Source organism: Bartonella clarridgeiae ATCC 51734, assembly GCF_000518185.1.
In the GTDB taxonomy this organism is placed as follows: Bacteria; Pseudomonadota; Alphaproteobacteria; order Rhizobiales; family Rhizobiaceae; genus Bartonella; species Bartonella clarridgeiae.
In genome coordinates, this window is sequence record NZ_JADC01000011.1 from 1 (window position 1) to 230,686 (window position 230,686).

The 230,686-nt window shown below is 36.7% G+C and carries 184 protein-coding genes, 1 tRNA gene and 13 pseudogenes (1 of these 198 cut by a window edge); 74 read left to right on the top strand and 124 right to left on the bottom strand.

All coding sequences use genetic code 11. The features are described from left to right. Nucleotides 1-79 precede the first annotated feature (79 nt). The gene (gene dut / locus T420_RS0103575) at nt 80-631 is read left to right on the top strand and encodes a dUTP diphosphatase (protein WP_013545504.1); all 552 of its coding nucleotides are present in this window, start codon (nt 80-82) and stop codon (nt 629-631) included. 129 nt (nt 632-760) lie between these two features. Here the strand turns inward: dut and T420_RS06920 are convergent, their stop codons facing one another. After that, on the bottom strand, nt 761-1,234 hold the full coding sequence (locus tag T420_RS06920) for a biopolymer transporter ExbD (protein WP_081475853.1): 474 nt from the start codon (nt 1,232-1,234) through the stop codon (nt 761-763). After that, nucleotides 1,215-2,036 carry a MotA/TolQ/ExbB proton channel family protein gene (locus T420_RS0103585; RefSeq protein ID WP_013545507.1) on the bottom strand — a complete coding sequence of 274 codons (822 nt, stop codon included), beginning with the start codon at nt 2,034-2,036 and terminating at the stop codon, nt 1,215-1,217. Before T420_RS0103585 ends, T420_RS06920 begins: the two co-directional genes overlap by 20 nt. A 470-nt stretch (nt 2,037-2,506) precedes the next feature. Here T420_RS0103585 and T420_RS0103595 point away from each other — a divergent pair, with 470 nt between their 5' ends. After that, complete coding sequence (locus T420_RS0103595; RefSeq protein ID WP_013545508.1) at nt 2,507-2,833, top strand: ElaB/YgaM/YqjD family protein; 327 nt, start codon at nt 2,507-2,509, stop codon at nt 2,831-2,833. Nucleotides 2,834-2,836: 3 nt separating this feature from the next. Beyond that, entirely contained in the window at nt 2,837-3,274 is a 438-nt protein-coding gene (locus T420_RS0103600; RefSeq protein WP_013545509.1) for a phage holin family protein, read from the top strand. 178 nt (nt 3,275-3,452) lie between these two features. On the opposite strand, the gene glmM is transcribed toward T420_RS0103600, so the two are convergent. The 5 genes from glmM to T420_RS0103625 all read right to left on the bottom strand — a co-directional run bounded on the left by glmM (nt 3,453) and on the right by T420_RS0103625 (nt 10,879). Continuing rightward, complete coding sequence (gene glmM / locus T420_RS0103605) at nt 3,453-4,820, bottom strand: phosphoglucosamine mutase (RefSeq protein WP_013545510.1); 1,368 nt, start codon at nt 4,818-4,820, stop codon at nt 3,453-3,455. Between the two features lie 415 nt (nt 4,821-5,235). Beyond that, a complete protein-coding gene (ftsH, locus tag T420_RS0103610; RefSeq protein ID WP_013545511.1) occupies nt 5,236-7,317 on the bottom strand; it encodes an ATP-dependent zinc metalloprotease FtsH in 2,082 nt (693 codons plus the stop codon). A gap of 161 nt (nt 7,318-7,478) precedes the next feature. Further along, nucleotides 7,479-8,924 carry a tRNA lysidine(34) synthetase TilS gene (gene tilS, locus T420_RS0103615; protein WP_013545512.1) on the bottom strand — a complete coding sequence of 482 codons (1,446 nt, stop codon included), beginning with the start codon at nt 8,922-8,924 and terminating at the stop codon, nt 7,479-7,481. Between the two features lie 532 nt (nt 8,925-9,456). Further along, complete coding sequence (pal, locus tag T420_RS0103620; protein WP_013545513.1) at nt 9,457-9,975, bottom strand: peptidoglycan-associated lipoprotein Pal; 519 nt, start codon at nt 9,973-9,975, stop codon at nt 9,457-9,459. A 214-nt stretch (nt 9,976-10,189) separates the two neighbouring features. Further along, the gene (locus T420_RS0103625) at nt 10,190-10,879 is read right to left on the bottom strand and encodes a DUF1013 domain-containing protein (RefSeq protein WP_026501146.1); all 690 of its coding nucleotides are present in this window, start codon (nt 10,877-10,879) and stop codon (nt 10,190-10,192) included. A 320-nt stretch (nt 10,880-11,199) separates the two neighbouring features. On the opposite strand from T420_RS0103625, the gene T420_RS0103630 reads away from it, so the two are divergent. Continuing rightward, the gene (locus T420_RS0103630; RefSeq protein ID WP_013545515.1) at nt 11,200-11,946 is read left to right on the top strand and encodes a YebC/PmpR family DNA-binding transcriptional regulator; all 747 of its coding nucleotides are present in this window, start codon (nt 11,200-11,202) and stop codon (nt 11,944-11,946) included. Between the two features lie 400 nt (nt 11,947-12,346). Here the strand turns inward: T420_RS0103630 and rpmE are convergent, their stop codons facing one another. Further along, complete coding sequence (rpmE, locus tag T420_RS0103635; RefSeq protein ID WP_013545516.1) at nt 12,347-12,568, bottom strand: 50S ribosomal protein L31; 222 nt, start codon at nt 12,566-12,568, stop codon at nt 12,347-12,349. A 203-nt stretch (nt 12,569-12,771) separates the two neighbouring features. Here rpmE and T420_RS06925 point away from each other — a divergent pair, with 203 nt between their 5' ends. Then, nucleotides 12,772-14,628: an ABC transporter transmembrane domain-containing protein gene (locus T420_RS06925; RefSeq protein WP_081475854.1), complete on the top strand. Its 1,857-nt coding sequence runs from the start codon at nt 12,772-12,774 to the stop codon at nt 14,626-14,628. Nucleotides 14,629-14,820: 192 nt separating this feature from the next. Here the strand turns inward: T420_RS06925 and T420_RS0103645 are convergent, their stop codons facing one another. From T420_RS0103645 to T420_RS0103660, 4 genes are all read right to left on the bottom strand, one after another. Continuing rightward, nucleotides 14,821-15,612 (bottom strand): inositol monophosphatase family protein, encoded by a 792-nt coding sequence (locus T420_RS0103645; protein ID WP_013545518.1) that lies wholly within the window; start codon nt 15,610-15,612, stop codon nt 14,821-14,823. 22 nt (nt 15,613-15,634) lie between these two features. Continuing rightward, complete coding sequence (gene efp, locus T420_RS0103650; RefSeq protein WP_013545519.1) at nt 15,635-16,207, bottom strand: elongation factor P; 573 nt, start codon at nt 16,205-16,207, stop codon at nt 15,635-15,637. A gap of 161 nt (nt 16,208-16,368) precedes the next feature. Beyond that, nucleotides 16,369-17,406 (bottom strand): tetratricopeptide repeat protein, encoded by a 1,038-nt coding sequence (locus T420_RS0103655; protein ID WP_035450940.1) that lies wholly within the window; start codon nt 17,404-17,406, stop codon nt 16,369-16,371. A 5-nt stretch (nt 17,407-17,411) separates the two neighbouring features. After that, nucleotides 17,412-18,086, bottom strand: coding sequence for a thiamine phosphate synthase (locus T420_RS0103660; RefSeq protein WP_013545521.1), 675 nt, complete (start codon nt 18,084-18,086; stop codon nt 17,412-17,414). Between the two features lie 122 nt (nt 18,087-18,208). Here T420_RS0103660 and T420_RS0103665 point away from each other — a divergent pair, with 122 nt between their 5' ends. The 11 genes from T420_RS0103665 to tolB all read left to right on the top strand — a co-directional run bounded on the left by T420_RS0103665 (nt 18,209) and on the right by tolB (nt 27,137). Then, nucleotides 18,209-19,330: an OpgC family protein gene (locus T420_RS0103665; protein WP_013545522.1), complete on the top strand. Its 1,122-nt coding sequence runs from the start codon at nt 18,209-18,211 to the stop codon at nt 19,328-19,330. A 168-nt stretch (nt 19,331-19,498) separates the two neighbouring features. Beyond that, on the top strand, nt 19,499-20,014 hold the full coding sequence (locus T420_RS0103670; protein WP_013545523.1) for a DUF1465 family protein: 516 nt from the start codon (nt 19,499-19,501) through the stop codon (nt 20,012-20,014). A 222-nt stretch (nt 20,015-20,236) separates the two neighbouring features. Continuing rightward, nucleotides 20,237-20,746: a crossover junction endodeoxyribonuclease RuvC gene (ruvC, locus tag T420_RS0103680; RefSeq protein ID WP_013545524.1), complete on the top strand. Its 510-nt coding sequence runs from the start codon at nt 20,237-20,239 to the stop codon at nt 20,744-20,746. Next, complete coding sequence (locus T420_RS07310) at nt 20,743-20,901, top strand: hypothetical protein (protein ID WP_013545525.1); 159 nt, start codon at nt 20,743-20,745, stop codon at nt 20,899-20,901. The genes ruvC and T420_RS07310 overlap by 4 nt, the downstream gene beginning before the upstream one ends. Continuing rightward, complete coding sequence (gene ruvA, locus T420_RS0103690) at nt 20,898-21,539, top strand: Holliday junction branch migration protein RuvA (protein WP_013545526.1); 642 nt, start codon at nt 20,898-20,900, stop codon at nt 21,537-21,539. The genes T420_RS07310 and ruvA overlap by 4 nt, the downstream gene beginning before the upstream one ends. Next, nucleotides 21,539-22,633: a Holliday junction branch migration DNA helicase RuvB gene (gene ruvB / locus T420_RS0103695; RefSeq protein WP_013545527.1), complete on the top strand. Its 1,095-nt coding sequence runs from the start codon at nt 21,539-21,541 to the stop codon at nt 22,631-22,633. Before ruvA ends, ruvB begins: the two co-directional genes overlap by 1 nt. After that, nucleotides 22,626-23,087 (top strand): tol-pal system-associated acyl-CoA thioesterase, encoded by a 462-nt coding sequence (gene ybgC / locus T420_RS0103700; protein ID WP_013545528.1) that lies wholly within the window; start codon nt 22,626-22,628, stop codon nt 23,085-23,087. The genes ruvB and ybgC overlap by 8 nt, the downstream gene beginning before the upstream one ends. A 279-nt stretch (nt 23,088-23,366) precedes the next feature. Continuing rightward, nucleotides 23,367-24,083 (top strand): protein TolQ, encoded by a 717-nt coding sequence (gene tolQ, locus T420_RS0103705; RefSeq protein ID WP_013545529.1) that lies wholly within the window; start codon nt 23,367-23,369, stop codon nt 24,081-24,083. 11 nt (nt 24,084-24,094) lie between these two features. Continuing rightward, nucleotides 24,095-24,550 carry a protein TolR gene (gene tolR, locus T420_RS0103710; protein ID WP_013545530.1) on the top strand — a complete coding sequence of 152 codons (456 nt, stop codon included), beginning with the start codon at nt 24,095-24,097 and terminating at the stop codon, nt 24,548-24,550. Between the two features lie 73 nt (nt 24,551-24,623). Further along, nucleotides 24,624-25,775: a hypothetical protein gene (locus T420_RS0103715; protein ID WP_026501148.1), complete on the top strand. Its 1,152-nt coding sequence runs from the start codon at nt 24,624-24,626 to the stop codon at nt 25,773-25,775. A gap of 39 nt (nt 25,776-25,814) precedes the next feature. Then, complete coding sequence (gene tolB / locus T420_RS0103720; RefSeq protein WP_013545532.1) at nt 25,815-27,137, top strand: Tol-Pal system beta propeller repeat protein TolB; 1,323 nt, start codon at nt 25,815-25,817, stop codon at nt 27,135-27,137. On the opposite strand, the gene T420_RS0103725 is transcribed toward tolB, so the two are convergent. From T420_RS0103725 to tkt, 5 genes are all read right to left on the bottom strand, one after another. After that, complete coding sequence (locus tag T420_RS0103725; protein WP_155914834.1) at nt 27,124-27,381, bottom strand: hypothetical protein; 258 nt, start codon at nt 27,379-27,381, stop codon at nt 27,124-27,126. The genes tolB and T420_RS0103725 overlap by 14 nt on opposite strands. Nucleotides 27,382-27,455: 74 nt before the next feature. Continuing rightward, nucleotides 27,456-28,487, bottom strand: a complete 1,032-nt coding sequence (locus T420_RS0103730; protein ID WP_013545534.1) for a class I fructose-bisphosphate aldolase — start codon at nt 28,485-28,487, stop codon at nt 27,456-27,458. A gap of 83 nt (nt 28,488-28,570) precedes the next feature. Further along, entirely contained in the window at nt 28,571-29,764 is a 1,194-nt protein-coding gene (locus T420_RS0103735) for a phosphoglycerate kinase (RefSeq protein WP_026501149.1), read from the bottom strand. A gap of 238 nt (nt 29,765-30,002) precedes the next feature. After that, nucleotides 30,003-31,010, bottom strand: coding sequence for a type I glyceraldehyde-3-phosphate dehydrogenase (gene gap / locus T420_RS0103740; protein WP_013545537.1), 1,008 nt, complete (start codon nt 31,008-31,010; stop codon nt 30,003-30,005). A 1-nt stretch (nt 31,011) separates the two neighbouring features. Beyond that, nucleotides 31,012-33,012, bottom strand: a complete 2,001-nt coding sequence (gene tkt, locus T420_RS0103745) for a transketolase (protein ID WP_013545538.1) — start codon at nt 33,010-33,012, stop codon at nt 31,012-31,014. Nucleotides 33,013-33,321: 309 nt separating this feature from the next. Between tkt and T420_RS0103750 the strand changes: the two genes are divergently transcribed. Both T420_RS0103750 and T420_RS0103755 read left to right on the top strand, forming a co-directional pair. Continuing rightward, on the top strand, nt 33,322-33,597 hold the full coding sequence (locus T420_RS0103750) for a DUF4164 domain-containing protein (RefSeq protein WP_013545540.1): 276 nt from the start codon (nt 33,322-33,324) through the stop codon (nt 33,595-33,597). A 12-nt stretch (nt 33,598-33,609) separates the two neighbouring features. Then, entirely contained in the window at nt 33,610-33,999 is a 390-nt protein-coding gene (locus tag T420_RS0103755; protein WP_013545541.1) for a cell division protein ZapA, read from the top strand. A gap of 207 nt (nt 34,000-34,206) precedes the next feature. Here the strand turns inward: T420_RS0103755 and T420_RS06930 are convergent. Next, a pseudogene (locus T420_RS06930) lies at nt 34,207-34,638 on the bottom strand (DUF1036 domain-containing protein); the annotation flags it as partial. Between the two features lie 307 nt (nt 34,639-34,945). On the opposite strand from T420_RS06930, the gene T420_RS0103765 reads away from it, so the two are divergent. Continuing rightward, nucleotides 34,946-35,203, top strand: a complete 258-nt coding sequence (locus T420_RS0103765) for a DUF2312 domain-containing protein (RefSeq protein WP_013545543.1) — start codon at nt 34,946-34,948, stop codon at nt 35,201-35,203. Here T420_RS0103765 and T420_RS0103770 read toward each other — a convergent pair. From T420_RS0103770 to T420_RS0103780, 3 genes are all read right to left on the bottom strand, one after another. Further along, nucleotides 35,200-37,023 (bottom strand): ABC-F family ATP-binding cassette domain-containing protein, encoded by a 1,824-nt coding sequence (locus T420_RS0103770; RefSeq protein WP_013545544.1) that lies wholly within the window; start codon nt 37,021-37,023, stop codon nt 35,200-35,202. The genes T420_RS0103765 and T420_RS0103770 overlap by 4 nt on opposite strands. Nucleotides 37,024-37,043: 20 nt before the next feature. After that, entirely contained in the window at nt 37,044-37,421 is a 378-nt protein-coding gene (locus T420_RS0103775; RefSeq protein WP_013545545.1) for a glycine zipper domain-containing protein, read from the bottom strand. A 99-nt stretch (nt 37,422-37,520) separates the two neighbouring features. Beyond that, entirely contained in the window at nt 37,521-38,195 is a 675-nt protein-coding gene (locus T420_RS0103780) for a thiamine diphosphokinase (RefSeq protein ID WP_026501150.1), read from the bottom strand. Between the two features lie 159 nt (nt 38,196-38,354). Here T420_RS0103780 and T420_RS0103785 point away from each other — a divergent pair, with 159 nt between their 5' ends. Continuing rightward, nucleotides 38,355-39,866, top strand: coding sequence for a M48 family metalloprotease (locus tag T420_RS0103785; RefSeq protein ID WP_081475855.1), 1,512 nt, complete (start codon nt 38,355-38,357; stop codon nt 39,864-39,866). 67 nt (nt 39,867-39,933) lie between these two features. On the opposite strand, the gene T420_RS0103790 is transcribed toward T420_RS0103785, so the two are convergent. After that, nucleotides 39,934-40,845, bottom strand: a complete 912-nt coding sequence (locus T420_RS0103790; protein WP_013545548.1) for an RNA polymerase factor sigma-32 — start codon at nt 40,843-40,845, stop codon at nt 39,934-39,936. Nucleotides 40,846-41,394: 549 nt separating this feature from the next. Here T420_RS0103790 and T420_RS0103795 point away from each other — a divergent pair. From T420_RS0103795 to T420_RS0103805, 3 genes are all read left to right on the top strand, one after another. After that, nucleotides 41,395-42,921 carry a hypothetical protein gene (locus T420_RS0103795; protein WP_013545549.1) on the top strand — a complete coding sequence of 509 codons (1,527 nt, stop codon included), beginning with the start codon at nt 41,395-41,397 and terminating at the stop codon, nt 42,919-42,921. 46 nt (nt 42,922-42,967) lie between these two features. Further along, entirely contained in the window at nt 42,968-43,306 is a 339-nt protein-coding gene (gene fdxA / locus T420_RS0103800) for a ferredoxin FdxA (RefSeq protein ID WP_013545550.1), read from the top strand. A gap of 283 nt (nt 43,307-43,589) precedes the next feature. Beyond that, nucleotides 43,590-44,165 carry a CarD family transcriptional regulator gene (locus T420_RS0103805; protein ID WP_013545551.1) on the top strand — a complete coding sequence of 192 codons (576 nt, stop codon included), beginning with the start codon at nt 43,590-43,592 and terminating at the stop codon, nt 44,163-44,165. A 333-nt stretch (nt 44,166-44,498) separates the two neighbouring features. Here T420_RS0103805 and rpmF read toward each other — a convergent pair whose 3' ends face one another. Both rpmF and T420_RS0103815 read right to left on the bottom strand, forming a co-directional pair. Beyond that, nucleotides 44,499-44,678 (bottom strand): 50S ribosomal protein L32, encoded by a 180-nt coding sequence (gene rpmF / locus T420_RS0103810; RefSeq protein ID WP_026501152.1) that lies wholly within the window; start codon nt 44,676-44,678, stop codon nt 44,499-44,501. A 163-nt stretch (nt 44,679-44,841) separates the two neighbouring features. Next, complete coding sequence (locus T420_RS0103815; RefSeq protein WP_035450921.1) at nt 44,842-45,495, bottom strand: biosynthetic peptidoglycan transglycosylase; 654 nt, start codon at nt 45,493-45,495, stop codon at nt 44,842-44,844. Nucleotides 45,496-45,628: 133 nt separating this feature from the next. Here T420_RS0103815 and T420_RS0103820 point away from each other — a divergent pair, with 133 nt between their 5' ends. Then, on the top strand, nt 45,629-46,534 hold the full coding sequence (locus tag T420_RS0103820; protein WP_026501153.1) for a polyprenyl synthetase family protein: 906 nt from the start codon (nt 45,629-45,631) through the stop codon (nt 46,532-46,534). A gap of 64 nt (nt 46,535-46,598) precedes the next feature. Here T420_RS0103820 and ispG read toward each other — a convergent pair whose 3' ends face one another. Further along, entirely contained in the window at nt 46,599-47,837 is a 1,239-nt protein-coding gene (gene ispG, locus T420_RS0103825; RefSeq protein ID WP_013545555.1) for a flavodoxin-dependent (E)-4-hydroxy-3-methylbut-2-enyl-diphosphate synthase, read from the bottom strand. A gap of 256 nt (nt 47,838-48,093) precedes the next feature. Between ispG and T420_RS0103830 the strand changes: the two genes are divergently transcribed. Further along, the gene (locus tag T420_RS0103830; RefSeq protein WP_013545556.1) at nt 48,094-48,381 is read left to right on the top strand and encodes a hypothetical protein; all 288 of its coding nucleotides are present in this window, start codon (nt 48,094-48,096) and stop codon (nt 48,379-48,381) included. Nucleotides 48,382-48,564: 183 nt separating this feature from the next. On the opposite strand, the pseudogene T420_RS06935 reads toward T420_RS0103830, so the two are convergent. The 9 genes and pseudogenes from T420_RS06935 to T420_RS0103885 all read right to left on the bottom strand — a co-directional run bounded on the left by T420_RS06935 (nt 48,565) and on the right by T420_RS0103885 (nt 59,488). Further along, nucleotides 48,565-49,580: pseudogene (locus tag T420_RS06935) on the bottom strand (HlyD family secretion protein). Between the two features lie 56 nt (nt 49,581-49,636). After that, nucleotides 49,637-51,243 (bottom strand): annotated as a pseudogene (locus tag T420_RS06940) (MFS transporter). A gap of 23 nt (nt 51,244-51,266) precedes the next feature. Next, the gene (gene atpC / locus T420_RS0103855) at nt 51,267-51,683 is read right to left on the bottom strand and encodes an ATP synthase F1 subunit epsilon (RefSeq protein WP_013545560.1); all 417 of its coding nucleotides are present in this window, start codon (nt 51,681-51,683) and stop codon (nt 51,267-51,269) included. A gap of 47 nt (nt 51,684-51,730) precedes the next feature. Further along, nucleotides 51,731-53,326 (bottom strand): F0F1 ATP synthase subunit beta, encoded by a 1,596-nt coding sequence (atpD, locus tag T420_RS0103860; protein ID WP_026501157.1) that lies wholly within the window; start codon nt 53,324-53,326, stop codon nt 51,731-51,733. Nucleotides 53,327-53,345: 19 nt separating this feature from the next. Further along, on the bottom strand, nt 53,346-54,257 hold the full coding sequence (locus T420_RS0103865; RefSeq protein ID WP_013545562.1) for a F0F1 ATP synthase subunit gamma: 912 nt from the start codon (nt 54,255-54,257) through the stop codon (nt 53,346-53,348). A gap of 20 nt (nt 54,258-54,277) precedes the next feature. Beyond that, nucleotides 54,278-55,810: a F0F1 ATP synthase subunit alpha gene (atpA, locus tag T420_RS0103870; protein WP_013545563.1), complete on the bottom strand. Its 1,533-nt coding sequence runs from the start codon at nt 55,808-55,810 to the stop codon at nt 54,278-54,280. Beyond that, entirely contained in the window at nt 55,810-56,394 is a 585-nt protein-coding gene (gene atpH, locus T420_RS0103875; protein WP_013545564.1) for an ATP synthase F1 subunit delta, read from the bottom strand. Before atpH ends, atpA begins: the two co-directional genes overlap by 1 nt. Before the next feature lie 183 nt (nt 56,395-56,577). Further along, nucleotides 56,578-57,201 carry a hypothetical protein gene (locus T420_RS0103880; protein WP_013545565.1) on the bottom strand — a complete coding sequence of 208 codons (624 nt, stop codon included), beginning with the start codon at nt 57,199-57,201 and terminating at the stop codon, nt 56,578-56,580. A 55-nt stretch (nt 57,202-57,256) separates the two neighbouring features. Next, nucleotides 57,257-59,488, bottom strand: a complete 2,232-nt coding sequence (locus T420_RS0103885; RefSeq protein ID WP_155914835.1) for a primosomal protein N' — start codon at nt 59,486-59,488, stop codon at nt 57,257-57,259. Between the two features lie 287 nt (nt 59,489-59,775). Here T420_RS0103885 and fsa point away from each other — a divergent pair, with 287 nt between their 5' ends. Beyond that, nucleotides 59,776-60,429: a fructose-6-phosphate aldolase gene (fsa, locus tag T420_RS0103890; RefSeq protein WP_013545567.1), complete on the top strand. Its 654-nt coding sequence runs from the start codon at nt 59,776-59,778 to the stop codon at nt 60,427-60,429. 196 nt (nt 60,430-60,625) lie between these two features. Here the strand turns inward: fsa and T420_RS0103895 are convergent, their stop codons facing one another. Both T420_RS0103895 and leuS read right to left on the bottom strand, forming a co-directional pair. Further along, nucleotides 60,626-61,216 carry a hypothetical protein gene (locus tag T420_RS0103895; protein WP_013545568.1) on the bottom strand — a complete coding sequence of 197 codons (591 nt, stop codon included), beginning with the start codon at nt 61,214-61,216 and terminating at the stop codon, nt 60,626-60,628. Next, nucleotides 61,203-63,827 (bottom strand): leucine--tRNA ligase, encoded by a 2,625-nt coding sequence (gene leuS / locus T420_RS0103900; protein WP_013545569.1) that lies wholly within the window; start codon nt 63,825-63,827, stop codon nt 61,203-61,205. The genes T420_RS0103895 and leuS overlap by 14 nt, the downstream gene beginning before the upstream one ends. A gap of 157 nt (nt 63,828-63,984) precedes the next feature. Between leuS and T420_RS0103905 the strand changes: the two genes are divergently transcribed. From T420_RS0103905 to T420_RS0103925, 5 genes and pseudogenes are all read left to right on the top strand, one after another. Continuing rightward, the gene (locus T420_RS0103905; RefSeq protein ID WP_013545570.1) at nt 63,985-64,665 is read left to right on the top strand and encodes a YggS family pyridoxal phosphate-dependent enzyme; all 681 of its coding nucleotides are present in this window, start codon (nt 63,985-63,987) and stop codon (nt 64,663-64,665) included. 220 nt (nt 64,666-64,885) lie between these two features. After that, nucleotides 64,886-66,843, top strand: a pseudogene (gene acs / locus T420_RS06945) (acetate--CoA ligase). A gap of 113 nt (nt 66,844-66,956) precedes the next feature. Then, a complete protein-coding gene (gene ftsE / locus T420_RS0103915) occupies nt 66,957-67,616 on the top strand; it encodes a cell division ATP-binding protein FtsE (RefSeq protein ID WP_013545572.1) in 660 nt (219 codons plus the stop codon). After that, entirely contained in the window at nt 67,609-68,583 is a 975-nt protein-coding gene (locus tag T420_RS0103920) for a cell division protein FtsX (protein ID WP_013545573.1), read from the top strand. The genes ftsE and T420_RS0103920 overlap by 8 nt, the downstream gene beginning before the upstream one ends. 4 nt (nt 68,584-68,587) lie before the next feature. Beyond that, on the top strand, nt 68,588-69,265 hold the full coding sequence (locus T420_RS0103925; protein WP_013545574.1) for a YdcF family protein: 678 nt from the start codon (nt 68,588-68,590) through the stop codon (nt 69,263-69,265). 183 nt (nt 69,266-69,448) lie between these two features. On the opposite strand, the gene T420_RS0103930 is transcribed toward T420_RS0103925, so the two are convergent. From T420_RS0103930 to T420_RS0103955, 6 genes are all read right to left on the bottom strand, one after another. Next, nucleotides 69,449-71,431 (bottom strand): MacB family efflux pump subunit, encoded by a 1,983-nt coding sequence (locus T420_RS0103930; protein ID WP_013545575.1) that lies wholly within the window; start codon nt 71,429-71,431, stop codon nt 69,449-69,451. Nucleotides 71,432-71,434: 3 nt separating this feature from the next. Beyond that, nucleotides 71,435-72,640, bottom strand: a complete 1,206-nt coding sequence (locus T420_RS0103935) for an efflux RND transporter periplasmic adaptor subunit (protein WP_483416250.1) — start codon at nt 72,638-72,640, stop codon at nt 71,435-71,437. An 11-nt stretch (nt 72,641-72,651) separates the two neighbouring features. Then, complete coding sequence (locus T420_RS0103940) at nt 72,652-74,136, bottom strand: efflux transporter outer membrane subunit (protein ID WP_013545577.1); 1,485 nt, start codon at nt 74,134-74,136, stop codon at nt 72,652-72,654. A gap of 54 nt (nt 74,137-74,190) precedes the next feature. Further along, complete coding sequence (locus T420_RS0103945; protein WP_013545578.1) at nt 74,191-75,009, bottom strand: exodeoxyribonuclease III; 819 nt, start codon at nt 75,007-75,009, stop codon at nt 74,191-74,193. Beyond that, nucleotides 75,009-75,641, bottom strand: a complete 633-nt coding sequence (locus T420_RS0103950) for a LolA family protein (RefSeq protein WP_013545579.1) — start codon at nt 75,639-75,641, stop codon at nt 75,009-75,011. Before T420_RS0103950 ends, T420_RS0103945 begins: the two co-directional genes overlap by 1 nt. 81 nt (nt 75,642-75,722) lie before the next feature. Then, nucleotides 75,723-78,143 carry an FtsK/SpoIIIE family DNA translocase gene (locus tag T420_RS0103955; protein WP_013545580.1) on the bottom strand — a complete coding sequence of 807 codons (2,421 nt, stop codon included), beginning with the start codon at nt 78,141-78,143 and terminating at the stop codon, nt 75,723-75,725. A 191-nt stretch (nt 78,144-78,334) separates the two neighbouring features. On the opposite strand from T420_RS0103955, the gene T420_RS0103960 reads away from it, so the two are divergent. Next, nucleotides 78,335-79,579, top strand: a complete 1,245-nt coding sequence (locus T420_RS0103960; RefSeq protein ID WP_013545582.1) for a ubiquinone biosynthesis hydroxylase — start codon at nt 78,335-78,337, stop codon at nt 79,577-79,579. A 368-nt stretch (nt 79,580-79,947) separates the two neighbouring features. Here T420_RS0103960 and T420_RS0103970 read toward each other — a convergent pair whose 3' ends face one another. The 7 genes from T420_RS0103970 to rimM all read right to left on the bottom strand — a co-directional run bounded on the left by T420_RS0103970 (nt 79,948) and on the right by rimM (nt 86,019). Then, the gene (locus T420_RS0103970) at nt 79,948-80,727 is read right to left on the bottom strand and encodes a succinate dehydrogenase iron-sulfur subunit (RefSeq protein ID WP_013545583.1); all 780 of its coding nucleotides are present in this window, start codon (nt 80,725-80,727) and stop codon (nt 79,948-79,950) included. Between the two features lie 14 nt (nt 80,728-80,741). Continuing rightward, nucleotides 80,742-82,586: a succinate dehydrogenase flavoprotein subunit gene (gene sdhA, locus T420_RS0103975; protein WP_013545584.1), complete on the bottom strand. Its 1,845-nt coding sequence runs from the start codon at nt 82,584-82,586 to the stop codon at nt 80,742-80,744. A 5-nt stretch (nt 82,587-82,591) separates the two neighbouring features. Further along, nucleotides 82,592-82,978, bottom strand: a complete 387-nt coding sequence (gene sdhD, locus T420_RS0103980; protein WP_013545585.1) for a succinate dehydrogenase, hydrophobic membrane anchor protein — start codon at nt 82,976-82,978, stop codon at nt 82,592-82,594. Between the two features lie 15 nt (nt 82,979-82,993). Continuing rightward, on the bottom strand, nt 82,994-83,395 hold the full coding sequence (sdhC, locus tag T420_RS0103985) for a succinate dehydrogenase, cytochrome b556 subunit (RefSeq protein WP_026501160.1): 402 nt from the start codon (nt 83,393-83,395) through the stop codon (nt 82,994-82,996). A 726-nt stretch (nt 83,396-84,121) separates the two neighbouring features. Further along, a complete protein-coding gene (rplS, locus tag T420_RS0103990) occupies nt 84,122-84,559 on the bottom strand; it encodes a 50S ribosomal protein L19 (protein ID WP_013545588.1) in 438 nt (145 codons plus the stop codon). A gap of 213 nt (nt 84,560-84,772) precedes the next feature. After that, a complete protein-coding gene (gene trmD, locus T420_RS0103995) occupies nt 84,773-85,471 on the bottom strand; it encodes a tRNA (guanosine(37)-N1)-methyltransferase TrmD (RefSeq protein ID WP_013545589.1) in 699 nt (232 codons plus the stop codon). A gap of 32 nt (nt 85,472-85,503) precedes the next feature. Next, a complete protein-coding gene (rimM, locus tag T420_RS0104000; RefSeq protein ID WP_013545590.1) occupies nt 85,504-86,019 on the bottom strand; it encodes a ribosome maturation factor RimM in 516 nt (171 codons plus the stop codon). A gap of 177 nt (nt 86,020-86,196) precedes the next feature. Here rimM and T420_RS0104005 point away from each other — a divergent pair, with 177 nt between their 5' ends. Next, nucleotides 86,197-87,015 (top strand): SapC family protein, encoded by an 819-nt coding sequence (locus T420_RS0104005; RefSeq protein ID WP_013545591.1) that lies wholly within the window; start codon nt 86,197-86,199, stop codon nt 87,013-87,015. A gap of 2 nt (nt 87,016-87,017) precedes the next feature. Continuing rightward, the gene (locus T420_RS0104010) at nt 87,018-87,986 is read left to right on the top strand and encodes a tyrosine recombinase XerC (RefSeq protein ID WP_013545592.1); all 969 of its coding nucleotides are present in this window, start codon (nt 87,018-87,020) and stop codon (nt 87,984-87,986) included. Between the two features lie 27 nt (nt 87,987-88,013). Here T420_RS0104010 and T420_RS0104015 read toward each other — a convergent pair whose 3' ends face one another. After that, nucleotides 88,014-88,292 (bottom strand): BolA family protein, encoded by a 279-nt coding sequence (locus T420_RS0104015; RefSeq protein ID WP_013545593.1) that lies wholly within the window; start codon nt 88,290-88,292, stop codon nt 88,014-88,016. Between the two features lie 129 nt (nt 88,293-88,421). Between T420_RS0104015 and T420_RS0104020 the strand changes: the two genes are divergently transcribed. From T420_RS0104020 to cobT, 3 genes are all read left to right on the top strand, one after another. Next, nucleotides 88,422-89,042: a J domain-containing protein gene (locus tag T420_RS0104020; RefSeq protein WP_013545594.1), complete on the top strand. Its 621-nt coding sequence runs from the start codon at nt 88,422-88,424 to the stop codon at nt 89,040-89,042. Nucleotides 89,043-89,219: 177 nt separating this feature from the next. Next, entirely contained in the window at nt 89,220-90,206 is a 987-nt protein-coding gene (gene cobS, locus T420_RS0104025; RefSeq protein ID WP_026501161.1) for a cobaltochelatase subunit CobS, read from the top strand. Nucleotides 90,207-90,220: 14 nt separating this feature from the next. After that, entirely contained in the window at nt 90,221-92,095 is a 1,875-nt protein-coding gene (cobT, locus tag T420_RS0104030) for a cobaltochelatase subunit CobT (protein ID WP_013545596.1), read from the top strand. A gap of 182 nt (nt 92,096-92,277) precedes the next feature. Here the strand turns inward: cobT and T420_RS0104035 are convergent, their stop codons facing one another. Together T420_RS0104035 and rpmB are read right to left on the bottom strand one after the other, a co-directional pair. Continuing rightward, nucleotides 92,278-92,931 (bottom strand): VUT family protein, encoded by a 654-nt coding sequence (locus T420_RS0104035; RefSeq protein WP_013545597.1) that lies wholly within the window; start codon nt 92,929-92,931, stop codon nt 92,278-92,280. A gap of 121 nt (nt 92,932-93,052) precedes the next feature. Continuing rightward, nucleotides 93,053-93,346 carry a 50S ribosomal protein L28 gene (gene rpmB, locus T420_RS0104040; RefSeq protein WP_013545598.1) on the bottom strand — a complete coding sequence of 98 codons (294 nt, stop codon included), beginning with the start codon at nt 93,344-93,346 and terminating at the stop codon, nt 93,053-93,055. 247 nt (nt 93,347-93,593) lie between these two features. Between rpmB and T420_RS0104045 the strand changes: the two genes are divergently transcribed. Beyond that, entirely contained in the window at nt 93,594-94,370 is a 777-nt protein-coding gene (locus tag T420_RS0104045) for an SURF1 family protein (RefSeq protein ID WP_026501162.1), read from the top strand. Between the two features lie 271 nt (nt 94,371-94,641). Here T420_RS0104045 and T420_RS07200 read toward each other — a convergent pair whose 3' ends face one another. From T420_RS07200 to htpX, 5 genes are all read right to left on the bottom strand, one after another. After that, a complete protein-coding gene (locus T420_RS07200; protein ID WP_013545600.1) occupies nt 94,642-94,794 on the bottom strand; it encodes a DUF1127 domain-containing protein in 153 nt (50 codons plus the stop codon). Between the two features lie 153 nt (nt 94,795-94,947). After that, the gene (gene purH / locus T420_RS0104055; protein ID WP_013545601.1) at nt 94,948-96,564 is read right to left on the bottom strand and encodes a bifunctional phosphoribosylaminoimidazolecarboxamide formyltransferase/IMP cyclohydrolase; all 1,617 of its coding nucleotides are present in this window, start codon (nt 96,562-96,564) and stop codon (nt 94,948-94,950) included. 144 nt (nt 96,565-96,708) lie between these two features. Next, a complete protein-coding gene (locus tag T420_RS0104060) occupies nt 96,709-98,421 on the bottom strand; it encodes a heparinase II/III family protein (protein ID WP_035450923.1) in 1,713 nt (570 codons plus the stop codon). 57 nt (nt 98,422-98,478) lie between these two features. Continuing rightward, nucleotides 98,479-99,846, bottom strand: a complete 1,368-nt coding sequence (locus tag T420_RS0104065) for an RsmB/NOP family class I SAM-dependent RNA methyltransferase (RefSeq protein WP_013545603.1) — start codon at nt 99,844-99,846, stop codon at nt 98,479-98,481. A 41-nt stretch (nt 99,847-99,887) separates the two neighbouring features. Continuing rightward, nucleotides 99,888-100,946 carry a zinc metalloprotease HtpX gene (gene htpX / locus T420_RS0104070; RefSeq protein ID WP_013545604.1) on the bottom strand — a complete coding sequence of 353 codons (1,059 nt, stop codon included), beginning with the start codon at nt 100,944-100,946 and terminating at the stop codon, nt 99,888-99,890. 83 nt (nt 100,947-101,029) lie between these two features. On the opposite strand from htpX, the gene T420_RS0104075 reads away from it, so the two are divergent. Beyond that, nucleotides 101,030-101,236, top strand: a complete 207-nt coding sequence (locus T420_RS0104075) for a DUF1674 domain-containing protein (RefSeq protein WP_013545605.1) — start codon at nt 101,030-101,032, stop codon at nt 101,234-101,236. Between the two features lie 129 nt (nt 101,237-101,365). Here the strand turns inward: T420_RS0104075 and rpsP are convergent, their stop codons facing one another. From rpsP to T420_RS0104095, 4 genes are all read right to left on the bottom strand, one after another. Beyond that, nucleotides 101,366-101,737, bottom strand: coding sequence for a 30S ribosomal protein S16 (rpsP, locus tag T420_RS0104080; RefSeq protein WP_013545606.1), 372 nt, complete (start codon nt 101,735-101,737; stop codon nt 101,366-101,368). A gap of 85 nt (nt 101,738-101,822) precedes the next feature. Continuing rightward, on the bottom strand, nt 101,823-102,080 hold the full coding sequence (locus T420_RS07520; RefSeq protein WP_013545607.1) for a chorismate mutase: 258 nt from the start codon (nt 102,078-102,080) through the stop codon (nt 101,823-101,825). Nucleotides 102,081-102,105: 25 nt separating this feature from the next. Next, nucleotides 102,106-103,665, bottom strand: coding sequence for a signal recognition particle protein (gene ffh / locus T420_RS0104090; RefSeq protein WP_013545608.1), 1,560 nt, complete (start codon nt 103,663-103,665; stop codon nt 102,106-102,108). 228 nt (nt 103,666-103,893) lie between these two features. Continuing rightward, a complete protein-coding gene (locus T420_RS0104095; RefSeq protein WP_013545609.1) occupies nt 103,894-104,553 on the bottom strand; it encodes a carbonic anhydrase in 660 nt (219 codons plus the stop codon). A gap of 269 nt (nt 104,554-104,822) precedes the next feature. On the opposite strand from T420_RS0104095, the gene T420_RS0104100 reads away from it, so the two are divergent. Further along, nucleotides 104,823-109,538, top strand: a complete 4,716-nt coding sequence (locus T420_RS0104100) for an NAD-glutamate dehydrogenase (protein ID WP_035450926.1) — start codon at nt 104,823-104,825, stop codon at nt 109,536-109,538. A 313-nt stretch (nt 109,539-109,851) separates the two neighbouring features. Here the strand turns inward: T420_RS0104100 and T420_RS0104105 are convergent, their stop codons facing one another. The 3 genes from T420_RS0104105 to T420_RS0104115 form a co-directional block, all read right to left on the bottom strand. Then, entirely contained in the window at nt 109,852-110,637 is a 786-nt protein-coding gene (locus T420_RS0104105) for a glutamine amidotransferase (protein WP_013545611.1), read from the bottom strand. Between the two features lie 89 nt (nt 110,638-110,726). Beyond that, complete coding sequence (locus tag T420_RS0104110) at nt 110,727-112,271, bottom strand: heme biosynthesis protein HemY (protein ID WP_013545612.1); 1,545 nt, start codon at nt 112,269-112,271, stop codon at nt 110,727-110,729. A gap of 12 nt (nt 112,272-112,283) precedes the next feature. Then, nucleotides 112,284-113,453: a COG4223 family protein gene (locus T420_RS0104115; protein ID WP_013545613.1), complete on the bottom strand. Its 1,170-nt coding sequence runs from the start codon at nt 113,451-113,453 to the stop codon at nt 112,284-112,286. 769 nt (nt 113,454-114,222) lie between these two features. Here T420_RS0104115 and T420_RS0104120 point away from each other — a divergent pair. Further along, nucleotides 114,223-115,077 (top strand): YihY/virulence factor BrkB family protein, encoded by an 855-nt coding sequence (locus tag T420_RS0104120; RefSeq protein WP_013545614.1) that lies wholly within the window; start codon nt 114,223-114,225, stop codon nt 115,075-115,077. 489 nt (nt 115,078-115,566) lie between these two features. On the opposite strand, the gene T420_RS0104125 is transcribed toward T420_RS0104120, so the two are convergent. Continuing rightward, nucleotides 115,567-116,268, bottom strand: coding sequence for a TlpA disulfide reductase family protein (locus T420_RS0104125; RefSeq protein ID WP_013545615.1), 702 nt, complete (start codon nt 116,266-116,268; stop codon nt 115,567-115,569). Nucleotides 116,269-116,301: 33 nt separating this feature from the next. On the opposite strand from T420_RS0104125, the gene argH reads away from it, so the two are divergent. From argH to T420_RS0104150, 4 genes are all read left to right on the top strand, one after another. Then, on the top strand, nt 116,302-117,702 hold the full coding sequence (gene argH / locus T420_RS0104130) for an argininosuccinate lyase (RefSeq protein WP_026501163.1): 1,401 nt from the start codon (nt 116,302-116,304) through the stop codon (nt 117,700-117,702). A gap of 251 nt (nt 117,703-117,953) precedes the next feature. Beyond that, nucleotides 117,954-119,228 (top strand): diaminopimelate decarboxylase, encoded by a 1,275-nt coding sequence (gene lysA, locus T420_RS0104140; protein WP_013545618.1) that lies wholly within the window; start codon nt 117,954-117,956, stop codon nt 119,226-119,228. A gap of 114 nt (nt 119,229-119,342) precedes the next feature. Continuing rightward, nucleotides 119,343-121,760: a TIGR02302 family protein gene (locus tag T420_RS0104145; protein WP_026501165.1), complete on the top strand. Its 2,418-nt coding sequence runs from the start codon at nt 119,343-119,345 to the stop codon at nt 121,758-121,760. Between the two features lie 233 nt (nt 121,761-121,993). Further along, on the top strand, nt 121,994-122,758 hold the full coding sequence (locus tag T420_RS0104150; protein ID WP_026501166.1) for a class I SAM-dependent methyltransferase: 765 nt from the start codon (nt 121,994-121,996) through the stop codon (nt 122,756-122,758). Between the two features lie 68 nt (nt 122,759-122,826). Here the strand turns inward: T420_RS0104150 and T420_RS0104155 are convergent, their stop codons facing one another. Further along, nucleotides 122,827-123,510, bottom strand: coding sequence for a response regulator transcription factor (locus T420_RS0104155; RefSeq protein WP_013545621.1), 684 nt, complete (start codon nt 123,508-123,510; stop codon nt 122,827-122,829). 66 nt (nt 123,511-123,576) lie between these two features. On the opposite strand from T420_RS0104155, the gene T420_RS0104160 reads away from it, so the two are divergent. Next, nucleotides 123,577-124,140: a L,D-transpeptidase family protein gene (locus T420_RS0104160; protein WP_026501167.1), complete on the top strand. Its 564-nt coding sequence runs from the start codon at nt 123,577-123,579 to the stop codon at nt 124,138-124,140. Here the strand turns inward: T420_RS0104160 and T420_RS0104165 are convergent. Together T420_RS0104165 and tsaD are read right to left on the bottom strand one after the other, a co-directional pair. Beyond that, on the bottom strand, nt 124,137-124,565 hold the full coding sequence (locus T420_RS0104165) for an EVE domain-containing protein (protein WP_013545623.1): 429 nt from the start codon (nt 124,563-124,565) through the stop codon (nt 124,137-124,139). The two genes, T420_RS0104160 and T420_RS0104165, sit on opposite strands and share 4 nt — an antisense overlap. A gap of 35 nt (nt 124,566-124,600) precedes the next feature. Continuing rightward, entirely contained in the window at nt 124,601-125,695 is a 1,095-nt protein-coding gene (gene tsaD, locus T420_RS0104170; RefSeq protein ID WP_013545624.1) for a tRNA (adenosine(37)-N6)-threonylcarbamoyltransferase complex transferase subunit TsaD, read from the bottom strand. Between the two features lie 2,214 nt (nt 125,696-127,909). Here tsaD and T420_RS07125 point away from each other — a divergent pair. Continuing rightward, the gene (locus tag T420_RS07125) at nt 127,910-129,601 is read left to right on the top strand and encodes an LbetaH domain-containing protein (RefSeq protein WP_013545628.1); all 1,692 of its coding nucleotides are present in this window, start codon (nt 127,910-127,912) and stop codon (nt 129,599-129,601) included. Between the two features lie 1,101 nt (nt 129,602-130,702). Here the strand turns inward: T420_RS07125 and holA are convergent. Next, complete coding sequence (holA, locus tag T420_RS0104190; protein WP_013545630.1) at nt 130,703-131,746, bottom strand: DNA polymerase III subunit delta; 1,044 nt, start codon at nt 131,744-131,746, stop codon at nt 130,703-130,705. Nucleotides 131,747-132,459: 713 nt separating this feature from the next. On the opposite strand from holA, the gene T420_RS0104195 reads away from it, so the two are divergent. Continuing rightward, nucleotides 132,460-132,534 (top strand) — tRNA-Gly (locus T420_RS0104195). 76 nt (nt 132,535-132,610) lie between these two features. Here the strand turns inward: T420_RS0104195 and thiD are convergent. Beyond that, nucleotides 132,611-133,460, bottom strand: a pseudogene (gene thiD / locus T420_RS06960) (bifunctional hydroxymethylpyrimidine kinase/phosphomethylpyrimidine kinase). A gap of 139 nt (nt 133,461-133,599) precedes the next feature. On the opposite strand from thiD, the gene T420_RS0104205 reads away from it, so the two are divergent. The 3 genes from T420_RS0104205 (at nt 133,600) to T420_RS0104215 (ending at nt 136,676) form a co-directional block, all read left to right on the top strand. After that, complete coding sequence (locus tag T420_RS0104205) at nt 133,600-134,406, top strand: lysophospholipid acyltransferase family protein (RefSeq protein ID WP_049785197.1); 807 nt, start codon at nt 133,600-133,602, stop codon at nt 134,404-134,406. A gap of 93 nt (nt 134,407-134,499) precedes the next feature. Next, entirely contained in the window at nt 134,500-135,603 is a 1,104-nt protein-coding gene (locus T420_RS0104210; protein WP_013545633.1) for a D-alanyl-D-alanine carboxypeptidase family protein, read from the top strand. Between the two features lie 8 nt (nt 135,604-135,611). After that, nucleotides 135,612-136,676, top strand: coding sequence for a CobW family GTP-binding protein (locus tag T420_RS0104215; protein ID WP_013545634.1), 1,065 nt, complete (start codon nt 135,612-135,614; stop codon nt 136,674-136,676). A 142-nt stretch (nt 136,677-136,818) separates the two neighbouring features. Here T420_RS0104215 and T420_RS0104220 read toward each other — a convergent pair whose 3' ends face one another. The 4 genes from T420_RS0104220 to T420_RS07410 form a co-directional block, all read right to left on the bottom strand. Next, a complete protein-coding gene (locus T420_RS0104220) occupies nt 136,819-137,568 on the bottom strand; it encodes a L,D-transpeptidase family protein (RefSeq protein WP_026501170.1) in 750 nt (249 codons plus the stop codon). Nucleotides 137,569-137,597: 29 nt separating this feature from the next. Next, nucleotides 137,598-138,554, bottom strand: coding sequence for an acetyl-CoA carboxylase carboxyltransferase subunit alpha (locus T420_RS0104225; protein WP_013545636.1), 957 nt, complete (start codon nt 138,552-138,554; stop codon nt 137,598-137,600). 78 nt (nt 138,555-138,632) lie between these two features. After that, on the bottom strand, nt 138,633-139,571 hold the full coding sequence (locus T420_RS0104230; RefSeq protein ID WP_013545637.1) for a site-specific tyrosine recombinase XerD: 939 nt from the start codon (nt 139,569-139,571) through the stop codon (nt 138,633-138,635). Then, on the bottom strand, nt 139,568-139,729 hold the full coding sequence (locus T420_RS07410) for a hypothetical protein (RefSeq protein WP_169728259.1): 162 nt from the start codon (nt 139,727-139,729) through the stop codon (nt 139,568-139,570). Before T420_RS07410 ends, T420_RS0104230 begins: the two co-directional genes overlap by 4 nt. 93 nt (nt 139,730-139,822) lie before the next feature. Here T420_RS07410 and T420_RS06965 point away from each other — a divergent pair. The 3 genes and pseudogenes from T420_RS06965 to T420_RS0104250 all read left to right on the top strand — a co-directional run bounded on the left by T420_RS06965 (nt 139,823) and on the right by T420_RS0104250 (nt 142,334). Further along, nucleotides 139,823-140,448, top strand: a pseudogene (locus T420_RS06965) (shikimate kinase). After that, nucleotides 140,423-141,556, top strand: a pseudogene (aroB, locus tag T420_RS06970) (3-dehydroquinate synthase). Before T420_RS06965 ends, aroB begins: the two co-directional pseudogenes overlap by 26 nt. Nucleotides 141,557-141,968: 412 nt before the next feature. Next, nucleotides 141,969-142,334 (top strand): MliC family protein, encoded by a 366-nt coding sequence (locus T420_RS0104250; protein ID WP_013545642.1) that lies wholly within the window; start codon nt 141,969-141,971, stop codon nt 142,332-142,334. Between the two features lie 405 nt (nt 142,335-142,739). On the opposite strand, the pseudogene T420_RS07525 reads toward T420_RS0104250, so the two are convergent. The 8 genes and pseudogenes from T420_RS07525 to T420_RS0104295 form a co-directional block, all read right to left on the bottom strand. Beyond that, a pseudogene (locus T420_RS07525) lies at nt 142,740-143,016 on the bottom strand (K+/H+ antiporter subunit F). Nucleotides 143,017-143,114: 98 nt separating this feature from the next. Next, nucleotides 143,115-143,291: a hypothetical protein gene (locus T420_RS07590; RefSeq protein WP_338070765.1), complete on the bottom strand. Its 177-nt coding sequence runs from the start codon at nt 143,289-143,291 to the stop codon at nt 143,115-143,117. Nucleotides 143,292-143,355: 64 nt separating this feature from the next. Then, nucleotides 143,356-144,029, bottom strand: a pseudogene (locus T420_RS07610) (proton-conducting transporter membrane subunit); the annotation flags it as partial. A gap of 15 nt (nt 144,030-144,044) precedes the next feature. Further along, nucleotides 144,045-144,385, bottom strand: a pseudogene (locus T420_RS06975) (Na+/H+ antiporter subunit C). Between the two features lie 182 nt (nt 144,386-144,567). Then, nucleotides 144,568-144,741, bottom strand: coding sequence for an MnhB domain-containing protein (locus T420_RS07615; RefSeq protein WP_157861858.1), 174 nt, complete (start codon nt 144,739-144,741; stop codon nt 144,568-144,570). 744 nt (nt 144,742-145,485) lie between these two features. Beyond that, nucleotides 145,486-145,635 (bottom strand): hypothetical protein, encoded by a 150-nt coding sequence (locus tag T420_RS07445; protein WP_157861859.1) that lies wholly within the window; start codon nt 145,633-145,635, stop codon nt 145,486-145,488. A gap of 13 nt (nt 145,636-145,648) precedes the next feature. Then, on the bottom strand, nt 145,649-145,894 hold the full coding sequence (locus T420_RS07130; protein ID WP_155914836.1) for a hypothetical protein: 246 nt from the start codon (nt 145,892-145,894) through the stop codon (nt 145,649-145,651). Nucleotides 145,895-146,152: 258 nt separating this feature from the next. After that, nucleotides 146,153-146,644, bottom strand: coding sequence for a BA14K family protein (locus tag T420_RS0104295; RefSeq protein WP_013545647.1), 492 nt, complete (start codon nt 146,642-146,644; stop codon nt 146,153-146,155). Nucleotides 146,645-146,812: 168 nt separating this feature from the next. Between T420_RS0104295 and T420_RS0104300 the strand changes: the two genes are divergently transcribed. Together T420_RS0104300 and T420_RS0104305 are read left to right on the top strand one after the other, a co-directional pair. Beyond that, a complete protein-coding gene (locus T420_RS0104300; RefSeq protein WP_013545648.1) occupies nt 146,813-147,910 on the top strand; it encodes a carboxynorspermidine decarboxylase in 1,098 nt (365 codons plus the stop codon). A gap of 56 nt (nt 147,911-147,966) precedes the next feature. Next, nucleotides 147,967-149,205: a saccharopine dehydrogenase family protein gene (locus T420_RS0104305; protein ID WP_013545649.1), complete on the top strand. Its 1,239-nt coding sequence runs from the start codon at nt 147,967-147,969 to the stop codon at nt 149,203-149,205. 132 nt (nt 149,206-149,337) lie between these two features. Here T420_RS0104305 and lpdA read toward each other — a convergent pair whose 3' ends face one another. The 8 genes from lpdA to T420_RS0104345 all read right to left on the bottom strand — a co-directional run bounded on the left by lpdA (nt 149,338) and on the right by T420_RS0104345 (nt 160,458). After that, a complete protein-coding gene (gene lpdA, locus T420_RS0104310) occupies nt 149,338-150,744 on the bottom strand; it encodes a dihydrolipoyl dehydrogenase (protein WP_013545650.1) in 1,407 nt (468 codons plus the stop codon). A 33-nt stretch (nt 150,745-150,777) separates the two neighbouring features. Continuing rightward, nucleotides 150,778-151,989, bottom strand: a complete 1,212-nt coding sequence (gene odhB, locus T420_RS0104315; protein WP_013545651.1) for a 2-oxoglutarate dehydrogenase complex dihydrolipoyllysine-residue succinyltransferase — start codon at nt 151,987-151,989, stop codon at nt 150,778-150,780. Between the two features lie 31 nt (nt 151,990-152,020). Further along, on the bottom strand, nt 152,021-155,020 hold the full coding sequence (locus T420_RS0104320; protein ID WP_013545652.1) for a 2-oxoglutarate dehydrogenase E1 component: 3,000 nt from the start codon (nt 155,018-155,020) through the stop codon (nt 152,021-152,023). Nucleotides 155,021-155,165: 145 nt separating this feature from the next. Next, entirely contained in the window at nt 155,166-156,068 is a 903-nt protein-coding gene (sucD, locus tag T420_RS0104325) for a succinate--CoA ligase subunit alpha (protein ID WP_013545653.1), read from the bottom strand. Between the two features lie 3 nt (nt 156,069-156,071). Further along, entirely contained in the window at nt 156,072-157,268 is a 1,197-nt protein-coding gene (gene sucC, locus T420_RS0104330) for an ADP-forming succinate--CoA ligase subunit beta (RefSeq protein WP_013545654.1), read from the bottom strand. A 93-nt stretch (nt 157,269-157,361) separates the two neighbouring features. Further along, on the bottom strand, nt 157,362-158,324 hold the full coding sequence (mdh, locus tag T420_RS0104335) for a malate dehydrogenase (RefSeq protein ID WP_013545655.1): 963 nt from the start codon (nt 158,322-158,324) through the stop codon (nt 157,362-157,364). Between the two features lie 294 nt (nt 158,325-158,618). Then, nucleotides 158,619-159,788, bottom strand: coding sequence for a cell division protein ZapE (gene zapE, locus T420_RS0104340; protein WP_013545656.1), 1,170 nt, complete (start codon nt 159,786-159,788; stop codon nt 158,619-158,621). Between the two features lie 139 nt (nt 159,789-159,927). Then, nucleotides 159,928-160,458, bottom strand: a complete 531-nt coding sequence (locus tag T420_RS0104345; protein WP_013545657.1) for an AprI/Inh family metalloprotease inhibitor — start codon at nt 160,456-160,458, stop codon at nt 159,928-159,930. 270 nt (nt 160,459-160,728) lie between these two features. On the opposite strand from T420_RS0104345, the gene dapF reads away from it, so the two are divergent. The 5 genes from dapF to gloB all read left to right on the top strand — a co-directional run bounded on the left by dapF (nt 160,729) and on the right by gloB (nt 165,626). Next, complete coding sequence (gene dapF, locus T420_RS0104355) at nt 160,729-161,583, top strand: diaminopimelate epimerase (protein ID WP_013545659.1); 855 nt, start codon at nt 160,729-160,731, stop codon at nt 161,581-161,583. After that, nucleotides 161,580-162,863 (top strand): tRNA (N(6)-L-threonylcarbamoyladenosine(37)-C(2))-methylthiotransferase MtaB, encoded by a 1,284-nt coding sequence (mtaB, locus tag T420_RS0104360; protein ID WP_013545660.1) that lies wholly within the window; start codon nt 161,580-161,582, stop codon nt 162,861-162,863. Before dapF ends, mtaB begins: the two co-directional genes overlap by 4 nt. A gap of 14 nt (nt 162,864-162,877) precedes the next feature. After that, the gene (gene ftsY / locus T420_RS06985) at nt 162,878-164,119 is read left to right on the top strand and encodes a signal recognition particle-docking protein FtsY (RefSeq protein WP_026501174.1); all 1,242 of its coding nucleotides are present in this window, start codon (nt 162,878-162,880) and stop codon (nt 164,117-164,119) included. Then, the gene (locus T420_RS0104370) at nt 164,116-164,790 is read left to right on the top strand and encodes a septation protein A (protein WP_013545662.1); all 675 of its coding nucleotides are present in this window, start codon (nt 164,116-164,118) and stop codon (nt 164,788-164,790) included. Before ftsY ends, T420_RS0104370 begins: the two co-directional genes overlap by 4 nt. A 74-nt stretch (nt 164,791-164,864) precedes the next feature. Further along, complete coding sequence (gene gloB / locus T420_RS0104375) at nt 164,865-165,626, top strand: hydroxyacylglutathione hydrolase (protein WP_013545663.1); 762 nt, start codon at nt 164,865-164,867, stop codon at nt 165,624-165,626. 80 nt (nt 165,627-165,706) lie between these two features. Here the strand turns inward: gloB and T420_RS0104380 are convergent, their stop codons facing one another. The 6 genes from T420_RS0104380 to rho all read right to left on the bottom strand — a co-directional run bounded on the left by T420_RS0104380 (nt 165,707) and on the right by rho (nt 172,705). Further along, complete coding sequence (locus T420_RS0104380; protein ID WP_013545664.1) at nt 165,707-166,615, bottom strand: ParB/RepB/Spo0J family partition protein; 909 nt, start codon at nt 166,613-166,615, stop codon at nt 165,707-165,709. 44 nt (nt 166,616-166,659) lie between these two features. Next, the gene (locus T420_RS0104385) at nt 166,660-167,457 is read right to left on the bottom strand and encodes a ParA family protein (RefSeq protein WP_013545665.1); all 798 of its coding nucleotides are present in this window, start codon (nt 167,455-167,457) and stop codon (nt 166,660-166,662) included. Beyond that, nucleotides 167,454-168,113, bottom strand: coding sequence for a 16S rRNA (guanine(527)-N(7))-methyltransferase RsmG (gene rsmG / locus T420_RS0104390; RefSeq protein ID WP_013545666.1), 660 nt, complete (start codon nt 168,111-168,113; stop codon nt 167,454-167,456). Before rsmG ends, T420_RS0104385 begins: the two co-directional genes overlap by 4 nt. Continuing rightward, nucleotides 168,113-169,981 (bottom strand): tRNA uridine-5-carboxymethylaminomethyl(34) synthesis enzyme MnmG, encoded by a 1,869-nt coding sequence (mnmG, locus tag T420_RS0104395; protein WP_013545667.1) that lies wholly within the window; start codon nt 169,979-169,981, stop codon nt 168,113-168,115. The genes rsmG and mnmG overlap by 1 nt, the downstream gene beginning before the upstream one ends. 121 nt (nt 169,982-170,102) lie before the next feature. Further along, complete coding sequence (gene mnmE, locus T420_RS0104400) at nt 170,103-171,410, bottom strand: tRNA uridine-5-carboxymethylaminomethyl(34) synthesis GTPase MnmE (RefSeq protein WP_013545668.1); 1,308 nt, start codon at nt 171,408-171,410, stop codon at nt 170,103-170,105. A gap of 29 nt (nt 171,411-171,439) precedes the next feature. Continuing rightward, nucleotides 171,440-172,705, bottom strand: coding sequence for a transcription termination factor Rho (gene rho, locus T420_RS0104405; RefSeq protein WP_013545669.1), 1,266 nt, complete (start codon nt 172,703-172,705; stop codon nt 171,440-171,442). Between the two features lie 653 nt (nt 172,706-173,358). Here rho and T420_RS0104415 point away from each other — a divergent pair. The 6 genes and pseudogenes from T420_RS0104415 (at nt 173,359) to polA (ending at nt 179,958) form a co-directional block, all read left to right on the top strand. Further along, nucleotides 173,359-174,192: a pyruvate, water dikinase regulatory protein gene (locus T420_RS0104415; RefSeq protein ID WP_013544367.1), complete on the top strand. Its 834-nt coding sequence runs from the start codon at nt 173,359-173,361 to the stop codon at nt 174,190-174,192. Next, nucleotides 174,189-174,785, top strand: coding sequence for a Maf family nucleotide pyrophosphatase (locus T420_RS0104420; RefSeq protein WP_013544368.1), 597 nt, complete (start codon nt 174,189-174,191; stop codon nt 174,783-174,785). The genes T420_RS0104415 and T420_RS0104420 overlap by 4 nt, the downstream gene beginning before the upstream one ends. Nucleotides 174,786-174,809: 24 nt before the next feature. After that, nucleotides 174,810-175,434: pseudogene (locus T420_RS06990) on the top strand (hypothetical protein). After that, nucleotides 175,431-176,024: a dephospho-CoA kinase gene (coaE, locus tag T420_RS0104430; RefSeq protein WP_013544369.1), complete on the top strand. Its 594-nt coding sequence runs from the start codon at nt 175,431-175,433 to the stop codon at nt 176,022-176,024. The pseudogene T420_RS06990 and the gene coaE overlap by 4 nt, the downstream one beginning before the upstream one ends. 13 nt (nt 176,025-176,037) lie before the next feature. Continuing rightward, a complete protein-coding gene (gene dnaQ, locus T420_RS0104435) occupies nt 176,038-176,745 on the top strand; it encodes a DNA polymerase III subunit epsilon (protein ID WP_013544370.1) in 708 nt (235 codons plus the stop codon). A 306-nt stretch (nt 176,746-177,051) separates the two neighbouring features. Then, complete coding sequence (polA, locus tag T420_RS0104440; protein ID WP_013544371.1) at nt 177,052-179,958, top strand: DNA polymerase I; 2,907 nt, start codon at nt 177,052-177,054, stop codon at nt 179,956-179,958. Here the strand turns inward: polA and T420_RS0104445 are convergent. From T420_RS0104445 to T420_RS0104475, 7 genes are all read right to left on the bottom strand, one after another. Next, complete coding sequence (locus T420_RS0104445; RefSeq protein ID WP_013544372.1) at nt 179,955-180,836, bottom strand: endonuclease/exonuclease/phosphatase family protein; 882 nt, start codon at nt 180,834-180,836, stop codon at nt 179,955-179,957. The two genes, polA and T420_RS0104445, sit on opposite strands and share 4 nt — an antisense overlap. A 93-nt stretch (nt 180,837-180,929) precedes the next feature. Continuing rightward, nucleotides 180,930-181,703, bottom strand: a complete 774-nt coding sequence (locus T420_RS0104450; protein ID WP_013544373.1) for a Bax inhibitor-1/YccA family protein — start codon at nt 181,701-181,703, stop codon at nt 180,930-180,932. Nucleotides 181,704-182,486: 783 nt separating this feature from the next. Continuing rightward, nucleotides 182,487-182,990, bottom strand: a complete 504-nt coding sequence (gene lspA / locus T420_RS0104455) for a signal peptidase II (protein ID WP_026501175.1) — start codon at nt 182,988-182,990, stop codon at nt 182,487-182,489. Next, the gene (locus T420_RS0104460; protein ID WP_013544375.1) at nt 182,987-183,835 is read right to left on the bottom strand and encodes a TrmH family RNA methyltransferase; all 849 of its coding nucleotides are present in this window, start codon (nt 183,833-183,835) and stop codon (nt 182,987-182,989) included. The genes lspA and T420_RS0104460 overlap by 4 nt, the downstream gene beginning before the upstream one ends. 2 nt (nt 183,836-183,837) lie before the next feature. Then, on the bottom strand, nt 183,838-184,770 hold the full coding sequence (locus T420_RS0104465; protein ID WP_026501176.1) for a class I SAM-dependent rRNA methyltransferase: 933 nt from the start codon (nt 184,768-184,770) through the stop codon (nt 183,838-183,840). 154 nt (nt 184,771-184,924) lie between these two features. Beyond that, entirely contained in the window at nt 184,925-185,236 is a 312-nt protein-coding gene (locus tag T420_RS0104470) for a LapA family protein (protein ID WP_013544377.1), read from the bottom strand. Nucleotides 185,237-185,251: 15 nt separating this feature from the next. After that, a complete protein-coding gene (locus T420_RS0104475) occupies nt 185,252-185,530 on the bottom strand; it encodes an integration host factor subunit beta (RefSeq protein WP_013544378.1) in 279 nt (92 codons plus the stop codon). 210 nt (nt 185,531-185,740) lie between these two features. On the opposite strand from T420_RS0104475, the gene lptC reads away from it, so the two are divergent. The 3 genes from lptC to lptB all read left to right on the top strand — a co-directional run bounded on the left by lptC (nt 185,741) and on the right by lptB (nt 187,858). Beyond that, nucleotides 185,741-186,391 carry an LPS export ABC transporter periplasmic protein LptC gene (gene lptC / locus T420_RS0104480; protein WP_013544379.1) on the top strand — a complete coding sequence of 217 codons (651 nt, stop codon included), beginning with the start codon at nt 185,741-185,743 and terminating at the stop codon, nt 186,389-186,391. 66 nt (nt 186,392-186,457) lie between these two features. Then, nucleotides 186,458-187,057 carry an LptA/OstA family protein gene (locus tag T420_RS0104485; protein WP_026501177.1) on the top strand — a complete coding sequence of 200 codons (600 nt, stop codon included), beginning with the start codon at nt 186,458-186,460 and terminating at the stop codon, nt 187,055-187,057. A gap of 6 nt (nt 187,058-187,063) precedes the next feature. Continuing rightward, nucleotides 187,064-187,858 carry an LPS export ABC transporter ATP-binding protein gene (gene lptB / locus T420_RS0104490; RefSeq protein ID WP_013544381.1) on the top strand — a complete coding sequence of 265 codons (795 nt, stop codon included), beginning with the start codon at nt 187,064-187,066 and terminating at the stop codon, nt 187,856-187,858. A gap of 318 nt (nt 187,859-188,176) precedes the next feature. Here lptB and T420_RS06995 read toward each other — a convergent pair. From T420_RS06995 to T420_RS0104520, 3 genes and pseudogenes are all read right to left on the bottom strand, one after another. Further along, nucleotides 188,177-189,700, bottom strand: a pseudogene (locus T420_RS06995) (GTP-binding protein). Next, on the bottom strand, nt 189,690-191,357 hold the full coding sequence (locus T420_RS0104515) for a lysine--tRNA ligase (protein ID WP_026501178.1): 1,668 nt from the start codon (nt 191,355-191,357) through the stop codon (nt 189,690-189,692). The pseudogene T420_RS06995 and the gene T420_RS0104515 overlap by 11 nt, the downstream one beginning before the upstream one ends. A 380-nt stretch (nt 191,358-191,737) precedes the next feature. Continuing rightward, complete coding sequence (locus T420_RS0104520) at nt 191,738-192,961, bottom strand: argininosuccinate synthase (RefSeq protein WP_013544384.1); 1,224 nt, start codon at nt 192,959-192,961, stop codon at nt 191,738-191,740. Between the two features lie 183 nt (nt 192,962-193,144). Here T420_RS0104520 and T420_RS0104525 point away from each other — a divergent pair, with 183 nt between their 5' ends. Next, nucleotides 193,145-193,783: a LysE family translocator gene (locus tag T420_RS0104525; protein ID WP_013544386.1), complete on the top strand. Its 639-nt coding sequence runs from the start codon at nt 193,145-193,147 to the stop codon at nt 193,781-193,783. Here T420_RS0104525 and rlmN read toward each other — a convergent pair. The 17 genes and pseudogenes from rlmN to gyrB form a co-directional block, all read right to left on the bottom strand. Next, nucleotides 193,780-195,015: a dual-specificity RNA methyltransferase RlmN gene (gene rlmN, locus T420_RS0104530; RefSeq protein WP_013544387.1), complete on the bottom strand. Its 1,236-nt coding sequence runs from the start codon at nt 195,013-195,015 to the stop codon at nt 193,780-193,782. The genes T420_RS0104525 and rlmN overlap by 4 nt on opposite strands. Before the next feature lie 40 nt (nt 195,016-195,055). Continuing rightward, entirely contained in the window at nt 195,056-195,559 is a 504-nt protein-coding gene (locus T420_RS0104535) for an invasion associated locus B family protein (RefSeq protein ID WP_013544388.1), read from the bottom strand. Between the two features lie 809 nt (nt 195,560-196,368). Then, a pseudogene (locus T420_RS07000) lies at nt 196,369-196,830 on the bottom strand (PTS sugar transporter subunit IIA). Between the two features lie 670 nt (nt 196,831-197,500). Next, complete coding sequence (gene trxA, locus T420_RS0104545; RefSeq protein WP_013544392.1) at nt 197,501-197,824, bottom strand: thioredoxin TrxA; 324 nt, start codon at nt 197,822-197,824, stop codon at nt 197,501-197,503. 98 nt (nt 197,825-197,922) lie between these two features. After that, a complete protein-coding gene (gene addA, locus T420_RS0104550; RefSeq protein WP_013544393.1) occupies nt 197,923-201,381 on the bottom strand; it encodes a double-strand break repair helicase AddA in 3,459 nt (1,152 codons plus the stop codon). Beyond that, the gene (addB, locus tag T420_RS0104555; protein WP_013544394.1) at nt 201,378-204,500 is read right to left on the bottom strand and encodes a double-strand break repair protein AddB; all 3,123 of its coding nucleotides are present in this window, start codon (nt 204,498-204,500) and stop codon (nt 201,378-201,380) included. The genes addA and addB overlap by 4 nt, the downstream gene beginning before the upstream one ends. 197 nt (nt 204,501-204,697) lie before the next feature. Continuing rightward, complete coding sequence (locus tag T420_RS0104560; RefSeq protein ID WP_013544395.1) at nt 204,698-206,218, bottom strand: bifunctional tRNA (adenosine(37)-N6)-threonylcarbamoyltransferase complex ATPase subunit type 1 TsaE/phosphotransferase; 1,521 nt, start codon at nt 206,216-206,218, stop codon at nt 204,698-204,700. A gap of 54 nt (nt 206,219-206,272) precedes the next feature. Beyond that, the gene (locus T420_RS0104565; protein ID WP_013544396.1) at nt 206,273-208,750 is read right to left on the bottom strand and encodes a sensor histidine kinase; all 2,478 of its coding nucleotides are present in this window, start codon (nt 208,748-208,750) and stop codon (nt 206,273-206,275) included. A gap of 12 nt (nt 208,751-208,762) precedes the next feature. Continuing rightward, nucleotides 208,763-210,142: an adenosylhomocysteinase gene (locus T420_RS0104570; RefSeq protein WP_013544397.1), complete on the bottom strand. Its 1,380-nt coding sequence runs from the start codon at nt 210,140-210,142 to the stop codon at nt 208,763-208,765. Nucleotides 210,143-210,476: 334 nt separating this feature from the next. Then, a complete protein-coding gene (locus T420_RS0104575) occupies nt 210,477-211,475 on the bottom strand; it encodes a complex I NDUFA9 subunit family protein (protein ID WP_013544398.1) in 999 nt (332 codons plus the stop codon). A 42-nt stretch (nt 211,476-211,517) separates the two neighbouring features. After that, on the bottom strand, nt 211,518-212,837 hold the full coding sequence (locus T420_RS0104580) for a bifunctional folylpolyglutamate synthase/dihydrofolate synthase (protein ID WP_026501180.1): 1,320 nt from the start codon (nt 212,835-212,837) through the stop codon (nt 211,518-211,520). Between the two features lie 18 nt (nt 212,838-212,855). Next, complete coding sequence (gene accD, locus T420_RS0104585; RefSeq protein WP_013544400.1) at nt 212,856-213,761, bottom strand: acetyl-CoA carboxylase, carboxyltransferase subunit beta; 906 nt, start codon at nt 213,759-213,761, stop codon at nt 212,856-212,858. A 524-nt stretch (nt 213,762-214,285) separates the two neighbouring features. Beyond that, nucleotides 214,286-214,999: a sulfate transporter family protein gene (locus T420_RS0104590; RefSeq protein ID WP_013544401.1), complete on the bottom strand. Its 714-nt coding sequence runs from the start codon at nt 214,997-214,999 to the stop codon at nt 214,286-214,288. A 130-nt stretch (nt 215,000-215,129) separates the two neighbouring features. Next, complete coding sequence (gene coaBC / locus T420_RS0104595) at nt 215,130-216,530, bottom strand: bifunctional phosphopantothenoylcysteine decarboxylase/phosphopantothenate--cysteine ligase CoaBC (RefSeq protein ID WP_026501181.1); 1,401 nt, start codon at nt 216,528-216,530, stop codon at nt 215,130-215,132. Between the two features lie 82 nt (nt 216,531-216,612). Then, nucleotides 216,613-218,199 carry a 2-polyprenylphenol 6-hydroxylase gene (gene ubiB / locus T420_RS0104600; RefSeq protein WP_013544403.1) on the bottom strand — a complete coding sequence of 529 codons (1,587 nt, stop codon included), beginning with the start codon at nt 218,197-218,199 and terminating at the stop codon, nt 216,613-216,615. A gap of 3 nt (nt 218,200-218,202) precedes the next feature. After that, the gene (ubiE, locus tag T420_RS0104605; protein ID WP_013544404.1) at nt 218,203-218,985 is read right to left on the bottom strand and encodes a bifunctional demethylmenaquinone methyltransferase/2-methoxy-6-polyprenyl-1,4-benzoquinol methylase UbiE; all 783 of its coding nucleotides are present in this window, start codon (nt 218,983-218,985) and stop codon (nt 218,203-218,205) included. A gap of 121 nt (nt 218,986-219,106) precedes the next feature. After that, nucleotides 219,107-221,536 (bottom strand): DNA topoisomerase (ATP-hydrolyzing) subunit B, encoded by a 2,430-nt coding sequence (gene gyrB, locus T420_RS0104610; protein ID WP_013544405.1) that lies wholly within the window; start codon nt 221,534-221,536, stop codon nt 219,107-219,109. Between the two features lie 707 nt (nt 221,537-222,243). On the opposite strand from gyrB, the gene T420_RS0104615 reads away from it, so the two are divergent. After that, on the top strand, nt 222,244-223,107 hold the full coding sequence (locus T420_RS0104615) for a transporter substrate-binding domain-containing protein (protein ID WP_013544406.1): 864 nt from the start codon (nt 222,244-222,246) through the stop codon (nt 223,105-223,107). An 11-nt stretch (nt 223,108-223,118) separates the two neighbouring features. Here T420_RS0104615 and T420_RS0104620 read toward each other — a convergent pair whose 3' ends face one another. Beyond that, nucleotides 223,119-224,651, bottom strand: a complete 1,533-nt coding sequence (locus tag T420_RS0104620; protein ID WP_013544407.1) for a YifB family Mg chelatase-like AAA ATPase — start codon at nt 224,649-224,651, stop codon at nt 223,119-223,121. Nucleotides 224,652-225,115: 464 nt separating this feature from the next. Between T420_RS0104620 and T420_RS0104625 the strand changes: the two genes are divergently transcribed. Then, nucleotides 225,116-227,056 (top strand): autotransporter assembly complex protein TamA, encoded by a 1,941-nt coding sequence (locus T420_RS0104625; protein WP_013544408.1) that lies wholly within the window; start codon nt 225,116-225,118, stop codon nt 227,054-227,056. Continuing rightward, on the top strand, nt 227,056-230,686 hold the 5' portion of the coding sequence (locus T420_RS0104630; protein WP_026501183.1) for a translocation/assembly module TamB domain-containing protein. It continues 1,013 nt past the right edge of the window; the window shows 3,631 of its 4,644 coding nt (coding positions 1-3,631); the start codon lies at nt 227,056-227,058; its stop codon lies off the right edge, out of view. The genes T420_RS0104625 and T420_RS0104630 overlap by 1 nt, the downstream gene beginning before the upstream one ends.

Genomic DNA, 230,686 nt, shown 5'->3' on the forward strand with positions numbered 1-230,686 from the left:
ATAAAACTATATCCGCTTGTTTTGTAAAAAGGCTTTTGTTACGATACAGATTTGATTTATCTTTTGGAAATCTGCTGCTATGTCTTATTCTTCAAGCACTCCCCCTCTGACCTCTCAGAAAGATGCCTTTTCTCACCTTATACAAAAGCTCCCTTTACGAATTCAACGCCTTGTCCATGGACAAGGACTTGACCTTCCCCATTATGCAACAGTGGGTTCTGCAGGCCTTGACCTACGTGCTGCTCTTTCCCCAGAAGAAACTGTGAATCTCGCTCCAGGACAGCGAATTCTAATACCAACTGGTTTTATCTTTCATCTTCTTCCAGGCTATGAAGCACAAATCCGTCCACGGTCTGGCCTTGCTTTAAAGCATGGTATTACCTGCCTGAATACTCCTGGAACAATTGATAGTGATTACCGTGGTGAAGTTAAAGTTCTTCTGATCAATTTGGGGCAAGAAAATTTCCCCATTCACCGTGGGATGCGCATCGCACAAACGGTAATCGCCCCAGTTATCCAGGTTGATGTGTGTGAATTTGACCCCGATCAAGAAGATTCCCTTTCTGTTTCTTCTCAAAACGCTCCAAGTTCTCGCGGCACGGGAGGTTTTGGCTCAACAGGACAAGAATGATTCAATCACTCACCCTTCTTTTAGGGCAACAATATTTCTTCCACACGCCCAGAAACAAGCCGACGTACCTCATCACACTCCAGCCACAAGTTCCACACATCTTTGGCCATATCATACCCTAGAATATGTTTAGTCATCATCGTCGATAAAATCGCTTACCCTATTATCGTGAGAAATTGCTGCTTTGTGGAGTCCTACAAGACCAATTTTAGTATATCCAGCCATTCGAACTTGATTGAGTAGATCCACGACAGCTCCATAATCGATTTCGCTATCTGCCCGAATTAAAATCTTTGTCTCGAAATTACGTTGTGTTTGCTGCAATAACAGATCAACAAACTCTGTTTTGTTCGTTTGATTTTTTCCAATATAAAGAGTGTAATCTTTTTGTAAGGTAATATAGAGAGGTTTATCTGTTTGAGCAGCGATAGGAGTTTGAGTGAGAGTAGGTAGCTGAACGGGCAAAACCGACGTCGCCAAAGGTGCAGCAACCATAAAAACAATCAACAATACCAATATTACATCAATAAAAGGTGTTACATTGATCTCGCTATAGAGGCTCTCTTCATTGGTTTCCCAATTATCATAATGATCTGTTTTCATGGCTAATCTGATAGTTTTTATCCTGTTGTTGTCTATCGAATTCACGACTTACAAGCCTTTCAATCGCCGCTGCGATATCTGCTAAATCATTTCGATATCCATTAAGAACCCGTATAAAGCTATTATAGATAATAACAGCGGGGATTGCCACAAAAAGCCCAATAGCTGTTGCCAGCAAAGCTTCAGCGATTCCGGGTGCAACAACATCCAATCGTGTTGTTTGGGATTTTGCGATTCCAATAAAGGAATTCATAATCCCCCAAACGGTTGCAAAAAGGCCAACGAAGGGCGCCACAGAACCAATTGTCGCGAGAATAGCAGTTCCGCAAGCGATACGGCGCATTGCAGCCAACAAGCAGCGTGATAAAAGCGAATGCACGCGTTCTTTCACTCCATTTATACTGATACTTCCACAAGAAAAGATATCATAGGAAAAGGCTTCACATTGATTGTTGTTAGAATCATCGGATTTCACAAGTTGTGATGACAGACGTATTTCTTTCAGTGTTTCTTCCAGCAAAAAAACAGCAGTTCCTTTAATTTCTTTAAAGCTGGCAGCCAATCCTGCAAGTGTCTGAGCACTTTTTGTTAATTGAAGGGCGTGCCGTGCTTTGTATTTTGCGACAGTGAGTTCAACAATTTTAACAAAAGCAATGGTCCAAGAGAGGAGAGAAGTCAACAATAAGAATATAATGACAGCTTTCACAACCCAATCAGCAGCCATAAACATTGAAAAAGGAGAGAAGTCATGCATTGATACTGTAACAGTATCATTTTCTAAAGGAACTGTATGAGATGTCATTTTATATTTACAACCTTTATATTTAAATTTTCTATTTTCCCCCTTTATATTTCTTGACTATTCTTCATATCGCCTTTTTAAAAGGTATAAATTTGAAAAGAACAATTCATTAATTGCTTATACTTATGATTAATTTTTTTCATCATCAAGAAGATTTTTCCGGATATTGTTTATATTTCTTTTTTCTGCCTCATAAAGAAAATCTCGCATTATCAAAACCGATTGCATCAGTCCATTCATCGCAGAATATCTTTTTCTTGAAGAGTATTTCTCTGTAAGATTTCTCTTAAAAAAACCATCTCCCCCATTTTCCCCTTAGAATTATCCCTAGAAATATTATCATTCAATAGATCAGGGAACCAAGAAGGATTTTATAACGTTACAAAATCATGACTATTTAAAAAACCTTTATTTCAGTCAAATGATATCAATAATATGTATAATATAGGTCAATAGAAAGAATAATGACTATGGCAAATAATAAAACGAACAACAAAACAGAAACAGAAACAGAAAAAAACTTAAAAAAACAGTTGGAGCAATTACGCAATGAAGTTACAAGCATCACCTCAACTCTGAGTGACTTTAGTTCCAACAAAATGAACGAAGCGAAAAACAAAGCCGAACAATTTTACAGTTCAGCAAAAGAAAATGGTGAAGAACTCTTATTGCAAGCAAAAAGCAAATATAATAATTTAGAAAAAACTCTCAACCAACAGGTTCGTGATAATCCTGGTAAAGCTATTCTGATTGCGACAGGCATTGGTTTTATTCTTTCTCACTTGTTGCGTCGTTAACCAATGTATAAAGTGATCGCACCCCTTTTAAGCCATCTTGTTGGTGGAGGAATTCAAAATACTGTCAAGAAAATCCAGATCCAAACATTTTGCTATGGGATTATTGGAATTGCATTATTTATAGCCCTCATTCTTTTATGCGTCATAGGCTTTTTTGCATTATGTTTGGTGATGTCCCCTCTTGCAGCAGCGAGTATACTATTTTTTATTTGGCTTTTTGTCGCAGGTCTCAGCGCTGTTCTTTGTAAATTTTTAAAATCATACCACCATCAAGATCATCAGAAACAATGGGAAAAGAATCGTCATGAGCTTATAACAACTTCAGCCCTTTCCAGCCTTGCACTGTTGAACAAACATTTTCCTCTTGTTAAATTAGGCGGACCTATTCTCGGGTTTGTAACTTATTTTCTTTGGAAAAAAAATAAAAAAGACCATCCTTAAAATAGGGGTGTATCCTCCTACCCCCTAAACTGTTTGCTCTTCACCCAAGACTCTCTTCGAGGAAAACCCTCTTTTTCCGCCTCTTATCTTATAGAGATCTCCCCCACCTCTCATATAAATTTATAGAATCACGCACAAGACTTTACCGCGAATAAACACTACAAAGTGCACCGTTTTCTCAAAAGTTTTCAACTCTTTTAGTGCTGTCATGCTGCACAAGGACATCACTAATCTCTGCAACAATCTCTTCAATTACTTTTTGATCATCACCTTCAACCATTATTCGAATTAATGGCTCAGTTCCAGAAGGACGAATAACTAACCGTCCTTCTTTTCCTAAACGTTTCTGTGCATGATCGATCGCAGTTTTGACCTTAGATTTCTGCAATATATTTTTATCTTTAATCGCTATATTTTTCAAAACTTGTGGCACAACTTCAAAACGCTGACATAAGTAACTCATAGAGTACTGATTTTCCTGCATACAAGCGAGAATTTGCAAGGCAGCCACCAATCCATCACCGGTTGTTCCAAAATCACTTAAGACAATATGCCCAGAGGACTCCCCACCCACATTGTATCCTTTTTGCCGCATAGCATCCACAACGTAACGATCCCCCACATTTGTGCGAATGAGATCCAACCCTTTGCTGTTTAAAAAACGCTCAAGCCCAAGGTTTGACATAATAGTTGTGACAACCCCCTTGCTTCGTAAGCGTTCTGTCTTATACCAATGCTCAGCAATAACAGCAATGATTTGATCCCCATCGATGGTTTGGGCTTTTTCATCAACCATGAGCACCCGATCACCATCACCATCAAGAGCAATACCGACATCGGCACGCACTTCATGCACCTTTCTTTTTAAAGATGTGAGATCAGTTGATCCGCATTTCTGGTTAATATTAAGACCCATCGGCTCATTATTGATCGCAAAAACTTCTGCTCCTAATTCCCATAATGCGCGTGGCGCTGCTTTATAAGTAGCGCCATTGGCACAGTCCACCACGATACGCAAAGAATCCAAACGCACATCACGTGGCAAAGTTCGTTTGGCATATTCGATATAGCGATAAATATCCCCTTCCACACGTTTAGCACGACCGATTTCAGCAGGTTCTGCTAAAGAATGTGAAAGATCCGTCTCGATTAATTGTTCAATTTTGTTTTCTATTTCATCAGAAAGTTTAAAGCCATCGGGACCAAAAAGTTTAATACCATTGTCATAAAAGGGATTATGAGAAGCGGAAATCATCACACCCAAATCAGCACGTAATGAACGACATAACATAGCCACAGCAGGGGTTGGAACAGGTCCTAATAAGAAAGCATCCATTCCAGCAGCAGTTAGTCCTGAAACCAAAGCATTTTCCAGCATATAACCAGATAAACGTGTATCTTTCCCAATGACCACACGATGTGACTGTTCTTTTGTGCGAAATAAAACCCCTACTGCCATTCCTATTTTCATGGCAAAATCTGGTGTCATAGGAAAAAAATTGGCTCTCCCTCGAATTCCATCTGTACCGAAATATTTCCGTGCCATTTTTTTTCCTTTTCATATTACATATATTTTTCTTGCAGCTCGTGCATACTGCCGCATACTGCAATTTTTTATGTTTTTATTGCTTTTTTTAAAAATAAGAGGAAAATCTCTTATCAAGCAAACTCTTTCCCATCTTATGAGGATAGAGGATCATCAACAGTCTAGCCCCTCAAGAGTTCCATGCTCTCCGTGAACATTTTTATCTCTAGAAAATCAATTTTCTTTCCAGCCTTTTTTGTACCACCTTTGCTAGGTCCTTTTTTGCATCAGCTTTTTTCTAACCGATTTCTTAAACCCAACCTCGCGCCTTTTGTTCTCCTTAATCAATATCCTTGCTGCCTTTATAATACCCTAAAGGGTTTTAGCAGACCTTTGTGATTATGATGCACGTGGCTTTCATTATGATGTATTTTGGTTAAACATCATCAGCAGAAGTTTGTTTTTTCTTTTGTTTAGAAGCACTAAACCTTTCTGCAGTTTTTTCTTTATTTGCAGAGACATTCCCTGTTTGAGCTTTATCAGATTTATTTGTCTCAGCTTTATTTTTTTTGCTCCGCGATTTCTTTTCAGTATCATTAGATTCCAGTTTGTAATTCTCTTTAAAATCGACGGTATCTTGTCTTCCTTTTTTCCCTATTTTAGGAACAACGGAAGTTCGTGGATTGTCATTTTCACTTCTTAATGTCCGTGCAGGAGCCTTTCCTTTGATGATATCCTTAATCTCTGCTCCTGTTAATGTTTCATATTCTAACAAGCCTTGAGCAAGGGCCCACCACTGTTTCTTTTTTTCTTTCAAAATTTTTGTAGCAGTTTTATAGGCATTATCAATCAGCTTACGCACTTCAGCATCGATCATACGAGCTGTTTCTTCAGAGATATTTTGTGTTCTTGCTACCGAGTGACCTAAAAAGACCTCATCTTGATTATCGCCATAAGCGACATTTCCGAGAATATCGGAAAATCCCCATCGTGTAATCATTGCGCGAGCTAATTTTGTTGCTTGTTCAATATCAGACGCTGCTCCAGAGGTGATATTTTCTTTTCCAAATTTCAATTCTTCGGCGACTCTTCCTCCCATCATGATAGCCAAACGTGAAATCATCCACCGATAACTCATAGAATAGCGATCTCCTTCTGGCAACTGCATAACCATACCAAGAGCTCTTCCCCTCGGCACGATTGTTGCTTTATGGACAGGGTCAGCAACTGGAACGCTCAAAGCCACAATAGCATGTCCTGCTTCGTGATAGGCTGTAAGTTCTTTTTCCTCTTGTGTCATAGCGGTTGAACGACGTTCAGCTCCCATCATCACCTTATCTTTGGCGTCTTCGAACTCTTTCATTGTAACCACTCTTTTATTGCGGCTTGCAGCCATTAAAGCGGCTTCATTGACGAGGTTCATCAGATCAGCTCCAGAAAATCCTGGTGTTCCCCTTGCCAATATTTTCAGATCGACATTAGGAGCCAATGGCACATTCCGCACATGAACTTTTAAAATTTGCTCTCGTCCAGATACATCCGGATTTGGGACAACCACTTGTCGATCGAAACGTCCAGGCCTTAACAAAGCGGGATCAAGCACATCGGGACGATTTGTTGCAGCAATTAAAATAATGCTTTCATTGGGTTCAAATCCATCCATTTCAACCAGCAGCTGATTTAATGTTTGTTCGCGTTCATCATTTCCGCCACCCAATCCTGCACCACGATGACGCCCTACAGCATCAATTTCATCGATAAAGATAATACAAGGTGCGTTTTTTTTCGCTTGTTCGAACATATCACGAACACGACTTGCTCCAACCCCGACAAACATTTCCACAAAATCGGACCCTGAAATGGTAAAAAAGGGCACATTGGCTTCCCCTGCCACAGAACGTGCGAGCAAAGTTTTCCCTGTTCCTGGAGGTCCTACAAGCAGAACACCGCGTGGGATACGCCCACCCAAGCGCTGAAATTTTTGTGGTTCTCGCAAGAAATCAACAATTTCTTGTAAATCCTGCTTTGCCTCTTCAACACCGGCAACATCTTGAAAGGTGACCCTTCCATGTGCTTCTGTCAGCAATTTTGCTTTTGATTTCCCAAAGCCCATGGCACCGCGTGATCCATTTTGCATTTGTCGCATAAAGAAAATCCACGCCCCAACGATAATAATAACGGGAAGCAATGAAAATAATAAATTAAGAAAGATATTATTTCCGGAGCTTTCAGGAATAGCTTTAACATTGACTTTTTTGTTTTCCAATTTTTGCACCAATCCTGGATCTCTTGGTGCATAAGTTGAAATCACCCTCTGATCTGTAGTTTTCCCTACTAATTTTTGTCCTTGAATGGTTACGGCTTTAAGCTCACCATTCTCAACTTTCTGTAAAAACTCAGAATAGGATATTTCGCTATTTCCAGCACGCTGACTGTCTCCATTAAAAAGAGAAAATAACGCAATCAAAACGAAGGCAATGATCCCCCAAATCAAGAGGGAGCGATAATTGGAATTCATATTCAGCTCATTTATTTAAATAGAGATTCTTAAAAGTCGCATTCAACATATAATCTTGTTTCTCCCTTGCCAAGATATAAGAACTATTTATTATCTTTTAAAATGATTTTTCTTCATTTTTTTCCTTAAATCTTAAAATTTTCTACTCAATTTAAAATTTTCTACTCAATATTGAAGAAAGATCCTACAACATTGGCAATAGCGGCATCTTCTCGTGGCAACAACCAATTAAATGGTGCCATAATGCGTTTCATTATAATATTGCGTTGATAACAAAAATGATGTGTCAACTCTGGAATATCAACCCCTTTTTCATTAGAAATCATCACTAAGGATTGCAAAGACGGAAAATGTGGGGTTTCGACCTCACCTTTTCCTTGATCAAGATAATTTTTTAGATGGGTCAAATCCGCAGGCCTCACTCGTATAGCTTTTGTATCATAATTGCTAATTTGGTAGCGTCGATCCCATACAAAGGTTTCTCCTGGAGCGATGATTGCCTCTTGAATATGGCGTGTTTCACGCCACATAGCAATTCCTTTTTTGCTGGTCTCAATTACTGCTCCTGCTAAAGTAAAACGCTTTTTTTCTGGCTCTTGCAAACATAATTTCTGGTTTAGAGCAACCAATTTTTGAGAAGAGAGTAAATAAGAACTTCCCCCCATTAAAACAACGAAAAGCCCAACGACAAAAGGGAAAGCATGATGTTGGTGTAAAAAGACAGGAGGTTTTCCAATAAAACAGCGCCCATGCTCCACAGCGATGTCCAAAGCTAAGATTAAATCTGCAACCTTTTGCGCTTGCATCCGACGTTTTAATGCCGCTTTATTAACCTTTTTAGCGATTTCAGAAAGATTTTTTTGACGAAGAAAATGGCGCACGCGCACACGTTCAAACCTTAAATCCTCATTTGTTGGATCATCAATCCATGTTGATCCCTGAAAAGATAAATAAGCACGAAGCGTTTGACGCCTAACCCCAAGTAACGGCCGAATCAAGCGCACTTGACCATGCAACAATGCCTCCCTTGGAATACAAGATAAACCACGCTCATATCCTTCCTCTGCCTTTTTTATCGATATTTCTTGGTCATTTTCTTTCAATATCTCGGTTATTCCATTCTCAGAGCTTCTCTCTTTCAATGACTTCTCCAAAGTTTCTGATTGAGCACCCTCTGTTTTTTTTTGACTGCGTTGAACACGCATTTGATAGGTTTCAGCCTGATCATTCAGTGTATGTCCTGTCATAATCAGTGTTGCACCGTGTTTTTGGGCTTCTTTGAAAAGTAAATCATATCGCGCAATCCGGGCTTTTTCGCTTATTTTTGTTTCTGGTTTTTTTCCTTCCCACCGCACAATAATATGTTTGATCTGATAAGCGTGGCAAATTTTTGCAACACTTTCCGCTTCATGCGCTGATTCCTCGCGCAATTGATGATCAATTGTCACAACAATCACTTCTGGAGCAATAGGCAGTATTTTTAAATGCTCTTGCACTAAAAACAATAAAGCTAACGAATCGCTCCCTCCAGAAACTGCTAAGATCAATTTCTGACAATCAGAAAAGTCAGTTTTTTTAAAAAGATTTTTTGCTAATTTAACGGACACTGAAAATAACTTCACTCCTCTTCAAAGAAGCTTTAAAGCACTGACAAAATATTTCCAATATTTGAACCCGTTGTAACTAATCTCCAAATTACTCAAAACTTTGCTCTTTTACCAATAGTCACAACAAATTTGACGCACAAGGCATGATAAATAAAATAATGCTCTTTTTCTTGCTGAAAAAAGGTTATCTCTTTTCTCTTTTGTAATGCTCAAATGTATTCTGATACTTTGTACTTTAAATTAACATTTTTATTTTGAATAAGAGTACTCAATCTTTTTCCATTTGACGGAAACATGAGAAAAAGAAGCGCTGACAAAAATAGGAAAAAGAGGAGCACTTTTTTGAGAATTTTGTATAGAAGAAAGTAATATAAAGCACCTACAAGGGGAGAAAAACTATCTTGTCTTTCGTTACCCTTTGTTCTTCCTCTACATTTTATTTCTTCTTCACCTCTTATTCCTTATCGATACTTTATCTTTCTTTTATTAAAGTGTTCACAGGTCCTTTTCAGACCTTTACGCTTCATGCCTTTTAATTATTCCCCATTGTATTAACAACCAAAACGGCACGCCGATTTTGGTTCCAACAAGAGATATCATCACAGAGAGCTACGGGTCTTTCTTTTCCGTAAGAAATCGTTTTCATCCGCTGGGAAGAAACGCCCAAAGAAATGAGATGATCACGAACTGCAACAGCACGGCGTTGTCCAAGAGCTAAATTGTATTCGCGCGTTCCACGTTCATCGGCATGACCTTCAATTGTAACGAAATAATGCGGATAACGGAGTAACCATTCTGCTTGACGAGCTAAAATATATTCGGCATCCAATTCAATAGAAGAAGAATTCAAACTAAAGAAAACACGATCTCCGACATTGACTGTAAAGTCTTGTGATGAACCTGCCTGTACATTATTCAACCCAGAACCATTTAGAGAGGAATTCATACGATTTGTCGCATCAATATTTTTTTTGCCACAACCAACCAAAGCTAACAATACACAAAAGACCACCACAAGTGGATAACGAATAATGTTTCTAAGAGAGTTCATAAACTTGTTCTCCTTATTTTCGGCATCATCATGAATCATGCCTTATTTTTAATATTCTTTCCGAAAATAAAATCTTAATTTCTTTTATTTTCTCTTTGTTTATCCCCCGGTATCTCTTTTTCAATGGATCTTCGCCTCATTTCACTTTTAAGTATCGCTCTCTCTCTCAACTTATCTAAGATTTTTGTTCTCGCCTCTACCGCTCTGCGAATTTTTATTCCTCCTCCTGAGATTTTTTTTGAAGAGCATTGAGGTTAGCAAACACAGTATCAGCATCGAGATTTTTTTCGAAAGTTTTTTCAAACTCCATCTTATCGAAATTGACATTTTCTGTTACCGATGTAGGGAGGAGAGTCTGATCCCCTTCTACAGAAAGAGGAAGATTTTTTGCTGCTCGTTGCAATTCAAAATCTAAATCAATTTGCGAACAGAGCCCCAACCCTACAGGATCGAGAGGAACCAAATTATTACTGTTCCAATGTGTTCTATGACGAATTTGTTCAATAGTACTCTTTGTTGTCCCAATCAATCGTGCGATTTGCACATCTTTTAATTCAGGATGGTTCAGCACTAACCATAAGATACCATTTGGACGATCTTGCCGTCGAGACAAAGGAATATAGCGTGCACCTTTGCGTTTAGTTTGAGGAATCCTCACTTTTGATTCAGATATTTTTAAGCGTGCATTTGCATCTGCTTCGACACGTGCAATCTCGCTACGTGTTAACTGCCCCGAACTAATAGGATTCAGTCCTCTAATTCCTTGTGCTGCTTCACCATCAGCAATTGCTTTGACTTCCAACACATGCAATTGACAAAACTCCGCAATCTGATCAAAAGAAAGCGCTGTATTATCCACTAACCACACAGCTGTTGCTTTGGGCATCAAAAGTTGTGTTGACATATTTATTATATCCTTTTATCGGCCTCTTTTTGAGGCAAGTTACTGCCCATTTTGGAACTTTGGAGTGCTATGATTTTCCATCATAGAGGATTTTATTCACTCCTTCCAACAATAAGTTACGTATTACCATGAAATAATGATCTTTATAACCTGATTTTTGACCCACGACAAGAGATCTCTCTTATAGTGTGTGACGAGAATGTCTTTACCTTTGAGGAGAATTTTCTTATAAAGATTTTCTTCATTTGCTTTATCCTTTTTTACGGTACCTTTGTCCCACGAAAAAGGAGCGTTTGATCACCCAAACAAAAAGGTAAGCCATGGCAGGGCATTCACAATTTAAAAATATTATGCATCGCAAAGGACGTCAAGATGCAATGCGTTCGAAAATATTCTCCAAACTTGCACGTGAAATTACGGTTGCAGCCAAACAGGGCTCTCCTGATCCGACAATGAATCCGCGTTTAAGACTCGCGGTTCAAAATGCAAAAGCACAATCAATGCCGAAAGATAATATTGAACGAGCGATTAAAAAAGCCTCAGGTGGTGATGTCGAAAACTACGATGAAGTACGCTATGAAGGATATGGCCCTGGTGGGGTAGCCGTTATTGTTGAAGCCTTAACCGATAATCGAAATCGTACTGCTTCAAATGTCCGTGCTGCTTTTACAAAATCAGGAGGCGCTTTAGGGGAAACAGGTTCCGTTAGTTTTATGTTTAATCGCATTGGTGAGATTATCTATAAATCTGAAGCTGGCACTCCTGACACCATTATGGACGCAGCAATTGAAGCAGGCGCTGAAGATGTACAATCTGAAGAAATGGGCCATCATATTTTTTGTGCCTTTGAAGATATTGGTGAGGTTTCAAAAATCCTTGAAACTACACTTGGCGAAGCAGAATCGATCAAAACCATTTGGAAAGCGATAACCTTAGCACCAATTGATGAAGAAAAAGCGCTTTCTGTTTTACGTCTGATTGCAACCTTAGAAGAAGATGATGATGTGCAGAACGTTTATGCCAATTTTGATGTAAGTGATGAAATTTTAGCAAAATTGTCAGCTTAATTCTTTATTTACAGAAAGAGGAAAAACACAAAAAGAAATTTTGCTATTAAGACGGAAGCTTGTTTGATCTCTTCATTAATATTAATTAAAGAGCCTTTAATTTAATATCCTGAAAACGGCATTATTTTTTAACATCCGTTTTTTACAGGTTTTTATAGGCATCACTTTTATTCGATTGAGCCTCTTTTTTATTTTTGAATTTCTTCAAAGATTTTCTTTAAAGATCCTCTATGCTTTTTTATCATAGAGCTTACGAACTTTCCATCATAGCCGCGCAACCTTGTTGACCAAGAATTAAATACCTACTCTTCTTTTCAAACAAGACCTGGACTTTCAAACAGAATCCGAATTCTCAAATAGGAGCTTTTGAAGGGTGAATATATTTTTATGATTTGAAATTTTAAAACCCAAGACCACCAAAGCGATTCTTAAACTTAGAAACGCGTCCACCACGATCGACCAATGTCTGCGACCCTCCAGTCCATGCTGGATGGCTTTTTGGATCAATATCCAAATTAAGGGTATCCCCTTCTTTCCCCCATGTTGAACGCGTCACATATCGGGTTCCATCAGTCATTACAACGTTAATCATGTGGTAATCAGGGTGAATATTGGGTTTCATACGACAAACTTTCTGTTTTCACGCAACGAAATAGCACCTTATAATTTTTATATATTTTTTAAGTGCGCTCTCTTTGTCTTTTTGTTACAATCGCTAAATTAAAATTTCAATAGCTGAGTGTGCATCAAAAAACAAGTATTCAAAATCAAAATGCTTGAATCTATGAAAATTTTATCATCAACTCAATAAAGACGCAAAACCCCATGAAATTCCTGAACCTCTCAGAAAAATCCAAAAAGCCTTTCGAAGCGAAACATTCTTTTTCTTCATTTTCCAGTTTTATTCCTTATATAAAGCGTTACAATTGCCTTATAATTTGCGCTTTTCTGTCTTTATTGGTTGCAGCTTGCGTCACTCTTGCTTTGCCTGTTGCTATTCGTCAAATGCTTGATCATGGTTTTTCCGATTCAAGCCACGGCAAGATTAATTTTTATTTTGGTATTTTATTTGTATTAGCCTTTATGCTTGCTCTAGCTTCAGCCATCCGTTACTATTGTGTCATAACATTGGGTGAACGATTCATTGCTGATTTACGGCGTGATGTTTTTCACCATATTCTGCAGCTTTCTCCTGATTTTTTTGATCATTCCCATTCAGGTGAAATTGTTTCACGTCTTTTAACGGATACAACCCAAATAAAATTAGCTGTAGGATCAACAGCCTCTACAGCATTGCGTCATCTTATTGTTGTGATTGGAGCCATTGTGATGATGGTTATCACAAACACAAAACTGTCATTATTGGTTTTGTTTTCCATTCCTCTTATTGCTATTCCCTTGATTATTTTTGGACGCAAAGTGCGCACACGCACACGTACAACACAAGACCGCCTAGCAGAAGCCAATGCTTTAGCCTCTGAACAAGTAAGCGCCATTCGCACGGTCCAAGCTTTTACTGCTGAACAAGATATTTCTACACGTTTTTCAACACTCATTGAACGTGTTTTTCAAACAGCCCGCACTTCTGTGATTCTTCGTTCGTGTTTCACTGGCTTTGCGATTTTTCTCGTTTTTAGTAGCGTTGTCGCAATTTTGTGGATTGGATCACAGGATGTTTTGCGTGACACCATGACAGGGGGAACTCTCGGCCAATTTGTTCTTTATGCGGTTTTTGCAGCAACAACTTTTGCGCAATTATCGGAAATTGGTGCAGAATTAGTGCAAGCAGCGGGAGCAGCAGAACGTCTTGCTGAATTATTGCAAAAGAAACCCACCATTACAACGCCTGCATCTCCTTTATCACGTTCTCTTCCCATTCAAGGATCTCTTATTTTTGATCGAGTTCATTTCACCTACCCTTCCAGACCAGAAAAAAAAATTTTGCGCGATTTATCCTTTTCTATCAAAGCAGGAGAAACCGTTGCCTTCGTTGGCCCTTCGGGTGCAGGAAAAAGTACTCTTTTTTCCCTTATTCTTCGTTTTTATGATCCTACAAGTGGTCACATTCAGTTTGATGGCATTGACATTAACCGTCTTTCCCTTCATGATTTACGTTCTTCGATTTCCTACGTTCCTCAAGAAATCGATATTTTTGAAGGAACAGTTCGCGAAAATATAGCCTTTGGTGCTCACAATCCTCATCAAGAACAAATCATCGCTGCAGCCCAAGCCGCTAATGCATCTGAATTTATTGACTCCTTACCAGAGGGTTTTGAAACTCAAGTAGGAGAAGGGGGCATCATGCTTTCAGGGGGACAAAAACAGCGCATTGGTCTTGCGCGAGCGATCTTGAGAAATGCTCCTCTCCTGTTGTTAGATGAAGCAACATCAGCTTTAGATGCAACGAATGAAAAGCTGGTGCAAAAAGCTTTAGAAGGCCTCATGAAAAATCGCACAACCCTGGTCATTGCTCATCGTTTAGCAACGGTGTTAAAAGCAGATCGTATTCTTGTAATAGATCAAGGCTCTATTGTTGAAGAAGGAACCCATACACAACTCATTGAGCAAAATGGAATTTATGCGCGTTTAGCTAAACTCCAATTTTCACCTGAACAAACCTCACAAAAAATTGAACCAAATGGACCTCATAAAAATAAAAAAAGAAGATCCTCGAAAAAATAAGCCTAAAGCCTCAAAAACGTGAAGAATATGGAACTATTGATTTTCGCTTCCCAGTCAAACACCTTGATCGAAAATTAAATGAAGAAAGCAAACCACTTGTATCCCTTTCACCAAGAACTTACTTTTACAAGAGCCTTACTTCTGTTTTCTCTGTACACAACTGTCTTCCTCCAGAAAAATCCACGTTTTAAATCAAACTTCTTTTTTGAGAATTTTTTTTAATTCAGCATGAATAACCTCATTACCAGCAACGATATTTTTTTTCCCAAAAATATCCTGTTCTCCATCTTTATCGCTTATAAATCCGCCTGCTTCACGAACCATCAAGAGTCCAGCAGCCATATCCCAAATTTGGAGATTATCTTCCCAAAAACCATCAACCCTTCCAGCAGCCACATAAGCTAAATCAAGAGAAGCAGCTCCAAAACGGCGAATGCCAGAAACCTCAGCCATTACATTACGTAATTCCACCAAATAGTTTTCATGATTTGGGCGCCCCAAATGAGGTAATCCTGTAGCAATGATGCAATGTTCCAATTTGCGCCGTACTGCCACACGACAACGCCGATCATTGAGGAAAGCCCCACACCCCCGTTCAGCAGTAAAGAGCTCATCAAGAATAGGATTATAAATAACACCTGCAACGATCTGTCCTTGACGTTCTAAGGCGATCGAAACAGCAAAAAAAGGAAGACCATGCAAAAAATTTATTGTTCCATCCAGAGGGTCAACAATAAAACGATGTTGCGAATCTTCTCCGATGATTTCCTGAGACTCTTCCATCAGAAACCCAAATTTGGGTCGTGCTTTGCTCAACTCATTAAAAATAATTTTCTCAGCTTTGCAATCTGCTTGACTTACATAATCGGCAGGCCCTTTTAAAGACACTTGTAGATTTTGAACTTCACCATAATCACGCACCAAAGAACGGCCTGCTTTTATAGCGGCCTGCACCATAATATGCATGATTGCAGAATGAGCCATCTTTTTAACCTTTTATTTTTTCTTACCCCTTTTCACTTGCACGACGCAAATAAATCAACTCATTGGTATCCACGACAATCCGCTCGCCTGAATTAATGAAAGGAGGAACAAGAATGCGAATTCCATTTTCAAGAATGGCAGGTTTATAAGAAGAGGTGACTGTTTGCCCTTTGATTGCCGGATCAGCTTCAGAAATGGTTACAGTAACTTGATCAGGCAAAGATACCCCAATTGGTTTTTCTTGATAGAGCTCAACAGTCACAGTCATGCCATCTTTTAAGAAAGCAGCACGATCACCCACGAAATCTTTTTGCAATTCGAGCTGTTCATAGGAAAGTGAATCCATAAAAACCAAAACATCCCCTTGCTGATAAAGGAAAGTAAAATCTTTTTGTTCAAGTCGTACTCTCTCAACAGTTTCAGCGGCACGAAATCGTTCATTCAGCTTTGTTCCATCGATCACATTTTTCATTTCAACCTGATTAAATGCGCCCCCTTTTCCTGGTTTAACGGCATTACATTTCACAACTGCCCATAAACCTCCTTGATGTTCAATCACATTTCCAGGTCGAATTTCATTTCCATTAATTTTCATTATTCATCTCCAATTTTACTTTTGCAGAGGAGACCTCTTATTTTATTTTTTGCAAAAAACTGTTGCATTATTAATTCATTCAGTATTTTACAAAATCATAAAACTTTAGGTTATTTGGTTTAAAGACTGTCGGACTGTGTTTCCCGTCAAAACAGCCTTTTTTAAAGTCTATGAACCAGTTTTCTTGCTTGCAGCATTGCTTTCTGAACCTGAGACTGATCCATTTCCTTGATCATAGTTTCAAGATCGGGAATATTTGCTTTTTGGCTTTTTGCAATCAAATACCATGCAGCAGCCATAATAGGATCCCCAGTTGTTCCAATTCCATCGCGATAAAGTCTTGCTAAATTAACCTGTGCGATCACAATATTTTTATTTGCATTGTCCAAAAGAAAATCAAAAGCACGTTGAAAATCTGTTTCTCCCCCACGTCCTTGCAGTAACCATTGTGCCAAAATAACTTGAGCCATTAAATGTTTATTTTGCGCTGCCACTTCTAACAATTTGCGTGCATTATCATCATTTTTTGGTATTGTTAGAGTTCCTACAGAAAGAATTTTTGCGGCAGCGAAAGCTGCTTCAGAATCCCCCAGAGAAGCTCCTTTTAAGAACCATACTAGAGCCCGCTCTATGCTTTCATTTTCTTGATTTTTTACATCAACTTTCTCGGATTCTTTCTTTTCACGCAATGCTTTATAAAGGAGGATTTGCCCAGAATAAAAATAAGCTTCTCTGATCCCAGCATCCATTGCTTTTCGAATAAATTTTTCCGCAAGATCTACATTTTTTTCAGTGAAGGTTCCATCAAATAACATCAACCCATAGCGGAGCTGTGCTTGTGGTTCACCTTGTTTTGCAGCGCGTTCAAACCACGAAATAGCTTGTTTACCATCGATAGACGTCACATATCCTTCCATATACATTCGCCCTACCAAGGTTTGAGCAATTGGATCATTTTGCTTGGCCCGCGCAAGTGCTGCACGAAAAGCTTTTCCATAAAGGCCTTGGACATAATAATCATAGGCCTCATCATATTGCCCTGCTTCTAAGGGCGATACAATTTGTTGAGTTTTTTGAGTATTTTCCGCATTCTGAGAGATATCTACAATCTGCTCTCCCTGTTGAGCCTGCGTAGAACTTACAAGAGCCATTACAAACCCAATTGTTCCTAGAATGAATATCCCGTAAAATTTACTCATGACTTTCACCTCTCCGTACGTAGAGGGACGTTTTGACATTTTTCTTTCATCATATCAAGCACCCCAAAAGGATCATCATGCATAAAAATCATTTCTTCCACGGCAATAAACTCACAATTGGTTTCCAAAGCTTCATCAAAAAACGCGTATTCACTCCCCGTTTGAATAATGGCAGGAGTTTGCATAATCTCCGCCCACCATTGTGCCAACTGAATATTTCGAGGGTGTGGACGGGGGTTTTTATCAGCACCTAATTTTCCGAACAGGAGGTAATCAATTCCTGCTTCAGCAACGACCATCGCAGAGTGACGATTCTGCAAATTTCCACAACCGATTATTTTCTGTTCTTTTTTCAAATTTTCGACACTCTTTTGGATATTCAAGTCGCCTTCTACATGCAACCCATCGGCTTTGACCCGACCAACGACGCGGCTTTGCTCAGCAATAATCAGAGCTGCACCATTGTGCTGAATATCATGAACATATCTCTGCGCACTCTTTTGCAAATGCTCTTCTCCCATTTTTTCCCCTTGCAAATCATACAAAATAACACAAGCAAAAGATTGCGTTTGCAAAATCTGACGAAATAAAACAGGATTGAATGTACGACGCACATCCACTGTTAGAATCAACTGAGGAAAAAGACATTGTACAATCGGCTTATTTTTTTGTTTTGTCATCCTTCATCTTTCAACATGGCACTACACGCAACATGGCACTACACGACTCAAAATTTAAAAATCATTCTATGGTCATGCTCTTTTAACAACAGACCATTTTTTGATATCTTAAGGGCTCTTTCATGACATGCTCCAACACTTCTTCTCATCATAGTCCTCATACTCCCCGTGACACACGGATTGATGTTTGTCGTTCTTTAGCGCTGTTGACAATTTTCATCAACCATATTCCTGGTACATTCTATGAGCATCTCACTCATAAGAATTTTGGTTTTTCTGATTCAGCAGAAATATTTGTACTTCTTTCAGGGATTTCACTTGGAATTAGTTTTCACACGCGTTGGTATAGACTGTCTTTTTCTTCTCTGAGTGGCAAACTTTGGCAGAAAGCTTTCCGTCTTTATAAGGCCTATCTCTTCACCAATTTTATTACCTTAGGTCTTTTTTGGGGAGCTTTTTCCCTCTGGAATTTAGAGCAATTCACCTCTATGAATAATGTAGGATTGTTTTTTACAAAGCCCTTTCTTACATTTTTGAGTATTTTGAGCTTTGGTCACCAACTTGGTTATAATAACATTCTTTCTCTTTACATTGTTTTAATGATTTTTGCCCCTTTTGCGCTTTATTTGAGCTGTCGACACAAAGGGCTTCTTCTTTTCATCTCCTTCATTCTTTATTTTCTGTGTGGTCTTTACAGAATTGCTCCTCCTTCTTATCCTCTTCAAGGACAGTGGTTTTTGAATCCTCTTTCATGGCAATTTCTCTTTGTGATTGGCTTCACAACTACTCTCTTTCTCAAAGAAGGAAAACCGATTCCCTTTTGCCGTCCTTTATTGGCATTTTCCGTCATCTATCTTGTTTTTTCCCTATTATGGGTACGTTTAAACTGGTGGGAAAGTTTTAGTTCGCTTCATTGGTCTTCCCCCTTGATTGATTTCAATAAAACTTTTTTAAGCCTCCCCCGTTTGTTGCATATTCTTTCCTTATCTTTTTTGATATTTTGTCTTCCTTGTCTTCATCAGAAGTTTTGTGTTTCAACACACCATCCTTTAGCGATTTTAGGGAAACAAAGCTTACCGGTTTTTGTAACCGGTACTCTTTTTGCGATGTGTGGACAGATTTTAAAAACGGCGATGAGCAGTAGCTTTATGTCGGATACTCTTTTGATCATAAGTGGTATCAGCCTTCAATTTGTTATTGCTTATTATTATGAAAACAAAAGTGCGCGTCACACTTCATTGTAAAAAACTTAGAAAGCCTTCTACTCCAATCCCATTAACCTTAGCGTAAAAACGACATTGCACAATAATTCTAAAAAAGGTATTTATTATCCTTCGGAGGCATTTTAAAAAAGAAATTTCCTATATTTTTTGAATGTTCCCAAGATTGTTTTAGTTCTGGAGTATACTGGTTTGAGCGTACATGAACGTCCACAAAATCAACCCATTGTCATGATTGAACATGATGCTTTTGAAACGGTGTTTGATCGTCTTTATGAAGAAACAATGGTTTTGATTGAAGAGACAGCGGCTTATATTGATACAGAAGGCCGTTTAGCTGCCCGTGACCTTTCAATAGAGCTTTCTGAAATTTATGGTAAAGAAGCCATGTACTTAAGTACGCGTTTGATGCAAATTGCTTCTCAGCTTTTGTTAATTCGTGCAGAGCGCGAAGGAGAAATGTCGCCAGAACAAATTCAAAAAGAGATTGCAAAAGTTTCTCTTTATACCCCATCACTTGAATCAAAATCTGCAGAGTGGAAAGAATTACCAGAAGTTTTTCGCCACTTTGTAAAGCGTTCGCTCCGATTAGAAAAAAGAATGCGGCATATGAACTACGATAAAAAACACGCTTTACATACTTTATCCAAGAACAATCCAGTAAACAAACAGATTCAATTACTTAAAACGGCTTTTCAGCGCCTTTAAGTATTTTCACTGCTTAATTTATCTATTCGACCTTCTCCCTCCATTTTTTCTTCATAAAAGCCTTTAAGCATTTTTTTCAAAAAAAAAGGAAACAGTTTTTTCCTTTTTTAATTTGTATTTTAATCTTTTTTTCAAATAATTTTAGACTTTATATGTTCTTCTTTTGTTCTATTAGCTGAATTGATCTATTAAAACACTAAAAAATCAAATAAACTAAATTTTATGGTAGAAACGATTCGCATTATAGGTATTGATCCTGGACTCCGTCATACCGGATGGGGAGTTATTGACCTATGTGGCAATCATCTCCATTTTGTGGCAGCAGGAACGCTCCACTCTAAGCCGCAGAATAATCTTGCTTCTAGATTATGCCAGCTTTATGAAGGACTTTCAAAAGTTGTACATGAATTTATGCCCCATGAAGCAGCTGTTGAACATGTTTTTGTCAATAAAGATGCTGCCGCCACTTTAAAACTTGGTCAAGCCCGTGCTATTGCACTGCTGGTTCCTGCTCAAAAAGGTCTTCCCATTTCCGAATATGCTCCTAATAAAGTCAAAAAGTCAGTCATTGGCGTTGGACATGGAGAAAAGGAACAAATTCACATGATGGTGAAAATTCTTCTTCCTCGAGCTGAATTTGATAGCAGTGATGCAGCAGATGCCCTTGCCCTTGCAATTTGCCATAGCACTCACCGCACGAGTACCTCCTACCGTTTAAAGGCGAGTGCATGATTGGAAAACTCAAAGACATTTTTAAACATATTTTTAATGATCACAATTGGCGCACTAAATTTGAAAACAATAATGCAGTAAATGCCCTTATCCTTGCAATTTCTCATAGCACTCACCGCACAAGTATCTCCTATTTTTTAAAGGCGAGCGCATGATTGGAAAACTCAAAGGCATTCTTGAACATATTTTTGATGATCACATTATTCTCGATGTACAGGGTGTTGGATATATTATTTTTATCCCTAACCGTCTTCATTCTTCTTTACCAGCCATAGGTGAAAGTCTTAGCTTGTTTATCGAAACCCATGTGCGTGAAGAGGCGATTCGCCTTTTTGGCTTTACAACTAAGTCTGAGAAAGAGTGGTTTTGTCTTTTACAAAATGTTCCAGGTGTTGGTGCAAAAGTTGCCTTAGCGCTTTTAGGAACCTTATCGATCAATGACCTCAGCCAAGCGATTACCCTCAACGATATTGCAATGATCAGTCGTGCCCCAGGTGTTGGCAAGAAAGTCAGTGAAAGAATTGTAAGCGAGCTCAAAAACAAAGCTCTTCTCTCTAAAGAAAACAACAAGAGTTTTGCTTTTTCTTCTTCGAGTCTCCCTTCAGAAGAGAAGCATCAACCGACCAACGATGCCCTTTTAGCTTTAATCAAACTTGGTTTTGATCATGATCAAGCAGCGACAGCTGTAACTTCAGCCCTTTCTTCTCTTAAAGGAGAAACGGTTTCGTCAGCACTCCTTGTTCGCCATAGCCTAAAACTTCTTTCCTCACAAAATCAAGGTAACAATGCATAATGCATAAAGATGATCCTCAGCGCCTTCTTGGTGCCATTCCCCTTCCTAACGATCCGGATCGTTCCTTAAGACCGCAAACTCTGGATGATTTTATTGGTCAAGAAGCCGCCCGTGCAAATTTAAAAATCTTTATTGAAGCAGCGCGAACAAGGCATGAAGCTTTGGATCATGTTTTATTTGTTGGACCTCCTGGTTTAGGAAAAACAACACTCTCGCAAATTATGGCGAAGGAATTAGGAGTTAATTTTCGTTCGACATCAGGGCCAGTGATTGCCAAAGCGGGTGATTTAGCTGCTCTTTTAACCAATTTGGAAGAACGGGATGTTCTTTTTATTGATGAAATTCATCGTTTAAATCCGGCTATTGAAGAGATTTTGTATCCGGCCATGGAAGATTATCAGCTTGATCTCATTATTGGGGAAGGCCCTGCAGCCCGTTCAGTCAAAATTGACTTAGCCAAATTCACCTTAGTTGCGGCAACAACGCGTCTAGGCTTATTGACCACCCCCTTACGGGATCGTTTTGGCATTCCTATTCGGTTAAACTTTTATACCATCGATGAATTAGAACATATTGTCCAGCGCAACGCTCGTCTTTTTTCTGTCCAGATCAATGATGATGGTGCCCATGAGATTGCACGCCGTTCTCGTGGAACTCCGCGAATTGTAGGACGTCTTTTACGACGTGTGTGTGATTTTGCTTTAGTCAAAAAAGCTGAAAAAATTGATCGTGCACTTGCTGATGAAGCCCTTTCACGTCTTGAAGTCGATCATCTTGGTCTTGATTCTTTGGATCGCCGTTATCTTATTCTCATTGCTCAAACTTTTTTAGGGGGCCCGGTTGGTATTGAAACGATTGCTGCAGCTCTTTCAGAGCCACGTGATGCAATTGAAGATATTATTGAGCCTTATTTGCTCCAACAAGGTTTCATTCAACGAACAGCGCGTGGGCGGATTTTGACAGAAAAAGCCTGGACACATTTAGGGCTTTGCTCCCCCACGAAGACAGAGTCAATAAAAAAGGCTTCTCTACCGATTGATACCGACTCTCAAAAATCTTTTCAGCCCTCTTTTTGGGAGAAAGAAAATGACTAAAGCTTCGCTCTTTGATCACCCTCACTCTCCTTATTTTCATAATCTTCAAGCACGAATTTATGTAGCTGATACGGATTTTTCTGGTGTTGTTTATCATGCACGTTACCTTGAGTTTTTAGAACGGGGACGCTCAGAATTTTTGCGTGATATGGGTTTTAAAAACAATGAATTAATCTCGGATAACCAAGGTGAGAAATTATTTTTCGTTGTACGTCATATGGATATTACCTTTTCCAAATCGGCCATTCTTGATGATCTTTTAACCATAAAAACATACCTACGATGTGTTCAAGGGGCACGCTTTTTCATGGATCAGGTTATTTTGCGCAATGGAACTCTCTTGATTAAAGCGCAAGTTGAAATTGCCGTCATCAATCAAGAAGGAAAACCGCGCCGTTTGCCCAAGAATCTCTTCTCTCCTTCCTTCTTAAAAACTGTTATTGGAAAAGAATAAAATACTTTTGAGTGAGATTAAAGCGCAAGTTGAAATTGCTGTCATCAAATTAAGAAGGAAAACCGCACCATTTATTTACCCAAGAATCTCTTCTCTCCTTCCTTTTAAAAAGTGCTATTGGATCAGCATTGTTTAAAGAATAAAATGCTCTTGAAAGAGATTTTTGAACATTTTTTGTCAAAAAATTTAACTTTGTTTCGCCAAATTTAGAAACTATAAAACAATATGCTGTAATGGGCTGTAAATTAATGAATCTTTCATTGAAGAGGTTAAAAGGCCATGGCACAAGTCGTAGAATTTGCAAGTCCAGAAACAATAGGAATATTGAACTTATTTATGCAAGCCAATTGGATTGTAAAGGTTGTTATGATTGGATTGGTATTCGCTTCCATATGGAGCTGGGCTATTATTCTTGATAAACTCATTTCTTATCGGCACATACGGCGTAATATCCATCATTTTGAGCGTGATTTTTGGTCAGGGCAGCCTTTGGAAGATCTTTACGCCACCTACAATAGTCAACGCAGCGACAGTATATCGGTCGTTTTCCTTGCTGCAATGACGGAATGGAAGAAATCACTCTCAAAAGGATCGCACACACCCTTAAGCCTTCAGACGAGAATTGATAAGGCAATGGATCTGGCCTTAGGACGTGAAAGTGTAAAAATAGAATCACGATTAGGCTTTTTAGCAACTCTTGGATCAGCCGGTCCCTTTATTGGACTATTTGGAACAGTTGTTGGAATTATGAATTCGTTTCTTTCTATTTCAGCTTCTCAAAACACATCGCTAGCGATTGTCGCTCCAGGCATTGCGGAAGCACTTTTAGCCACTGCAATTGGTTTGTTTGCAGCCATTCCTGCTGTTATTGCTTATAACAAATTGATAAGTGAAAGTGCACAAATTATAGCGAAAATAGAAAATTTTTCTGATGAATTTTCGACGATTTTGTCACGACGAATTGATGAAACAACCTCTACCAACTCATCCTTATAAAGAGGTGCACTATGGGATTATCTGTTCCTTCTTCTACTCAGAAAGGTATACGTAGACAGCGCCGTTCGCGCACCCCTTTAATGAGTGAGATTAACGTCACGCCTTTTGTGGATGTTATCTTAGTTTTGCTGATTATTTTCATGGTGTCAGCTCCCCTTTTGGTAAACGGTGTTCCTCTTGATCTCCCTCATAGCCAAGCGGGCCCTGTGCAGACGGAAAGCACCACCCCCTTAACGGTTTCCCTTGATGCCCAAGGGCGTTTAGCCATCAATCAAAACTATTATGACACAGAAGAAGCTCTGATTGCGCACCTCAAAGCCCTATTAGCCGAAGATCCTACACAGAAGAATAAACGTATTTTTGTCCGTGCTGCCAAAACTGTTGAATATCAACAAGTTCTGCAACTTTTGGCTCATATTCAAAAGGCAGGTTTTTCGCAAGTTGCTTTAGCGAGTTTAGGACAATAAATTCTCCATAAACTGTTGCTTCATGCATCTCAGGACTCTTTGCAATCATGAAAAAAAACAGCAAGGCATACAAATGGAAAAAGGCTCTCATCACAGCATGCAGAAAAGTTTGGTTTTATCATTTGCGCTGCATTTCATTCTTTTTAGCTCGGGGATGATGCACTTCACGCCCTCTTCTTCTTTCATGCAACAGCCCCTAGAAATGGCTCCGATTACTTTGTCTTCTTTTGACCAAGATCTTGCTTTCCAAGAAGGCTCATCAAACGCTCCCCCTCTTGAAAACTCTGCCCCTAAACCGACGACAAAACCTCAAGAAAAAGAAGATGCGCGTTATTTTGGTGAAGGAACAATAGATAATCAATCCCCATTTCAACCAAAAGAACAATTGCAACATATGGATACAATACCTTCTTTTTTTGGACAACAAGACGCATCAGAAATATTTGAATCATCTTTGAAAACGCAGGAATTGATAAAAACAGAAACAGAAGCCTTACTCCACACAGTTCCAGAATTCATGAAGAATGAAACAAAAACACCACCACAAGAATCAGAATTAAAAGAACAAACAGTTCCTCCAACAGCTTTAGAACAAATAAAGTCAGAAGATCCTATTAAGAAAATGTTAGAAGAACTTGCTCAGAAGAATCCTAACGAGTCGATATCAACAATTACACCTCTAGACAATATTCCTCTGCCCTCTTTCAAACCGAAAACAAAAACGGTCGACCCCTCTCATTTTCAAAAAGAAAAAAAATCTCCCTCCAAAAGAGAGCAAACGATTGAAGATATTTTGGCAATGGAAGAAACACACCTTATCAATCGCGCACGCACCCAAGGGGGTGGTGCAAAACGTTCTAGCGAACGGGAAGCTTTAGGCACGCAAAAAAATATCGGTGATTCAGCAAAAAAAGCGCAAACACTCGTTAATCTTGTAGGGTCCTGTATTCAAAAAAAGCTTAAACTTGTTGCTATTGGAGGTAATTTGAATAACCGCCCTGTTGTACGTTTACAATTTTATTTAAATAACCACGGATACGTGATAGGCGAACCAAAAATTGATCCCCTTAGAGGTGAAGAAAGTCAGCTCACCATCATGACACAACAAGTTTATGCAGCTGTTTTTTCATGCCAGCCCTATGAAAATCTCCCTCGTGATCAATATAATTTATGGGGACAAGGTTTTGATTTTAATGTTGATCCTTTTCAAGAAACAGCACCATGAAACAACATTTTTTCTCTCAAATAAAGGATAAATAACCACATGACTGTGATAAAAGGTATAATTTCTTCCTGTTTTTTTTTCATCGTGTATTTATGGTTTTGCGGTTTTTCATCTGCATATGCACAGCTGAAAGGCACAATTGCAAATGCTGATTTTAACCCTATTCCCATTGCCATTGCAGATTTTGTTTCTCACGATTCATTAGGCGTAAAAATTGCTGCTGTCGTTGCAGCAGATTTGGAAAGATCAGGACTTTTTTTACCCCTACAGAAATCTTCTTTCCCTGAAATATCTCCTAATCCCGACAAACAACCAAACTTTTCTGATTGGAAAAAAATAAACACTCAAGGATTAGTGACAGGAAAAGTTTATAGAGAAGCAGATGGAAGGCTTAAAGTTGATTTTCGTTTATGGGATGTCTTAGGAAATCGACAAATCAAAGGGCAACGCTTTTATACAGCAACGGAACGCTGGCGTCGTGTTGCGCATATGATTTCAGATGAGATCTATAGCAAAATGACAGGTGAAAAGGGCTATTTTGACACCCGCATTGTATTCATCGATGAAACAGGCCCCCATGATGCGCGTATCAAACGTTTAACGATTATGGATCAAGATGGAGCAAATTTGACCTATCTCTCTGATGGAAGTGAACTTGTCCTTACTCCGCGCTTTTCTCCGAAGCGACAAGAAATTACTTATATGGCTTATGGTAAGAACAAAACGCCTCATGTTTATCTTCAACAAATGGAAGTAGGACAAAGGGAATTGATCGGAACTTTTGACAATATGACCATTGCCCCTCGTTTCTCTCCTGATGGACAAAAGGTCATTATGAGTTTGTTGCAAAATAATGGAAGTGCCAATTTATATACGATGGATTTACGCACACGGAAGATGACTCGTTTAACCACAACCAAAGCTATTGATACATCAGCCTCTTATTCACCAGATGGCAATAAAATTGTTTTTTCCTCTGATCGTGATGGAAAACCACAAATTTATACGATGAACGTAGATGGCAGTGATCTCCAGCGCATTTCTTCCAATGAAGGGAGCTATTCCACCCCTATTTGGTCTCCACGTGGGGATTATATTGCATTCACAAAACAATTTCAGGGTCAATTCTCCATTGGCGTGATGTATCCTGATGGAAAAGGAGAGCGGATTTTAACAACAGGTTTCCATAATGAAGGTCCTACATGGGCACCTAATGGCAGAGTCCTGATGTTCTTTCGTAAAAATCCAGGAGCAGGTGCAAAAATCTATACAATTGATATCACCGGACGCAATGAACGCCTCTTGCCTACCCCCAATGATGCCTCTGATCCGGCATGGTCTCCTCTGCTCAATACACAATAAAAATAAAGAGAGGAAGAAAAAAAAGACACACCCCCCCACCTGCCCTGCGCTCACCTTTTAAAGACTCAAAGCCACTTTTTGGTCTGCAACTTACTCTAATTTCACGAACTGAATTAGTGTTCTTTCGGTCATATGAATCCCACTGATCGATACTGTCCAGATCATGAAGAACGTTATTTGCTAAATAATCAATTTTTTGAGGAGAAGAAGAAAAAGCTTTTAAGACCTCTTCTATGTCCATCATTTTCGTCATAATAGACAGGAATAATAGGAGAGGACGTAAAATCTGTTCTTTTTTATCTTTTATTTATTTTTAACTTATGCACAAAACTGTTCTTGTTCTTTTGTCCACTGTCCTAAAGCAGCAAGATGATTCATTCGTGCACGATGATAAAAAGCCTTTTGTGCCGCAGCAATTTGTTCGGATTTTCCACCCCATACCTTCAAAGCTGCAGCTTGTAACGCACGTCCATAAGAAAAAGTCAATTTCCAAGGCAGGATACCCAAAGCATTCATAGCAGACAAATGTGCTGTTGCTTCTTCATCGGATTGCCCTCCAGAAAGGAAAGTAATTCCTGGAACAGCAGCAGGAACGGTTTGCTTAAGAACGCGAACTGTCTTTTCAGCCACTTCATCAACGGAAGCTTTGCGCGCATCTTTGCCATCAATAACCATATTGGGTTTTAAAATCATACCTTCCAAAATAACACGTGCTTGAAATAATTCTTCAAAGACTGTTTTTAAAACTGTTTGTGTCACTTCAAAACACCGCGCAATTGAGTGCTGACGCGATTGACCATCCATTAAAACTTCAGGTTCCACAATTGGTACAAGACCAGCTTCCTGACATAAAGCAGCATAACGTGCCAAAGCTTGAGCATTCTGATTGATTGCACCTTTTGTTGGCAAAGAATGTGAATCAATTGCAAGCACCGCACGCCACTTGGCAAAACGCGCACCCAAAGCATAATAATCCTTCAATCGCTCACGCAGACCATCCAATCCTTCTGTAATCATCTCCTGGGGGAAAGCAGGCAAAGGCTTGGCACCTGTATCCACTTTAATGCCTGGTACAGCACCAGTATTATGAATAAGATCTGTTAACATTTGCCCTGTTGATGCTTTTTGACGAATAGTTTCATCAAATAAAATCACACCAGAGATAGCTGTTTCCATCGCTTCTTTTGCTGAAAACAGCATTTCACGATAAGCTCGACGATTGTCTTCGGTAGATTCTACACCAATGGTTTCGAACCGTTTTCCAATTGTTGCTGTACTTTCATCTGCTGCTAAAATGCCTTTTCCCGGACGAACCAGAGATAATGCAATATCTTCAAGACGCTCATTCATATAAAGCTCCTCTTTTTTTCTCTCACGTTCTAAAAATCAATGACTGTCAGCACACTTGCCTAAGTCATCAGATGCCTTTTCCTTCACACTTGCTGAAGAGCGAAAATCCCAGGAAGGCTTTTTCCTTCCATCCATTCTAAAAACGCCCCACCTGCAGTTGAAAGATAGGTAAAATCATTGGCAACACCTGCATGATTTAACGCAAAAACTGTATCTCCTCCTCCAGCAATGGATACCAATTGCCTCCGTTGACTGCGCTCTGCGACATACCGTGCGACCGTCACCGTTCCCTGGTCAAAGGGCGACATTTCAAAAACACCAAGCGGACCATTCCAAACAAGGGTTTTTGCCTTATCAATTGCCGCTTGAATATGTGCAATAGAACGGGGACCAATATCCAAAATCATCCCTTTTTCAGGGATTTCTTCAAGAGCATAACATTGATGCGGTGTTTCTTTTTCAAAATGAAATCCAACTACAACATCCAAAGGTAAAAGAAGCTTACAATGGCTCTGATATGCTTTTTCAATGATTTCTTTTATTGTTCCCATTAGCGTTTCTTCACATAATGATTTACCAACAGAAACACCTTGTGCTGCTAGAAAACTATTAGCCATACCACCACCAATAACCAAATAGTCGACCTTTTCAACCAAATGATTGAGAACAAAAAGCTTACTAGAAACCTTTGCTCCCCCGACGACTGCCACTACCGGATGCGTTGGATGATCGAGTCCCTTTTTTAAGGCCTGCAATTCGCGTTGTAATGCTCTCCCTGCATAAGAAGGTAACAGATGCGTAATCCCTTCTATTGAAGCATGAGCACGATGAGAAACAGAAAAAGCATCATTTACATAAAGATCCCCATTTTGCGCTAAAGCTTTAGCAAAAGAATGCTCATTTTTTTCTTCTCCCGAGTAAAACCGTACATTCTCCAGCAGAAGAATTTCCCCATCCTGCACTTTGTTCACTGCTTTCTGTGCTGCATCCCCTATACAATCATTTGCAAAAAAAATGGGCTTCTTTATGATTTTTTCGAGTGTCTCAACGACAGGACGCACTGTAAATTCCGGAACCACTTGCCCCTTGGGACGACCACAATGAGATAGAATAATAACCTTAGCCCCACGCTTTTGAAGCTCGACAAGTGTGTCTTTATGGCACTCAATCCGCGTTTCATCACACACTTTACCCTTTAACATTGGAACATTAAAATCCACTCGCACCAGCACGCGTTTTCCTGTTACATCAACATCATCGAGTGTCCGAAATTCCATAACTGTTTTCTCTTTTTCTTTATCCTTCAAGCCCTCTTCTTCCCTTCAACGTGCACTTCTTTTGTCTCACTATCCTTTAGCTCTTGGTATTCAACCTTCACAATATTCTTTTATTTTTTATCATTCTGTTTTCTCTAAAACAATTTTTTCTGATGCCCTTTTAAAAAACACTCGCTTCCTTTTCTTTCTCCACAAAATCCTCTTTTTGCTTTGTAATAAGAAAGGCTAAAGCTCTTTTTTACAATGTTTTAGCAAAAGCTACAGCAGTATCACTCATCCGGTTTGAAAAACCCCACTCATTGTCGTACCAAACCAAAACACGACACAGTTTCCCATCAATCACTTTGGTTTGATCATTTTGGAAAATTGCTGAATGTGGATCGTGATTAAAGTCACTGCTTACAAGCTTTTCCTCTGTATAATTCAAAATTCCTTTCAGAGACCCTTGAGCAGCTATACGAATGGCTGCATTAATTTCTTCAACAGTCGTTGAACGCTTAGCAGTAAATGTTAAATCAACAACAGAAACATTCGGTGTTGGAACCCGAAGCGACACCCCATCTAACAAACCATTTAATTCTGGCAAAACCAACCCCACTGCTTTAGCTGCTCCTGTTGACGTGGGAATCATAGAAAGAGCCGCAGCACGGGCACGATAAAGATCCTTATGCATTGTATCTAAAACAGGTTGATCTCCGGTATAGGAATGAATCGTTGTCATAAACCCTTTTTCTATCCCAATTGCCTGGTGGAGCACTTGTGCAACGGGAGCCAAGCAATTCGTTGTACAGGAAGCATTAGAGACAACACGATGTTCTTTGCTCAATAACTGATGATTAACTCCGTATACCACGGTTAAATCAGCTCCTTCAGAAGGTGCAGAAACCAAAACGCGCTTTGCCCCTGCTTCCAAATGAAGACATGCTTTATCACGCGCTGTAAAAAGCCCGGTACATTCAAGAACAATATCGATATCTAAAGACTTCCACGGCAATTGTGTCGGATCACGTTCAGCAATAACTTTAATCGCACCACAGCCAACATCCAAAGTATCTCTCACGACCTTAACAGGAGTGGGAAAACGCCCATGGACTGAATCGTAGCGCAACAAGTGAGCATTTGTCTCTACTGATCCCAAATCATTAAGAGCCACAACTTGAATATCTTGGCGCTTCTTTTCAACGATAGCCCGTAAAATATTACGTCCAATCCGCCCAAATCCATTAATTGCAACGCGAACACCCATGTTATTTTTCCTTATTAGTCTTTTCAAGCTTTTCTTTAACAATCGCCACCACAGCCTCACATGTAATGCCGAAATGCCTATAGAGAGCATCACTTGGTCCACTTACCCCAAATCCCTCCATTCCAACAAATACTCCATCGCAGCCAATAAAACGCTCCCACCCTTGCTGAATAGCTGCTTCAACGGCAATTTTAATTGGTGCCTCACCAATTAATGCCTTTTGATATGCAGCAGATTGTTGTGCAAATAATTCAAAACAAGGAACAGAAACTACCCGTGTTGGAATTCCACTTTTCTCTAAAATAGAGTGCGCCTTCACAACCACTTCCACCTCTGAACCGGAAGCAAAAAGTGTCACTTTAGCATCATCACTGGCTGTTAATAATTCATATGCACCAAACATACAGAGATTTTCTTTTGTATATTCTTGACGCATAAGAGGTAAATTTTGTCGGCTTAAAGCCAAAGTAGAAGGTGTTTTTTTTGTTTTTAAGGCTAATTGCCAACATTCGAGTGTTTCGACAGCATCGGCTGGTCGGAAAACAAAATGATTAGGGAGCGCGCGTAATGTCGCTAAATGCTCTATCGGCTGATGGGTGGGCCCATCTTCCCCTAGACCAATTGAATCATGAGTCATCACATAAATAACCCGCAATCCCATAAGGGATGATAGACGCATCGCAGGACGCATATAATCTGAAAAACATAAAAAGGTTCCACCATAAGGTATGAAACCTCCATAAAGTGCAAGACCATTCATCACTGCACTCATAGCATGTTCGCGAATTCCATAATGTAGGTAGCGGCCTGAAAAATCATTTGCAGAAATGATTTTCATCTGACTCGTTTTTGTATTATTGGATCCCGTGAGATCGGCAGAACCACCAATAGTTTCCTGAACGGCTTCATTGATAACTTCTAGAGTCATTTCAGAAGCTTTACGGGTTGCAACAGCAGGACGATCAACAGCTAATTTTTGTTTATAGGTATCAACAACATCTTCAAAATTTCCGATTAGATCACCCCGCATCAACCGATCAAACTCAGCCCGCTCTACAACAGATAAAGCAAGTAACTTCTCTTCCCATTTCTTCCGTTTTTTTGCAGCATTCAGTCCAGCCAAACGCCAGCTATCGAGAATATCAGCTGGAATAACGAACGGTTCTTCTCCCCACCCCAAAGCTTTACGGGTTGCGTCAATTTCTTCTGCCCCCAAAGGAGATCCATGAACTTTATTGGTTCCCCCTTTATTAGGGGATCCAAAACCAATTGTTGTTTTACAGGCAATCAACGTTGGTTTATCAGAAGCTTGTGCAGCTTCGATAGCCCGCACTAAAGCAGCTTGGTTGTGTCCATTCACTTTAATGGTATTCCAGCCAGATGCTTTAAAACGGGCTATTTGATCTGTACTATCGGTTAATGAAATAGCCCCATCGATTGAAATATCGTTATCATCCCAAAACACAATCAGCTTATTGAGTTTTAAATGTCCTGCTAGGGTTATTGCTTCTTGAGAGATCCCTTCCATTAAACACCCATCCCCCACAAGAGCATAAGTATAATGGTCAATTAACTTTCCAAAACGCGCGTTGAGTAAGCGCTCTCCCAGAGCCATTCCTACAGCATTGGCGAGCCCTTGTCCAAGAGGTCCAGTTGTTGTTTCAACCCCAGCAACATGTCCATACTCTGGATGACCAGCGATTTTAGACCCTATTTGGCGAAAATTGCGCAAATCGTCAAGAGAGACATCTTCATAGCCAGAAAGATACAATAAAGCATAGAGCAACATCGACCCATGGCCCGCGGATAAGACAAAGCGATCGCGGTTAGGCCAACGCGGATTCTTGGGATCATAGGCTAAAAATTTTGTATAAAGAACAGTAACAATATCTGCTGCTCCCATTGGTAAACCAGGGTGACCAGAATTAGCTCTTTCAATTGCATCAATAGCAAGAAAACGAATGGCATGAGCCATCTGATTTTGTTTTTCGTTATTTGTCATGAATGATAGACCATTTTTTGTAAAATTTACTCTTAATTTTAATCATTCCTGCTGTCCTTATATCGTTGATCACTAAAATACGCATATATTCTGCACATATAGTTCATATAAACAAAAATATTATCCTTATCTACGCCTTATGCACAACCACACTTCTGCCTATAATGTCAAATAATCCAGCTTTTAATTCACATCAATCTTCTGCCTTGCTTGCTAAAATAGCTTATATCTTTAAAATACAAAACAAATGCAAAAAAGAATATAAGTGATTCGTTTTTGCATAAAGGATTATGAAGGAATACACTCATTATGAACCAAGAGACTGCTATTTTACCACAAGCTCTAAAACAATTGGAAAAAGCACTCAGAAATTTAGAAATCGCTGTTATCAATCATAATGCTCTTATTGACAAAAAAAACGAATGGGAAGAAGAAATTCAACGAATGAATGCTGATCGTAGTCGTCTGGCTCAAGAACTTGATAAAGCCGAAGCGCACACAGAACGATTGGCCTTAGTCAACAAAGATGTTTCCAAACGACTCATTAAAGCTATGGAAACAATTCGTATTGTAGTTGACCGATAAAGGTTTAAGCAGATGGAAACCGTTTCAGTCACTATTGATGGTAAAGTTTATCGTATGGCTTGCGATGCAGGGCAAGAAGAGTATCTCATTCACCTTGCTGCTAAATTGGATCAATATATTGTACATCTGAAAAAAAAATTTGGTGAAATTGGTGACCAGCGTCTTTCCCTTATGGCTGGTATTATGATTATGGATGAAATGGAAGAAATAAAGCGAGAAAACAAAAAATTACAAGAAAGTTATACAGCTCTTCTCCAACAAAATGATAAAAGAGATCGCATGATGGGTCAAGTTGTAACAGAAACAACAAAACGAATTGAAAAGATTACCCAGCAATTACTCAAAGAAAATGAAGATAATACTGTTCTGCAGGAATCAGAAATAAAGACAAATTTGTCTTAATCCCTAAAAGATTTTCATTTTCTCTGACAACGTACTTTACGATGATGATTTTGGAAGTCGAAACGTTGGAACAGGAACGAATTTAGATACAGAATTAGGCTCAGCAGGAGGTACGGGCGTAGGTGCAGATATAGCCTTAGGTACAGAGGTGCGTGAAAACGCAGGTGCGAGCGTGGATACAGATTTAGATACAGAAGTACGCGGAAGTGCTGTTGAATCGGGCAATACAGGTTTATCTGTCAACTGTACCATCCAATTGGTTTGATCACCGGTATCAATTTCTTCAAACTTAGCTTTTTGAAACCCTCTCACAAAACAATTATGAATCCCTTCAATTGTAAATTGACTATCTCGCACACACATCATAACTGTCCCTACTCCACTCCCCTTTTTCCGAGTATTTTCGACATATAAATAATAAAATCGTGATGCAAGGGGACCATCGATTAAGGTTTTACACTCTGTTGTTGGAACAATCCACCACCCTTCACTAACCCAGTTTGAGACCGTACGATAGCCAATAGCAATACCAACAGACTCTTGCGTTGTATTACAAACCCGAAAATCAGCTTTTGCATATTCAAATGCAGAGAACAAAATAAGAACATTTAGGAACAAAATTCTAAGCTCTTTTAGCATAATTCTTGCTCCTTATATTGTTTTGTAAACCCATAAGTTCGATTTCCCAAGGCAAGCATTTAAAAGAAAATATTGATTTTTTCTTTTATCTTTTTTTAAAACCATAGAACCCTACATACCGCTTCCCATATCTTTTCCAATTCTTGATATCTTTTTGTCAATAAGACAGATTATTTATACAAAAAATTTAAAGTCAATGTGTAAAAAAAAACGTAAAGCTTGACTCTTTACCCATTCTTAAGGCATCCCCAATAATGCCTTACTATAAAAAGCTAAAAAACAATATTATATATTCGGAGAGAATACGATGAGCGATGTGATTGATACCACACAAGCTATATCCGTCAATCAATTGCGTAGTTTTATCGAACGGATTGAACGGTTAGAAGAAGAAAAAAAAACCATTTCTGATGATATTAAAGATGTATATACAGAACTTAAAAGCTCTGGTTTTGATAGTAAAGCAGTCCGCAGCATTATAAGACTCCGTAAGAAAGAAGATCATGAACGGATTGAAGAAGAAGCAACTATCCAACTTTATAAAAACGCCTTGGGAATGACTTAATTTATGGTGCGCTCTTTCTCTATTTCTTCACGTAAAAGTTCAAGTTCTAACCATTCTTCTTCTTTTTGTGCACAGAGTTTTTTATTTTCTTCCAGAGTTATAGATAAATTTTCAAAATGATTTTTATCACAACAATAAAGCGCTGGATTAGAGAGAGAGTCTTCAATTTCCTTGATTTTATTCTGCAAAGTAGCAATCTGCTCTGGTAATTTTTCCAAAGCATATGTTTGCTTATAGGATAATTTACGTGATGCTGTCCCTGTACGCGACGATGTTTGTTTTGTCTGCACGCGTGTTATTGGTTTTTGCGACTCTTTACGTAAAGAAAGTGCAGCTTTTTTTACCTGCACTTCCATATCACTATACCCCCCAGCATATACAATCCAATGTCCATCTCCTTGAGGTGCTAATATATGAGTCACCGTCCGATCTAAAAAATCTCTATCGTGACTTACTAGCAAAACTGTTCCAGGAAAATCAGCAATAAATTCTTGCAAAAGGTCAAGCGTTTCCATATCAAGATCATTGGTAGGTTCATCTAAAATTAAAAAATTCGCAGGCTGAGATAAAAGACGTGCCAATATTAAACGGGCTCTTTCTCCACCTGACAATTCTTTCAATGGTGTATGCGCTTGTTCTGGTAAAAACAAAAAATCTTTCATATAAGAAACAACATGTTTCTCCTTCCCATTAATCAAAAGAGTATCGCCTCTGCCTCCCGTTAAATAATGGGCTAATGTTTCCTCTTCATTGACAGTGCGCTGTTGATCAAGCAGAGCCATTGATAGATTATATCCCCGCTTTATGATTCCATGATCTGCAGCCTCCTGCCCTATCAAAACAGAAAGCAGTGTTGTTTTTCCAATACCATTTCGACCAACCAAGCCTACTCTATCCCCCCGTTGAAGACGCCACGAAAAATCCTTGATAATGATACGATCGCCATAAGACTTTGAAATCTTTTTAGCTTCCAACACAAGTTGCCCAGATTGCTGATTTTTAGATGCCTCAAACGACGCATTTCCTAGCGGTCCTTTATAAGTCTGAGAACGCTGACGCAATTCCTTTAACGCTCCCAAACGCCTTACATTGCGCTTGCGCCGTGCAGTGACTCCATAACGTAACCATTGTTCTTCTCGTTCAATCTGGCGCTTCAATTTATATTGATCACGCGCTTCCTCCTCGAGCACTTTATCTCGCCACCTCTCAAACTCAGAAAAAGGCTTTTCAACCCTTTTAGCTGTGCCTCTATCGATCCAAACCGTTGAACGCGTTACTGTTTCCAAAAATCTCCGATCATGCGAAACAACTACAATCGCCGATCGTAAAGAACACAACATCCCCTCCAGCCATTCAATCATTGGTAAATCAAGATGATTGGTTGGTTCATCCAATAACAAAATATCTGGTTGCATTGCAATTGCTTGTAATAATGAAAGGCGTCGCTTTTCTCCTCCAGAAAGCGTTTCTGCTTTTTCTGTGCCCGAAAAACCGAAATTTCCCAAAAGATTTTTCACCCATTGTCTATCATGAGTACCACTTAAACCAGCTCGTAGATAAGCATTAACATCATCAAATGCTGAAAAATCAGGGTTTTGCGAGACATAATGCAACGTCGCCCGAGGGTGGCGAAAAATTTCACCTCCACTCGGTTCTAATAATCCAGCAGCAATTTTTAAGAATGTTGATTTTCCACACCCATTACGGCCCACAAGGGCTATACGCTCACCCTTACCAACAGATAAACTTACCTGGTTGAGTAAGGGATGTCCTCCAAAAGTTAAGAAAATACGATCAAACTGCAGAAGTGGGATAGCCATTCAAATCATATTAATTATATTTAATGACAAGGAGCCTGATAAAGTTTCCCTTTTTTATCAGTATAAGTGCATAATTGTGGTTTCTGAGAAGCACAAGGTGCTTTATACACACGGCCTTTTCCATCACTGTAAGTGCATAAGGTAGACTGTTGAATCACCCTTTTTTGATTTTTTCTTTGCACTGCTGTAACACCTGTCACAGTTCCTGCAATAGCGCCAACAGCTGCACCTGTTACTGCTGATCCAGGCGTTCCACCACCAAGTGCTGAACCTGCTAAAGCACCCAATGCAGCACCACCAACACCATATTCTGTAATTTTTCTTTCAGAAACCGTACAGGCTGTTGAACTCAAACCAACAACTGCAATAACTGCCATTGTCAAAACCGGTTTTAACATATTAGACCCTTTCTCTACTTAAAGACTAAAATCACGTCATACCATTTATTAGTCTCCCTGCTCTTTCTAATCTTGTTTCTTCGTTTCTATACTATAAATCTATACATACAAAGAACTTGATGGAACAGGTACAGACGCTAATAATATAGCTTTACCAGAACACAAATAACAACAAAAAGTTCCAGAAATACGGTTAGAGAGTGTTAAAGAAGACCCAAAAGGGATATTTTTGTTTAACAATGGCCATTTAACCCCTGACATTGTTAAGCCCTTTAAATCAGAAAATCCAATAATACTAAACAAGCATCCATCCGGTAAATCACAAGAAAAAGATGACAAATCAGAAGAAAAGGATTGTGGCAAAATCGGCCATCCCTCTTCACGACCACTGGTCAATAAAACTGAAACGCCTTTCTCTGCCAGAGAAATTGCTTGGGTCATATGAGACAAAGCATGATCACTTCTTTCTCCTCCAAAAGCACCACATAAAATAAGCCGTTGAGCACCTTTTTGCAAAGCAAACTCACAAGCCAATGCGCTATCGGTTGCATCTTTATCAGAAGGAAAAAACTCCTGTGAAATATGACCATATTTCTGCAATAAGTCCTGATTAGAAGAATCAAAATCTCCTAACCATAATTCAGGCATAATACACAACGCCTCAGCATGACGTATCCCACCATCAGCAGCAATCACGCGACTATTATGAATTTGGTTGCGCAAACGTTGAGTAACGCAAATATCTCCATTTAACAATATTGTAAATGTTTTCATGCCATACATATTATGCCTTTTATTTTATAAAGCGCCTTTTGATATATTATCACTATAGATTATAATTATGGAGACACCTAAAGGATCTCTATAAAATTCTTACGTATAAAATGCACACAAAAGTTTAAAGCTAAAATAATAAGAAAATGAGAAACGCAAATGATTCGAGGGTTCAGATTTTTTCAAAAAAACTTCTTTTCTTACCGCAAAATCTACAGAATATCTCTCGTAGGCCTCTTGCTTTTCCTTGTAGCATGCCAAACAGAATTTAAATGGAATGATCGCTTCCATGCTTCAGACTTTCCTGTAATGCCTACTGATACCAGCAACAATAATGTTTATGCCACATTGGGTGCTGCACAACATCCTCGCATCTTACAAACCTATGGCAATGAATATAATAATCCAAAACTTGAGCGTATGTTAGCAAAAATTGTTGGCAAACTTATTGCCGTCTCACACAATCCCAATCAAACTTATCACGTCACAATTTTAAACTCAGCCCATGTGAATGCATTTGCTTTACCAGGTGGTTATATTTATGTGACCCGCGGAATGCTGGCACTGGCTAATGACTCTTCAGAAGTTGCAGCTGTCTTAGCCCATGAAATAGCCCATATCACAGCCAATCATGGTATTTTACGCTTACAAAAAAAAGTAGAATTAAATCATACGCCCCGCACTTCTTCTCATGTTGGATTATCCTCTAAAGAAAAATTGGATAACACTTTACAAAATCAACAAACCCTAGCTCAATTTTCAAGGAATCAGGAACTTGAAGCTGATGCTATCGGAATTGAAATGCTCAATCGTGCTGGATATGATCCATTTGCTTCTCCACGTTTTCTGCAATCAATGGAAGCCTATAGAGCTTTTCGCAATATTTCAGAAGCTACCAACGATTCATTAGATTTTTTAGCAAACCATCCGACAACTCCACAGCGGATCCGTTTTGCTATCAATAAAGCCCGTACAATCAGCAAAACTAGTCCTGATAATAATACTAAAAATACCGATCGCGATACTTTTCTTAATGGCATCGATAACATGATTTTCGGAGGCAGCCCTGAAACAGGATATATACGAGAAAACAAATTTGTTCATCCTAAATGGGGCGTCACTTTTTCCATCCCAACCAATTTTACAACAATAGACAATTCTTCTCAGGCGTTCATTGCAAGCAGTCCAGAAAAAATTGCAATTCGTTTTGACGCTGTCCCCTTTCCTCTCAACATGTCTGCAAGCGATTACTTGAAAAGCGGCTGGGTTGCTGGACTTGACATGTCCTCTGTCCATCCCATAACAATTCAAGGTTTACCTGCAGCTCATGCCTATGCGATTAATAAACAATGGCAATTTGATGTGGTTGTTATTCCCATAAAGAATCGCATCTTCCGCTTTTTAACGGCTGCTCCTCATCATTCCAAAAATTTTGAGGCTATCGCCCAAAATATGACGCAAAGTTTTCACCTCCTTTCCCCTCAAGAATTGAGAAAGCTACCTCCTTTAAAGATCCGTATCATCCGTGTTCAAGAGAAAGACACGATTTTAAACCTTTCATATAAAATGCAAGATACGCCATACAAAGAAAAACTCTTTCGGCTGATTAATGGGCTTTCACCCACGCAAACTCTTCTTGAAGGATCACGTGTTAAAATCATTTCTGAATAAATGCAGAGTGATATTTTTCTACCTCCTGACTAAACGATATAATTTTGATTTTTTTCAAAGAATATATTTATACTTGATAAACCTCTGCTGGATTTACTGTTAATAGAGCACAACGAAGTTTTTGCAAAGCCCGCGCTTCAATTTGGCGTACACGTTCTTTTGAAATTCCCAATTTTTGGCCTAGCACTTCTAAGGTTGCCCCCTCTTCATTTAAGCGACGAAAACGGATAATTTCCAGTTCTCGTTCATTAAGAATTTTTAAAGCTTCATAAAGCCACTTTGTCCGCCGTTGCCCATCAATTGCTTGCTCAATCACAGCATCGGGAAGAGGATGATCATCCACTAAAGAATCCATTTTAGCAATTGGATTTTCACCATTCTCAGAAACAGAAAGACTTAATGAATTATCCGCTGCAGAAAAACGGAAATCCATTTTTTCAACATCACTTACCGAAACCCCAAGTTTTTCAGAAATGGTGCGAAAAATTTCTTGTTTGGTTAAAGTACTATCATCTTGTGCTAATTTAGCGCGCAAACGCCGAAGATTAAAAAAGAGTGCTTTTTGCGAAGAACTCGTTCCTCCCCGCACAATTGACCAATTGCGTAAAATATAATCTTGAATAGAAGCCCTTATCCACCAAGTTGCATAGGTCGAAAAACGCACTTCACGATCAGGATCAAAACGCGCAGCAGCTTCTAAGAGCCCGACATATCCTTCTTGAACTAAGTCCCCTAAAGGCATTTTAAAACGTTTAAAACGACTAGCAATTGAAATTACCAAACGCATATGAGCTGCTGCAATTTGGTGCATAGCATTATCATCACGTTTATCTTTCCATCGCAGTGCTAAATCATGCTCCTTTTTTCGTTCAAGATACGGTGCTTGCATTGCAGAACGCATCATATCAGGTCCCAGACTTTTATCAGCATCGTTATAGTTTTTACTGCTTTTATACACAGCGTGTGAATGACTACTCATAATAATCCCTTGCGATTAAAATTATTTTTAAGTTGTTTTGACAACGGCATCATTGTTTTTTCCAAAAAACGTTAAAGTTGTTTTATTTTTATTTAAACTACTTTAACGTGTATTTTTACAATCGCAATTGTTTTTTTTATTTTGACTCCAAAACTTATTATCAAAAGACAAAAATTTATTTCTTTATGCATAAGGTTTTTACATAGAAAATGCTTGCAAATGCTTGTTTCTAAAAGCGCAATCAAATAAAAAGAAAAAAATCAAAAAGAACAAATAAAATAGAAATTATTGTCTTTTATTATTCACTTTACTATGAAATAAAGGAGAAACTTTAGCGTAAAACCCCCCTAAATACAATCAAAAGTTGTATATTGCATCCATGAGAAAAACTCAAAGATAAAGATAAAGAAAATATCCAAGATTAAAACCTTCAAAAAGACGACAAGAACGCATTGAAGCAAACGCAATAAACGTGCTAAAGAAAGATTGCAAAATAGTATTATCAAAAATAACCTTTTACCCCATAAAACTCTAAGAAAGAAAATGATCATGGAGAGCGAAATTATTCAAAAGGATGATGTTCTTATTGAAAAAAGTGGCAGTGGTAAATTTGAGGGATTTCGTTTTTATATCAGTAAAAACAACACAGATGCAGATAAAACAACTGATGAACAAAATATCGATAACGAAAGTTTAATTATCGCTTTTACCAAACGTGCAACACGTTTTTGTGCTGCTGCTAATGGAGATTTCACCCTTAGTTCTGACGGAATTATTCGCTGGATTGGTCAACCCGTCGGACAACTGATCGCAACAACAGACATTTTAAAACCCAAAGCTCTTCTCTTAGCAGACGCGCAATTAACAGGCGAAGCACGTGACCAAGTGATAGCGCGATTAGAGCGTTTTGTAACTTTTCATTTTGAAACAACCTTAAAACCTCTCCTAGATATACGCAATACTGATAGTCTGACAGTTTCAACAGCTGACCTTGCTTCGCAACTTTTCAATTCTTTAGGCATTTTACCCCGCCGTAGTGTAGCCAAAATAGTTAAAAACCTTGATCAAGAGGAACGGGGAAATCTCCGAAAGCTTGGTATTCGCTTTGGTGCTTTTAATATCTATGTTATGGGAATGCTCAAACCAGCACCAGTTCAAGCGCTCACGCTGCTTTGGCGCCTTCAAAATAAAGACAGTGATCAAACAGGTTTAAATGAAATATTAGCTGCTTTGAACAGCGGACGAACTTCATTTGTTGTTGATCCGACTTATAATCCAACATTTTATCGTTTAGCAGGTTACCAAGTCCTAGGGAAACGTGCTGTACGTATTGATATTTTAGAACGTCTTGCTAACCTTATTCGCCCAACATTACATTGGAAACCAGGATTAGAACCAAAACCAGATGGTGCCTATGATGGTAAAAGTTTTTTTGTGACTCCAGCGATGATGTCTACCCTTGGTGCCAATGAAACTGATATGGAAGAAATTCTTAAAGGACTTGGTTATCAGTCCCATTGTTATGATAGTTCTGTGCTTACAAAAAATCTTGTAGACAAACACTCTTCCAATAGTACCCCGATAACAACGGACCTTTTTCCTGAAGCAGAATGCGTTGGTGATCTCTGGAAAACGATACAAGAATCCAGCACACTTCAAACAGAAATAAAAACCATTTCTCCTCTTAAACAACACCCCTGTGTCATAGATTATTTACCAAAAGCTGAGCCTGTTGGTGATTTTGCCAAACACATGCAAAACACAACAGAAAATAAAACCGTTTTATTGTGGCGTTATCATTATCAACAGACACACCATCACCGAAACCGTAACAGCTCTAAACAAAAGTGGCAAGAAAAGTACAAAAAAACTTCCACACAAATAGGCAATACACGGCATGACGCCTCTCACGAAAGATTTTTAAAAGCTCAACATTCATATAAATACAATAAAAAGAAAACTGTTTCCGTACAGAACAAATCACCGCGAACACAAAATCATGATCCTAATTCACCTTTTGCAAAATTAGCTGTGCTTCGTGATCAACTTAAAAATGATAAGGATGCACATTTATAAATAACCGTTTTTTAAAGATCATTAAAATGGAAAATGGAGTTTGGTCTTGGCCTATATTGTAACTGACAATTGCATTCAGTGCAAATACACTGATTGCGTTGAAGTTTGTCCTGTTGACTGTTTTTATGAAGGCGAGAATATGCTTGTCATTCATCCTGACGAATGCATCGATTGTGGTGTCTGCGAGCCAGAATGCCCAGCTGAAGCCATTAAACCAGATACTGAACCAGGATTAGAAAAATGGTTGGAACTCAATTTAAACTATGCAAATAAATGGCCTAATTTAATGACAAAAAAAGATCCACTTCCCCAAGCAAAAGAAATGGATGGCGTTCCTGATAAATTAGAAAAGTATTTTTCAGAAAATCCAGGAAGTGGTAAATAATACCTAATCCAATAAACACCAGATCTCTCTAAAAGTTTAAATCATTTGACGTCCACATAAAATTCTTAAGAGAAATTATTGATTCTTTTGATTTTTTATGTTAACAAAGTTTTAACATAGCCATTTTGCTAAGTATTTTTTTTGCTTTTTTTTTACTAAAGTATCTTTTGCTTGGTTTTAAAGCACTTAGCTTCAGCGCTTGGTTCAAAAACATTTAGCTTTAAAGCGTTTAATCTGTTTGCCAATATCATTATTGTTGGCCACAAAGGGAGTAAATTAAAATATGGCATCCCCGCGAAACACCTCTTCCAGTGCTAAAGATTTTTTAACCTCTGAATATATTGTCTACCCTACCCATGGAGTAGGCCAAATTATGGCGATTGAAGAACAAGAAGTTGCAGGACATAAATTAAAACTTTTTGTAATCCATTTTGCTAAAGATAAAATGGATGTAAAGGTGCCTATTGCAAAGGCTCTTTCTATCGGAATGCGCAAATTATCTACGGTTGATTCTGTAAATCGTGCTTTTAAAATTCTTCAAGGAAGAGCACGAATTAAACGCACTATGTGGTCACGACGGGCTCAAGAATATGATACTAAAATCAATTCAGGAGATATAATTTCTATTGCTGAAGTGATTCGCGATCTCTTCCGCTCAGATCTACAACCAGAACAATCTTATTCAGAACGTCAACTCTATGCTATTGCTCTCGACCGAATGGCCCGTGAAATTGCTGTTGTCAATAGTCTTACCGAAACAGAAGCAATAAATTTGATAGAGAAACACCTCACTAAGAAATCAAAAAGTGAATTTAAAAGTGAAATTGATGAAGGGAATAACGCTGTTTATGCTGTGTAATCCATCACAAGATTTTGCATTATAATAGAATAAACCGAAAGAAAGTTAGTTTTTAATTATCAATGAGTCTGCTCCTTAATCTCTAATCTTATAGACTTTAGGAAAAGTATTTTCTTGATTGGAAGCCGAAGCACTTTTTACGACAATCAGTTTCACTCCATATGCACTGCTCTTTCCAAAGAACAGAGCTATAGTTTGAATATGTAAGTACAACAAAAACCTCTTCTCATCAAAAATGATCAACTGTATAAGATTGTGGAAAAGCGCTTTTGCTTATTTAATCGAAGTTACAGCATTGGCAATGAGCTTGATCATTGGTATCTAGTAGACAGTTTACTCTTTAGCAGGCAAAACTGAACGGCCACGATACATACCGGTTTTCAAGTCAATATGATGAGGGCGACGCAACTCACCAGAACTTTTATCTTCAATATAAGTGGGTGCTTTAAGGGCATTAGCCGAACGGCGCATACCTCGTTTTGACGGAGAGGTTTTTCGTTTAGGTACAGCCATAAAAGGATACTCCACATTAATCACTCCAGAAGCACTCATGCTAAGAATGACAACTTCTGTGAACAATAGAATAAAATTTTGTTTCTCTATACACTGATTAAAGCCTTTTGACTAGGCTTTCATATAATTTTTTGTTTTTCTTTTCAATAATTCTAAATATCTTTCAATGAATACAGCGCGTATAAGCACGTGAAAAACGAATTCGTTTTTCAATAAGACGGGTTAAAGTTATAAAATTATCAGTTGGTTGACATGGATTGCGCCAATAAGGATTGGGTAAACTTGCCACAAGAGCTGCAGCCTGCTGCAAAGTTAAATGTCGTGCAGATTTCTGAAAATAATAAAAAGCCGCAGCTTCTATTCCATAAATTCCCGGCCCCCATTCTGCAATATTCAAATAGATTTCTATAATCCGTTTTTTTGATAAGATTAAATCAGCTATAATAGAATAAGGAATTTCAATAATCTTGCGAATATAAGATCGATTAGACCATAAAAAAAGATTTTTGATCATTTGCATATTGATTGTTGATCCTCCTCGAAAAGGTTTTGAATCAGTTTTTAAGATATCGATCAACATAGCCCAATCAACACCAGAATGACGACAAAATTGGCCATCTTCAGACATAATAACTCCCGACGACACTGAAAAAGCAATATCAGATAGCGTAACCCATTTACGCTCATATCTCTTATTACTTACCCAATCACGTATCATTAAAATAGAAACAGGGTGCACAAAATCCAAACGATAAATCAACAACAAAACAATTGGACACAAAAATAAAAACACAAAAAGACTGATCACATAATGCATGACTCTCATCGCCACTTTTCCCCCTTTTCCCCTTTTTTCAAAAAATTTAAGAGCATGAAAATAACCGTTTTATTCTTTATTTTTCTATCATAAAAAGAACCTCATCATTTTGCAAAGAAGAAAGGAAGAAATGATGCATGAATTCACGACCCTTCTTGCAAAACATGCGTACAATGTTGAAAAACGACTCGATACACTTCTAAGTCATAAAGCCCAAAATGGTGAAATTACCCGACCTGAAATTCTTATCAATGCCATGCGTCACGGTGTTTTAAATGGTGGCAAGCGCCTACGCCCTTTCTTGGTTATCCAAAGTGCTGCTATTTTTGATATCCCTTCTGAACACTCTCTTGATATTGGCGTGGCATTGGAATGTCTTCACTGTTATTCACTCATCCACGACGATCTTCCTGCTCTAGATAATGATACACTCCGACGCGGCAAACCCACTGTTCACGTAGCTTTTGATGAAGCCACCGCAATTTTAGCAGGCAATGCTCTTCTCACTTTTGCCTTTGAAATCATTGCCCATAAAGAAGCCTATTCTTTTTCTCCAAAAACGAAAATTGATCTGATCACAGCTCTCACACAAGCTGCAGGTCTTGGTGGCATGATTGGTGGACAAATGCTCGATCTAGAAGCTGAAAAAAAACCACAAGATGAGAGTGCAACAATCACTCTACAACAGATGAAAACAGCTGCTCTTATGCGTTTTGCCTGTCAAGCAGGTGCAATTATGGGGCAAGCCTCCAAAACATTGACCGATAAACTTGCCTCCTTTGGTACACAGATTGGCTTGGCTTTTCAATTGACCGATGACCTTCTTGACCTGGTTTCTCAAACAAAAATTCTTGGAAAAACTGCAGGAAAAGATCAAACAGCCAACAAAGCAACACTGGTTAACCTTTATGGTCTTGACGAATCTCAAAAAAAACGAAATGAACTCATTACAAAAGCGGAAGAGCTTCTACTCCCTTTTGGAGCTAAAGCCATCCCACTTAAACAAGCAGCACACTTTATTGCAACACGTAAAAATTAAAACTCACCACCTCTTTTACATCATAAATAAAAGCAGGTAGAACGACATAATCTTTTTGTGTCAATTATGTCCCAAAACGTGTGTGAATATATTCACCCAAAATTGCTTCAAATTCTTCAGCAATATAAGGACCGCGCAAAGTCTTCACTTTTTTGCCGTCAATAAAAACAGGAGCTGCTGGATTTTCTCCCACCCCAGGTAATGAAATTCCGATATCGGCATGTTTTGATTCTCCTGGTCCATTGACAATACACCCCATGACAGCAACTTTTAAGCCTTCAACACCCGGATATTTATCGCGCCAAACCGGCATATTTTTGCATAAATCAGCTTCGATTTTTTGTGCCAATTGTTGAAAAACCGTCGAAGTTGTCCGACCACATCCTGGACACGCAGCAACCACAGGAACAAATTGCCGAAACCCCATAACTTGTAAAAGTTCTTGACAAACTTTTACTTCTCGTGTTCGATCACCACCTGGCTCAGGTGTTAATGAAATACGAATTGTATCACCAATTCCTTGCTGCAATAAAATCCCCAAAGCCACAGAGGAAGCAATAATTCCCTTTGTCCCCATACCCGCCTCTGTCAACCCCAAATGAAGAGCATAATTACACCGTTTTGCCAACATGGTATAAACAGCAATGAGATCTTGTACATCGCTCATTTTAACAGAGAGAATAATGTACTCCCGTCCTAAACCAGTTTCTTCAGCCAAAAGAGCCGAATGAAGTGCCGATTGAACCACAGCTTCCCGAATAACCTCAGTAACAGACAAAGGTTTTTCCTGCCGAGCATTTTCATCCATAAGCCGTGTCAACAACACCTGATCCAGTGATCCCCAATTCACCCCAATCCGTATAGGTTTACGATAATGGCACGCCATCTGAATAATTTGAATAAACTGCTGATCTTTTTTTGCACCAAAACCGACATTGCCAGGATTAATGCGATATTTTGCAAGCGCTTCTGCACACGCAGGATGCTCAGCCAAAAGTGTGTGACCAATATAATGAAAATCCCCTACCAATGGCACAAAAATACCTAATCGTTCCAACCGTTCTCGTATCCTTGGAACAGCTGCCGCTGCTTCATGCCGATCAACAGTTACTCGAACCAATTGCGATCCTGCACGCCAAAGAGCGGCAACTTGAGAAACTGTTGCATCAACATCAGCTGTATCGGTATTCGTCATAGACTGAATAACAATCGGATTCTCACCTCCAACTATAACATCACCCACCGCAACGGCAACAGACCGATGACGTTCTAAAGGTTTAGATAAATAACGCGCTGCGTTCATCAGCTCCTCAAATTTGCAAAACCGGAGTTTATTTATTTTTATGGTAATATCCAATATAGCACAATTCGAAAAAATGAATTGATCAGAAAATTTTCTTAAGGTCTCTCTTTTTAAACACCAAGAACGGATGTTCAACAGAGGTTAAGAAGGAATGAAAAATGCAACTTTTCAATTTTCAAACCGTTATACCAAATTCCACAAACAATTCTATCTTGCATACTTGCATGAATATTAAAAATTAAGAAGGATTAAATCAATGTATATATTTCAGAGCCCTTGCAGAAAAAATGATAAAATCAAAAAACGCATTGCGCAATTAAAAGAGGAGCTCACAACAATCAACCGTCAACACTTTCAAAGTCATCCTTTTGAGAATATCTCCAACATACTGAACAAATGGAAACTAAAAGGACACCAAGCTCTTTACCACATTAACGCCCATGCCAAAGAACTGAAAAAGAAGGCAAAAGAAAATCCTAAAACAGCCCTCTTATTAGCTACTGGACTCGTTTTAACCAGCTATTGCTTGATGCGCAAAAACTAATGGCATACGGATGCCATTTTTTCAATGGATCATCTTTTTCACCACCCACTAAGAAACGAGCACTCTTGTTATATATCTTGAATAAGAATTCTCCATCATTCTTTAAAATCATAAGAATGAAAGAACAAACCAAACAAAATCCTCTAAGCTAAAAATCCACTTAAAAAGAAAAAAGCAAATATTTCAATCTCTAGAATGATATGGTGCTGTATCAACATAGGTCACCACTGACATTCCGGGAATAAGTTGCTCAATTCCCTCTTGCCCTGGATCTATGGCAATACGAACAGAAATGCGTTGCGCAATTTTGATAAAATTACCAATTGCAGTCTCTGTCCCTAATAATGAAAATTCTGACCCTGTTGCAGGAGCAAAACCTACCAAACGTCCTGTTAATTTTTGATTATTTAAAGCATCAACAGAAAAAACAACAGGCTGTCCAATACGCATATCAGAAATTTGTGTTTCCTTATTGTTTCCTTATAATGAGCAATAATCCAAATATCATCAGGAATAATAGTAACCAACCGCATACCAGGCACTACATATTGCCCTACTTGTACTCCAACCGATCCAATATATCCCACAGTAGGAGAGATAATTTTAGTATGGGCTAGATTCAGCTCAGCTACTTCAACACCCGCCTTTGCTCTTGCAATATCTGATTGCAAACCTTGTTGTTCAAAATCTAATTGCTTGTGCAACTGACTCTTTGTTTCAAATGTCATTGATAAATGTGGAAAAGTAGAAGATAATGGTAAAGTTTCCTGAGCATTTAAAGCCTAGAATGAGACAATCCATTTTTAGATAATTTTTGCAAATGAACCATTTCAGTCCTTATCTTATTAATTTCCTTTTGCAAAAGTTGAATTTGTAACAAAACGCTTGCGAGTTTTGCTTTTTTTTGCTTCAAGAATTGCTCGCGCCTACGCCAACTGGTACTGGAAAAGGGTATCATCCAGTTCAAATAAAACCATTCCCTTTTCAACCCTTTGATAATCTTGAACATAAATTCGTGTCACCACACCAGAAATTTGCGGACTTATCAGGGTGATATTTCCCTTAATCGAGGCATTATCCGTTTTTTGAAGGGTGCTTACAAATGGTGGTAATTGCCAAGACCATAAAATCAATACAATGCCCATTATACCTGACAAGAATGCAACAATTGTTGATTTTGATCGCAAGACTTTGATCATCCCTTTTTACCCACCCTTACTGATCATACTTTACTTTTGAAAGCATCACGAAATTATCATAAAGAATATGATTTATAAAATATTTTGATAAGAAAAATAATAAAAACAACCATTGCTATATAAAAATAAAGCCGAAAAACATCATCATAAGCCAAAACATTTGCTGTCAATTTCAACTGATCCGTTAAGCTTAATACCGTTTTCCCATCCTCCAAACTATGAGATATTAAAGCACTATAAGGAAAGGATAAGTTGCTTATCTCATTGAAAACAAATGAACCCGTAGATGTAATTTCTTGCATTAAATACTCAAAATGATGACGCGCGAAAAAAAATTGCAAACTGCCAAAAGAGCTGCACTCATGAACCCTCCCGTGACTTGTGCCAATAAAAAAATCACAATAAAACTTAAAACATAATTGGGGCCTTGTGCACTTGCTTTAACAAAGCCACTACATAAAGCAGGAGGCAAAAAAAGAGCATAACCAAAACTGATCAACCCTTGACTCATAATCATATCTACTGGACGGGTTAATAGACTCACATAACTGTCTAAATAAGATCCCAATGCTAAATAGCTCAAAGATAAAAGATAAAAATAATCTTCACGATCCGTTCGTAAAAAAAAGACACAAACGCCACCCCCTAAAAGTGTGCCAAAAGCAACTGCTAGATACATAAGGGTCATATCACGATCCAACAAACCAAAAAGATTAAAGAAGTCTGCAGCTAAAGTTGATTGCTCCAATAAAAGAATTCGAAACACCAACAAAACCAAAACAACCTCGATCATTTCTTTGCTGAAAAGCCAACGTAAATCAACCAATGGAGTTGCTCTATTCAGCTCAATTATAATGGCAATTATCAAAGAAAAAATCCCAAATGCAAGCCCCCAACCAATCCATAGCGTTTCAGTCCACCAATACCACTTGCCAACAGACATTATGATGGCATTTAAACCAAGCCCAAGCGCGATCAAACTATAACTCAACCAATCTAGCTTTTGAATCACCTTGCTGCGAACAACCGGTGTGAGTGGCAGAGAAAAAATACATCATAAACCGATCAACACAAGACTCATCTCCATCGCTGAAAGACTAGAAAATCCGCCTTTCTCGAGGAGACTTGGTGAAATCAAACGGGATAAAGGAACAGCTAAAGCCGCATTCATATAATTTAAACTGAGACCAATAGTAAATTTCTTTGCCGGAGCAAAAGCCTCTATCATATAGAGAAATGCTAAATAAAGTCATTGGTGCAGCAGCAATACTAGCGAAAAAACGAATAATCAAGGCTGAGTGCAAATCCGTAACAAATAAATGCAAAATACACACCAAAAAAAATCCAAGGATCGATAATTCAGCAAAATTTCGTAGGCCAAATTGATAACGAATCTTGATCAACATGATTGCAATACTTACATTGGGTGCCATATAAGGCACCGACCAACCATATAGTTTCAATAAGCGTTGTATTGAAATCCCCCGTGAGCTCGATAACATTGGCTTGAATCATATTGGCGCCTAAGCCATAAGCCCATTGTAAAATACAAGAAGCAAAAATATAAATGAGGCACTTTGGTACAGACCCTGCAAAAATAGTCCGGACGAGGAAAAGGTCCAACTTCTAAGACAGATACCGCTTCATTCCCCTCGTTTCTCATCTCCCCTGTCCCCGCATTTTTCATTATGCCACTGTTGAGACACCATCCACAGATGTTAGTTTATGAAAAACCTCTTTCACTTTATTATGAGTCTTACCGCTTGAGTTTTCTTCCATCATGACTCGAACTTCTGCCATACGCTGCTCAAGGTCATGAAAAGATAAATGATCAACGACAACAACGGTTTCAGCTAAGAGAGAACACCCCGCAGATGTAATATCTGCAATCCCTCCCAAAAGAGCAAATACCTTTTCTCCTGAAGAAGATATCACCCTAATAACACCCGGAATAAGACTCACCACCACAGGAGCATGATTAGCCATAACCGTTAAATATCCGGATGCTGAAGGCAGAACAACAGACACGACTTTTTCTGAAAAGACAAGTTTTTCAGGCGATACAAGCTCAAACAAGAAAGATTCTGTTCTTTTATTTTCCACGGGAACCTCTTGTCTTTCTAAGAAAAACATTCATTACAGAGCACCTCTTATGAGGAAACTTCTGCAATCAAACGTTTTCCTTTTTCAATTGCCTCATCGATCGAACCAACCATATAAAAAGCTGCTTCTGGTAAATCGTCATAATCACCAGCACAAAGCCCTTTAAATCCTTTAATAGTCTCTTTTAAAGAAACTAACTTTCCAGAAGCACCAGTGAAAGCTTCTGCTACATGGAAAGGTTGCGAAAGGAAACGCTCAATTTTACGTGCCCGTGCAACCAACAATTTATCTTCTTCAGATAATTCATCCATACCAAGAATAGCAATAATATCCTGCAAAGATTTATAACGTTGCAAAATATTTTGGACCTGACAAGCAACAGCATAATGCTCTTCACCCACGATCAATGGATCCATCATTCGTGAAAAAGAATCGAGCGGATCAACCGCCGGATAGATCCCCTTTTCTGCAATTGAACGAGAAAGAACTGTTGTGGCATCCAAATGCGCAAAAGACGTAGCAGGCGCTGGATCGGTTAAATCATCAGCGGGAACATAAATAGCTTGAACCGACGTGATAGATCCTATCCTGGTACTGGTAATACGCTCTTGCAAAGCCCCCATATCAGTTGCCAAAGTTGGTTGATACCCCACAGCAGAAGGAATACGCCCCAAAAGAGCTGAAACTTCTGCACCAGCTTGTGTAAAACGAAAAATATTATCCACAAAAAACAACACGTCTTGCCCTTCATCACGAAAACTTTCTGCAATCGTCAAACCTGAAAGCGCTACACGTGCACGCGCCCCTGGTGGCTCATTCATCTGTCCATAAACAAGCGCACATTTTGAACCCGCAGTTGAACCCCGTTTTTCTTTTGGATTCACATTCACACGGCTTTCAATCATTTCATAATATAGATCATTCCCTTCACGCGTACGCTCTCCCACACCGGCAAATACTGAATAACCTCCATGCGCTTTTGCGATATTGTTGATGAGCTCCATAATCAAAACGGTTTTACCGACACCAGCCCCTCCAAACAAACCAACCTTTCCTCCTTTAGAATAAGGTGCAAGCAAATCAATTACTTTAATTCCGGTAATAAGAATTTCTGATTCTGTTGATTGTTCCATATATTTAGGAGCTTCTTGGTGAATTGAACGTTTTTTAGTCGCCATAATTGGCCCAACTTCGTCAACTGGCTCGCCAATCACATTCATAATACGACCAAGAGTTTCTTCTCCAACAGGCACACAGATTTGCGTTCCCGTATCATAAACCTTTTGACCACGGACAAGGCCCTCTGTTGTATCCATCGCAATAGTACGAACTGTATTTTCACCCAAATGCTGAGCCACTTCTAAAACAAGCCGATTTCCCAAATTCTCCGTTTCCAACGCATTAAGAATATTGGGTAACTCTCCTTCAAAATACACATCAACGACAGCTCCTATAACTTGCCTAATTTCACCAACAGATCCTTTTGGAGGAACAGTTTTAGAATCAACGTGCGCAAGATTAGAAGATTTTTTTGTACCCTTTGCCGACTTTGCTAAGGGAGTCTTTTTTACGCCTGAATGAGCAACTGATTTTTTTTCTTCATTCTTTAGTGCTCCTTTTTTTGACGTCGCTGCTTTTATCATCAATCTTTACCTTCTCACTTTAAAGCGCTTCAGCGCCCGCAATAATTTCGATCAATTCTGTTGTAATTTGCGCCTGACGCTGACGATTATACGTTACAGTCAACTTATTAATCATTTCACCGGCATTGCGTGATGCATTGTCCATAGCACTCATTTTTGCACCCATTTCACCCGCAACATTTTCAAGCAAAGCACGAAAGATTTGCACAGAGAGATTACGGGGAACAAGTTCATCCACAAGAAAAGCTGCATCCGGCTCATAATCATAAACAGCCGATTGTACAACTCTACTTTTCTTTTCTTTTTTAATACCACCAACCTCATCAGGAAATTCCTTTTGAGCAACTACTGGAATTAAATTAACAGTTTTTGGACACTGGTTAATGACTGATACAAATTCAGAGTAAAAAAGCGTACAAACATCAAATACCCCTTCATTGAAAAGATCAATAATACACTTACTGATTTTTTCTGCCTCGGCAAAAGTTATCTGTTTCACAGAACGCAAATCAACATGATCAACCATCAGAGCTTTAAAATCACGAAGCAAAATATCTGCTCCTTTTTTTCCAACAGTTAAAATTTTAACCGTTTTACCTCTAGAAAGAAGGCCATTAATACGTTCACGCGCATGACGAACAATTTGCGTATTAAAAGCACCACACAAACCACGCTCAGCTGTACAAACGACTAAAAGGTGCTTATCATCTCGCCCTGTACCGCACATTAAAGGTGGTGCATCCACTGGATCAATATCAGCAAATACACGCGCTAAAAGAGCAGCCATACGCTGAGCGTAGGGACGCGCAGATTCAGCAGCTTCTTGCGCACGGTGCAACTTTGCCGCTGCAACCATCTGCATGGCTTTGGTAATCTTTTGAGTTGCCTTAACCGAGGCAATACGGTCTCTAAGATCCTTTAGCGACGCCATTTAAGCATTCCACCAATCAATTAAGAAAAACTCTTTGCATAACTATCAAGGACAGCAATCATCTTAGTTTTAATTTCATCCGTTATTTGTTTTTGCTCAGCGATGGCATCTAAGAGCTCCTCATGATTACTGCGTAGGAGTGTCAAAAGTCCCTGTTCAAATCGCCCAACATCAGAAACAGCTAATGAATCAAGATAACCATTCACACCAGCGAAAATAACAACAACTTGTTCTTGTATTTTAAGTGGTGAAAATTGTAGCTGCTTTAAAAGCTCTGTCAAACGTTCACCACGATTTAAAAGATGCTGCGTTGACGCATCTAAATCTGAACCAAATTGCGCAAAAGCCGCCATTTCCCGATATTGAGCTAATTCACCCTTGATAGAACCAGCAACCTGCTTCATTGCCTTAATTTGAGCAGCAGAACCAACACGTGAAACAGAAAGCCCAACATTCACTGCAGGACGAATCCCTTGATAGAATAAATTTGTCTCCAGAAAAATCTGACCATCGGTGATTGAAATCACATTGGTTGGAATATAAGCAGAAACATCATTAGCTTGTGTTTCAATCACCGGCAGAGCCGTTAAAGATCCGGAACCATTATCTGCATTAAGCTTTGCAGCCCGTTCCAAAAGACGAGAGTGCAGATAAAAAACATCTCCTGGATAAGCTTCACGACCAGGAGGGCGACGCAATAAAAGAGACATTTGACGATAAGCCACAGCCTGTTTGGAAAGATCATCATAACCAATCAAAGCATGTTGACCATTATCGCGAAAATACTCTCCCATTGCACAACCAGCAAGAGGAGCAATAAATTGCATCGGAGCAGAATCAGAGGCTGTAGCTGCGACAATAATTGAATAATCAAGAGCTCCGTGTTCTTCCAAGACTTTAACAAATTGTGCAACCGCTGAACGTTTCTGACCGATTGCCACATAGATACAATATACTTTGTCTTTCTCTCGCCCTCTCTCTTCATGAAAAGACTTCTGATTGAGAAATGTATCGAGCAAAATAGCTGTTTTTCCTGTTTGACGATCACCGATCACCAATTCACGCTGTCCACGTCCAATCGGGATCAAAGCATCAATAACCTTTAATCCGGTTGACATAGGCTCATGCACAGACTGACGTGGAATGATACCAGGAGCCTTGACATCCACACGACGACGCTCCTTTGTTTTGATAGGGCCCTTTCCATCAATAGGATTACCCAGTGCATCCACAACACGACCGAGCAAAGCTGGCCCTACAGGAACATCCACAATAGCACCAAGTCGTTTAACGGTATCACCCTCACGGATATCACGGTCTGATCCAAAAATCACAACCCCAACATTATCAATTTCCAAATTCAGTGCCATCCCCTGCACACCATTGGAGAAAGCAACCATCTCACCCGCCTGGACATTATCCAGACCATAAACGCGAGCAATCCCATCACCCACAGATAAAACCCAACCAACCTCTGAAACTTCAGCTTTTTGGTCAAAGCTCTTGATTTGCTTTTTTAGAATTTTTGAAATTTCAGACGGTCTAATATCCATCAGCTGACCTCTTTTTTCAATGCAAGCTTAAGTGAAGATAATTTTGTTATAACGGACATATCAATTTGATATGACCCTAAACGAATGATAACCCCCCCAAGAATTGTTGGATCAACAGAAACCTGTAATACAACACTCCCCTGAACAACACTTTCCAACGCTCCACACAACATCCCTTTCTGCTGAGCATTTAAAGGATATGCAGAAGTAACTTGCGCCAAAAACTCTCTACGGAGAAAAGCAAGATGACGCTGAAAAGCTCGTAAAATACTCGATAACGCAAAGAGCCTACGATTAGCTGCAATAACGCCCAAAAAATTGCGAAAAATGTGACCCGCTTCTTGATGAGCCGATCCCATGCTTTCACAAAGAACATTTAATGCTTCTTTCTGTTCTCTTACTGAAAAGAATGGGCTGTGTATAAAATGTTTCAAATCCTCATTTTGCTCCAAAACTTTCAAGAAAGACGCTACTTCCTTTTCAACATGCTCAACACAACCTGTTTCTTGAGCCAAATCAAAAAATGCTTTTGCATAACGCTGGCTCATTAACGGCAATGGCACAAGAGAAACTGAATCTGACATGAAATACCGCCTCTTTCCTTAAGGGATTCTCTGATATTGATCAGATAAAATGGACCACATATTTCAAATTCCAAAAATCTTTTTCTTGAAACTCAGAACAAAAATTTCTCAACCTCTAGCATAGACATAACCGACTCGCAACACCACAAAGTGACGCTTTTTGAAAATTTTTAGATAAAATAACTAAAATAGTTTTTCAATTGACGGATGAGTAACACATTTTTTTTTGAGTCCATTTTTGATATCGGTCGATACCTGATTCAATTTTTTCATATCCACTTCGTAAAAAGTGTCAAATACTGAAGAGGAAATTTCTGTTCCAACTTTAGCTAGTAAAACATCCATCTTAAAACTTTCATCCATCAAAAGAGCTTCCACAACGTCTACTGAAAGATCCAAAATACGAGCCTTTTCCATCAATTTACGATGATTTTGTAAATGCTGCAAAATTTGCGCTGTCAGCGGTCCAACGATACTCTTATGGTGAACACTTAGTGATTTATTAAAAGCCATAATATCTTGCAAAATTATATCGTCATAAAAAGCTGCATAACCATAAACCAATTGGCGAGAATTCATAACTGGAAAACCACAAAGAGATCGCATCACTTGTTGTGGAGAAGCAATGATTGGCTGAAAAGCCTTTTCTATTTCTCTCATCAACCGATAAGTAAAAACAAAAACAGTCGCATCAACGCTTTGCATTTCCTTTTTTTCATTGTTTTTAATCACATCAGAAACCGATGCTTGTACTCCTGTTCCGATAAGCCAAGTAAAAATAAAAATTATAAATCCAATCTTTTTCAAAACAGCTCCCCCATTGAAAACATGTTTTTAATAAACAAATAGATATCCTTATTTTTTAGAGAAAACTTTGCGGATCAATATCAATTTGAACCCGAACCGAACTAGGCTTTTTTGGTGCGCGAGATAGAACAACACGAATAAACCCTTGCATATCAAAAGAGCGCCGCCCATGGAATAAAAGTCGAAAACGATAACGCCTCCGCACAAGCGCTAGCTGTGCTTCCGCTGGTCCCATCACCGACACACCTTTCATCGATGGTGCAACTTGGCGCAATGCACGAGCATAATTTTCTGCAGCTTGGCGTTTTTCTGAAGAAACAATCAAAGCTGCAAACCGTCCATAAGGAGGTAAAGAATCATGCTGGCGCATAGCAATCTCACGCTCATAAAAATCCTCACGCTGTTGTGAAAGCAAAGCTTTTATAACCGGATGATCCGGTTGATAAGTTTGCAACAATCCTAAACTTTCCAATCCCATACGCCCAGCTCGCCCTGTAACTTGCGACAAAAGCTGAAAAGTGCGCTCACCTGCACGTAAATCACCATTGGCAAGACCAAGATCAGCGTCAATCACCCCAACCAAAGACAATCCAGGGAAATGATGCCCCTTAGCAACTAACTGTGTTCCAATAATAATATCCACATCCCCCTTTGCAATTGCTTCTAATTCTCGTCGTAATTGACTGATTCCTCCTTTTAAATCAGTAGACAGAATAAGCAACTGTGCCTGTGGAAAAAGCGTCCGTGTTTCCTCGGCAATTCTTTCCACTCCTGGCCCACAAGCTACTAAATGATCCAATGTCCCACACTCTGGACAAGCTTCTGGAATAGGTTGATAATAACCACAATGATGACATTTAAGCTGTCCTCGTAAACGGTGCTCTACCAACCAACTCGAACAATCCATACAATGAAAGCGATGTCCACACATCCGACAAAGTGTTAAAGGCGCATATCCACGCCGATTGAGAAACAAGAGAGCCTGTTCACCTTTTTTCAAAGTTTTTCCCAAAGCCTGTTCAAGAACAGAAGAAATAAAGCGTCCTTTTTCTACTCCCCCTTTGCGCATATCAATTACTTGCAAATGGGGCAACGCTGCTGCTTGAAACCGTGAAGGCAAATGCACCTGCTGATAACGCCCCCATAAAACATTGACCTGACTCTCAATTGAAGGGGTCGCTGAAGATAAAATAACTGGACAACGCTCAAAAGACCCCCGCGCAACAGCCATATCCCGCGCATGATAAAAAATACGTTCTTCTTGTTTATAAGCACCATCATGTTCTTCATCAACAACAATTAATCCAAGATCTAGAAAGGGCAAAAAAAGTGCTGAACGTGCTCCTGCAACAACCCGTACTTTTCCTTCTGCGACTTGCCGCCATACACGTTCACGACGACGCGGTGTTAAATCGGAATGCCATTCAGCCGCTGAAGCTCCAAAACGTGCATGGAAACGGTCTAAAAATTGCTGTGTTAAGGCAATTTCCGGCAATAAAATTAAAACCTGTTTGTTACCCTTTAGTGCTTGAGCAACCGCTTCAAAATATACTTCTGTTTTGCCTGATCCCGTGACCCCATCAAGCAAAAAAACCTGAAATTGAGACGACAACACCCCTTCTCGGAGCAAATTCGCTGCCGATTTCTGTGCTCCTTCTAAAACAGGTGGACAAAAATCAGGATCAGGCATAGCAACCACTGCCTGTGCTGGTAGTATAACTTCTTCAAAAATCCCAAGCGATTTTAAAAGATCCACCACTGAAGGAGAAGTTCCTGCCGCATGAGCAAGACCAGAACGAGTCCAAATCATCCCATCACGAGCCAATTTTAAAACTCGCGATCGCGCTGGTGTTAACCGCCCCACATCCCCTCCCAAGTAACGCAAACCCACCATCTTCTCTTCTGGATCTAAGGCTGTCGGCACACGCAAAACTAGTCCTGCAACAAGACCGAAAGGTGTCATGGTATACTGACTGAAAAAACGCAAAAATGCGATCATTTCAGCTTTTAATGGCGGACAATCAAAAACATGAGTCACAAAGCGCAATTTGTCACGCACTACAGGAACAGCTGTCACTCTCTTTAAACCATTCCTTTGTTCTTCTTCAGATATCGACTCACCAACAGCTACCACAAAACCACAAATCTCGCGCCCTGCAACAGGAACACGCACAAAAGAGCCAACTTTTACCTCCATATGCAGCTCTACCCCATAACTATAGACCTGAGAAACTGGGATCGGCACCACAACCGAAACAATTTTCATTTCTGTCACAATTGACTTCACCTTTTTACATCGATATTGCTCTGATCTTATTTTTGATTTTATCTGTTCTCATATCCCCTTTTCCCTGGCATGTTCTTATATTCCGACACAATAAGCATTCCAGAATGAAACAACGCAATAATACACTTTTTCATTTTCTCTATTTCTTCTCAAGAAATTCTGTATCCACTCCTAATATACATCAATCAGCCCCTTGCTTTTGTTATAAAGAATAACGCATAACACACATAAGAAGAACCAATAGAAGTGTTTAAAAACAAGCTTTTAAAAACCCAAGGAGATTTTGAATGAAATTTTTTGTGGATAGTGCTCATATAGAAGATATCCAAGAATTACAAAATTTAGGACTGGTTGATGGTGTCACAACCAATCCTTCTCTCATTCTCAAATCTGGACGTAATATTTTTGAGACTATCAAAGAAATTTGTACTCTCGTCACCGGACCAGTTTCTGCTGAAGTTGTTGCAACTAATTTCAATAATATGATGAAAGAAGCTGCTGTTTTAGCAAAAATTGCTGACAATATTTGCATCAAGCTCCCCCTAACACTTGATGGATTAAAAGCTTGTAAAGCCCTCACTGAACAGGGACTAAAAACAAACCTTACCCTTTGTTTTTCTGCTAATCAAGCCTTGTTGGCTGCAAAAGCAGGAGCAACATTTATTTCACCCTTTATTGGAAGAATCGACGATTGTGGACAAAATGGCATAGAACTGCTCCACGAAATTCGCACTCTTTATGACCAATATAATTTTACAACTCAAATTTTAGCTGCCTCTATCCGTTCTGTCCATCATGTTAAAGAAGCAGCATTGAGCGGTGCAGATGTTGCAACTATTCCACCAGCAATCTTAAAAAATCTGGTTAAACATCCTTTAACCGACCAAGGCTTACAGACATTTGCAACGGACTGGGCGAAAACTGGACAAAACATCGTTTAAAAAGCATTTAAAATCTTACAGAATATTGTCGTTCCTATTTAAGCACATCAAAGAAGATATTTTTAAAGAGACAAGATATTATAAGAAGAGGAAATAAGATTTTCCCTAACCCTACTATTTACGTATCATATCCAAGATTTCTTCATGAAAAACATGGAACACGTTCTAAGTTTTAACATTTAAAGAATTTGAGCTTTTAAAAAGTAGAAATTTTTGCAAGATCTTTTGCAAGCAACATAAAAATACGTTCAGCCAATTCTTCAGCAACGCGTTTTTGCGCATTCTTCTCAGCTTGCACTGTTGCATATTCCTGACGAAGTCGATCAAAAGAAGCACTCATTGTTCCTGTCCCTTTTGCGACAGGTTCGTTTTTCATGTTCTTTAAAATATAAGCAGCTCTACTCACAATTGTCCCAACAGAAGAGTGTCCTATTCTATCCCCTTCTCGATCACTGTTTATCTCGACAGATGTCCGTGTAAAAACCGATGTCTGCAATAACAATTGATAAACCGGCACAGAAGGCTTTCCTCCATGCCCATAGAGAAGAAACAACAAATGATTACGTACCATTTGACTAAAATGATCAGAGGGCTCTTCAATCACAATGGCTGCAAGCTTCTCAGAAAGTCCTGTAGAAATCCTTTCTGATACCCCACCATGCAGAAGAGAAATCGTGGGCGTCGACACCTGTGAGACGTGACGATAAAGTGGTTCAATGGTACACCCACTAAGAAAAGTAAACAAACAAGAAAAAACAGCAACAATAAATCCATTAAATAATGACATTAACAATCCTTTTTGGAACAATAATCATTTTCTTAATGGATTTTCCTGCTAATTGTGCTTGCACAAAATCAAGAGCACAAACCGCTTCTTCAATTGCCGCATTATCAGCTATCACAGCAATAGTTACATTGCCCCGCTTTTTGCCATTAATCTGGACCGGTAAAGTAATATACTCTTCAATCGTTAATGCAGAATCATAAGCAGGCCAAGCGCACTGCGATATCAGTGTCTTTCCACCCAAAACAGCATGACATTCTTCCGCTAAATGAGGCATCATAGGCGCAATCATTGCAATGAAAAAATCCATTGCTTGACGCATAGCGAACTTCATTTCATCTTCAGCATTTTCTATATTATTTAAAAAGGAGTTCATCACATTCAATAATTCATAAAGGCGTGCAATAGCTCGATTAAAGGCAAGTTTTTCTAAATCATCTCCTACAGCACAAAGTGTGCGATGAGCTGCTTTGGAAAGTTCTAAAGCAGCTCCTTTCTGTCCTGCACATGGCGTTATTTCCTTTAAAACCGGAGCACTTAAAGCCACTAAACGCCAGACGCGCTGCACAAAACGGTGTGCGCCTTCAATTCCAGATTCCGTCCAGATCACATCACGTTCAGGAGGAGAATCCGATAACATAAACCAGCGTATAGTATCTGCTCCATAAGAAGCAATAATATCATCAGGATCAATGACATTCTTTTTTGATTTTGACATTTTTTCAATTGAACCAATCATCACTTCACTTCGATCGGTTAGCTTATATGCACAACGTCTCCCATCTTTTTCAACGACTACGATATCTGCCGGTGAAACCCACCCTTGATCATCCCGATAGGTTTCATGAACAACCATACCTTGCGTAAACAGACCTTTGAAAGGCTCATCTACCGAAACATAGCCTATCATCTTCATCGCACGTGTAAAAAAACGTGCATATAAAAGATGCAAAATTGCATGCTCAATACCACCAATATATTGTTGAACAGGCAACCATTGCGCTGCTATTTTCTGGTCTATTGGTTCTTGAGCATGAGGTGTAGTAAAGCGTGCATAATACCAAGAAGAATCAACAAAAGTATCCATTGTATCGGTTTCACGTTTTGCCGATTGACCACAGGAAGGACAAACTACCTTTTGCCATTCATTATGACGCGCAAGTGGATTACCAGGCTGATCAAAAGTGACATCATCGGGCAACACAACCGGCAAATCAGCACGTGGTACAGGAACGACACCACAAGCCGTACAATGGATCATAGGGATCGGACAACCCCAATAACGCTGACGTGAAATTCCCCAATCATGTAATCGAAATTGCACTGTTTTTTGTGCCTGAGGCTGACCCTTGAGCAACTGTTTCTCGAGCCGCTCAGCAACCACTTGAAAAGCTTCCTGCAATGTAAAACCATCTAAAAAGCCTGAATTGATCATCACGCCATCGCCCGTATAAGCTGTTTCAGCAATGACAAAATTCTTAGCATCACTTCCTTTTGGTATAATTACTGGGCGCACAGCAAGATTATATTTTCGTGCAAAATCCAAATCTCTCTGATCATGAGCAGGACACCCAAAAATAGCCCCTGTTCCATAATCCATGAGAACAAAATTAGCAATATAAATAGGAAGATGCACCGTCGGATCAAAGGGGTGAACAGCAAAAAGTGGCGTACGAAATCCTTGTTTTTTAGCTGTTTCAAACGCCACTTCTGTAGTACCATTACACCGACAGCTTTCAATAAAAGTATCAAGCTCCTTATCCTTCTGTGCTAAAGCCTTCGCAATTGGATGATCAACAGAAAGAGCTAAAAAAGAAGCACCAAAGAGAGTCTCAGGACGTGTTGAATAACAAATAATTTCATCAAACGCATCACAGACATCATGCACTGCATCTGTTTTATGCAAAGCCCAACGAATAAGAAGACCTTGTGACTTGCCAATCCAATTTTTTTGCATAATGCGTACTTTTTCTGGCCACCGATCAAGCTTTTCAAGTCCTGCCAACAAGTCATCACTAAAATCACTGATTTTGAAAAACCACTGTGTTAATTCACGTTGTTCAACCAATGCACCAGAACGCCAACCACAACCATCAACAACCTGTTCATTAGCTAAAACCGTTTGATCAACAGGGTCCCAATTAACCTTAGCCACCTTACGCGAAATAAGCCCCTTCTGATAGAAATCCAGAAACAACATTTGTTGACGATGATAATATTCCACATCACATGTAGCAAATTCACGGGACCAATCCAAAGAAAAACCTAATTGCTTTAACTGCTTCCTCATCACCGTGATATTTTCATAAGTCCATACTTTAGGGTGTACGTTATTTTGCACAGCAGCATTTTCAGCTGGCATTCCAAAAGCGTCCCATCCCATTGGATGAAGCACATGAAACCCCTTTGCCCGCTTATATCGCGCAACAACATCGCCCATAGTATAATTGCGTACATGTCCCATATGAATGCGTCCAGAAGGATAAGGGAACATTTCTAAAACATAATATTTTTCACGCTCACCATCATCAGTGGCTTGAAAAATCTTCTTTTCATCCCAAATCGCTTGCCATTTTTGTTCTTGTGCACGTGGATTATAGCGTTCACTCATCATTCCTATTATACTCTAATTATAAAATTAATCTCAAAATTCTGATAAAGATTCACCATGGATTAATGTTATCGTCAACCTTTTCATTAATTATTTTTAATAACTTTATAAAAAATTATCTAACTACTGCATAATACATAAAAACAGAAAGCATAACCCTATGAATACACGGAATATTTCTTCTATTGATGCATGGAAAAACCTTCAACAAGACATTGCCAAAACATGTGAGAACTATCATCGTCCCGTAGAGAATATTCAACTCATTGCTGTTTCAAAAACTGTTTCCGCAGACAATATTGTTCCTCTTCTGCAGGTAGGACAGTCCCTTTTTGCTGAAAATCGTGTGCAAGAAGCAAATGAAAAATGGCCTCCTTTACGACAAAAATTCAAGACAATCGAGCTTCATCTCATTGGTCCTTTACAATCCAATAAAACAACAGAAGCTGTTAAAATCTTTGATGTCATTCAAACTGTTGATCGAGAAAAAATAGCCAAAAACCTAGCAAAAGAAATGCAAAAGCAGAAAAAGCATCTCCCCTGCTATGTTCAAGTTAATATGGGATTAGAACCACAAAAAAGTGGTATTGCTCCGCAAGAAGTAAAAGCATTTGTTGCTCAATGCAAAAATAATTATGGACTTGATATCGTCGGGCTGATGGCGATTCCCCCAGTTCAAGAAAATCCTGGTCCTTATTTTGCTCTTTTAGCAAAACTTGCAAAAGAAACGAACCTTTCAAAACTTTCTATGGGCATGTCCAATGACTTTAAAATCGCTATTCAATTTGGTGCAAATGTTCTTCGTATTGGATCTGCTTTGTTTGGAAATCGTTCCCTTTAATCATTTTTTTTACTTAATTTAAGCCTTTTCATTCTTTATAAAAGCACATAAAAAGGTTCTTTGTAATATTCATTGTACAAAATTAACTGTTCGAACCTAGGTAGCTTCAGCTGAACACAAAATTTTCATTCTTATTATAAGGAACGCATGAAAAATAGGATAAAGAAACAGAATAACAAAATAGTAACTTTTTCGACATCAATAAAATAGGGAGGGAACAATGTCTGAAAAAACTTATCCAGTACCAACACATCTCAAAAAAAATGCTTTCATTAATCATGAAACTCACCGAAAATGGTACCAACAAAGCCTCAACGATCCAGAAGCTTTCTGGGCAAAACATGGCTAACGCATTGAATGGTTTAAACCCTACACAAAGGTAAAAAACGCTTCATTTAATCACTCTGTATCGATTAAATGGTACGAGGACGGAATCACAAATGTGGCCTATAATTGCATTGATCGGCATTTAAAAAATCACCGTGATCAAATCGCACTCATTTGGGAAAGTGACGACCCCAATATTGACCCAAAAATAACTTATAATGGCCTTTATGAACAAGTGTGTCGCTTTTCTAACATCTTAAAAAAATATGGTATTAAAAAAGGGGATAGGATCACCATTTACCTACCGATGATTCCTGAAGCAGCTTATGCTATGCTCGCATGTGCCCGTATTGGTGCTATTCATTCAGTCATCTTTGCTGGCTTTTCTGCCGAAGCTATTGCAAGACGTCTCATCGATTGTGACTCAACCTTTATCATTACTGCTGATCAAGCTTTACATGGAAGAAAAGCAATTAATTTAAAAGAAAATGTTGATCAAGCCATTTATATAGCAGCCGGCCACAATGTACATGTCAACCATGTCATGGTCATAAAACGCACAAGTGAAAAAATTGACTGGGTTGCAGAACGTGATTTCTGGTATCATGAAGAGGTACTTCATGCTTCAACTGATTGTCCCCCAGAAAAAATGAATGCTGAAGATCCTCTTTTTATTCTATATACTTCAGGATCGACAGGAAAACCAAAAGGTGTTCTGCATACAACAGGTGGATATCTCGTCTATGTGTCAATGACACACCAATATGTTTTCGATTACCATCCCCATGAAATTTATTGGTGTACCGCTGATATTGGCTGGATCACTGGCCACTCTTATCTGGTGTATGGGCCTTTATGTAATGGTGCCACAACCCTAATGTTCGAAGGCATACCAACTTTTCCTGATAAAGGCAGATTCTGGGATATTGTCGATAAACACCAAGTCAATACACTCTAAACCGCACCAACCGCCATTCGTGCTTTAATGGGTGCAGGAGATTCATATGTCAAACGTTCTCAAAGGACATCTTTACGCCTCTTAGGAACAGTGGGCGAACCGATCAATCCAGAAGCATGGGAATGGTTCTATCACACTGTTGGAGACAGCCGTTGTCCTATTCTTGATACATGGTGGCAAACGGAAACAGGAGGACATATGATCACTCCTCTCCCCGGAGCCACAACGCTCAAACCGGGGTCAGCTACACATCCATTTTTTGGCATCCATTTACAAAATCATTGACGCTCAAGGAAATATTGTGGAAGGAGAAGCAGAAGGAAGCCTTTGTATCGCTGATTCATGGCCTGGCCAAATGCGTATACCTTTATAATAACCATGAGCGCTTTGTCCAAACGTATTTTTCCACATATAAAGGAAAATATTTTACAGGCGATGGTTGTAAACGTGATAGCGATGGTTATTACTGGATTACAGGACGAATTGATGATATACTTAATGTTTCGGGTCACAGACTAGGGACTGCTGAACTTGAATCAGCGCTTGTTTCGCATCCTTATGTTTCAGAAGCGGCCGTCGTAGGATACCCTCACTCTATTAAAGGACAGGGAATTTATAGTTTTGTAACCTTAATAGAAGGGATGACATCAAGCGAGGAGTTACGCCAAAATCTTATTTAACATGTAAGAAAAGAAATTGGGGCTATTGCTACAATAGATAAGCTTCAATTTACCGCTCAACTGCCTAAAACACAATCAGGAAAAATTATAAGACGTATTTTGCGAAAAATTGCCGACAATAATCTTGATACCTTAGGAGACGTTTCAACCCTTGCCGGAACACAAATCATCGATGATCTTATTGCCAACCGGCAAAATACAGAAAATGATTGAGGCAGCTCAATAGAACAATAACACTGAAAAAAGATTGCAAATGAAAGTAAAATATTAATAGAGAATTCTCATAACATTATATTCACTACAAAAACATAAAGTGGTAATTAAAAGTGATTCGTTTTGAAAATGTTGGTTTGCGCTATGGAATGGGGCCTGAGATCCTTCGCGATATCAGTTTTCACATTCCCAAAGGATCGTTTCAATTTATAACTGGAGCTTCCGGATCAGGAAAAACATCATTGATGCGTCTTATGTTTCTTGCAATCAAACCAACCCGCGGTCACATTGATTTATTTGGAAATGACACAGCATTACTCAAACGACAAGAACTTCCTGTTTTGCGACAACGTATTGGAGTCGTTTTTCAAGATTTTCGACTGCTTGATCATATGACAACTTATGAAAATGTCTCCTTGCCTTTACGCATCAGGGGACAAGAAGAAGCAACCTATCGTAGTGAAGTAGAAGATCTTTTGCGATGGGTTGGTCTTGGCAATTATATTCACGTTTTACCACCCGTTCTTTCAGGTGGAGAAAAGCAAAGAGTAGCGATTGCACGTGCTCTTATTGATCAACCTGAAATTCTTCTCGCAGATGAACCCACAGGAAATGTTGATCCATCTTTGGCGTCGCGTCTACTTCGTTTATTTATTGAATTAAATCGTTTTGGCACAGCTGTCATCATTGCCACTCACGATATCTCATTGATGGAGCAAGTTGCTGCACGGCGTTTGATTCTTCACCAGGGACGGATGACAATTTATGAATAAACCTTCCCCTATTTTCTATATTCCAAAACGCATCTTTACAATTAATAAAGGAAAAAGAACGCCTATTATTCCTAGTAGCAATATGTCTGGACAAGCATTGGTTGCAGTCATTGCTATCATGACGTTTCTTTCAAGTCTAACATTAAGCAGCGTTGATTTAGTACAGCGTGCTGCTAGTAATTGGAGCAATCAAATTAGCTATGAAGCAACAATTCAAATCCGTCCAATTGAAAATGTTAATATTGAAAAAGCTCTTCATGATGCTGTTAAATTGGTGAAAACATTTCGAGGGATACAAGATGCCAAAATTGTTGATCAAACAGCCACTGAAAAATTACTTGAACCATGGCTTGGAACAGGTTTATCCCTCAAAGAACTTCCTATTCCCCGATTAATTATCGTCACTTTGAAAGAAAATGAAAAAATCAACTTTCAAGCAATCAGTCACGCCATTAAAATGCAAATCCCAGGTGGTCAATTTGATGATCATCACTTTTGGGTGAATCGATTTACCACTATGGCGCAAACAACTGTTTTTATTGGTTTTGCAATTTTAGCTCTCATTCTTGGCTCACTAATTCTTACAATTATTTTCGCGACACGCAATGCACTAGCAGAAAATGCGCATATTATTAACGTCTTATATTTTCTTGGTACTGAAACCATTTTCATTGCCCAACAATTTGATTGGCATTTTTTTAAAACTGCATTCCGCGGTGCATTATATGGCGGTGTGATAAGTACACTGCTCTTTAATATTTTTTCCTTCTGGACAAATTATAATTTAGGGATAGAAAAAACGCGCCAAGTCATCGCCTTGTTTGGCAACTTTTCCATGAGTTTCAACACTTATGGAAAAATTTGCATTCTCATTCTTTGTGTTGCTATCGTCACGACACTCACCAATCGAATTACTATTCTAGCACAACTTAAACAAATCGATCAATGCGAAAACGGCTTATTTTAATTCTATGATCCACGATACTTCTGATTCCAATATCCATGATAGGCCGCAACGCTCTCCTCCTGAACACAAAGTAAGTGTTACAAAACAACGTAAATCCTTTTTTTACTATTTGCCACCAACAGCACTCTTTATTTTGATCATCATTTTGATCTTTTGTGTTATTTTTTTTGCTTTTACTGAAAAAGTTGGACGATTTACTCCCCCACACCCCTTACAGAAAGTCGATGCAATCATCGTCCTTACAGGAGGGAAAAACCGAATAGAAACCGGGCTAAAACTCTTAGAAAAAGGGTTTGGTTCGCGACTATTAATCAGCGGAGTGAGCACAACAACACATCCCAATAAACTGATCCGTATGATGAACATCAATCCTCAACTCTTCTCCTGTTGTATTGATATTGGTTATCAAGCAATCAATACGCAAGGAAACGCTAAAGAAAGTGCTGATTGGATCAAAAAGCATCGCTATAAAACGCTTTATATCGTCACTCATGATTATCATATGATGCGTTCTTTACTTGAGTTTCAATATTTAATGCCTAACATCAATTTTATTGCCTATCCTATTAAACAAGATGTTGCAGATAGCTGGATAAAAGAAGCCAATCAAATACGTCTTCTTGTACTTGAATATATCAAAAACATCTGTGTAAAAATAAGAATGACATTGTCTTCTTTATAAAAAACTTTTCAAATGTCTTTTTAATTTAGACAATTGATCCTTTTGCCCTATTTCCTTGAATCATAGATATTTTTAATTCTTAATATTCCAAGAACTCCTCAATATCTTATTTTTTATTTTGGATAATATCACCTTTGCTCTTAAGATCACAAAAAGAGCCTCCATCCTCTTGAATAAGGTTTCTTAATCACGCGCAAGAGCAACAACAGGATCAAGCCGTGAAGCTTTTCGTGCCGGAAGAAAACCAAAACACACCCCAATAAAAGCTGAAAAGAGAACAGCTATTATAATTGAACGCGTTGTATAAATCAATTGGATAGGAGAGTTTCCTAAAACAAATAAGCCTCCAATGGCAAATCCAAAGAGAACCCCTAAACTTCCACCAATAACACAAACCAAAACCGATTCAATTAAAAATTGTTGCAAAATATCACTCTGGCGTGCACCAATCGCCATACGTACACCAATTTCATTAATTCGTTCAGCAACAGTGACCAGCATAATATTCATCACCCCAATTCCACCCACAACGAGCGAAATTGCTGCGATTGAAGCCACTAAAACTGTTAAAATTGCTGTACTTTCCATAATTTTTTTACGAAATGATTCCGAATTTCTAATGAAAAAATCTTCTTGTCCATGCCGCATAATTAACAAACGTCGGATCATAGTTTCTGCTAATTGTGAATCAACATTATCAGCCACTTGAAGAATAATAGCACGAACATCTGTTCTACCAAGAAAGCGGGTTTGTACTGTCGTATAAGGCAAATAAATCTGTATTGTGTCTGATACGCCTCCATGGTTTTGTGAATCCACAACACCAATAATACGGGCTGGCACATTACCCATACGTATAATTTTTCCAATGGGATTCTCTTGACCATTGGGGAAAAGAACGGCAAGTGCTTCTTTCTCTATTATCAAATCAACAGCTCGATCACGTACGCTTGATTGATCAAACAACCTTCCTTTAATTACTTTGAGCCCCTGTATTTGAAAAAATTGTTCTCCTACACCAACAACAACAGCCTTTGTTTCAATTGCATCACAATACACCATTGAATTCACGGAAATCTGAGACGTGACACCAGCAACATAAGGCAATTCAGATAACGCTTCGGCATCTGCCTCTACTAAACTGGTTATTTTTCCCGACTGTGGATCAGAAAGGCTTTTACCCGGTAGAATTGTCAAGGTATTGGTCCCAAAACTCTTTAAATTCTCAAGAATCTTTTTCTGAGTACCATTTCCCAAAGCAACCATCGCAACAACTGAAGAAATACCGATAATCACCCCAAGCATTGTTAAAAAAGTCCGCATTCGATGAGCATTCATTGCCAATAAAGCCATAACAAACGCTTCACGAAAACGTCCCATCAAAGCACGAAAAATCCCCATCTGTTGCATATTTTTTAGATCATCTTCTTTTTGAAGAAATTTCTCTTTACTGCTTGTTTTCTTAGTTTTTGACACATTATCGGAAATAATCTTCCCATCACTGATTTCAATAATACGGTCTGCCTTTTCAGCCACCTTCATATCATGGGTTACAATGACAATAGTCCGTCCCTCTTGATGAAGCTCATCTAAAATATGCAAAACTTCTTGACCACTTTTTCTGTCTAAAGCACCGGTTGGTTCATCCGCAAGAATAATATCAGCATCATTCATTAAAGCACGAGCAATTGAAACACGTTGTTGCTGCCCCCCTGAAAGCTGATTGGGATAATGGTTCATTCGATCGCGCATCCCTAAACGTGTTAAAAGGCTCTGCGCACGTTTTTTCCTTGTTTCTGCTAAGTATCCTGCATAAATAGCTGGAATTTCAACATTGCCAAGAGCTGTTAATTCATTGAGCAAATGATAACGCTGGAAAATAAAACCAAAGTGATTGCATCGCAAAGCTGACAATTCATCTGTTGAAAGCAAAGCTATTTCTTTTCCAGAAATCCAATAGCGCCCTGAACTCGGTCGATCAAGGCAGCCTAAAATATTCATTAACGTAGATTTTCCTGAGCCTGACGTTCCTACAATTGCAAGCATCTCCCCACGCTTAATGGTTAAATTGATGTTTTTTAAAACGCGGACCAATGTCTCACCTGCACGAAATTCGCGCACCACATCTTTCAACACAAGAACAGTATCTTTTGATTCTGTTGTCATGTTTTAGATCTCATTTTCACTTTGTAAATCAGAAGAAACTAACAACCCATCCTGTGAACCAACAATCACCACATCACCCTCATTAAGCCCAGAAACAATCTCAGCCATCACTTTATTATTAAGTCCAACAGTTACTTGTTTTGCAACAACTTTGTCTCGACCAACCAAGATCTGCACCCACGCTTTATTCTCTTTCGTCTCATTGCGTAAGGCATCGCTTGGAACCAACAATACATTTCGGGCGCGCCCTAATATAATATTCACTTGAGCTGTCATATAAGTGCGCAAAAAACGATCTTTATTGTCAACATGTACGAGCCCGTTATAATAGATAGCTGATGATGCTAAAGAACTAGATGACATGTTAGGATTAATACTAATATCATTACGAATAGCTTCAGGGGCAGGCTCTATTGTTTCTAATGTTCCCTCATAACGGCGTCGTGTATCCCCTAAAACTGTGAAATAAAGATCTTGTCCAGCATGAACTTTCAAAATATCCGCTTCTGAAATTTGTGCTTTAATTGTCATTCTTGACAAATCTCCTAAAATAACAATTGTTGGTGCTGATTGAGCTGCATTAATATTTTGTCCTTCTTCAACAACGGTTGCTAAAACTGTTCCTGCAGAGGGCGCTGTTACCCTCGTATAGCTTAAATTTACTTCTGCACTCCTCACATCAATTTGTGCTTGTACAATTTGTTCTTGAAGTTGAGCAATTTGAGCTTCACGTATTTTGACTTGTGTTACTGCATCATCAAAATTAGCACGTGAAACTGCCCGTGCTTCAATCATTTTATTTTGACGTGCTAAATTTTGTTTTGCTAGAATCAGATAAGCTTCATGCTCCTTTAAATTCGCATAATAATAGGACAAAACTGCTTTTTTTCTTTTCAGATCATTTTCCTGGTCTGTAGGGTCAATCTCTGCTAAGAGATCTCCTTCTTCTACAACATCTCCAGATGCAACGCGGACAGAAATCACACGTCCTGTTGCACGCGCACCAACAGCCACCAATCGATAAGGACGCACAATTCCAGAAGCTAAAACCGTTTCCTCAATATCACCACGCGTAACCACTGCTGTCACATAATTTTTTGTATTTTTGCTCCCAAATAAAGCAGTGAGTATCTCAAAGACCAAGATGATAAAAATCACAACACAAAATAAAAAAAGCTTTTTGCGTTTTATGGTTGAATATTTCATCATAAAATATTTTATCATTGTTCTACTCTCACAGGTGAATTGGTAACCCTATCAACAACTTCTGGACGAGAAACATCAACCACACCATTCCATCCTCCTCCTAATGCTTTCATCAGTGCAATATAATGTTTAGCCAGAGCAATACGGCTATCCCTCAGTGACATTTGTGAAGAATAATAGGAACGATAAGCATTGAGTAATTCTAGGAAACTGGTATTCCCACTTTCAAAAAGGCCTTGCGAAAGCTGCAATGAATGTGAATAAGCTGAATTTGCAGCCAAAAGCTTTTTTAAACGCTGTTGTTCTTTATACAACTGCACCAATGCATTCTCTACTTCTTCTAAAGCCCCCAACACTGCTGCTCGATAAGTAATAAAAGCCTGATCACGCTGAGCACGTGCTACAGCAACAGAAGCAACCACTTGCCCCCCATTAAAAAAAGGAAAACGAAGATTTGGCCCAAAAGACCAACCAATCGTTGAACTTTTCGCCAATTGACCAATGGATTCTGCTGTTGTGGAAATATTACCCGTTAAGCTTAATGAAGGATAACGATCTGCTTCGCGTTGACCAATCCGCGCTGTTGCTTGAGCATACTGACGCTCTGCACGTCGTAAATCTGGACGTGTTAACAAAATATCAGCTGGAATTCCTACAGAGATTGGCCATTTTGGCTGTGGAATCTGCTTTTTTTTAGCACCTTTTTGCAAAAAGTCCTGCAATGCGAGAGGCACACGCCCAGTTAAAACGGAAAGACGATGAATACTCATCGATAAATTTGCTTCCATCTGTAAGATATCTGCCTCTGTATTGATCATTTGCGCTTGCGCATTTGAATTATCCAGCTCTGAAATATCACCGGCTTCTAATTTAGCCCCCATTAATTTAGCAGTTTTATGCTGCAACGCAGCAATAGAGCGTGCAATCGACAGTTTTTGTTGCCAACCACGCATTTCAACATAATTCGTTGCAATATCTCCTAAAAGAGTGACCATCGTAGCCCGTAGATCCTCCACAGTCGCATCAAGACCATAACCTGCCGCTTCAACTGCTCGTTTATGCCCTCCAAAAAGATCAAGCTCCCAGCTTGCATCAAAACCACCGCGATATTGTCTTAAAGAAATATCGGGCTGGCTAGAACTATGATTGCCTAGAATTAAACTTGAAACACTCGGTGAAAGATATCCTGTTGCTTGTCCTAAACTAGCCCGTGCTTCACGAACCCGCGCTTTAGCAACTGCAACACTATTATTTGCAGCAATTGCATCATTAATAAGCTCATCTAAAACCAGGTCATTAAAATTTCGCCACCAGCCCGCAAGCGCAACCGGATGCTCAGAGGTTTGTACAGAAAAATGTTGCCCCCAAATTGCTGGAACAGAAAAAGATGTCTTATGATAATCAGGACCAACAACACACCCTGGCAAAACAAAAAAAACAGAAAAAAAAGGATACAACAATCCTTTCAATAAAATCTGTTTTAAATTACTGATCCCCATTTATTCCTCAGCATTTTTCGAAAATCAATCCATTACATTTTCTTCATTCAATGCTTATTTTAAATTTCCTGAAAAATCAAATAAAGTTTGTACTGGAACATGGTCTGAAGGCTGAGACCACCCTCGTGCATCACGAAAAATTACAAGATCCTTAACAAAAGCCGCTAAATTTGGCGAAGACCAAACATGATCGAGCCGTCGACCGCGATCAGCAAGTGCCCAATCGCGTGCACGATAACTCCACCACGTATAAAGCTTGATAGGAACTGGAAATTTCATTCGCATCAGATCAACCCACCCACCTTCACGACATAAAGCTTGTAAACGCTCTGTCTCAATCGGCGTATGGCTTACAACTTTCAATAATTGCTTATGAGACCAAACATCCTCTGGCAAAGGAGCAATATTAAGATCACCCAACAAAAGAGACTCTAACCCATCTTCTTGATCTGCACGGATAGAAGACATTTCTTCTAAGAAATCAAGCTTATGACGAAATTTTTCATTCTTGTTTACATCAGGTTCATCCCCACCGGCAGGAATATAAAAATTATGAATTCGAATTCTCCTCCCATGAAGTTCAATAACAACTGAAAGGTGGCGACAATCTTCCTTGTGACAAAAGAAACGCTTTTCAACACTGACAAAAGGCAAACGAGAAATGATCGCTACACCATGATAAGACTTTTGACCGTTCAACGCGATATATTGATACCCTGCTGCTTCAAAAAACTCGCGTGGAAATAAATCATCTGAACATTTTGTTTCTTGTAGACATAAAATATCTACAGAACAAATATCTAAATATTGAAGAACCTGTGAAAGACGAAAACGAATGGAATTAATATTCCAAGTAGCGATATGAAAAAGCATTAATTGTTATTCCGACTCCGCGACATCACAGTATTTTTATAAGGAATTTTAAACATTCCATCAGCAAATCTAACGTTTGTTCGTACATTCATCACTTGAACAGTAGTTTCTAAATTCTGCTGATCAAGAATCGTCCATTGCCGCAACGCATAACTTTGAGAATCAAAAATCATTTTTATCTGTCCTTTGCCAATCGTTTTATCCCGTAGAACAATCATTACTGCCCCCGGATCCTCACGAAATGCTAATAAATTTGCTGATGATAAACTAATTGTATCACCCAATAAAAGCTTCATTGGTGTTTGAGAAAGCTGATAAAAGCTCCACGTATTTAAAGCGCGATTGTTAACCCCTACAGATTTGCCATCTGCGACAATCTGCAGCGGCACTCCCTTGTAACTAAAACGAATCTTCCCTGGACGCTCCAAATAAAATGTTCCCTTAGTTATTTTTCCCTTTGGACTAAATTGAATAAAATCACCCGTCATCGTTTTGATAGCCGCAAAATGATTAGCAATATTCTGAGCTCGAACCAATTGCTTCGCTGACTGCGAAAAAGCAGAACCAATCAACAACAAAAATAAAAAAATAACATTAAACGCTCTTCTCAATGACAAAAAATAAACCCTCATACACAACGCTCCTCATGTGCTCACCATATTCTATTGATTTTTTATATAAACAACAGATGGTTATGTGTTAAAAAACTTTATTTAAAATGGTTCCTCTATAGTAGGCACCAAAATTTCTCGTTTTCCTGCATGATTAGCTGAGCTAATAATCCCTTCTTCTTCCATCCGTTCAATCAATGAAGCAGCACGATTATAGCCAATACCCAAACGACGTTGAATATAAGAAGTTGAAGCTTTACGATCACGCAGGACTACCATCACAGCCTGCCTATAAGGTTCATCTTCTAATGAAGAAACAGATGAAACATCACTCTCACGATCTGCAACTTCTTGTGTAATAATCTCCAAATAATCAGGCTGTGCTTGCGCTTTCAGATGCGCAACAACCTGTTCAACTTCATCATCTGCCACAAAAGGCCCATGAATACGTTGAATACGTCCCCCTCCCATCATAAACAGCATATCTCCTTGCCCTAATAATTGTTCAGCTCCCTGTTCGCCAAGAATTGTCCGGCTATCGATCTTTGAACTCACAGAAAAAGAAATACGTGTTGGGAAATTAGCTTTAATTGTTCCTGTAATCACATCGACCGAAGGACGTTGTGTTGCCATAATGACGTGGATACCAGCAGCACGTGCCATTTGCGCCAAACGTTGCACTGCTCCTTCAATATCCTTACCAGCAACCATCATGAGATCTGCCATTTCATCAATAATAACAACGATATAAGGCAGAGGATTTAAATCGAGGGTTTCTGTTTCGTACAATGGTTCACCGGTTTTGTGGTCAAATCCAACCTGAACTGTCCGCGTCAATATTTCACCTTGTTTTTGTGCTTCTTTTAAACGAGTATTAAATCCATCAATATTACGAACATTAACTTTTGACATTTTACTGTAGCGCTCTTCCATTTCACGCACGGCCCATTTAAGAGCAATCACTGCTTTTTTAGGATCTGTCACCACGGGCGTCAATAAATGAGGAATACCATCATAAATCGAAAGCTCGAGCATTTTAGGATCGACCATAATTAAGCGACATTGTTCAGGTGTTAAACGATAAAGAAGCGACAAAATCATTGTATTAATAGCAACAGATTTACCCGATCCTGTCGTCCCTGCCACTAAAAGATGAGGCATTTTCGTTAAATCCGCAACAACTGTTTCACCTCCTATTGTTTTACCCAATGCAAGCCCTAATTTTGCTTCGCTATCAAAGAATTCCCGTGCCTGTAAAATTTCCCGCAAATAAACTATCTGGCGCGACGTATTAGGCAACTCTATTCCAATAACATTACGCCCTGGGATTACAGCAACACGTGCCGAAATAGAACGCATTGAGCGAGCAATATCATCTGCTAACCCAATAATACGCGAAGATTTAATGCCAGCAGCTGGTTCAAATTCATACAAAGTCACAACTGGACCAGGACGTGCATCAATAATCTCTCCTTTGACTCCAAAATCCAATAAAATATTCTTAAGTTCCTGAGAATTGGCTTTTAAAATAGCAGGGGAAAGTCGCATATCTTTCGCTGCTGATGGAGGAACAGCGAGATAATCCAAAAGTGGAAGGGTAAAACAATATTTCGAACGCGCTTTTGAAGACTTTAATACAGAGTTATTGGAAGCAGAAATAACCCTATTTTGGAAATCCTGAAATGCTTTTTTTTCATCAAAAAAAACGGGCTCAACTCGATTAAATGAGTTTTCCGTTTTTTCAAAAAAACTTATGAGCGAAAAAAAACGTCCAAAACGGGCTTGTAAAAAATAAAGAAAATGCAAAACTGCTCCAAAAGTTGTCGAGAAAAAACCACTACGGACTTCACTATTAGAATATTCTTCATTTTCTAATGTCTCAAAAACTGGATCCACATGAACCAATTCGTTTTCGCTTTTATCGACCTGACGTCGCCACGCTACATTGCCAGCAAAAATAGCCATTATAAAACTGACAAACGCTAAAAAAATACCCCACAACACGCTCTCTATAGGGGAAGAAAAAGAGAATAAAAACAAAGAAACAACATTTAAAATCTTATCTCCCCAAACGCCCCCAAGACCTATTGGCAATGGCCAGTTTGTAAAAGACGCAAAAGGGGTCATTAAAGCAAATGCAGCGGTAAACCAAATCGTTGAAATCAACCATAAGAAAAGGCGAAAAATAAAATTATGGATATCTTTTTGTGCAAGTAACAAAAGTGACCAAAATAATGGAGGTAACAAAATACCAAGACTTGCCAAACCAAAAAGTTGCATAGCAAGATCTGAAAAAACCGCACCAGGCCATCCCATAAGATTCTTGATCTGATTAGTATTGGCATAAGTCAATGATGGATCTGCAAAATTCCATGTCGCCAAAGCTAAAACACAAAAAATAAAGAGTCCTAGAAGACTCAGCCCAATCAAAACTCCTATTTGTCGCAACAATATTTCAATAAAGCGCAAATTCCGATATTCTGGCTTTTTTGGCAAATCATAAAGAGAAGAACCCTGATGCATTCATCAATCCTAAACATAAAACCCTTAACACAAGAGTTATATCTAAAATTTGTAACATAAAAAATATTAATACAGTTTTAACCAATATAATCACAACAATTTCTCTTTAAGACTGCACAAAAAGTGATAATAAGGTCATATCAATATCAATTAAGATTAAATAAACTGCCCACACAAGTGAAAGAAACAGAGTGACTTCCCACATCGATCAAACAATAAAACAATGTGATCTTCTTATTGGAGGCGGTGCAGCTGTTGGCTTGACACTTGCCGTGGCTCTCAAACATGCTGCTCCTGAGCTGAGAATAAATGTTGTTGATGCCACTTCCCAAGGAAAAACATCTACCAAAAATACACAAGCATTTGCTCTTGCTGCTGCTTCTATTCGTATGCTTGAACAACTACAGTGCTGGAAGCATATCAAACCTTATGCCCAACCTATCCATTCAATGACCATCACCGATGCACGCATCAATGATCCGATCAAACCAACTTTTTTAACATTTGAAGGAGATATAACACCCGATGAGCCCTTTGCGAGTATGGTTGAAAATAAAAGGCTCATCAGTGCTTTAAAAAAACGTGCAAAAGATCTAGATATCTCTTTTATCGAAAATACCACTGTCGTTCATTTTCACCAAGAAAACTTCCATACAACAGTCACCTTAAGTAATAAAGAAATTTGGCAAACAAAATTGCTGGTGGCAGCGAATGGAGCACACTCTACATTACGGGAAAAAGCCGGTCTTAAAAGCTTTTCTCACTCTTATGCACAAACAGCAATTACATGCATTATCGAACATGAAAAATCCCATCATGGTCAAGCAATCCAACATTTCTTCCCCGCTGGACCTTTTGCTCTTCTACCTCTCAAAGGCAACCGATTGGCTATTGTATGGAATGAAAAACACCATACTGCTCAATATTATCTTAAAGCTGATGCCTTGATTTTTGAAGAGGAAATTGAAAAACGTATTGGTCATCAATTTGGAAAAATCTCTTGGAATGGCGAACGCCAAGCATTTCCCCTAGTCCTTTCTTTAACAGACCATTGCATCAAACCTCGTTTTGCTCTCATAGGAGATGCTGCCCATACAATACATCCGATTGCAGGACAAGGACTCAATCTAGGGCTTCGTGATAGCGCTGCTTTAGCAGAAGTCATTATTGAAACAGCACGATTAGGTCTTGATATTGGATCAATGACAGCTCTCGAACGTTATCAAAGTTGGCGACGTTTTGAAACTGTGCGAATGGCTCTCAGTAATGACTGGATCAACAGACTCTTTTCTAATGATATCTTACTCTTGCGCATATTTCGCGATGTTGGCCTTGGACTTATTAATCAGATGCCAAAAATGAAAAAATATCTTATTCAAGAAGCCTCTGGCCTCACTTATAATGCACCCCGTCTTCTCCGTGGGCTCCCACTCTAAAAACTTAAAATCAACCCCTTAAATTTTCTATTTTTAAACAGAAAGTACTAATGTTTTATCTAAAATTTAAAGTCTACATTTTTTATATATTTAAAATAAAGACCAACAAATAACATCAGATTTTCGACATAAATACAGTTTCAAATAGAAATCAAATTTAAAAACTCTAATGTTTCAGCATATCATTTTTAATACATTTAAAGCTCAATTCGTTAGCAATAGTATGATGAAAATCTTTTGCAAACTTCCTCTCAGCCAATTTGCATAACAGTAAATATACAAAAGATTTTATACCTACGTCTGATCCAATTTTATAAAGAACACACATGCGCAAAAAAGCATATATACTCTTTTTAACTGATAAACCTTTAAAGACGTCGTTCAACCATAAGCTTTTTAATTTCAGCAATTGCCTTAGCTGGATTTAAACCCTTCGGGCAGGTTTGTGTACAATTCATAATCGTGTGACACCGATAAAGCCGAAAAGGATCTTCTAAATTATCAAGACGCTCACCGCTCATTTCATCACGAGAATCAATAATCCAGCGATAAGCCTGCAGTAAAACAGCAGGCCCTAAATAACGATCACCATTCCACCAATAACTTGGACAAGACGTTTGACAGCATGCACAAAGGATACACTCATAAAGACCATCAATTTTCTGACGATCAGAATAGCTTTGTAACCATTCTTTTGCAGGTTCAGGAGAAACAGTTTTCAGCCAAGGTTCAATGGCACGATGCTGTGCATAAAAACGCTTTAAATCAGGAACCAAATCTTTTACAATAGGCATAGAAGGTAGTGGATACACTTTGATTGGATGTTTTACATCGTCCATTCCCTTAGTACAAGCCAATGTATTGGTTCCATCAATATTCATCGCACATGAACCACAAATGCCCTCACGGCATGACCGACGGATTGTTAAAGTTGGGTCAATATGATTCTTAATAAATAAGAGTCCATCAAGAATCATCGGACCACAAACTGAACGATCCACATAATAAGTATCAAGATGAGGATTATCCTCATCATCAGGTGACCAACGATAAATATGAAATTCTGTTAAATGCGTAGCACCTTCAGGTTTAGGCCAAACTTTTCCAGCTTTAACTTGAGAATTTTTGGGAAGCCTAATTTGTACCATAACTCACTTTTCCCTTAGTAAATGCGCTTTTTAGGCATAATGCGCTTTAAATCTATACCACCATCCTCTTGGGACGTTAATGGATCAATATGAACAGGACGATATGATAATGTCACCTTCCCATCTTTTGACAAATGCGAAAGTGTGTGACGACGCCAATTTTTATCATCACGCTCTGGATAATCTTCTCGTGCATGCGCGCCACGGCTTTCCAAACGAGCAGCTGCAGAATAAACAGTCGTGATTGCATTGGCCATCAAATTTTCAAGCTCTAATGTTTCCACTAAATCAGAATTCCAAATAAGTGAACGGTCTGTCACTTTAAGGTCAGAAAGTTCATCCCAAATTTTACTTACCCGTTGGCATCCTTGTTCTAAAGAATTTGCTGTACGGAATACCGCAGCATCCTCTTGCATTGCACGTTGCATTTTTTCACGTAGCATAGCTGTTGGAATCTGTCCTTGAGCAAAGCGTAAACGGTCAAAACGTGCTATAATTTCATCAACTGCGGTCTCATTAATAGCTGGAATCTCTGCATTGCGATCTATGACTTCGCCTGCACGAATTGCAGCAGCACGTCCAAATACCACTAAATCAATTAATGAATTTGATCCTAAACGATTAGCACCATGAACAGATGCACATCCTGCCTCACCGACGGCCATCAAACCTGGTTGAACACGATCAGGAGAATCAGCTGTTGGGTTTAAAACTTCCCCGTAATAGTTGGTAGGAATACCGCCCATATTATAATGAACTGTTGGTAAAACAGGAACTGGCTCTTTGGTCAAATCGACCCCTGCAAAAATTCGGGCTGATTCAGAAATCCCTGGTAAACGCTCATGCAATATGGCGGGATCGATATGATTAAGCACCAAATGAATATGATCTTTTTTCGCACCAACACCACGCCCTTCACGAATTTCAAGTGTTATACAACGGGAAACTAAATCACGTGAAGCTAAATCCTTAAAGGATGGCGCATAACGTTCCATAAAGCGCTCACCTTCAGAATTAACTAAATAACCACCTTCACCACGTGCACCTTCTGTGATTAAGCAACCAGAACCGTAAATACCTGTAGGATGGAATTGAACAAATTCCATATCCTGAAGCGGTAATCCAGCCCGTGCAATCATTCCGCCACCATCCCCTGTACATGTATGAGCTGACGTCGCTGAAAAATAAGCTCGTCCATAACCGCCAGTTGCAAGAACAACCATCTTTGCAGAAAAACGATGGATTGTACCATCATCAAGATTCCAAGCCACAACACCTGTACACACCCCATCTGTCATAATCAAATCAAGCGCAAAATATTCGATAAAAAACTGCGCATTATGCTTAAGGCTTTGCCCATAAAGCGTATGCAAAATTGCATGACCAGTACGATCAGCTGCTGCACAAGTGCGTTGGACCGGTGGCCCTTCCCCAAATTCTGTGGTATGACCACCAAAAGGACGTTGATAAATCTTTCCTTCTTGTGTCCGTGAAAAAGGAACTCCATAATGTTCTAGCTCATAAACAGCAGCGGGTGCATTTCGGACTAAATATTCCATTGCATCGGTATCACCGAGCCAATCAGAACCTTTCACTGTATCATATAAATGCCATTGCCAATTATCAGGCCCCATATTCGATAAAGATGCAGCAATACCGCCTTGTGCCGCAACCGTGTGTGATCGAGTTGGGAAAACTTTTGTGATACATGCTGTTCTTAATCCTTGCTCAGCCATACCGAGAGTTGCACGTAAACCAGCTCCCCCAGCTCCAATAACAACAACATCAAATTTATGATCTACATAGCTATATGCAGCATGCCCCACTCTAGCACCTAGAGATGATATTGCATTTACCATATTGTTCAAACCCCTAATGCGATTTTTAAAAGGGCAAACATCATTATACTGCCCAAAATAAAACAAAATAAAATATTCAACACAAAAAAGAATATTCGCATACCTTCATGTGGAATATAATCTTCAATAACAACCTGCATACCAAGTTTCATGTAATAAAGACTTGAAAAAATCATTAATCCCATCAAAACTGTAACAATGGGATGTGAAAACCGCGAATGAACAACATTGTAATCTTTTCCCACGCATGACATAACAAGAATAATAAAAAATGTCCAAAGCAGCACATTGGCAAAACTTACCAGATTTTCTAACCAAAAATGCTCTGTTCCTGTATGTGCACTACCAAAGCCCCGCACTTTTCCAAGTTCTGTTCGCAAATCTTTTTTCATTTTTTCTACCTCTGGCTAAACAACGCCATACCCAATGATCCAAATTGCAATAGTGACAATAAGGGAAATAAAAACTGTAGCCCAAGCAGTTGAGGTTGCTTTTTCTTTGGCTAAACAACAAGGATTCATATTCCAAACAATATGGCGAATACATCCAACCATATGATGAACTCCAGCCAATGTATAGAAAAATAAAAGACAAAGCCCAGGAAGAGACTCATAAATTTGGTTAATCATTCTGAATGCATTAGCTCCACAAGCAATTGACACTAACCAAAGAGCCAAAAAGAGCATCCCAAAATAAAGCATAACACCAGTTATACGATGTGCTATCGAAATTGCCATAGTAATTGACCAACGATAAATACTGAGATGAGGAGAACGAGGGCGATCTTTTGTTGTAGTTGTCTCTATCATAAAACATCCTGACCTGGCTTTCACTGCAACTTTACCATCACGAGAAAATCCACGCAAAATGACTCAGTGCACGATTGTTTCAACTTGTTTAGTCGTAAGGGACTAACATTACAGGTCGGTTATTTAAAATGACGGATTAAAGGTCGCGCATAAAAAAACCGATTTGTCATACAGCTATAAACTATAAAACTTCCTCTGTGTAATACAATTTTATCTTCACGTCAAAGGGTTAACACCATTTCTTAAGCAAAAACATATATTTTTTACTCATGCTTCACTCTGCTCTTAACTTATATATTAACAGCTATATTCTATAACGATCATAATATGACTCTTGTGAAAAAATGCATATTTTAATTTTAATATTTTTCATGGTTCTATGACAAATTAGCTATTATAAATTTATGCTCCTACCAACCTTATTCTGACGAAAACTTACAAAATCCTTTGCTTTCTATATACGTCATGTGCTTTTCAAAAAATTTGAACTTAAATTATCATCACTGAAAAATATTAAAACTTCTTCTTCCTCTACAATCTCTCACAACCTCTTACAAAAGCCCTGGAAGCTTTACACTCTTCTGTAATAGCCTTCCTAATGAGAAAAAGCAAAAGAGGTATTAAAAATTTTATTATAAATTGTCTAAAATAGACATTATTAAAATAAAAAAGCAGCTTTACAGCTGCATTTTTTAATAAATCTGATTACATAACTTACTGAGCAGTTTACTCTGAGATATTTATAGCATTATCTGCAACAGTCATTTCTTTTATTTCTTTGGAATTGTTTTCATCTTTTCTACGGTACTCTCTCTTTTCCGCAATACGCGCTGCCTTTCCTCTGAGACCACGCAAGTAGTAGAGCTTCGCACGACGAACTTTACCTCGACGAACAAGCTCAACTCCTTCAATCAAAGGAGAATAGAGTGGAAACACACGTTCAACACCTTCTCCATAAGAAATTTTACGAACTGTAAAAGTTTCATTTAAACCGCCCCCTGAACGAGCGATACAAATTCCTTCATAGGCCTGAATACGGGTACGTGTACCTTCTGTCACACGAACCATAACACGCACTGTATCACCAACCTGAAATACAGGAAGTTGACGTTTTTCTTCAATTTTTGCGCATTGTTCAGCCTCAAGCTGTGCTATAATATTCATCTTTTTATCCTTCGTATTCTTTTCGAACAGCCAGAGCGCTCAACTCTCACCGAAAAAAGCTTTTAAAATACTCTTTAGGCTATGTTGGATACAGGAGCGAATACACTATCTCTTAATTTTGGGATACACATTTAAACCAGAATATATAGAAAGTTTCTTTAAAGGAAAGTCTCTAGAAAGCTCTACTAATAGTATATTATTTTTTGGGATGAATCAAGCTTTCTGATGCTTTTTATTGTAAAGAGCATAAAGATCGGGACGGCGTCGATGCGTTAGCAATTCAGCCTGTTCTCGACGCCAATCAGCAATAGCTTTGTGATGACCTGATGTTAAAACCGATGGAATACCTCGTCCTTCAAAAACAAAAGGACGCGTATACTGTGGATATTCAAGTAAACCATTTTCAAAACTCTCACACTCTGTAGAAATCTTATTGCCCATCACACCAGGTAAAAGTCGCACAACCGCATCCAATAAGACAAGAGCAGCCACTTCTCCCCCTGAAAGAATATAATCGCCAATAGAAATCTCTTCCAATTGCCGTGCTTCAATGATACGCTCATCTACTCCCTCAAAACGGCCACAAATCAGTGTTACTCCGGAACCAACCGCCAAAGAACGCGCATAAGCTTGATTAAAAGGTCGTCCACGTGGACTGAGTAACAATCTTGGTGTATCTAATGGACAACTGTCGATTGCTGCTGCTAGCACATCAACACGCATCACCATACCCGCACCACCACCAGCTGGTGTATCATCAACACTATGGTGTTTGTCTAAAGTGAAATCCCGAATTTGTACTGTGTTGAGCGACCATATTCCTTGCTTTAAAGCCCGTCCTGCTAAAGAATGTCCTAAAACTCCTGGAAACATTTCAGGATAAAGTGTTAAAATACGTGCACGAAACCCCATATTGATAACCATTCATCCCTTACATATGCACGTTACTCTTGATCATGAGACAAACCAGCAGCTATTGGATCCACAATCATAAAACCAGAATCAACGCAAATTTTTGGCACAGCCGCCTTGCTAAAAGAAATAAGCACTTTTTTACGAGAAGCTAACCGTACTTCAAGCAAATCACCAGCACCAAAATTAAAGAAACCACTCACCTTACCCAGCAGTTGATCTGCACAATCATAAACACAAAAACCTATCAAATCTATTTGATAAAATTCATCTTCAACCAAATCATCAGCCAATTGGCTTCTTTCAACATAAAGTTTGATTCCTTTCAAGGATTCTGCAACACTACGCTCTTCTATTCCTTTAAAATGTACAATTGCATTATTCTTTTGCACACGAAATGTAACAATTTCATAAGCACGTCCTGTTTCATCATAAAGAACACTATAACTCTTTAAACGCTGAGGTTCAGCACTCAATGTTTTAACAAAAACATCTCCCTTAATTCCATGAGCTGCAGTAATAATGGCAAGATATACTTTCTTTTTCATAATTTTTCTATTACACTTCCTCTTATTAAGTTTTTTTCTTTAAAAAAGAAAGAATCATTATAAAATTACAGTATTCATTTATCCTGTAACTTGCATTCAATATTGTTGCCACATAAAATCTTCTAATAAAGGCTCATTTTGGTGACAAAATAGAAATTAATATTAAGGAGAAATATTATGGCAAACGTCATGCTCTTTTACAAAAATGTCACCCCGGTTCACAAAGTTACTCATAAAAACCTCAAATTTACCCCATCAAGTGATATGTCCTTCGCAAAGAATACCCATTGGGTTCCTTTAGCAAGTGGTGAATATTTTCAAGCCGCTATAGATTATCCTATTTTATTTATGAGTGCACAAGATGAACAGCAGAAACGGCACTATACATCCGTTGCTCTCGTAGGTCTTTCTGATAACGATAATGATTATATTACTGCTGACAATCAGTGGAGAAAAAACACTTATATTCCTGCTTTTGTCCGCCGCTATCCTTTTGTTCTTGCAAAAATGCAAAATGAACAAGAACTTTCTGTTTGCTTTGATCAACAATCAGGTATGTTTAATGAAGTTTCAGGAATAGATCTTTTTAATTCAGATGGATCTATTTCACCATTTATGGAAGAATGTATTAATTTTCTTGAAAATTTTAAAATCAATATGGAAAAAACCGCTGAATTTATTGAAACCCTTGTAGAAATGGATCTTCTATGTCAAAAATCAATCAATGTAAAGAATGACAAAGGAGTGTCAGCACAATTGGAAAATTTCTGGATGGTTGATGAAGAAAAGCTCAATAAATTATTTGCTCATCAACTTGCTAAATTGCATAAACAGGGTTTCCTAGGGTGGATTTTTGCACATCTTATGTCAATGAATAATCTTCTAAAAATACTCTCCGAAAAAAGCGAAAATCAACTCTCCAATGAAAAGCTCAAAAAACAAAATGATCAAGCGAATGAAATAAAGCCTAAAAAAAAGAAAAGCGCTCTTAACTAAAAATGCTTCTCAAATATGATAGTAGAAATGACAAAAATATTCCTCTGATTCCAGCTGATCACACTCTTCTGATTGCAAGAAAGAATTGGTTGGAGAGTCTTGTACAGACACGTCGAATGACTGCTCAAACGGCAATAGCTTATGAGCGTGATACGAGGCAGTTTTTGTTCTTTCTCTGTCAACATTTAGGATATCAACCAACTCTCAATGATCTTGCTAATTTGCGTGTAGCTGATTTTCGTGCTTATTTAGCTTACCGTCGCACACAGAATATAAATGCCCGTTCTTTAAGCCGGAATATGGCGAGTTTACGTTCTTTTTTCAATTACTTATCCCGTGAAAAAGAAGTCAATGTTCCCGCTGCAAAACTTGTAAGAACACCAAAATATCCAAAATCATTGCCAAAAGCTTTGACTATAGAATCAGCGCTCCGTATAGTCAAAGAAGAAAATCAACAAGAAAATGAACCCTGGATCATTGCTCGTAATACCGCTATTTTGATCCTTCTTTATGGTTGTGGAATGCGGATATCAGAGGCTTTAGCACTCACTCCAGAACAATTTGCTGATCCCAGTATAAAAAGCTTATCTGTCACTGGAAAAGGAGGAAAAACACGCCTTGTCCCAATGATTCCGATAGTCCATGAAGCGGTAGAAAATTATCTTAAATGCTGTCCTTATCCTTTATTAAACAATCAACCAATATTTCGCGGCGTTCGAGGGAAACCTTTACAACCGGCTATTATTCAGCGCACTGTTCAAAACTTACGCGCTCATCTTGGTTTACCAGAAACAACCACACCACATGCATTACGTCATTCTTTTGCCACCCATCTTTTATCACGGGGTGGAGATTTGCGAACTATTCAAGAACTGCTCGGCCATGCTTGTCTATCGACAACGCAAGTCTACACCCATATTGATACAAATTATTTATTAGAAATTTATCAAAAAGCACATCCACGAGCCTAAAAAACTTTTGAACTGAACAAAAACATGTTAAACACCTTCAATCTCAAGCGCCAAAGCATGAATATTTGTCACCAATTCTTGTTGTAAAACTTTATAAATCGCCCGATGTATTTCTACACGCTTCATACCAGAAAAAGCAGAAGAGAGCATTTTCACACGAAAATGTGTTTCCCCCTTGCCATCGAAAGCATGTTCATCATGGCGATGACCCGCATGAAGATGACTTTCATTAATTACTTCAAGTTTTTGCGGAAAGAAAGCATCACGCAGTTTTGTTTCAATTATTATTTGAATTGTACGAGACATTTTTTTCCCTTCACAAAGACGAATATTGCAGCTAGTTTTTTTTAATACAATATTTAATAGAATAAATATGAAAATAAATTTTTTACAAGTCAATTCTTGTCAAAAGACCGATCTTGCATAAGGCAAAATATGACAACAACATCTAAATTATTCGACTCAATTCGTATCAGTTCCAACAAAAAAAAGCAGGGACAATCACAAATACAAAAGTGCCAATGGGAAGGATGCGAAAAAACAGGATCGCACAAAGCACCAGCAGGACGAAATCACGAAGGACAATATCTGTATTTTTGCATTGAGCACATCCGTGCTTATAATAAAAATTTTAATTATTTCTCAGGTCTCAGCGACAAAGACATTGCAAAATTTCACAAAGATGCTCTTACAGGACATCGTCCAACATGGTCTGCAAGACTTAATAATAGCACAGCAAAAAAAACAGCCTCCGATTATGCAAAAATTCGCTCTGGAACGGCTGCTTACCAAAATCGTATGCGCGATCCATTCAAACTTTTTACCCAACGAAATTCAAATAATACGAACAAACGAAAACTCAAACCCTTGGAAGCCAAAGCTTTTGATACTTTGGGATTACAAGAAAATGCCTCAGCTGAAGATATCAAAACAAAATATAAGGAGCTTGTTAAAAAACATCACCCTGATGCTAATGGTGGTAATCGCTCTTCAGAAGAACGCTTTCGTGATGTGCTCCATGCCTATAATTTACTGAAAAAATCTGGTAGGTGCTAAAAATCTACATTCAAATACTTTTATTGCTCAATTACCAAGGTTTTTTAAAAACATCATGCAACAAGACATCTCCTTCATAGTCAATCTCTATTATCATGAGAGCATTTGCATAAGTGGTCTATGTTCTGTATTGTTTGATAACAAAATAATAAACAGCAGATATCTTCCTCAAAAATGATGACAAAAAAAAATCTTACAGTCTCAGATACACCAGACACAACAGTCTGGGCTCGGGATGTATTCAATATTGACATTGAAATGAAAGTGCCTGCCTTTAGCACAAAAAGCTCTCATGTTCCTGATTTAGATCCTGATTATCTTTTTGATCAACAAACGACTTTAGCACTTTTGGCAGGTTTTGCTTTTAACCGACGTGTCATGGTATCCGGCTATCATGGTACAGGAAAATCGACGCATATTGAACAAGTTGCTGCACGTCTTAATTGGCCTTGTATTCGCATTAATCTTGATGGACATATTAGCCGTATTGACTTAATTGGAAAAGATGCTATCGTTTTGAAAGATGGCTTGCAAATCACTGAATTTAAAGATGGTATTTTGCCATGGGCTTATCAAAATAATATTGCTCTCATTTTCGATGAATATGACGCAGGACGGCCAGATGTTATGTTTGTCATCCAACGAGTACTTGAATCCTCTGGACGGCTTAGCTTGCTTGATCAAAATCGTGTTATTACCCCTCATCCAGCATTTCGACTTTTTGCAACAGCAAATACTATTGGTCTTGGCGATACAACAGGATTGTATCATGGTACACAACAAATCAATCAAGCTCAAATGGACCGTTGGTCGATTGTAACAATATTAAATTATTTACCCCATGATAAAGAAGTTGATATCATTTGCTCAAAGGTTAAACATTTTCAAATCAATGAAGGTAAAAAAACTATTTCACAAATGGTCCATGTTGCTGATATGGTGCGCAAAGCTTTTATGAATGGAGATATTTCGACAGTTATGAGCCCCCGTACCGTCATGACTTGGGCAGAAAACACCACAATTTTTCAAGATATTGGTTTTGCTTTCCGTTTAACCTTTCTTAATAAATGTGATGAACTTGAACGGGCAATTGTTGCAGAATTTTATCAACGTGCCTTTGGAAATGAACTTCCTGAATCACTTATTCATCATGTCTTGCCTTAAGGAATGCGTCAATCATGACTGCAACAGCAGGCGATAACAAAAAAAATTCGGCAAAATATTCTTCTAACAGCAATTTTGATACTGAAACTTTTAAAAGAGCTATTTCTACTTGTATTCGCGCTATTGCTAACACACGAAAATTTAATGTTTTTTTTAGTCATAATAGATCATCCTTAAGCGATAATTGTGCGCATTTACCAGAATTACCTCAACAAACAACATGTAAAGATTTAGCTGTCACTCGGGGATTAGGTGATTCCATAGCGCTGCGCAAAGCATGGCATGATAGCTGCATTCATACCCAATTCGCCCCGACAGAACCAGAAGCACGAGCTATCTTTGATACACTTGAACAAACACGTGTTGAAGCGATTGGCACTTTAACAATGAAAGGAATCGCACAAAATCTTGATACAATGCTCGCCGATAAATATCAAAAAGCTCATTATAAGACGATAAGGAATCAAAATGAAGCTCCTTTTCAAGAAGCGATTGCGCTTTTATTGCGTGAAAAAATAACAAAACGCCCTCCCCCACGAGAAGCTGGAATTGTCTTAGAATTATGGCGCCAATCAATAGAAAAAAAAGTTGCAACAGAATTACGCGCACTGACAATTCATGTTTATAACCAAAATGTTTTCGCACAAATAGCACGTCAAATGCTTGTTGTACTAGAAATGACTAATCCATTGGAAGTAAACTCTAATAATCCAACTTCCAAAGAACAAAGTAACAATCATGATACCCAAAATCAAACAGAAGAAGAGAGTGAAAACGAAAAAAAATCTCAAAGTGAAAAACAAAAACCAACCGAACAAAGTAACGATGCACAAAATGAAGGCAAAGAAAAAGTCATTCAGTCAAATGATAATGACAAGCCTAAAGAAGAACAAGAAGACTCTCAACAAAACAAATCAGGAAAATCAAAATACTTTCTTAATACCTCTCAAAAAATGGAAAAATTGGCTGGCTATAAAATTTTTACTCACGAATTTGATGCTATTTTGGATGCGACTCATTTTTGTTCTGTAACAGAATTAGATCATTTGCGTCGTTGTCTTGATCAGCAATTAAATCATCTTCAAAGTATTGTTGGACGCTTAGCAAACAGACTCCAACGCCGTCTCATGGCACAACAAAACCGTGCTTGGAAGTTTGATCTCGAAGAAGGCTATCTTGATACAACACGTCTTTCTCGCCTTATTATTGACCCAATGCAACCACCCTCTTTTAAAATGGAATGTGAAACACAATTCCGTAATACAGTTGTTTCACTGCTTATTGATAATTCAGGATCTATGAGAGAACGCCCCATCACTGTCGCAGCAAGTTGTGCTGATATTTTAGCACAAACTCTTGAACGTTGTGGAGTCAAAGTAGAAATTTTAGGCTTTACCACAAAAGCGTGGAAAGGGGGAAAAGCGCGCGAAAAATGGATTAATCAAAATAAACCTTCTCATCCAGGACGTCTGAATGACTTGTGCCATATTATTTATAAAAGCGCTGATACACCATGGCGTCGTGCTCGACGCAATTTAGGCTTAATGTTGCAAGAAGGATTATTAAAAGAAAATATTGATGGAGAAGCCCTTATTTGGGCATATCAGCGGCTTTTATCGCGATACGAACATCGTCGTATATTAATGGTTATTTCTGATGGCGCTCCTGTTGACGATTCAACCCTTTCTGTTAATCCTAGTAATTATCTGGACAAACATTTGCGTGCTGTGATTCAAGAAATTCAAGCAAACTCCCCCATAGAACTCATTGCTATTGGAATCGGCCACGATGTAACGCGTTATTATCAACGCGCTGTAACAATCGTTAATGCTGAAGAACTAGCGAATGCCATAACAAAACAGCTTGCGGCGCTCTTTAACACCCCCTAGCCTTTATAGAACAGAATTTTAAAAGATAAAGATTTCAAACCAATAATTGAGGCCTGAATCAAATGTTATCTCAAAACAAATACTGATACATTTCCTCTTTCTAAGAATAAAACTCTTCCTATTACAGCAGTGCAATAGAATAAATATTATTATTTCTTATAAACAAAAGATATCTCCTTTTTTCAGCGCCCTTGATAAAAAGGAGTATGACAACTCTTCAAAATCACACCATAAGGCACAAGCATAAATAAGCTCATAATAATTTTTATTAAAAAATCACCAAAAGCAAGTGAAATCCAAACAGGAATCACAATGCTCCCTAAAGTTAGACTTTCCACTATAGAGCCATCAGCATAGCCAACCAATTGATCAATAAAGGCAAAATTACTCGCAAAGGCAAGAGCAAAAAATAAAACCGTATCCAAAGCTGAACCAACCAATCCCGCTATTAAAGGTGCCTTCCACCATGCTTTACGCCGCAAAGGTGTAAAAACTGCAATATCAAGTAATTGCCCAAATAAAAATGCTGCACTAGAAGCAATAGCAAGACGTGGTGTAGCAATTATCCAAGAAATAAAAAAAGCCGTAATGAAACCAGCATAAACAACGCGTCTTGCTGGCGCCGGACCATAAAAGCGATTGGTCAAATCATTAATCAAAAAAGCAATCGGATATGTAAAAGCTCCATAGGTCAATAAATCGTTCAAACCAAACCAACAGATAGGATACTGCACTAAAATATTGGAAGCTGTCACCACAACACACATTGCAAAACTTGCAAAAAAAATGTAATTTTCTTTTTTCTGCGCAGCTAAAGACTTATCTGTTGAAAGCATTCTTTGTAACCTAGAGATAGAAAATCAAAACGAATAAAATATCGCAACCAGACCGTCAAAACTAAAGAATGGCGCTTCCCCAGCAAAAGTAAACAGCTCACTCTGCAAAGAAGCAAAACGATTAAGCAACTTGCTCAGCTTTTTTCTTTATGATCTGACGTTTTAATAAACGTGCACGCTGTGATAATTCCTTATCATCAGCTTTGACCAAAAAACCATCGAGACCACCGCGATGCTCAACTGAACGCAAAGCATTTGCTGAAATACGCAAACGATAACTTTGCTGAAGCACTTCCGATATCAATGTTACATTGCAAAGATTTGGTAAAAAACGACGACGCGTTTTATTGTTTGCATGACTAACATTATTGCCATACTGGACCGCTTTTCCTGTCAATTCGCAGGCACGAGACATAGACTTCACCTTTAAATTCTAAGAAACTCTAATTTCAATGCCAGCAAAATAAAACAGATGCGAAACACACACCCATTGCCTTGAACGGGCATTATTGGAAAATTAAATTTCTATAAGTTGTTAGTTACAAAAGGTCAAGTCTTTTAGTTTTTTTTTGACAACCTATTGGTCAATTTTATTATTTTTTTATAAATACATTATCAAATACTTTCTTTTAGCTCTTTTCATGCTAGAAGATATTCTTATCATGGTTACAATCGATCATCCTAAAATAAAAGAGCAACGAAAAAGCATCTGTCTTTCTTCTATTTTATTTGGCATCTCATGTGTGTTCTTTTTTGTTGTCTTTAGTGCACTAGGTGTGTGGCAAATACAACGATTAAACTGGAAAACAACCCTTATTACCAGTGCTAATCACCGTATTCACCTTGCACCAGTAAAAGCACCACTTCAAAGCCAATGGTTAAATGTTACTTTTGATAAAGATGAATATCGCCCAATTACAATTACTGGAGAACTTCTTACAAACAAAAATATTCTCGTAACCGCTGTTACACAAAATACCACTGGTTATTGGGTTTTAACCCCTTTAAAAACAATCGATAACACAGTGACTTTTGTAAATCGCGGTTTTATTCCTATGGAGGCACGTTACCAATTTGAACAAGAGGAAAAAAACAATTCACTTGACAATAATCCTGCGCATACTTTAGATCAAATTACGATTACAGGCCTTTTACGGATGAGTGAAAAAAATGGGTTTTTTCCACGCAAAAACAAACCTGACCAAAATTTATGGCATACACGCGAACTCCCCGCTATGGCCAAAAAACTAGGCCTTTCTCCTGTTGCTCCCTATTTTATTGATGCTCGGTCACAAATAGACCCTCAAAAGAATTTACCTATTGCAGGTCTTACTGTTATACAATTTAACAATAATCACCTAACTTATGCTATAACATGGTTTATCTTAGCTGCCGGTATTCTAAGCGCCTCTCTTTTTCTGATTCGATATAAAAACTGAAAAAAATATACAATAAATAAGTCGCTCTCTATATTATTTCGCGCTTGTTTTCAGAACTGTATAACAGTCCATCTGATTAAAGCATCGTACTAAACGTTCGCTTTGCCTCTTCGAAGGAAGCAACGAAGCAACACGTCGAACCCCAAAGTAGCACAAAAGACCTCTTTCCTCTTGAACCTTACTGACCATATCGAGTAGAAAAAAATAAAGCTGCCCGTTTACTAAAGAAAATAGGCCTCTCTATAAACTAAATTCTTATTAAACAATAATATCAAAATGATTTGCGTGAAGAACGCCATGCAATTGAACTAATATCAGCACGATTAATGCCAAGATCACTAAGCTCGTATGTTGAAAGACTACTCAACGCATTAACCGTCCGACGATAACGACGCCATTGACTATAAGAACGCAAAATATTCATACTTTTCACCAAACCATTATATTAAATTCCTAAATGGATAAGATAAAACAAATTACAAAAATGAGGTGTGTTATAACTGCATAACTGATTTGCATTTATAACATAGAAGCATATAATTTTTTCTTGTTTTGAAGAATAAAAAGATACACAAATCTAGTGGCGAAAATGTCTCACCCCTGTGAAAACCATTGCTACACCATGCGTATCGGCTGCTGCAATAACTTCCTCATCGCGTATCGATCCCCCTGGTTGAATAACCGCTGTTGCACCAGCTTCAATCACGGATAGCAGGCCATCTGCAAAGGGAAAAAATGCATCTGATGCAACCACAGAACCCTTAGTTAAAGATTCCGTTAAGCCCATCTTTTGTGCACGTTCCTCAGCCTTACGCGCTGCAATTTTTGCCGAATCAACACGACTCATTTGACCAGCACCAATCCCGACGGTTGCATTGTTTTTTGCGTAAACAATAGCGTTTGACTTGACGTGTTTAACAACACGAAAAGCAAATTTAAGATCACGCATTTCATCCTGGCTCGGCTCCCGTTTTGTTACTATTCGCAATTCAAGATCATCAACAACGGCATTATCACGCGTTTGCACCAAAAGTCCTCCTGAAAGTGTTTTAGCAACTAACCCATCATAACGTGGATCAGGCACTCCTCCTGTTATCAACAAACGGAGATTCTTTTTCTGAGCAATGATTTCGCGTGCAGGCATTGTAGCATCAGGAGCAATAATCACTTCAGTAAAAATTTTAATAATTTCTTCTGCACAAGCTTCATCAAGAGGCTGATTTAAAGCAATAATACCACCAAATGCTGATACATCATCACACACCAAAGCTTTCAAATAAGCCTCTTTCAAATTCTGCCCTTCTGCAACCCCACAAGGATTGGCATGTTTAATAATAGCAACGGCAGCACTTTTTTGGGGATCAAATTCTGATACAAGTTCAAATGCTGCATCGGTATCATTCATATTATTATAAGAAAGTTTTTTTCCTTGCAAAAGTGTTGCAGTTGCAACACCAAAACGTTTGTCACCGGAGCGATAAAATGCCGCTTGTTGATGTGGATTTTCTCCATAGCGCATTACACTTTCAAGATGACCAGAAAAACTCTGCCAAGACGGTGATTTAATCTTTAAATCTTTCGCAAACCAAGCTGCTATCGCAGCATCATAAGCAGCTGTACGCTCATAAGCACGTGTTGCTAATTGACGCCGGAATGAAAAGCTTAAACACCCATCATGCTGTTTCAATTCAGCCAAAACCAGTGCATAATCATAAACTGCTGTCACAACACCGGTATAAGCGTGATTCTTAGCCGCTGCACGGATCATCGCTGGTCCACCAATATCAATATTTTCAAGAATTGTTTGCGAATCTACCCGTGACAGAGAAGTTTCTTCAAAAGGGTAAAGATTAACAACAAGAAGATCAATTCCATTTATACCATGCTGTTCCATAGCAGCCTTATGGTTTGGATCTTTTCTTATTCCTAATAAAGCACCATGAACTAAAGGGTGAAGTGTTTTGACACGTCCATCCATTATTTCTGGAAACCCTGTAACATCAGAAACATCTTTTACAGGTAAACCCGCAGCACTTAATACTTTGGATGTTCCTCCAGTTGAAATCAATTCAATTCCATAAGCATGAAGTGCTTGCGCAAACTCAATCAAACCAGTTTTATCAGAAACAGAAAGAAGAGCACGACGGATTTGATGAAGATCAACCGTAGAAAATTGTTTTGCAATAAAAACCATAATAGAAATCCTAAAATAAAATGGCTAAAATTCAAAAAAGTCTCTCTGGACATAAAAAACATACTCACAGAACGTCAAGCAAATGCTCCAACCCACAAATAATAGAATAATAGAATCACCTTGCTTGATATTCACAAACGAATATTATGCTAATTTATGACGCATAAAACGCCAACGAATTTTTCTCTGCAATGCAGGGCGAAAATATAAAACAATCTGCTGTGTTCGTTGTGGACCTTTTAGATCAGCAAAATCAATTGAGTCTTCGAGAAAAATTTCAGCATCAGGTGATATAAAATGCCACTCTTGCCCACTTTCTACAGCTAAACAGACGCGATTGCCATCATAATTAGCCTCAACCTGCGGATTAAGATGAAACCGAACAGCAACACTATCGCCTTCATTTTGATTTGCCTTATATTTATACCATCGATTTTTCTGCGGTGTGAAAAAGTGATCAAAGCCCTCAATTATTTCCCCATTTCTAGCTAAAATGAGGCCGCGCTCATGCAAAAGATTAAAAGGCTTCACATAGCCATCATGACATGCAATAAAGCCAATTTTATCTAAATCTTCTATACGTTGCACTTTAACATCCGTCGGCCCTTCAAATAAAAAAGAAGCGCCATTTTTCTTTTTTTTGCGAAAAGCGCCCACTGAACAATCATTCAATATTGCTGTTGAATGTGCTGCTGTTAAACGCCCAAAATGCTGATATTCTTCAGGCCCATAAGGATTAATCCCTGTATTTATAATAAAGCGATTTCCCTGCGAAGACATCTCAAATGATAAACATCCTGAACATGCATATCCTGCAACAGAAGATGGTGGAAATTTTCCCGTATCTGCAAGAACTGTCGTTTGATTAGCCTGTAAACGCTGAAAACCAGAATAACGGGCATGACTAAAAGGATGCCCAACTGTTTCATCAAAATTTAAAATAGCCGATAAACGTTCTGGTATAATAGGTCCGACGCCATTGAAACGTGCCAATGTTTGATCTTCATGAATAAAAAATCGCAAAGCAGGCAGCATACGCTCAACGGAATCAATTAAAACACGCGGTGCTGTTTCATTACTGTGCATATACAGGTAACGCAAAGATAATAAATCCGATAATAAATTGAGCAAAATAGCAGGACTACGCGAAATATGGCCACCATCAACAAGAATTTGATATGAAAGTTCATAAACAAGATAAGTTTGTATTTTTTTCTTCACTGCTGCAGAAACAGGCAAAGATAAAGATGCAAATGCCAAAGAAATTGCTGCTTGTAAACGCTGCTCATTTGATTCCATACTACGAATCAAAATGCGCAAATAACGAAACTGAAAACCAAGTGAACGTAAAAAACGCTTTTCAAAACTCTTACTCACCCCCTCTAATAACATTTGCGAATGACAAATCCATGAAATTAGTCGTCTTGCTACGACTACTCCACTCCAAGAAGGTCCTTTTATCTTCTTACTATGGTGCTCTAACCAATCTTCCACCAAAGAACGCGCATGAACTTTTGCCAATTCACTCCGTGTTGCTGTCATATGTCGCAACCAATGAAAATCATGAAGTGCTATTTCCCATTCCAGCATTGGCGGCACTAATGAAAAAGGCGAAAGAGCACCAGATTGAACAGTACAACCAGAAAAAGAAAAACGGCCATGGTAAAATTCATGCGCCATCATTGGATCAGCTAAATGCAAATCAATTGGATGCGCTAAAATCTTTTGTGGACGAAAACCAGAAAATCGCCAACGAAACAGTGGTCCTACCCATAAACGCCGCAGAAATCCTTTTATCGCATATACAACGGTTGATACCTTTATCCGAGAACCAATCTCTGCAATTACCAAAACCATATCTCCGTTTGTATTTATCTAACACAACTTCAACTATTTGAGTAAATGAAACGTTAATTAACTTACCTTTCGGAAGCGTGCTGCAAAAAAACCATCCATTCCTAAGAACAATTTTTCTTCCGTATTAAAATTTTCATCACAAAAATCAGAAGGTATTGTACGCAAAAAACCTTTTATTGATAACAAATGCGCCATAGCACCCATTTCCTCTGCTAAAATAGGCTCTAAAACAATATCATGACGCGTTGATAAAATTTTCTCAACAAGGTCTTCACCCTCTTCTCTTGCCAATGAACAATTAGAAAAAATAATGCGTCCATTTTTTTTCAATAAAGCAATTGCTGCTAAAAGCAAATCATATTGCATCTCTGCTAATTTGGTGACATCGTCCATTGTCTTTATCCATAAAATATCTGGATGACGACGTATTGTCCCGGTAGAAGAACAAGGTGCATCAAGAAGAACAGCATCAAAAAGCTGATCAGGGTGAAATTGTCTTACATCACCAAGCCAATAGCGTACTGAGAAGTTGAGTCGATCCATATTTTCCTTTAAACGCTTTAATCGATTGGCCGAAATATCGATAGCTGTTACATCTGCTCCCTGCAAAACCAATTGCGCTGTTTTACCCCCAGGACTTGCGCAAAGATCCGCTACCTTCTTGCCATGAATATTTCCCAGCAAACAAGCAGGTAAAGCCGCCGCAACATCTTGAACCCACCAAGCTCCTTCTGCATAGCCCGGCAAATCAGTGATAGAATAAGCCGAAGAAACAAGCCGAACTGAACCATTAGGCAAAACAATTCCTCCCAATTGCTTTGCCCAACCAGCGCTATCGGATTTCACCGTCAAATCAAGAGGGGGTATTATACTTTGAATTGCTACAATTTGATCAGCTTTCTCTGCTCCATATGTTGATACTAAAAGTCGCTCGAACCAAGTTGGAATAGCTTTAATTGTAGGTGTTTGCACCCGCAAAATAGCCGCCTCACGTGCAAAATTGCGTAAAATAGCATTCACTAACCCCGAGAAACGCCGCATACGCGGATCAATCTTTGCCACTCGTACCGCTAAATCAATCGCCGCATGATCGGGAACATCAAGATAAAGAATTTGAGTTATACTGATATGTAAAAGGTGGTGCAATGAAAACGCTTGTGATGGCAAAGGACGCGTTAAAAAGCGTGATAAAGCCACTGTAATCTGACTTCGGTGACGTAATGCTGCTCCCAAAATAGCTCGACACAATAAACGATCACGATATGAAAGTCCCAAATATTGTGGATGACCATACTCATTATCTGTCAAACCAGAAAGAGGCGTATGCTTATCAAGCACCGCACCTAACAAACGAACGCAAACTTGTCGAACAACCAACCCAGGCACATCTATCTCAAACATATGCCCCGCTTTCTTATCTTTCAAAATAGTGCCCTTACTATAGTCTGTTTTTTTAAATTTTATGATTAAAATTTCTTTGGATTTTTACGACGAAGCCAAGCAGGACGATTTTTCACCCGTGGCAAAACATTTGTTTCTTGATAGCTTAACGTGCTATTCTTATCCTTAAAACTTAGATTTTCGTAGTCTAAGATGCTATTTTCTCCTTTTAGTTTATTCTCCTCATAGTGCTTGATTATTCCTTGATCGATTGTTGATATATTCATTTCTACTGCTTGCTGTTGCAATGCTGCAATACGATTTGCCGTCGCTGGGTGCGTAGAAAAAAAGCTATCCGCACCTTCACCACTCAAAGGATTAATAATAAACATATGGGCCGTTGTTGGATGATGTTCTGCCTCTTCATTATAGACCGCATGTCCACCCCCTGCAATCTTTCTCAAAGCCGAAGCTAACCATAAGGGATTACCACATATCTCAGCACCCCTCCGATCAGCAGCATATTCACGTGTACGGCTAATAGCCATTTGCACCAACATAGCTGCAAAAGGTGCTACCAACATAGCAATAATCCCAACAAATGCCCCTTTACCTTGAGAAAACCTTGAAGAATTGCGTTTTTCTCCGATCAATAAAGCAAAATTACCAAGCATTGAAATAGCCCCTGCAATTGTTGCTGTAAGAGTCATTGTCAATGTATCACGATGCTCAATATGTGCTAATTCATGAGCCATAACTCCAGAAATTTCTTCTGCACTTAACTTTTCCAATAACCCTGTACTAGCAGCAACAGCAGCATTTTGCGGATTACGCCCTGTAGCGAAAGCATTCGGCTGCGCATTATCAATAATATAAACCTTTGGTTGAGGAAGAGAGGCTTTTTGTGCTAACTTACTCACAATATTATAATAATTATAATAAACTGGCATAGAACGCTGATCAACCTCACGTGCTCCATATATACGCAAAACTATTTTATCTGAATTCCAATAAGAAAAAAAATTTAAGCCACCTGCCATTAAAAGCGCAATAAGCATACCATTGCCTCCTCCAATGAGATAACCAAGCCCCATAAAAAGAGCCGTCATAAAAGCCAAAAGCATCGCTGTGCGCATTCTATTCATGATTAAAAACTCCATGATAAAATATAATTATTTCTATATGATGGGGTTCTCGTGTTATTTCTTCAATGAAATTGAGGTATAAAATGAACAAAAAAATGAGCACACAAGATACCGCCATCCCCGATCACACACGGCTTCCCCCTGAAGCACAACGCGCGCTCCAAGAAGCTGAAGAAAGGCGCAAACATGCAACAAATGAAAATCAGCCATTAGAAAACGGCGGACGCGGTGGTAAAGATCCCGTGCGCTATGGAGATTGGGAAGTGAAAGGTCGCGCAGTTGACTTTTAAAGCCTCCATTGACTTTAAAAATCCAAACCACCTTCTAAAGGAAACAAACTTTTTAAAAACAAAACCAACAGTGAAATCTCACTTTGCATAAGCTTTTAAGACTCAAACTGTTGGTTTGCTTAACAATAATTATGCTTCTTCTTTTGAAGTTGTTTCTGCCGCTTTTTCTTCAGCAGCTTGTTTTGCTGCAGCTATACGTTCTTGTGCTTTTTTACCAGGCTCACCTTTATGAGGATTGTTACGTGCTGGACGCTTTTTTAACCCAGCAGCATCTAAAAATCGTAAAACACGATCTGTCGGTTGAGCACCTTGACCAAGCCAATATTGGATACGCTCTTCATTAAGTTTCACACGTTTCCCATCTTTAGGTAACATTGGATCCCATGCACCAACACGTTCAAGAAAACGCCCATCGCGTGGACTCCGCACATCCGCAACGACGATATGATAATAAGGACGTTTTTTTGAACCGCCACGGGACAAACGAATTTTCAATGCCATATTTTTCTCCTGTTGTCATCTTTGACTTGTCGTTTAAACTAATTTGTTTCTTTATTCTCTTCAGAAATCATTTTGTGATTATCAATCACTTCTTGAGTAATGAACTGTAAAATTTCCTAGCAAAATCCTGATCAAGATGACTGTCTAGAGCTAATTGCCACAAATGTGCCACCTGACATTGCTCGCGGGTACGATTCTCTGCAGGCAAATCATAACGTGCTTTTAAAACTCCCATTGCTTGCGTACAATGAAACCTTTCTGCTAAAATATGAACCAGCACTGCATCAAAATTACCAATAGATGCCCGCAAATACCTTAAATCATTGGGTGCTTTTCCCTGCATTACACTTCGCTCTCTTCTTGTCTTTTTATTTCTTCTTAGAAAAAGGAGGAATTTTCTCCTTTCCCTCTGAAAGACCATTGAAAAGACCAGGAAGCGTTAATCCACGCCCTGGAAGTCCGGGTAGCCCACTCCCTAAATGATCCTTTTCAACCTGCTTTTGCAGTTTTGATAATTGAATTGAATCAAACTCCGATAAATCAGGCATAACACCAGGAGCCCCCATACCACCAAATCCCATTTTGGAACCAAGGCCCCCTAGCATTTTTCCCATAAGACCACCTTTATTTTTGCCTCGCATAGCTTTCATCATATCAGCCATTTGGCGGTGCATTTTTAAAAGCTTATTGATATCTGCTGCACTTGTCCCCGATCCCTTAGCAATTCTCTGTTTACGGCTATGTTTTAAAATCTCAGGATTGGCACGCTCTGCATGGGTCATCGATGAAATAATCGCTAATTGCCGATTTAAAAGACGATCATCAAAACCTGCAGCTGTAATTTGATCTTTCACCTTGCTCAAACCTGGCATCATACCCATAATGCTTCCCATTCCACCAAGTTTTTTCATTTTATGCAATTGTTCTGCCAGATCATTGAGATCAAATTTTCCAGCCTGCATTTTTTTCGCAAAAGCTGCTACTTTTTCACGATCAATTGTTTCAGCAGCCTTTTCAACCAAAGAAACAATATCACCCATACCGAGAATACGATCTGCAATACGACGGGGATGAAACTCTTCTAAAGCATCCATTTTTTCACCGGTTCCAATTGCTTTAATCGGCTTACCCGTCACTGCACGCATTGAAAGAGCAGCCCCACCGCGGCCATCACTTTCCATACGTGTTAAAATAATCCCTGTAATCCCTATACGCTCATTAAAAGAACGTGCAAGATTAACCGCATCTTGACCAGTAAGACTATCAGCCACCAACATAATTTCATAAGGTTGTGAAGATGCTTTGATTTCTATTAATTCAAGCATAAGTGCTTCATCAATATGGTTACGCCCTGCTGTATCAAGAAGCACAACATCATAGCCCCCTAATCTAGCAGCCTGCAATGCCCGTGTAGAAATATCGACAGCAGATTGATCAGGAATAATCGGTAAACTGTCAATTTGCACCTGCTTCCCTAATTGACGGAGTTGCTCTTGCGCCGCAGGACGACGTGTATCCAACGATGCCATTAAGACTTTTTTATTGTGCTTATCTGTTAAACGCTTTGCAAGCTTTGCTGTTGTTGTTGTTTTCCCCGATCCTTGTAAACCAACCAGCATAATAACAACCGGTGCCGGCGCATTGAGATCACTTAAAACACTCTCGCTCCCAAGCATATGAACCAGTTCATCATGAACAATCTTTACAACCATTTGACCAGGTTTAATTGATTTAACTATTGCAGCCCCAACAGCTTTTTCACGAACTTTATCGGTAAAAGAACGAACAACATCTAAAGCAACATCAGCTTCCAACAAGGCACGGCGAATTTCACGCAGCGCTGTTGTTATATCCTGATCTGATAAAACACCACGTCCCGTCAAATTAGATAGAATGGAACCAAGACGTTCTTGCAAAGATTCAAACATTATTTACCTCAATTGCTCCATAACAAACAAATCAACATGCCACCCGAGGACGCAACGCGTTGTCGGATGTTGACCTCTGGGATCTTTTACACCTCAATAAGGGTCCCAGGCGGTGGCTCCAAATTAATCATTGTCATTGAATGCTATTTTCTTCAAACAACAAAAACCCTTCTTTGTCAAGATATATCACACAGTGCCTTTTTAGATGAAACCTAAAATAAAAATCACTTATGTCTGCGCAGAAGCTCCACTTTCAACACGCACAAAATCACCCGTTTCTTGTTCCATACTCCATAATTCACCGCTTGCAATATCAAACCAAGCACCGTGTACTGTCAAAAATCCTTGATCTTTACGTGCCTTTAACCACGGAAATGTTTCCAAATTCTTCAGTGAATAACGAATAGAAAGGCGTTCCAATGCAGTCTGTTTTTCTAAGAGAGTTATCAATTTATTGTTGATTACTGCTTCCCTAGCAGGAGCCAAAAGACTCATCCATCGACCAATAAAATCATCTGATAATAAGGATTTGCATGTTCCATTAAGGACCTTACTAATCCCCCCGCAGTGCGCATGACCCAAAATAACAACATGCTTAACTTCAAGCAATTGAACCGCAAATTCTATAGCAGCTGATGTTGCATGATATTGATGATCAGGAGAAAAAGGAGGAACTAAATTGGCTACATTACGCAACACAAAAATTTCACCTGGGCTTGCATCAAAAATAATTTCTGGTATCGCACGCGAATCACAGCACGCAATCACTAAAGTTTCAGGTTTCTGTCCTTCATTCGCCAATTGCCAATAACGTTCTAATTTATGAACAAAATGATTCGTTATAAAGGATTGATAACCTCTTAAAAGTTTTTCCGGTAAACGTGCCATATATTTACTTTCACTGTACACTTCAAAAATATGCTCTTACCCAGAAAAAATAAAATTAATGAAAATATTCTTATCAACCACATAATATACTTTCTTAAAACAATAAAACTATTTTTAAGAAACACTTTTTACGAAGTGGAACAATAATTTTATTATTATCTGCAATAAATAACTATTCACTTCAAAGGGAAGATGTTACAGTGTAAAAAAATCGAATAAAGACCTGTTCTTAACGTAAAGAAAAGGTTGCCACAATAAATAAAGGGAGGATGATTGTGTCAACACAAACAGCATTAGATATAACGAGTACTCAAAATAAAATAGAACAAATTCTTTTTGCTCATACCGATAAAGAAGATATTGCTTTATATAAAAAGGATGAGCTTCAAAAAGCTACAAATGTAGCTCTCGAAGCATTTGAATCCCACCAAACAGGTAAAAGTACAATTTGCTTTGAACACGCTTTAACGCGCAATGATAAACCTATAACCGTTATTACACTGGTTAATGATAACAAACCTTTTCTTCTTGATTCTGTTTTGCATGTCTTTAAACAACAAATAAATCACATTTATCTGATCGCTCACCCTATTCTTGAATGCACCTCGGGACAACGCATCAGCTTGATGCAAATCCACATTGAAGCATTAAACCAAGAACAAACTAAAAAGCTTAAAGATGAGCTTACTTTGGTCCTTGAACAAGTCAATGCTGCTGTACAAGACTGGAAACCCATGCTTGAAGAAGTCAAGAAGCATATTCATACCTATCAAACAAATCTTCCATCAAGCTACCAAAATGAAGGTGTAAAAGCCATTGAATTTCTCGAATGGCTTATGAACAATAATTTCATCTTTCTTGGAATGCGTACCTATGACTTTACTGAAAGCCAAGAGTCAAAAAAAGCCTTTAAAGCCGGTAGTATTGAACTAGGTATTCTTACTGATGCTTCTATTCGCATTATTGGTGATACAAGCGTAGAAGAACGTCCTAAAGAAGTCTTATCTTTTATGGAAAGCAATAATCTGCTTATTGTTACAAAAGCTAATAGCCGCTCAAAAATCCACCGTCCTGTTTGGTTAGATTATATCGGTATTAAGATGTTTGATAAAGAAGGGTATCTATGTGGAGAATTACGTATTGTTGGGTTGTTTACATCCTCTGCCTATACACACTCTATTCTGCAAATTCCTTTTTTAAAAGAAAAAGCTGAAATTATTATTCAACGCCTTGGATATAATCCGGCTGACTATTCTGGAAAAGCGCTGATGAGTGTCTTAGAAACCTATCCAAGAGATGAAATGTTTCGCTCTGATGTTGATACATTGACAAAAAATGCCGAACTTATCATGCAATTGGATGAACGTCCGCGATTACGGGTACTCGCTCACACTGATCCTTTTGGGCGTTTTGTTTCCATTCTTGTCTATGTACCACGTAACCAATATAGTAGTAATATCCGCGAAAAAATTGGAACATACTTTGTTGAGACCTATAAAAGTGATTTTTTTGAATCTTATCCACTCTTCTTAGAAAGTACGCTTATCCGTGTCCATTACATTATCCATCGCAAAGGAAGTCACAGTGCTCCTGTGATTGAGCGAACTACACTTGAACATCATGTTCGCTCTATAACACGAAATTGGGAAGATAGTATTCAAACCGTAGCTCTTATTCATAAAGCAACAGATCAACAAGTACTTCTAGCCAGTCAATTCCCCAATAGCTATCGTGATTTATTTTCAGCTGAAGATGCAATTAAAGATGCTGACCATATTTTAAGTCTTAATAACGAAAAACCTCTTTTCGTTACTTTTTACCGCCCCCACAATAAAGAAAAACAAAATATTTCTCTGAGACTCTTTCATCGCAATGAGGCGCTTGCCCTTTCCAAACGTGTACCACTTCTTGAAAATATGGGCTTTCGTGTTATTGCTGAACAAACATTAGAACTCCCAGACGGCTATGGACGTTCTGTATATCTTCACGATATGCAATTGGAAAGTGCCTTCCAACTTGATATTGATCTCGATAAAAATGCACAAAAACATGCTGAAACATTTGAAGCCGTTTGGGAACAAAATGCTGACAATGATGCCTTTAATGCCTTAACACAAACAGCTCAACTCGATTGGCGTGAAATTGTTATCTTGCGTCATTATGGGCGCTATCTCCAACAAACTGGAATTCCTTATTCACAAAAACGCGTTGCTCAAACTTTAAATGCCTATCCTGATATTACTCAAGATCTTTATGCTTTATTTCATTTGAAATTCCATCAGAGCCATAAAGAAAAAGAACGACTCAACAATGAACAAATCATTCAGCAACGTATTGAAGAAAAATTGCAGAAAGTGCCAAGTTTAGATGATGATCTTATTTTGCGTCGTTACCGTAATCTCATTGTTGCAAGCTTACGAACAAATGCCTATTCCCCTCTTCCTGACGGCAAACCACGGCGTATCATAGCAACCAAATTAAATCCACGCCAAATTGAAGGCTTACCTGAACCCCGTCCTTATCGAGAAATTTTTGTTTATGGACCTGAAGTTGAAGGTGTCCATTTACGTTTTGGTCCTATTGCGCGTGGTGGTATTCGTTGGTCCGACCGTGCATTGGATTACCGTACTGAAATATTAGACCTCGTTAAAGCTCAACAAGTCAAAAACGCCGTTATTGTCCCTGTGGGTGCAAAAGGTGGATTTTTTCCTCATCGTCTTCCTCAAACCAATGATCGTGCCATTGTAACAGAAGCTGCACGACAAGCTTACACAAACTATATTGCAGCACTCCTTTCTATTACTGATAACCTAATCGATGGTAAAATATACCCGCCTCAAAATGTAATTTGTCATGATGGCGATGATCCTTATTTTGTTGTTGCTGCAGATAAAGGTACTGCGACCTTTTCTGATACGGCCAACGCTATTAGCCAAACAAATAATTTTTGGCTTGATGACGCTTTTGCTTCCGGAGGATCAGCAGGATATGACCATAAAGCTATTGGTATTACAGCTAAAGGTGTATGGGAAGCTGTAAAAAGACATTTTCGAGAATCATTTAATCACGATATCCAAACAACACCTTTTACCTGTATTGGAGTTGGTGATATGTCGGGCGATGTTTTTGGGAATGGAATGTTACTTTCTCAACAAACAAAGCTTATCGCTGCCTTTGACCATCGCGATATTTTTATCGATCCGGAACCAAATATAGCAGCAAGTTATGCAGAGCGTATGCGCCTCTTCCAACTTCCCCGTTCAAGTTGGCAAGATTATGATCAAACAAAACTCTCAAAAGGTGGTGGTATTTTCTCACGAACAACCAAAACTATTACTCTTTCTCCTGAAGCAGCAAAAGCTATTGGCTTTGAAAAACAAACAGGAACGCCCTTTGAAATTATTACGGCCATTTTAAAAGCCCCTGTAGATCTTTTATGGTTTGGCGGCATTGGAACCTATATTCGCGCAACAACGGAAACCGATACTCAAGTGGGCGATCGCACAAACGATTCTATTCGCATTACTGGCGAACAAGTGCGAGCCAAAGTTATTGGTGAAGGAGCCAACCTCGGTCTTACGCAACGCGGTCGAATTGAATATGTCTTAAACGGCGGGCGATGCAATACCGATGCCATTGACAATTCCGCAGGTGTTAATTGTTCTGATCTTGAAGTCAATATCAAAATTGTTCTTGCCTCAGCTCTACAGGCAAAAAAACTTACTCGTGAAGCCCGTAATAAGTTGTTGAAAAAAATGACCCCACAAGTTGAACAATTAGTCTTGCGTAATAATTATTTGCAGACCCTTTCACTTTCCCTAGCTGAAAGCCGAAGTATCATTGATTTGCCTTATCAAATACGTTTTATGCATGATTTAGAACAGAAAAAACTTCTAGATCGCAGAGTTGAAGCTCTCCCTAATGAGCAAATTTTGCGGCAAAGAATTAGCCAAAATCAAGGACTTATACGCCAAGAACTCGCAGTTATTTTAGCTTATGCTAAATTAACTCTGCAGGAAGAAATTGCTAATAATCCCATTGTTGATAATCGTTATTTCGATACAACCTTGTTGAATTATTTTCCAACCCAACTTCAACAAAACTTTAAAAAGGAAATCATTGAACACCAATTACGTCGTGATATTATTGCAACCCTCATTGCTAATGATATTGTAAACCGCGGTGGACCTACTTTTGTTAATCACTTGCAAGATATAACAGGTCAAAAAACTGAAAACATCATTCGTGTTTTCATCGTCATTCGAGATAGTTTTGAAATTCCTCAGCTTTCTAGCCAAATTGATAATCTTGATAATAAAATACCGGGATTGAATCAAAATAAATTCTATGCAGCAATCACTTCAATGCTTTTTGAAGCAACCAATTGGGGCTTGCGCAATATGGATTTCTCAGCGCCACTAGAGGAACTTGTGCAAACAATTAAAAAAGCTCGTAGCCTGATTGAAAAAAACCTTATGCATGCCAACAATCAAGATATTAGTCAAAAAATTGACGAAAAAGCAACGCAATACAATGAAGAAGGAGCACCAAAAGCTTTAGCAACACAATTAGCTCTTTTAGAAATTGCCCCAATGATCTGTGATATTTCTTTGATTGCAGAACAAAGTAAAAGCGACCTTATGAAAACCGCAAAAATCTATTTCTCACTTGCTCAGATTATTCGTATAAATCGTATTACTGAAGCAAGCCAGGCAGTTCCTATTCTTGATTATTATGATGGTATGGCCTTAAGTGAAGCTAAAGAAAATATTGCTGAAAGCTTGCGACAAATTGTTATAAAAATCTTAAAAAATTATAGTAAAAAAAATGATCCTCTAGAAGCTTGGATAAAATCTGATGAAGATCAAATTCACAATATCATCAACCGCGTTAATACATTGATTGAAGGTGATCTCAATGTTTCCCGCTTTACTTTTACAGCAAGCATGATTGCCCAACTCAAAAATACTGCTTTCCAAACTTAAAGCACTAACAAACCAACTTTAAAAAAAATCTTATTTATCTCTTCGCACATAATCTGCGAGGAAATAAGATAAATGTGACGTTGTCTGCTTTTGAGAGAAGAGAATCCAAAATAAAGAATGAGGATTACTGATATTATCTTACTTATGCTAAAACCAATATCAAACCATGCTAATAACGCGGAATAAGTAAAACAAGGAGCTTGCAAATTTCATTCTTCATTGCTCTCTTTTCCTCCAGAAAAATGATTATGCTTTTTTGGATTTTTTGATATCACATTGTTAAACATAACTTATTAAATGAAAATTCTTATTTTTAAGAATAATTTTCAGAATCAGTACAGTTCTCAATTCCCATATTACAAGTAGTGGAAACACCAAAAATTTGTTGTAATGTATTGTCAAACCATTCACACAAAACTTGACCATAGAGTGAATAACCTTTTAAATGTGCGGAAGCAGACTGAGCACCTTTTTTAGTTAATTCTTGAGCTGAGTGTATTAGCCAATCTTGTATCATTGTACGCGTTAATTCAGGATGAAATTGTAAACCCCATGCATTTTTACCATAACGAAAAGCCTGTGTGGGATACGTTTGGCCTGTTGCCAAAAGAACAGCTTCTTTGGGCAAATCGTAGATACCTTCATTATGTAAATGATAGACCATTCCTGGCCAGCTCATAAGTGCCTTTCCTCGCACAGTTCCTTCCAACGGATACCAACCGATTTCTACACTTTCATCACTTTTTGCAGCAACACATCCACCCAAATTTTTTGCGAGCATCTGTGCTCCAAGGCAAATCCCTAAAAAAGGTTTATTGTCTTTCAAAGACAATGAAATCCAATCAATTTCCTCATTAATATATACATCTTTATCATTCACACTCATCGGGCCACCTAAAATCACAACGCCGGCATGATGTTTTAATGTTTTGGGAAGTTTTTGCCCTAAAATAGGGTAATAAAAATCAAGAGAAAAACCATTTCTTTGTAAAAATTGCCCTAAAAGACCAGTCTGTGAAGATTGACGATGCAAAACGACGGCAATTTTCAGTTTATTGTTTCTTTGCTTTTTATCAAGACATGTTTTTGCTAAAAACATTCTTTAACCAATCATTTTTGTAATCAGACTTAATTTAACTTTTTAAATAACAAGAGCCTTATTTTTATCAACAATAGTTACAACACCCTCTAAAATAATTGAAATTTCTCTTTTGGCAAAGAAGCCTCTTCTTCTGTTTCGTTGCCCTCTAAATTTTCAACATTTAAGTGTGTCTGATCGCCTTTTTTTCTATTCTTTTTTTTTGTTTGCGACTTCAATAAAAAATCAAATCCTATCGATGATTTTTTTTCAAAGGATTTATCTTTAACAGCTTCTTTTTCATAAATCGTATCTTTTTTGTCTTCTTTTTTCAGCACCATGTTATCAACTTCTAATGTTATAGGCGAACAGCGGGGAGGTACTTTCCATTCAAAACGACCCAATCGACCACTGATCGGAGAAACTGCCGACCAAGAAGAAAAGAAAGAACCATCACAAGCCCATGCTGGATCACGTTCTGCACGCAATGCTAAAGACAACCATTGACGACTCCCTTGATCATTACCTTGTGCTTCTTCAATATCTGCCAATAATAAATAAACGCCTTCACGTGGATGATAAGTCAGTGCTTTTTGTGCACACTCTCTTGCTAATTCCAATTCCCCTGCATCTAGAGCGGCTTTTGCAACAATAAAAGATGACTCAAATATATCTTTATTATAAGAAGCGAGTTTTTTAGCTCTTTTCAAACGCCCAACTGCACTCTCTTCTCTTCTAAGGTAAAGTGTACCAAAATCAGGATGAGGATTTTCCTGCCAAGCTTTAATAATTATTTTATCGGCTTTGCGAACTTCCTTTAATTTATAAAGGATGTCTGCCATAATCACCGTTATCGGTACAAAATCAGGCATTAATTTATGAGCCTTTAAAATAGCTTTACGTGCTTCTACGAGCTGAGTCTCAACGAAATGAAGTGCTAACCCACTTAATAAAAGAGCATGGATATATTTACGCTCTGGAGTACAATGCTCAGAGCGTGGCAAAGCTCTTTGCGCCCGATGAAAAACATCAAGTGCTTTATTCCACTTCCCTTCAGCACTCAATCGATCAAGAACAAACTGTTGAGCCCATAAAAGCGTTGGTGATAAAGCTAATGCTTCTTCTGCATAGTGCTGTGCTATATCATAAGCTTTTGTATTTATGGCTTCACGAAACAAACCATAAAACCCAGCAAGCTTTGTCAGTTCTTCTTTTTTCATCTCTTCATAAAGAACAATAGCATTCATAGAATCTTTTTGCAAAAATAAGATTTGAGCTCTTAAAAGCTTTATCAGTGGTTCATAATCTTTTACAAGGTATCTTAATGCACGCACTTCCATTTTTTGCGCAGTCATATAATCACCAGCAAAAGCTGCAAGCAGACCCTGTGTAAGAGCTTTGCCACCCTGTTTTTGATAATGTCTAGAAAAAAAGCTGTATAAACTTCTAGGAATGGAAAAAATAATTCTAAAAAACTTCCATAGAAACACTAATATTGCCAACAGTATAACAAGCCCACTCACAATCGTAAGCAGTGAGACAGTAAACCGCATCTGCAAAAATGTTATAACCAAAAAACTATTATTATTGGCACACCAACTAAAAACTGCGCCGATCACACAGACAACAAAAACATAAATAAAAATACGTATCATTCTTGATCCTATTTACATCTTTGCAGCTTCGGAAGACCCTTTTGGCCTAACAATCAACAACTGCTGCAGAATGTGATGGACAGCAAGGTATCGTTTAAGCTGATCAATAAAATCTACCGAAACATTTTTAGCATTTTGAGGTAAAGTTTGCCATTCAACTAAAGCTTTTTCGTAATCTCCAGCTTGAATAGCAACTTCCATCCGTGCCACAATCGCAGGTACCGTTGTCCCTTCAACATATCCAATTGGACGCGAAACAATAAGACTTTTTATCCATACCTCAACCTTCTTTAAAAAATCAGCATTCGATACAACGTTATGCGTACTAACAATTTTATCTGCAACATAAGCAAAATCAGCCGAAAGCTTTGCAGGACTTGGAAGACCCGTATTTGCTGTTTTCTGTAATAAATCAAATCCCGCAACAGAAGGTGCAAAATGTTGCACTGTTTCCAATTCACTCACATAAGATCCACCACGATCTATAGCATTTTTTAACGCATTTACTGCAATAAACATTGCAGTATTTATCCCATCTTTGTCGTTATTCTGAGTGACTATTTCTTTTTGTATATTATCTAACTGTTGTTTTAAGGCGATAATATCGTTTTTATTACTTTTCCCAACAAATAAAGCTTTCTTTACATCTTCTGACATTCCAATCAAAGCTTGTACACGCTTTTCGAAAGCATCTACTTTTTCTTCTAAGATTACAAGAGCTTTGCTTCTCTCTTTTTGAAAAGCTTCATCCTCTTGAAAAGTCTCAAAACGTTGTGATGAAAAAGAAGAAAAATCTGTCTTCAATTTATCAAGCTGTTGAAGCACTTGATCCAACTGTTTTTCTGTTTCTTCTGCTTTTTGTTTTGCGTGTACAGTAATCTGCAGATCTTTTTCTTCCTTCAAACGATCAACTCCTAAAAAAGAAGGGAGAAAACCTGCTCTTTGAATTCCTATCGAAAGACTTATTGTGATAAGACTACCAATAATCCCTGAAACCACTAAAGAAGTCAAAGCAATACCAGATCCCCATCTACTTTTGCTCTCAGCACCGCTTTGCTTTGTTATTATTGGCTCTGCTAAGTGTTGTGTTTCTTGCTCTGAGTCATGGTCTATAATTTCAGATTTAACAACAGATGCCTTATGACTTTTTAATTTTTCTTTTGATCTTGAAGAATTTACCATAATGATCACTTTTCTTATAGCATGCTTTTTTTACAATATGATAACAAAATGAAAAAAACTTTAAAATTAGGTGTTTTTCGAATAATATCCTTTGTTGTATAGTTTTCTTCTTATAATATAGTGTATTAAGTACAGACAAAATCTTTTAAAAATACCTTAAAATCTCTTTTAGAATTTTATCGTAAACATTTCATCACTTAAGCACAAGAAAGCAATTTATTTCGAAAATCTTTTAAAATTTCGCTTTCTAAAGATCCTCTTTAAAAATAAGAATTATAAATATATTCAATCCTATATTTATGAACAATCACGAAATAATTTAGAATGGAAATTCTCAAAGGCTATAGGAATATAAACATCCGAATGGCTTTTATTCCTCTAATTTTAAATTAAAGAATGCACTCAGACACTAAAGAATCGACCGATCTAATGCTCTATGATATTTTTACGAAAATGGTTTGGACAGCATAAACTTTTTAAAACTTCCTTCACAATTTCGTTATTTATAAAATAATTCAGCTTAGTTTACGAATATCTCTTCCTATAAATTCATCCTAAAATCAATTTTCCCCATTGACGTCTGATATATTTCCCGCAGTATAAAAACAAAAAGACCATTTTAAACAAAAATGTAAAATATTTTTTTATCTCGTATATGAACATTCTGATAAACACTGTAATACCTATTGTATGAGTGTTTTTTATTTTTATATACTCCTAATGAAAAAATTGTGCTAATTGTAAAGATATTATCCAAAGGTATTAAAATTTGATAAAAAAAGCATTTTGGTATAGCTACCGTATTTTTGTCAATGCAGTGAGTCATTATTTACGTGATAATGGGAATGCTTTTGCGAGTCATGTTGCACTTTCTGGACTTTTAGCATTTTTTCCTTTTTTTATTTTTGGGACATCTCTTGCTAGTTTTCTGGGGGCATTTAAATATACACCGCAAAAAATTGAAGCACTTGTACAGTTGTTGCCGGATGCGATTGCAGAACCTCTTTCCAAAGAGATTATTACTGTTCTAACCACACAAAGGGGAGATTTATTAACGCTTTCAGTTATTGGAGCAGCTTATTTTGCTTCAAATGGTGTGGGTGCTTTGCGTATAGCATTAAATAAAGCTTACCGTGTTATTGATCGGCGCAGTTTATTTTTTTGTCGTTTTCAAAGTTTGTTTTTCGTAATTATTGGAACAGTAGGTCTTGTCGCTATTAGCTTTTTATTGGTTTTAGCACCTTTACTGATTAAAATTATGCAAAACTATTCTTCCCACATCACTGAATATATTGGTATAATTCGTTTATGGCGTTATATAATTGCGATAGTTGTTCTTCTTACGAGTCTTTTAATTGTTCATAAATGGTTGCCCGCAGGACAGCGGAAATTGATAGATATTTTACCAGGTATTTTAGTAACAATATTTGTTTGGTTTTTAACCTCAATTGCTTTTGCACAATATTTAACAATGTTCAATTATACTTCTACTTATGCAGGATTAACTTCTATTATGGTCGCAATTATTTTTCTGTACATATTAAGCGCGATTTTTATTTTAGGAGGAGAAATAAATGCAGCAATTATGTTTTATCGTGATCATTCACAACGCGCAAATAAATAAGGTAATTTTAGATTGATTAAAAACAAAAGACAAACACAAAAAAACTCACATCACTTTGGGGAATGGATAATATTGATTATAGTCCTATAAAAATCTGAAATTTACCAGGGTATAAAACTGTCATCAGCTACAAAATGTTTATTGTAGCAAATTTTTTTTCCATTCTAGATAACTCTTTATTACAGCAGAGATTTTTAATGAAAAGCCTAATTATACAGATAACAAGATTGTAAATTATAGTTATGAAATTAATCTCATTTTCACAATTAAAATCTCTTTGGTATTGTAAGTTATGCAGGCTGAGCAAATGTGCCTTTCACCAATGAGATATAGTCTTTATGCGAGATTGATTGGTCAAGTTAATATATAAGATCTGTAAGGATAAAACAATTTGATAGATGAATCTTACCTTTTTCATTGCAAGGATCGCTCTACTTTATTTATCAGTACTAGATTTAATCATAATACTACGCTTCAAAAATCACACAGCTATAAATTTTCTTCAATGACTGCTTTTATAAGTGCTTTGGCATCATCATTAGCCCATGGAGCAGCTCCGTTAAACGAAGCAATAAGATAACCATTTTTACTTATTAGAAATGTAATAGGCAAACCTAAAGCGAGTCCTTTTTTTCTAATATTCTGAAAAATGTTCATCGTGCTATCGCGATAATAAACTAAATTATCAGCATGAGCATTGCTTAAAAACTTTTGAATTTTTTCAGAAGAAGTATTTTTATCGATATTAATAGCTATAACATCGAAATTATTTCCCCCCATATCACGTTTTAATTGTGCTAATTCTGGCATTTCTGCACGACAAGGTGCACACCAAATAGCCCATAAATTGACGAGTATTGGTTTTCCTATAAATTCAGACAATTTATGATCTTTCCCTTCAATATCTTTAAAAGAAAATTGGTTCATATCATAGGGAGTATCAGAAAATCGCATATGTGTAAAAAAGCCTTTTGCTACTTTTTTGATTGCTCCTATTTTCTCCATTTGTATTTTTTTGTTGAGATCTATTTCTTGAGCTTTTGCTTCTGAAATAAAATTTGGAAAAAGTGCTCTTCTATTGCTATTTTGATTGATTGTTGCGTATAAAATTAAAGCAATGATAAAAAATATAAGAAAGGATTGTGTTTTCTTATTCTTATTTTTTCGGCTGATAAAAATTTGAGGGATCATAATTTTTGTCCTTTTAATAGGTGCTTTTAAAGTATGACAGATAAGAAATTAAAAAACCAGATGTGGGGTGGCCGATTTAAAGCAGGACCTGCTGCAATTATGGAAGAAATTAACGCTTCAATTGATTTTGATCAAAAACTTTATCGACAAGATATTGAAGGTTCACTTTCTCATGTAGCGATGTTAGCGCAAACAAAGATCATTTCGCAATCCGATTATGAAAAAATTACCCATGGTTTAAAGAAGATTCGTCAAGAAATTGAAATGGGTACATTCATATTTTCAAGAAAACTTGAAGATATTCATATGAATATTGAAGCACGGCTGAGTGAATTAATCGGTCCTGTTGCAGGGCGTTTGCATATAGCACGTTCACGTAATGATCAAGTCGCCGTTGATTTTCGTTTGTGGATACGAGAAGAAATGGAAAAAATGGTACAAATATTAAAAGGATTGATAGAACAATTGCTGATTCGAGCAGAACAACATGTCGATACTTTTATGCCAGGTTTTACGCATCTACAAACTGCACAACCAGTCACATTTGGTCACTATATGATGGCTTACGTTGAAATGTTTAGTCGAGATTTATCGCGTATGCGTGACGCAATCGAACGAATGAATGAATCCCCCTTAGGGGCTGCTGCTTTAGCGGGTACAGGCTTTCCGATTGATCGTTTTATGACAGCAGAAGCACTGGGTTTTCGTGAGCCAACACGCAATTCAATTGATAGTGTTTCTGATCGTGATTTTGCACTAGAATTTTTAAGCGTTGGTACTCTTTGTGCCATGCATCTCTCACGTTTAGCAGAAGAAATTGTTCTTTGGTCGAGTGCACAATTTCATTTTATTCGTTTGTCAGATGCTTTTTCAACGGGTTCATCTATTATGCCACAAAAGAGAAATCCCGATGCTGCCGAGCTTATACGAGCCAAAACAGGACGGTTAAATGGGGCTTTGATTGGACTTTTAACGGTAATGAAGGGCTTACCCCTTGCTTATTCAAAAGATATGCAGGAAGATAAAGAATATGTATTTGATGGGGCTTTGAGTTTGGAATTATCACTAGCAGCAATGAGAGGAATTATTGGTGATCTTGAAGTTAATAAAGAAACCATGAAACAAGCAGCTAATTTTGGATATGCAACAGCGACTGATTTAGCCGATTGGCTTGTCCGTGAATTAGGACTTCCTTTTCGTGAGGCACACCATATTACAGGGTGTATTGTGGCACTAGCGGAAAAAAAACAGTGCACTCTTAATGAATTACAATTAATTGAACTTCAAATGATACATCCAGATATCAATGCAACCATTTTTGACGTTTTGACAGTTGAGAAATCGGTTGAAAGTCGGAAAAGTTTTGGTGGAACAGCACCTTCAGAAGTGCTGCGTCAGATTGCTTATTGGAAAAAGCGCCTTATAACCGCTTAAGTAATTTTATTTTTTAATGCAAAAACAATACAGACAAGATATCTATATAATGGAAAAAAGTGTATGATAACCATTATAAAAAATTTAATAATTGTTCTTTTTTGCAGTGTTGTTATAATTAGCTGTGGACGTAGAGAAATAATAGATTTACCATCTTCAATGATGATAAAGTCTTCGCAAGAAGCATTTGTTTCTAAAAGCAAAGCAGATAAACCTTTTATTCTTGATCCGTTGATACAATAGAGGTTTTTATGCATTTCTTTTCTTATCATCAAGGCGAACTCCACGCTGAAGATCTTTCCATTTCTACGCTAGCGCAGGATATAGGAACACCTTTTTATTGTTACTCAGCTCGTGCACTTATTACAAATTTTGAAAACTATCAGAATGCATTTCGAGATATGCCTTATTTGATTGCTTATGCTGTCAAAGCTAATTCTAATCAAGCGATTTTGCGGCTCTTGGCACGAAGTGGAGCAGGAGCTGATATAGTATCAGAAGGTGAACTGCGACGTGCACTTTCTGCTGGGATCCCTGCTCATAAGATTGTTTATTCTGGTGTTGGCAAAACAATTAAAGAGATTGATTTTGCTCTTGCACAAGATATTCGTTGTTTTAATGTTGAATCAGAACCAGAACTTGAACAATTATCAGCGCGCGCTGTCGCCCTTTCGACAACAGCACGTATCTCATTAAGGATTAACCCAGATGTGGATGCAAAAACTCATAAAAAAATCACAACAGGCAAATCTGAAAATAAATTCGGTATTCCACTCTCATCAGCACGGGAAGTGTATAAAAAAGCAGCTCAACTACCTGGTTTATATGTCTGTGGTGTAGATATACATATTGGCAGTCAGATTTGCAATTTAAAGCCCTTTGAAAATGCATTTATTATTACTGCAGATTTTGTACGTCAGTTGTGGGGTGATGGCTGTGCTATAACCCATGTTGATATTGGAGGAGGACTTGGAATTTCTTATGGTGCTGAACATTATTCACTACCCTCTCCTTTTGATTATGCAGCGCTCGTTAGAAAACATATTGCACCTTTAGGGATCAATATTATCCTAGAACCTGGACGTAGTATTGTTGGTGAAGCTGGTATATTAGTAACATCTGTTATAAATTTAAAAAGGGGAAAAGAGCGCAATTTTTTTATTGTTGATGCAGCGATGAATGATTTCATTCGTCCAACACTTTATGAAGCTTGGCAGAATGTTCTACTGGTGAAAGAAGCACCAATGGACGCTTTGCTTATCAATGCAGATGTTGTTGGTCCTATTTGTGAAACTGGTGATTATTTAGGATTGAATCGTTCTTTGCCAATATTGTCAGCAGGAGATCTTTTGGCAGTTACAGGAGCCGGCGCTTATGGTGCGGTAATGTCAAATACTTATAATAGCCGACTTTTAATCCCAGAAGTTTTAGTGCAAGGCGCGCGTTATGCGGTTGTTCGTCCACGTCTTGATTATGCACAATTGATAAATCTCGATCGGATTCCAAATTGGATTGAAAATTTTTAAATGTCTTGGTCTTATTTCCACTTAACTCTGATGAAACAATTTATTTTCTGAAAATTATTTTGTATGAATCTTATGATTTAACGTACTGCTATAAAAAAGGGTAAATGTTTATCTATGAAAAATAAAAACACCAAAAGTTTTTCAGAACTAAAGCTTTTGTTTGTGCGTATTCTTGTTTGGTGTATCATATTTTATGAGCGAATATGGCCACGATTATTACCGTTTTTTCTTACTCTGAGCCTTTTGTGTTCGCTTAGTTGGTTTGGCATTTTCAATGCTCTTAATTATTGGGCACATTTATTTCTTCTGTGGCTTGTACTTTTTATAGCGGTAGGGAGCCTTTTTTTGCTTTTCGGTTTCCGTTTTCCTACAATAAAAGATATCAATGACTATATTGAACGAACGAATGATCTTAAACACCAACCTTTAAATGTTCAAGCGGATCGTTTATACTCTGACGATGAAGGAGATATAACTGCAAGCATTTGGCGTGAACATCAGCGCCGTATGGCAGAGCAATTACATCATTTGCAAATTAGGTTAGTTTATCTCAAGAGTGCATCCTATGATCCTATGGCTCTTAGGAGTGTGTTTGTTTTATTGTGTGTTTGTGCTTTTAGTTTTTCTTTTGGTTCATCAGGTGGACGTTTAACAGATGCATTTGATTTTCGTCCTACTGTTGACGAAACATTAATGCGGATTGATGCTTGGGTTATACCACCTGCTTATACAGGAATTGCCCCCATTTATCTAACACGAAGTGAAACAACACAGTTTACAATTCCTGAAGGGAGTCAAATTGTTGTGCGTGTTGCTAATGGTGCTGGTGTTACAGTAACGGCAATTTCTGAAGAGGATGGACAAAAAATTTCACTCACTAAGAAAAATGAACAATCGACTTTAAATGACTCAATTGTGCTTTTTGAAACACATTTAGAGCGTTCAATATATTTATCTTTATCGTCGCGGCATAAGGAAAAAAAATGGCATTTACAGATGATTAAAGATCAATTACCGACAATTCGCTGGTCAGAAAAACCAGGGCGAATTTTATCTGGATCATTAGAATTGCAATATGAAATGAGTGATGATTATGGAGTTACAAATGCTTTTGCTGAAATAGAACCTTTTTTTGATCAGAAAAAAAATAGCTCTCTCATTTATAAGGCACCTGAAATAAAACTTCTTTTAGCGCGTGGTGGAAAAGGTAAAATGCGAATGGTACAAGATTTATCAAGCCATCCATGGGCTGGTTCGGAAGTAAAAATCACTCTGGTAGCAAAAGATGATGCCGGTCAACAGGGACGCAGCAAAACTTTTATTATGACATTACCACAGCGTATTTTTGCAAATCCTGTTGCGCGTGCAGTCAGTGAACAACGTCGTTTATTGGCTCTTAATGCATCTGCACGCGAGCATGTACTTGATATGCTTTTTGCTTTGCTTTTGCACCCAGAAAATGGTCTTCAAGATACAACCCATTTTCTTCTCTTACAAAGTGCATGGACAAGACTCTCTATGGCACAAACAGAGGATCAATTGCGAGATATCGTTGATTATTTATGGAACATTGCTTTAGGAATTGAAGATGATCAGTTTGAGTCTGCTCAACAGAGATTAAAACAAGCACAGGCTGCTCTCCGTGATGCATTGCGCCATGGTGCTTCAGCTACCGAAATTGAGCGGCTTATGGCAGACTTACGACAAGCTGTAAATGATTATATCAATGCTTTAGCTGAAAAGGCGCCAGAAGATAAAGATTCGATAGAATCTAATCTTTCTACAGATAAATTACAGAAAAAGCTGAATTCGATTGAGGAAATGGCTAAAATGGGTTCTTCTTCTGCAGCTGAACAGCTTTTAGCCGAAATTGAACAAACACTTGATCATTTGCAGGTACGAAAAAGTCATCAAACAAATGAGCAAAATAATAACCAAACGATACAGATGAAAAAAAAGATGGATCAACTTGGTGATTTAATGCGCCGTCAGCAAGAAATTCTCAATGATACACACAATTTAGAAACAGAGCAGCAACATGGAAACACTGTTCCGAAAGTACAGAGTGAATCCTTGAAAAAACGCCAGAATGAGTTGCAATCTGAATTATCGATATTGAAAAAAGAATTGACAGTACAAGGATTTGGACAAAGCGATGCATTGGCAGAAGCAGAAGAAAAAATGAATTCTGCAGGAGATGCTTTTGATAAGCAAGATTATGAGTTTTCAATACAAAATCAATCAGATGCTTTAGAAGCTTTACGACAAGGTGCACAAAATGTATTAAAAAAGATGCGTGAGATGCTTAATAAAGCAGAAGATAATCAGAATTCTATTTATAATCCTAAAGATCCATTAGGGCGTCCACTTTCCCCAGAAATTGGCCAAAAACAAGAAGATGTGATTGAACCAAAAGAAAATGATAGGATGCGCGCACGGCAAATTTTGGATGAAATTCGCAAACGTCTTAACAATGAGCATATTTCAGAAGAAGAAAAGAATTATCTTGAAAGGTTACTTCATTTTAATTGAGAAGGAATTCCTTATCACTCCTTGGAAAAAGCATATTGCGAGTTATTATGAATAAAAAACTACTAAAAAATAATAATAAAGTTCAGTACTCGTAATACAGAAAACTATAAAATAATTTGCACTGCTATGCTTTTAAGATAATTTAGATTAAAGAAATTAAAGATTAAGATTTTTCTTCTTGAGACAAAAAAGCAAAATGCCATATAAACTAAGTATGTGAAAATTTGCGATACTTGAAATTTGTTTCTAAACGGTATTTTAAATTGGATATAATTACATTAAAAGATTTTTATACTTCTACGCTCGGTATGCGCGTACAAATGACGCTTTGTGATCAATTAAATGCTTTTTGGCCTAATCTTATTGATAAACGGATTATGGGCCTTGGTTATGCACTTCCTTATCTTTCTGTATTACGTAAACGTGCAAAACAATGTTATGCCTTTATGCCTGCTAGCCAAGGAGCATCGCCTTGGCCTTGTTCTGATAAAGTTGCTACAGCACTTGTTTTTGAAGAAGATTTACCTCTTCCTGATGCTTCAATTGATTGTGTTTTATTGGTACATGCACTTGAATACACAGAAAATTCACGCCAAACACTAAATGAAATATGGCGTATTTTGATTCCTAATGGCCGGCTCATTATTATTGTTCCCAATCGCTGTGGATTATGGGCACGTAATGATCACACACCTTTTGGCTATGGCGAACCTTATAGCCGACAACAAGTAGTCCGTTTATTTCAAGAAACTAATTTTATTATTGAATCAGTACAAGAAGTTGTACATTATATGCCTTCTTCAAGCTATGTATCGCGGTTATTTTCATTTTTTTATGAGTCATTGGCCAGCCATATTTTTCCTTATTTTGGTGGACTTTTAATGTGTTCGGCACAAAAACGTGTCTATCAAGATTTATTGGTGCACTGTCGTCAGTCACGACGCGTTTTTATTCCTACGTTAACACCACAAACGTGTGAAAGAGATACATCATTCTGATTCGATTTTTTATTCTGAAAAACTTACGTGACCCAAACTTTATTTAAAACAATGGGCGCGCAATACACTTAAATGTTCAAACGATATCTATTATTATCGGTAATAAGAATTTTTGCATTAGAAGGATCTTTTTCAATTTTTTTGCGCAAACGGTAGATATGGGTTTCTAATGTATGGGTGATTATATTTGCATTATAGCCCCAAATGTGTTCCAATAATGTTTCACGATTTACATTTTGGTTTCTGGTCTCATAAAGATATTTAAGAATTGCTGCTTCCTTTTCTGTGAGGCGGACTTCATTATTCTGTTGATCAATGAGAAGTTTCTCCCTCGTTTTAAAAGTGTAAGGGCCAATATAAAAAATTGCATCTTCATTGTGTTCATATTGGCGTAATTGGACGCGAATGCGAGCTAAAAGCACTGAAAAACGAAAGGGTTTTGTTACGTAATCATTAGCGCCCATCTTAAGACCTAAAATGGTATCGCAATCTGTATCACAATTAGTGATCATAATAATGGGAGCACGAAATCCTTGAGAGCGTAATTTTTTGACAGCTTCACGACCGTCAAAATCGGGAAGTTCGATACCAAAAATAGCTAAATCAACATTTTCTTTTTGAGCTATTGTGATCCCTATTTCAGCAGTTTTTGCTTGAAGCACTTTAAATTCTTTATGAATTTGCAATTGTTCTACAAGAATAGGACGAAGATCATTATCATCCTCAACAATTAAAAGGGTATGGTCGTTCATTTTTTTCCTATAAGGTATATTTACATTCCAATTGGATGGAAAATAATTTCATAAAAATAAGAGTGCATGCAAGTGGCATTGAAAAAGAAAATATATAAAAAACAAACTTTTGTTTCTTCTATTGTCATTCGCCGACAAACAGGCATGCAGGGACGAGGTATTCTTTGTATCGGTCAGCATCGTCTTTTTTGTGCTTTAGGCCGAGCTGGTATTTCTGCTTTTAAGCGTGAAGGTGATGGTGCTACTCCTTTAGCAAATATGCGCTGTTTAGGGGGCTTTCGCGATAATTTTCACCGTTATTTCCCACGTTCAATTTTAGCGATCCGCCATATTCAAGCACGCGATGGTTGGTGTGATGCGAGTGGGGATGCTAATTATAATCGTTTGGTACGTCTTCCTTATCCCAAAAGTGCTGAAAAAATGCAACGTGAAGATGGTCTTTACGATATGGGCCTTATTCTAGATTGGAATATTACAGAACGAAAAATGGCAAAAGGAAGCGCTATTTTTATGCATTTAACGCGGGATAATTATATGCCAACAGAAGGATGTATTGCACTTTCATATCGTGATATGCAACGTATTTTACCCTATATTAACCAACGCACCAAAATTATTGTTTTAGGTTAAAGATCTGTGAGTTTCAATCCTCCCATAGAGCATATTTCTTTCCATTCATCTTCTGTAACCGATTGTACCGATAAGCGCATAGCTTTGACCAATATCATATTTTTTAATTTTGGATTGGCTTTGATTTGTTTTAATGAAACAGGATTTGGTATATCACAAATAGCACGAATATCTACACATTCCCAGCGTGAATCGAAACTTGTAGAATCAGGATGCGCTTCAGCACATACTTCTACAATGCCAACTATTTCTAGTCCTTGATTTGAATGATAAAAAAAACCTTTATCACCATATTTCATGGCGCGCATATTGTTGCGCGCTTGATAATTACGCACACCATCCCATTGTTCACCATAAACTCCCTTTTGTTTTTGCATATCCCATGACCATTTATGGGGTTCAGATTTGAAGAGCCAATAAGCCATGAAGTCTCCTTTGCGTAGTTTATTAGTTTGCGGATTTATACTTTTGTTCCACGACGTCCTGTCCCGATTAAAGGAGGAGCTTTTTCATCCAATGGCCAGCGTGAGCGAGGTGCGATATCAAGAGAACTTACTTGTCCCCGTGCTAAACGCTCAGCACCAACAAAAGCAATCATTGCAGCATTATCTGTACATAAAGAAAGAGGTGGAGCAATAAATTCAAAGCCGTGTTGATGAGCAAGTTTTTGTAAATTATAACGAATAGCTTGATTAGCAGCAACTCCTCCAGCAACAACTAAGGCAGGGAGAGTACATCCTTCATAATGAGAAAAAGGATAACGGTGGATAAATTTTTGCAACGACAAACCAACTCGGTCCTGTAATATATCGATCACAGCTTCTTGAAAACTTGCAGCGATGTCAGAAACATCACTTTCTGTCAAAGGTGCCATAGCTGTTGCAACTTGCCGAACAGCAGTTTTAAGACCAGAGAAAGAAAAATCCAGCCGTTTATCGCCTTTTAAAGGTCGTGGAAGAGAAATGCGATTTTTATCCCCCAATAAGGCGGCTTTCTCAATTTCTGGACCGCCAGGATAAGGAAGACCTAAGAGTTTTGCAGTTTTATCAAAAGCCTCTCCTAGTGCATCATCAATGGTCGTGCCCAAACGCTGGTAATGACCCACCTCATGGACAAGAATTGTTTGAGTATGACCACCTGAAACCAAGAGCAATAAATAGGGAAAACTAACATTATGCGTTAGAACAGCTGTTAAAGCATGTCCTTCTAGGTGGTTGACTCCAATAAAAGGCTTTCCGGTAGCAAAAGCTAGCGCTTTTGCGCTCATAAGTCCAACTAAAAGTCCTCCTATCAAACCAGGACCACTTGTTGCTGCAATAGCATCAATATCTTTGAGTTTTATCTTGGCCTCTGTAAGAGCTTGGAGAATTAAACCATCAAGAATTTCAACGTGAGCACGTGCAGCAATTTCAGGAACAACACCGCCATAAGGTGCGTGGTGATCAATTTGACTCCAAATAATATTGGAAAGAATATGGCTTTTTCCTTCATTGTCGCGCTCAACAACAGCGACAGCAGTTTCATCACAACTCGTTTCTATTCCCAACAGACGCATTTTAGGCTAAATTTTATATTATGATTTATTAAATATGTACGTATCATGAATATACAAAGATGAAAAGAATTTCGCTTAAAATTGGTTGATCTTAGAATTGAGAGACTTAGCTTATTAGTCTATAATGTTCATGATGAGTAAATGAGAGCATTTTTCGTATTAAACGGAATAATTAATGCCAAAATTTTTTCTTGTATAAGCTTAATAAAATTTTGTATGATCACTGTAGTGTATTTTAACATCTGTTAAAAGCGCTTTATCGAAATTATTTGATTATATAGATTTGGTAGTGAAAGTTGATATAGATTATAAAGTAGATCACTTTTGTGTTTTTTTGTAAGCCATATGCTGTATTGATTTATGACACTTTATAAGGTCAGCTAAAAGTTCTATAGGCTTTCTTTTCTAATGATATCGATTTCAATCAATACTATCTTCACAGACCAAAATCCTTCTTAATTTTAATAGATGCTTCCTATCGCTACTGCGTTGTCTATCAAGATTTCATACCAAAAAATAGCTTTTTGCAATATGCATAGTCACCAACCTCAAAACTGCTGTGTATATTAGTTTCATAAACCCAAAAATTGCCCTAAGTCCAACAATAGCCATCATATGATAGATTATTTTTATTTCCTATTATTTTCTACAAAATCACCAAAATTCTAAAGTGTTCGGACATAATATAAAACACGAGTTTGTATATTAATTTTACTTTCTCGTATTAATTCGTGTTTCTATTAATATCTATTTTGAAATTTCCTCTATTTTAATTATTAAAAATTTTCTAAATACAGTAAAATATATAATAGCCAATGCTTTTCAGATTATTTGTACGAGAATACTGATGTGTTTGTTAATAAAAGCGAACAATAATTTCGCCTTTTTGCAAACTCTACAGAGGAAACAGAGTAATGGCTTGCAACAGCATAATGTTATTCCTGATGAGAAATTGGTACATTTTGGAACTGTTTATCCTGGTGAAAAATACTATGATCTTTCTATTAAGTCTATAAGATCTAGCATTTAAAGAACTATCACATTTACTACGCTAACAACTTTTCTCAAGGAATTATCTTGTATTCGTTATGTTTAAAGAATCCTAAGATTTTTGGACATTTATTACAGTTGAATGGAAATTAGGTAGCTTATATAAGAATTATGAAAGTTTCGAACATCTCTAGTAATTTTTGAAAAAGGAAATCCTAAACTTACGAATATCGCTAATTTCAAAACATTTTAACACATTACAGAAATGAAATTTGCTACAATTAAATAAAAAGAAGATAAATCTGTTGTTCTCTACAATAAACAATATCACAATAAAAAATATCTCTCTTGAATCTTATAAATATATTGTAGATGATAGATCTGCTCTTGAATAGGTAATGAAGCGATAAATTGTAAAAATAGTAAAATAAGCGAAGTTGTTAATGATGCTACTTAAATTATACTGTTGAAAGAATTCACAACATAACTTATCCATTAGAATCATTTCTAATAATTTATTAATCGCCAGTTTAGCAACAATAAAAATTATTTGTAATCTTCCAAAATTGAAAATAAACAGATGAGTAATTCATGAGATATATTTTCCTTTGATTTCAAATTATTTTGAAAATAATTCCTTACTTGAATTTAAAATTTTGAATAAAAATGCAATAAAAATTTAAGCTTATTAATTTTCATTACTTCATTTTTCTTTAAAAAACGATTAGATTTTATACTGTAAATATATAATAACTCTTTAACTAAATAGCTATGAACATAATTTTGTAATTTATTACAGAAGGAGAGAATAAGAGCATTTTCTTGATTATGTGTTATTAACATTTTGTTTCTTATATGACAATTATAACATATTATGTTTGAAAATGCTTGCAATTCAAATTAATCACTATTAAATGTTCTTCTTTTATTTTATATCATTATTTTTTATAGTGAGAAATGCTCATTATATGATTTATGTTAAAGATATTTTGTAAAATAATACCCGGTTTTTTATTGCATTATAAATATCTTAATATTTTATAAATATTACTTTAATGAAGTAAAAAATTATAGGAGACTATAGAGATTAAACTTGATACTAATAAATATTTAAGCATATTATAAGCACGATAAGCATATCTTAAATAGGATAAATTAGATGTTAAGGGGGGAAGTACTTTATTTCTAAAATTTTATTAATATTAGATTAGAAAGAATTGTTACATGACCTTACCAGCAAACTCAAAAAAAACGCCCACCAAAAAAAAATCCCAATCAAATCAATCCGTAGAAAAAAAGTATCGCCTTATAATCTTGGAGGGTTCCAGTGAATTGTATCGTATTATAGCTCTTAGATCCTTCGGAGATGTAAGAGAAGGTGATATTGGTGGTGTTATTCAAAATGAAAATAATTTGTCACACAAGGGCAACTGTTGGATTTATCGAGATGCTCAGGTTACTGGAGAAGCTAAAGTTTATGACGATGCCCAAATTAGGGATGAAGTCAAAATTTATGGAAAAGCCAAAATTTATGGAAAAGCCAAAATTTATGGAATAACCAAGGTTTATGGGAAGGCTCAAATTTTTGGCAAAGCTGAGGTTCGTGGAACAACCCAAGTTCATGGGAGTGCCAAAATTTATGGATATGCTGAGATCAATGGAAATCCGAACATTTACGATGATGCAAAGATCTATGGACATGCTCAGATTAAAGGCAGAAATAAAATTTTTGGCAACGCTCAAATTTATGAAAATTGTTTTATTAATGAAGATGCCATAATTTATGGTAATGCTGAAATTTATGGCAATGCCCAGATTAGTGGGAAAAGTAAAGTTTATGGTAATGGTAAAGTTTATGATACTGCTAAGGTTTATGATGATGCCAGTGTTGCGGGATCGGGCTTGGTTTGTGGCAATGCTCATGTTTACCAAAATGCCAAGATTTGGGGGGGTAAGATTAAAAAAAATGCAACAGTTTTAGGCAATGCGGAAATTTTTGGTAAATCTACGATTACTGGAAATGCCAAAATCTCTGGTGATGCCATAATTTCTGGTTATGCTCAGATTCGTGACAATGCTCAGGTTTATGGAAACGTCAAAATTTATGAAAAAGCTAAGATTTTTCATGATGTTCATGTTAAAGATAAAGTCGAAATTTGGGGACATGCCCAAGTTTATGGTAACAGTGTAATTTCGGGTGAATCTAGAATTTATGATTATGCTCAAGTTTATGGATACACTCAAATTTATGGTAATGCTCTGATTTTCGGGAAAGCTGTAGTTGCAGAAAGAGCTCAGATTTATGAATTTGCTAAGGTTTATGACATAGCTTTGATTACTGGAAATGCTCAGGTTTACGGAAATGCTCTCGTTTTTAACAACGCTAGAATTCGTGATAATGCCCAAGTTTATGGCAATTCTAAGATTTACGAAAAAACCGAAATTTGGGATGAAGCCAAAGTTTATGGTGATGCTAGAATTTTCGGACAATCTCAGATTTTCGGAGAAGCTAAAATTTATGATGAAGTCAAAGTTTATGATAACGCTGCGATTACTGAAAAAGCGGAAATTTCTGGTACTGCAAAAATTTATGAAAAGGCTAGAGTTTTTGGTCAAGCTCGAGTTTTTGGCAATTCCGCAGTTTTCGGTCAAGCTCGAGTTTTTGGCAATGCTGAGATTTATGATACAAACCTTTTTAAGGATGCAGTTTTTGGCAATATGTTGAATTTTAATGAGAATACAGCTCAAACTCTTGATGAAAATACAGTTCAAACTCTTGAGGAGAACAAAGTTAAAGTTCTTAAAACTGATAACACTGATAATTATAGAACTGCCTATGAAAATAACGATAATCTCCAAATACCTAATTCTGAAAAAAGGTGGCAGAATAGAAATAATGTGTCTATGCAGATATAAGATTGAGGATTACACATATTGAAAATAAAGCTATTATTTGTGATAATTTGCAGGTTTATGGGAAATTACGTTTTTTGAAAAAGCTTTTTTATCAAGAAATAAGAAATTTACCAGGCACTATAGAGCTAAATTATAAAAGCAAAAATAGTTAAGTTCAGTCATTGTATTTTATATTTTTACAAAGAGACTTTACGAAACAATATAAGTAATAAGCGCTAAAAATAAGTAATAAGCGCTAAAAACGTGGAATTTTGTACTTAGTAGAATAAACTTGATACGATGCCTCAGTTTTATTCAATGACTACTTAAAAATTATTAGATTAGGCTATGAGTATATACTGTATACAGAAATATTCTGTAGAGAACCCCCTATATGTTACTATAATTAAACTAAATGCAAAGAATTGCGAGCAAATGTTTTTAAAGCTAAGAGGATCTTTATACAAAGCTGAATCAGAAGTAGCTATTCAAGTTAGTGATAGCTAAATATCATCAGAATAATAAGAACTGGTTCAGCTTTTAACTCATATGCTTTTTAAGCCTTAAATACCATGAAGAGCTACAGTTCGTTCATGATACAAGTTTCTAAAATTCTGATAAAAAATATAGATCTAACTGGTTAAATATAAGATTTATTAATAGGAAGGACCTATTTTGAGGAATAAGACAACTCTGATATGAGAAGGTAATTATGTAAATACTCTTAATCAGATGTTATAATCAAGAATTTGTGTAATGTAATGTATAAGGTGATTTGTGCAATTATTTTCCTGATATGAGCAGGATAGTAATTTATTATTACTTCTTGCTATAGACAAGGAAATAGCAATTAATAACTTGTTATGCCGTTAAACAACTAATATTATTAATCTCAAAATAGCATCGGTTGATTGATGTTAGCAAGAAGCATATAATGTTTATCACTAACTCTGAAATATATGATCAGCAATACGCACAATCTTCCAAAGAACTGGCAAAGTAGTTTGTTTATGATCAAGCACAACAGACTATGACATCGCATTATATACAATAAAAGAAAATTTCTGCTGTGCACATTCATAAAAATACCAAAAAAATCCGGTGTGAATACGATTAGATATCTTACAAATCCTTTTGGCGTTTTGCAATAATTGTCAATTCCAACAGAAGTTGGTGAATGATTGTTTCATTCAAAAGTGGGTTTTTACGACTCTCTAAAATAGCGGATTGTATTTTTTTCATCGCATATAAAATTTGTTCCAAGTTCCAATATCTTAAAGCTTGTTCAACTTTTTTTTTTCTTTGAAAAAAAATCGGTGGTCGAGCTTGAGCAACCACTTCAAAAGAATTTTTACCTTCAATTTCCACTTGATAACGTAAAAGCTGTAACTGTTGAAAATTCCTTTGAGCTACATTCAAAATAAAGAGAAATCTGCTGTTTATAACTACATAACGACTAAAATAAGTTTCAAAACCTGCTAAATCTCCCAGTAAAACAGCATCAATCACTTCATCTTGAGAAAGAGCGCTCACATCGCTAACGACAGCTTTTACATCCTCAAGAGCAATATGAGTTTTTTTTAAAGCATAAAGACAAAGCTTTTCCAATTCACTACGTGATGCAAGACGATCTTCACCTATATTTTGGTGCAAACATTGACGTGCTTCCAAAGAGAGAGTTATACTGAACTCATCTAAAATCTCATCAATCAATCCATTAAGAGAATGAACGTTATCTGCATAACAAGGCAAAGCAATTGCTGTAGATGCCATTTCAATAATATTGCGTAATCCTACTCCTTTTTTTAAATCTCCCGCCTCAATTAAAATAAAACTTTTTTTCGGTGGTTCTGTTATTAAAAATTTAAGTGCTTTAAGAAAGCCTTTGTGGTTATCACCATTTGATACCCATATTAAACGATCACCACCAAAGAGTGACAAAGTACGCGCTTCATTTCCTAATCGTGCAGGGTCTTTATCAATTTCAGCAGCATCCAAACGAACGGTTGAAAAAGGGTTTTCTATTGCCACCTGGGTGAGCTTAGCAAAACGCTGAGCACGTTCACAAACAAGACCCCGATCCGGTCCATAAATTAAAACAATAGGAAAAGAACGTGAAAAATATTTTAAAAACTGATCAACTTCATGTGCTTTCTTATGAGCCAAAACATTAATCCATTAAAAGTCTATCATCAAAAGCTTCGCTACAAAACTTATGAAATAGTTCAATTTAGCTATCCACAACATTAAACTTTTACACTCTTTTTGACAATGTCCCAGATTACTTTTCGTTATGCAACATCAGAATCTACTCCCTATAATCAAAAATCTAACGCATAGAATTCATCACTATACTAATGGTTTCCCTCTTTTGTTTAATAATTTTTCGTCAAAACATCACAAAATCAGCTATTCCTAAACTTAATACTGAAGAAAGCTTATCAAATACCAAATTATTTCCTGTATCGAGTACAACAACAAACTCTTTGTTAACAGGATTGTTCGTGTGATTCTGAAAAGACTTTTCAAGATGAAGATTTCACCAAACATTTTTATTTTGCAAAATTACTGTTTCTAGCAACTTATACTTATAATCTTCTATGAAAAGCACTTTTAATGTGATTTTCTGCTTTTATCAAATTTTCATTCCCAAAGAGTAATCACAATAAAACATAATCTCACTTTTCAACACGGCTATACTCTTACGGGTAAAAAAATCATAGAGAATAATTGACTTAAAAAGCACTTTTAAAACCAATCTCTATTCTAATTTTTAAACATCAAAAAATAAATTATACAAAACATTATTTTTTTGTTGCAATTCAGAAAAGCCTACGCCATACAAATAAAGTTTGAGAAAAAGTGTTTCAAATTTTTAAGCGGGTGTAGCTCAGGGGTAGAGCACAACCTTGCCAAGGTTGGGGTCGTGGGTTCGAATCCCATCGCCCGCTCCACTGGTTAGTGTGAATTTATTTTAAAATGTGAACTAATCTAATCTTTAAGCTATAGACTTTTTTCTAAGAGTCTTTTTCATTTATGATCCCACAATTCACAAAAATGATGAAGCGGACCTCGTTCCTTTCCTACTTGTAAAATATTTGAAGCAGATAAAGCACTATTCAAATGATTTTTAGCTTTTTTGACTGCATCAACTAAAGATGCTGTAGGCAAAAGTGCTGCAATCGCGGCCGAAATAGTACAACCTGTACCATGATCATTGGTTGTAATGAGACGAGAAACGTCAAGCATCACAATACCTTCAAAATCACAATTAAAGATCTGGGCTAGAAAGATCATAATGATTTCCAGTCTTGCAAGCAAAAACATCTAACTGCCCATCTTTCAATAAAACAGCACCATAACCCAATGTCAAAAGTTGCAGACTACATTGATACATAGCATCTAATGACCATTTGACTTCACGTCTCAATAACATGGTTGCCTCAAGAAATTTGGTGTAATCAGTGTCGACATAGGAATAAGAACATTACGAACAACTTCAACTGCATCAGGTTTCAAAAGAACATCACCACTTTTTCTAACATAACCGGATCAAAAACAATAAAAGAGGCTTTAAATAAACTAAACGCTCTGCAATAACCTGCGCAATTTGAGCATTTGCCACTATCTCAATTTTAACGGCATCAACATGAACATTTTCAAAAACCGAATCAATTTGATCAGCAACAAAAGACGCATCCAACACTTGAAAAGCGCACACACACTGTGTATTCTGTGCAACAATAGCTGTAACTATGCTCATACCATAAGCTTTCATTGCTGCAAAAACCTTTAAATCGGCCTGCATTCCAGCACCCCAAGAAGGATCAGTAGCAGCAATGGATAAAATTCGTGGAATGAAAAAACTTATCTTTACCAATCTGTGATGTCATATGCTTTTTTCCCCACAGTTTTAAATATTTTTTAAAAGAAATCCTTGAAAAAATTTCAATTAAAGGTGTTTTCTCATATAAACTGCATTATAAATAGAATTTCCTGATAGACATGAAACGAGAAATATGGTGCTTATCTTTCGCTCTCTTCTTTTTACAGTCGTTTTTTACACAGCAACTCTTGTACAAATGGTTCTTTATGCGCCTTTTTATTTTTTAATGCCGCGTAAAAAGGCGTGGATTATACCTAAAATGTGGATACGTATTACACTGTTTTTGCACAAACACATTACTGGAACAGACTATGAAATTGAAGGTATAGAAAATCTCCCAAGTGGTGCTTATATCGTTGCTCCAAAACATCAATCCGCATGGGAAACCTTTAGCCTTGTCCCTTACTTTGATGATCCCGCTCTCATCATTAAGCGTGAATTAATGTGGATTCCCCTTTTTGGTTGGTACATGGCAAAAACACAAATTATTCCGATTAACCGGACAAGTCCTATTAAAGCTCTCAAAATCATTTTACACAATGCAAAACAAAAAGTAAAACAAGGGCGTGAAATCATCATTTTTCCTGAAGGAACACGCAGAAAACCTGGCCAAGATCCAGATTATAAACCAGGAATTATTGCTCTTTATAATGAACTCAAACTTCAAGTTGTACCCATTGCCCACAATGCTGGTTTATATTGGCCACGTAATAATTTTCGTCGCTATCCAGGAACAATCCGCGTCCGTATTCTTCCTCCTATTAAAGCCGGCTTAAATAAACATGATTTCCTAGATCAACTCATTCAAAAAACAGAAAAAGCTTGTGATGAATTACTCCTATTAGCTGCTCAAGATCCTAATCCTCCCCCTATGCCACCTTCTGCTGTTCAAAGACTTGAAATACTTGGCCATAATTGGAAAGGACCTGTGTGTGATTAAATATTCATTCTCTATGTATAACAAAAATCTTTACAATAAAATTCAAACAGTGCTGGATCATTTAAATTTAAAAACAATGGGGGAATTTACTTTATGCACCAACTTTTCCACACATTTTTTTTATCTTTCATTCTAAGTATAACAAGCTCTCTGACTCTTGCTCATCCTTTTATCTCTGTTGATGCTACAACTGGACGAATATTAAAGCATAACCAAGCTTTTGAACGTTGGTATCCTGCTTCTTTAACAAAATTAATGACAGCTTATGTCATTTTTCGAGCTATGAGCACAGGAAAAATTTCATCCCACAAGCATATCACCATCAGCAAAAATGCAGCACAAGCCCCTGCCATCAATTCAGGCTATAAAGCTGGTTCTGTTCTTACACTTGATACTGCTTTAAAAATTACTCTGGTTAAATCCACAAATGATTTAGCTATTGCTATAAGTGAAGCTATTTCTGGTTCACAAGAAGCTTTTGTACAACAAATGAATGCGGAAGCTCAACGTCTAGGTATGTTCGGAACCAATTTTACAAATACAAGTGGATTACCAGATCCAAATAATTACTCCACAGCGCGAGATATTGCTCTTTTAGCGGTTCAAATTCGTCGAGAATTTCCTCAATATGCTCATTATTTTTCTATTCCAGCCATTGATTTTGGCAACGGAAAAAAAATCCAATTTAATTCAAACAATCTTATTGGCCGTTTTGATGGCATAGATGGCATGAAAACAGGATTTATTTGTGCTTCCGGTTTCAATCTTGTTGCTTCAGCAACCCGAAATAAGCGAACAATTATCGCTGTTATTTTAGGATCGGACAGCGTCAATAAAAGAGAAGAAAAAGCAGCACAATTGCTTGATGAAGGGTTTTCAGACAAAGGATCTCTCCAATCAACATTAGCAACATTAGAACCTTATGGTACAAAAATGTCACAAACAACCGATATGAGACAACAAATATGTGCACCTGAAGCTATAAAAATGCGTTTAAATTCTTATGATGAAGAAGGAAATATCATTTTCACTTCACCTTTAATTACCGCTTTACCTTCTTCCATTCTTCCTTTGAAAGTACAACTCATTAGCATACCAAAAGCATTAAAAATCAATGGAAAAATAGTACGAAAAATTCCCATTCCACATAAACGACCTCTCTATCACCCTATGATAAAAGCAGTCAATCACATTTAATATTTCAAATGCAACAAACAACACGTATTCCCGTCACTCTCATTACCGGCTTTTTAGGTTCTGGTAAAACAACCTTGCTCAACTACTTGCTGCAAGACCCTATTTTAGCTAACAGTGCTGTTATCGTTAATGAATTCGGTGAAGTAAGCGTCGACCATCTTTTTATTAAAAAAGCGACAGAAGGAATTATTGAATTAACAAACGGTTGTCTGTGCTGCAATTTGCATAGTGATTTAATCGATACATTAGTTGACTTGATTGATCACACTCAAACAAAATATCTTAAAAAATTGAATCGCATTATAATTGAAACAACAGGTTTAGCTGATCCTGCCCCTATTTTACAAGTCCTTCTAAGCCATCCTGTCTTAATTCAAGCATTAGCTATTGATAGCGTTATTGCAACATTTGATGCATTAAACTCTCTTTCCATCCTCGAGCATTACCCTGAAATACAAAAACAACTGGCTTTCGCTGATAAAATTATTCTTACAAAAACCGATCTTATTGATCATAAAATTCCTCTCGATTTGCTCACCAACAAACTCAAAGCTCTTAATCCCACAGCGCAAATTATCAATTTCCATTCTGATCAATGCAAACTACATGAATTAATAAATAAAACAATTTGGAATGAAAAAGGAGATAATATAGAGTTAAAAAAATGGCTGGCCACTGTTCCACATGATCATTCTCATTACCAAAACTTTCGTGCCTTTTCATTAGACTGTAATGAACCGATTCACTCCGCTACGTTAAAAGCTTTTCTAGATCTCTTAAAAGATCTTTATGGTGAAAAATTACTCCGTATAAAAGCACTTATCGCATTGCACGATAATCCGCATAGTCCAATTGTTCTTCATGGTGTACAAACATTTTTTCATCCACCAATAAGGCTTTCGGCATGGCCAAAAGGAATCACAAAAACTCACTTTGTCATTATTACCCATGGTGTTGAGAAAGAAGCAATACAAAAACTATTCGATGCTTGTTTAAATAAACCAGCAATAGATACCCCAGATAAAGCTGCTATGTTAGATAACCCTTTAGTTATTCCAGGAGTAAAATTTTAATTTCCTTTGCCCATTAATAAATCAAACATTCGCACACAATTTACTCTTTAATATATTCTTATAACCGTTAATATATTGTATGAAAGAATTAGCGCGTATTGTAAAAGATAAAAGAATTATATATTATATGATATAATTGCCCTTATAAGGCTACAGCAACTGAAGCTTTATTAGTAAAATGATCAAAAATGTAACGTTTATCATAAACACTAATTCTGGGAGGTTTACGGTTTATTTCAAAAAAATCATAGCCTTCTTTGAGCATCTTCCAGAATTTATAATGAGGGTTGGCATGATGACGTTGCATATTAGCATCGGTCATGCGAAAAGGAAAAGCATGTAACTGAAATTCCTTTTGCCCACCTCTAAAAGCATCTCGCGCAAAAGCATAGATTTGTGCCATATTTCTATCATTCATTGAATAACAGCCTACAGAAGAACAAGCTCCATGAACCATAATATAGCTTCCTGTACGGCCATGAATCCGATCATATAGATTAGGAAAACCTATATTAAAAGAAAGATAATATTTCGAATAAGGATTCATTTGATTTGCCTGAATGGTATAAAAACCTTCTGGAGCTTGAAAATCGCCTTCTCGATACTTAGGTCCAAGCTGACCCGACCATTTGCAAATGTTATAACTTATAACAAGAACGAATACTCCTGAACGATTTTGCTTCCAAATTTCAGCAATATTTTCTTCCTTAAAAAATCGCATCATAATTGGTGCATACTGATCAATATCATACATAGCCATTTTATTGAAAACTTCTTGAGGCAATGGCTGTTCAATTTTAGCTCTGAAAGAAGTAGGTAATCTCTCCTGACATGCCATCAACATTCCAGTTAGAATAAAAAGCAACGTTGAAAACAATCTATTTAATTTCATTGAATAAAAGGTCTCCGACAGTAAATATATTAACTCAAAGAACGACCGATTTGAAGATATTTCTCCCACCGCTCTTGTTTAATAGTTTCACCATCTTTATCAGCCATAGACTTTAAAGCATCTGAAATAATATTACCTGCTGCCTCAATTACAATCTCTTTTCCTCGATGCGCTCCTCCTAAAGGCTCAGGAATAATACCATCAATAATCTGTAACTTATAAAGATCTTGAGCAGTAATGCGCATATTCATTGCCGCATCCTTTGCACGGGCTGAATCACGCCATAAAATAGAAGCTGCCCCCTCTGGTGAAATAACCGAATAAATCGAATGCTCCAACATATAAACTTTATTGGCTGCAGCAATTGCTATCGCTCCCCCTGAACCTCCTTCTCCAATAATAACGGAAACAACAGGAACCCGTAAGCGTAAGGTTGCTGCCGTTGATTGAGCAATTGCTTCTGCCTGTCCACGTTGTTCAGCACTCACACCAGGATAAGCACCCGCCGTATCAACAAAAGTCAGTAATGGTAATTGAAAACGATCAGCCATTTCCATAATACGCACAGCTTTACGATATCCTTCTGGCCTTGCAGAACCAAAATTATAGTGCAAACGGGTTTGTGTATCATGACCTTTTTCTTGACCTATATAAGCGATTGCTTCACCTTTAAAGCGTGCAAAACCAGCTTGAATAGCTGCATCTTCAGCGAATTTACGATCACCTGCCAAAGGTGTAACATCAGTCAACAATTGCGCTGAATAATCCATAAAATGAGGTCGATCAGGATGACGAGCTACTTGTGTTTTTTGCCATGGTGACAATTTTTTATAGAGATCTTGCAAAGCTGTTCGAGAACGCATTTCAAGACGCGCAATCTCATTGCTCATATCAAGACTACCTTTCTCTTGAGCAATTTTTTTTAATTCAAGAATTTGCAGATCAAGATCAGCAACTGGTTTTTCAAAATCAAGATAATTATACATTGTATCCAACTTATTTTGTATAATTTATACACTTATAATTTATTTTATTAAAGTATTTTTCAAAAGATAATCTTCTCTTTACTCAACCTTACACTGATCAACAAGCGGATGATGCTCATTAACCAAACGATGAAGCCTAGCTTCTAATACATGTGTATAAACTTGGGTTGTAGAAATGTCGCAATGTCCTAATAAATGCTGAACTGCACGCAAATCAGCACCATTTTGCAACAGATGACTTGCAAAAGCGTGACGCAACACATGAGGAGAGAAGTTTTCACTCTGTATTCCTGCTCTTTTAGCGAGATCTTTTAATCCGCGGGCAACAAATTGGCGCGCAATATATCCGGTTGATGAACGAGCAGGAAAAAGATAAAAACTTTTTGCATCTTTCCCTTGATCACGCAAAACCAACCACTTCGACAGAATTTGGCGTGCCTTCTCTGATAAAAGTACTACTCGTTCTTTTTCACCCTTACCGCGAACCAAAATAAATTGTTCTTTCCTTCGTACAGCTTGAACCGGAAGACTCACGAGCTCACTAATACGTAATCCTGTTGCATAAAGCATTTCAAGCAACACCTGAAAACGCAAAGCACGAAAATATTCCTGGGATCCATATTCTGCCTGATCTGTCTCCAACTGTGCAAAATCAAGTAATTTTGTCACCGCATCTTCGCTGATAATTTTTGGCAAAGGACGCCCTTGACGAGGTGAATCAATATCACTAGAAGGATCATCTCCTCTTAATCCTTCAGCATAAAGAAACTGGAAAAATTGACGTAAAGTTGATAAACGACGTGCTTGTGAAGTTGCAGCACAACCAGCAGTCTGCATGAGAGATAAAAGATTTATCAAATCTTCTCTTTGTGCTGAAAAAAATGAAAGAGAGTATGAAGACAATTTATTTTGCGCCCATTGTAAATCATGTTGATAAGCAAAAAGTGTACGAACAGAAGCTCCTCGCTCCGCACTCATCATTTCAAGAAAACGATCTATGACAGCACTACTTTTCATTTATTTTCTTTCGAAGACGCATTTAATAAATCTAAAGACACATCAATATGCATATCCACTGTCACTGGTTCAACATAAACCACAAGGGCAATCATAATGCTAAAAAGAATAGCAATTAAAATAAAAAATATTATCAAAAATCGGGTTAATGTTGGCATAAAAAATTATTCTTAAAAAAGATCTTAATTTCCTATCATACTTGATAAAGATTAACAGGTATTGACTTTAAGATAGATAAATATCGAAATATCATAAAAAATAATCATTCTAAAAATATCCCGATGACACAAATAAAAAATCAACTCTTATCTTGTCTTAACGGACGAGCACTCGTGTTTGTCGGTCTCATGGATGGAGGTAAATCAGTCATCAGAAAACACGTAGCTACCATGCTTAATTTATCTTTTTATGATTCTGATCAAGAAATCGAACAAGCAGCACAAATGACAATTTCTGAATTTTTTGAAACTTATGGAGAAACAGAGTTTCGCTCTCTTGAAAAACGCATCATTTTAAAAATCCTAAAAAAGCTCTCTTATTTTAGCAACAGGCGAAGGAGCTTAAACGAAAATATCCGAAAAACCATTCATCGAAATGGGATATCAATATGGCTTAAAACAGATCTTGATGTTCTCATTGAACGTGTTTTAAAGCGTCCCACTCGACCATTGCTTCAAAAAAAGACCCTAAAAAAATTATGCAAAAACTCATAGAGCAACGCTACCCTGTCTATGCAAAAGCAAATTTAACGATTAACAATCACAGAGAACACTGTCATACAGTAGCACAAAATGTCGTACGATCCAAACAACGCTACTTGGACCAAGAAATAAAAGATAGGAATAACAGATATGCATATCAAAACAGTCACCGTTAAATTGGAGAAGCAATATTATGATATCATAATTGGCCCAGGTCTAATTACATAATTAGCTTTACGAATTAAGAATTGTTTTAACGAAAAAGAGTTTTTATTCAAAACGTTTGGCTATTATCACAGATAAAAATGTCGAAGCTCTTCATTTGGAAAAACTTCAGATAGGATTAAAAGAAAACAGAATCCATACCGTTCCAATTATTATAGAAGCAGGAGAAAAATCAAAATCATTTTCGACTCTACAAACTATAATTGATAAAATTCTCTCTTCCCGTTTAGAGAGAGGAGATAGTATTATTGCATTTGGGGGTGGTGTTATTGGTGATCTAGGAGGATTTGCTGCAAGCATAATACGTCGCGGCATGTATTTCATTCAGATACCGACAACATTGCTCGCACAAATTGATTCATCCATTGGAGAAAAAACTGGAATTAATAGCTATTATGGTAAAAATCTTATTGGCACCTTTTATCATCCTCAATGCGTTCTTTCTAATACTTGTACTCTTAATACATTGCCATTGCGTGAATTGCGGGTGGGCTATGAAGAAATGATTAAATACGCCCTCATTAACCAACCTGATTTCTTTGAATGGCTTGAAAAAATTGGCACTATGTGTTTTCTAATGGCCCAACGCAAACAGAAGCTATTGCTCGTTCATGTCAATTTAAATCTGACATTGTAACTCGTGATGCACATGAAATTGGAGAACGCGCATTGCTAAATCTTGGCCATACATTTGGACACATGCTTGAAATAGCAACCGCTTACGATTCAAACCGCTTAATTCATGGTGAAAGTGTGGCTATTGGAATAATTTTAGCCCACCAATTTTCTGCTGAACTGAATTTAATAAGTTCCATACTAACGCAACGTATTGAAACACATTTTAAAGTTGTTGGTTTACCTACACAATTACAGGATATTCCAGGCAAACTTCCAGATGCTGAAATATTAATGACTTTTATGGCACAAGATAAGAAAATCTTAAAAAATCGTTTAACTCTCATCCTAATACGTGGACTCGGTCAATCATTTATCGCAAAAAATGTTGCACCAAATACCGTTTTAAATTTTCTGAAACAAAAATTAATGAAAACGCGTTAATAAATGTTTATAATGATTGATTAACCTCGGGGCTTTCGCTATAAAATTAAATGTGATTGGGTCTGCGTAGCTCAGTGGGATAGAGCACAGGATTCCTAAAGAATTGGGCACCTTCAGGAGAAATCCTAAAAGTGAATCTGCTCAAATTCGGGGAAAGCTTCACAGGAATTTGTATGTCAATCCCGAGCCAAGTCTCTTTTTAAATAAAGAGAAAGGTGTAGAGACTGAACGGGCAGCACCTAAGAAGCGTAAGCTTTAAGGTGAAGAGACAGTCCAGACCACAAACGGTTTTTCTGATAAAGCTGGCGATGAAAATCGAAGTGGTATGAATCCTGGGGTCGTAGGTTCGAATCCTGCCGTAGACGCCATCATATAAATTACAATTGTTATTTTGAATAATTAAGGAAACATTATGAAAAAACTCTACTTAAGTTTATTACTATTCAACCCGATTACTGCCTTCGCTGGCTCTTTGGTCATCAATGTACCAGATGTTCCGGAACCTATGATAAAAAATGTTGTTTATCAATGTGATACTGGAGCGAATAAAGAAAAAGTTGAAGCAACCTATCTTAATGCCGGTAATATTTCGTTAGTTGATTTCAAATGGAAAGGCGAACAAATTGTCGCTGCAAATGTTATCGCTGCTTCAGGATCAAAATATGCAGGAGCGCAGTATATTTGGTGGGTATTTAAAAACGAAGTTACACTTATTGATCTTATTAATGATCCAGAAGAAAAGAAATCTATTTTCTGTAAAGTAGAAGAAAAGAAATAAAATAAGCTCTTGTTAATTAATTCTATATTTGTTTGAATTTTATGATTTCTTCTTTTTTATGGAATAAAAGAAAAAGTGATTTTTTAAAGAATCTTTTGACTGATCTCGATGAGTTGTCGTTTGTGACAGTAGCAGAAAAGTTATTGGTGCTGTCATAAACAAAAAAAATCATCAAAAATGTTCGTTAACAACAAATTTATGATCCACAAGCATTGAACAAAAAAGTAAGCAATAATGATACTGCCAGCTCTCCAACTTGTACTCAATGAGTCAATGAGAATGTATGCAAACGTTCATAAAAATTGGAAAAACTTACAAAGTCCTATCGTTTCAATGAGAGTAAGACTAGATCTGAGTATTAAAAACATGGTAATTATAATAGCGCTCAAAGTGAAACATTATTTTTCATTCAATAATTTCTCCACAGATTAAAAATTTTGCCAATACGATACTTGATACAGGATCTAAAAGCTAATAATGAGAGCAGCTTCAAAATAAACAGCTATCCCTAACGAATATCAAATGTGAGAAATAAAAATAGTTGTCATATAAAGAGCATCTAAACCAACAATTCGATCTTTTGTTCTTGAACCACAGACCAATCGAAACAATACTATAAACATTGCCAAATTTAAAAGAAATTGTAAGAAAAAAATCCCCAGTAAAGAATAACTATACTCATGAGAAAATCTCCAAAAAAATGGCCTAAATTAAAACGGTTTAAAATCAGCCACATTAAAACAATTGTATAACTAAAAAGAGATAAGAAAAAATGATTCATCAATTCTTCTCTACATTTTTTAGAGAAAAATCAGTTAAAACACTGTTAATATAATTTTTAGAATAATGTAAATCAGCAGTTTCAGATATATAATGGCTAAAAGGTTCAGCCATAATTGTTCGAATAAAACATAAAGTAAGAAGAGCAACGATAGGTGTAAATTCGATCACTTGCACACGTGGATTTTACCTTCAAAAGAAACCCAAAAAATTCCAATACCAATCCGTGTCATTGCAATTAAAGTTGAAAAACCAGAGTAGCCACAACCTGCCTTAGCAATAAAGCAATATCCAAAAATATCATATCTACTTCAAATAAAACAATATCTTTAGAAGCTATGCATTTTAGCTTAATTGCTAAATCAGCTATATATAAATGTGCCTACTATCCCATAAATCAGAACCGTGCCAATAAAAACAGAAATAAAGCAACAAGATTAATCACTACATAATGTATACTTGCCCGGACCCATAACCGACCCGATTCGTGCAAAGCAAGCCTATAAGAAGCAGTTAACATAACTTTAAAAAACACAAATGAATCGAATAAGTTACCTGTCAACAAAACATCATTAATCCCTACTATCAAAAACCGCATTAATGGCTGAAAATGAGGAACTACCTTACACCAATGAGCTTGTGAGAAACGGACATAGCAGCATTCAGCAAACTTGAAGGCAAAAGCATCAGGGCACTTAAACGATCAAGAACCATAATGATACCGAACAGTGAAAGCCAATTTCCAAGCCGATAAACGTCTGAAGCTAGTGCACTTCAAGAGTACGTGCACACAACAAAATAGAAATAACAATCAATACCCCCAGAAGAGAGACTAATGAGTGATTTAAGCTGTGCATTACGTGCATCATAAAAAAGAAGAAATACTCCAGTACTTAATGGCAAAAATAGGTAAATGATGCAAAGCTTCCATCACTTTGCCTCACGTCCATCAACATGATCCGAACCCATTAAATCGCGCGACACTAAGAAAATAACCAAAAATAAATTTCGTCGCAAAACTAATCACAATTGCTGTTAAAATCAAAAACTGCGGAAGAGGATCGACATAATTTGCCGAATTGATCACATGAGATGGATTAACAATAGGAGCCCGTATTGATAAGGAATCTACTCATTGAAAATGATAAAAAATTTATGCTATAAGAAATCAACGAAAAACCAAGAATAACCTGAAAAGTTCCTGGACGTAAAAGAAGCCAAATATCCGATCCAACGAGAACACCAATACCTAAAGAAAGAACAACTTTCATTGGCTTCCCTTTTTTTCAAAATAGTTTTTTACCAATTCGGTAAATTCGAATTGATGTGCAATCGCAATAAAATAAGAACAATTGCGCCCATCAACAGAGAAAACATGCCTAAATCAAATAAAAAAAAGTGCTTTAGGAATTTTTCCAATCCAAAGAAGGTTCGTATATCGAAAAAAGGATATTCAAAAAATCAAGAACCTACCCCTGTTGCCACCGAATAATAAGCCGAAACCTATCAAAAAACGCAAATGACTTTCGACCCAGAAAATATTGGTAGCAAGATATTGTAAAATAAATCTTGTTGCTAAAATAACACCTTCAGCAAATCCACCTTCTGGAAAATCAGACTCGCGCACAAATAAATTGCAAAAGTCATAATAATCGGAAAAAGCCAATCTATAATAACAAAAGGAACAGCTAAATAACCCAACAAAGTATCTCCATCTTGACGGTTTAAGCTGTACATCATCAAAATTTATCTACATATGTTGTTTAAAAGAAGCACCTATATTTCAGGTGCAGAATAAAAACGTCGTAAAAGTGCAAAAATCGTTAGTGTAACTCGTTAGTGTAACAATGCCTAAACCACTATTTCTCTCCATTGTATCAAAACCACGGAAATTAACAAAAAATATTTACAACATTGGGACCCCCCGCTGAAATAAGCTTGTGTTAGAAAAAATCAGAAATTTCTATTCCTTGTGAACGGGTGTCATCACTGCAAATGACAACCATACTATACCCGCACCACTAACAAACGTTATGATAAAATCACGAACACGGTGTAAATGTGCTAAAAATCCAATGGATACAGGAGTCGAATAATGCAAATACTTAGGTAATCAACGTAAACCAAGAAATAACAATACTGTCGTCACTACTTCAATAACCAATTGTATTACCCCTAAATCAGGCGCAGAAAGCTATAAAAAAGTCGCACAAGCCATTAAATTAGCACCTCCCAATAGAATTACAGCATCAATAACACAAAAGGGTGAAATTTTGCCTCCAATCAACTAAAATCCACAAAACCCACCAATCAACTAAATAACAATAAAAGGCAAATCAATTGGAAAAAGTAGTAATGGACCTGCCGAAATTCAACAAATTATCACACCACAGAAAAGAGCAACAAATGAAAAACACACAAAAAGCACCCACCACAATTGAACTTGTAAATGACGTGTCAACAAAAAAGACTCTACCGTAAGTGTCCATTTCCAAGAAATAATCATAAGAATTCGTTCCAAAATACGCAATCCTTTATAAACGATGAAAAAAAGGGGCTCCCTCATCATACGGCAAAAAATAACGATGCCCTAAAACATAAAGCAATGCCCCTAAAGCAATAAAACTCTGACAAGCAGGGCAAAACCACCAAAATAGTAAAGCTATACGCGCCCCATCACGCACGCTGTTATTATGGTACCAATAACCAATCAATAAAAAGGAAAAAAATCGCGCAACTGAATTTATATAATAACTAATGACGCGCATAAACAATAACAAGAAATCCTATCCCTAATCAAAAGACAAAAAAGCCATAATAAGTCATCTATGCGAAGCGTTAAATTAACTCCCCATTCCTGAAAGCCAAGAAAGATTTAAACGTACCACATCGTTTCTAGAAATCGTTGGATACAGGATAATTAATTGCCAAAAGAAGGTAAAAATGCAAAAGCCTTAGCAAACCAGTCTTTATTATTTTCAGCAATCAAACGAAAAAACCACATAAAATATTTCAAAGCTTTTAACCTCTTATATTCTTTACCCTTTGAAAAAGCTGGAAAAGCATTGCTTGCGAGGTCCATGAAAAGGTTGATAACTATTATCATTTTGATTGTAAGAAAGATAACGAGCCTTACAATAATCAATATGGTGTTTCACATTCCACAGCTCCTTTTTTTCTAAAAAGGAAGAAAAAGTCGGTTTTCTGTCTCTTTGCGTTGATATAACTTTTAGAGAAATATCTTTTACATTTGAATATGTATACCCAATAAATGCTTTTTCAGGATACCACCAGCCATCACTATACTTGCGATAACCATGTCGATAATGACGATAACCTTTAAAACCATTCAGTTCTTTACGCCCAGTAACAATCAAAAGAGCCGGATCATTTTGAACAGAAACCTGATCAACCGCTTTTGCCTCAACATCACTCTTTTGCACAACATTAAAAATATTAGCCGTTATAATGAAAATACTGACAATCGTTACACTAGAAAAAATGTAACATAAGTTTTTAATGGTAAACATAACATACATCTCAAAATAACTGAATAAAAACCAAATTACAGAAAGTCTTTTTATTGCTAAACGAAAATAGATTTTCTCACTGCCATTTTTTCCTTGAGACATTCTGTTGCTATATGTACTAAACGTTAATATGAACAATAAGATCCTTCACAAGAGAACGGATAACAAATGATTAGAACTCCTTATTATCTTATCGATAAATCTAAACTCATAAAAAATATGAAAACTATTGCCCACTTACGAGCAATATCAGGAGTGAAAGTTTTACTTGCTTTAAAATGCTTTGCGACATGGAGTCTTTTTGATGTTATGTCTCAGTATATGGATGGCACCACATCATCATCCCTTTATGAACTCCGTTTAGGAAAAGAAAAATTTGGCAAAGAAACCCATGCCTATTCAGTTGCATGGGCAGATGATGAAATTGACGAAGCCTGTAGTTATGCAGATAAAATCATTTTTAATTCAATTCAACAACTACAACGCTTTGCTAACGCTACAAAAACTATTCAACGAGGCTTAAGATTGAATCCAGGGATCAGCGCATCAAATTTTGATCTTGCAAATCCCTCTCGTCCTTTTAGCCGTTTAGGAGAAACTAATCAGGATGCTATTAAAGAAGTCTTACCCTTCATTAATGGTTTAATGATCCATAACAATTGCGAAAACAGTGATTTTAATCTTTTTAATCAAATGCTTAACCAAATTGAAGAAAAATTTAAAGAACTCTTCATTGCAGTTGATTGGGTTAGTCTCGGTGGTGGAATTCACTTTACTGCTGAAAATTATCCTTTAGAAGATTTAGCAGAACGTCTAAAATGTTTTTCTCAAATCTATGGTGTAACTGTTTTTCTGGAACCAGGAGAAGCCGCTATTACCAAAAGTACCACATTAGAAGTTAGCGTTCTTGACACATTATATAATAAAAAAAATCTTGCTATTGTTGATAGCTCAATTGAAGCCCATATGCTTGATCTTTTAATCTATCGTGAAAATGCTAAATTAGAGCCAAATCACGGTCCCTATGAGATTATGGTTTGCGGTAAATCCTGTCTTGCTGGCGATATTTTTGGAACATTTAAATTTCCTGAACCCCTGAAAATAGGTGACAAATTATCCTTTCAAGACTCTGCAGGATATACAATGGTTAAAAAAAATTGGTTTAATGGTGTCGCAATGCCTGCCATTGTCATTAAAGAATGTAATGGGACCTTAACACTTCAACGTCAATTTAGTTATAACGACTATCAAAATAGCCTTTCATAACTAACACAACAAATAAAAATCATCATGCAGCAGTATTAAAAGGAGATGAACTCACAATGAAAAAAAACGTTCTCATTATTGGTGCTGGCGGTGTTGCACAAGTTGTTGCACATAAATGTGCTCAAAACAATGATCTTCTTGGTGAAATTCATATCGCTTCACGAACACAAAAAAAATGTGATGCAATCATTGCTTCCATTCAAGAAAAAAAAGTCATGAAAATAAAGAACATTTTCAAAAGCCACGCACTCAACGCAATGGATGTCTTAGAAACTGTCAAACTTATTCACAAGACAAAATGCGAAATCGTCATCAATGTTGGTTCTTCTTTTCTTAATATGTCTGTTCTTTCAGCCTGTATTGAAACCAAATGCGCTTATATTGATACAGCGATTCATGAAGACCCTTTGAAAATTTGTGAAACACCCCCTTGGTATGGCAATTATGAATGGCCCAGACGTCAAGAATGCGAAAAAGCTGGTATAACTGCTATTTTAGGGGCAGGTTTTGATCCTGGTGTTGTTAATGCTTATGCAGCATTAGCACGCGATAATTATTTCGATACGATTACCGATATTGATATTATTGATATAAACGCCGGAAGCCATGGACGTTGGTTTGCAACAAATTTTGATCCAGAAATTAACTTTCGGGAATTTACAGGACAAGTATGGTCATGGCAAAATAAACAATGGACTTCTAACCAAATGTTTGAAATTAGTCATGAATGGGATTTACCCGTTCTTGGAAAACAAAAAGCTTATATGACAGGACATGATGAAATCCATTCATTATCCAAAAATCTTGATGTTCCCAATATTCGTTTTTGGATGGGTTTCAGTGACCGTTATATTAATGTCTTTACCGTTCTCAAAAATCTTGGACTCTTATCCGAACAGCCTATCAAAACAGCAGAAGGTCAAGAAGTTGTTCCCTTGAAAGTTGTGAAAGCGGTTTTACCTGATCCAGCTTCTTTAGCGCCAAATTATACAGGAAAAACTTGTATTGGAAATCTTGTTAAAGGTATAAAAAATGGGAATTCAAAAGAAGTTTTTATCTATAATATATCTGATCACAAACAAGCTTTTAATGAAACTGGTGCACAGGGAATTTCTTATACAGCTGGAGTACCTGCTGCTGCTGCTGCTATCCTTATTGCTACCGGCGAATGGGATGTTAAAACTATGGTGAATGTAGAAGAACTACCACCACATCCTTTCCTGAAATATCTCGATCATATGGGACTTCCAACCTATGTAAGCGAACAACAAGAAGATAAAAAATTACAGTTTTAACTTATTCATATAACGAAAATACAATAAAATCGCCTTTTTAAGGCGGTTTTATCAAAATACAAAGGTATCAGTACAAAAAATTCTCTCATTCTGCTTTCAAAAAGCACTATGGAATCTTGTTAAAAAGTAACTTTAGGTATGAAGAGGCTTAGAAAATGTCGCTAAAGCTGCTTCCCGCACTGCTTCCGATAAGGTAGGATGTGCATGACAACAACGACCTAAATCCTCTGATGAACCTCCAAATTCCATCAGAACTGCAATTTCATGAATTATTTCACCAGCACCAAATCCAAGAATATGCGCACCCAAAACCTGATCTGTTTTTTTATCAGCAAGAATTTTAACAAATCCATCGCTTTTTTGCATTGCGCGGGCACGGCCATTTGCCATAAAAGGGAACTTTCCAATGTTATAGTTAACACCTGTCGCTTTAAGCTCCTCTTCTGTTTTACCTACACTAGCGATTTCTGGCTGTGTATAAACAACACTCGGAATGACATTAAAATTAACATGGCCTCTCTGACCAGCTAAAATTTCAGCCACTGCAACACCTTCTTCTTCAGCTTTATGGGCCAACATTGGCCCTTTGACGACATCACCAATCGCATAAATTCCTGGAATATTGGTTTGCCACTGCCCATCTATCTTAATAAAACCACGTTCATCCATCTGAACACCTGTTTCTGCTAAACCAAGCCCCTTCGTATATGGAGAGCGTCCTGTGGCAACCAAAACAACATCAGCTTCTAAAGTTTCTGCTACACTACCTTGAACAGCTTCAAAAGTTACTCTAGCAACCGAATCAGATTGAGTAACTGCTGTTACCTTCGCACCAAGCTTATATTCAATCCCTTGTTTCTCCATTAACTTCTGAAATTGCCGTGAAACTTCACCGTCCATCGACCCTAAAACTTTATCAAGAAATTCTACAATAGTAACTTTAGCGCCCAAACGACTCCACACTGAACCAAGTTCTGAACCGATAACACCCGCACCAATAACCACCATACGTGTAGGAACTTTTTCAAGTGCAAGCGCTCCTGTAGAAGATACAATCACTTTTTCATCAATTTCAACATTCACACCTGGAATACCTGATACATCTGAACCCGTAGCGATAATAATATTCTTTGTTGCAATCTTGTGTTGATTACCATCTTTAGCAAGAACTTCAATCTGACTTGGATTTGAAATTTTTGCGGTACCATGAAAAATATCAATTTTATTTTTTTTCATCAAAAAAGAAATGCCACTTGTATTAGCTGTTACAACAGCTTTTTTATGTGCCATCATCTTATCAAGATCAAGTTTAGCTTGAGAAATAGAAATACCTAGCGTCTCAAAGCCATGCTGCGTTTCAGCAAATAATTCTGAGGCATGTAACAATGCTTTAGAAGGAATACAGCCAATATTAAGACACGTACCACCCAATGTTGCACGTTTTTCAATAATCGCAGTTTTGAGACCCAATTGAGTAGCTTTTATTGCTGCCACATAACCACCTGGACCAGCTCCAATCACAACAACATCATAAGACATCTGTCTTCCCTTTCATCCTAAAAAACTGTGTTTTTATAAATCAAGAACAAGACGTTCCGGATCTTCCAAACTTTCTTTAACACGCACAAGGAAAGTAACAGCTTCTTGCCCATCTACAATACGATGATCATAAGAAAGCGCTAAATACATCATTGGACGAATCACAATTTGTCCTCCAACCACTATCGCACGTTCTTTAATCGCATGCATTCCCAAAATACCAGATTGCGGTGCATTCAAAATCGGCGTCGACATTAACGACCCATAAACACCGCCATTAGTAATAGTGAATGTTCCACCCAACATATCAGCAACCGCCAATTTTCCATCACGAGCAAGACGTCCTAAACGACCAATTTCTTTTTCAATTTCTGCAATTGACATTTGATCTGCATTACGAACAACCGGAACAACAAGTCCTTTGTTTGTTCCAACAGCAATTCCAGCATTAACATAGTTTTTATAAACAATATCTGTTCCATCAATTTCCGCATTAACAGCAGGAAGCTCTTTTAACGCATGGCAAACAGCTTTGGTAAAAAAGCCCATAAAGCCAAGCTTAACACCATGCTTCTTTTCAAAAAGATCTTTGTAACGTTTACGCAAATCCATTACAGTAGACATGTCAACTTCATTAAATGTGGTTAACATTGCTGCTGTATTTTGTGCATCTTTAAGGCGGCGTGCAATTGTCTGGCGTAATTTTGTCATACGAACTCGCTCTTCGTGCACTATATTCACAGATGCAGCAGAAGAAACAGAAGCTAATGTTTTTGTCTTTTGCGTTAAAACATCAAGAACATCTCCTTTGAGAATCTGTCCACGCTTTCCAGAACCTGAAATATCGTTTTTCTCTATATTATTTTCGGCCATTAACTTTGCTGCTGAAGGTGCAAGAGACATCGCTCCCCCTAAAGAGGAAGCCAGCACAGACGCTACCACAGGAGCAGATGTAGGCGTAGATGTAACAGAAGGTGAAGATGCAGATGATGCAGAGATACCATCAGCTCCTGCTTCAACTATCCCTAAGAGAGCATTCACTTCAACTATGTCGCCTTCTTTTGCAATGATTTCAGATAATTTTCCGGCAACAGGAGAAGGAACCTCAACTGTTACCTTATCAGTTTCTAACTCAACCAAAGGCTCATCCATAGCCACGGCTTCACCAATTTTCTTAAACCATTTGCCAATTGTTGCCTCAGTAACTGATTCGCCCAAAGTAGGAACACGGATTTCAGTAGCCATAATATTTTTCCATACGTCAGAGTAAAATAAATTAATAACCTAACGCGTCTTCAAGAAACGCGGCAAGCTGTTCAAGATGTTTCGACATTAAACCAGTCGCAGGCGATGCACTTGCAGAACGCCCAGCATAACGTGCACGTGAATAACGTGCACGAATATGAGTCAGAACCCATTCTAAATAAGGCTCAATAAATGACCACGCCCCCATATTTTTGGGTTCTTCTTGACACCAAACAATTTCAGCCTTTAAAAAACGCGATAATACATTTACCAGAGCTTTTGCTGGAAAAGGATAAAGCTGTTCAATACGTAACAAATAAACATTATCAATCCCTCTCTTTTCACGTTCTTCATAAAGATCATAATAGACTTTACCTGTACAAAGAACAACACGACGAATCTTACTGTCTTTTTGTAACTTAATCACAGAGTTCTTGAGATATTCTGCATCATCAAGCAATAAACGATGAAAACTTGTTTCTGGTCCCATTTCACTTAAAAAAGAAACCGCTCGTTTATGACGCAAAAGTGATTTTGGTGTCATCAAAATCAATGGTTTACGAAAATCACGTCTAATCTGGCGACGCAAAATATGAAAATAATTCGCGGGAGTTGTACAATTTGCAACCTGCATATTATCTTCTGCACAAAGTTGCAGAAAACGTTCTAGACGTGCTGAAGAGTGCTCTGGCCCTTGCCCTTCAAAACCATGAGGTAATAAACACACGAGACCAGACATACGAAGCCATTTACGCTCAGCAGATGAAATAAATTGATCAAAAATGACCTGTGCACCATTAGAAAAATCACCAAATTGCGCTTCCCAAAGTGTTAAACCACGTGGCTCAGCAAGTGAATATCCATATTCAAAACCAAGAACAGCTTCTTCGGAAAGCATGGAATTTACAACTTCATAAATAGCTTGCCCCTGTTGTAAATTATTTAAAGGGATATAACGGACTTCATTTTCTTGATCATAAAGAACCGCGTGACGTTGCGAAAAAGTTCCACGCTCAACATCTTCACCAGAAAGGCGAACCGGTGCTCCTTCTAAACACAAAGAACCAAACGCTAAAGCTTCAGCTGTTGCCCAATCAATACCCTCACCAGTTTCAAACATTTGAGCACGATTATTTAAAAAACGCTGAATCGTTCTATGTATATGAAAATCTGATGGAATTTCGACAAGTTTTTGTCCAATCTCCTTTAAAGTTTTCAATTCAATGCCTGTTGTTCCACAACGTTGCTCATCACTATTACTGGCAGCTTTAAGACCTGTCCAGCTTCCATCAAGCCAATCAGCCTTATTAGGTTTATAAGAAGCGCTGGCTTCAAACTCATTTTCAAGCTTATCACGCCACATTTTTTTCTTTTGTTCAAATTCTTGAGGATCAATCACTCCTTCTGCTATCAGCTGATCACTATAAAGTTGAACAATCGTTTTGTGATTACGAATTGCTTTATACATAAGCGGCTGTGTAAAGGAAGGTTCATCACCTTCATTGTGCCCATAACGACGATAACAGAACATATCAATTACCACCGGTTTATGGAAGATTTGACGAAATTCTGTTGCTACTTTTGCTACAAAAACGACAGCTTCAGGATCATCTCCATTCACATGAAAAATTGGTGCATCGATCATTTTCGCTACATCTGACGGATAAGGTGACGAACGTGAAAAGCGCGGATTAGTTGTAAATCCGATTTGATTATTGATAATCACATGTATCGAGCCAGCAACACGGTAACCTCTCAGATCTGAAAGACCAAATGTTTCCTGAATAACGCCTTGTCCTGAAAAAGCCGCATCACCATGAATAAGAAGTGGCATGACTTTTGAACGCTCATTTAATGAAATAACCTCAGTGCGTTCAGGACCAATAAGTTGATCTTGCTTAGCACGTGTTTTTCCAATAACAACTGGATCAACAATCTCAAGATGAGATGGATTAGGCAAAAGCGATAAATGAACTTTTTTACCATCAAATTCACGATCAGCAGAAGTTCCCAAATGATATTTTACATCACCTGATCCTTCCACATCATCAGGTTTATAAGAACCACCCTTAAATTCATGAAAAATAGCTCGATGTGATTTTTCAAGAACCTGAGAGAGAACATTTAAACGACCACGGTGAGCCATTCCCAAAACTATTTCCTGCACTCCTAAGGCGCCACCACGCTTAATAATCTGTTCAAGAGCTGGGATAAGTGCTTCACTCCCATCAAGGCCAAAACGTTTTGTCCCCTTATATTTTGTATCTAGAAATTGTTCAAAGCCTTCTGCCTCTATAAGCTTGTTTAGGATAGCTTTTTTACCCTTTTGTGTGAAAGCAATTTGTTTATCTGGTCCCTCAATACGTTCTTGGATCCATGCTTTTTGAGCAGGATCTGAAATATGCATATACTCTACACCGATCGTCGAACAATACGTACGATTAAGAATTTCAAGCATCTGCGGGATGGTTGCATACTCTAATCCCAAAACATTATCAATAAAGATCGGACGTTTGTAATCAGCAGGACTAAAACCATAAGCTTCTGGAGATAATTCTTTATAATCTTCGGGATTTTCAGCCAGTTGAAGCGGATCAAGTTGTGCATGAAGATGTCCTCGAGCTCGGAAAGCGCGAATCATCATAAGTGCGTGAACAGAATCACGTGTCGCTTGAATAATATCTTCTTTACTAGACGTCTTTCCATTTTGTACAGCATTAACTGCTGCTTTCTCTTTTAATTTATCGCCAAAATGCTTCTCAAGAGCAGACCAATCATTATCTAAAGCAGAAACAAGCTCCCCGCTTTCTTTTAATGGCCAATGGTTCCGTTGCCATGTTGCTCCTTCGGCATTTTTGATCACATCTTCCTTATTATCTTGAAAAGTTTCAAAAAAATCACACCATTGGGGATCAACATTGGTAGGATTTTTTTTATATTCGGCATAAAGTTGATTTATATAATCTGCATTTCCACCATACAAAAATGATGTTTGTGTAAAAGGATCATTCTTCTCATCCTGCCTTGCCATATATCTTTCCGGAACACTCGTCCCGTCTCCTTAATATATCCGCTTTTATTTTTAAAATAAGAATCGGAAAATTGCAAAAAAGCCTTTATTTTTATAATTCATATTTTATCTGAATGGATAATACTCATTCAGATAAAATTTTCTTTTAATCATTCAACACTGCAACTAAAGTTTTGCCTATTTGTGATGGTGAAGGAGAAACGCGAATTCCTGCTGATTCCATTGCCGCAATTTTATCTTCTGCACCACCTTTACCACCAGAAATCACTGCACCAGCATGTCCCATTGTCCGTCCCGGAGGAGCTGTACGACCAGCAATAAAACCAACCATTGGTTTTTTGCGACCTTTCTTTGCTTCATCCTTTAGAAACTGTGCAGCTTCTTCTTCAGCAGAACCACCAATTTCACCAATCATAACAATAGATTCGGTTTCATTATCAGCCAAAAACATTTCTAATACATCAATAAATTCAGTACCCTTAACAGGATCACCTCCAATACCAACAGCTGTCGTTTGTCCAAGTCCCTCATGACTCGTTTGAAAGACCGCTTCATATGTTAGAGTTCCTGATCTCGACACAACTCCAACAGAACCTTTTTTGAAAATAGCACCGGGCATAATACCAATTTTACACTCATCAGGAGTAAGAACACCTGGACAATTAGGACCAATTAAACGCGATTTCGATTTCTCTAATTTAGCTTTAACCTTAACCATATCCATAACCGGTATACCTTCTGTAATACAGACGATTAAACCGATCTCAGCATCAATGGCCTCTATAATAGCATCAGCGGCCCCCACAGGAGGAACATAAATAACAGAAGCATTAGCTCCAGTTTTTTCTTTACCTTCCACAACACTAGCAAAAATGGGAAGAGTTTCACCTTTTGATCCCTTCCATGTTTCTCCCCCTTTCTTGGGATTAATGCCCCCAACCATTTGTGTACCGTGGTAAGCAAGCGCTTGTTCTGTATGAAATGTTCCCGTTTTCCCCGTAAGCCCTTGAACAAGAACTTTTGTATTCTTATTAACAAAAATCGACATGGCTTAAGCTCCCTTCACTGCAGCAACAATTTTTTGAGCAGCATCATCTAAATCATCAGCCGAAATAACATTCAAACCACTTTTACTGATAATTGCTTTACCCTGTTCAACATTAGTACCTTCAAGGCGAACAACTAAAGGAACTCTTAAGCCAACTTCCTTAACAGCAGTAATCACACCTTCAGCGATAACATCGCAACGCATAATCCCACCAAAAATATTGACCAAAATGCCTTTAACATTTGGATCAGCTGTAATAATTTTAAAAGCAGCAGTCACTTTCTCTTTTGAAGCACCACCACCAACATCAAGAAAATTTGCTGGCTCAGCCCCATAAAGTTTGATAATATCCATTGTCGCCATAGCAAGACCAGCACCATTCACCATACAGCCAATTGTCCCATCAAGAGCGACATAAGCAAGATCATGCTTTGACGCTTCAATTTCTTTTGGATCTTCTTCGGAAATATCACGTAATTCCAAAATATCTGGATGACGAAATAAAGCATTATTATCGAAAGAGACTTTCGCATCAAGCACACGTAAATGGCCATTATCCATTACAATCAGTGGATTGATTTCAAGAAGACTCATATCTTTTTCACAAAAAGCCTTATAGAGTATTGGAAAAAGTTTTTCGCCATCTTTACGTGCACTATCGCATAATTTTAATGCGTCACAAAGTTTCTTACAATCAGTAGGAGTAACACCTTTCGTAGGATCAATGGGAAGGGTGAGTATTTTTTCCGGTGTTTCTTCAGCAACCGCTTCAATATCCATTCCTCCCTCTGTCGACACAACGAAAGCAACTTGACCGATTGTACGATCAACTAAAAGCGAAAGATAAAGCTCCTGTTCAATATCAGCACCATTTTCAATATAAAGGCGATTAACCTGTTTACCTTCTGGACCTGTTTGCTTAGTTATCAAAGTCTTACCAAGCATTTCCTTTACATTAGTAATAACTTCTTTAACTGATTTTGCAAGTCGAACACCACCTTTTGAATCAGAACCAAGTTCTTTAAACTTCCCCTTTCCACGGCCTCCAGCATGAATTTGACTCTTAACCACATAAAGCGGTCCTGGTAATTTTTTCACCCATTTTTCAGCTTGTTCTACAGAATAAACAGCAACACCGTTCGCTATTGGTGCACCGTATTCATGAAGCAGGCGTTTGGCCTGATATTCATGGATATTCATTTATTTGTCCTTTTCTTCTATGGATAACTAAATTGATCCTCAAAACACTTAAGGTATCTTACTTTACCTAGACCTAGCAAAAACTCTTTTGAGTCATCCGAGATTAGGTGCGATAGCAGCGCATGCTTTACAAAGCTCGTGCACTGCATTTACTGATTTTTCAAAAGCAGCTTTTTCATTGTCATTAAGATCAATTTCAATGACTCGTTCAACACCACCAGCGCCAATAACAACGGGAACACCAACATACATATCCTTAACACCATATTCACCTGAAAGGTAAGCAGCAACAGGAACAACACGTTTAGTATCTTTTAAATAAGCTTCAGCCATTGCAATAGCAGAAGAGGCCGGCGCATAAAAAGCAGAACCCGTTTTTAACAAATTCACAACTTCTGCCCCTCCATCCCTTGTACGTTGAATAATTTGATCAAGCTTTTCTTGTGTTGTCCAGTTCATTTTCACAAGATCAGGCAAAGAAATACCAGCAACAGTCGAATAACGGATCAAAGGAACCATCGAATCACCATGGCCTCCCAAAACAAATGCCGTAACATCTTTAACAGAAACTTTAAATTCTTCAGACAAAAAATAACGAAAACGTGCTGAATCGAGAATACCAGCCATACCAATAACTTTTTGTGTTGGAAGACCAGAAAACTTCTGCAATGCCCATACCATTACATCAAGAGGATTGGTAACACAGATCACAAACGCTAAAGGTGCATATTTCTTAATTCCCGTACCAACTTGTTCCATAACTTTTAAATTAGTAGCCAAAAGGTCATCGCGACTCATACCAGGTTTACGTGCAACACCTGCTGTTACAATAACAACATCAGCATCTACAATGGCTTCATAAGTATTGGTCCCTGCTAAATTTACATCAAAACTTTCAACCGGTGATGATTCTGCGATATCCAAAGCTTTACCCTGTGGTATTCCCTCTGCAATATCAAATAAAACAACGTCTCCGAGCTCCTTAAGTCCTATTAAATGCGCTAAAGTACCACCAATCATACCCGAGCCGATTAAAGCTATTTTCTTTCGTGCCATTTTCATTCCCTTTACTTTTACTAAGCGCAAAATCCCCCACTCTATAGATTAAACATTTTCATTTAAATCTAATCCTATTTTTTAATAAAACCGCTTAAGAATAAAATGATTAAAGTTCACCAAACTCTCTATTTCATTGTCAGAAACTCCTCCCTAAAATATTAAAGTTAGTGATTGACTACAATCATATCGATAAGATGAATTTAAAAAAAATACAACAGAATTATTACAACATTTTTAAATTCAATAGGTTATTATTTTAGCAGTTTACGTAAAAGTAAAGCAAAGATTCATTTATTTCTTTAAAAATTGTTCTGCCCAAATATTGAGATAATCTTGGCCTTGCATTTCAAACAGACGCGATCGTGTTCTTTGAAACTCAAATGTTTCTGTTGTTTGTGCTTGCCCTTTATATAACTGCTCAATTTCTGCTTCCGCGGACATAAAGAGTCTTATGTGGCGTTCATAAAGAACATCAATGAGCAAAATGAACCGTTTAGTTTCATTACGATGTGCATCATCCATAATAGGAACGCGATCAATAAAAATCGTATGGTAATGCTCCCCTAAAGTTAAATAATCAGCTGCTGCTAAAGGCTTTATACAAAGATCCTGATAATCAAAGCGTGCACATCCTGCACCAAAACGTGGAATATGAATAGAACGCCCCTTTACAAATATATCATCAGATGTTTCTTTTTGACCTTGTAAAACTAATGTCCATGCTTGATCCATGCTTTCATCTGCTGCTTTCCCCAATGGGGTTATATATACATGTTGTGGATTTGATTTTTCAAAACGATAATCCGTCTTTGCATCAAGATTAATAACACGAACATGTGTTTTTAAAATTTGAATGAAAGGCTTAAAGAGCTCTCGATTTAAACCATTGTAATAAAGATTATCAGGAGCAACATTTGAAGTGGCAACAAAAATTACTCCTTGATTAAATAAAGCAGTAACAAGACGACCGAGTACCATTGCATCCGCAATATCTGTTACACTAAATTCATCAAAGCAAATCACACGTGCTTCTCGTGCAAGATTTTCTGCAACTACTAAAATAGGATCATTGTGCTTGGATTTTGCATATTTAAACTCTTGCCTATGTACATTAATACGTTCATGCACATCAGCCATAAAATCATTAAAATGAGCGCGTTTTTTATCCCCTTCTGGCAAACAAGAGAAAAACAAATCCATAAGCATGGTTTTGCCTCGCCCAACCTTACCATAAACGTACAATCCCTGAACGAAATAATTATCAGTACCATATTGTTTTGAAACATAAGAGTGCATTTTTTTCTTAAAAAAACGCCAGAACATCCAAGGTCGAGAAATCTTTTGTGCTGAAATTTCTTGTAATAAATAATCAAAATGTTTTGTTAAATTCCATTGAGCTGCATCAAAACTAACTTCTCCTTTGGAAACAAGGTCTTCATAGCACATTGAAACTAAAACCATCTAAACATCCTTTTTTCAAATCATTCTAAAAAAACAAAAATTTCATAGACATAAATGTTTCTTTTTTGCATCATTTTGTGATTAAACAATGCAAATTTGTGCCTATATATTTCCTTTTTCATAAATAGTTTAGAACGATTTAACGGTCTAAAATAACTGGCTGATTATCCAACATACGCCCTTCTAAATAATCTCTTCCAAAAGAATAAAGAACTGCAATAATACTTCCAGACCTATCATAAAAATATAATTTTTTTTCCTTAACAGCCCATGAATTAACTTTAGCAAACATTCTTGGACAATTTAAAGGACTAGCACGATACCCTGAACCAAATTTTGTTTGTGGGGTCGCTATTCGGCAAGACTTACCGCCAATATAGAGGTTCCATACACCAGCAATACTGGTAGGTAATAAATCAACCGCATTGCCTGGTACTTCAAAGTCAGTTAACTGCGTATTATTTTGAGCGTATTCCTTTTCATAACCTGAGGGAGTTAACACTTCAGATTTTAATGTATCAGATGTTGTAGGTTCTAACAGTTGCTGAACAGGATAAAAAACTTCCGCTATTTTGTTTCCGTTACTTTTACCAAACCGTGATGTTGAACAACCACTTAAGATATATATAATTGATAATGCAATGGAAAATGAAATTTTTGAAAATATCATATCTTCACTCTTTCTCATGAAAATAACAAGCTTACTCAAAAAAATAAATGAGCATATTTTTGTAAATACCCCATTTTACAAAGATAAATTAATAAATAAGAAAAACCTAATAAAAAAGCACGCAATCATGACAAAAATTGTTCATCTTTAATAACAATAATCACTACCGCTCATTTTATTTTTATCAATACTGGTAATTTGGAAAATTTTCAGTCATTATATTCTTTACTAGACTTATCATTCCATCGCACAAAAAAATAGAGAAATCTTATGAAAACGCCATTCAGCAAAATGAACGGTCTTGGAAATAAAATTATTGTTGCTGATATGCGTGAAAACACACATAATATTACACTGCAAGCAGTTCTTGCTTTAGCTAAAAATCCACAAACGCACTTTGATCAAATCATGACGATTCACCCGTCAACCAAAAATGAAACTGATTTTCGCATTGAAATCTGGAATGCTGATGGTTCAAAAGCAAAAGCTTGTGGTAATGGTACGCGTTGCGTTATTGAATGGCTGACGAATCATAATCTTGGTGAAAGTTTTCAATTAGAAACACCCGCTGGTATTGTCGAAGGTAAACGTCAAGCAAATGGTCTGATCTCTGTTAACATGGGCCGCCCAAATTTTGATATAAAAAATATGCCTATTGCTTATGAAATAGCTGATACCAATCACGTAGAAATAACTGCCGGACCTTTAAAAGATGCTTCTCTTGTTTCCTTTGGAAATCTTCATGCTATTTTTTTCGTTGAGAGCAATATTCAACATATTCCCTTAGAAAAATACGGACCTAAACTCGAACATGACCCGCTTTTTCCAGAACGCTGTAATATTTCCATTGCTTTTGTAACATCACGAAATAGCTTAATTTTAAGAACATGGGAGCGTGGAGCAGGATTAACAAAAGCATGTGGCACTGCTGCTTGCGCTAGTGCAGTAGCTGCCTATCGCCGCGGATTAACAGAACGCCGTATTAATGTTAATTTACTGGGAGGAAATCTCTCTATTCTTTATCAAGAAGATGATCATATCATTATGACAGGTCCAGTAGAATATGAATTTAGTGGTCTTTTAAGCCCTTTAACAGGGGATTACAAAAAGGATTCTTTTAAATGACAATAGAAATTGTGACTTTTGGTTGTCGACTCAATAGTTATGAATCGGAGATCATACGCAAAGAAAGTACTTCTGCTGGTCTTGATAAACTTAAAGACGGCGCCATTATTTTCAATACCTGCGCAGTCACCGTTGAGGCTGTACGACAAGCTAAACAAGCGATTCGAAAAGCTAGGCGCGAAAACCCTAATGCGCGCATTATTGTTACGGGATGTGCAGCACAAACAGAAGGAAAAAAATTTTCTCTCATGAAAGAAGTCGATCTGATTTTAGGCAATGAAGAAAAACTCCATGCTCATTCCTACTGTCAACGTCCTGATTTCGGCATTAATCATGACGAAAAAATCCGTGTCAATAATATTATGGAAGTCAATAAAATTGCTCCACATATGATTAATGCATTAGAAGGACGCACACGTGCTTTTGTCCAAGTGCAAAATGGATGCGATCATCGTTGTACATTTTGCATTATCCCTTATAGCCGTGGGCCATCACGCTCAGTTCCCATGGGCATCATTATTGAACAAATTAAACAGTTTGTAGGCAATGGTATTCAAGAAATCGTTTTAACAGGTGTTGACCTCACAAGTTATGGCCCTGACTTACCTGGAAAAATCACTTTAGGAAAATTAGTTTCAACTATTTTACACCATGTTCCTGATTTGCCAAGACTACGCCTTTCATCCATCGATTCCATTGAAGCAGATCAAGAGTTGATTAATCTTTTAGCATATGAAAAAAGAATAATGCCATATTTGCATTTATCTTTACAAGCAGGTGATAATATGATTTTAAAAAGGATGAAACGACGTCATTTGCGTGAAAATGCAATTCAGTTTTGCCAAAACTTACGCGCTAAGCGTCCTACAATGGTTTATGGTGCCGATCTGATTGCTGGTTTCCCGACAGAAACAGAAGAAATGTTTCAAAATAGTCTGACTTTAATTAATGAATGTGGTTTGACATATCTCCATGTATTTCCCTTCAGCCCAAGAGAGGGAACGCCAGCTGCACGTATGCCACAGATTAATCGTGAAACAATCAAAATTCGCGCTGAAAAATTACGTAAAGAAGGGGAAAAAGCTTACCGAAAACATCTTATTCATCTAAAAAATAGCCAACAAACAATTCTTATTGAGAGAGACGGAATTGGACGGACAGAAGATTATACGCTCACACAAATTAAAGGTACTAAAGCTGGAACAATTGTTAAAGCTCTCATTATTGATCACGACGGAAAAAAATTAATTGCCGCACTTCCTGAATCGAATGCAGCCTAAGCAGGAAAGCTCTCATGACAAACTCTTTTATAAAAAAAATACTCTCTTTTAATACATCTAAAGAAAAAAAAATTAAAAAAGAGCAGATTCTTATGTCTCATGAAATCGATGAGGAAAAACAAAATGAAGATAAAAGTGAAAATATAAAAAGCAAATACTCTTCCAAAGATGTAAAAGAGGAAAAACGAGAGCAAAAGAAAATACAAGAGACAACATTCATTGAATCTAGCGAAAAAGTTTCTTCTCCCGAAGAATCTTCTCGTAAAGTGATCGTTACTGATACGATTATAGAAAAAAATAAAGAACCTTTATCCACTTCAACTGTTGAACAAAAAAAAGCAGCATGGTTTGAACGCCTTAAAAAAGGATTATCTCTTTCTTCACAGCAATTAAGTGATTCAATTGGTTCGCTTTTTGCCAAAAAAAAACTCGATGAAAACACACTACAAGAATTAGAAGATATCCTCATTCAAGCAGACTTTGGTATAGAAACAACCACACGTATTATTGATATCTTAGCTACTGGTCGTTATGAAAAAAATTTGTCTCCAAAAGACATTTATACTATTGTGACTAACGAAATTAAAAAGGTGCTCGAACCAATTGCTTTTCCATTGGAAATTGATCTTAATCATAAACCCCATGTTATCTTACTCGTCGGTGTAAATGGAACTGGAAAAACCACAACTATTGGAAAATTAGCTGCTAAACTAACTGCAGGAGGTTTAAAAATCATGCTTGTTGCTGGAGATACGTTTCGCGCCGCAGCTATTGAGCAATTACACATTTGGGGTGAACGTACAAAAGCTCCTGTTATTTCAAGCAAACTTGCTGCAGATCCTGCAAGCTTAGTTTTTGATGCTTATAAAAAAGCTAAAAAAGAAGGCAGTGATGTTTTAATTATTGACACAGCAGGACGTTTACAGAATAAAATTGAATTAATGGATGAATTAGCAAAAATTATTCGTGTTTTGGGTAAACATAATCCTCAAGCTCCTCATACAGTTCTTCAAACACTTGACGCAACGACTGGGCAAAATGCACTCAACCAAGTGAATATTTTCCGTGATATTGCTGGTGTAAATGGTTTAGTTATGACAAAACTTGATGGTACTGCGCGTGGGGGAATTCTTGTTGCCATTGCATCTAAACATAAACTCCCTGTTCATTTTATTGGTATAGGCGAAAATGTTGAAGATCTTGAACCTTTTTCTGCCTCTGATTTTGCTGAAGCTATTATAGGAAAATACGCATGAAATTTTCTCTTTTTGAACCTAATTCATATAATGACCCTTGTTTGAAAAACAACAATAACAATCAAAAAACACCTTCTTTGCCAATTCTTAAATTTCTTTTAGAAATGGGACCATTAATTGTTTTTTTCCTTGCTAATTATAAAGGTGAGTGGTTGATAAATAATATTGAGCTTTTTAAAGGTTTTGATAAACCTATCTTTCCTGCAACTGCTCTTTTTATGATAGCAATCATTATTGCCCTAACCTTATCTTGGTTTCTTGCACGTGTAATTCCTATAATTCCACTTATTTCAGGAATATTCATCCTTTTTTTTGGTTTTTTAACTCTTTGGCTTCACGATGATACTTTTATTAAAATGAAGCCTACGATCATTAATGGTTTATTTTCTTTTATTTTATTTGGTGGCTTATTTTTTAAAAAGCCACTTTTGCGTTATGTTTTTGACTCCGGTCTGAAAATTGACGACTGTGGATGGAATAAACTCACTTATCGTTGGGCATATTTTTTTGTTTTTCTCGCTGTTCTAAACGAAATCATTTGGCGTAATTTCAACGACAATTTTTGGACTAATTTTAAAGTATTTGGCGTTATGCCTATAACATTTCTATTTATGTTGACACAAATGCCTCTTATCATAAAACATTCAAAAAATTTAACAAAAGAAGATTAATAATCCTGTTTTACATCGCGAATTTATCACTATGAATTGCTTCATAAATTTAACATATAATGTTGAGAAAAGAGATGTTAATTGAACAATTTATCTGTCGAAAAGACAATTTTGGTACTCTTATTCATGATAAAAAAAGCGGTTATACGGCTGCTATTGATGCGCCTGAAGGAAAATCAATTCACAATATGTTAAAACAGCATAACTGGACACTTCAATTTATTTTTGTCACTCATCATCATCATGATCATGTAGAAGCACTGGCAGAATTAAAAAAAGTCTATAATGCTACGATTATTGGACCAGAAGCAGAAAGCAAAAAAATTGCTCTTCTTGATTATACACTGCAACCTGATGAAAATTTCTGTTTTGGTACACACACTCTTGCTGCCCTTTCAACACCTGGTCATACATTAGGAGCATTATCTTATTATTTTCCTCAAGCTAATTTACTATTTGCTGGAGATACACTTTTTTCACTCGGTTGTGGGCGCCTTTTTGAAGGGACACCTTTACAAATGTTAACTTCTTTAAAAAAACTCCGTCAACTTCCTGATGAAACGATCCTTTATTGCGGACATGAATATACTAAAACAAATGCTCTTTTCGCATTGACTATTGACCCACAAAATAGAAAGCTTCATCAAAGAGTAGAAGAGGTTTTTTTGTTACGAGCACAAAATGCTATGACCTTACCAACAACTTTAGGACAAGAAAAAGACATAAATCCATTTCTTCGTTGGGATGATACTATTTTACGAAAAAATCTCGCAATGGAAAATGCAACAGATGAAGAAGTCTTTGCTGAAATCCGTAAAAGAAAAGATCATTTTTAACTCTATTTAATTACCCTTTCTCAAAATAGAACAATTTGAAATTTAGTTTTAAATATACCAACTGGACTTATATTTTTAGATTAGCTTTGCAAACGTCGACAAATATCATCTAATTGCTCTAATGAGGAGTAATGAATCTTCAAATCACCACCTTTTTTACCATGTCGAATGATGACTTTCATTCCAATCACATCAGTAAGCAATTTCTCTAAGGATTGTGTTTCTATATCTTTTCTTACTGGAATTTGTTTTTTTATCTTATAATTTCCATATTTATGTGCGATCATTTCTGTTTGGCGTACAGAAAGCCCTTCACGAATAATCTTTTCAGCTAATTCTTGTGGATTTTCAACTGTAATAAGGCACCGTGCGTGACCAGCTGAAATTTGACCAGCTGTCAAAAATTGTTGCACTTTTTGTGGTAGCTTTAACAAGCGGAGAGTATTTGTAACATGACTACGACTTTTTCCAATAATTTCTGCTAAATCTGCCTGAGTATATCCATGTTCATTTAACAAAAGCTCATATCCTATTCCTTCTTCAATAGGATTGAGATCAGTTCGTTGAACATTTTCGATAATTGCTAATTCCAAAGCAGTTTTATCATCTACATCGCGAATAATAACGGGCAATTGACTTAAATTAGCTCGTTGTGCAGCTCGCCATCTCCGTTCACCAGCAATCAATTGAAACTGGTTAGGATGAGTACGAGAAGGTCTAACGATGATGGGTTGAACAATACCATGTTGACGAATTGATTGCACTAAGTCATCAAGTTCCGAATCGGTAAACTGGCGTCTTGGATTATTTGGATTACGGGAAATAAATTCAATAGGAACAAACCTTTCAGAGGCTATAGGAGCGACACTCGGCTTCGATGTGAATTTATCAAAACTTGCTGAATATGCAGGATTTCCGTTTAAGTTGATATCCCCAATCAATGCTGCTAACCCGCGTCCCAGTCTTTTTTTTGATTGATCATCACTCATAATTTTTCTCTTTAAATTTTGTACAATTATTTTTCTTATACTTTCTAAGCTGCAGCTTGCGCTTGCTTTTCACGTTGAATAACTTCCGACGCCAACCGCAGATAGGCTTGGCTACCAGCACATTTGAGATCATAAAGCAATACTGGTTTGCCAAAAGAAGGAGCTTCAGATACACGTACATTACGTGGAATAACAGTACGATAAACTTTTTCTCCCATAAAAGAGCGGACATCTTCAACAACTTGATTTGAAAGATTATTCCGTCCATCATACATTGTTAAAACAATACCCTGAATTTCTAAAGATGTGTTTAAAATAGACCGTACTTGTTTCACAGTTTCAAGTAATTGGCTTAAACCTTCAAGAGCTAAAAATTCACATTGCATTGGAACTAAAACAGAATTTGCTGCTCCCATAGCATTTAATGTCAAAAGATTAAGAGAAGGAGGGCAATCAATTAAAATATAATTAAATTTTTTGGCTATTTTGGAATCATAACAAAGAGCCTTACGCAATCGTTGAATACGATCTTGTGAAGAAGCAATTTCCATTTCAATGCCTAATAAATCAAGTGTAGACGGAACAATATGTAGATTAGGCACAGCAGTTCTCAAAGCGGCTTCTGCAACTGAGATTCCAGAAACCAAAACATCATAAGATGACAAAGGACGACTATTACGATCGATTCCCAATCCTGTACTTGCATTTCCTTGTGGATCAATATCCATAATAAGAATATTTTCACCAATAGCAGCCAAAGCTGTTGCAAGATTTATCGTCGTCGTTGTTTTACCTACCCCACCTTTTTGGTTTGCAATAGCGATAATTCGTGTTTCGCTCATTTTGCTTTACCCTTTTCACATGATCGAACATGAGAAATTTCTAAGATAACAGAATTTTCATCAATTTTACTTTCATGTTTTAGCAGATCAAAGTGCCAATTGGCAGTAGAATTTTTTATTTCTTTAACGTAATCCCGACCTTTTTGTATAAGAGCAATTGTTTTTTGTGTTAACCAAGGTGACATAAGCTGTAAAAGAGTATCTAATGAAGCTAAACCTCTTGCGGTCAGAATATCCGGTGCTTTTATTTTTTTGTAAACATCTTCGACTCTACAATGATGAACTGTTGCTGGAAGGTTAAGTTGTGCAATAACATTTCGTAAAAAAGCTACTTTTTTTCCATTACTTTCAACTAAATCAATATGCCCCCCTTTTTTTTCTTTGAGAAAAATAGCAATAACAATCGCGGGAAAGCCTCCTCCTGATCCAAGATCACACCAATGTAGAGATTGACTTTTTAAAGGATAAATTTGTGCAGAATCTAAAATATGACGTGTCCATAAAACTGGTATTGTTGCAGCAGATATCAAATTAACATGTTTATTCCATTGTATTACTAGAGATTCAAATTGTATTAAAAGTTTCATCGTTTCACGTGAAACAGAGGGTATTATTTCTAAAGTATACTGATATTTTTTTTCTATAGAAATAACCATTAAGCTAATTTTGCTTTTTTATGTCTTTGACGTTGAATATATGTAAGAATTAGTGATAATGCTGCTGGTGTCATACCATCAATTTTCTTTGCATCAGCAATTGACCGCGGCGATATTTGTTGAAATTTTGCTTTTAACTCATTTGAAAGGCCAGAAATTTCTTGAAAATTCAGAGAAGAAGGAATTTCTAAACGCTCATCTCGTTGAAGAGCCATAATATCTTGTGCTTGTCTTTCTAAATAGACTGCATACTGTGCTTCAATTTCTAAAGCTTCAACTGTTTTAGAATCAATTGAATGTAATTGTGGCCAAAAATGTGCAAGACGCGCCACACTCATATGAGGACGTGCTAAAAGATCATAAGCAGAACGTCTAATTCCATCATTATTAATTTGCAACCCATGAACAGATGCCTCGTTAGGGGTTAAAAAAAGTTTTTGACACATTAAACGTGCTTGATCAAGACGCTGTTGTTTTTGTTGATAACAAACCCAACGGGTCTGGCTAATAATTCCCCATTGTTTTGCCAAAGGTGTTAAGCGAGCATCAGCATTATCAGCTCGAAGTGATAAACGAAATTCAGCCCGTGATGTAAACATTCGATACGGTTCACGAACTCCGCGTGAAATTAAATCATCTATCATAACACCAATATAGGCTGTAGAACGACTTAAAATAATTTCTTCCAACCCACCAACTTGACGTGCAGCATTTAACCCAGCTAAAAGACCTTGAGCTGCAGCCTCTTCATATCCTGTTGTACCATTGATCTGTCCTGCTAAAAATAAACCCGGTAAAAATCGTAATTCTAAATTTCTGGAAAGTTGTCTAGGATCAACAAAGTCATATTCAATTGCATAGCCAGGTTGTAAAATTTCGACATTTTCTAGTCCTTCAATTGTTCTCAAAAAAGAGATTTGTATATCTTCAGGAAGAGATGTGGAAATACCATTTGGATAAATCGTATCATTATCTAATCCTTCAGGCTCTAGAAAAATTTGATGCCCATCACGATCACCAAATTTGATAATTTTATCTTCAATTGAAGGACAATATCGTGGTCCTAATCCTTCAATAACTCCAGAATATAACGCTGATTTATGAATATTTTCACGAATAATTTGATGCGTTTTTTTATTTGTTCGTGTTATTGCACATTCAATTTGAGGTTGCTCGATTTTTTCTGTCAGTAAAGAAAATGGAACAGGGTCTTCATCAGCCTGTTGTTTAAGAAGTTTATTCCAAGAAATAGTTTTTTTGCTAAAGCGAGCAGGTGTTCCTGTTTTTAATCTTCCGAGATTTATACCATAATTTTTCAAGCGTTCAGCAAGTTGTATGCTTGATTGTTCACCCATACGACCAGCAGACCATGTTTTATTACCAATATGGATAAGTCCACGCAAAAATGTACCTGTTGTTAAAACAACTGCATTGGAATAAATATTTCCTTGTTTTTTTAAAAAGGCACCTGAAACACGACCATCTTTAATAATTAGATCAATAACTTCATCTTCAATAAGAATCAAATTATCCTGTTTCTGTAAAAGTTGTTGAATTTTATTTTTATATAACTGTCTATCAACTTGTGTACGTGGACCTCTTACTGCTGGTCCCTTCCGTCTATTAAGAAGTCTAAACTGAATTCCAGCAGCATCTGCTGCTTGTCCCATTAAACCATCTAAAGCATCTATTTCACGAACCAAATGCCCTTTTCCAAGTCCACCAATAGCGGGATTACATGACATCGTTCCAAGTTTTGATATCTGATATGTAACAAGTGCTGTTTGTGCTCCAATACGCGCCGAAGCTGAAGCTGCTTCACAACCAGCATGTCCACCTCCTATAACAATGACATCATATGATTGCATTTAATTTATTCCATAAAGAATTGACTTTAAATTTACATGAAAAAGAACGTATAAAATACATGATCTTATCAATCTGTCTATCAAATAATTATAGATAAATCGAAATGTTTCACGTGAATCATTATTTACCAACACAAAATCGTGAAAAAATAATATCAAGTAAATCTTCAACGTCAATATCACCTGTAATTCGTCCAAGTGCATGACTCGCACGACGAAGATGTTCTGCACGTAGACTTAAATCAAGAGAAGTAGAATTTATCGATGTATTAATTTCTTCTGCAGTTTTTTTCAATAATTGAAGTTGCCTTTTTCTTGCTGGAACAGCATTTCCAATTTCAGTAACGCGGCGTGAACAGAATAATTCAATCTCTTTTATAAAATAATCAAAATTTAAACCACTTAATGTCGAAAATTGTATTGGCCAACGTATTTTATCCCCTTCACAAAGATCGAGTTTATTACCTACATGCCAAATTTCAGCTGAAGTTTTTGGTAAATTAACCTCTTGAGGATTATTCATATCATAAACAGAAATAACTAAATCAGCTTCCATAATGTGTTGTTTTGCGGTTTCTATCCCCAATAGTTCAATCTTATTTTTTGTCTTTCTTAAACCAGCAGTATCTGTAAAAAAAACAAGTAAACCACCAAATACTAATCTAACTTCTAAAGCATCACGTGTTGTTCCTTCCTCTTCTGATACAATAGCAACAGATCTTCCGGAAAGACGATTAATAATACTTGATTTTCCAGAATTTGGAGCACCTGCTATAACAATTCTAATTCCATCACGTAAAATACTTGCACGCTCTCCTGCAGAAATATGTTCACATAGTGAATGGTAAAGTTTCTCTATGTCTTGCCAAATTTTATCAGATACTGAATCAGGAATATCATTTTCATCAGAAAAATCAAGCTCTGCTTCTATTAGAGCACGTGCTGTCATGAGTTTGTGGCGCCAATCACGATAAAGTTTTGTTAAAGTACCACTCGTTCCCATAATTGCTAAACGCCGCTGACTTTCCGTCTCTGCTTGAATTAAATCAGCAAGGCTTTCTGCTTGAATTAAATCTAATTTACCTTCAATAAATGCTCGACGCGAAAACTCTCCTGCTTCTGCAAGGCGACATTCTTCAAATGTAGTCAACTCATCAAGAAAACGATTAACAACAGCCTTGCTTCCATGTAAGTGAAATTCTGCACAGTCCTCTCCTGTAAAACTATGAGGTGCAGGAAAAAAAACAGTTAGGGCAGAATCTAAAAAGCTTCCATCGCGAGCAATAAGATCGCCATAATGCATCAATCGCGCTTTAGGTAAACAACCACAAAGTGTTTTTACAACATTCTTAACATGAGGACCAGAAAGTCGAACAATTGCAACCCCTGAAGGCAACAATCCACTTGAAACAGCAAAGATTGTATCCACAGGATTAATCCTAACTCAAAACAAAAAGCCTATGTATTCATTGAATCAAAAAATTCACTATTATTTTTTGTTTGTTTTAATTTATCAATTAAAAATTCAATCGCATCTGTTACACTCATAGGTGCTAGTATACGACGAAGAACAAAAATCTTATGTAAGTCCTGACGGGCTACTAAAAGATCTTCTTTACGTGTTCCTGATTTCAAAATATCCATAGCTGGGAAAGTGCGCTTATCAGCAACTTTACGATCAAGAACAATTTCTGAATTACCAGTTCCCTTAAACTCTTCAAAAATAACCTCATCCATACGGCTTCCTGTATCAATTAAAGCTGTCGCTATAATAGTTAGAGATCCTCCTTCTTCAATATTACGAGCTGCACCGAAAAAGCGTTTAGGGCGTTGTAAAGCATTTGCATCAACACCACCTGTTAAAACTTTTCCTGACGAAGGAACAACAGTATTATATGCACGTCCAAGACGTGTAATTGAATCAAGAAGAATAACAACATCACGTCCATATTCAACTAATCTTTTAGCTTTCTCAATAACCATTTCAGCTACTTGTACATGACGTATTGCTGGTTCATCAAAAGTAGAAGAAACAACTTCTCCTTTCACAGAACGTTGCATATCAGTAACTTCCTCTGGACGCTCATCTATTAACAAAACAATAAGATAACATTCAGGGTGATTCGTCGTAATAGAATGGGCAATATTTTGTAATAGAACTGTTTTTCCTGTTCGTGGAGGTGCCACAATCAATCCTCTTTGACCTTTTCCTAGTGGAGATATTAAATCGATCACCCGCGATGACATATCTTTGTCTGTAGGATCTTGTACTTCCATTTGAAAACGTTCATTTGAATAAAGAGGGGTAAGATTATCAAAATGAATTTTGTAACGAATTTTTTCAGGATCTTCAAAATTAATTGTGTTAACTTTGAGAAGAGCAAAATAACGCTCTCCTTCTTTTGGACCTCGTATAGGACCCTCAACAGTGTCCCCTGTTTTTAATGAAGAACTTTGTATTTGTGTTGGTGAAATATAGATATCATCTGGTCCTGGAAGATAGTTAGCATCAGCAGATCGTAGAAATCCGAATCCATCTTGTAAAACCTCAACAACACCTTCCCCTATGATTTCTACATTTTGCAAGGTGAGTTTTTTTAAAATAGCGAACATTAACTCTTGTTTACGCATTAACGAAGCATTTTCGACTTCTAATGTTTCAGCAAAAGAGACGAGTTCAACTGGATTTTTACTTTTAAGTTCTTGTAATTTCATTTCCTGCATAAAATATGCTCTTTTAATCAGTGGGGAGAATTGTTTCTAGAAAATTTTAAGGAAAAGAATATTCCTTTAAATAAAGTTATACACTTAACTCTTTTAAACTGCAAGCATTGCTCTTAATAATTCGCTTCTATATGTATCGACTAATCATAAACATTAAAGAAATAATAACAGACTTATCCTGTTTTAAGATATCTCTGTTGAAATATTTTAGAAACTATGTCATTTCCCTCTTAATAAAAATGAACATGAAATTCTATATTTATAATGCTTATCTAAATTTATTTTCACTCTAATAATACATAGAAGCATTTATATGTCATTTATAAAAATATTACCGTTTTTGTGGTAGTATTTTTTTGTTTTATTATGTTTTATATATAAAAAATAAATTTAAAATTTAATAATTCTTCTTATTTAAGTCTGTGTTTAACGTGAATTATTATTTATCCTCAATTTTATCAACAAAGAAAAAGAAAAAATAATAATAATAAATAAACTTTTAATAATATTATCCTCGTTTTTTTCCATAAGAAAAATTTATTTACTACTCCTTTTGAACTTGTGCATAATAATAAAAATTTCACTTTAAATTTTAATTTTTTTTAGAATTTTAGAGTTTTATATACATTAATTAACAAGGAGTTAAATTTTCTGTGGTTAAAAAAAAATCTTTCCATTTGCATATGATTTCTGATGCAACGGGAGAAACACTAATCTCTGCTGGAAGAGCTGTAGCATCGCAATATAAAATAAGGCAAGCGATAGAACATATTTATCCAATGATTCGCAGTAAGATTCAGCTGCAGAGAGTTCTTAATGAGATACAGCAAGAACCAGGTATTGTTCTTTACACGATTATTGATAAAGAAATTAAACAGCTAATTGATGAAGCATGCACAAAAATGTCTATTCCTTGTGTTGATATATTAAATCCTATTTTAAATGGCTTTCAATCTTATCTTGGAACACCTAAAAATTTACGTGTAAGCGCACAGCATGAACTTAATGCAGATTATTTTCGTCGTATTAAAGCTTTAGATTTCACAATAGAACACGATGATGGGCAATCTCCTGATAGTTTATTAGATGCGGACGTAATTCTTATAGGTATTTCAAGGACTTCTAAAACACCAACAAGTATCTATTTGGCAAATCGTGGAATTAAAACTGCTAATGTACCTCTTGTTAAAGGGATTGATTTACCTCAGACTCTTTTTGAAGCAAATAATGCTTTAATTGTTGGTTTTATTGCTTCAGCTGAAAGAATTTCACATATTCGCGAAAACAGAAATTTAGGAGATAGTTTTGCTATTGAGAGTTATACTGATCGTATTAGAATAGCAGAAGAACTTATTTATACAAAACGTATTTGTGAACGTTTTTGTTGGCCTATTATTGATGTTACAAGGCGTTCTATTGAAGAAACGGCTGCAGCAGTCTTTGAACTTTTATCGCAATTTCGTGAAGGAAAAGAAGAGAAAATATGATAAAAAAATCATTAATATTAGCATCTCTTAGTCCCTATCGTGCGCAATTATTAAAAAAAGCTGGTTTAAAATTTTCTGTTGAAGGAGCTTCCTTTGATGAAAGAAAGATAGAAAAAACAGCAAAGATAAAAACTCCTGAAAAACTCTGTTCTTTTCTTGCAAATATGAAAGCAAAAAATGTTTCTGATCGTTTTCCTAATGCATTAGTTATTGGTTGTGATCAAGTTTTTGATTTTGAAGGTCAAATTTTTCATAAAGTAAAAAATGATCAAGAAGCACGTCAGCGTTTACATATGTTATCAGGAAAAAAACATTCTCTTCATAGTGCTATTGCTTTAGTTCAAAATGGTAAAAAAATTTGGTCTGAAGTTTTTAGTGCTCATATGACGGTACGTCCTCTCTCATTAAAATTCGTTGAAAATTATTTAACACGTGTAGGAGCAGATGTTTTAAAAAGTACGGGAATCTATCAGATTGAGGGAGAGGGAATCCACCTTTTTGAAAAAATTGAAGGGGACTTTTTTACTATTGTTGGTTTACCTTTACTACCTTTATTAATTAAATTACGTCATTTAGGAGTTATTGATAGCTAATTTGGTAATAAATTACAGAAAAAAATGTATCCGCGTCCTTGTATTATTGGTTACCCAATTAATCATTCAAAATCACCAAAAATTCACAATTTTTGGCTCAAACAATATAATTTATCAGGTGAATATCTTGCAAAAGAAGTAAAATTTGGAAAATTAAAAGATTTTCTTACATTTACGAAAAAAAGAAACTTTTGTGAGGGTAATGTTACTTTACCATATAAACAAGAGGCTTTCCATTTAGCAACTTATAAAGAACAGATAGCGACAATTATCGGTGCTGTTAACGCACTATGGTTTGAAGGAGAAAAGCTTTGCGCCACAAATAGTGATGCTTATGGTTTTTGTGCTAATCTTGATGATTTTTTTCCTGATTGGGCTGGAGGAACAGCTCTCGTTTTTGGTGCAGGGGGTGCTGCACGTGCTGTTTTATATGCTTTAAAAAAACGTAGATTTGAAAGAATTTTTTTGCTTAATTAATAACGCCTTTTTTATATCAAGCAAAAGCTCATGGTTTAAAAAAGTTGATAGACTCGGAATGCTTTTACACCAAGCTGTTCCTGGTTTTGAACGGTGGTTTGGAATAAAATCATTAGTAACAAGAGAATTGGGGAAAGCAATCTTAGAAGATATGAGTGAAAATAAATCATGAAAATTATAGGGCTAACTGGGTCAATAGCAATGGGAAAATCAACAACTGCTGATTTTTTTAAACAAGCGGGTGTTCCTGTTTTTAGTGCTGACGAGGCCGTACACCAACTTTACAGGAATGAACTAACAATATCTCTTATAGAGCGTGCTTTCCCAGGTGTTATTGAAAACGGCCAAGTTAATCGTCTAAAACTTTCTGAAATATTAATCAATAACATTGAAAAATTAAAGATTTTAGAAGAAATAATTCATCCTTTGGTGCAGAAAAAAGAAAGAGAATTTATTAATATAGCACGTCAGCAGAAAAAAAAATTAGTTGTTCTTGATATTCCTCTTCTTTTTGAAACAAAAAGTGAAAATCGTGTTAATAGTGTGGTTGTTGTGTCTTCACCACCAGAAATACAAAAGGCACGCGCAATGAACCGTCCAAATATGAACGAAGAAAAATTTTTAATTATTAATACTAAACAAGTATCTGATAAACAAAAACGAAAATATGCTGATTTTGTTATTGATACGGGGAAAGATTTGGAAAATACACGTCAACAAGTTTTAAAGGTAATAAAAAGTCTATTAAAAGACGATTCTTAAAAGAGTTAGAGCAATGCGTGAGATTATTTTTGATACTGAAACAACAGGATTAAATAAAGAAAGTGATCGCATAATTGAAATCGGTTGTATAGAAATGATCAACCGTTACCTTACAGGGCGTCGATTCCATGTTTATTTAAATCCGCAAGGAGTTGTTATTCCTGATGAGGTTGTCGCTATTCATGGATTAACGAATGAACGCTTAAAAGATGAAAAAAAATTTGATGATATTGTCGATGCGCTTTTGGATTTTATTGATGGGGCAACGATAGTTGCTCATAATGCAAATTTTGATATCGGTTTTCTTAATGCAGAATTAGAGCGAGTTAATAAACCTCTTGTCAGTATTAATCATGTCATTGATACATTGGCTATAGCACGACGCAGGTTTCCTACGGGACCTAACTCTCTTGATGTCTTATGTAAACGTTTTGGAATCGATAATAGTCATCGTGTACTTCATGGAGCTCTACTTGATGCAGAGATTCTCGCTGATGTGTACATTGAGTTAATTGGTGGAAAACAGGGAATATTTGGTTTTGATAATTGTGAAGATTTTGATGTTATGAGTGTTCAAGATGGCAAGAATGCTTTCCATACAACTAAAATTCGTTTTCACCCCTTACCTCAAAGATTAAGTAAACAGGAAAAAGATATGCATGCTAATTTAATCAAAAAGATAGGTGATAAAGCTCTATGGAATCACTTCAAGATTATCTAAATAAAAACTGTTCTGCCTTTTTATTGAAAGTTTTTTAAAAAACACGGCCGTTGTGGGGAGGGGAACACCACAACGACCTCATCGCTACATTGTACCCCAGCTATCATAGGAGGAACAAAACAAAGCTATTATATCCTGTAACAGCAAAGAAAAGCTCTAGGTACTGAACATAAAACGCAACGATATCCTAAATATATAACAATAAAAAATGTCTTTTTAGAGGCAAAACCAATAAATTTTAAAATAGGATCAAGAAAAATATAAAAGTGTATTTTCTTTATGTGAAAATGGAGAAACAAAATCGTTATGAAAGCAAATGACCACCTTTTTTTAGTTGATGGATCAGGCTATATTTTTCGCGCTTATCATGCCTTACCACCTTTAAAGCGCAAAAAGGACGGACTTCCTGTAGGAGCTGTGGCTGGTTTTTGTAATATGCTATGGAAATTACTCTGTGATGCTCGTAATACAGCTATTGGTATTGTTCCGACCCATGTTGCTATCATTTTTGATTATTCATCTAATACTTTTCGTAAGCAAATTTATCCTCAATATAAAGCTAATCGAACAGCACCTCCAGAGGATCTCGTTCCTCAATTCGCGCTAATACGGCAAGCAACAAGAGCTTTTAATTTACCTTGTATCGAAAAAGAAGGATTTGAAGCAGATGATTTAATCGCTACCTATGCGCAATTGGCGACACAAGTTGGAGCAAAAACAACTATTATTTCTTCTGATAAAGATTTGATGCAATTAGTAAACACACATGTATCTTTATATGATGGTATGAAAGATAAGCATATAGGTATTTCTGAAGTCATGGAAAAATGGGGTGTAATGCCTGAAAAAATGGTTGATTTTCAAGCTTTAACTGGAGATCCAACGGATAATATACCAGGTGTTCCAGGTATTGGTCCCAAAATTGCAGCACAATTATTAGATCAATTTGGTTCTCTTGAACTTTTGTTGCAACGTGTGACAGAAATTAAGCAAATAAAACGACGTGAAAATATTCAAGCTTATAGTGAGCAAGCAAAAATTTCTCGTGAACTAGTTAAACTTAAAAAAGATGTTCCTATAGATAAAAGCTTAGATCATTTTATTTTGGAACCACAAGACGGTCCACGCTTAATTGCTTTTTTGAAAGCTATGGAGTTTACAGCACTAACACGTCGTGTAGCAAAAGAGACATCATGTGATGCAGCGGTTATTGATGCGTTAGATATAGATATTGAGTGGGAAGAAACTACGTGTGAGGCTGATTTGAATGTCAAGGAAGATAATAAAGTCTTATTCCATGATTTTTCTGAAAATTCTCCACAGATTTTGGCGCAAAAACGCAAAGATCAAACTCTTACCCAAAAAATTGCAAGAGATGCCTATAAAACTATTCTTGATGAGGAAATTCTAAAAGAGTGGTTGTTAGAAGCAGAAAAGCAAGGTTATTTTGCTTTTGATACTGAAACAACCTCTCTTGATCCTATGCAAGCAAAGCTTGTTGGTTTTTCATTGGCTTTACAGCCTGGAAAAGCAGCTTATATCCCACTTGAACATACTGCAGGAGAAGATGGTCTTTTGGCAGGTGGGCGTATTGTTCCACAAATTGAAACACAAAAAGCTTTAGCGCTTTTAAAACCTATATTGGAAAATCAAGCAATATTAAAAATTGGCCAAAATATAAAATATGATTGGTTAGTGATGAAGCAATACGATATTGTAATGCGTTCTTTTGATGATACAATGCTTTTGTCTTATGCTTTAGAGGCTGGAATTTCCACGCATGGTATCGATGTTTTGTCTGAACGTTGGCTTGGGCATAAGCCAATTACTTATAAGGATTTGACTTATAATGGAAAAAAAATAGTCTCTTTTGCACAAATAGATTTGAAACAAGCAACTCTATATGCAGCGGAAGATGCTGATATAACTCTTCGTTTATGGCAAGTGTTAAAACCACAACTTGTAGCGCAAAGGATGACAAAGATTTATGAACGTCTTGATCGTCCATTGATAGAAATTCTCGCAAGAATGGAAGAACGCGGAATTCTTGTCGATCGACAGATTTTATCACGCCTTTCAGGAGAGTTGGCACAGGCTGCTTTAAATCTAGAAGAGGAAATTTATCAGCTTGTTGGTGAAAGATTTAATATTGCTTCACCAAAGCAACTGGGGGATATCCTTTTTGGTAAAATGGGCTTGCCTGGTGGTGCTAAGACTAAAAATGGCCAATGGTCAACATCGGCACAAACTTTAGAAGAGTTAGCTACTGAAGGCCATATTTTACCAAGAAAAATTGTTGATTGGCGTCAACTTGCAAAACTAAAATCTACCTATACAGATGCTTTACCCTCTTATATTTTGACTAAAACAGGTCGTGTTCATACAAATTATTCTCTAGCAACAACATCGACAGGGCGATTATCATCATCAGAACCTAATCTGCAGAATATTCCAGCACGAACTGCTGAGGGACGAAAAATTCGAGCAGCTTTTATTGCTTCAGAGGGGCATATATTGTTGTCTGCTGATTATAGCCAGATTGAATTACGTATCCTTGCGCATTTTGCAGATATAGGGGCATTAAAAGAAGCATTTTTACAAGGTCAGGATATTCACGCTATGACTGCATCCCAAATGTTCGGAGTTGCAGTTGAAGGAATGCCGTCAGATATACGTCAACGTGCGAAAGCCATTAATTTTGGTATTATTTATGGTATTTCATCCTTTGGATTAGCAAATCAATTGGGGATTTCGCGCAAGGAAGCTGGCAATTATATTCGGCTCTATTTTGAAAGATTTCCAGGGATTGAAGATTATATGGAAAAAACAAAAATGTTTGCTCGTCATCATGGTTATGTGGAGACCATTTTTGGACGTCGGATCCATTATCCTGAAATAAAAACAGCTAATCCACAAATTCGTGCCTTTAATGAACGAGCTGCTATCAATGCACCAATACAAGGATCTGCAGCAGACATTATTCGCCGTGCTATGATTCAAGTGGAAAATGCTTTAGAAAAAGAAAAATTGTCGGCTAAAATGTTATTGCAAGTACATGATGAACTTATTTTCGAAGTATCGAAATCCGAAAGTACAAAAACTGCAATTCTTATTAAAAAAGTTATGGAAAATGCTACAATGCCGGCATTATCCTTGTCTGTACCACTTGAAGTGAAAGTTATAGCTGCTCAAAATTGGAATGAAGCACATTAGTTTTTTTCATTCATTTTATGTTTAAGAGTGGCCATTGCTTTTGCAAGGTTAAGATACGCTTTGATGGGCAAATGATCAGAAGCAATACGTGCTAATGGTGAATAATGGCTTTCAACATTTGTTACTAATTGATGAGGAAAAGCAAAAATTCTATCAAGAGCTAAAAAAGGAAAGCGAGAGGGAAAGCTTGGCACGTTGCCAAGTGTGACGTCAAAGTAAGAGGAAAAAAAATTTAATGATGAGCCTTTTCCATTTCGCCATTCATTTAAGTCACCGATGAGAAGTGTAGGCATAACAGAATATTTTTTAAGAAGTGCAAGAAGCATTTTGACTTGCTGATTACGAGAATGGCGTAACAAACCAAAGTGAGCAGCTATAACACGAATAAAACCTGATTTCATTTTTAATTCTACAATTATAGCACCACGTGGTTCAAAACCAGGTAAAGTGATTTGTGAGATATTATGTATACGTCCTTGGCGCAAAAAAAGAGCATTGCCATGCCAACCATGGCCATTCGGTGACATGGTATTTAAAGGCACTGGAATTAACCCTGTTTCAGCTTTTAAGAGTTGAAGATCAACCAAACCGGTGCGTTCACCAAAACGCTTATCCGCTTCTTGAAGAGCGAGAATATCAGTTTGTAATTCAGCAATAACACGCACAATACGAGTAGGATTAAAAATTCTATCAACACCAACACATTTGTGGATATTATAGGAAGCTATAGTAAGATCATAGTTATCATTACGATTGATTAAATTTTTTTGGTAACTAGGGCGATTATAAGAAATCTTTAATAAAGAATTATGAAATTTTTTCTGAATGAGAGGCCAACGAAATTTTAGTTTCTTTGTTATTTTGTATTGTTTAATCATGTCAATAAGTTTAAAGACAGCGCTTATATTAAAGATTAAAAAAACCCCGTTTTCTTTAGAAAACAGGGCTTTTAAGTTAAATAATAATTTTTATTAATCGCGATTCGAACCAAGAAATTGCAACAAAAAAACAAACATATTTATGAAATCAAGATAAAGATTCAGTGCACCCATAATGATTTTACGGCCGCGAGTATCATCTCCATCTCCTTCATAATACATTAACTTTATATTTTGCGTATTATAAGCTGTTAAACCAGCAAAAACGAGAATACCAATCACAGAAATCGCAAATTGCAAAGCACTTGACCCGAGAAAAATGTTCACAATTGCGGCAAGCATTAAACCAATTAAGCCCATAAACAAAAATGAACCTACAGCTGTAAGATCACGTTTTGTAGTATAACCGTATAATGATAAGGAACCAAAAGCAGCAGAAGTAATAAAAAATGTTTGCACAATGCTTTCTGGTGTATAGCGCAGAATAATTGACGATAGTGAAAGCCCTACAAGAGTAGCATAAGCAAAAAAGAGACTTCGGGCAACACTGGTACTAAGCGTATTAATCTTAAAAGTGAGAAATAATACAGCTACAAGCGGTGCAAACATAATAACATAAGAAAACGGCGACATATAAAATGTCACACCAAATGGCGTTAAATAAACACTTCCATTGATTTGAGCTGCAGCTTGATTCATATCTGTTGTCGTAACCAATGACGCGATTGCATAAGCGGCAGCAGCTGTAATAAGCAAACCAATGGCCATTGTATTATAGACGCCCAGCATATAACTGCGCAATCCTTGATCAATTGATGCATCGGCATGAGAAGCAGATACCGAACGTAAATTTTTAAAATCAGCCATAATATTAAGTCCTTTAGCATATGTTCCGTAGGGTATATGAATTAAGAGAAATTGTTGTTCTTATATAAACTTTTCTTAAGCATATATAAAAACTCCTCGACACCCTGACGGAATTCTAGCACACTTAATCCCTATTATGGAGATTTATTTAAAAATTACAAGAGATTTTTGTTGAAAGAAAAGTTTACAAATTAGTAATAAAAGGGTGGTTTTTCCAAATCAACGGAGGTGCAATGTAACTTTTTGAGCAATGATGTTTCTTCTAAATGTGCTTGACGTAAAAAACGATATTATAACATTAATACACGTTTTGTCAGTTTTAGTGGCTAAATAAAAATAAAATCAATGGGCGAAAAAATTCAATATAGGGCTAGTGCTTTCTATGCCGATTGTAAAGTGAAAAAAGTTAATACAATATTATTCGAATGGGAAAAAAAACTTCGAATATTCTCTTTCTTTTGATTAAGTTTTATTAATTTTTAAATTAGTTAGAATATCGATTTCTGTGAGCATTAATCTTTAGCTTTTAGAGTTTGTAAGAGGATTTTAAAGAGCTTTTTCTATATCTTATAATAATGAGAAGCTTTAACAGATTTACGAGGAAGTATGCTATTCCTATTTGCGCATTAACATAGAAAAAATGAGTTTTTCATACCTAGTTATAGTTACACGGAATATTTAGAAGAGACCAGGAGATGCTTATTTAGAATTTAAAAGAAAATCTGATTTTCTTTGTTTATTTTATACAAAAGTAAAATACCCTTGGAAAAGAAAACGATATGCTTATTCAAAAGATGTATTTTCAGGATAATGTTTTTTTTTAGTCAATATACGAAATTCGTCGATTAAAACAGCAACAGCACCAAGCGTGATAAAAGTATCAGCAAGGTTGAAAACAGCAAAAGAAAAGACGCCGTTAATGTGAAATAATATATAATCTATTACATAATGGAAGCGAATACGATCAATAAGATTACCGATTGCTCCACCAATAATAAAAGAAATACCAAAATACGATAAGAATTTGTCATTTTCAGTATTTTTCCACAACCATAAAAGAAAAACAATAATAATGAGCGTAAGAGCAATAATTCCCCAATGAGGATAGGAAGAAAGAAATGAAAATGCAATGCCAGAATTATGTACATGATAGAGAGAAATAAAAGAAAGAATCGGTATTTCTGCCCCTAATTGTATGGTATGCATAACCCAATATTTGATTCCCTGATCAAGTCCTACTGTAAAGATTAAGGTGAAAAAAAGAAAGAGCAATGATTTACGTGTCATCTTTTGTCCTTGCATATTTCAAGATTTAAGTAAGGACGGCGAATTTCATAGAGCATAAGAGCTGTAGCTACTGCTAAATTAAGTGAATCAGCATATCCACATTGCGGGATACGTGCCAGATTATTGCAATGATTTGCAAGGACATCGGATAAACCTTTTTGTTCATTCCCCATTAAAAGTATAATGGGACCATTTTTAAAATCAATTGCGCGGTAATCGACAGATCCTTTAAGATGTGTACCAACAATCATACCTTTAAAATTTGTAGACCAATTTAAAAAAGCACTTTCATTACAACGATACAGTGGTATGGAAAATATAGAGCCCATTGTTGCACGTACTGTTTCGAGTGAAAAGGGATCTGTTGTTTCGCCAATCAAGAAAATTCCTTTTGCTCCTACCGCATCGGCAGTACGGATGATAGTTCCAAGGTTTCCAGGATCACGCACACGATCAAGAGCGATATAGACATCGTCGACTCGTCTTATGATTGTTTTAATAGAGTGCCATTGTTGTTTAAAAATACCGACAACTTTTTGCGGGTTATCACGGTGAGTAATGGATTCCAGAACCTTTTGTGAGGCTTTAATTACAGAACCACCATTGGCTATAGTATTTGCAGCGGCGTTTTCAATGATAGTATTATTAAGTGAGTTTTTAGAAACTATGAGTGTTTGAATTGTCCAACCAAGATTTAAAGCATCAATAACTAGTTTTAATCCTTCTGCTGTGAAGATACCTTCTCGATTACGGTTCTTCTTTTTATTTAGCGCTTTAAGATCTTTAATGATAGGATTGCTAAGGGATGTAATTTCTTTAACTTTGCCGGTTTTTTGTTTATACATGTTCAAGCAATCCAACGGCTAAAAAGAGAAGTAGAAAGAGCACGTCCAGCAGATTCTTCACGCAAAATCAATTCTCCTGACTCTATAGTACCACCAAGATTTGTAAATACATCACGCATTAAAGTATGAAATGTATAGAAGGAAGCACGAATAGAATAAACTGTCAGAATGACAGCAAGTGGTTTGTTTGATAAGAGCTTGCGACAGTTTTTGATCATAGTTGGTAGGTGATCGAACAATTGCCAAATTTCGTTATGAGGTCCGCGTCCATAAGTAGGAGGATCAAGGAGAATCAAATCATAGCTTTTTTGACGGCGTAATTCACGTTCAACAAATTTTACTGCATCATCACATATCCAGCGAATGGGACGATCTAATAATCCTGCTTTTTCTTGATTAGCTTTTGCCCAAACGATAGCCTTTTTAGAAGCATCAACATGAGTAACAATTGCACCTGAACGTGCACCAATCAAAGAGGCAATGCCTGTATAGCCAAAAAGATTTAACAATTTGACAGAACGATTGGTTTTAATAATTTGTTCTTCCAGTGAACGCCAATGAGCATCTTGTTCGGGAAAAACGCCCACATGGCGAAAAGAAGTAAAACGTCCCAGAAAAGATAAACCATTCCAAGAAAGTGGCCATGTTTTACCAAGTGGCTTTTTAGGAAAATACCAACGACCAATACCTTCTTCATCTCGGTTACCTGTAAAAATTGCATCAGCATTAGCCCAATTTTCTTGTGATAAAGCTGGTTCCCATAGCGCTTGACTTTCTGGCCGAATAATACGGTAAGAACCATAACGCTCTAGTTTTTTTCCATTACCAGAATCAATTAAAGCATAATCTGCGCTCGCACCTGTTTCTAAAATAAAAGGCAATTTTTCTCGTGAGTATACATTGCTAGAGCGTGGTTGAAAACATTGTACAGGCATATTGAGTGTCATAATATATTGTTCTAGAAGGAGATTATTTTAAATAGTCGTTTAAGTTCTTATGCTGTTAAAAGTCTTAAGTTAATTAACTATGTATAGGAAACAAGAGAAAACATTTGTAGATTTATTATCGAGTACTATAGGGAAAATTTCGTTAAAGTGCCATTATATTAGATTTATTAGCAATTGATATTTTTAATTTCTCTATCTCTGCTTTGCTTTCTTTTAAGGCTTTGCGGTTTTTATGTTGTGCGAACCAATTGATTATACTGCTCAGAAAAATACCGAAACAAAAAAAAATAAAAAGCCAGACAAAGAGAGGAGCTTGATAAGTAAAATATTCAGAATTGTTTTGAAGAGGATTAAGCTTTAATATAACTACTTGCCGGTTAGCAACAATGAAACCAATCAAGAAAACTGTAATAGGTGTCAAAATCACCGCTAAGAGGATACGTTTAATAATCATGGATTTACTCATTTATTAAGTATTAAGTCGGTCACGCAAATCTTTACCTGTTTTGAAAAAAGGAACCCATTTCTCTTCAACCATAACAGTTTCACCTGTTCGTGGATTGCGACCATTACGGGCTAAACGTGTTTTTATAGAAAAAGCACCGAAACCACGTAGTTCAACACGTTGACCATTGGCGAGAGCTGCTGAAATTTCTTCAAAAATAGCATTCACAACATTTTCTGCATCACGTTGCATAAGATGCGGATTATGACGAGCAATAATTTGTACAAGTTCTGATTTAACCAAAATAGCCCCTCTTTCATATGAAAAAAGATTTTTCGTTGCAATTGTGTGTCTCATATATGTGCGTTACGTATATAGAGATACATATTCCAATATATAAATCATTAAGAGTAAAATAAAACCAATAAAGGAAAGATTGCAATAAATAAAATTTAAAATATGTCTTATAAAAACTCTATAAATCAAAAACGAGATATCTGGGAAATTAAAAATATGACTCTGCATGATCAATATGAATTATTTTCAATAGAATCATCTTTTAGAAATGTTTTAAAAAAAACATATTATCACTCCTATCAGGTTCGCTTACTCAGAATTTGTTTACCGATTTTTGCATTGATTATAGCATTGGTTTTTTGCTGGTTTACATTTTTTTCTATTTTTGTTCCCTTTGATAATGTGCTTTTGAGACATGAAGAAGAAAAAATAGCACAATTAACGATGCTTAATCCAAGATTGGAAGGCTATACAAATTTTTATAAGCCTTACTGGATTAAGGCAGAAAAAGCGTTTCAAGATCGTAAATCTTCGGGGATTATAGGGCTAAAAAATATCACGGCTGAATTGCCTACAGGCAAACAGGGGCAACTTTTTATTAATGCAGAAGAAGGAGCTTATGATAATATTAACAGTCGTTTACAATTAGATAAACCTTTTACGGTTACAACGAAAGATGGAATAATTGCACAATTTATGACTGCGAATATTAATTTATCTACAAACCAATTAAACACAGATCAACCTGTAAATATTCAAAGTACGGGTTTCCATCTTATGGCGAATGCTCTGCAAGTTTGTGAGAAAGAACAAGTTATGTATTTTCAAAGGGGAGTACATATCATTCTTGATCAAAGAGAAAAATAGCAGAAGGAATTTTGAATAGTGTTTATAGAAGGTATACGTAAGTTTATACGAGAAAAAAAATCAATAATGAAGCCAAAAAAATCGCGTAAAGAATGGGTAAGTATCTTAGTTTTAAGTATGGCGATATTAGGATCAGTTAATGGATATGCTCGAGTAACCCATTTCGGAATCGATGGGTTAAATGGAAAAGAGCCAATGGAAATTCACGCAGATTCTTTAGAAATACGTGATAAAGAAGGCATTGCTATTTTAAATGGAAATGTTTCAGTGATGCAGAGTGAGCGACTTTTACGAACGTCAAAATTAGTTATTTATTACAATAAAGCACATGTAACAAATGATATAAATCAGTTAATAACAAAATCAGTTTTTTCTGGAAAGATTGGTTCAACAGATATAAAAAAAGTAGAAGCTTCAGGTGAGGTTTATATTAAAATGGCAACACAAACTGTTACGGGTGATAAAGCTATTTTTGATGGACAATCGAATATGATAATCTTAACAGGTAATAATGTTGTGTTAACCGATGGTGATAATGTAGCTACAGGGTGCACATTAACAGCTAATATGAAAACTGGAAAAGCTTCTCTTGAAGGATGTAAGACATCTGGAAAGAAGAATCGTGTTTCGATTATTTTAGAATCAAGCTCAAAGAATGGTCGTTAAGATTTCATGTTTGGAATCAAAAAAGAAAAGCAGACGATTGAACACAATTTTACGAGTGAGGCTTTAAAAAAAACCTCAAATAGGATCTTAGTTGCTCATAATTTAATTAAAGCTTATCGAGGAAGACAGGTTGTTAATCATGTTTCTTTTAATATTCGTGCTGGAGAGACGGTCGGTATTTTAGGTCCTAATGGTGCTGGTAAAACGACCTGCTTTTATATGGTTACGGGTTTAATCAAATCTGATGGTGGTTTAATCGAGATTGATGGGTTTGATATTACCCATCTGCCAATGTATAGACGTGCTCGTTTGGGGATTGGATATTTACCGCAAGAAGCCTCAATTTTTCGTGGTCTTTCAGTAGAAAATAATATTAAAGCTGTTTTGGAAGTAATTCAAAAAGATCGCTTTAAACGCTGTGAAGAGTTGGACGCGCTTTTGCATGAATTCAAAATTGATCATTTACGCAAAATACCGGCTCTTTCTTTATCAGGAGGTGAGCGAAGGCGTCTTGAAATTGCACGCGCTTTAGCTTCTCGTCCCAATTTTATATTACTTGATGAACCATTTGCAGGAATTGATCCCATCGCTATTTCTGATATTAAACAGCTTGTTCGTCATTTAACTCAACGTGGTATCGGTGTTTTGATAACGGATCATAATGTGCGCGAAACATTGGAGCTTGTTGATCGTGCTTATATTATTCACTCAGGAAAAGTTTTAGTTCATGGTTGTCCGGATGTCATTATCAATAATGCTGATGTCCGTAAAATTTATTTGGGAAATCAGTTTTCTCTTTAGTTTTTTTAGTTTCTATAGAATATTCAGGTTTAAAAACTATTGCTATGAACACAATTTTTATCTCGGTCAATAGCGTTTATTAATTTTAATGAGGACTTTTTAATGGAAGCAATATAAAATGTATATTTTTGTAAAGAATTATGACGTTATTGTTAAAATGTTCAACTTAAGAAAAGTACTCTAATATGATGTATAATTGTTCGATGAGGATTAGAAAATAATAATCTAATTCATTTATCTTTAGATTCACTATAATATAAAATTACCATAACATTAATAGTTCATTTTTAAGTTTTATTTATAATAATAATTTCTTTATTATTTAGAGCGTACCTGATAATTTTTAAAAAATACAAATTTTATTTTTGGTTTCTCTTTCTGCTTCATAATTTAATGAAAAATGATTTTCTGCTAAAAAATTGGATCACTATCCAAATCATACCATACGCAATGCTGACCGATGATTAGTAAGAAAATTTTGCAGTTTTTTACTTTCTGCAAAAAATCCAAATGACATACGTTAAAACGCGATGATTCATAGCTCACGGGTAGAGAATATTCTACTTTAAGTATGCTCTGTCAAAACATCAATTTGCGAAGCACCAATTACACCAATATAAGAGTAGGTGCACCATCTAAGGGATAAATAATTGTAGTACTCTCTCTTCAGTAATTCGTTGCAGAGCTTCTTTTGCTTTCATAGAATCCCCTAAATAAACGCGACGTAAAATTTCTGGTGCAAAATTTGGCACATCTTTAAAGAGAATATTTTTCCTTCAGTCAAGGTATCTCCAATACGCAAAGTTTTAGGGATACCTAATATATCACTAGACACTTGATCAGCAATTTAGCGTGAATAAGCAAAGAAAAATTGTGGTGTCGAGAGTGTGTCATTGATTTTACTGTCCGTAATAACTGTCTTCATACTTTGCTCGAGTATTTCCGAATAAATCCCTAAAAATGCAATACGATTACGGTGATTGGTATCCATATTAGCTTGAATTTTAAAGATAAAACTCATCATCTTTGGTTAAGTAGTCATTAAATGCTACCTGGTCACGAGGACTTGGACCAAAATCAATCAATGATTAATCAAATTACGAACACCAAAATTTCGTAAAGCTGAGCTAAAATAAACGAGTGTCATATATTTTCATGGAAAGCTTGAAGGTTAAATTTTTCAAGCCACTGCGAACAATTTCTACTCCTTCAATAAAAAGTGCCTGCTGATTTTCAGCAAGCAAATTTGCAATTTCATGAAAATCAGAACCGTTTGTGAAATTACCTCGTGATCTTGTTAGCGAAAACAATTATGGTGAAGATCAAAAGTGTCAACAAAATTCTTCCCTATATCGTAGGCCAAGTAATTGGAGCATTATCAAGCGCAAGCTTTTCTTCAATTTCGTCAACGATTTCTAAGGGATCAAGCGCTTCACGATGCATTTTGTTAACAAAATTAACAATAGAGATTATCTCGTATTCGGTATACTTAAAATTTGAGTGTTCTAAGTTCAATTTTGCGTGTTCTATAATCACTTATCAACGGTCGTTAGAGTACGATATATTATTCGCAATCCTCATAACCTTGGGGGTATCTAACAAATTAAAAATATGATTTTCATATTCAAATGTAATTACGGATGTGACAACCGAAATCCTTGGTCATGTTCAATATTCATCCAGTCAGAACAGGTTTGATAAGGTCTTTTTTGTTTTCATCTCACCAGCCAGCTGAATAGCACCAACAAATAATAACAGCTTTTCTGTCAGAGTTGTCTTCACCGCATAAGGATGAGCAATGATCAAAAAGCTATCATTTACTTCTTGCACTCTATGTTCCATTATCCTCTAGGGATCGCGCAAGTGCTGCAGCAATGAGTGCGCGTGTCTCATCAATTCCATACAAAGCTATAAATGATCCAAGCCGTGGTCCTCGTTCTTGTCCTAAAAGTACTTCATAAAGCATTTGAAAAAAAACATTTGAAACACCAGGCCCTCCTTCTGGACTTTTTTTGCTATGATCTTGATAGCGTTCCGTTAAGCGTGCAATATCAAGAAGTGCGTTTTGAAGAGTATCTCCATCAACAGTTTTCGGCAAGCTGGCTAATTTTGTGTCGATTTGAATCAATATTGAGCATTCATTTTCATCAGGCATACGAAACTTTTTATTTGGTTTTACAAAAATATCAAAATATTTAAGAGCAAATTCCACTAACTGGTCAAGAATCGGATATGTTTCAGCATTAGCTCCTTTAGCATAACGAGAAATAAATCCCCAGAGAACTTCTTTATTTTCAGCATTAGAAGCACTGACCAAATTCAACAGCATAGCAAAAGAGACAGGCAAATTAACCTGAGGAGGACAACCATTATGAATGTGCCATACGGGATTATTAAGACGCTCTTTCCATTGCTGACGCTCATAAGCTGAAAGATGTGTATAATAATCATCAACAGTTTTTGGAATAACATCAAAATAAAGCCGTTTTGCTGTTTTTGGCTTTAAAAACATATAGAGTCCTAAACTTTCTGTTGGTGCATAAGTTAACCATTCATCAATGGTCAAACCATTTCCTTTGGATTTGGAAATTTTTTGTCCCTTATCATCTAAGAAAAGTTCATAATTAAATCCCTCAGGAGGCTTTCCACCAAGGATTTTACAAATTTTAGAAGAAAGATTTGTCGAATCGATAAGATCTTTCCCCGCCATTTCATAATCAACTTCAAGCGCAGTCCAGCGCATTGCCCAATCCACTTTCCATTGACACTTAACTTTTCCACCTGTAATCTCTGTTTCAATGAGATTACCTGTCTCGGGTTCGATATAGGTAACAGTTCCTTTTTCAACATTCCGAGCAATCATCGGGACCTGTAATACTTTTCCAGAAATTGGAGAAATAGGCAAAAAAAGTGAATAAGTTGCTCGTCGTTCTTCACCTAATGTTGGTAGAATAATTTCCATAACCTTGTCATAACAAGCAAGTATTCTTAAAAGTGTTTCATCAAAACGGCCAGAATTATAATAATCAGTAGCACTAGCAAATTCATAGTCAAAACCGAAACGATCAAGGAAAGCACACAAACGTACATTATTAGCAGCCCCGAAAGAAGGATAAACATCTCCGAAAGGATCGGGGATACGGCTAAGCGGTTGACCAAGATAGTCTTCCATTTTTTTTCGATTAGGCACATTATCAGGAACTTTGCGCAAACCATCCATATCATCAGAAAAACAAAGAAGTTTTGTTTTGATTTTGTTTTCGGTGAGAATATGAAATGCATGACGCACCATAGTTGTACGTACTACTTCCCCAAAAGTTCCAATATGTGGTAAACCAGAAGGTCCATAACCTGTTTCAAATAAAATACGCTCTGGATAGCCTTTTTCATAACGTTTGATAATTTTACGCGCTTCTTCAAACGGCCAAGCTTTTGATTGGGCAGCTGAATCTATTAATTCAGGCGGAAGATTATAGGTATCATACTGATTGTGCATCATTTTTATCCTAAAAGTAAATTATTTAATGACAAGGTGTATGATTGTTAAACTTTTTCGTCAATAATAGTAATCTAAAAGCAGTAAAAATCTTCTCATTTCACTTTTGTCATGATCAATACATACCCTATTTTGCAGTTATCCTCCTTATCTTATATAATTTAAAGTATCATAATATAATTTATTTAATTTTAATTATTGACGTTTTAATCGCCATTATCTTAGGCTTTTCTTAACTACATTTATCAAAAAGAAAATGAATCTTCTAGCATCGAACTAAAAATTGGAAATAATGCATTTACCAACAAAAATAAGTTAAAGAAAATACTAAATTAAAGATTTTACATAAAAAGCCTTTTCTTATAAATTTTATCAAGACAATTTTATAATTTCGATGAACGTGCTGCTAATGTTCGTAAACGCAATGCATTCAATTTAATAAAACCTGCTGCATCTTTTTGATCATAAGTGCCTTGATCATTCTCAAAGGTCACCAACTTATCGGAATAAAGTGATTTTTCGCTTTGGCGACCTTCAACAATCACATTTCCTTTATAAAGTTTTAATGTCACTTCACCTTCAACATTTTCTTGAGATAAATCAATAGCTGCTTGTAACATTTTACGCTCAGGTGAAAACCAAAAACCATAATAAATAAGTTCTGCATAACGCGGCATTAATTCATCTTTCAAGTGAGCCGCACCACGATCCAATGTTAAGGATTCCATTGCTCGGTGAGCAGTTAAAAGAATAGTTCCCCCTGGTGTTTCATAAATACCACGTGATTTCATACCTACAAAGCGATTTTCTACCAAATCTAACCGACCAATACCATTTTCACGCCCATAACTATTTAATTGAGCCAACAGATCTGCAGGAGATAAAACTGCTCCGTTAATTGAAATAGCATCTCCTTTTTTAAAACCAATCGTGATTATGGTTGCTTGATCTGGTGCAGCTTCTGGTGAAAGAGTACGCATATGCACATATTCAGGAGCAGAGATAGCTGGATCTTCTAAAATCTTTCCTTCCGATGATGAGTGTAGTAAATTCGCATCTACTGAAAAAGGCGCTTCACCTTGTTTATCTTTCTCTACAGGAATTTGGTGCGCATGGGCAAATTCAATCAAATCTGTTCGACTTTTAAAATTCCAATCACGCCAAGGAGCAATAATTTTAATATCAGGATTAAGAGCATAAGCAGAAAGTTCGAAGCGTACTTGATCATTGCCTTTTCCTGTTGCTCCATGAGCGATTGCATCTGCATTGGTTTCTTTGGCAATTTCAACAAGACGTTTTGAAATAAGCGGACGAGCAATCGACGTTCCTAAAAGATAAACGCCTTCATAAACCGCATTTGCTCGAAACATCGGAAATACAAAATCACGCACAAATTCTTCGCGTAGATCTTCAATATAAATTTTTTTAACACCAAGCATTTCAGCTTTACGACGCGCAGGCTCCAGCTCTTCTCCTTGACCTAAATCTGCAGTAAAAGTTACAACTTCAGCTTCTAGTTCATTTTGCAACCATTTGAGAATTATTGATGTATCCAATCCCCCCGAATAAGCTAAAACAACTTTTTTAATATCTTTCCATTTTTTCATTTTTAAGCTCTATGTTATATATTCTCTTTATCTTTTACTCAGAAATAAAAACCATGCAAGAAATGAAAATAATTTCTTTAAATCAGCGTAAAAAAGATGCAAAAAAAATGAAAAAGTGTAAAAAGAAATTATGTAAAAGGTATAAGTCATGACTACTTATTTCCAAGTATAGAAGAGATTGACATGTCATTTTTACCCGAATGGTCTATCGTTGTACAATTTTTCTTAGCAGCGTTAGTTTTTGCTCTTATTCCAGGGCCTGATGTTATGCTCTCAGTGGGACGTACTATTGCACAAGGTAAAAAAGCCGGAATTATGTGTGCTTTCGGAAGCGCAACGGGTTTTACTATTCAAGTTATCGCTGTAGCTATTGGTCTATCAGCGCTTATTTTCACCTCACCGCACGCTTTTTTTCTACTTAAAATCGTTGGGGCTTTTTATCTTTTATGGCTTGCCTTTCAGTTATTGCGTCAACATTCAACATTTTCTTTAAAAGAAACATCTCCAGAGCGTCATAGTCTTAAACGCAATTATTTAACCGGTATTGGAATTAATCTTTTAAATCCTAAAGTTATCCTTTTTAATGTGACCTTCTTACCACAATTTATCAATGCTAATGACCCTATGGCTACCCAAAAATTACTTATTTTGGGCCTTTCTTATATTCCTATTTCTTTGCCTATTACAATTTCTATGGTTTTTATGGCCAATAAACTTTCTAAAAGTTTTCTACAAAACCCTTTTTACGCGCGTTTTTTTGATTGGTTTATTGCAGGAGTTTTCACTAGTTTTGCTCTACGTTTGCTTATCTTAAAAAATTAAGCATATTCATTGTCAGTCATATTTTCAAGCTCCATACGTTCAGATTTGCGTAAACGCTCTGAAGCCGATTTAAGCTGTCCACATGCAGCTAAAATATCACGTCCACGTGGCATGCGAATAGGTGAAGCATAACCTGCTTTATTAACGATATCAGCAAAACGTTCGATTTGCTCCCAATCAGAACATTGATAATTACTTCCAGGCCATGGATTAAAAGGAATCAAGTTGATTTTAGCAGGAATACCCTTAAGCAATTGAACTAACCGTTTTGCATCGCCCAAACTATCATTCACATTTTTCAGCATAACATATTCAAATGTAATTCGCTTAGCGTTCGAAAGGCCAGGATAATTACGGCAAGCCTCCATCAACAAAGCAAGAGGATATTTTTTATTGATTGGAACAAGTATATTTCGCAATTTATCATGCACCGCATGGAGTGAAATCGCTAACATAACGCCAATTTCTTTTCCTGTTCGTATAATTCCAGGAATTACTCCACTGGTTGAAAGGGTAATTCGACGTTTCGACAAAGAAAGCCCATTTCCATCAGAAGCAATCAATAAAGCTTTTTTGACCGCTTCAAAATTATAAAGAGGTTCTCCCATACCCATCATAACAATGTTAGTAATTTTACGTCCTTCAATTGGAATAATCGCACCATCAGGTATATTTTTATCAGGGAAATCACCTAAACAATCACGGGCAACTAATAGTTGCACTAAAATTTCTTCAGTTGTTAAGTTACGAACAAGTTTTTGCGTTCCCGTATGACAAAAAGAACAAGTTAACGTGCATCCTACCTGAGATGAAATACACAAAGTACCACGCCTTTCTTCAGGGATATAAACCATTTCAATTTCAACAGGTCTTTCAGTTCCAGAGGCCGGAAATTGTAAAAGCCATTTACGAGTACCATCTTGTGATATTTGTTCTGCAACAATTTTAGGACGCGCAATAGAAAAATGATCTTTAAACATCTCTCGCATTGGCTTAGAAATATTTAACATCTCATCAAAATTAGAAACACCACGCACATAAAGCCAATGCCAAAGTTGACGTACACGCATCCCCTTTTGATGTTCTGGTACACCAATGACTTGTAAAGCTTGTGTCATTTCATCGCGCGATAAACCAATTAAAGATAACTTAGACTGTTTTGTTACTATAGTATTCTCTGCGTTTAATATTGGATCTGTTCCAACAGATCTAAGGTCATATGAAATGGCCATGATTTTCCATTTTGTCACTTGTTTTAGAATTATAAATATTTTAATTGCATTTTTGTACCATATTTAACGCAGCAGTCACTCCTTTTAGAGAATAAGTATAAGTGGTGTGAGTTCCTCGTTTTGAGGTAGCTTTTACTGTCATATTTGCTCCTGAACGCATAGCAGCAACAAGCTGTTTTTCCATTCCTGATGATGTTAACCAAGCTGATGAATCCTTTGTAAAAAAGTCAAAATCCTTATCTCCAATGGTGACAGTAACTTTTGATCCTTCTTTAAGTTTATAACCAGCCATAAACTGAGGCTCAAACAAGACAGGAGAATTAGAACGTTTGGTAACCAAAAAGAAATTATCACCATGCTTAACAGTCGTTGGAAGTGCCTTTAAAGGAACTGATAATATGTAGCAAATCGTGTTTTCTGGTGATTTATAAGAATAAGCTCCCCAAGCTTCAAACTGCTGTAAACGGTTTGGTGTTTGTGTCCACGCCGGACTGACAACAGTCATAATCATAACACATACAAGAATAAAAATCTTTTTAAACATCTTCATCTCACTCACTTTTTTATTTTCTAAAAAATTTCTTCCATTAGCAAAGTTTAATAAAGGCCGGATAATACGTCTTAATTTTTTCAATTGTTCACAAAAGAAAATATTATTCTAGTCAAAATAAGTCTTTGATTCAATTGTGACCTTTTAGTTATTACTAAAACATGAATTTTTTATTCAATAATCAGATTTTTTATATAAAAACTTAATGCTTTTTATAATGCGATTCCAGAATAAGAAAAAAATACGTTGATTTTCCATAAAATTTTTAGCTTAATTTAATTTTTTTTAAACGCATTCAGTCATTGTTTTTTTGATTAAATCTGATTGCAAATATAATTGGAAAAAATCAAATAAAGCCAGTAATCTTATTTTTAATCAAAAAAAATTAATAACTTAATTTTTAAAATAAATTGCTTTAAGCAAATAACCATTATAAAATTATACACATTTAGTATCTTGAAAATAAAAAGACCTTTGTATCCTTTATAAAAATCATTAACCAGAATGACACAAAGCGCAATAAGGAAGAACAGTATTCACAAAAATAACTTTCTCCTCCATTAAGTCACTTGATTGAAGAATAATTTAAAATTCTATTGACTGATAACTTAAATAGAAAATTTTAAAAACATGACAATAAAAAATTACCTATAAAATCTTTGATAATATGAATTAACCAAAATAAAAATAAGAAGAACATATAATTACTTTTAAAATTGGATATTTTTAAAAACAAATCACATCATTTTTATTTTAATTTGATTGAGTTTATAGAATATCTACATTATATTTTTTGTTTCTCTTTAAACTGCATGAGATGTTGAATCAATATAGTATAAATCAATATAGTATAAAGCTGTGTTAGCATCATGTGTACGGCACAATTTCTCAATAACATCAGGATAACGTAAAGCATGAGCAATTTTTGACAAAGTTTTTAAATGATCTGAACCAGCATGCTTCGGTATTAGAAGAAGAAACACAAGATTAATAGGTTTGTCATCAAGAGCTTTAAAATCAACAGGATTTTCAAGGTAAGCACAACACCTATAATGTGTTCAATATTAGAAAATTTTCTATGAGAAATCGCAATACCATTTCTTACACTTGTTACCAATTTCTCACATTGTAAAATAACATTAAAAACTAGCTGTTTATCAAGATTTATTAGCTTAGCAGTTTTTTCAGCTAAAATTTGTAAAATTTTTTTTGAATTTGTCTTAAGCGGCGATTGCATTCGACGCAATTAACTTACTCAAATCCATTAAACGACAGTGATTTAAAGAGTTTTATTATTTTTGATATTTACATATATATTCATTCTTTAATCTATAATAGATAATAAAGACTCATTATAGCAATCGGCTCAAAAATCAATAATATTTAAATCAGTAATTAATAGAATTCGAAAAACTAAAAGAGCATTACCCATCATAATTACACTTGTAACAACAGTTATAATCCATGCATTTATCAGCTTTTCAATCCTAATGATTAACACGTAATTTTTTGAATATGTTCTTTTCTTAAATTGGTTTCACGAGATCAATACATACATAAGCTAAAACACCATTGCATTTTGACTATCACTTTACGGTTTAAAATTCTTATGACAGCACAAACAAAAAATCATTACAATATGACCAATTACGCCATCATAAAAATTAGAACATGATATTATTGTCTGATTTCGATTGTGAAAAATTCTTCCGGTGTTCAATTTTTAAGCAATATAAATATACAATTTTTAAGCAATATAAATATATAAGTTCATAACCTTATGTATCACTGATTATAAACGAGTAGTTGACACAATTATTTCTTTGAAGAATTTTAATATCTTAAGATTGCAATTGCAGAAGGACTGTTTTTAAAAGAAAAATAGAAAGGAGCTATCTGAGCTCCTTTCTTATCGAAAAAGAATCACAAGGAAATTTAACCGAGGTTATTTTTAACCCACTCAACAAGATGTCCTTTAGAAGAAGCTCCAACTTTATTGGATGATACCTCTCCATTTTTAAACATTAACAAAGTAGGAATCGATCTTATTCCGTATCGGGTAGCCAATTCTGGATTTTCATCAATGTTAATTTTAGCAACTTTAATCTGGTTTTGCATTTCTGTTGCAATTTCATCAAGAATTGGTGCAATACTTTTGCAAGGACCACACCATTCTGCCCAAAAATCAACAACCACAGGAAGAGAAGAAGTGAGAACTTCGCTTTCAAAGTTGCTACTATCAATTTTTATACATGTCACCAATTTATCCTTTATTATTTTAATATGATTTATTTATGTTAAGTTATTGCAAAAATAAATTATAATAAACTTTTTAGAAAAAATTTTCTTTTTTATTTTTATAAAATCATTTCATCAAGAAGTGCGTCAAGTTTTTCAGGAAGCAGTTTAAAAATCTTGGCTTTTTTAATATAAATGAGAAGAGCTTGCATATTTTTATTAGGATAGATAGCTTGCAACAATTTCTGATAAAGAGCCATTTGTAGTAAATGGCGTTGAGCAATATCAGTATCGTTTTCTGGTGGAAGACCAGTTTTGAAATCAGCAAAAAAGACACTATTATCGGTGATACATAAACGGTCAATTTGACCAGAAATTATTTGTTCTTTACCATTAATTTTCACGATACCCATTAGAGCGACTTCAGCATGTGAAAAGCGAGAAAAAAGTGGCTTAAGTTTGGGATTATCTAAGATTTTCCAAATATGATGGAGGGCGTTTTCTCTTTGGGTTTTATGCCAATGAGAAGCTTTTGTATTTAAATAGAATTGCGCATAATCTTGGCGCTTTGTGGGGGTATAATTGGGAAGATGTTGCAGTAATTTGTGAATAAAATTACCATATTCAATAGAAAAAGTTCTCTTAGTATTTTTTTCTTCTAGAACAGGTGAGAGACTAAAATGTTTTTTATTGGGAAAAAATTCAGTCTTGGCATCAATGATGCCAGCAACAGAGGGTCTTAAAGGTTTTGATAAGGTTGATTCTGTAGGCATTTTATCATGAAAGAAAGCAGGTAAAGGTGGAAAGACATGGTGAGCGTCACAAGGTATTTCTTGATACATTGGCGTTGAACAGGAAGATGTGATGCAGTAACGCCAAGCTGCAATATCTTCTGCAGGACCTTTTATAGAAACTGCATGAGGTTTAAGGGCTTTCTTCACTAATTGCAGCCATGTGTTAGGGGTTTCTTTCTGATTACTATAACCACAAATAATTAGTCGATCTTCAGCACGTGTCATACCCACATAGAGAAGACGTTTATATTCTTCTTCAGCACGTTCTTTTAAACGTGAAAGCACTTTGTCAAAATGCTTTGTGTGGTGTTGTGCATTTGGACGCCAGATGAAAGTTTGTTTATCTCCTAAGAAGAATTTAAGAAAGTGTGGTGCATATTTTGGATGCCATATTGCACTCCCTGGATCGACCAAAAAGACAACAGCTCCCTCTAGCCCTTTGGCAGCATGAACGGTCATAATTCTTACTTCTTCACAGTTTTGATCAAGTTCACGTTTGATTTCTGGTTCATTTATACTCAATATTTCCAAAAAGGCTTGTAATCCTGGTAGTCCAGTTTTTTGAATAGTGAGTGTGTGATCCATAAAAGCATCAAGCACTTCATTCGCTTCAGTTCCTAAACGGGCAAGAATTTTCTGTCGTCCTTTATCATTGTTGAGAATATAACTATAAAATTCAAAGACTGGCATTTTATCAACTAAAGCGCGATATGTGTTGAGACGATCAAAAATAGTTTTAAAAGAGGCATGCGATGAAGTATGAGTACAAAGGCTTTCCCAAAGAGACCCCTTACGTTGAGCAGCAAGCTGATAAAGTTCATTTTCACTAAGGGAAAAAAGTGGACTTTTTAAAACACAAGCAAGAGAAAGATCATCTTGCGGTTGCAAGACAAAACGTGCAAGTGCCATTAAATCAAGTACACTAATATGAGCAGTTAATTGTAAACGATCAGCACCAGCTACAGGAACATGACGTAGTTTGAGTGCACGAGAAAGGGCAGAAACAAATTGGTCACGTTTACGAACTAAAACCATAATATCACTAGCACGCAGTAAACGTTTTTTTGCTGGGAGCATTTCACCATTTTTCAACCAATTGGCAATGGTTTCAGCAATTTTTTCTGCTAAACGTATTTGAGGTGTATCCAGATGATCAACAGTTGAGAGCCAGTCATCAGGAAGTTCGTTTGTTTTTTGGGAAATGGTGTCCCATATAATGACATCACCTGGACTATGAACACGGATAGGTTCGTGCACTGTCTTTACATGTTCTGCTGAAAGCCCTTTATAATTTTCAGGGGTTTCGAACACAAGATCAACACTTTTAAGGATGTCAGCTGTAGAGCGAAAAGAATAATTGAGTTGTATTTTTTCAAATTTTTGTTCAACTTGTTGGACTTTTTTTTGAATCATTCGGCCATTTTCAGCAAAATTTTCTGGTACAGCACCTTGAAAAGAATAGATGGATTGTTTCTCATCACCAACAGCAAAAACAGTACGTATGTTTGTGCGTTGACTATGACCTGCAAAAAACTCTTGCGCTAAAAGTTGAATAATTTGCCATTGTTTAGGATTGGTATCTTGTGCTTCATCAAGCAAAATATGATCAATTCCACGGTCGAGTTTATACTGTACCCACTGGCTTGCACCTTTGTGCTGCAATAAATGAAGTGTACGTTCAATGAGATCGTCAAAGTCTAAAACGTTATTGACTTTTTTTAAATCCGCATAGATTTTAAGATAAATATAACAAAGCTGAAAAGCAGCTATATTAAGTGTAATGAGTTTTAAACATTGATATTTCTCTAAAAGAATAGAAAGCTGATTTTGTTTATCTTCAATTTCCTTTTCGATAAAAGGCCAGATTTCGTCTGATTTTTTGGAGAATAAGCGTGAAAAATCACGTGGTTTTCCTGCTTTTACAAAATAAATATTTGAAACAAGATTGATGATATTTGTTTCATCAGATGCTGTTGCTAACTGTAAGAATTTCTCGATTATATCTTTGTTTTTTGGGGTACTATAGGTCTGATAATGTTTGATTGCATAAGAAGGGAGTGTAGCAGTTTGTTGAATTTTGTCTAGCAGTTTTTGGTTTGTTTCATTCGGTGCTAAATTAAAAAATGTACGTAATTGTTCTTTTCCGTTTTCAGAAAGGATTAAGGGTAAGAAATCAGATAATTCATGCTGTTTTTGGGTAGCCTCATAGAGCAGTTGATTGAGTGTATTTTCATTGATGACTTTAAATAATTCTTTTAACGCTAGTTGTGCATCACGATGAGTTAAAAGTTTGCTACGGGCTTGCTTTAATAATTTTTTTCGGTTTATATCATCTAACAGTTCAAAATGTCCAGCAATGTTAGCTTCTAATGGAAATTGGTGTAATAAAGATTCACAAAATGCATGAAAAGTTTGGATTTTTAAACCACCTGGTGTTTCAAGAGCACGGGCAAATAATTGACGCGCATTGGCAAGTTTTTTTGCATTAGCAGGTTTATTTTCGAGATTAGATAAGATTTTTTGAAGCTGTTTATCATCAAACTGATTCCAACTGGAAAGTGTACGAAAAATACGCGACTGCATAACAGAAGCGGCTGCGTTAGTATAGGTAAGACATAAAATACGTGCTGGAGGTGTTCCATTTAAAAGTAAGCGGATGACACGTTCGGTTAAAACATGAGTTTTTCCAGATCCCGCATTAGCAGAAACCCAGACATTTTTTATCGGATCGGTGGCTTTTGCTTGTGTATTAAGAGCTGTTTGAGGAATAGAGAAAATAGTCATGATTGATCTGTTTTATTGAAACCAATAGACCATTCCAATAATCTTGCTAAATGGTCATAGTCACCTTCATAAGATTTTTTTAAAGGAATTGCATTTGAAAGATAGCCTTGTTGTGGATTCTGATAATAATTCATCAGTGAGATAAGATGTTTCCATGCTTTTTTACCAAGAGAGATTACATTTTGTTGATCCTTTGTCTTTTTATTTATAATGGCTATAGGTTTAATTTCACCTTTTCTTTTTAAGGGAATATAAAGTAAATTCGAGGGAGTGAGACCTTTAAAGTCTATAAAAGCTCCTTGCATTAATAAAGCTGCTTCTAATGCTAATTGTGGGGAAAATAAGTTGATAACCTGGGTAGATGAAGGGGGAATACTGGTTTTAAAGTCAATGATTTCAATTGTTTTATTTGGCAAAATGTCAATACGATCAGCGCGTCCTGAAAGAGTTACTCCTGTTTCTCCTATTAGTGTGTGTTGGGCAATAACTTCAGCATATCGTTCTCGAGATCCAAGGCTCTGTTCCCATTGAATCAGAAAAGGAGCAAAATTTTCAAAATTTAGCCACCAAACTGCCTCAATATCAGGAGGTAAATTTAATTTATCAAATTCTTTACGTCCAATAGTCATTAATATATCTAGCATATCGGTGGCGTTTTGATTTTTTATTTGTGTGCAAAAGGCAGCAAGAATAGCATGATAAAGTGTTCCACGCTCGGTAGAGCAAGGATCATGAATGAGTGCTTTAAGTGGTTTGAGTCGTAAGATTTTTTTTGCATAAATGGCATAAGGATCATGTCGTAATGTTTCTATTTCAGTTACTGAAAAATGGCGTGGACGTATGTCAAGTGGTGGCACAGGGCAAGGTCGTTCCGCAGGAACGATGCTATTTGTATTATCCAGCATTTTTGCCCAATGTAGTAATATTTCTCCTCGTGTGCGGATTTGCTTCCAAACTTGTTTGCCTACAACCGTTTCTAAACGTTGTAACCAGCGTGAAGGAACAGAAGGAGTATGATTAATACGTGTGGCCCGACTCATTATCACTTGATCCATTCCCATAGCCCATTGAAAATCATGTGCAGAAAGGCCAATACGGTGTTCTGGTGGTTCAAGATTTAAAGTCATTTTCATTGGCCGCGATAAAAAAGCATCATTGTGGGTTTTTATCGGCCATGATCCCTCATTCAAACTACCGATAACCACTGTATTAACGGTTTGCAAACGCGATTCCAAAGTTCCCCAAATGAACAAACGCGGATGCCCTCCAGGAGAAGGACTCACAGAACGCGTGGCTATAAGAGCTGAAAACAGAGCAGGCCATTCGTGAAGACGAAATTTTAATCCTGATTGGTCACTAACCAATTCACGCAAAAAAGTCGCTAAGGCTGTGCCTGCTTCATTTTGATAAAGATGTCTAAGAGAATTATCAGCATCACGACCAAAATTTTCAAAAACTTTAACAGTTGCTATAGCAGCTTCATTGATAGTACATTCTCTATCTTGTTTTATTAAGAACACTAAGGGTTCAACTGCTTTGACTAAAAGATGACAAAGAAAACCTGCTTCTTCAGTCTTTTGTAAATCAAGAGCGCAATTATTAGAAATCTTATGAAAATGTGTTTTCATCCATGTTTTAAAAAATTGATCACATTCACAAAGATTAATAGGACTAGCATTCCCTCGAAGGACAAGTAATTCAAAATTCTCAGTCATCTCACGTAAATAATTACGATTGTATTCCAATGTTGTGAGTGGATGTTTGAGAAGAGAAAGAAAAGCAATGGGATCACCAGGTTTAAAAATATTTTCTAAAAGAAGTCGTAATAGGGTTGAAGGTAATGTTTGTGCAAGTGGTATTTCACCTGAATCATTTGCTTCAATTCCGAATCTTTGTAATTCAGCTGCTACACGACGGGCTAAGTTGCGGTCATTTGTAATAAGAGCTGCATTTTTTTTAGGGTCTTCAATGGCATTTCGTAAAGCAATAGAAATGGCTAAAGCTTCTTCACGCTCATTGGGAGCTTCAATCAATGACCAGTCTGCGCAAATATCTTCATAATCATCACGTACGATTTGTGCCCATAAATCTGTCGTGGAGGCTGGTCGCAGCGCTTCTGATAAAAGAGCAGCACGTCGGATTTTTATAGCGCTTTGTTGACCGATTTCGCGAACATGGATGCGTTGGCACTTCATTAGAGATAAAAGCTTTTTTAAATGATATTGGGGATGGCTAAAAACAGCAGTATGGTGAGAAGGATCAAAGATTATTTTTTCTTTATTAAGTGCACCTAAGGCGTTCCATTGTGTCTCATCCATTTGAACATCAAGGCCTGGAAAAATGACAGCTCCTTTTGGTAAGTAGGCAATCACCTTTAAAAGATTTGCAATTGTAGGAATGGAGCTTGTTACACCTGCAGCGATAATAGGTTTATTAGGTTGTGTGCGGTGTAAAATATCTGCATGCATTTTAAATGTTTGATTAAGCCATTCAACAGGGTTGCATTGTTGTCTTTCTTTTAAAATTTGTGGCCAGCTTTGTGTCACAATAGTGAGAAAATCTAAGGTTATTTGCCACCATTCAGCAACCATATCCGGTACAATTTCTTTAAGTTTTGACCAATCTACGGATTCTGTTTCCACTTCATCCATCAAGCGTGCTAAATCTTGGGCAAACCAGATTGCATCAGCAGTAGTGGCAGGAATAAAAACATCTTCTGTGTCAAACATAGACCTTAGATGAGTAGGCAAATTTTCACGCCAAAGGCGAATGAGACGTGCTAAAAGAAGAAGACGTTCAATCTCTCCAATAGGGGGGGTGTTTATCAGAGTATTTGTATTATTTTCAATAAAAAGACAACGTTCTTCATTTATATCCCCTAAAGGGCATATAGTTGGCAAAAAGCTAGATTGTGTATGGCTTTTTTCGAAAAAAGCTGTGCGTAAAGCACGAGCAGCACGACGTGTTGGTACATAAATAAGAGTATCAGCAAGAGCAGTTTGGATATTCCCATTTGATGCAAAGTTATCAATAAGAGTTCCAGAGAGGAGAGCATCAACAAAATAAGGCAGAAAAGGAGTTCCGGGAGAGATAGAAAATACACGGGGTTTACGGGTCATTTTGCTCTATTTTGATACATAATTTTCACTTTATTGATTATTATTGTATACTAATTTTTATTCAGGGGGAATTGAAAAGCCCTATTTTATTTTTAATCAAAAGTTGAGGGGAATTGAATTTAAGATAATGCATGTATAACATATCTCATCGTAATGAATGATTGTTGCAGAGGGGATATTTTTCAGGAGTAAAATAGTTAGGCGTTTAAAATATCTCTGTTAAGAGCTTCACTTTCTGATAAAAATCCTATTTCTTGATAAAGGCTTTGTAAAGGAGCAAGGATGGGATGTGAAAGATTACGGATAAGATAATTTTGAAGATGAGGTAGATGTTTGAGATAAGATGATTTCCCATCTCGTTGGTGAAGGCGTACAAAAATTCCTAAAGTTTTTGAAACCCGCTGAGTACCTGCAAGCACATAAAGTTTGCGGAATTCATCTTCATCAAAAGGGCGGAGTGCTTGATGGCGTGCACTGCAATAGGTATTGAGAATTTTATCTTCAAGTTCTGATGAAATAAAAAGACGTGCATCTTGTGCTAAAGAAACAAGATCATAAACTGTTGGTCCACTTACACCATCTTGAAAATCAATGAGACCAATGCGGTCAATATCCTTTTTATGTTTACGCCAAAGAATATTGGGCGAATGATAATCGCGCATAACAAACGTATTTTCTCCTTGGATTAAAAGATCCAGATAAGGTTGCCAACAGGTAAAAAAAGCTTCACGCTGTTCTTTGTTTAAAGTTTTTTTCTTCTGAAAAGGGAGATACCAATCCAGTAATAAGGAAAGTTCTGCTTGCATGGCTTGGCAATCATAAAAGGGAATCTGAAGCCTGAATGTTGCAAATTGCTTTTCTAAAGGCCATGACTTTTGATGAAAAGTAGCTAGCAATTCACTACAAGCAATATAGCGTTCTTCTATAGGATTCCCTGATTGATCTAAAAGTCCTTCGCATCCTAAATTTTCTAAAATTAAGATACCATTTTTAAGATCTTTGGCAAAAATATGAGGGGCAGAGAAACCATTATCTAAAATGAGCTGACTAATGCCTACAAATTGACTTATATCTTTTGCGAGATGTGTTATGTTTGCATAGGAAGAGTCTACGTCTTGCGCCATTTGCATGCTTGGTGCATTCATTAGGACTTCTTGATGATTTCCACTATCTAATAATTCATAGGAACGTGCTGAGGCGTCATCAGCTAAAAAACGACGCTGAATGTGGCTGCGTCCATGAGTTGTTAAAAAGGCACGAATTGCAAAAGATCGTTGCAGACGTTCATTAGCATGTACTGCAGAGGTAAGAGTGATATAACGTCCGCAATCTTTATGTTTTAAGGTGATAGCAAAAGTAACTGGTCCTAAAATCTCTGCTCCTTTTTCTGGCCATTCAATGAGCAAAACATTTTCTTTACGTGATTCATGAAGTCCTAACTCATCAATTTCTTCAATGCTCGAAAGGCGATAAAAATCAGCGTGAAGCACTTCAAATTGTGGAAGTTGATAGCTTTGGACAAGATTGAAAGTAGGACTTGGGATATCCATAGTAAAATTATTGGCAAGTGTACGAATGAGTGCACGTATAAGAGTTGTTTTTCCTGCTCCAAGGTCACCTTGAAATGTCACAAGATCACCAGGTTTTAGGGCAAGCGCTAAATCTTGCGCGAAAAGTATAGTTGCTTCTTCACTTTCAAGAAAAAAACTAAAATTCATTTAAATTTCCTAAAATTAATGGGAAAAATTTTACAACGACAATAAAAAGCAAGATTACAAAACTCCTATTTCTTTATTGGGGAAAAAGCACTTAACTGTTGTCCCTTGACCCATGCCAGTAAAAATTTCAACCCGTCCATCATGGAGTTCAACAAAGCTTTTAACAAGAGAAAGACCGAGACCTGCTCCTGCACGTCCACCGTGATGGGAATGAGAAGAAAAACGTTTAAAAATCCGATCAAGAATATCGGTTGGAATATCAGACCCCTCATTATGAACACTGAAGATTATATGATCGCCTTGTGTATCAGCACGAAATTCAATTGTGCTTTTTTCCGTTGCAAAATTGATAGCATTACTAAGAACATTCACAAAAATCTGATGTAAACGTTTTACATCAGCAGAAATAAATTTTAAGGAAGGAGAAATATGTTGTGAAAGTGTGATTTGACGTCCGTGGAGACGTTCCTCTACTCGTGCTACTGCTTGTGTCATCGCCTCAGCAATGTGAACTGGTTTTATATCCAATATCATGATACCTGCATCAAGAGTTGCTAGGTCAAGAATATCATTGACAATATTTAAAAGAACTCCTGATTCTGAATGAATATAACCAAGATATTCTTGTTGGCGCTCGTTAATAGAACCGAAAATTTGGTCGCGCAAAATATCAGAAAATCCGATAATATTAGTAAGAGGCGTGCGTAATTCATAAGAAACATGCTGGACAAATTCGTTGCGCAGACGATCAGCTTTTTCTAACGCTTCATTCTTTTCTTGTAGGGCTCGTGCGATATGGACAGTGTCAGTAACATTAACAAAAGTTAGCATTGTTTGTCCATTAGGCAAAGGTGCGAGTGTATAATCAATTATTATTCCACTTTTTAAATCTATGCGGCCTGAATATGCATCACGTTTTTCAGCAAAACCAGTAATGAATTGTGTAAATTGTTTCCATTCTTCTCCTGTTGTTAAAGCAGAACAGTGGTTTTGTAATTGAGTAATATGCGTTCCTTCTACTAGTAAATTATGAGGGAGCGACCACAATTTCGATAAAGCTGGGTTCGATAAACGCAGACGTCCATCAGTACCAAAAACCACAACTCCTTCAGATAGTTTGTCAAGTGTTTCACCTTGTATTTTAATTAGTGTATTATAGCGTCGCTCAAGATCAATTTTTTCTGTAAGATTTTCATAAAGCCAGGTAACACCTCCTTGAGGATGAGGACTGGAAATAACACGCACTGTACGTCCATCAGGAAGATTCCAAATTTGTTGATTCGATTCTGTTAGTCGATAAACTTTTAAAAGCTCTTCTTTCCATACTCGCCAATCAGGATGTTCACCAATAAAACCTTTTTCACGCAAATGTTCGAGAAACAATGAATGACTTGGTTCACTCTCTAAAAAAGAAATTTCTAATGGCCATAAAATTTTAAAAGCATGATTGCAGAATTTTAATTTTTGATTGGCATCAAAAATTGCTACAGCCGTTGAAATTTGGTCGAGTGTTTCACAATGACTTTGAAGAATGCGTCCCATTTCTTTGACAAGATTTTCATATGCACTGTCATCACGAGCAAAGGCTGCCATTCCCTCTTTTGTTGTAATACGTGTGAGATGAAAATGATGCCGTTCTCCTTTAACCACTGTATAAACATGCTTTTGAAAAATTGCTTCTGTTTCATCTGTTGTGCATAGTGTTGTTTCATTGAAAAGATCAACAATATTATTATTTTCTTGAAAATTTGTCATTTCCCGAAAAGCACGATTGGTAAAGCAGATTTTTCCTTCACAATCTCGAATCCATACTGGTTCTCGAATATGATCAAGAAGATTACGCTGCATTTTCAGTTCTGTGAGGATTTGGATAGCATCTTTCTGTAATCGAATATTTTCACTCTGCTGTGCTGAAATGTCTTGAAAGCGGACAATAGCTGCTGTTCCAGCGATAATTCCTGTAATTTGCAACATTATTTTACTTGTAGTGGTGACGGAAAGTTCAAAAGAGCAACCATTACAACGTAGTTGAGTGAGTGCTTGATCAAATTGCTGTAAAGAGTTTTTTTCAAGCCATTTTTCAAAACACTGAAAATCTTTTTGATGAATACCTGCTTTTTGCAATGCGGGAATATTGCCAACTATACGGGGTAAGGCTGTTGGATTGTCCCAAATAAAGAGGCATTGGCCTGTTTCTTCTAGAAGCCATTCATAATTTTTGAGCTTTTCAGAAAGATTAGCCTGAATCATTTTCCAAGATTTCCATAAAGCTCTTTTTGTATTTATAATAACTATTATGCATATGAAAAGTGACGAGCAAGAAATACTGCCAAAGAGCACTATGATAAGTCGCGATTCATCTGACCAAGTGAAAGAAGGAAGCAGATGAAATACTGAGGTCTGAGCAAAAGCATATACTGGAAATAAAAAGAATAAGAAATAAAAAACATCAACACAAAGTTGAGCAATTTTTTGTGTTTTTTCTTTGAATATGAATATAAAGTTATGCACACTGGGCTTTTTCTTCTGCACTAAGAAAATATCCTAATAACGGTAATGATCTGACTTATAAGGTTCTTTTGGGGAAATACCAATATAGGCGGCTTTTTCTTCCGATAAAACGCTTAATTTTATTCCTAACCGATCAAAGTGAAGACCTGCAACTTTTTCATCGAGATATTTAGGCAAAAACATTACTTCATTTTTATAGTTTTCTGCATTGGTAAAGAGTTCAATTTGCGCTAAAACTTTATCAGTAAATGAAGCTGACATGATAAAAGAAGGATGAACTGTAGAATTACCAAGATTTAACAAACGGCCTTCAGATAATAAAATTACGTGTTTGCCCTCAGGAAAAGTAATCATATCAACTTTTGATTTAATATTTGTTCCTGTTAGATTCCTAGGAGCCGATACATGGATTTTATTGTCAAAATGGCCAATATTTCCTAGGATACAAATATTTTTAATTTGTCTCATATGTTCTAAGCGGACAATATTTTTATTTCCAGTCGTAGTTATAATAGTATCGGCGCTAGAAGCTGCATCTTCCAAAGTAACGGCTTCATAACCATTCATAGCGGCTTGAAAAGGGCAAATTGGATCGATTTCTGTTATTTTTACACGTGCTCCAGCATCTGAAAGAGAGGCTGCTGAACCTTTACCAACGTTGTCATAACCACAGAAAATAGCTATTTTACCAGCTATCATCAAATCTGTTCCGTGTCGGATAATGTCTACTAGTGATTTTTTACATCCGTATTTATTATCAAATTTTGATTTTGTAACGCTGTCATTGACATTAATGGCGGGAAAAAACAAAAGTCCTTTTTTCTGTAATTGATCAAGATGGTGTACTTCCGTTATGGTTTCTTTGCTAACACCTTTTATTGCTGTACGCTGACGCGTAAAAAATCCTGGTATAGTTATACGTTTTTGAATTTGTTTGAAAAAAAATTCTTCCTCTTCTGTTGTAGGATGAGATAAAATATCTTTGTTTTCCTTTACACAGCTAGCTATTAAAACGTAGTTAGTAGCGTCGTTTCCATCGTCTAATATAAGATTGGAAAGTTTGTCATCAGGCCATTGAAAAATTGCATCAATATAAATCCAATATTCTTCAAATGTTTCTCCTTTGAATATGAAGACGGTAGTACCTGCAGCAGCTGCGTGATTTTGTGTAGAAAAAATATTATTAGAGCTCCATCGTATATCGGCATCAATTGCTTTTAATATTTCAATCAAAACACCTATTTGAATGGTCATGTGTAATAAACTAGAAATACATGCTCCACGTAAAGGTTGACTGGAAAAAAATTCTTTATGGCAAGCCATTAAACCAGGCATTTCCATTTCCGCAATATCAACCTTACCGCTATAAGTAGCAAGTGCGATATCTTTGATAACATAATCTTGAGCAGCCATTTTTATTCTTTCAAAATTATTTTTTCAAAACGGTAGGAAAAATTAAAAAGAAATGCAAGTAAATACAAATATTTGTTTATACGAAAAAAACCTTTTTAAATGTCCGTAAGTTTGTGCAACAGGCATGTATTATAATGTTTTAAATGGTGATGTGAGGAGCTGAGTAAAAAAGGTTTTTAAAGTTCTTTGGATACAAGGAAAAATCATTATAAAGAAAAAAAAACCGTTATAAAATTGCATTTTGAGAAAATAGAAGATCTACGGATACTTCAATATCCTGGACCTTTTTCTTTGTTTAATGTGAAAGTGAATTTGGTTATAAAAGGGAGATACATTAAATTGATAAATTATGAGAAAACTGTCCTTGTGGACGGAACCGCCATAGATAACTTGGTAAAATAGCAGTCATCGATTTAGGAATAATTCCTACTCCTTCTAAAGTATATCCATTATCTCTAGCTTCTTGAGAAACAATATTATCCCTTTGTAAAAAACGTATTTGATTAGCTGTTATGAGTGTCGGAAAGAGGGGGAATTTACCAAGAGTTCCAAAGAAACCTCCGATAAAAAGTCCAGCAGCAAGAGGGAGAGGAACTGTTCTTTTTTTACGGTGAATAACTTTTAATATTTCTTCAAGAGCATTTTGAAAAGTAAAAATTTTGGGCCCACCAAGGTCATAACTTTTGCCTAAGATAACGTGTCCTTCTAAAGCATGTACAACAAATTTGGCAATATCACCAACATAAACAGGTTGTAATTTACTTTGTCCACCACCAAAAAGTGGCATGATTGGCATAAAACGAGAGAAATTTGCTAAAACATTAAAAAAACAATCTTCTGGCCCAAAAATAACAGATGAGCGCATAATAATTGCTTGGGGATGCGTATTACGAACAATTTGCTCACTTAGAGCTTTAGCACGTGCGTAAGAAAATGAGGCATTTTTGTCAGTGATAAGTGTTGACATATAGATGAGAGGAATACCAGCTTTGATTGTTAATTCAGAGACATTTCGCGCACCATCAACTTGTATATTTTGAAAATTTGGTTTGTTTGTTTGCGCTAAACCTCCAGGAAGAAAAACTGCACCATCTGCTCCGGATAGTGCATTTGCAACCGAAGCATAATTTCTGACGTCAGTTTTAAGCATTTGTGTTTGTCCTACTTCGCCTATTTGTAACATATAATAAGCTTTTTGCGGACAACGCACAGCTATACGTACTCGATAACCCCGCTTAGTTAAGGTCTCCACAATGTATCGTCCTACAAAACCTGATCCCCCAAAAACAGTGATAAGTTTAGGATTTTGATAAAGGGCATAATCAAGTTTCATGATCAAAAGTCCTATCTATTAAAGTGCTAAAACACCTGATTGCTAACATGGTGGTGTTTGATTGTCACGCAAAATATCGCCTGCAAGGTAAAAAGAACCACTAATTAAGACAATCGCTTCTTTGTGTTCTAAACTAATTTTGTGAAATGCAGCTTGTAGATTAGCCTGTGGGTCAGCGATAAGTCCTGCTTTTTGAGCTGATTCTGCTAAAATTTTGGGACAAACACCCGCGTTGCTGGAAACCAAAGGAACTGTATATACTATTTTGACAAGATTAACTAAAGGACAAAAATAACCGATGCTATCTTTGGTATTAAGCATACCAACAATCATAACAATGGGGCGATTTGATCTTTTTTTCCATTGGGTTAATACTTCTGCGATGACTTTTCCAGCGGCAGGATTATGACCACCATCTAACCATAAGTCAAAATTAGGAGAAAGTTGATCAACCAATTGTCCGTAAGTAAGATGCTGCATTCTTGCTGGCCAATAAAGATTTTGCAAAGCATTGCTTATGACTTGTTCTGAAAGTCGAAAGCCTGCTTTGTAAACTGCCTCAATAGCAGCACCCGCATTGGCAATTTGATGATCACCAATAAGCTTAGGGAGTGGAAGATCGAGTAGACCTTGATTGTTTTGAAATACCATACGCCCGTATTCTTTATAGCTTTTATAATCTTGGTTAAAAATGTAATAAGGTGCTTTTTTTTTGGTAGCAAGAGTACTTAAAAGAGGAGAAATTATATCATGATCTTGCTTACCAATAATCACAGGGACTTCTGATTTAATGATTCCTCCTTTTTGAAAAGCGATTTGTGCAATTGTGTTACCAAGAAAAGATTCATGATCATAATCAATGGGCATGATAAGCGATACAGCTGGCTTTTTAATGACATTTGTGGCATCAAAACGTCCTCCTAATCCAACTTCTAAAATGATTGCATCAGCTGGATGTGTGCTGAACAACATAAAAGCAGCTGCTGTAAAAACTTCAAAAACAGTGATAGGTTTTTTACAATTCACTTCTATAATTTGATGAATTGTTTTGATCAATAGGCTATCTGTGACAAATTGGCTTCCTCCTTTGTGACTTAGTCGAAAACGTTCATTCCAATTAACCAAATGAGGAGAACTGTATACATGAACGCGATAGCCTGCACTTTCTAGGAGAGCTCGGCAAATAGCTGACGCAGACCCTTTACCATTTGTTCCGGCAATATGAATAATAGGTGAAAGATTTAAATGTGGGTTACCGAGACATTCTAAAAGACGTGAAATACGATCTAAAGAAAGATCACACTTTTTAGGATAGATCTTTATTAAATCATCTACCACCTGTTGCATACAGCTTTTTTTCATAATTTAATGGATTTTGTTTCAGAAGTTAGAATTTACAGGTTTAGTTGATGATGGATTAGAAGGTTTAAGAGTTGCAGGACTTTTTGTCATTAAGCGTAAAAGCCGTGCAATAGTGGTTTTCATTTGCAAACGAGAGACAACCATATCAATCATACCGTGTTCAAAGAGATACTCACTACTTTGGAAACCTTCAGGTAAAGTTTCACGGATTGTTTGTTGGATGACACGTGGTCCTGCAAAGCCAATCATAGCACCAGGTTCAGCAATATGGATATCGCCTAGCATAGCATAAGAAGCGGTAACACCACCAGTGGTCGGGTTAGTAAGAACTACGACGTAAGGTAATTTTTCTTCTTTCATCATTTCAATTGCTACCGTTGTACGTGGCATTTGCATGAGTGATAATGTTCCTTCTTGCATTCGTGCCCCACCTGAAGCTGCAAAAAGAACTAAAGGGCATTTCTCTGTAATGGCGGTGTGAAAAGCTTTTATAATAGCTTCTCCCGAAGCCATGCCAAGTGACCCGCCCATAAAAGCGAAATCTTGAACAGTAGCGATGATTGGTAAACCTTCAATAGTACCTCGTGCATTTAAGATATTATCATCAACACCAAGCTTAGAACGATAATCTTTTAACCGGTCAATATAACGTTTTTCATCGCGAAATTTTAATGGATCTATGACAACTTTTGGATTTTCAATCAGCGTATAAACTCCATCATCAAAGAAATGCATAAGACGATTTTTGGCACTAATAGGCATATGATGGCCGGAATTAGGAATCACATATTGGTTAGCTTTCAGATCTTTATGGAAAACCATTTGACCATTGGTGGGATCTTTGATCCATAGATTATCTGGAATTTCACGGTTCCCTAATATGGAATTGATTTTAGGACGAACATAATTTGTAATCCAGTTCATCTTTTTTGTCTCTCTATGAAATGTTATACACTTTATGTATGGGTTGAGGGAATGTAGGACTGAATGGTTAGACTTATCTTTGCGCCAGACAGACAATAAACTGTTTCATTTAATTCTTTTATGGATGACCTACCTTTAATTGTATCATGTTTGCTTTCCTCTTTTCATTTAATGCTATGATAATAGCTTAAAAATGCTTTCCATAATAAAATTATTATCAATTAAGATAATTTATTTTGTTGGTTTTTTATTTTAATGTCAAATTGCATTGTGGTCCTATTGTATAAATAATTGATAATAATGAATTTATTGTAAGGGATTTTTGAGAAAAATATAATTAGAAAAATAAGTGCAATCTTTTATTGTAGCATTAATTATTTCAATAATTTTAAAGTTGCATATTCTAAATTTGAACGCATGTTTTTTTATATTATAAAATTGTATGAAATCGATTTGGTTTTATAAAATTATATTTCTTTTATTCATTTTATTTTTCTTATTTTAATTGATCAAGTGCTATTATTTTAGTGTGACAAGTGCGAAGTCTGATGTGAAAGCATTTTCTGTAAATGCGTCATAAAGGCAGCTGCAAAAAGTGGTGTAAATAAATTAAGGATAGGAATAGAAACAAAAAACGCTATCAATAAACCTGCACCAAAAACAGTAGTGTGATGTGTTCGTAAAAAAGCGTGAGCCTCCTGTTTAGATCGAAAACGATAAGCAACGAATACAAAATATTCACGACCAAATAGATAACCATTAATCACATAAAAGGCAATTAAATTGATGCTCGGTATAAAGAACAAGAAAAAAGCAATTCCATTTCCGAAAAAACTTAAAATAACAAATTTTAAAGCAAGAATAAAAGAGTATCCAAATGACATAGCTTTTCCAGTAGGCTCATTTGGATAATCTTCTTTTTCAATAATTTCAGCAGCGTTATCAATGAAAAAACTTCCAATCATTGCTGCGATTGGAGCAATAAAAAAGGCTATCAAAAAAGACAGACCAAGGTTAAAAATAATAAGTATGCTTAATTCTATCCATTCTGTCCAATAGGTTGGTCTAGGAATAAAATGAGCAATCCAAAGAGAAAAGTAGGGCATAAAAAACTGGTATGTACATAACCATATTATAACAAGGACAAGAAAAGTAAGTCCTAATATTTTCCATATCATAGTACGATATTGCTGGGTGAAAAGGCGCTGTAGAGCGTAATGAGCAGCAGTAAAAATCATGAATAAGAAATAAAAAAGGAATAATAAAAAACAGGAGGTGAAATGAAGAACATTTTATATATAATATTTGTAGCTTAAATTATATATTTTAAAGTCAATTATTTTCATTTAAAACAAATTTTTTTGTTTTTTACTCACAAACAGGAGAAAGAAAAGAGAAAAATGATACAACAGCATTTGCCAATTTTTCAGCTACTTTTTGTTTACTCATATGTGGCCAGTGTTCAATATTATCTTTACTCACGAAAAAAATTTCATTTGTATCAGAACCCATAATGTTCGTATTGTCCGCATGGAGAGAAACATCATTTGCAAGGATGAAGTCTGCCCCTTTTTTAACACATTTCTTTTGTGCATTGGCAATGATATCGCAAGTTTCAGCAGCAAAACCAATCACAAGGGGTGGGCGATTTGGAGCATGACCGATCGTAGCTAGAATATCGGGATTTTCGATCATATGCAAAGAGAGTGGTGTTTGATTGGATTCCTTTTTTATTTTTTGTAAATGTTGCGTTTGGCTGCGCCAGTCACAAACAGCAGCAACAAAAATAGCACCATCAGCAGGTAGTGCTTCTTGCACGGCTTTTAACATTTGGCAAGCTGTTTCCACATGAATAGTTTTTACTCCTTCTGGATCAGCAAGACCGACAGGTCCACAAATAAGTGTCACTGTTGCACCTAAGTTGGCTAATGCTGTTGCAATTGCATGTCCTTGTTTGCCTGATGAGCGATTAGCTAGGTAACGCACCGGATCGATTGGTTCATGAGTAGGCCCAGAAGTTACAATGAAGTGACGACCACAAAGTGATTTTTTTTGTGCACTCAAAAGTGCTTCTGCTGAAGCTACAATGGTTAGAGGTTCACTCATACGTCCACAACCTTTTTCGTTTCGTTCAGCCATTTCTCCAACTTCTGGCCCTACCATGTGGACTCCATTTGCACGTAATTTTGCAATGTTACGAATAGTTGTTGGGTGCGTCCACATAGCTGGATTCATTGCAGGAGCAATTAAAAGTGGACAACGTGCTGCTAAAATGATGCAATTGGCTAAATCATCCGCTATTCCAGTAGCTATTTTTGCAATACGATTAGCAGTGGCTGGTGCTACAATAATTAAATCAGCTTGACGCGCTAATCGGATATGAGAAACATCTTGTTCTTTTTCACCTGAAAATAAATCACTATATACACTGCTACCACTGAGAACTTCGGCTGCTAGAGGAGTAATAAATTTTTGAGCCGCTGTTGTCATAACAATGTTTAAATTTGCTTCACGTTCTTGCAAACGGCGAATCAAATCAAGTGCTTTATAGGCTGCAATACTTCCACCAATAATAAGGAGAATAGATTTTGATTTTAATGATTGTTTTTCAATAGTGCTTGTTTGTAGTGGTGATATGATGGATGTTTCTACCAGATTATTTAATAAGTGAAGAGTTTCTTCTTCTATAGAAATACCATTTTGCTCAGCGCGTATGCGCAGAAATTCTTGAATTTCAAGTGATACATTTCGAAGGGTAATATTAGTCATAACATCATACATCCGAGATATTAAAATGATAGCAATAATTTCATTAATTGCACCTTCTTTAATATTTAATATATTGTGTAAGTTAGAAAGAAGGAAAAAGAAAAAAAGTTACAAAAAGCAAACAAAAGGCAATAATGAATAAACTATAACGATTATAGCGGTTAGTACGGCTTTGTTCAAAAGCAAGTTGTTTAAGAGTAGCAGGAGAAAGATAAAGTCCTGTCTTCGTCATTTTACTTAATCCCTCTTCTATCCGTTGGAAATTTTGTATCAATTGCGGAGTTTGACGTGCGAGTGAGAGCAATGCTTGTGTCCCTTCACTCAAATCTTTTACGAGTCCTACGGGTCCTAAATTTTTGCTAATCCATTCTTTGACAATTGGTTCAGAAGCTTTCCACATGTTAAAATCTTGATCTAATGAGCGTGCTACGCCCTCAACAACAACCATGGTTTTTTGCAGTAATAAAAGTTCAGGTCGGGTCTTCATATCAAATAATTCAGTAACTTCAAATAAGAGTGTGAGCAATCTGGCCATAGAAATACTTTGTGCTGATTGTCCATGAATAGGCTCACCAATAGCTCGGTTGGCTTGAGCAAAACTTTCAATATTATGATGTAATGGGACATAACCTGCTTCAAAATGGGCGTATGCTACACGATGATAATCGCGAGTAATAAAACCATAAAGAATTTCAGCAAGGAAATGCTTTTCTTTTTTTCCGAGTCGTCCTGTAATTCCTAAATCAACCGCAACAATACATCCTTGTGGATCAACAAATAAATTACCAGGATGCATATCAGCATGAAAAAAGCCGTCACGTAAAGTATGACGGAGAAAAGATTGAATGAGCGTAACTGCTAAAGCTTTTAAATCAAAACCAGCTTTTTTAAGTGCTGGAATATCAGACATTTTTATGCCATCAATCCATTCCATTGTTAAAACATTTCGTCCTGTTCGTTCCCAATCAATCTCTGGTACCCGAAAACCTGCATCATGCTGAGTATTTTCAGCCATTTCTGATATGGCAGCTGCTTCTAAGCGCAAATCCATTTCAATTTGTGTTGTTTGTGCCAAAGTATCAACGACACGAACAGGACGTAAACGCCGCGAGGCAGGTATATAACGTTCTTGTAAATGGGCAATGAGATAAAAGCCTTTAAGGTCTTTTGCAAAACGGTTTCTGATATTAGGACGGATAACTTTAACAGCGCATTTTTTTTTGTGACCTGCTTTATCATAGTATTCAGCTGGATGAACTTGGGCAATAGAAGCAGCAGCAATAGGTGGGTGAAAATCTGTGAATAGATCATTAATAGATTGGCCAAGAGAATTTTCGATTTGAACAATTGCATCGGCACAGGGAAAAGTTTGAACACGATCTTGGAGTTGAGCTAAATCGGCTGCAATATCGCGCCCAACAATATCAGGCCGAGTAGCAAGAAATTGACCAAGTTTGACGTATGACGGGCCAAGTTTATTGATAGCATGTGATATATTTTCAGATCGGTGCTTTTTCTGTGTTTTGCGTCGCGCTAAGGTACTCGCTATACGGTGATATACTGCTGGAAATCCTTGAAGGCCATCACTAGGGATAGCGCTAATAACTCCTTCTCGCGTAAAGATAAACAATGCACGTAGAAGTTGAAGATAGGTAGAAATTTGCACCATTTTTTAAATCTTCCAACCTGAATGCAGTGTTGCAATAGCACCTGTAAGATTACGATATGATACCGAAGAAAAACCTGCATTTCTAATCATATGGGCAAAATCATTTTGCTTAGGAAATTTACGAATCGATTCAACCAAATAACGATATGCATCATGGTTACCTGTAATGAATTGACCTAGTTTGGGAATAGCATTGAAAGACCAAAGGTCATAAATTTTATCAAGTAGAGGCATTTCAACATTTGAAAATTCTAAACATAGAAAACGTCCACCTGGTTTTAAAACACGAAAAGCTTCCCTGAGAGCTTTATCAATATGCGGTATGTTGCGAATTCCAAAGGCGATAGTATAAGCATTAAAACTTTGATCTTTAAAAGGCAAATGTTCTGCATTGGCTTCAATGAAGTCAATAAGGGAGGCAAGATTATTTTTTTGTGCACGTTTTTTACCAACGCTCAGCATTGAGCTATTAATATCAAGGATTGTAACATGAGCTTTTCTGTGTGAGGCGTTGAGAATACGAAAAGCAATATCACCGGTGCCACCGGCTACATCAAGAACTTTCCAGTTAGAAATAGCTGGTGGATACAGCCACGCTACCATAGAATTTTTCCATATACGATGGAGTCCAAGAGATAAGATATCATTCATTTTGTCATAGTTTTCAGCGACAGAATGAAATACATTGTCAACCATAGATTGTTTTTGCATTTCGTCAACTTTTGTAAAGCCAAAAGAATGTTCCATGCCTCCTTCGATTCCTACACGTTCTGTTTCCGCTGCCATAATACATGACCTTTCTTATTTTGCTTTTATCGTAAATAACATGTAGAAAAAATGCGCAAATACGAAAAAATAACAGATAAAATCATAATGTTTATATACAGCTTAAAACAAAAGGGTACTTTTAAATATCCAGATTAGCAACACTTAAGGCATTATCTTGAATAAAAGCTCGCCGTGGTTCAACTTCATCACCCATTAAGCGAGAAAAGAGTGAATCTGCATCAGTTGCATCATTGATCTTCACTTGTAAAAGAGTACGTGCATCAGGATCAAGGGTTGTTTCCCACAATTGGTCAGCATTCATTTCTCCAAGACCTTTATAACGCTGTAAAGTTAAACCTTTTTTGCCATTTTTAAAAATACTTTCTAATAAACCAATAGGTCCAAAAATGCGCTCTGATTTATCCTTATGATGCAAGAGAGGAGGAGGACTATAGACTTCTATGAGATTTTGAGCAATACGATCAATTTGGCGCGCATCCGCTGAATTTATAAGCCCTGCGTCGAGTATAATAACCTCTTTTACGCCACGCAAAATACGTTCAAAACACAGCCCTCCTTCTGGCGTAAATATACCACTCCAACCACGCTCCATATCATCGGCAATTAAGTTCAGACGATTTGCAACATTGTCTGCTGTTTTTTGAGCTTTTTCTGGTGTTGTAAAGGCTTCAGAGCTAAAAATACCAGCAATTGCTGCCTGCTCAACAATATTACGATTATAGCGTGTATGAAGACCATTGAGAAGTTGGCGTAACATACGAGCATCTTCAGCGAGCTTACGCAAATCAGTACCAGCAAAGACCTCACCTGTTGAAAGTTCTAATGTTGTTTCTTCCGATCCAGCATCAATTAAAAATTCTTCGAATGCTGCTTCATTTTTTATATATTGAAAAGATTTACCACGTGATACTTTATAAAGAGGTGGTTGAGCAATATAAAGATGTCCACGTTCAATCAATTCAGGCATTTGCCTAAAAAAGAAGGTAAGAAGTAGGGTGCGGATATGCGCACCATCAACGTCCGCATCCGTCATAATAATAATTTTATGATAACGTACTTTATCTGGTGAAAATTCATCTTTCCCAATGGAGGTACCAAGAGCGGTTATGAGTGTTCCAATCATCTCAGATGAGAGCATTCGGTCGAAGCGCGCTCGTTCGACGTTAAGAATTTTACCACGCAAGGGCAAAATCGCTTGATTTTGACGTGAACGTCCACTTTTAGCTGATCCGCCGGCTGAATCTCCCTCAACAATAAAGATTTCTGATTTTGTAGGATCACGTTCCTGACAATCAGCAAGTTTTCCTGGTAAAGAAGTGATATCGAGGGCTCCTTTACGTCGTGTGAGCTCGCGTGCTTTACGGGCTGCTTCACGGGCCGCTGCAGCTTCTACTACTTTACTAATAAAAATTTTTGCTTCATTAGGATGTTCCTCTAGCCATGCTGAAAGACCTTCATTTACCAAATTTTCAACAATAGGACGCACCTCAGAAGAAACCAATTTATCTTTTGTCTGAGAGGAAAATTTTGGATCAGGTACTTTGACGGAAAGAATAGCTGTTAAGCCTTCACGACAATCATCACCGGTTAAATTAACTTTTTCTTTTTTTGCAATACCTGAGGATTCTGCATAACCGTTTATTTGACGTGTTAAAGCACTACGAAAACCTGCTAAATGAGTTCCTCCATCTCGTTGAGGAATGTTGTTAGTGAAACACAATACTTTTTCATGATAGGAATCGTTCCACCATAAAGCAACGTCTACGCTTATACCATCTTTTTCATTTGCAATATAAATAGGATTATCAATGAGAGCTCTTTTTGATTGATCAATATGTTTTACAAATTCAACTAATCCACCTTTATAATGTAATTCTACTGATTGAACATCAGCACGACGTTGATCAGTGAGAAGGATGTGTATACCCGAATTTAAAAAAGCTAACTCCCGTAAACGACGTTCTAAAGTTTCGAAATTAAATTCAACCATTGTGAAGGTTTCAGAACTTGGTAAAAAAGTTATTTCTGTTCCACTTTCTGAATCGCAATCACCAACAATTTTTAATGCGGAATCTGCTACCCCATGGGTAAACGACATTTCATGAATTTTGCCATTACGCTTAATTCGTAACCGCAACCAAACAGAAAGTGCATTAACAACAGAGACACCAACACCGTGCAATCCTCCGGAAACTTTGTAAGAATTTTGATCAAATTTTCCACCAGCATGAAGTTGCGTCATGATGACTTCAGCTGCTGAAACACCCTCAGTTGGATGAATATCAGTTGGAATTCCACGTCCATTATCACGAACAGAACAAGATCCATCAGCATGAAGTGTGACATTTACAAGAGTAGCGTAACCGGCTAAGGCTTCATCAATAGCGTTATCCACGACCTCATAAACCATATGGTGTAGGCCTGAACCATCATCGGTATCACCAATATACATGCCAGGACGTTTACGCACAGCATCAAGACCTTTAAGTACTTTAATGGAAGATGCACCATAGTCACCACACATTGGCGAGATTGTTTCATCACTCATAGGTCAATCCATTTCTGTATTTAATTTCAATATTTAATCGGTTTTTTTGCGCTTAATATTTTAGCCAGTTATTTACAGAATAACAATATTAGATGTTACTGTATATAAAATCTATATTCAACATGTGTCATGTCTATAATAGATATAAAGGTTTTTTGCACTCAAATGGTGATGTTTTTATCGCTACGTATTGCACGATTATTGCTTTACAATAAAATGATGAGTAAAAGAGATCTTTATTGTAACACAGTAAATAGTTGTCTTGGTTATATTTTATAGCTTTAATAATGAGATTCACGTTATTTGGAAAGAAAATTATTAGCTTATTATTTTGAATTTATCGTGTCTAGAAAAAGTGATGGTATTTACAAAATTAAGTTATTGTTCTTACGTAATAGAAAAAAAATCAAAATAATTACAAGGAAAACACCAATAAAGCTAATACTAATATAGAAAATTTTTTTTCTGCACTAAAAGACTGCTGTTTTTGGTATTTTTATCTACAAAAAATACATCATAAAATCCATATTATATTATAGATATTCTAAAAATATATGGAAACTATTAAATTTTTTGATAATTTTGAAGAATATCCAATATTTTAGCCTATTTAAAAATACAAACTCTTTTCGTTAAGTTTTTTAACACTACGACAAAGAGAAAATAGTAATTTAGCTATGAGTAATTTGTGGGGGAAGATTTTGAAAATGAATAAATTTATCGATATGTTAAATTACTTTATTGGAATTTTTTTTATGGCATCGGTCCTTTTTTTTCCACCTTTTGTGAAGGCTGGGATGGGAGGAAGGCTTCCTTTTTTTTTAAATGCGTACGAACATTTAATACAGCCTGATATAACCGATATAGCGCGTTTACGTTTTGTTACAACGTTTGATTTTCCTCCTTTTAACTTTCTTGATAAAACAGGTCATCTTTCAGGCTATAATGCTGATTTATTACGCGCTATTTGCGTAAAACTAAAACTTGAAAAACTATGTGAAGTAGAAATTATTCCTCGGGAAGAATTGGTAAATCATCTCAACAGCGATGGAGCAGAAGCGATTATTGCTGGTTTAGAAGAAACAACAGAAATGCGTCAATATCTTTCTTTTACCCAAACTTATTTGCGTTTTCCTGCACGTTTCGTATCATATAAGTCTTTGAATCTTAATGAACCAATAAGTGATAAACTTGAGCATTTAAAAAGTGGATTTTTGATAAAAAGTGCATATGAAAAACTATTTCATAGTTATTTTTCTAAAGCCAAATGGCAGGGGTTTAGTGATAGAAAAATGCTCTATAAAGCATTACAGAACCATGAAATTGATCTTATTTTTGATGATGGATTGGCTTTGTCTTTATGGATAAATGATCCACAATCAATGGATTGCTGTAATTTTGTTGGGGGAGCTTATATAGCTCCACAATTTTTAGGAACAGGAATGCGGATCGCTGTTGCAAAAAAGAATGCAAAATTAGTTGATATTCTTAATTATGCTCTACAATCTTTAGAACGTGATGGCAAGCTTATAGAGCTTTATTTACGTTATTTTCCAATTAGTTTTTATTAATTCAAAACTTATTAAGCGATAGCTACGAGTCTTTCATTGTTTAACCTATAGGAAATGGCTTCTGCAAGGTGGTGGCGTGCAAGGTGCTGTGCTTGATCAAGATCAGCGATAGTGCGTGCGACTTTGAGAATACGATGATAAGCACGTGCGGAAAGGTGCATTTTTTCGCTAACATCTCGTAGTAATGTAGCTGCATTTTGATCGGGAATAGCAATTTGTTCAATGATTTTTGCAGGGCAGTCGCTATTGGTTCGGATGTGGGGAAGATCTAGTGTTGCAAAACGTTTAGCTTGAATAAAGCGCGCTTGTGCAACGCGTTTTGCGACATTATAACTTTTTTCTGACTGTTTTTGTTGCATGAGATCCATTGCTGTTAAAGCAGGGACCTCAATACGTAAATCAATTCGGTCAAGTAGAGGACCAGAAATACGGGATTGATAATCAATTTGACACCGTATACCTTTGGAACAAACGTAGCCTTTTTCACCAGCCATACCGCATCGACAAGGGTTCATTGCAGCGATGAGTTGGATACGAGCAGGATAGCTGATATGATGATTGGCACGGGCAATAACACATTCTCCACTCTCTAAAGGCTGACGAAGAGAATCAAGGACTTGAGGAGAAAATTCAGGGAATTCATCTAGGAATAAAACACCGTTATGAGCAAGTGATACTTCTCCTGGTTGTCCTTTGAGCCCACCACCGATCATGGCTGCCATAGAAGCAGAATGATGTGGCGAACGAAAGGGACGATAGCGTGATATGGCATTATGTGTTGTTTCTCCTGTAATAGAAGAAATGAGAGCAACATCTAAAAGCTCACGGCTATCAAGAGGTGGTAAAATAGAAGGTAAACATTGGGCTAGCATAGATTTGCCTGCACCAGGAGGACCAATAAATAGAAGATTATGCCGTCCAGCTGCACAAACTTCTAATGCGCGTTTTGCAGCTTTTTGTCCTTTAATCTCACAGAGATCTGGTAATTCGGTTGGTGTGCTGTATTGACGTGGCTGTGGCCTTTTTTGAATTTGTATTCCTTTAAAATGGTTGATTATAGTAAGAAGAGTTTCAGGGGCAAGAATATCCATTTCTGTGTTTGCCCATGCCGCTTCAGGTCCGCATTTGTGAGGGCAAATTAATCCTTTATCGAGTGATAATGCTGTCATTGCAGTTGGTAAAACACCATTAACAGAGTTAATAGATCCATCAAGTGATAATTCACCTAAAATGATATATTTTTGCGCTATCTCGGAAGGAAGAAGATTCATAGCGAGCATTAAGCCTATTGCAATGGGAAGGTCATAATGTGAACCTTCTTTGGGCAAATCAGCTGGCGCAAGATTAACAGTAACTCGTTTGTTTGGCATAGAAAGCCCACAAGCATGAAGAGCTGCTTGTATCCGTTCACGACTTTCTGCGACCGCTTTATCTGCTAATCCAACAATAGCCATCCCTATTTTGCCAGGGGAAATCATAACCTGTACATCAACAGGAATTGCTTCTAAACCACGAAAAGCAACCGTTGTAACACGCGCGACCATTATTTATTTTCCCCCTTCTTTTATTTAAAAGAGACAATCATATCTATGTATAAAAATCAAGAAGTGTCTCTATGCTCTTTTTGATGAAGAGATTTATATATATGCAGAATTTTATAGCACGATAATAGGGGGTATTTGCATAAATTTAACTATGATAAGATATGCTTCAATAAAGTATTTAAAGTAAGCTAAATGAATATGTTAAAATACAAAGACATAACGCTGCTTTATCTCACAGTTCTTCAAAATCTTGTAAAGACACGTAAGTACGCGGGAAAAACGGAAAAGAAATATGACACCACATATTTTAAGCAAAGTGTATTATTTAATGTGATTAGATGGATGAAGAACTTAAATAGAAAATTATGTTTATCATTCTTTAGTTGATTTTTATTTATAAGAAAAAAATATCAAACTGTTTATTAAGAGTATCTGATTTGGTAATATGTCAGACAAGAATTTCGTTGAAATCAAAAGCCGCATACAGCGTAGTAGTAGGCTTATGGTTAGTCTTTACTTTTGCACGGTCAGTTGTGGCATTTGAGCTTTTTGGTTTTCGTTTATTTGGTAAAGAAAAGCCGGCTTCTTCCTCGTATGGAATGAATAGTGCAGAAAAATCTTATACAATTGAGGTAGTTGCTCCACCAGGGGCTCCACCAGAAGGGGTTAAAATAGCTAAAGCTGCGTCTTCTCTTGTTTCTGATCAAGGTAAAGCAGTAGCAAATTCGTCTGGTTTATTAGCTAAAGCTCGTTCAAATTATCGAACAATACTTGCTGCTCTCTATGCTGATGGACGTTATGGTGGTATCATTAGTATTAAGATTAATGGTTTAGAAGTTGCTGATTTAAGCCCTTTAGCTCAATTACCAACTCAATCGAGTATTCTTATTACAATTGATGCTGGTCCACAGTATGTTTTTAATGTTGCGAATTTCAATAAAGCTTTTTTTCTTGAAAAGTATAAAATAGGTGAAATTCTCTTAATGGAAAATTTAGATTATAAGGTTGGCGCTATTGCAAAATCTGAGACTATTCTTAAAGCAGAACGATGGTTAATAGAAAGATGGCGACAACAAGGTTATGCTAAAGCAAGTGTTATTAGTCGTGATGTGGTTGCTGATCATGCTACACGCTTTGTTGACGCGCAGATTACAGTTAATCCTGGGAAAAAGGCTTATTATAGTTTTTTAAATGTGCGTAATGTGAGTGAACAACCACGTATGGATTCAGCCTATATTGCATGGATGACAGGATTAAAACTAGGTCAGCAATATAATCCTGATGCGTTGATCAAAGCAAATAAACGGCTTGCACGACTTGATGTTTTTCGTGCAGTTACTGTGCGTGAAGCTGAGACAATTAGTCCTGATGGTCGTTTACCGCTTACGCTTATTTTAGAAGAACGTAAACCACGACGTTTTGGCATTGGTGGTAGCTATTCAACATTAGATGGTGTGGGGCTTGAAACTTATTGGATGCATAGTAACCTTTTTGGTCACGCAGAACGCTTTAAAATTGAAACTAAAATAAGTGGTATTGGTAGTAGAAAAGAGGAATCTTATCGTCTGAAGAATTTTGATTATCTTTTGGGAGCAACATTCACTAAGCCTGGCATCATTACTCCTGATACGGATTTTGCAGCAGAACTAAAAGGAGAGCAAGATGTTTTAGATAATTATACTACAACAGCTCTCAAAGGGCAGGTGGGCATTACGCATATCTTCAATGATCAGTTATCAGGACGAGTTGCTTTAGCTGCTTTTAGTGGTTATTCACGTGATGATTATTTTGGGAGCCGTCAGTTTACCACGATTGGATTATTGAGTGGTTTAATTTATGATGGCCGTAATAGTACAGTTAATGCAACAAAAGGTTTATATGGTGAAGCGATTCTTGAACCACTTTATGAAACACATTTTGATAATTTTGTGACAAAAATGACGATAGAAGGTCGTTCTTATTGGGCGTTTGATGCAAAAGATCATTTTATTTTTTCAACACGAGTAAAACTTGGTACAATTATCGGAGGTAATATAGCTGAATTGCCTTCAGATACGCTTTTTTTTGCTGGTGGTGGTGGATCTGTTAGAGGTTACGCTTATCGTAATATTGGCATCAAAACAAAAAATGATACTATTATTGGTGGGCGTTCTCTTGTTGAAGGATCAGCTGAATTACGTCTTTCTTTTAATAATAAAATAGGATTTGTAAGTTTTATTGATGGCGGTTTTGTAGGGGAAAAAACGTATTTTAATTTTTCACAACAAATGAAATGGGGAGTAGGTATTGGAGGTCGTTATATGACTGGTTTTGGCCCTTTTCGGTTTGATGTAGCTTTCCCTTTTAAGCGAGAGAAAGGTGATCCCCGTGTTGGTTTTTATGTGGGTATAGGGCAAGCGTTCTAATGAAAAAAATATTGTATTTAAGGTTTTTTTTATTTGGATTTTCTCTTTTGATGATGAGCTATTTTGTATTTGCTCAGAGAGGAAATTCATTAGCTGAAGAGAAAATGAGAGATGGTGGTTCATGGTTTGTCTCTTTTATTGAACGTAAACTTTCAGCACCTAATCGACAAATTCGTTTGCATAATGTCCAGGGAGCCTTATCTTCGCAAGCGTCGATTGATACGATTACTGTGAGTGATAATAAAGGCATTTGGCTTAAAATTAACAATGCTAAGGTAGATTGGAATCGTTTAGCGTTATTGCGAGGACATGTTGAGATTAATCAACTTTCAGCAGAAAAAATTATATTGTTACGCAAACCACAGAGCTTTTCCTCAATTTCTTTTTTTGAAGCTGATCAATTTTCTATACCCAAATTGCCTATGGCAATTTTTGTCAATACACTAATGGTTGATTGTGTGACTTTTGAAAAAGACATTTTTGGTCTTTCTTCTGATGTATCATTAAAAGGGCATTTAACTTTAGATGGTGATGAATTTGATGGCAATATAGAGGTTCAACGTATAGATGAATCAGGTTATTTTTCTATTTTGACAAAAATATCCAATAACGATCGTACAGCTAAAATTGATATTGTTGCTGACGAGCCACAAAATGGTATTATGGCTAATATTCTTGAGCTTGAAAAGCGTCCTGCATTAAACCTCACTGTTAAAGGTAATGGAACTTTTGATGATTTGGTTGTTATGCTTCATTTAGAAGCTAATCAGCGGCCTATTTTAGAGGGTAATTTTATTCTTGCAGGTGTTCCAGAAGGTCATAGTCTTTTAACTAATTTAGAGGGAAAAATTGGTCTTTTAATGCCTGGTCAATATCGTAGTCTCTTTGAATCTAATGTTGCGTTAAAAGCAAAAACAACGATGACAAACGAAGGTGCAATGCAGCTTAATTATATAACCATTCAAGGAGATGCAATTGATGTTGTGGCTAATGCTGAGATAACGAATGATGGATTTTTACGACGTCTTTTTGTTGATGGCAAAATAGCTTTTGATAAAGAAAAATCGTCTACTCGTTTACCACGATTAGAGACGCGAACACGTATAGATAATCTTGCTTTAACAGTTGATTATGGCCGTAAAGGACAAAAAACTTGGAAAGGACGGTTTGCTATACATAATTTGAAAAATGACAATATTCATATTCGTGATGCAGTTTTTGATATGGGGGGGATAAGTGAAAATCTTGATAATTTAGTTTCTCGTCATGTAGGTATTCAAATTAATGGCACTCTTCAGGGAATTACAAGTATTAAAGATAGTTTTGCAGAAGATCTGAATCAACCAGTTCATATACATCTTGATACGGATATTCTTTCTGGAAAGCCAATGTTAATCCATGATTTTAGTATTACAGCTCAGGATTTTTCTATTTGGTTAAAAGGACAAATGGATCGTTTCATTTTTAAAGGTGATCTTGGTGTAAAAGCACAGACATTAGCATCTTTGGGTTTATTGAATGGACAGTCATTTTCTGGCGGTGCAGATATTAAAGCGAAAGGAAGTTTTAATTTAATTGAAAGTGCTTTTGATCTTAAAATATTAGGCACTGCTGACAATGTTAAAATAGGAAAGGAAGCAGTTGATCATTTATTAAAAGGAAAGTTGCTTCTTTCAGGTGATATTGCGTGGAATACAATGGGTTTAATTGTACACGATTTCCATTTAAAAAATCAGTTTGCCGATATAAAAGCTGATGGCCATTTTGCCAAAGAAAGTGCTGAAATGGATTTTTCTGCTCAAATGTCTAATCTTGCTCTGTTGGATCCAAGAATGGATGGCGCTGTTACGATTAAAGGGACTGCTAAAGGACATAATAATCTTATAAAAATCAGTACAAATGCTTATATTACTGAAGCATTTTTGGTTGGTAAGAAGCTTCAAAATACAATATTCAATATGAATGTGCTTATGGATAATACATCGTCAGTTGCCTCCTATTTAACAGGTTTTATAGAAGGAAAGGGAACTTTTGCTGAGAAACCATTGCGGCTGTCTGCTTCTTTTAACAATGCTGACCATATTTGGAATCTTCAGGGTATCAATATTAAAGGAGGTAATGCGAGTATAACTGGTAATATTGCTCAAACGTTTGAACGTTTTTTGAAAGGCAATTTGCATATTGATGCGGAAGATATTTCAACACTTTCTGCATTATTTTTGCAAAAAGGGAGTGGAAAAGTAAAAGGGGATTTTATCTTTGATGAAATAAATAACCAACAAGTAGCAAATTTAAAAGCGAGTATTGACCATTTGATACTTGCAAAAAATAAAATAAAAAAATTGGCAATACAAGCCGATATATTTGATCCTTTTGGCGCAATACAATTAAAAGGCTCTTTTAATGCAGAACATATCCGTACGCCATTAATCATGCTAAATCATTTGAATGCTCAGGCTATGAATAACAATGGACAAACGGTTTTTAATGTTCAGGCGTTACTCCATAATGATATGAATGCAAAGTTTTCTGGACGCGTTATTACAGAGGGGTTACCCGCAGGTGTGAAACAAAAAGTGCAGCTTGAAACTATAGATGTAAAACAAGTCAATCTGCACGCAGCATTACTTAAACCAGCGACCATCATCTTTGATAAAAATGGAATAACGATGAACAAGTTAGGAATTTCTATCAATGGAGGTGAAATCGCGCTTGCAGGAAATATTAAAGATAATCTTAATTTGCATCTTACAATGAGTGCTGTTCCTGCTAATTTAGCTAATTTTTGGAAACCAGATCTTGGTGCTGTTGGGACTTTGACAGGAGATATTATGGTCAGTGGGAGTTTGACAAAGCCTGAGATAATTTATGATGTAAAGGGCCAAGCGTTGACGATTGCTTCTTTTCAAGAAAAGAAAATAATGCCTTTTGCTTTCTCTGCCAAAGGTAAAACAATCGATCAGGCTCTTATTTTATATGCAGAGTTAAGTGGAGACGGATTACAAGCGCAAGCACAAGGAAAAGTTCCTTTAGATAAGAGCGATTTTGATTTGCATGTTAATTTAAAAAATTTCCCTGCGCATTTGGTCAATGGTTTTATCAAGGGGCAACCTCTTGGAGGAGAATTGGTTGGTAAGGTTGATATTGGTGGAGATTGGAAGAGTTTGTCTACCTATTTTGAGCTTTCTAGTCAAAATTTGACAGTAATGACTCATAAAGGACCAGAATCGATTAATATGAATGTTCGTGGTTCTTATAAAAAATCGACATTTTATATTGAGCATATGATAGCATCGGATGCCAAGGAATTGGATCTTTTTGTTAATGGACAGATTTTTCTGAATAATTCGAGAGCTGAATTGAATATTAAAGGCACTATGCCTCTTGCTTTTATGAATCAATTTGTAGCTGAGCGTGGTGCACATGTAACGGGAACGTTAAAAATAGATAGCACCTTCAGTGGTGCATTATCTCAGCCACAGTTAAGAGGATATTTTTCTGTATCTAATGGTCATTTTTTAGATACGCAAACAAATTTAGAATTGAATAATATAAGGCTTGAAGGCAAACTGAATGGCGATCATATGATTTTAGAGCATACTTCTTCATCTTATGGAGGGTCTCTTTCTG

Bases quoted from the DNA above. Each gene is read 5' to 3' on its own strand.
- dut (WP_013545504.1), top strand. From the start codon at position 80: ATGTCTTATTCTTCAAGCACTCCCCCTCTGACCTCTCAGAAAGATGCC.
- T420_RS06920 (WP_081475853.1), bottom strand. From the start codon at position 1,234: ATGAAAACAGATCATTATGATAATTGGGAAACCAATGAAGAGAGCCTC.
- T420_RS0103585 (WP_013545507.1), bottom strand. From the start codon at position 2,036: ATGACATCTCATACAGTTCCTTTAGAAAATGATACTGTTACAGTATCA.
- T420_RS0103595 (WP_013545508.1), top strand. From the start codon at position 2,507: ATGGCAAATAATAAAACGAACAACAAAACAGAAACAGAAACAGAAAAA.
- T420_RS0103600 (WP_013545509.1), top strand. From the start codon at position 2,837: ATGTATAAAGTGATCGCACCCCTTTTAAGCCATCTTGTTGGTGGAGGA.
- glmM (WP_013545510.1), bottom strand. From the start codon at position 4,820: ATGGCACGGAAATATTTCGGTACAGATGGAATTCGAGGGAGAGCCAAT.
- ftsH (WP_013545511.1), bottom strand. From the start codon at position 7,317: ATGAATTCCAATTATCGCTCCCTCTTGATTTGGGGGATCATTGCCTTC.
- pal (WP_013545513.1), bottom strand. From the start codon at position 9,975: ATGAACTCTCTTAGAAACATTATTCGTTATCCACTTGTGGTGGTCTTT.
- T420_RS0103625 (WP_026501146.1), bottom strand. From the start codon at position 10,879: ATGTCAACACAACTTTTGATGCCCAAAGCAACAGCTGTGTGGTTAGTG.
- T420_RS0103630 (WP_013545515.1), top strand. From the start codon at position 11,200: ATGGCAGGGCATTCACAATTTAAAAATATTATGCATCGCAAAGGACGT.
- rpmE (WP_013545516.1), bottom strand. From the start codon at position 12,568: ATGAAACCCAATATTCACCCTGATTACCACATGATTAACGTTGTAATG.
- T420_RS06925 (WP_081475854.1), top strand. From the start codon at position 12,772: ATGAAATTCCTGAACCTCTCAGAAAAATCCAAAAAGCCTTTCGAAGCG.
- T420_RS0103645 (WP_013545518.1), bottom strand. From the start codon at position 15,612: ATGGCTCATTCTGCAATCATGCATATTATGGTGCAGGCCGCTATAAAA.
- efp (WP_013545519.1), bottom strand. From the start codon at position 16,207: ATGAAAATTAATGGAAATGAAATTCGACCTGGAAATGTGATTGAACAT.
- T420_RS0103655 (WP_035450940.1), bottom strand. From the start codon at position 17,406: ATGAGTAAATTTTACGGGATATTCATTCTAGGAACAATTGGGTTTGTA.
- T420_RS0103660 (WP_013545521.1), bottom strand. From the start codon at position 18,086: ATGACAAAACAAAAAAATAAGCCGATTGTACAATGTCTTTTTCCTCAG.
- T420_RS0103665 (WP_013545522.1), top strand. From the start codon at position 18,209: ATGACATGCTCCAACACTTCTTCTCATCATAGTCCTCATACTCCCCGT.
- ruvC (WP_013545524.1), top strand. From the start codon at position 20,237: ATGGTAGAAACGATTCGCATTATAGGTATTGATCCTGGACTCCGTCAT.
- T420_RS07310 (WP_013545525.1), top strand. From the start codon at position 20,743: ATGATTGGAAAACTCAAAGACATTTTTAAACATATTTTTAATGATCAC.
- ruvA (WP_013545526.1), top strand. From the start codon at position 20,898: ATGATTGGAAAACTCAAAGGCATTCTTGAACATATTTTTGATGATCAC.
- ruvB (WP_013545527.1), top strand. From the start codon at position 21,539: ATGCATAAAGATGATCCTCAGCGCCTTCTTGGTGCCATTCCCCTTCCT.
- ybgC (WP_013545528.1), top strand. From the start codon at position 22,626: ATGACTAAAGCTTCGCTCTTTGATCACCCTCACTCTCCTTATTTTCAT.
- tolQ (WP_013545529.1), top strand. From the start codon at position 23,367: ATGGCACAAGTCGTAGAATTTGCAAGTCCAGAAACAATAGGAATATTG.
- tolR (WP_013545530.1), top strand. From the start codon at position 24,095: ATGGGATTATCTGTTCCTTCTTCTACTCAGAAAGGTATACGTAGACAG.
- T420_RS0103715 (WP_026501148.1), top strand. From the start codon at position 24,624: ATGGAAAAAGGCTCTCATCACAGCATGCAGAAAAGTTTGGTTTTATCA.
- tolB (WP_013545532.1), top strand. From the start codon at position 25,815: ATGACTGTGATAAAAGGTATAATTTCTTCCTGTTTTTTTTTCATCGTG.
- T420_RS0103725 (WP_155914834.1), bottom strand. From the start codon at position 27,381: ATGATGGACATAGAAGAGGTCTTAAAAGCTTTTTCTTCTTCTCCTCAA.
- T420_RS0103730 (WP_013545534.1), bottom strand. From the start codon at position 28,487: ATGAATGAGCGTCTTGAAGATATTGCATTATCTCTGGTTCGTCCGGGA.
- T420_RS0103735 (WP_026501149.1), bottom strand. From the start codon at position 29,764: ATGGAATTTCGGACACTCGATGATGTTGATGTAACAGGAAAACGCGTG.
- gap (WP_013545537.1), bottom strand. From the start codon at position 31,010: ATGGGTGTTCGCGTTGCAATTAATGGATTTGGGCGGATTGGACGTAAT.
- tkt (WP_013545538.1), bottom strand. From the start codon at position 33,012: ATGACAAATAACGAAAAACAAAATCAGATGGCTCATGCCATTCGTTTT.
- T420_RS0103750 (WP_013545540.1), top strand. From the start codon at position 33,322: ATGAACCAAGAGACTGCTATTTTACCACAAGCTCTAAAACAATTGGAA.
- T420_RS0103755 (WP_013545541.1), top strand. From the start codon at position 33,610: ATGGAAACCGTTTCAGTCACTATTGATGGTAAAGTTTATCGTATGGCT.
- T420_RS0103765 (WP_013545543.1), top strand. From the start codon at position 34,946: ATGAGCGATGTGATTGATACCACACAAGCTATATCCGTCAATCAATTG.
- T420_RS0103770 (WP_013545544.1), bottom strand. From the start codon at position 37,023: ATGGCTATCCCACTTCTGCAGTTTGATCGTATTTTCTTAACTTTTGGA.
- T420_RS0103775 (WP_013545545.1), bottom strand. From the start codon at position 37,421: ATGTTAAAACCGGTTTTGACAATGGCAGTTATTGCAGTTGTTGGTTTG.
- T420_RS0103780 (WP_026501150.1), bottom strand. From the start codon at position 38,195: ATGAAAACATTTACAATATTGTTAAATGGAGATATTTGCGTTACTCAA.
- T420_RS0103785 (WP_081475855.1), top strand. From the start codon at position 38,355: ATGATTCGAGGGTTCAGATTTTTTCAAAAAAACTTCTTTTCTTACCGC.
- T420_RS0103790 (WP_013545548.1), bottom strand. From the start codon at position 40,845: ATGAGTAGTCATTCACACGCTGTGTATAAAAGCAGTAAAAACTATAAC.
- T420_RS0103795 (WP_013545549.1), top strand. From the start codon at position 41,395: ATGGAGAGCGAAATTATTCAAAAGGATGATGTTCTTATTGAAAAAAGT.
- T420_RS0103805 (WP_013545551.1), top strand. From the start codon at position 43,590: ATGGCATCCCCGCGAAACACCTCTTCCAGTGCTAAAGATTTTTTAACC.
- rpmF (WP_026501152.1), bottom strand. From the start codon at position 44,678: ATGGCTGTACCTAAACGAAAAACCTCTCCGTCAAAACGAGGTATGCGC.
- T420_RS0103815 (WP_035450921.1), bottom strand. From the start codon at position 45,495: ATGCATTATGTGATCAGTCTTTTTGTGTTTTTATTTTTGTGTCCAATT.
- T420_RS0103820 (WP_026501153.1), top strand. From the start codon at position 45,629: ATGCATGAATTCACGACCCTTCTTGCAAAACATGCGTACAATGTTGAA.
- ispG (WP_013545555.1), bottom strand. From the start codon at position 47,837: ATGAACGCAGCGCGTTATTTATCTAAACCTTTAGAACGTCATCGGTCT.
- T420_RS0103830 (WP_013545556.1), top strand. From the start codon at position 48,094: ATGTATATATTTCAGAGCCCTTGCAGAAAAAATGATAAAATCAAAAAA.
- atpD (WP_026501157.1), bottom strand. From the start codon at position 53,326: ATGATAAAAGCAGCGACGTCAAAAAAAGGAGCACTAAAGAATGAAGAA.
- T420_RS0103865 (WP_013545562.1), bottom strand. From the start codon at position 54,257: ATGGCGTCGCTAAAGGATCTTAGAGACCGTATTGCCTCGGTTAAGGCA.
- atpA (WP_013545563.1), bottom strand. From the start codon at position 55,810: ATGGATATTAGACCGTCTGAAATTTCAAAAATTCTAAAAAAGCAAATC.
- atpH (WP_013545564.1), bottom strand. From the start codon at position 56,394: ATGTCAGATTCAGTTTCTCTTGTGCCATTGCCGTTAATGAGCCAGCGT.
- fsa (WP_013545567.1), top strand. From the start codon at position 59,776: ATGAAATTTTTTGTGGATAGTGCTCATATAGAAGATATCCAAGAATTA.
- T420_RS0103895 (WP_013545568.1), bottom strand. From the start codon at position 61,216: ATGTCATTATTTAATGGATTTATTGTTGCTGTTTTTTCTTGTTTGTTT.
- leuS (WP_013545569.1), bottom strand. From the start codon at position 63,827: ATGATGAGTGAACGCTATAATCCACGTGCACAAGAACAAAAATGGCAA.
- T420_RS0103905 (WP_013545570.1), top strand. From the start codon at position 63,985: ATGAATACACGGAATATTTCTTCTATTGATGCATGGAAAAACCTTCAA.
- T420_RS0103920 (WP_013545573.1), top strand. From the start codon at position 67,609: ATGAATAAACCTTCCCCTATTTTCTATATTCCAAAACGCATCTTTACA.
- T420_RS0103925 (WP_013545574.1), top strand. From the start codon at position 68,588: ATGATCCACGATACTTCTGATTCCAATATCCATGATAGGCCGCAACGC.
- T420_RS0103930 (WP_013545575.1), bottom strand. From the start codon at position 71,431: ATGACAACAGAATCAAAAGATACTGTTCTTGTGTTGAAAGATGTGGTG.
- T420_RS0103935 (WP_483416250.1), bottom strand. From the start codon at position 72,640: ATGATGAAATATTCAACCATAAAACGCAAAAAGCTTTTTTTATTTTGT.
- T420_RS0103940 (WP_013545577.1), bottom strand. From the start codon at position 74,136: ATGGGGATCAGTAATTTAAAACAGATTTTATTGAAAGGATTGTTGTAT.
- T420_RS0103945 (WP_013545578.1), bottom strand. From the start codon at position 75,009: ATGCTTTTTCATATCGCTACTTGGAATATTAATTCCATTCGTTTTCGT.
- T420_RS0103950 (WP_013545579.1), bottom strand. From the start codon at position 75,641: ATGAGGGTTTATTTTTTGTCATTGAGAAGAGCGTTTAATGTTATTTTT.
- T420_RS0103955 (WP_013545580.1), bottom strand. From the start codon at position 78,143: ATGCATCAGGGTTCTTCTCTTTATGATTTGCCAAAAAAGCCAGAATAT.
- T420_RS0103970 (WP_013545583.1), bottom strand. From the start codon at position 80,727: ATGGTACAAATTAGGCTTCCCAAAAATTCTCAAGTTAAAGCTGGAAAA.
- sdhA (WP_013545584.1), bottom strand. From the start codon at position 82,586: ATGGTAAATGCAATATCATCTCTAGGTGCTAGAGTGGGGCATGCTGCA.
- sdhD (WP_013545585.1), bottom strand. From the start codon at position 82,978: ATGAAAAAAGATTTGCGAACAGAACTTGGAAAAGTGCGGGGCTTTGGT.
- sdhC (WP_026501160.1), bottom strand. From the start codon at position 83,395: ATGATAGAGACAACTACAACAAAAGATCGCCCTCGTTCTCCTCATCTC.
- rplS (WP_013545588.1), bottom strand. From the start codon at position 84,559: ATGAATATTATAGCACAGCTTGAGGCTGAACAATGCGCAAAAATTGAA.
- trmD (WP_013545589.1), bottom strand. From the start codon at position 85,471: ATGGGGTTTCGTGCACGTATTTTAACACTTTATCCTGAAATGTTTCCA.
- rimM (WP_013545590.1), bottom strand. From the start codon at position 86,019: ATGAAAAAGAAAGTATATCTTGCCATTATTACTGCAGCTCATGGAATT.
- T420_RS0104005 (WP_013545591.1), top strand. From the start codon at position 86,197: ATGGCAAACGTCATGCTCTTTTACAAAAATGTCACCCCGGTTCACAAA.
- T420_RS0104010 (WP_013545592.1), top strand. From the start codon at position 87,018: ATGCTTCTCAAATATGATAGTAGAAATGACAAAAATATTCCTCTGATT.
- T420_RS0104015 (WP_013545593.1), bottom strand. From the start codon at position 88,292: ATGTCTCGTACAATTCAAATAATAATTGAAACAAAACTGCGTGATGCT.
- T420_RS0104020 (WP_013545594.1), top strand. From the start codon at position 88,422: ATGACAACAACATCTAAATTATTCGACTCAATTCGTATCAGTTCCAAC.
- cobS (WP_026501161.1), top strand. From the start codon at position 89,220: ATGACAAAAAAAAATCTTACAGTCTCAGATACACCAGACACAACAGTC.
- cobT (WP_013545596.1), top strand. From the start codon at position 90,221: ATGACTGCAACAGCAGGCGATAACAAAAAAAATTCGGCAAAATATTCT.
- T420_RS0104035 (WP_013545597.1), bottom strand. From the start codon at position 92,931: ATGCTTTCAACAGATAAGTCTTTAGCTGCGCAGAAAAAAGAAAATTAC.
- rpmB (WP_013545598.1), bottom strand. From the start codon at position 93,346: ATGTCTCGTGCCTGCGAATTGACAGGAAAAGCGGTCCAGTATGGCAAT.
- T420_RS0104045 (WP_026501162.1), top strand. From the start codon at position 93,594: ATGGTTACAATCGATCATCCTAAAATAAAAGAGCAACGAAAAAGCATC.
- T420_RS07200 (WP_013545600.1), bottom strand. From the start codon at position 94,794: ATGAATATTTTGCGTTCTTATAGTCAATGGCGTCGTTATCGTCGGACG.
- purH (WP_013545601.1), bottom strand. From the start codon at position 96,564: ATGGTTTTTATTGCAAAACAATTTTCTACGGTTGATCTTCATCAAATC.
- T420_RS0104060 (WP_035450923.1), bottom strand. From the start codon at position 98,421: ATGGTTTTGGTAATTGCAGAGATTGGTTCTCGGATAAAGGTATCAACC.
- htpX (WP_013545604.1), bottom strand. From the start codon at position 100,946: ATGAATAGAATGCGCACAGCGATGCTTTTGGCTTTTATGACGGCTCTT.
- T420_RS0104075 (WP_013545605.1), top strand. From the start codon at position 101,030: ATGAACAAAAAAATGAGCACACAAGATACCGCCATCCCCGATCACACA.
- rpsP (WP_013545606.1), bottom strand. From the start codon at position 101,737: ATGGCATTGAAAATTCGTTTGTCCCGTGGCGGTTCAAAAAAACGTCCT.
- T420_RS07520 (WP_013545607.1), bottom strand. From the start codon at position 102,080: ATGCAGGGAAAAGCACCCAATGATTTAAGGTATTTGCGGGCATCTATT.
- ffh (WP_013545608.1), bottom strand. From the start codon at position 103,665: ATGTTTGAATCTTTGCAAGAACGTCTTGGTTCCATTCTATCTAATTTG.
- T420_RS0104095 (WP_013545609.1), bottom strand. From the start codon at position 104,553: ATGGCACGTTTACCGGAAAAACTTTTAAGAGGTTATCAATCCTTTATA.
- T420_RS0104100 (WP_035450926.1), top strand. From the start codon at position 104,823: ATGATTGTGTCAACACAAACAGCATTAGATATAACGAGTACTCAAAAT.
- T420_RS0104105 (WP_013545611.1), bottom strand. From the start codon at position 110,637: ATGTTTTTAGCAAAAACATGTCTTGATAAAAAGCAAAGAAACAATAAA.
- T420_RS0104110 (WP_013545612.1), bottom strand. From the start codon at position 112,271: ATGATACGTATTTTTATTTATGTTTTTGTTGTCTGTGTGATCGGCGCA.
- T420_RS0104115 (WP_013545613.1), bottom strand. From the start codon at position 113,453: ATGGTAAATTCTTCAAGATCAAAAGAAAAATTAAAAAGTCATAAGGCA.
- T420_RS0104125 (WP_013545615.1), bottom strand. From the start codon at position 116,268: ATGATCCCTCAAATTTTTATCAGCCGAAAAAATAAGAATAAGAAAACA.
- argH (WP_026501163.1), top strand. From the start codon at position 116,302: ATGACAGATAAGAAATTAAAAAACCAGATGTGGGGTGGCCGATTTAAA.
- lysA (WP_013545618.1), top strand. From the start codon at position 117,954: ATGCATTTCTTTTCTTATCATCAAGGCGAACTCCACGCTGAAGATCTT.
- T420_RS0104145 (WP_026501165.1), top strand. From the start codon at position 119,343: ATGAAAAATAAAAACACCAAAAGTTTTTCAGAACTAAAGCTTTTGTTT.
- T420_RS0104155 (WP_013545621.1), bottom strand. From the start codon at position 123,510: ATGAACGACCATACCCTTTTAATTGTTGAGGATGATAATGATCTTCGT.
- T420_RS0104160 (WP_026501167.1), top strand. From the start codon at position 123,577: ATGCAAGTGGCATTGAAAAAGAAAATATATAAAAAACAAACTTTTGTT.
- T420_RS0104165 (WP_013545623.1), bottom strand. From the start codon at position 124,565: ATGGCTTATTGGCTCTTCAAATCTGAACCCCATAAATGGTCATGGGAT.
- tsaD (WP_013545624.1), bottom strand. From the start codon at position 125,695: ATGCGTCTGTTGGGAATAGAAACGAGTTGTGATGAAACTGCTGTCGCT.
- T420_RS07125 (WP_013545628.1), top strand. From the start codon at position 127,910: ATGACCTTACCAGCAAACTCAAAAAAAACGCCCACCAAAAAAAAATCC.
- T420_RS0104205 (WP_049785197.1), top strand. From the start codon at position 133,600: ATGGTGCTTATCTTTCGCTCTCTTCTTTTTACAGTCGTTTTTTACACA.
- T420_RS0104210 (WP_013545633.1), top strand. From the start codon at position 134,500: ATGCACCAACTTTTCCACACATTTTTTTTATCTTTCATTCTAAGTATA.
- T420_RS0104215 (WP_013545634.1), top strand. From the start codon at position 135,612: ATGCAACAAACAACACGTATTCCCGTCACTCTCATTACCGGCTTTTTA.
- T420_RS0104220 (WP_026501170.1), bottom strand. From the start codon at position 137,568: ATGAAATTAAATAGATTGTTTTCAACGTTGCTTTTTATTCTAACTGGA.
- T420_RS0104225 (WP_013545636.1), bottom strand. From the start codon at position 138,554: ATGTATAATTATCTTGATTTTGAAAAACCAGTTGCTGATCTTGATCTG.
- T420_RS0104230 (WP_013545637.1), bottom strand. From the start codon at position 139,571: ATGAAAAGTAGTGCTGTCATAGATCGTTTTCTTGAAATGATGAGTGCG.
- T420_RS07410 (WP_169728259.1), bottom strand. From the start codon at position 139,729: ATGCCAACATTAACCCGATTTTTGATAATATTTTTTATTTTAATTGCT.
- T420_RS0104250 (WP_013545642.1), top strand. From the start codon at position 141,969: ATGAAAAAACTCTACTTAAGTTTATTACTATTCAACCCGATTACTGCC.
- T420_RS0104295 (WP_013545647.1), bottom strand. From the start codon at position 146,644: ATGTTTACCATTAAAAACTTATGTTACATTTTTTCTAGTGTAACGATT.
- T420_RS0104300 (WP_013545648.1), top strand. From the start codon at position 146,813: ATGATTAGAACTCCTTATTATCTTATCGATAAATCTAAACTCATAAAA.
- T420_RS0104305 (WP_013545649.1), top strand. From the start codon at position 147,967: ATGAAAAAAAACGTTCTCATTATTGGTGCTGGCGGTGTTGCACAAGTT.
- lpdA (WP_013545650.1), bottom strand. From the start codon at position 150,744: ATGTCTTATGATGTTGTTGTGATTGGAGCTGGTCCAGGTGGTTATGTG.
- odhB (WP_013545651.1), bottom strand. From the start codon at position 151,989: ATGGCTACTGAAATCCGTGTTCCTACTTTGGGCGAATCAGTTACTGAG.
- T420_RS0104320 (WP_013545652.1), bottom strand. From the start codon at position 155,020: ATGGCAAGGCAGGATGAGAAGAATGATCCTTTTACACAAACATCATTT.
- sucD (WP_013545653.1), bottom strand. From the start codon at position 156,068: ATGTCGATTTTTGTTAATAAGAATACAAAAGTTCTTGTTCAAGGGCTT.
- sucC (WP_013545654.1), bottom strand. From the start codon at position 157,268: ATGAATATCCATGAATATCAGGCCAAACGCCTGCTTCATGAATACGGT.
- mdh (WP_013545655.1), bottom strand. From the start codon at position 158,324: ATGGCACGAAAGAAAATAGCTTTAATCGGCTCGGGTATGATTGGTGGT.
- zapE (WP_013545656.1), bottom strand. From the start codon at position 159,788: ATGGTTTTAGTTTCAATGTGCTATGAAGACCTTGTTTCCAAAGGAGAA.
- T420_RS0104345 (WP_013545657.1), bottom strand. From the start codon at position 160,458: ATGATATTTTCAAAAATTTCATTTTCCATTGCATTATCAATTATATAT.
- dapF (WP_013545659.1), top strand. From the start codon at position 160,729: ATGAAAACGCCATTCAGCAAAATGAACGGTCTTGGAAATAAAATTATT.
- mtaB (WP_013545660.1), top strand. From the start codon at position 161,580: ATGACAATAGAAATTGTGACTTTTGGTTGTCGACTCAATAGTTATGAA.
- ftsY (WP_026501174.1), top strand. From the start codon at position 162,878: ATGACAAACTCTTTTATAAAAAAAATACTCTCTTTTAATACATCTAAA.
- T420_RS0104370 (WP_013545662.1), top strand. From the start codon at position 164,116: ATGAAATTTTCTCTTTTTGAACCTAATTCATATAATGACCCTTGTTTG.
- gloB (WP_013545663.1), top strand. From the start codon at position 164,865: ATGTTAATTGAACAATTTATCTGTCGAAAAGACAATTTTGGTACTCTT.
- T420_RS0104380 (WP_013545664.1), bottom strand. From the start codon at position 166,615: ATGAGTGATGATCAATCAAAAAAAAGACTGGGACGCGGGTTAGCAGCA.
- T420_RS0104385 (WP_013545665.1), bottom strand. From the start codon at position 167,457: ATGAGCGAAACACGAATTATCGCTATTGCAAACCAAAAAGGTGGGGTA.
- rsmG (WP_013545666.1), bottom strand. From the start codon at position 168,113: ATGGTTATTTCTATAGAAAAAAAATATCAGTATACTTTAGAAATAATA.
- mnmG (WP_013545667.1), bottom strand. From the start codon at position 169,981: ATGCAATCATATGATGTCATTGTTATAGGAGGTGGACATGCTGGTTGT.
- rho (WP_013545669.1), bottom strand. From the start codon at position 172,705: ATGCAGGAAATGAAATTACAAGAACTTAAAAGTAAAAATCCAGTTGAA.
- T420_RS0104420 (WP_013544368.1), top strand. From the start codon at position 174,189: ATGATAAAAAAATCATTAATATTAGCATCTCTTAGTCCCTATCGTGCG.
- coaE (WP_013544369.1), top strand. From the start codon at position 175,431: ATGAAAATTATAGGGCTAACTGGGTCAATAGCAATGGGAAAATCAACA.
- dnaQ (WP_013544370.1), top strand. From the start codon at position 176,038: ATGCGTGAGATTATTTTTGATACTGAAACAACAGGATTAAATAAAGAA.
- polA (WP_013544371.1), top strand. From the start codon at position 177,052: ATGAAAGCAAATGACCACCTTTTTTTAGTTGATGGATCAGGCTATATT.
- T420_RS0104445 (WP_013544372.1), bottom strand. From the start codon at position 180,836: ATGATTAAACAATACAAAATAACAAAGAAACTAAAATTTCGTTGGCCT.
- T420_RS0104450 (WP_013544373.1), bottom strand. From the start codon at position 181,703: ATGGCTGATTTTAAAAATTTACGTTCGGTATCTGCTTCTCATGCCGAT.
- lspA (WP_026501175.1), bottom strand. From the start codon at position 182,990: ATGACACGTAAATCATTGCTCTTTCTTTTTTTCACCTTAATCTTTACA.
- T420_RS0104460 (WP_013544375.1), bottom strand. From the start codon at position 183,835: ATGTATAAACAAAAAACCGGCAAAGTTAAAGAAATTACATCCCTTAGC.
- T420_RS0104465 (WP_026501176.1), bottom strand. From the start codon at position 184,770: ATGCCTGTACAATGTTTTCAACCACGCTCTAGCAATGTATACTCACGA.
- T420_RS0104470 (WP_013544377.1), bottom strand. From the start codon at position 185,236: ATGATTATTAAACGTATCCTCTTAGCGGTGATTTTGACACCTATTACA.
- lptC (WP_013544379.1), top strand. From the start codon at position 185,741: ATGACTCTGCATGATCAATATGAATTATTTTCAATAGAATCATCTTTT.
- T420_RS0104485 (WP_026501177.1), top strand. From the start codon at position 186,458: ATGAAGCCAAAAAAATCGCGTAAAGAATGGGTAAGTATCTTAGTTTTA.
- lptB (WP_013544381.1), top strand. From the start codon at position 187,064: ATGTTTGGAATCAAAAAAGAAAAGCAGACGATTGAACACAATTTTACG.
- T420_RS0104515 (WP_026501178.1), bottom strand. From the start codon at position 191,357: ATGATGCACAATCAGTATGATACCTATAATCTTCCGCCTGAATTAATA.
- T420_RS0104520 (WP_013544384.1), bottom strand. From the start codon at position 192,961: ATGAAAAAATGGAAAGATATTAAAAAAGTTGTTTTAGCTTATTCGGGG.
- T420_RS0104525 (WP_013544386.1), top strand. From the start codon at position 193,145: ATGTCATTTTTACCCGAATGGTCTATCGTTGTACAATTTTTCTTAGCA.
- rlmN (WP_013544387.1), bottom strand. From the start codon at position 195,015: ATGGCCATTTCATATGACCTTAGATCTGTTGGAACAGATCCAATATTA.
- T420_RS0104535 (WP_013544388.1), bottom strand. From the start codon at position 195,559: ATGTTTAAAAAGATTTTTATTCTTGTATGTGTTATGATTATGACTGTT.
- addA (WP_013544393.1), bottom strand. From the start codon at position 201,381: ATGACTATTTTCTCTATTCCTCAAACAGCTCTTAATACACAAGCAAAA.
- addB (WP_013544394.1), bottom strand. From the start codon at position 204,500: ATGACCCGTAAACCCCGTGTATTTTCTATCTCTCCCGGAACTCCTTTT.
- T420_RS0104560 (WP_013544395.1), bottom strand. From the start codon at position 206,218: ATGAATTTTAGTTTTTTTCTTGAAAGTGAAGAAGCAACTATACTTTTC.
- T420_RS0104570 (WP_013544397.1), bottom strand. From the start codon at position 210,142: ATGGCTGCTCAAGATTATGTTATCAAAGATATCGCACTTGCTACTTAT.
- T420_RS0104575 (WP_013544398.1), bottom strand. From the start codon at position 211,475: ATGAAACTTGATTATGCCCTTTATCAAAATCCTAAACTTATCACTGTT.
- T420_RS0104580 (WP_026501180.1), bottom strand. From the start codon at position 212,837: ATGAAAAAAAGCTGTATGCAACAGGTGGTAGATGATTTAATAAAGATC.
- accD (WP_013544400.1), bottom strand. From the start codon at position 213,761: ATGAACTGGATTACAAATTATGTTCGTCCTAAAATCAATTCCATATTA.
- T420_RS0104590 (WP_013544401.1), bottom strand. From the start codon at position 214,999: ATGATTTTTACTGCTGCTCATTACGCTCTACAGCGCCTTTTCACCCAG.
- coaBC (WP_026501181.1), bottom strand. From the start codon at position 216,530: ATGACTAATATTACCCTTCGAAATGTATCACTTGAAATTCAAGAATTT.
- ubiB (WP_013544403.1), bottom strand. From the start codon at position 218,199: ATGGTGCAAATTTCTACCTATCTTCAACTTCTACGTGCATTGTTTATC.
- ubiE (WP_013544404.1), bottom strand. From the start codon at position 218,985: ATGGCAGCGGAAACAGAACGTGTAGGAATCGAAGGAGGCATGGAACAT.
- gyrB (WP_013544405.1), bottom strand. From the start codon at position 221,536: ATGAGTGATGAAACAATCTCGCCAATGTGTGGTGACTATGGTGCATCT.
- T420_RS0104615 (WP_013544406.1), top strand. From the start codon at position 222,244: ATGAATAAATTTATCGATATGTTAAATTACTTTATTGGAATTTTTTTT.
- T420_RS0104620 (WP_013544407.1), bottom strand. From the start codon at position 224,651: ATGGTCGCGCGTGTTACAACGGTTGCTTTTCGTGGTTTAGAAGCAATT.